Raw genomic sequence first — 230,686 nt, 5'->3', positions numbered from 1 at the left:
GACAATCGACCAACAAAATCAATCTGCTTCTCATCGGCTTCATTGGCAAGCAAAACATCCGTGATCCCTTTGCCTTCGCTACCCGGCAAAAACGCGGCGACAAAGGCTTGCGATTTTGATATCTCTTCATTCACGTATAGCGGTCGGCCACTGAAAAAGATTGAGATAATTTTCACACCCGCTTGGTGTAATTTTTGGATTATCTCCAAATCAGCTTTATAACTTCTTTTTAATGCTGCAAATTCTAATGTTTGCCATTCTTTTATATCCCCCATCATTTCGGCATAAGGGTCTTCACCAAATACGACGATAGCAACATCACCTTTGGTGTAATTTGAGGTTAATTCAGGGTCAAACATCACCCTATCCGGACCAAGTTCTCCTTCTAAAGCCATCTTAACAGTAGTCGCACCTGGGAAGTCAGCAAGCGTATTTTCGTCTCCCTGCCACGTTAAGTTCCAACCGCCCGATTGTTTTTGCAGATCATCCGCCGCACTTCCCGTTAATAAAACCTTTTGGTTCCTATTTAACGGTAGAATAGCATTGTTATTTTTTAACAAAACCAGCGATTTTCGTACCGCTTCTCGCGCAACTTCTCTGTGTTCGTCTGCCCCGAGTAAGTTTTGGTCGCCAGCATAAGCCCGTTTGGTTGGCTGTGGTTTATTCCACAACCCAGCACGCATTTTCACCCTCAAAATACGAGTGACTGCATCGTCAATTCGAGATAACGCAATGAGGCCTCTGTTGACGTCATCAACGGTTTTTTGATACACATTCAACCAGTGTTTGTGGACGGGAATCATTAGAATATCGTTACCAGCATTGATCGCATAACTGGCGTCATCATCCGTGCATTTACTCACTTCCGAATGACCATGCCAATCGGTAACGATCAAACCATCAAATCCCATCTTCTCTTTTAAAACATCGGTAAGCAGATATTTACTGCCATGAATTTTAAGATTGTATGTCCCGTCTATTTCCGGTGCTAGGTCGTAGTTGTTGGGATTGTCCCAGCTATTAAAAGAAGACATCACCACTTGCGCGCCTGCATTTAGTCCACTGAAATAACCCATAGCGTGAATATTGCGTAGAAGATCTTCACTGTAATTATTGACCCCTCGATCAACGCCGACTAACGTACCACCATCACCCACCCAATGTTTTACGTTTGAGATAACATGCTTATCGCCTTTTAGGTCTTCTGCAGTGCCTTGCAACCCCTCGACCATTTTGGCGGCGTAATTATAAACGATCTCTGGGTCCTCCGAATACCCTTCATACACTCTGCCCCAGCGCAGATCTCTCGGTGTGGCAACCGTAGGGGCAAATGTCCAATCTAAACCTGTGGCGGTAATCTCAATGGCGGTAATACGGCCAATTTTCTTGACCAATTCAGGGTCACGCGCGCAACCTAACCCAATATTATGAGGAAAGACTGTGGCACCAAATACATTATTGTGGCCATGAACCGCATCCGTTGCCCACATAAAAGGGATACGGAAAGGGCGATCTTCAAACGCAGTTTCTACTGCAAACCAATACTCATCAGATTTACTCGCCCAATCTAATGCCGTCGCATGTTTGTCATTGTTTGGCCATGCTCCGCCACCATTCAATATTGAACCAATTTTATAGGTCGTCGCTTCTTCGACGGAAATACCACGAATGTCCGGTTGAATCATCTGGCCGATTTTTTCTTCAAGTGTCATTAATGTCACTATTCGTCGGACCTCGGATTCGATCGCCTCATTTTTGGTAATGGTAGATTGTATCTGCGGCCAATCTGAAAAGTACGGGGTAATAAACTCAGATGTCATGGTATTTTCCTAACAACTAAAAATAATAAATCATGCCAATCTAGACAATTAACTGATCAGCAATATGAACGTAATGAGCGGACTTTAATGGGCGGATCTTTATCAATAAAAGCCATCGCTAAGCTCTTAAGTGGTTCTCGAATAACATTTATATTGGTCACAAACTTATTCAGCTTAGTACTAGCCACTTTTACTCTTTTTATAGTATGACCATAACAAGTATTTTTCTGCTAATATCACGACAAAAATAAGGAAATTTACGACATGAGCTTAATTTACACGCTGGATACACACTTAAAACATCCACATCTGAAATTTGCGGTAACCCACGGAAAGCATTGTCATGATTTCCCTACGCACAGCCACGATTTTTCTGAGCTCTTTATTGTCGTAAAAGGAACGGCGACGCATACGGTGGCTGATTACCATTACCCTCTATCCCAAGGAGACGTGTTCGTAATAAATGGTCAGGTGGAACATGGCTTTAGTGATGTAGATGAGTTGATATTAATTAACCTTATGTTTGAATCCCAGTCACCCCTTTTCGAGACATCTGCACTTAAATTACTTCCGGGTTACCAAGCGTTATTCAATATCGAACCGTTAGCGCGACAAAAAGCCGACTACACAGCCAAGCTTAACCTAAGCCTTCAACAGTACGCTGAGGTAGAAAAACTGGTGCTCGCCATTGATGAAGAGTACCGCCAAGCACCAAACGGATTCGAAACGATGTTGAATGCCCAGCTTCAACAACTTATCATCATTCTCGCCCGCTTCTATCAAGGTGATGACATACAAATGAATCGCTCTACCATGATATTGAGTAGAGCCTTGGTATACATTGAAGAGCATTACCGTCGCGACGACTTAAAGACACTTCAGGTCGCCGCCGCCTCATTTGTAAGCGTTCGCCAGTTAGAACGATTATTTCGCGATTATCTGCAAACATCACCAAACCAATACCTAAAAGATAAACGGTTACAATTTGCGTATGAAAGCTTAATGGGTTCCCTTGAACTCTCGATTCAACAGATAGCCGACAATGCCGGGTACGCTGACAGCAATTATTTTTCTAAGTGTTTTAAGCTCAAATTTGGTCAAAACCCTAGAGATTATAGAAAGTCAGCACTTTGTTTATCCCAACAGCTTCAATAAAAAATGCATCGTGACTTACGAGTATGAAAGCTCCTTTATATTGATTTAGTGCTATGGCTAAACGTTGTTTTGATTCTATATCTAAATGGTTATCAGGTTCATCTAATAGCAGTAGTGGTCCGTCGGCTATATGGCTTACCAACAACATAGAGAGTTTCATTTTTTCGCCGCCACTCAGGTGAGCAACGTTGCGGTAGACAGAATCTCGCCTAAACCCTATACCCGCTAAAAGAATACGAGCGGTCCCTTCGACTAAACCATCGCTGTGCTTCAATAGACTTTCTATTACCGAGTCTGTCGGCTCCAACAATCCAAAATTTTGATCCATGTAAACGGTTTTAGCGTATCGTTTAATTTCACCGTTATAGTGACCCTGTTTGCCATGGATCGCTTTCAATAACGTCGACTTACCGCTGCCATTCGGTCCGTCGAGATGGAGTCTTTCAGTTTGAGAGACGGTAAAGGTCATTTCTTTGTCTGAACCGTAATCTAGCGTGCAGTTAGTCACTCTAAGCAAGGTGCGTTTTTTTAACTCTTGGGCTTGTTGCACATATAGGGCTTGTGGTTTGACCGTCTCTTGTTGGGTTTCCAAATCAGCGAGCTTGTTTTGATTTCGAACCATCTGATTTCGTTGATTCCTTAGCCCAGCCGATTGGCACTGTTCCGCTTTGTTTTTAATCGCATCTAATAGAATTTTCGCCTGACTGCCTGACTTTCTCAACTGTTTGCCTTTCGATTCACGCTGATCTCTTTTCTCTCTGTTTGTCTGTGTTTGTTTCATCAATTTTTTCTGTTCCGATTTGAGAGCTTCTATCCGTTTGTTTAGTGCTTGCTCTGCAATTCTAGAGTGCTGCAGGTAATCGTCGTAATTCCCAGAAAAATAATCGACGCCGAGGCGAGTCAACTGATAGATAGCCTCCACCTGATTGAGTAAAGCCCTATCGTGACTTACTAATAAAATGACGCCGTCAAACTGTTGCATACACTTGATTAACCATTCTCGTCCAATACTATCGAGATGGTTAGTGGGTTCGTCAAGCAGTAATACTTCATAACCAGATTGAAAAAGGCGATGCAGTTGCAGTAAGGCCAACTGCCCACCACTCAAACAACGGCAATGTACACTAGGATCCGCAGGGATCCGAAGCGACAGCAAATCGGAGGCCATTCTGTCTTCTATCGTCCAATCTTCTGCGATGATATCAAAATCCCTCTGTTCGCTGCTCCCTTGCTGAATCGATTTCAAGGCTGAAAGCTGTTTCGAAACCCCCATAAACTCGGCGATAGTGAGTTGACTATCGATCAAATCAAATGGCCGTTGAGAATAATAGCCAACCTTCCCTTTAGTGATAACACTTCCCTTTGTGGGTATACGTTGCCCACTTAATAGAGCGATCAATACTGATTTCCCAACACCATTGCGTCCGACTAAACCAGCGATTTTTTCATTAATATTAAGGTTGAGATCGTTGAACAACCATTCCCCGGTATCAAGCTGGAAAGACAATTGGTGTGTCGTAATAGCAGATTTACTTGCAGGCATAAAAACCTCCGTTTACTGAATATGTAAAGGGGTTGACCAATCTACATCTGTAGATTGGAAAGACGCGAGCTTGGTTATCTTTCTTACGACGGCAATAGACAAATCTAAAGCTGAAGAAGAGTGTTTGCAGTAATGCAAGAATAGAGATGACGAAAAGCAACGCCCACTAACCCCGAGTGTCCAAATAAATAATGGTAAATTGGATATCAGGTATTAGTTGTTCATTATGGCGTTAGCTCCAATAGAAGTGATATGGTGATTATACCGACCAATAAATCACCATTTCAACTAGAATTTTCAACCAAAGTTAACACTCTTGCCATCACCTGTAGGAACGACGAGATTATTAGTCGCAAATTAAAGTTGTATAGTCGGCCAAACCTATTCAAACTATGCAGCCAGTAATACCGATCACATTGTGTACGTGATCAAAATGAAATTAATTCCGTAAACCGCATTAAAGGCAGAAAAATGTTAGAAGAACAGCAAAATAACCCACTACATGGCCTCAAACTAGAAGAGATGGTTAAAGAACTAGTTGATTTTTATGGATGGGACATATTAGATACGGCGATGCGGTTTAACTGTTTTCATACCAACCCGTCCGTCGCGAGCAGTGTAAAATACCTGCGAAAATCGGAATGGGCGAGAGAGAAGCTAGAGGCATTCTACCTAAATCGATTTAAAAGAATGCCACGACCAACGGAAGAAGAAAGAGAAATACCGCCTCGTATGCGCACCTACGCGGCCGATATAACACCAAGAGAACCGATGAAACTCACTGTCGAATCTATATTGGACTCTCAAGCTAAAGCGGCGTCTTCGTACAAAGCAAAAAAAGCGGCCGGGAAAAATATGCGTCGATAGGCCCCATAAAATACGGCCAGCCTGTCAACACAACTCAGTGAGTTTGCAAATTTGAGTGATCGAAGCTTCACATTGATGAGGCTTCGCTTCTTTATTGAACCAAATAGCCTTTATGCCCAATTGTTGAGCTGGAAGAACATCATTTTCTAAGGTGTCCCCCACCATCGTGACTTGTTCAGCAGGCAGATTTAATTGGTTCAGTACCGCTAAGAAGAATTCAGGTGATCGTTTTCCTACGCCTAAATTTGCTTTGCAAAAATAACCAGTAATATATTCCGCCAACCCCACCCGCTCAAAGGCGAGTCGGATATCTTTTTCAGATGACTCGGCAGCATTGGTCGCAACATATATACGATGCCGTTGTGAAAGGTACTTCAATGTTTCTGGTGCACCCTCAACCGCTTGTACATGTGGCCAATCGCACATCTTCCCAGAGGTGTGCGGATAATCAATCATAAGGGTGTCACCCCAATCAAACAGATACGTTTTCATCTTCATTTCCTATCAAAATTCTAGATTCTTACTTAAAGATCGATAGACATAAATGTGTTATTGGGGTCAGACTGATAATTAGAAAAAGGTTCGCAAGGTGTAAAGCCATACTTTATGTATAGCTTTCGTGCTGGTTTAAAAAACGCCATTGAGCCAGTCTCTAAACTCAGTGACTCATAGCCTCTCTTTTTAGCCACAACCAAAACATGCTCAAGTAACGTGGAGGCGACGCCACTGTTACGCGCATGAGAATGAGTGCGCATGGACTTGATCTCTGCATTGGTCGTTGAAAGCTCTTTAATGGCGACGCAACCGAGTAGTTGACCGCATTCTCTTGCGCTAAAAAACGTAATAGAAGGTGCCTTTAAAGCCGGTACATCTAGGGCATGTACGCTCTCTGCAGGAGATGTCGCAAGCATATCTTGCATATGCTCTTGTAAAAGTTGGATAACGTCACCGCTTTCCAAGTTATCTATTTTGATGTCCATATCAATAAAACCTTACCGTAAAATCCGTGCCACGCTTGGAACCACAATAATTACATATCTAGCGTCAAAAACCATCTCTATTTGTTTGTTACCAAAACAATTCACGTTCCAAAAATATCATCAGTGGTACACTACGAAAGTGTACATCCTGTTAAATAGCGAACGATGAAAGATTGTAATCAATGTGGTAAATGTTGTATCAAATACGGGGATGGCGACATTTGGGCGACAAAAGATGAGATTGACCTATGGGAAATATTTAACCCCAACATTTTCGAATACGTTAAGAACGACGAAATTTGGTTCGATCCTGAATCTGGTATGAGACTTAAACGATGCCCTTTTCTTGAAATTGTACCTAATAAAAACGCGCTCGCGCCAAAAAAGTATACATGCAGTATTTACTTAGACAGACCTGAAGATTGTCGTCATTACCCTAGCCTTATTTCTGAAATGATTAGGGATGAATGTGAAATGATTGAAGTTGTAGACTTGGAGAAGCCGAAACAAGCACAATTAAAGCTCGATTTATTGATGCAAGATAGTCGTCCTCCAAGCTACTGATAGAAAGATGCTAGTATGGCAATATCTTTGTTATTGATATTCAATTTCTTTTTCAATGTAGTCAGAATCACTAAACCACTGCACGTTGCCAACGTAAAGACTTTCGCTTAACTTTGCGTCTATTTGTGCAGCAATTCGGGCGGTCATCTTAAGCCAACCATCAACGTCATCTAACCCATCAAGCAACTCACCTACAATAGCTTGAGCCTCTGAGTCTAGTTGCAAGTTAATATAGTTCATTCTTACTCATCCAATCCGACACATAATCCAAACCACCAGAGATCGCCGCAACTTGGGCCCTATTGCAATCGTCGTTTGTCACCTTATCACTGTCAGGATACACCTCGGTTGTCGTGGTAAACATGCCATTTGTCATGCCGCCACACAAACCAAGTTGTTTCATTGGGTAGTTAATCACACCATTTTGAGTGATAGGTGACCCAATGATATTCCCCTCACTATCTGCGTCGGCTATATGAGTCACAAGGCTCACCGATTCAATAACGGCTTTTTGAAAACTGGTTTGCGGGTTCTCAGTATCCCCTACTGTGTAAAATCCGTCTGGAATACTGCACGGGACAAACTCAACACCGTCTCTCGCGGCTAACGCTCTACGAAATTCCGTTTCGTCACTGTCCGTCGTCTCATGAAGGTCAAAATGCACGACTATCGAGTCTCTGTATTTTTCAATAAGTTTTAGGAGATTTGCTGACTCTGGAGCCGGACTCTCAGGATAAAACGAGCGATTAGGATCGATAGCCAATGCGTTCCACCGGTTAATAACTTCATAACCCCACGGGCTAACACATGGTACCGCAAGGATGTTAAAACTGTCCTGGTAGTGGTGCGCTTCTGCTTCCAAAAATAATAACGCACCTTGTACACCGCTAGTTTCATACCCATGAACACCACCCGTAATCAATACGGTTGGTTTACTTGAATCCCAATCAAGGCTTTTTAGAACGTAAAGTGGGAACGTTTTTGCACCATATTGCAACATGCCATATTGATCGACCAGAAAACGATCGGCTAAAGCAACAATTTTGGTGACCACTTCATCGTGGTAGTTTCTCTTCGCGCTGATTTGCTTAAGCCACTCTGCTTTTTCTGACTCGCCCCATTTTTGGTCTTTTTTACCAATGGGATAAAATTCGTTCATTATTGTCATCTCTACATATTCTGGCACTAAGTACCGCAAAAGGTTTGGTAGCTAACATCACGGTCTATCGGAAGATCATTATAATCACTAGTCTCTGGAATTTCTTGATAAGGAGACAGCAAAACGTTCAAATAATTGAGAGCAGATGCGTTGTTTCCACTCGCTTTGCATTCTTCCAACACTCGTTCTACATGATGATTACGCGGAATAACAACGGGATTGCTTTGCTGCATAAGCTTCAATGAGGTCAGCCTATCCTCTTGTTTTATTTGCGACAACCATTTTTCTATCCATTCACTATCAATCCCAGAAACGGACAGATCATCCTGATTCAACACTTGAGTTAGATCGATAAATGATTGAGTGTAATCCAAATTATTATCGAGCAATAGAGTGAGAAGGTCATCAATTAATTCATTGTTAGAGGCCTCTAGTAAACCCAGTTTATTGTGCATCATCTGGTAGTAGGCGGTTTGGTATCTATCTGTGATATTGAGTATCCGACTTTCGAGTAATGTCATAATATCGTTTTTCTCACCGCCGATTAGCGGTATCAGACACTCAGCAAGTCGCGCCATATTCCACTGCATAATTGAAGGCTGATTACCGAAACAGTAACGTCCATTCGTATCAATCGAGCTAAACACCGTTTCTGGGTGATAAATACCTAACATGGCACAAGGACCATAATCGATGGTTTCCCCCGAAATAGTCACATTATCTGTATTCATTACTCCGTGAATAAAGCCCACTCGCATCCAATGCACAATGGTTTCTATCTGCTTGTCGATAACGGCATCTAAGAAAACAAGAGCCCGATGCTCGTCCGTTAGGTCGATATCTGGATAATGTCTTTCAATGGCGTAATCGAGTAGTTTTGCTAGAGAATCTGTCTCGCCTTGAGCCGCGAAGTATTGAAATGTACCAACTCTGATGTGACTTTGCGCCACACGAGTAACAACGGCACCAGGCTCCGATAGCCCTCGATAAAGATCTTCACCCGTCGTAACAACCGCAAGTGTACGGGTTGTCGGAACCCTCAATGCATACATCGCCTCGCTCATTATATATTCTCGGATGGCGGGTTTAATCGCGCATCGCCCATCCCCTCGACGAGAATACTTCGTCTGACCAGAACCTTTCAGCTGTATGTCCAGTCGACGATTATCCGCCATGAGTACTTCACCCAATAAATGGGCACGCCCATCACCAAGCTGTGGACTGAATCCACCGAACTGATGTCCGGCGTACGCTAATGCGATGGGGATTGAACCTTCTAATAACTGGTTGCCCGAAAACAATCGCGCCGCATTAGATTCCACATTGTCTGGCAGCGTAAGCTGCTTAGCTAACGGAGCATTCCATAAAAAAAGTACGGGGTGTATAACCGGAATAGGCTCAATTTGTTGATAAAACGCCGTGCCTAACTGTTGGTAGGTATTTTCTAATTTCACAATCATCGTTTCCGTAAATGAGAATCATTATATATCTATACTGAAGCATATTAGCGGCTACTTTACAATCAAAGCAATCGGCAACAACAACCATCGAATAGTTTAGCTCACTAACTCAATGTGATTGACATCTGTAGAATAGGATATTCAAAGTGCATTGCGAGCAAACAACAAGATGTAGAACTATAATCAATGCAGTTTTTGCCATTAATAAGTAATAAATGAGTTTTGACCATTTAAATCATAGATAATCGATTACCTTTTACCCGCATATGTAATAAAATGCGTTCGTTTTGTAACAATTGTTACTTCCATCAATAAAGTCTGCCAATAAGAGTTATAAATGAATAACAAAAGCCAACGCCCACTCTATATTCCCTATGCAGGTCGAGCCCTACTAGAAGCACCTTTACTCAACAAAGGTAACGCGTTTAACAAAGAAGAACGCGCTCTATTCAATCTAGATGGTCTGCTTCCTGAGGCGATCGAGTCGATTGAAGAGCAAGTAGAGCGCGCCTACTTACAATACCAAAGCTTCGAATCAGATATGGACAAACATATCTATTTGCGCAACATTCAAGATACAAACGAAACCCTTTTTTACCGCTTGGTTGAAAATCATATCACTGAGATGATGCCGATCATCTACACCCCAACAGTAGGTGCTGCGTGCGAAAATTTCTCTAATATTTATCGCCGTGCTCGCGGATTGATTATCTCTTATCCAAACCGTGAACATATTGAAGATATGCTCAACAACGCTTCTCGTAATAAAGTAAAAGTGATCGTTGTTACCGATGGCGAACGTATTCTCGGGTTAGGTGATCAGGGTATTGGCGGCATGGGTATTCCCATTGGTAAGCTAGCACTTTACACCGCGTGTGGTGGTATTAGCCCTGCTTATTGCTTACCTGTTGTGCTTGATGTAGGTACGAATAATCCACAAAGACTTTCTGACCCAATGTATATGGGTTGGCGTCATCCTCGCGTCAGCAAACAAGACTATAACGCCTTTGTAGACGAATTTATTCAAGCCGTAAAAAGTCGTTGGCCAGAAGCATTAATACAGTTTGAAGATTTTGCTCAGAAAAATGCCATGCCTTTGCTTGAGCGTTACAAAGATGAAGTATGTTGCTTTAATGATGATATTCAAGGTACCGCAGCGGTATCTGTTGGTTCACTATTGGCGGCATGTAAGGCGGCAAAATCTAAAATAAGTGAACAACGTATTGCGTTTTTAGGCGCAGGCTCTGCGGGGTGTGGTATCGCCGAAGCGATTATCGCTCAAATGGTATCCGAAGGGGTTAGCGACGAGCAAGCTCGTTCACAAGTATTTATGGTTGATCGTTGGGGTATCTTAACCGACGACATGCCTAACCTCTTAGACTTCCAGAAAAAACTGGTTCAGAAACGCGCGATTCTCAATGAATGGGATACGGAAGGCAACGATGTATCGCTCTTCGAAGTAATGAAGAATGGTAAACCAACGGTGCTTATTGGTGTCTCCGGTGCACCGGGTCTGTTTAGTGAAGACATCATTACTGAGATGCATAAACACTGTAAACGCCCTATTGTGTTCCCGCTGTCAAATCCAACAAGTCGTGTAGAAGCATTACCCGAAGATATCCTACGTTGGACAAATGGCGAGGCACTCGTAGCGACGGGTAGCCCATTTGATCCTGTTGTCATTGGTGATAAAACCTACCCAATCGCGCAGTGTAATAATAGCTATATATTCCCAGGTATCGGTTTGGGTGTATTGGCAGCAAGAGCTCGCCGAGTAACCGATGAGATGTTAATGGCGTCTAGTCGCGCGTTAGCGGAATGTTCACCGCTGGCCATCAATGGTAAAGGCGCACTCTTACCGCCATTGGAAGATATCCGCGATGTGTCGGTTAAGATCGCATTTGCGGTTGCGAAAAAAGCAATGGAGCAAGGTGTCGCGTCGCAACGTACCGACGAAAGGATCATGCAGAAGATCAAGGAGAACTTCTGGACACCAGATTATCGTCCTTATAAACGTACTTCGTTCTAATATTGGCGTGGTTTAACGCTTAAAGGCTGCTCATTGAGCAGCCTTTTTTAGGTTAAAAAGCACCCGATTTTCCGTGCTAACAAACGTTAGAGACCTATTCAAACCGGTCTCTGATCAATCTGAAAACGAACCAGACGTCGCCAATTTCTTAAACCAAACACTATGCTTTTTAGGAATTCTGTCACCTGTTTTCAAATCCAAGCGATAGAAGCCATAGCGACGTTTGAATGAGTTCGTCCACGACCAATTATCAATGAATGTCCATTGGTGAATTCCGAAGCAATTTGCGCCATCTTCAATCGCTTTATGTAATTGAACAAGATGCTCTTTCATCAGTTCAGTACGAAAACCATCGTCAATAATACCATTGTTCTGAGGCTCTCCTTCGGACTCTTCGTCCATAGCAATACCTATCTCGGCCAAAAACCAAGGAATATTTCCATAGTTGTCTTTAACGTTAGTGGCGATGTCATAGATAGCCGTCGGCAAAATCTCATTGTTATCGCGGTATGGGTTAAATCGACCATCCGGATTAACGTGATTCTCGAAGTACACTTCTGGTGTAAAGTAATCTAACTCGTACTCAGATTCCCGTGCTTTTACTCGACGTGGTACGTAATAATTAACACCTAGAAATTCTATTTTCGCTGACGTAATCGCATCTCGTTCAGTTTGAGTGCTTTCAGGTGTCACGCCCTGTTCTTCTAATACGTCACACAACGCTTTAGGGAATTCGTTCTTCACCATTGGGTCTAAGAAACTACGATTAAATAGCAGATCTGCGTACCACGCTGCTTTTTTATCTTCTTCACTGTCATTACGAGTATATGAAGGCGTCAGGTTAAGTACGACACCAATTTTCGTTTTTTTTAAACCCAGTTTATTAAAAGCATGAACCGCTTTTGCATGCGCTAAGATAATATTAAACGCGACTTGCACAGCCAATTTTCCATCTTTCTTGCATGGGTAATGGAAATCATATAAATAGCCACCTTCAACAGGAACAATAGGTTCATTGAACGTGATCCAGTATTTTACTTTATTACCAAACAGCTTGAAGGCTTTCGACGCGTAATCGACATAAAGATCAACCACTTTCTTTGACTCAAATCCGCCAAACCTCTCCTGTAGCTCAGCTGGCATATCGAAATGATACAGATTCATCATAGGTTCTATGCCATTAGCAATCATTTCGTCGAGGTAGTTATTGTAGAATTCGACTGCATCTTCACAGACTTCACCCGTTTCATAATTTTTGATCAAACGCGACCATTGAATAGAGGTACGAAACGAATTGAAACCCACCTGTTTCATTAATTTTACATCTTCTTTGTAGCGATGGTAGGTATCCGTCACAACCTGAGAGCCAATTTCACGATAAAACCGTTCTGGTGACTGTTCGTGCCAACGATCCCAAATAGACGGGTTTGCCTTGTTGGTGATACCTTCAGTTTGAATACCTGATGCCGCCGCACCCCATAAAAAATTTTCTGGAAAAACATATTGAGTCATTAGACAAACCTTACCTATTAGATCGATTTTAAATCAAAAGGCTATCGCGACAAATAGTTAACCTTCGTCACACTATAATACAGTGTATTTTTTTAAACCTATATGGTTTTAATTTCTATACATATTGTTTTATTCTGCGTGTGTTAACGCGATTATTTGATCAGATAAATAACGACTATCATAGAGATGGCGTTAAGATAATCAAATCGCAGAATCTTTGTTCAATCCTGCATAACAACCAACATGAACGGAAGCTTACATGGTTAAGTACTTAGATATTTATGAGACAATTAGATCTCGGATAGTCAAGTCGGAATACAAATACAACGAAAAACTACCAGACGGTACCTCACTCGCAAACGAGTTCAATTGTAGTGAACTAACCATTAAAAAAGCGTTGGATATATTAGTTAAAGATGGCCTTGTGGTGAGAAAAAGAGGCTCGGGTTCATTTGTAAAGCGTCCATTAAGTATGCGAGGGTCAAAACATCTCTATGGAACCAAAGTCAATGCAGAGGCGCAGGGACAAAAACTAGACACAAATGTGCTCAATTACAGTGTAGACCCTGCGAGTCGTTTTCTTGCTGATAGGTTAAACTGTCAAGAAGGGGACATGCTCTATCACATAATTCGTGTTCGCTTTATTGACAATGAACCCTATGCCATCGAAGAAACCTATATGCCAATAAACGTAATCTCTGGATTATCTAAAAAACATATAGAGAGCTCAATTTACCAATATATCACTGAAGGTCTTCACCTTAAAATCCACAGCTCTATGATGGAAATTACGGTTATTGATGCTAACGAAAAAGATGCTGAGCATCTAATTCTAACTGTGGGAGACAAGATAGTGAATGTTGAACAGGTCGCTTATCTTGACGATGGTGAGATTTTTGAATACTCGAATGTTAAACAAGTGTGTGAGAAATTTAGATTCTCTACTAATTTTGTAAAGATGTAGTGAATACCTAATTTACCCGTAAGAAAACACTATTTGAGGCTCTAATATGGTAACCCGGTTAAGACAATGAAAAATTATCTTGTTTTAGATTTTGGTGGTACTTCGGTGAAATGTGCCGTCATGAATGAATGCGCGGAGTTTGTCGAACAGTTTACATTGCCTAGCCATGCTGATTCTTATCCTAAATGGCTGCATATGTTTTCATCTCATTTTAAGCGATGCCAGAAGCAGTATGAGGTGCAAGGAATTGCAATCAGCACCTGTGGGGCGGTTGACGTCGAAAGCGGCGTCATTCATGGATCAAGTGCCCTTCCTTATATACACGGTATTGATATAAAAACCCTTTATGAAGATAAGTTTGGCGTTACAACTGAATTAGAAAACGATGCATGCTGTGCTGCACTAGCAGAGTCTTGGCTTGGTAAAGGTAAGAACTCAAACCATTTTTGTTCCGTTGTTGTTGGTAGTGGTATTGGAGGGGCAATCGTCACTCAACAAAAAATACAAAAAGGTCATCACCTTCATGGTGGAGAATTTGGTTTTGCTATTCAGGGATACGTCAATGGTAAGCCCAAGATATTGGGTCACGTGGCGTCAACACAGGCTTTGGTCGACGCCGCTGCAGACCAATTAGGTATTGATAAGAGTCAGTTAAATGGGTTAGATGTCTTTAATCTCTATGATCAACAACATGACGAAATACAGCTCATAGTACATAATTGGTTCTCTGAGTTAGCCATAGGACTATTTAATATTCAGTATCATATTGACCCAGAGTTGATCGTCATTGGCGGTGCCATTAGCCAACGTCCCAATCTGGTTAGTCAGATCAATAATAAACTTGATGGCATTATGGCGGCGTTACCTCACGCAACCGTTTATCCAAAACTTGAAGCGTCAAAATTTGGCAACAATGCAAACCTTATTGGGGCGTTAAAGCATTTCTTAAACAGGCAAGGTTAACAAAGAACAACCCGTCTAACCGATACATCTCGTCTTATCACTATTTCAACAGCCACTTTGCCTGTATCTAAGAAACGATTTCACTAACATACGTATTGGAAAACTAATCTGCTATTCGTATATAGAAAGAATCACAGATAGTAAAACTTATAAAGCGCGTCCGGTTGGATGCGCTTTTTAAGTTTAGGTATGAAATAGTCGTATTAAGACTTACTTGATTTTTGCTTATAACGGTCAAATATTACCGCCGCAAGCAGGATGATGCCCCGAACGACATATTGAGCAAAAGGAGACATATTCAACAGGTTCATCGCATTTTCTACTGTCCCTAGTATTAGAACACCAGCAATAACATAAGAAACCTTACCTATCCCGCCTTTAAGAGAAACCCCGCCAAGTACACAAGCTGAAATGACCACCAATTCAAACCCGACTGACGTCATCGGCTGTCCACTCGTCATTCGAGCGGCAAGAATTACGCCTGCAAGTGCTGAAATAAATCCTGATACAGTGAAGATGATAATTTTCGTCCTCACGACATTAACACCAGCGAGTCGAGCGGCTTCCTCGTTCCCTCCAATAGCCAATGTATTTCGCCCATAAACAGTGCGATTTAGCAAAAATGCAAAAATAGCGAACGTGATGATGGTGAGCCAAATAGGTGTTGGTATGCCAATTATTGACGAGTTTCCTATAGCAAAGAAACTTTCTTCCGTAATGCCAACGGCTTTACCATCCGAAATAATATAGCCAAGACCACGAGCGATCTGCATCGTTGCTAACGTCGTGATTAATGCATTGATTTGTAGTTTAGCGATAATGAATCCATTTAAGAAACCAAACGCCGCACCAGAGAAAAGCCCGGCACCCACACCCAATACTACGCTTCCCGTTGCGTTAATGGCGACTGCGGTTACGACACCGGAACACGCAATGATTGACGCGATGGAAAGGTCCAAATCACCGCACGCCAAACAGAACAGCATGGCACAAGCGACCATTCCACTCATTGATATCGCGAGTCCCAACCCTTTCATGTTAATGAAAGTTGCAAAATAAGGTACAAAAAAAGCACAGACTAAAAACAGAGCAGCAAATACCATAAGCATGCCGAATCTGTCCCATAGGTGGGAAAACTTAAATTCCACTTTCCGATTTTTATTATTCATAGTTTTCGTGTTGCTCGTTGCAGACATGATGATAATCCTTTGTTATGCGGCGTCAGAAGCTTCGCCAATCATGGCAAGACGTAGCGCAGTTTGTTCATGAAATTCTGTTCGACTTAGTTCGCCCGTTATTGCACCATCTTTCATTACAAGTAATCGGTCTGAGATACCGAGCACTTCAGGCAAATCACTGGACACAACAAGCACTGTGACCCCGCTTTCAGCAAGCTTAAAAATCAGTTCGTAGATCTCTGACTTAGCTCCAACATCTATTCCGCGAGTGGGTTCGTCGAGTAAAATGACGCGCATATCTGTAGACAGCCAACGTCCTAAAATAACTTTCTGTTGATTACCACCAGACAGGTTACCGATAGATTGGTCAAGCGATGGCGTTTTTACATTCAATGCCTCTACTTGCTTGGATGCATTCTCTCTTTCCCACTTAAAATCAATCAAACTACCTAGATTAAGATTCCATGGCCGAGCACTAATATTGGTATTCTCCTGAACCGAAAGTATTGGCACGATGCCGTCGGATTTTCTATCCTCTGGACACAAGGTAATTCCTGCTTTAATTGCATCTTCCGGATTTCTAATTTTTATTGGCGCACCGTCAATAAGGATGTCACCACCCACTGCTCTCTCTGCACCAAATATAAGCCGGGTTAGTTCCGTTCTGCCCGCACCCACAAGACCAAATAAACCCAATATTTCACCTTTGTTGATGTTGAGAGATACAGGAGTGGTTAATCCGGGACCGATTAGATTGGCAAGTTCGAGGCCACTGCTACCATGAGAACGTGGGCGGTAATTATATATATCGTTGATCTCACGCCCCACCATTAACTCGACCAGTCGGTCATGAGTTAGAGCCGACATATCATCAAAGGTTTGCACATGCTTACCGTCTTTAAAGACCGTAATCGCATCACATAACTTAAAAATCTCTTCCATTCGATGGGAAACATACATAATTATCTTCCCTTCATCACGAAGTTCACGAATTACCTTAAATAAGCTTTCTATTTCACGTAGAGACAGACTACTTGTCGGTTCATCAAAGGCGATAATCTGAGCGTTTCGACTCAATGCTTTTGCTATTTCTACCATCTGCCACTGACCAATAGAGAACTCTTTCAATGGACGAGATGGGTCAAAGTTTTCACCTAACCTCAGTAACTGTTGACGTGCATTTTTGTTGAGTGTTTCCGTATCCACACGGCCTTTTTTTGTCGGTAGTTGACCAAGATATATATTTTCCGCGACACTGAGTTCTGGTACCAAATTTAACTCTTGATAGATGATGGCAATACCCTGATCCAATGCATCTGTTGCACAAGAAAAGCTAAACGCTTTTCCATCTATAATCAGTTCACCCTCTGTTGCTTGATGCAAGCCACTAAGTGTCTTTAGAAGGGTCGATTTTCCGGCACCGTTTTCACCCATGAGTGCATGAATGCTGCCGCGGTTGGTTCGAAAACTGATATTCGAAAGCGCTTTAACACCCGGAAAATGTTTGGATATATTACAAAACTCTAAGTACGTGGGCGAAGCAGTCATACTTTTTCTCCTGATTACATCTAGAGCGGCAGTAATTCTGCCGCTTGCTTGGTGGCCTCTAAAGTCCTTTTTTTGCCAGTTCTTCTTTAAAGTTTTCACGTGTAATTAACACAACATCCGTCACTTCAACGAACTTTTCCGGTGCGATGCCTTTTTCTACCCAGTTGTATAATGATTCAATACTTTTGAAACCATGAACGTCTGGGCTAGGAAGCAATGACCCATAGAAACCCGTCGCTTTTGATTTCGCTAATTCGTTCACAGCATCAACACCGTTTATACCAATACCTATAATGTCACTAGCGGCAAAACCTTGACCTTCAGTTGCACGAACACCACCAAGTACCGTGTTGTCGTTCATTCCGACAATCAACCATTGTTTGACATCTGGATGTTGAACAAGTAGCGAGTTAGCAGCATCGAGTGCGCCAGGGATATCATTAGATTTGGTCGGTATGCGGTAAACTTGGTCTTTAGGAAAACCTAAATCGCCTAATGCTTTAACAGAACCGTTTACACGACGACGTGCCGTATCGAGTTCATCAGCAGTAATAGCCATTACACCCGTTGTAGACTCATCCCAACCGCGTTTTTTCATTTCTTCATAAAGCTCCGTACCCTGTCTTCCACCAATCTGGCTAGCGGCCATCATGACGAGTGGCACGTCTAACATGGGTTCACCTTTAGCATTCAAAAATTGGTCATCAACAGTGACAACTTTAAGGCCGTAGCTCTTAGCTTTTGCCATAATCGCCGGTCCCAATTTAGGATCTGGTGTACATATTACAAAGCCCTTAGCTCCGCTGGCTGCAAGAGTGTCTATTGCATTTAGCGTTTTCTCTCCGTCTGGTACCGCCATCTTAATAACTTCAAAATCATATTTTTCGCCCGCTTTTTCGGCAAAATTCCATTCTGTTTGAAACCATGGTTCCTCTGGTTGCTTGACTAAATAACCTAATTTCAGACCGTCATCGCCTCCAAAAAATGCGCTGACTGAAGTACTTAATAGTGTCGCTCCCATGAGGGCAGTTAGGGTTAATGTTTTTCTTATTTTACTCATTTTGTGATTCCATTTACTGGTGAGGATTGATGTTCTTATTCATTATTAAAGAGAAATTCATGCGATTGAAGTGACCGCAATCACATTAAAAATCTGTAGCTATTTTGTCCATGCATTTAGCGGGCTTGACCATGATTTAGATCTCACTTTCTCTTCAATAAAATACCCACACACTCGAAATGGTCGAAAAATAGGCGTTATACGCCATTTCAAGTAATTATCAAACAAAGAGTTATCAAAATTACAGTAAACCTTCATATTTTGACCGCCAACTAATTTGTCCATATTTATAGCGATTACATTCATGGTGAACAGGCCCAATTCTCGTTATAAATAAAAAGAAATACTGATGGCTAAGTGGAGTGTTCATGGACAAGATAATTGAGAAGCAACAGTTCGTTATAGGGTTAGACTTTGGTTCTGACTCCGTTCGCGCATTAATAGTTAATACAAACGATGGTTCAGAAGTCGCCACCGCCGTAACCTATTATCCAAGGTGGATGGAAGGAAAATACAGCAAGTCTGCTATCTCTATGTTTCGCCACCATCCAAGGGATTATATAGAAGCAATGACGGACGCTATCTGTACGGCCGTTTCTAAAGTGCCTAAAGCAGTAGCAAAGGCCATAGTGAGTATAGGTGTAGATACGACAGGCTCAACACCCGCACCAGTAAATTCACAAGGGGAAGTGTTAGCACTGACACCAGAACATGAGCATAATCCCAATGCCATGTTTATCCTATGGAAAGACCACACATCGATCAAAAAAGCAGAAAGAATTAATGAGTTAGCGCATTCTGGGGAGTTCCCTGATTACACCAAATTTGTAGGTGGCGTCTACTCTTCAGAATGGTTTTGGGCCAAGGCCGCATGGATATCAGAGCAAGACCATGACATGGCACAACACATTCACAGCTGGGTTGAATTATGTGACTGGATTCCTGCTTTGCTTTCTGGGAATCAACACCCTTCTCGATTGAAACGTGGCGTTTGCGCCGCGGGCCATAAAGCAATGTGGCATGAAAGTTGGGCTGGCTTACCATCTCAAGAGTTCTTAAACGCAATATCACCGTCATTAGACGGAATACGCGACCGTATGTTTAATGAAGTGTTTACCTCTGATCAAGCAGCTGGTGGATTGTGTGCGGAATGGGCAGAGACGTTAGGTTTGTCCGAGGGCATAACCGTAGCCATTGGCGCGTTCGACTGCCACATGGGGGCGGTTGGTGCCGGGGCTGGAAAATATGACCTAGTCAAAGTTATTGGTACATCAACCTGCGACATTCTCATGGTAGATGCACAAGATGTTGGAGAACGGACCATTAATGGGATTTGCGGGCAAGTTCAAGGAAGCGCAACGCCTGAACTGCTGGCGTTAGAGGCTGGGCAATCCGCATTTGGTGACATATTTGCGTGGTACAAACGTGTATTGATGTGGCCCATTGAACAGTTTGCGAAACAAAACCCTCAACTAAAACTTCCCTTAGATCATATCGAGCAAAACATAATACCCGAGCTATCAAAAGCAGCAGCAGATGGCGAATTAAACCAGAATTCACCTATAGGGATGGATTGGCACAACGGCAGACGCACCCCTTACGCAAATCAGCGACTGAAAGGCGCAATTGCTAATCTTAATCTAGGTTCAAGCGCTCCAGATTTGTTCAACGCATTAGTTGAATCTACGGCTCATGGCGCGAATGCCATTGTCGACAGTTTTATTGACCAAGATATTAGAGTAGAGCGCGTCATCGCCATTGGTGGAATCTCTCAAAAATCACCGCTAGTCATGCAAACATGTGCGGATGTAATCGGTAGAGACATTGTGGTGTCGTCTTCAGAACAATGTTGTGCTCTTGGTTCTGCAATATTAGCCGCCGTGGCAGCTGGTATTTACCCCAATACTCAAGCCGCTCAGAAGGTCATGGCTAGCCCCGTTTCCCATGTATATCAGCCGAATAAGAAGATCGCCAAATTACGAGAAAATCGTGCGCAGACTTATCGACAGTTAGGTTGCCAAATTGAAGCGCTCACTGAGTTTCAATTATTACAGGAACAAGCAAATGGATAACAATGAACCAACTAAAAATACTATCAACGAACCCCACGATACCGCCATTCGACTAAGAACTTTGCGTCATCAAGTCTGGCAAGAAAATATGGCATTACAGACGCACAATCTTGTCACTTTTACTTGGGGGAACGTTTCAGGAATCGACCGTAAGTCTGGCCTTGTTGTGATTAAACCGAGCGGTGTCGCTTATAAAGATCTTAGTGCTGAGAATATGGTGGTTATCGATCTAGAAGGAAATATCATCGAAGGAGAACTCCGTCCCTCTTCTGATACCGACACGCACATAGAGCTTTATCGAACTTATCCGACTGTCGGCGGTGTGGTACATACTCACTCGCCCAATGCTACATCTTGGGCACAAGCTGGTCAGGCGATTCCAGCATTAGGTACAACCCACGCAGACTACTTCTACGGCAGCATTTTGTGCACCCGGGCACTGACAGATAGCGAAATTGCATCGGATTATGAATTGAACACTGGCAAGGTAATTGTGGAAACAATTGGGAACAGCAATCCAATGGAGAAACCAGGGATTATTGTCAAGGAACATGGGCCATTTAGCTGGGGAGAAACCCCGCAACAGGCCGTTCATAATGCTGTTGTAATGGAGGCCGTGGCGAGCATGGCGTGGAAAACCATACAAATCAACCCGAAAGTAGAGTTCATCAATCAAGCGTTATTAGACAAACACTACCTTAGAAAGCACGGCGACAATGCGTACTACGGACAAAAATAATTTACGAACATGAAAGGTCTCTTATGAAAACATATTCAGCGAAACACGTTTGGTTTGTCACTGGTTCTCAACACCTATATGGTCCACAAGTACTGGCTAATGTTGCTCAAAATAGCCAGCAAATTGTCACTGGTCTTAACCAAACTCAACGCATTTCAGCACCTATAGTGAATAAAGGTATTGTAAAAACACCCGACGAAATATCAACAATATGTCGTGAAGCAAATAACGACCCTGATTGTATTGGCTTAATGCTATGGATGCATACATTTTCACCCGCAAAAATGTGGATTGCAGGATTAGGTATCTTAAACAAACCATTCTTGCATCTGCATACTCAGTTTAATGCCGCCCTACCGTGGGACGACATTGATATGAACTTTATGAATACGAATCAAAGTGCTCATGGGTGCCGCGAATTTGGATATATTGGAACGCGCATGGGACTAGACCGTAAAGTGGTGGTCGGCCATTGGGAGAACCCGATTGTTCATCATCAGGTTGATGATTGGTGTCGCGCCACAATAGGAATCGACGAAGGTAAAAACCTCAAGGTCGCGAGATTTGGTGACAACATGCGCCAAGTAGCCGTAACGGAAGGTGATAAAGTCTCAGCACAAATCCAATTCGGTTACGAAGTAAATGCATATGGATTAGGTGAATTAGCCGAGAGTGTTAATCAGGTGGCAAAGGGTGATGTTAGTGCTTTATTAGATGAATATGCCTCTGCTTACGATATAGAACCGGCCTTGTATCAGAACAAAGATAGCTTGCAAATACTCCAGCAAGAAGCTCGTCTCGAATTGGGAATGGCACAGTTCTTAACGTCCGTAGGAGCGAATGCATTTACCAACACCTTTGAAAACTTAACCGGGCTTACTAATTTGCCGGGGCTTGCGACTCAAAGGCTAATGGAAAAGGGATACGGGTATGGTGGAGAGGGAGACTGGAAAACAGCGGCTATGGCTCGCATTATGAAAGTCATGGGACAAGGCAAAATTGGTGGCACCTCTTTTATGGAAGATTATACCTATAACTTTGGTGAACAGAGCCAAGTATTGGGTGCTCACATGTTAGAAGTGTGCCCAACTATCGCCGCTCAAAAACCAAAGATTGAAATCCATCCTCATACTATTGGTTGCAAGTGCGATATTGCTAGGATGATTTTCAATGGTAAAGAGGGGGCAGGTCTCAATGTGTCTGTTATCGATCTGGGTACTCATTACCGCATGATTGTAAACTGCGTTGATACGATCTTACCTCCACAGAAACTACCTCACTTGCCCGTTGCTCACGCGTTATGGACACCTCAACCTAATCTTGAAACGGCAGCCGCAGCTTGGATACTTTCCGGAGGAGCTCACCATACAGTATATAGCCAGTCTGTATCTGTGGATATGCTAACGGATTATGCCGATATAGCGGGTATTGAGATGGTTCTTATTGACCACGAAACACGGTTGCGTCAATTTAAAACTGAGTTAAAAAATAACCGCGCTTACTACAAATAAAATCATCCTCGTTATTTGGAGGCTCCTTAGGGAGCCTTATTAGGTACAACCTTGAATACATTAGCTAAAAACCTTATAACTGAACAATCTAATGAACTCACATATCTTGATTGGAGTTTGCAGATATCTACATCATCTCCCAATGATTTTCAGCTTTTTTATCTGTCTCAAGCCATTTTTAAGGGGCACTTTGAGTTAGTCAACAATCTCGCTGAGTTAGATTCAGAGCAAATCTCATGGCAGTTTCGGACGAAAAAGAACAAATTAGAACAGTGGTGTAACCTTCAAATGAGCACCTCTATTTCAATTAGCATGACGTACTCCTTTCGACAAGGTGCTCTGGTGATCGATTATCTCGCAAGAAGCTCTAATCCAACACGATTAGACATTCGTCATAGCATTGAGCAAGTAGAGCACTCTTATCAACTCAAAAGCGAACAAAGCAACATGCTCTCTAAGCTAAAACCGTGGGAGCATGAAAAAGATGATAAACCGAGTGCCTATTTACTTGAGTCTAACAAAACAGAATTTCGTGAAGCATTTAGCAGCACGCAGTGGATCGTCCTTGAACAAGAAATGTGATGTGCAAACGCGTAGTCAAAGCTATAGCCACGTAAACTTATAGAAAAATAATAAGTACTTAATATGCAAAATAACCCTCTTAAACCCGGCTACAATTTCGATGCGCATTTAGTCGCGGGCCTCACACCTATTATTGAAGGCGATGAACTAGATTTTATTATCAATCGGCCAGGGGGGATGAAGGGCTTTATCATCAATATAACCAGTAAAGGAGAAGGCACTGTTTTTTCCGATGACAAAGCGTTCAATGTGAAAAGTGGAGAGCTACTGTTATTCCCACCGAGTGCAGCACATTATTATCATAGGAAGGATCAGTGCTCCTCATGGTTTCATCGATGGATATATTTTCGCCCTCGTGCATTTTGGCATGACTGGTTAAATTGGCACGATGAAATCGATGGCGTATTTATTACCCGAGGACTAGACTCGCAGACGCAAAAAGAACTAGAGAAACTGTTTGTTGATATCGAATATACATCAAAGTCTGAAGTCCCTTATCGCAACGATCTCGCCATCAACCTTCTCGAGCAGTTATTGATTCGCTGTAAAACCTTACAGCCCGACGTTATAAGTAAAAGGCTCGACCCAAGAGTGAATGACGCTATGAATTATATGACACAGCATTTAAACGAAGATTTTACAATTGAAGATGTTTCTTCGCACATTTGCTTGTCTCCTTCACGGCTAGGTCATTTATTTCGCGGTGAAATGAATATGTCCATAACGCAATGGCGAGACGACCAACGAATTAGTCGCGCCAAACACCTGTTGTTAACAACAAACTATTCCATAAATCAAATTGGCCGAATTATTGGCTATGGGGACCCACTTTATTTTTCGCGAGTATTTAAACGAAAAGCAGGTGTCAGCCCAAAGTACTTTAGACAACACATTACATAACGAAAGTCGACCGACCACTCACCCCTTCTCATGCCGGTAGTCAACGCACGCTAATCATCAAAAAGTAACCATTGAGGTTCGTGTTTTATTACTTACTAGCCACGAAATGAAAACTCGTTTATGTTATTGCTATTATTCTCTGCAAACACAGGTAGACAGGATGTCATTAGAAAGCGCAATTACCTTTTTTATCGCGATATTTATATTTGGCATTACCCCGGGACCCGGTGTGTTCGCTATCCTTGCAAGAGCACTTGTCTATGGGGCTAAAAATTGCGCTATGCTCGCTTTTGGTATGGCGATGAGCGATCTGGTTTACCTTGTTCTAGCCTGTTTTGGCCTAGCGACCATCGCAGAAAACTGGACAGAAGTATTCTTGGCCATCCGTTATGTCGGAGCAGCTTACCTAGTTTTTCTTGGCTATAGAATGTTTAAAACACTGCCACAAGTAAAAAAAGACATTGACTCGGAAGTGGCCAAACATAAAGGTTCTTTGTTCGCTAGTTTCACTCAAGGTTTTTTGATTTCAGCATCGAACCCTAAAGTAATACTTTTCTATATCGCATTCTTACCAACCTTCATCGATCTAACGGTATTGCAATCGCAAGATATTGTCCTTGTCGCCTCTCTAGCGACTGTCGCCTTAATGGCGGGTTTAATGTTGATTGCATTCGGCGCGGCTCGTATGGCAAGTGCATTAAAAACGCCGCTTGCACATAAAAGGCTTAATAGAGGTGCTGGAAGCATTATGATGCTGGCGGGTGCTTATTTGGCATTAAGTCGATAAGCACTGTATTTACATACAAGTACATATACTTGCATACGAGCACTTCTCATTATCAAGCGTAACATTTTGTTTTATAACATAGACTTCTATATAGCGTTGACTCGACCATTCTATTTCGATTAGTGTAAAAACATAACGATACATTTGCGCCGAGAAAATACATATTGATGCCTAAAATTAAAGCTCTGAAATTCATTGCACCTCATACATTGATATATAATGACGATAAATTTGGTATCAGAATTTTACAAATATTTATCCTTGCTATTATCGTCTCGCTACTTTTCTTAGTTCCTGTCTCCAATAAACTTATTGAAACAAAGACAAAAACATTGTTACGTGCGATGGAAAATGAATTTGATCAATCCATTTCGCAGTTCTCTTATTTATTAACACCCGAAAAAACGTCCATCTCATGTAATGAAATTCTTGCTGATTTAAGAAAAAGTATATTTAATTCTGAGCGAGCGAAAGAAATCGGAGTATTTGACCAAAATGGCAAAATATATTGTACCAGTAACAACGGAGATACCTCTTTTCATCTTTATCAGACTATAATCAATCGACTAAAAAATAGCCCTAATCATATAACACTCAGTTACACTAAAACCAAACTGAGCCGTACACGAAGTATTGCCCTTATATTTACAAACGAATTCGGACAGGGCCTTAGTGTTCTTATTCCTCCACGCTATCTGGTTCAAGATATCGACCGACTACTGGCCGATGATTATATCAATTATAAACTCCGTGTTATTTCAAGAGAGTTGGGCAACAAGACATTCTCAGATGGGATTAAATTCTATTCTGCTCAATCAGATAGGTACCCACTAGAACTCGAAGTCAGCACCACATCAATGTACTACTTCATGCAATTTTGGCGTTATTTGTGGGTGACCTTGGTGTTAGCAAGCTTGGTCACTATTTGCTACTTATTCAGTCGCCAGAAACGATTAAACAACAACAGCTTAGAAAACTCATTGCGTTACGCGATTAACAATGATTTTTTGGAACTTCATTACCAACCCATTGTTAATCAAAAATCAGGTAAAACCGTCGGTTGTGAATCACTGCTGCGTTGGAGAGATCCTACTCAAGGTTACATTTCTCCTGATATATTTATTCCATTGGCAGAGAAAGTAGATCTTATTGAAGACATCACCAAGTTGGTCATAGGCAAGGTCGCGCTATTTATATCTGAACACCCATCGCTCTTCTCAACGGTTTATATCAGCGTGAACATAAGTCGCAGTGTCATTCTTAAGCCGTCTTTCGTTACCTTCATAGATGCATTAGTGGAAAGCCAACCGGTGCTGGCTCAAAAAATAGTCTTTGAAATAACGGAAGACAATAATTTTTCTCAAGACGAGTTAGGCACACTCAAGCTTCATTTGAACACACTGTCTGCCTATGGTTTCAAATTTGCCATAGACGATTTCGGTACTGGGTATTCGGGGCTAGATTTCATACGTCAGTTCCCTTTTGATTACGTGAAAATTGACCGCGTGTTCGTTAAAAGTCTTTATGATGACTCGACTATCATTCCCCTATTGGATTCCATGATGTCACTGGCAACACAACTGAACATGAAAACCATCGTAGAAGGAGTCGAAGAAAAATATCAACTGGAAATACTCGATAGATTAGGTTTTGTTTACATTCAAGGTTACTACTATTCTAAACCATTACCACAGGCAGAACTGATCGAATACCTTGGTTAAGATTTTGACCGTACTTCAATTGCATTCAAAATTGCATGGCGCAGACGAAAAAAAGTAGAGAAGAAACGGTAATCCTTCTCTACTAAACGTTACGGTATATAATTCAGAGGTGTTTGTTGCCCCTTCCGTGGTTTAGAACATTAGTAGCCACTTTACTCCATGTAAGTGACTGAATTTATTGTCAGTATATCCCTCCATATTGGTAATACACATCGACTCTCTCTAGAAATAATTAGGCATGCGCCCAAGAAACTACAAAAGTAGAAACTAGTACTATTTGATAGAGATACAAGATGGTATTATTTTCACCTATCACTTTTTATGTGGTTGATTGAGTTGCAGCTCTATATCAACCAAAGAACTAACGAGATATTAAATCTCAAATGAATATTAATCAATGAAAAATATATTTTAATTGAGCTCATTGCCATTCATTTGAGATCTTTATCCAATAAAATAAGTTAAACAGTATGGGTTACAATAAAAAGATTCCAGAATATACATTTTTAAAGGGCCATGACTTCACTAATAACCTGAAAACGATACTTGGTTGTAAGAACCTACAAGAGCTTTCTAAAGTAACAGGTGTACCGACATCCACATTTAGCACGTGGAACATGAAAAACAGAACGTCATTTGAGCTTTTAATCAAAATTCATTTGACGCTAGGTATTCCAATGAAAGATCTATCATTGGGCTATCAAATCTCGAACGACGTTAAAGAGGCACTTCAAGTCGAGGAAAAATCGACGAATTACATGATAGATAGCAAATTATCCGCACTAGCACAAAGCCGGGCTTCTTCCCTACTAGAGAGTTTTGACCTGAAAAATGGGCAACTCGTCAACCGACATGCCACCTTATTTGATTCAGATTTGCTTGTTGAATTCAACGATCAAGAATTATTGGCCATCAAAGATCGCAATCAGGTATTTCTTATCAACACAGGAGCCAATCAGGCAATAAGTGGCCTTTATCTCGTGAATATTGATGGCCTACTCTCCCTTAATCAGGTCCAACGAATACCAGGAAAAAAGGTTGCTATCGCATTCAATAATTCGACATTAAACGTAGGCGAAGACGATATCTCTGTTGTAGGAAAAGTAGTGACTGAAATAAAGAGTGTTTTGGATTGATCAGAGTTGCAAACATTCAGCTATGATTAGTAAGTGATAATTACTGGTGATGGAACATGTTGAGTTGTTGAGGGGGAATGCGTGCGAACGACGATACTGTTTTTGATCTTGGTTGCGTGTCACTCATTCTCTGCTGATGTGCTACACATACCACTTTCAAACCAAGAGAAAGCAGAACTCAATCTATGGAGCGAACTCGCTCGCACTTCGGTAAAGCGACGGCTGTATCGTTGCGAAGAATGCTTTGGCCACTTAGTCACGTTTAATGTAACGTTAAATGACGTTGGTGAGGTTTTGGATATTCAATTAATCGAAAGTTCCGGGGAGCCCGAGTTAGAGCACTACGGTAAACTTGCTATTGAGCAAGCTCAGCCATTTAGGGTGGATTTTTTATCAGAGAGAACGCGAAAGAAAGTTCAGAATGTGAACATGACTATTGTTCCTGACGATTGAGTTTCCCTAAAAGCGAAATGCTCTGGTACTCACCAGATAGATATAACCATTATTTAACTGAAACATCCTGGTATTCCCCTTCGATAACGTTCTCTTGTCCTGTATCAAAGCGCGCTTTTTTTCGATCTTTTTGTAGTTTTCTACCCGTAATCAGTGCGGCAATTGTAATTGGTATCGCCACTAACAGGCTAAAAACCAACGTAAATAACCCAAGAGTCACAGCAGAAAAAACAATTAACCATCTCTTCATATTTAACTTCATTATCATTCTCTTCATTCAAGTAGACTTCATGACTATAAATGCAAATAATTTCTTCAATGCCAATTTAATGTCAATTTTGTTTATACATGAACACCCAGAAATGAGTGGCTTTCCGCTTATTCCAATGTGTAAGAGAGTAACCTTTGGTTCATATGAGCTTTTTAAGCATTATTTCATACCTCAACATACCCAACTTCATTTCTATCGTCTTTTTTCATAAATATTCGCTGTTCTTTCGGATGAATATTAACGCATGATATTGAGCACTATTCATTCGACTATTTCAGTTTCTGGATACATACATTTATAACGTTAGACCTAAGACAAGGTAACGTATCGATTTAGTCAGTATATTAACTTTAGTTGTTGTCATTGAGTATTGGAGTACGATCTAAAAAAAGTAGATCTTTAGTCTGGATTTTAGGTGTAATTTTACACTTTAAAGGCGCGAAAAGTTGCGCCATGTTCTTATTTAGGAACCTCGATAAATTTGATGTATTTTAAATAGTAACTTTAATAACGAAAAGAAGGTCGATATGAAATATATAATTGTGGGTTCCGGTAACATTAGCCAAACATGGTTTAACGTTGTTGCAGAATTAAAGGGACACGTCGTCGGCTTTGTTTCTCGCAGCGGAAAAAATACAAAGAACGAATGCCCTGTTTGGAAGCACTTAGACCATGTTGATGTTCCGTTTGATGCCGTAATTGTGACGACTCCGAACGGCTTACATCACCAAAGTATTTTAACCGCAGCAAAGTTAGGCAAGCATGTCGTTACTGAAAAACCATTGGATATCTCATTAGAAGCGATTGATCGTTGCATCGAGGTTTGTAAAACAGCGGGGGTTACGCTTGCTATCTCTTATCAACGACGTACCGCACCGGATAACGCGGCCGTAAAAAGGTTAATGGACAGCGGTGCATTTGGTCGGGTTTATTCCGCCGATATCACAGCGAAATTCTATCGAGCACAGTCTTATTATGACAGTGCGCAATACCGTGGCGGATACGAGATAGACGGTGGCGGTGTATTTATGCAGCAGGCTTGCCATAACCTAGATTTATACACGTGGTTTTTTGGTATGCCCAAGCAAGTGATCAGTATGCTAGATACGTTTGCACACAAGATGGACGCAGAGGATCACGGCGCTGCTTTATTTCGGCACGACAATGGCATGATAGGGACTGTCATTGCCTCAACCGCCACTAGACCCGGCTTCTCCGCTCAGATACAAGTGCATACAGAGAAAGGCAGCTTTACATTAACCGATGACATCATTACCGACTGGCATATCGATGGCTTACTCAACCCGACAGATCCCCTGTACGACTACCAACACGATGGTGCCACCAGCGCAACAGTGGCTGACACCCGTTGCCACAAATCCATACTCATTGATTTTGAACATGCGGTTAAAACCGGTGAACAACCGTTGGTAAATGCTGAATCTGCTCGGGTAACCACGGAACTTATTTTAGCGATATATCAATCTAAAGTGTGATGCTGAAAAACAGTCATCGAAGATATAGTTCGGGATAGACACGTTTTTATACGCGTTTCATCCCGTCTGTCCTTACAGCATTTCCTTAGCAATCAAATGAAGCAAATACGTCTCGCGCTCAATGCTCATGCCCTTCTTGGGGTTTTTGGCTATGGTTTCTTCGTTGTGTGCAATGGCCTCGTGGATGTTAATCCAGATAGGCATGCCGCCAATATAAAAGACAATAATTACAATTAGTTAGGTAGCATTACCATCTATCAGTGGCGACAAAGTGGCGACAGATTTTCTGCCGCCTTAGATTTATATATGCGCACACTTACTATTGCACCTGCCACAAAACTTGATGGCGAACTCCCATACTTCATCTAATAACGTGGATTCGAAGTAACCAAAGTCCCCTAGCCGTTCCCCCACTAAAATGACCTGGTGTTCTTCGTTAGAGAACCGGAATATGGCACTGTATTTATCCGTTTTTCCTATTGGGGCAATTTCAAAGCAAATATTACCTATGATTTCGCCATTATAGGGGAAGTAGGCGCCGTTCCAATTGGATCGAAAATGGGTTGGCCAGACGGCTTTGTATTGTGGTCTTTTTATTATGGGTACAATGGCCGCTGGTCGACTTTCTTGGTCAAGTACATCGAGTACCCATTTTCTGAACTCTTTGGCTATTGGCGTTCTGCTGAACATGGCGATTAGGTGTGCACCACGAAGGGAGAAAATACGGACTGTTTTTTGGTAGTTTCCTGAGGCGGTCAATTTGACCGTCTGAGTCATCTCGTTAGAAAACTCATCTGAATTACGTCTGTATATCCGACTAACCGCGTCATCAGTTTTATAGCCCAAAGCTGCGCTAATTTGAGTTGCGGTTAACCAAGTACGTTTCTTTTGTTCGATCACATCGAAGTGTGTATTTTGAAATGTTAGTGCTGAAGTCATAGTGACCTCCGTGAATGATTTTAACCAAAATCACCACTCAGAGGTTCGAATCAAAGGGTGGTGAACTGAACAAGGTTCGAACTACCGCATTCACGACACGGCCAGCCTAAGCTGCCTCGCCCAGCCCACCATAATTCAGTTTATTGTCGTTTGTTTAGACAAATTCACCATGTTTAGGTGTGCCGAAGCCGCACATATAAAAAGACCAGCAAAAGCTGGCATCGATGTGCCGTGAATAAAATGCAGGGTTCGAATCCTGACACTGGATTTTGCCAGTGCGTTTTTAGATTACGATCAAGGTATTAGGTTGTCAATCGGTTAGTATCGGTGCATATCGTTTTATATCGTCAGTATATAATTAAAAATAAAGGTAAATTGATGGCTATACCGAAGGTTTTTGTTAGTTCCACATGCTATGACTTGCAGGAAGAGCGAGCTCAACTAGAAAGATTTATTTCTGGGTATGGGTTTCAGCCTATATTGAGTGAATATAGTGGTGTCTATTATGACGTTGATGAGCATACACATCAAGCTTGTGTAAAAGAAGTATCACACTGTGACTTATTCATATTGATTATATCTGGAAGGTTTGGGGGAAAGCTCAAAGGAGGTTCCGGAGAGTCGATTACCCAAGCTGAGTATCTAGAAGCTAGAAAGTTGAAATTGCCAATTTTTGCATTTGTAAAGAATGAGGTTCTTTCTGCTCAATATCTATATAGAGAGAATGCCCAATTACATGGGGATGACTTTGCAAAGAAAATAAACTACCCAGCAATAGATAAACAAGATGACGCTTCTTTTATTTTTAGTTTTATTCAACAGGTTACACGTTCCCAAAGGAATAATGGACTAGAAAAGTACACTTCATTTACAGATATTGAACAACACTTAAAAAAGCAATGGGCGGGAATGTTCTACTCCTTTCTAGAACGTAGAAAAGAGCAAGATCGAGTAGAAAGCATGTCAAATGCTATCGAGAAGCTTATTGGCTCTACTTCTGTATTAGAAACTATGGTTGAGAACTTACATACTCATGAAGTAGGAGAAGAGGCAACGAACGCAATAATTGTACAAAACCATATTGAGCAGGCTTGTCGTAACTTCTTTGAGATTTTAATTGAGAATATTGGTACTGATATTCTTACTGAAGACGAGGATGGTTTAGATGTCGAAGTGGCAGTTTCATTTACTGAAATAGAGCTTATAAATAATTCAGAAATATCACCTGATAAACATAGTTTGCTCGGATATCTTCAAAAGCTTCCAATGTATGAATGCGAAGGATTAGACGTAGACAATGACCTAATGCTCAATTATTCCGCTGATAGAATTTCTGCTTACGTTCCTTCGTCTGATTATGCGAAACTAGAGAAATATTATACACAGGGGATAGTTCTTTCTTCATCGGATATCCGTCTCAGAGTATTAAAAGATATATTTGCTAGTTACATTGAATTATAGAAGTTTTAACAAAAATATTAAGAGCGATACTAAAAGACAGGCACTTTAACCTAACCGAAAAATAACAAAGCAAGAACAACGGTCCCAATCATCAGCTCTGGAATTGAATCGATAAGCCGGAACATGACGTTTTGAAATGCTTCCGGCCATGTTGGTTTAATTTCACTATTTTGCATAAGGATTCCTATGGCATTAATGACTCAACTTAGGGAGTTACTAATTCATTGTACTTTTTATGATCGATACTACTGAGAGTCCCTCATATGAGACTCCTACAAAGGTGGTACTATGCAAGTCTCGTAGTACTGACCGGATGTTACTCTCAGCTTCAATACCTCTCTATATACACCATTCTCAGTCGAAACCATCCAAGTGTAGTTGACGTAGTGGTCAGAAAGTAGCTACAATAATCAATATATATCAGTACTGATATATATTGTGTATTTATCATCTGGTGGTTACCTACCGTGATAGTACCATTACCTAGATGTACAAACCCAAAACAGAGAATGTGATAGACATGGGCAATATCAATCGTACTAAATATCACGAGCTAAATCAGCTTTTGTGGGATATGCACGTTAAATATATCGCACCTAAAACTGCTTTTGAACTTTATGAAAAGCGCTGGGCTTATGTTGATACAACTAAACTAGGTAAAAAAGAAAAACAACTTATCGAAATGCTTACCAAGGAATATGGTAATGGTGTATTCATGCCAGCAAGCCATTGATATGGCAAAATACAAAATCCCACATCATCAAATTATAGAGTCAGCGTTAGAGAATTTTAACGCTGACTTTTTTTGTGAAAATAATATTTTGTTCGGAGGCGGTACTCGCATCGCCTTAGAACTTGATGAGTATCGAGAATCGATAGATATTGATTTTCTCTGCCCAAACAAAGCATCTTATAGAGCAATAAGAGAGCATGTAACCAACATATCTCTTGGTGAACTAGTCAAAAAGGAGTTTACTTATGCTCGCGAGATTAGGGCCGATAGAGACGCCGTTCGAACATTCATCACTCTTAATGGCACTAACATCAAGTTGGAGTTTCTTAGTTGCGATGACTATGATCTAACTTACGAATATGACACGAATAGATTCCCCGTACCTTTCCTAGATCAAACATCTTGTTTTTATACAAAGTTACTAGCAAACTCCGATAGAAAATTCACGGCTCCATACAAAGACATTTTTGATATATTAGCCATGTACAAAGAGTGGGGACATATCCCTCAAGCTGCATTTAAGTTAGCTGGAAACCATTATGGTGAAACCACAATTATTAATGATTTGATAATCTCATTAGAAGATATTGTCAGTAATAAAGACAAATACTCCAATGCGGCTAAAACTGTCAAAATGAAGGATGTTTGGTCAAATGCTATCATTGAAGAATACGCATTTAAGTTACTCGATCATCTAAAATAGAATGAGACAGGCTTTTAATTCCCACGAAACTCCAACTTTCTTCGACAATTTCATCCCTTACTTTTCATCGAATTCATAACAAACCATTTTTTCAAAATTGAAATTTTGTAAAAGGATTGAAATTCCCTCTAAAGCCATACTCCACCTAGCTTCACCGCCATTCAAATAGATCTTTAATCTCACTATCAGATCATTCTATTTTCTGACGGAAAATCATTAAATAACTATTTTTCAATAAGTTACCTTTTTACACTAGATCTTTATTAGCGCTATTTTTGCAAAAAACCGCATAAAACATGTAATCGTTGATCTTTTATTTAAGCGATTTTAAGCCGTTTTAGGCTACTTTAATGGTTTGCTAGACCTTATATACCGTAAGGCTTGTAGCGTTGTTTGTGCTTCGAGATTAATGGCGAAATTTCAGTAATCCAAAACTGCAAAAAAAACACTCAAAAAACCGCGCAGGCGGGTGTAGAGGAGTGCGGATTCCGTCACTTGGTTGTGTTATTCCGTAGCTATATCTTCGCGCTGTCACTCGTGCATGGTTCTGCGTGATACTTAGATGCAAGGTAAAAGAAAACGCAGCCGATTGACTGCGTTGATTGTGTGAGTGTTTATAGGTCTATGTTTTAGTTATTGGGTCTAGTCTTGCTTTCAATGCCCCACTATCACCACCATGTCCCGCGAAATCACCTGACTGACTAGGTGGTGATGTGCTACCTGCACCTGCGGGGTCACTCCATGAATAAGGATGTGAATGACTCGCCGCAGTATCAGCCAGTTCTTTCACCACTTGCATCAATTCGCTAAGTAAAATCAACACATTTTCTTCTTTAGAGCCTATCCAAGTCTTTGGTGCTTGTAGCCACTGATGTTCTGCAGCAATACTGCGCCTAACTTTACCAATGGTTTCAATTAATTCACCTGCAGTCGCAACCTGCATATTGCCTAAGCTACCTAACGTTACATCATCACCTGCTAATAGTTCTATGGCGCCAAGGGCTTCTATCACTTTCTTGCCTACTATTTCCTCTAGGCTATGTTCATCGACAGTGATGTGATGCTTGCCAAATTCACCTTTGTATTGGCTCGCTTTATCCAGAATTTCAAAGGCGGATTGAGTGTAAGTTTGGTCTGTTTTTTCTGTGATATTTCCAGCGGCATCGATGCGGCGGCTTACTTCTTCGCGCTGCTGCTGAAGTTGTTCGCCTGGTTCAATGGTTGGCAGTGCGTAATCACGACCGTAAATGCAGCGAATAATTGGTCTATCGTTACGGCCATAAGCAAAAGCGATTTCAACTAATGTGCCTTCTAGTGGGTAGGCCAGTAAACCAGATTCATGGCCGCTCATGGTGACCGGCATCGGTATGGATTTATATACGGGCACTTTGTTGTCGGGTTCAAGGTTTTCATCGAGCATTTGAACATCGATGGCGTAGCGAGGCCGAAACGGGTCATTCACCTGGCCTGCTTTGGCGTTATCTCGCACGGCTTCCACTCGGCCAAATTTGGGCAAATGAAAACCTGCCGCGAGTTCAGGGAAGTTTTGCAGTGTTTCGCGCTTCTTTGGCGAAATGTCGGTTTCCGTGGCTTTCCAATAGGCCGTCATTTCATCTTCAATCAGATCAAGGCGAATAATACGTTTATCGTTCATTACCCTACCCGGTCTAAGCATCGGGAACGGGACGAAGGTAATATTGTCACCTTGTTGTCTGGTGCTAAATTCCGGTGGTACTGTGATGGGTTTATTGAAAAATATCGAATCTTGATAACAACCAAAATGAACCACCTGATCGGTATGTTGGTACCAGGCATAATCATTAATGGAAAATGCTTTCGCTATCTGCTCTAAACATTGATAGCCGCTACCCTGACACACAAAGTTTGGGATGGTTTTATTGATGTAATCTTGCTGAGGCAGTTTGAATTCTAATCCGGTTAACGCAGCCAGTTTATCGATCACCTCTTTCACTGTTGGGTGCTCTAGGCTAATCGGCCAACGCTTGGCAAGAATGCCCGAAAGCTCTTTTACGTTCACTTTATAGAAGCCGTTTTCTGCAGGTTGAACCTTATCAATATACCCCTCAAACCAGGGCTGCATTTTATTCTCGTAACCAATATCAAGGCGAACCGAGTCAAACCTTTCTGGCGGTAACTGTGCCTTGATTTTAAAGATACCAACACCACCAAGAGACAGTTTTAGGCTCACCATGTTGCTGACCAAACTCACTTCTTCATTACTGATGTAAAGGCGTTTCTCTAGCTTCATTGGGTTGCCTCATCGGCTTGGGCTTGGGCTAAGGCTTGTTTAAGTTGCGTATTTTCCCTTTGCTCTGGCTTGGTTTGTTCTTTGGTTCGCTGCTCTTTTTGTTCCGCTACGCTGTTATGCTCTCGCAGTTCAAAAGAGACATTCCACGCCTGCAAGCTGTCATGCTCACGGGCGCTGATTCGGCCCGTAAATTTCACCTGGCGAATTTTCAGCGCCAGCGCAATGTCGTTACCAATGCGGTAGATTTTACGTGCATTGGTGTCGTCTTTGTCAGAAGCCATTGAATAGAGTAGCGTCAGATTAGCCATGCTGATAAACGGAATTCGCCCACTAATGGTTAACTTTTTCCCCTTATCACCTTGCTCTGCCGCATCGGTACCAGAAGATTGGCCGCTCATGTCCTGGTCTTTAAGTTCCATCGACATATCGACCTTCATTGAATCCAAACCTATCACGATACCGTCTAACGCTAACATCGCATTTCTCCTAACAAAGTAAGTCTTTAAAGAACGTCAGTGGTTTATCGCTAATCAATAGACTGGCTAACGTATGTTGATGAGTATTAGGTACGCCAGCTTGCGATAGTTGTGTCGCTATACTTTCGGCATTACCCGTTAAACTCATCGACCAAACCGACCCTTTTAGATTTTTAAGTGCATTAATCTGATTTTGAATATCACTCAACTTAGTGGCTCGTTTTGTCGCAAGTGTCTGCAACTTATCGATCACGTTGGTTTTGTCATTGGCCAATGATTCAAGGGTGGCTAATTGAGCACCTTGCAGCGTTAAGTAGTCACCTAGCGGATTAACGTTGAGACTCGCCGTAGGCTTAAAGCGGGGTTGAACAATCTCCGCAGGTTGGTGAAACTTGTTTGTTTCATTTGTGGTTAGCGCTTTGGATTGTCTTGCCACCTGACACCATTCTGGCAACGGAAAAGCCGACACCAGTTCGGCCAAATTACTCGCGAACGTGGCCAATTGTGAGGACGTCACCATGACAGCAATACAATGCAACTCACCAATCGGTCTATACGTATCTGTATGGTCCCGCAATTTGGCCTTAAGTACATTGATGGCCGCTTGCGGGTTTAGATAATGTCCCGAGTCTAATGAGCTGCCGACTTGAAACTGATAAGGCGAAACACTCAACACGGTTCCTTGATTAAGCAATAATTCCAGATCAGCACGAAGCCCCAACAATGCCTCGGCTTCGGTACTTAAAGCGTGACGCCCGTAATTGGCGTCACTTTCAAGAGTAGTCAAACGGCTAACGGCATCATTCATCGTTGTGCCGATTAGATCTGTTACCTGCTCGGCACTGGTTTGAATTGCTTGCGAACGGCTAGGCCAACTTAGTGGGGATTGTTTCCAACTCATTTAAACCTCGTCTGGAGCGACAGGTCTGCCATTCACTCCAACAACGCACTTCGAAGAAATATCATTAACGATATATGTTTTTCTGCCATTCATATCGGTCGTTTTCGAGCAATAGTCTCTCAGTGCTCTAGCGTACTCGAACCAAGCATCACTAGTAGAAACAGCCCGACTATCGGAGCTTGCTATATATTTCAACTGCAAGTCTACAAAGTCCAACTGAGATGCAGCCCAATCATATTCTGCTTTATAAAATGTTTGGTTTTGAGTTAGTTCAATCGCTTTCTCATCTGGCTGATATACACCATTGCTATCAGGTTCAATCAGGTAAAAGCTATAACGCTCCCCATTGTCATCTAGGGCGTACTCCTTGAGAGTCGGGTAACCCTCAATATCAAAGGTACGCTCATATTTTTTTAAATCTACAGATTGGAAATAAACAGACACACGCTCATCTATCTGTTCTATGCACGTTCCAGCTTCATTCTGCTGCAAAAATGTTTTACCCGTCAGTGGTGTAAGCATCAAATCATAGAATCTCATTATTTCCACCTGCCTTTAGCGATATAGCCATAATTTGTAGTGTAGGTTCCTGCAGAGTCTGCACAGACTCTAATGTCACTGTAGCCATTAAACGGGATGCAATGCCCTGTATATGACACTTGGTTGTTTATGTTTGCAGATGGATTTACTTTTGGTAAGTCGATGAATGCTATTGGAAAGGTTTGTCTTACATCGGCATAAGCGGTGTTTCCAAATGGCGCAAAGGAAAATGTGCCTACTGTATATACACTGCACTCAAGATCACCGTTTGGGTATTTAATGTAGGAGCCATTTTCTGTTGACCCTATAATAGTGCCATCTGGGTATATCTTCGCTGTAGGATTCGCTCCCACTGCATCTGAATCATCATAATCAACACCTAACCAATCTTGTCCCTTCTGCTCAACAAGAGGCGTAACTAGCGTACGGCTGTATAAATCAGTTCTTTTAGCGTATTGCTGATGAGGGTCAGTTTGCTGCTCATGTTCAGCCAATCCCCCTTTAATCCGCCAATCATCTACCGAACCATCAGCATCAATACCCACTAATTTCGCCACATAATGCTGAACACCATTCACAACATGATCAGCTAGTACCACATCAGAAACACGAACCTCTAGAATATTCTCCCACTTAGAGGTACTGGTACCTGCGCGGTGAACATCCAAATAAATGTCGGTAGGTTTGGTCACAATGGTTTGAATAATTTCGTTGGTAAGCACACCACGTAAACCGCCTACATAAACCACACCAGGTGAAATTAGATATTTAGTAACATCGGCTTGTTGGGTAACATCAAAACCATCAACAAAAGCGGTATGGCCGTAAGTATCTAAGCAGGCCAAACGGTGGTCTTCTTCAATGCCTTTTAACCTGGCTTGATAATCTATTTGCCAGGTTCCTGCATCAACAATTACACCTACAATTTCGGCCGCGCCCACGTATTCTTGAAGCAGTGATTTGGTGACGCTTGAGCCGTTTTCTTTGGTTTCATCGGGTTTATGCACCACCATGCCGCACGAATTTGGTACGTTTTTGTCACGCAGATAAATAGCGTTGAATGTAAATTCAGCCACACTGCCAGCAATCACCACCGAATAGGCTAGAGCGTTGTCACACACTTTACCAACCTGGTCAATGTCTTGTTGATACACCCACTTAGCCACATCAGGTAAACCCTGCGTTCTGTCGATGGGTTGTTCTAAATCGAGGTCAGGAATATAGGCAAAAACCATTTCATTCATATCTGGTGATTTGCCAACACTGATCTGATTTTGCATATATTGTTCAAACTGTAATGGGATAGCCGCTTGGCTCATGATTAATTACTCCCCTTATTGACGGAAGAAAGACTCGCAGTAAATACCTGCTGCTGATGTTCAATGGAATTGGCCACAAACCGAACCGAAGTTTCAAGCTTGTTTGCAGCATGGTAGATAGCAAAGGAGTGAGAGAATTCCCCACACGCTAAAAAAATTGTTGCTGGGTAGGTCACCTGAAAGCGATAGCGTCTGCAGGTTCGGCCATATTGTTCAATGAGGGTTTGAACCAGCTTACTGTTTTGTGAAACATCGCTGTCGGTTAACTCAATGGTGCACACATCCCACTGCACCACATCTTCACGTTCTTTAAAGTCCACAATACCGATACCTAAACGTTCAAATATTCGTTTAAATCCCGCCACGCTTCCGGCGTCTTTGGCATTGATAGCGGCGTACTTCACCCGCTTACGAAATAAGGCTAGTGGCTCACCATTAAAACGTTGAATGTCTCGGTCCCATGCTAATAAGTTTAACAACGGTTCGCTGCACGTTAATGCGTCCATCTGCTGCAGGGGAAACAACAACCATCCCCACACCAATTGAATAAAGGTAAATACGCCACCGGATAAAAAGAAGGGTTCTTTCTTCTCTTCTGATGTGGTGTTGCCATCTTGCCACCAAGGGATCACGGTTTTTGGTAGTTTAGGGGCGTGTTGGTTTTGATTATCCATTCACCAACTCCCGAACGATTAACGAGTTAATACGAGGCTGCTCTAACTGGCTTGTAATATCTTCCTGTACCTTTTCACCCACGGTGAACTTCACCGATGCAACCCTGGTCATATTGGTATGAATTTCACTGCCAAGTAGTGACAAGCTAAAGCGGCTATTGGGCTTTGCTCTGGTCATTTCTGGATAGCCTTCGGTTTCACGAAATGCCGCTCGAATACGATTTTCAACTTCGGTCAACTCATCCGCTTTTTGTTGTTCATCTAAGTTAGTCACCAACACCACATCGGCAATCACATCCTGATCACTATCTGGCATCGCTTTACAAGTGAGCACATCACCATGGCCATGATGGCCGTTATCCATAATATGCGTATTTAATTTGTCTAACGTCGCTTGAGGGGTTGGCCCCACTTCCATCACGATTAAGGCGTCGGCCGTACCAGGCTGAATATGACCGGTGTTCTTGAAGTAAACATTGTCGCTACGCACACCCGCTTCACTGGAAATAATAGAACGATAAGCGTCATCAATATGCCACTCGCCAGAGCTGGTAAACGCGTTTTGTAGCCTTAAGGCCAACTCTTCATCGGTTTCGGCGTTGGCGCCCAATTGGGTTATCCAGTCGGGTTCATTTTCTGCGGCGACAATACCCGGTAGCGCTTCTGGCAAGATATTAAAATAGCCGGCGGGTAAGTTATAGGCCGCGCCTGCTTCCAAGGCTTCAACCAATACTTTACCCGTGGCATTGCCCACATCAATCACGCTTTGGGCCAATACTTTAACGCGGTAAATCACGCCATCAATCGGCAAGGTTTGAATAATGGCCCCTTCGGCCACGGTGACCGCGTCAGCTTGATTGGCTTTCGTTAGGGTAATTTGACCCTGTGTTTTTACGGCGCCTTTAGGTTCTACATCCAACTCCCATGCTTTAAGCTCTAACGCCCAACGCTCTGCGGTACCGACAAACATATTTGGCATAACATGCGCGGCTAACAATATTTCAATCAACCAAAGAACAGGCTTAACCACAGCCGCGCTCACCCAACGCCAGAACGGTGACATTTTCGAATCGTTAGACACTTCACTGCCAGCCCCAGAAACTTCTTGTTTTAACTTTGTTTCCAGTTCCGCTTCTGTCACCGGCACACCGGCATCAGATAAGATTTTTACAAAATCAGCTGTCGGTCTTTTACTCATACGTTGTCCTCTAAAACTGACAGTTCTAGCCCGCCAAATTCATAGGCGGTTGCGGTTAATAATATTTCACCTGGTGATAGTTCCGTTACGGTTGCACTACCCGGAACAATTCGCGTGTCCAGCTCGGCTTTTTGCTCTATCTGGACAAAGACATCGGCGCGTAATGCGGGGTTTCGTTCGGCAACCAATAAACGAGCCAACCCCGATTCCATGATCGCGTGTTTAATATCTTGAGCCACGCTATAAAGGTTATTGCACAAGGTGGCTTGTTGGCCTGAATCCAGATCCCAACCGCCATCGATCACTTTAATATCAGTGTATTTATCATCACTATCCAGCATTGAGTTCATCCCATTCAGCAAGTTGATCAGGTGTCATTCCATTTGGTGCGGTGATGTACACGTCGCCGTAGGAATTCACCTTTCCACCCTGTTGATTATTGTTTGTTGTGAGCTGCGAGATAGCAGAAGGTGACGGCTTCGCGATGTTTTGCGCATTCTTATAAGCAAACAGTTCTGTTGAATCTGATGTCGGCATCATGGCGCTGTCGGAGGCAATCGCGGCGGCGGTGATTTCTTTGGGCGCCGTTCGTTCAACGGTTTGCGCGGCCGTTGCCGCATCAAGATCTGGCATACTCGAGGCGTTAAACTCGATATCGATACCCGGTATCATGTTGAGCTTGTCGACAATCCATTCAATAACATTGCCAAGCATCTTAAAAATCGTTGAATCTCCGAACGTCGCTTTCAAGTCGTCCCACCAATAGATAGCGGCGGCTATCGCGCCAACGAGCAGCGCGACAATACCGATAACCCAACCAATAGGCGTAGCAAGTAAAGCCGCGCCAAATGTCCACACCGCCGAGGTCAGCCCTAATGTTGCCACTCTTGTGACAAGCATAATGGCCTTGAGTACACCCATGGTGACGCCCCAACCTGCAGACATCATTTGCGCAATGCCCATACTCAGCGACAACGCTGCAACAACTCCACCCAAAGACAAGCCTGCCAGTGCGACCCAACCAAGGATTTGACCTAAGATTGGGAACTCATCTACCCAACCTACAATGACCATCATGCCATCCGCCATTGAACCGATAACGGCATTAATGGAAGGCAATACAGCGCCAAAAACAGAGGCTCGAACCGCAAACCAAACCGATTCTAAACGCTGCCATTGGTCGGTCATGGCTGCGGCCATTTCTTCGGCTTTCGCCATACCCTGAACATTACCCAGTGTTTCGATACTCGCCGCCAAACCATCGGTATCGGCCATCAATAGCTTGATCATGGCGCTGGCTTCTTTGGTACCAAAGGCTTCTTTAAGCTCGGCCGATTCGGCCACATCTAACGTATCGCCGTATTTACCCTTTAATTTATCTAGGATATCGAGCATGGGGAGCATTTCCCCTTGGCTATCGGTAAAGCTTAAATTGAGTTTGTCCTGAGCTTTGGATACACCACCAATGAATGCCCGGTATTTGGTACCCGCTTCACTGCCGCTCATGGTCGATTGCAATGTGCCTAGAATCGCCATCTGTTCTTCCATGGCAATGCCTGCGCTGGTTGCGTCGGCGCCCACACTGGTAAACGCACTGCTCATGCCTGAGCCCGTGGTTTTAAACATCTCTACCGATTGCGCCGTCATACCTGCCACGGTTTTAGACCAAATACCCACACCCATTTCATCGGCATGATTTTTAAACACGCCGTACATGGTACCCATGTAATTGGTGATGGTTGCGGTATCGGCTTTAGTGGCAGCGGCGAGCACCGCAGAGCTATTGGTAATGTCGGCGAGTTGATCACCGTTAATATTGCCCATCGCCGATTTGATATCGTAAGAAGCGCCAATAAATTCCGTGGCGGATTTGCCATACTGAGCAGAGAAAGACAAAGCGGTTTTCTCTAGCTTGTCTAAATCTTGCTGAACCACACCCAGTGATTTTACTTCACCTATCTTTCTATCAATTTCGATAGCCGGCATGAGTGCATTTTGAATCGCCAATCCGGTCGCCACCAAACCCGCTGCGCCTGTCGCAACGTTACGCACCCCTCTACGGCCTAAATCCATAGAAGATTGCATATCTTTGGTGACACCTCGCAATGGTTTGGTCACTTGATCAACCAAACCAATCTGCATTAGTAGCTTTTCATTCATGAGTTCTAAGCACTACTTCCTAAGCTGGTTAAGTACATTCACCACGCCATTATTGATGGCAATTTCTTGGCGTTCTTTAAAATGCTTATCAAGCCAGAGTGCTCTGGCTAGGTTTTGTTCGTCATCTTCTTCACTTGGCAGATAATGACGACGCAGCGTTAACGCTTGTTCTATCGAGTTTTCTCCTATGCGAGCAGCACGACTGGTGAGTTTTTTAGCGTTACCGTAATGCCACCCTTTGACGCACTCGTTACTTCGGCAAAGATTTCAGAGGTTAAACCTGGCACCGTATCAAGCAGCGCAACCAATGCTTCTTTTTGTTCAGGCGCGACCGTTCGCGACAAGTACAGGTGCATCGGTGCCACTTTGTTATTGGGCATGAGCTCGTTCATGTAGTTGTTATGATCTTGAACCGTTGGCGTAAAGTTGAAATCTGTTGCGCCAATGGTAAGTACTACGGCTTTATTTTCGGTTTTCATGCTGTTAGTCCTTATTTATTTCGTGCTCTGCACGCCATTTCAAATAGTCTTCGGCTTGCTCTGCGCATTTCCCCAAAGCAGCCTTAAGTTTTGGTACATCTTCGCTTGCCGTCACTAACGGATTATCCGCTTTGATAATTGGCTTGTTACACGGGACAATTAGCCCTGCAGGCGGTAACTTTTCTATAATTACTGTCGTTTGGGATTCAATAGGGTTCGCGCAGCCTGTCAATAACATCACTAGGCCAAGGCTGCTGATAACACTCATAACCCGCCAATTCAGTCCTAAGCGTTTTAATATCAGCATTCAACTTTCCCTCTACTTTGTTGTACTTACGCGCTCTATCTACGAGCAACTGATTTATCTGGTTCTTCTCATCCGTTAATGTATTGATGCTTGCTTGACTAACTTGATTGGCGGAAAGTGCATTTTCTAACCTTCCATTCAAAGCCATTTGTTCTGCCTTGCTTGCTTTTAGCATCAACCACATCGAAACCATCGCAACAAACACTCCAACCAGTAGAGCCCATTTACCCCATTTCATGCTTGTTGCTAAATACGCAACGCTCATATTCAAGCCCTCGCCGATTAATCAGTCCGGGCAACTTCACACCTGCGCCATATACCCATTTAGGCAGTTCTTTACATGCCTTAATAAAGTCCCCGGATGTTATGTAACGATAAATTCTGGTTGAACTGCCGTCAGGGTTCTGCATAAACCGACGACATCCAGTATTGAAACTAAAGGACGTAAAGGCATCAAACTCACCTTGAGTCATTGTTTTACCTGCAACGATTTCTGCATCTGTAATACATCGTTCTGACTCTTGAATGTTTTTCACCCAATCCATCGCCACCTGCTCTAACGAAATCACCTTATTTTTAACACCATGTGTATTACCGATGCCGTTGGTCGCAAGACCCGACGGGCAGGTATAAGGCGATTGGCGACACCCTTCTGCATTACCAATGATTTCTAGCCCTACTTGGCTAATACGAAGTTCAGCGATTGATTGTCCATCAATAACAACCTCTCCAATTGGTGCGATAGAAGTGCCCACGCTCACACCACCTGTCACAAGCCCGATAACCGCAACGACTGAACATACAACTTTTTTAGTCAACTTCATTTATAGCGACTCCTTTTTCACGGGCGATTTTTTGCATCGCTCGTTTGTGCCAAAAATTCAGACCAAGCGCGATAAAACCGATAAGCAAAGACAAAAGGAAATACCACTGTTCTAAGGTCAATTTACTTACCGTCATACCAGTTAGGGATATCCCATAGGCGATATAACTGGTTAGTCTGTCGTACCAATCTTTCATTGATTACTCCCGCAATGCCTGACATTCAACGCAGTATTCACAACCTGGTACGAGCTCTCGTCTTGGTTGCGGAATTTGTACTCCGCAACCAAGACAGGACTCTTCACTTTCCTTTGTGGCATTTTGTCTCGTCCGTTGAAGCTGACGAGCAATCGCCATTTCGGTGAATTTGGTTTCAAGACCGCTAGCATGATCAAATAAGTCCGGCATAGTTAAATGAGGTTCCGTGTATCGTCGGCACTCAGATATGAGATGCCATTGATGCGTACAAAGTGCGGACTGGTTACAAAGCCCTTTAGCTTACGTTTGGTCTTATCCGCACTGGATGGATCAACACTGAGCAAGTCTTCTATCTTCAGCTTCACTCCAAACAATTCAATCTTGTCGGCATCGTCGCCATTGTTGGCGTAAAACAGACAATCATGAGGTTTAATACCGCGCCAGCTACCTGCCGAACGCGCTTCTTGCTGAAGCTTGCGAAAGTTATTCAAATCCAGTTCGTATTCCACTTCACAGCCAACGGCGCCGAAGGTGAAACCGTCGGGAATACCGCGACTTTTGGCCACATCAGATTCGTCGCTAATCGTGGCGCTCGCGCTTTCCACATGAACCATGACGCCTAAAATGGTCACATCGAAATTTTGTCCAGAAAATCGAGACATCGTTATTCTCCTAAACGTTTATTGAGCATGATGCCGATGGTGATTTTTACCGGACATTCATAAGGGGTAACCGCCAGTAGAATTTCCACTTCATCACTGCTAATCCACGTAATCGTAATGTCTTCATCCAGTGGCGCTTTTATCTCTCCGGGGAATTCGTAATCACCGATTTTTTTAACTATCGCCATTTCACGCAGGTCTTGAGTGAAATAAAGTTTGGCGGCTTCGGTACTGCCCGGCGTGGAGTTAAATTCTCGATCGGCGATTCGAGCGATACCGCGAATACGAACCTTACGAGCCGCTTTCATTGCCACACGGATATGGCGAATATCTTGAAAGTCGCCCCCTGGCACATCTAACGTGCGTCCCGTTGTCCAGTATTGACCCGGATAATCGGGGTACCACATAGGAACGGCGTAACGGTTTGTTTCTAAGGTTTTGAGTGTGGCTAAATCTAAAGCAGCGCCGCTTTTATCTGCTATTAATTCACTGTTGCCTAAGATGCTTCCCGTCTTTACTCGAGCAGGAGAATCGGCAATAGAGACTTCTTGGTTTGCTAGTCGGCCCGCGTAAATACCAACGGTAGAGTTCGCTTTATGCAGCTGCGGTACCACGGTGATGTACTCACTCGCCACGCCGCTTTGAACTGCGACGACGTTGGGTAACCATTCTGCCCATGTATCGCCCGTTTCAGCGGTGTTATCAATGGCGGCCGTGGTGCAGATAACAAAGACTTCACGGCCAAGTTTGGCTTTTAGTTCGTGACGAAGGGCTATTTTTTCTTCTAAGAATGCTTTGTCTGGTGCAGGCATATTGAAAAGAATGGCTTCAAAGCTGGATACTTCATTGGCTTTGAATGCAGCGTCTTTAAGGTTGTCACCTTCCTTTAGGATCATGACGCCTGCGGTCCAACTCTGTTTACCATTGAGCTGCGCCGCTTTGACCGTTTGCAATAGCGACGCATCAGCTTTAGCAAGGACCTTATCAAGATCACTGGTGTTATCGACCATGATGAGATTACGCGCCGCACCTTCTGGTACATTTCCATAACCCACAAATAGGAAATGGAATTCAACGCCCGGAATCGGTCCGCGCATCATGTTCAAAATGTTAATTATGACGGTAGGCCATGCCATGTTACTTACTCCTGATTCGCTTCATTTCTCGTTTGATAATCATGGCGACCCGTTTAGGGCTTGCGCCTATCAAGCGACGTTCTGGGCGGTTAATGTCCCAACTTCTAGCCGGAGATTTATTCTCTAGCTCTTGTATCTTTTTAGCGGCTTCTCCAAGAGTGAAATTCTGCATGATGAACTTAACCGTTGGTTTCTTGCCTCTTTTTTGCCTGCCTTGCTTTTCAAGTCGATAACCCAAGTCTCTAAGCTCTTTCGCTTGATCTCGTGTTGCCGGGTCATTCTTTGTTGGCTCATTTTGCTTTTTAGCCTGGCGTTTACGTTTTGATAATCCGCTTGGTTCATCAATACCCGAATGGTGCGCTTGTGCTATCGTTCCTCGAGCACTTGGCCAACCAATCACCACCTCTCGGTTACTCTTTCTCTGGTAATGCTTTAGCTTTTTAGTAAAGCCTCGAAGTACTTTCTTTCTACCGTTTTTTCGTTTCTTCCATGACCGACCTTCTGGATCACGTTGAGCTCGGATATTCTTTTTCGTCTGCTTGGCGATAACTTTGCCAATCTCTTTTAAGATCCGCTGTCTCGATTTAGTCGGTAGACCAACCAGCGCTAGTTGTTCTTTCGCCCTTAAAAAGCTCCGTTCATCGGCTTTAAACGTGATCATTGGTTCACTACATCAACAAGCTTTTTAGCCACCCATATTTCGTACTCTTCAATCGACCAGCGTTTATTGCGCCAGTAGATATCGCCCTCTGGGTTTTCGACTATTTTCACTGGCTCTTCAAAATGAACATTGATAAGGATTTCGGCACTATCTTCATCATCAATGGTCACTTCAATTTCAGGGTCGTCTAGGTTGTCGTTGTCTTCTCGTTGGCTGTCGTTATCCATTAGCCAGGCACCCACATTGGCAAACAGCACCGCTGGGTTATATTTGTTAAATGGCAGACGGTCGATATAGATCTCCGCCATATAACGTTGATTCATAATGACGAACCCATGCCCCATATTTTTAGGCGTTAAAATGAGTTCTATATTGGTCATTTCAACCTCTAAACCCTTGGCGATTTTTGGACCTAACACCACATCTAAAAAGGCTTTCAAATCCCTTAACTTGTAACCCGCTTGGTACTGCTCATTCATAACGAAGACTCACTCATATCAGTTCCACCGATGAGCGGTTAAGCCCTTTGATATTGCGCACGATGCGTTGGCTTTCGGCTAACAATTCTCGCTTGGTTTCGTCGCTGCGCTCGGCTAAATGATCACCCTTGTCTTTGGTGTGCACCGTTGCAATGTCTGGCAGTAAATCGGCTTTCGCCCTGGCAAACACGGCTGACTCATATTGATAAAGCACCTTGTTTTTCCCGTTCAACTTCGGGAACGCGGGTATATCATTCGCGGTCGCATGGCCAAGCTTTATAAACTTGGCTTTCTGCTTTTCCAATTGGTCATTAATTTCAGACGTGGCATTCACTAACGCGATAGCAATTCGCTCCGAATCTTGAGCGGCGGGAATACCGCGACGCTTTTCAAAATCACCGGCGTTAATGTTTGGCCAAAAGCCATCATTGGTGATTTCAGTGTCTTGATAGTCGGGACCCGATGAGCCAGTTAACATTGCCATTCCTGCCTGTCTAAAATTTAAATGGGTAAGCCTCTAACCACTGGGTCGACGGATCACGATGAGCTTAAAAGCTGTCGTATCCTCGCCAGAGGAGGCTCGGCGTTGGTAGGAGCCGTTGCGCACCTAAAGGTTTTTACCGTCCTTCAGGGCTCTAATACGTTGCTCTATCTTCTTAATTTGTGTGCCCACACCCACCTTGCTGCTCTTATCGTGCGCATGATTAAGGAAACCCAATGCTTTCTCTAAGGTTTCTAGGTTTCCGATAGCCGTAGCTTGCGGGCTTCCTTCTTGGTTTCGGATCAGATTTAAGCCGGCAAACTTGAACCACTTAGCGTGAACCGCTTCATGTAGCTCCCATTGCTTTTCAACCTTCTCGAATACCTGGCTAAAGTAAGGCTCTACTGAGTTACCACGCCCTGCTTCTGTTTCAGCCCAATCCAACACTTCATCGGCGCAGAACGTTGGCCAATCTCGTCGGAAGTTATCCGGTGTTGGCAAGTCCAATTCAATGGCTTTCAAGCACCACTCGATAGCATTATCCAAGTCTTTAATGTCGAATAACCAGACAACCAAATTGGTAAAGATTGGGTTTTCAAACGACTCGCCACTTGCTAAATACGCTTCAACCAACGGTTTGTATTTGGGGATAAGGACGTTCCGTTTGTGCTCAATACGGGCGCCAATAGAATTGAAGTTAGAGCGCAGGTATTTACGGTCTTCTTCAAATTCAATCAACTTAATATGCAGGCTGTCGGTGTTCACGCCAGGAACCTCTGGCGTAAACTGGTTAGCTTGCTTCTTTAGTAATTCCTGACGCTGTCTTGCTAATGGGCTAACCATGATTCACCTACACTACTGTTACAGTTTCGATTGCCGCAAACTTATTCAAATTACCTACTGCGTAACCTTCCATACGAAGATGGTTTGACTCATAGCGGTCTTGGTCTTCGTTGTTCTTTTGGCGACGTCGTTGAGTACCCGTCTGAGTAAGAACCTGTAAGTTCTTCGTATTGGTGATCCAAATGCCTTTTGCAGGGAAGAATGGCGGTGTATACGCTTTTTTACCTGCAATGGTTTTCGCCAGAGATTGAGCTGCTTTGTGCTCAGTTGGTTTGTCTGCCGCTTCCAATAGACGATGTTGCTCTGCGGCTACCAAATCAGAACCAACTAAGATCACCAAGTCAGGGTCTTGACGGTGTTCCGACGCAATAGTGGTGTTGATAAGGTCTTGAGCAAGCGAGTCCAAATTCTTATACGAATCTGCAGTTTCCCCTGTTGGGTCTAATTTAGCGGCGGCAAGAACTTGCGCGGCTTTTTTCTCTTTAACGATAGTTAACCAGCCCTTATTCACATCCTGTCCTAACGGATTAGCTTGCGGATCAGTTGGTGTTGCAGCGGAAGTACCATTGAAGCCGACGCGTAAAATATCCAATGCAAAAATACGAGTAATCGCACTCAGCATTAATTTTAACCATTCGTCTTTCTTGCCGGAGTTAGCCCATTGAGTCATGGTTTCCCACATAATATGAGCGCCTGAATCGGTTTTAATCAATTCGTAGGTATTGCCTGCTTGACCCATTTCACGACTAAATCGACCATTTTCGGTGCGACCAGTTGAAAGACCATCGTTACCAACATCGACAACTTGACCCTTAATTTGTTGAACAGGAAGTAGAGACACCATCTTCAAGAAATCATGTGATTCTAGAATCCATTGGCGTAGCTTTGTTTCCATTGGAGGCGTGATATTGAACGTACCATAAGGAGCGTCAACGCCTGCAGCTTGAGCAACCGATAAGCTGAACTCAGCTAAGTAAGCAGTAGATACGGCATTCAGCATTTAACATACCTCCATTTTAGAACTTGACCCTTCGGCACCGGGTTCTTGACCTGGTACTTCTTGTGAAAGTTCAGCGAATTTAGTTTCTAAACCAGTTACTTTCTCCATAAGTGGATTCAGCTTTTCATCCAGAGCCGCAGAGAACTGTTCTACTGTTGCACCTTCATTTTTGCCTTCTGGTTTTTCTTGTGAGTCGGGCTTATTTACCGAGAACTTAGTAGCAAATTCTGCAGATAGCTCCGTTTTCAACTCACCTTTAAGCGCACTGAATTGTTCCTTCAATGCGGCGGTCAGTTCTTCTTTGGTCACGTCGGTGTCCTCTGGGTTAATGGGTTGCTCTGAGTTGTTTTCTTCAGAGCCAAAGAAATCTTTGCACAAAGAAAAGAAGCGGTCAGACCGAGAAAAGCACTCAGAAAAATTGAGCTCTTCAAGATCACTGCATTCAATATCTGTGTCTTGGTTATTACGGGAAAAAGTAAGGCGCGTTGTACCTGTAGATGCTGGGGAGTCAGTCACAGCTAGGCCCTCAAGGTAACAACGGCCTTCGCCTTTATAATCTGGGTTTGGTTCTATTGAGGTAAAGAGTTTTTGACCGTCTTTATTGGAATCGAGCAGATATTTATTAGGCGTAATTTTGGCAAATAGGCGCAATTTATCGTCCATTTTTCCAGACTTTAGCTCTTCAACCACACCCCAGTTTTTACCTTCAAATGGTGCCCAAGAAGAACGATAATGTTCAGGCCAAACCATGGCGGTGTATTCAGAAGTAGAATAGAGCTCTGCCATATCCTTTATCCAAGACGCGGTGATTTTTCTGCCGTCAACGGTAGAACCTTCAGTTGCTACTATTTTCCAATCACTGGTTTTACTCATTGTTGGTATTTGCCTAAGTCATTACGTCAAATAAATCTTAATTGCAGCCAACAATACGCCTTTGAATAGGTGCTTTCAGCCACTTCTGTTCCTACCAATTCGGATATAGGCCGTATCCGAAATTGGCCGAATTTCACTTTGTTATTTGAGTGATTTTGACGCGTATGATTCAGCCATGGCATATTCCAATGAAGTAAAAGAGACCGCGAAAAAGCTTTATTTACGCGGTGTTCTTCCTAAAGAAATACAAATGCAGCTTTCTTTAAATAGTGAGCGCATTATCTATGAGTGGGCAAAAAAACACGGCTGGGCATTACTGGTTAATGAACTGTCAGTAGAAGATATGATCAACCGTCGATTGGCCGTGCTTATCGATAGGGATGATAAAAGCGATCAGCAACTTAAGGAGATGGATAAACTAATAGACCATCACGTTAAGTTACTAAAAGCCAACTCAGACGCAAAAGCAAAAGCCGAACGATATTTGGAACAACCATCTGGAAGCGGCAGCAATTCAAGTTCTGACCAGTCATCAGAAAACAAGCGTAAAAAGAGCCGGAAAAAGAACGATGTTAGTGAGTTTGATAAAGACGACTTTGGCAGCTGGCATGACTCACTTTTTGAATACCAACATACAATGCGCAATAACATTAAGCAGCGCATTCGAAATATTCTTAAATCTCGTCAGATTGGCGCAACGTATTACTTTAGCGGTGAAGCATTAGAAGACGCGATTCTCACAGGCGACAACCAGATATTCTTATCGGCCTCTCGCGCTCAAGCCGAAGTGTTCCGCAGCTATATTATTGCCATTGGTAAAGAGTTTTTAGATATCGAGTTAAGCGGTAACCCTATTGTTCTTTCCAATGGCGCTGAATTACGTTTCCTTTCTACAAACAGTAAAACCGCACAGAGTTACCATGGCCATGTTTATATAGATGAGTATTTCTGGATACCCAAATTCGATGAGCTAAACAAACTTGCCTCGGCCATGGCCACTCACACCAAATGGCGAAAAACCTACTTTTCGACCCCCTCTTCTAAAATGCACCAGGCTTACCCATTTTGGACGGGTGATAAATGGCGTAAGGGCAAAGATTCTCGTGAAAAGGTTGAATTCCCAAGCTTTGAAGAATTTAGAAAAGGCGGCGTTCTTTGCCCGGATAAACAGTGGCGTTATGTCGTGACTATTGAAGATGCGGTTTCCGGTGGGTGTGATCTCTTTGATATTGACGAGTTGCGCGATGAATACAGCAAAGACGATTTCGACAACCTATTCATGTGCCTGTTTGTTGATGGAAATGCCTCGGTATTCAAGTTTTCTGATCTTGAAAAAGCGATGGTTGATATCGATCATTGGCAAGATTTTAAACCGAAATACAAACAGCCATTTGACCGTCGTGAGGTTTGGTTAGGTTACGACCCAAGTCGAACTCGAGACAACGCGTGTTTGGTTGTCATTGCACCTCCTATTGTTGCACCAGAAATGTTTCGCGTATTAGAAAAACATTATTGGAAAGGGCTTAATTTTCAGTATCACGTAGCGGAAATAGACAAGGTATTTAAAAAATACAACGTTACTCATATAGGGGTTGATACCACGGGTATCGGTGGCGGTGTATGGGATCTAATTTCCAAAAAATACCCGCGAGAAGCGCACGCCATTCACTACAGCAATGAAAATAAAAACCGCCTGGTACTCAAGATGATTGATGTGGTCGAGTCTAATCGACTTCAATTCGATGCTGAACATAAAGACATAGCCATGGCATTCATGGCAATTAAACGCGTACCAACCGCAAGTGGAAACATGATGACATTTAAAGCTGAACGAAGCGACACCACTGGCCATGCCGATGCATTTTGGGCTATCTCACACGCCATCATAAACGAACCGTTAGATCTCACTCCTACCAAATCAACATGGGCCACTGCAGCATGACCAAAAAAAAACATATCATCACTGAAAAAGACACTCAACATTCTGAGTCGGTTTATTCAATCGACAATACAGCTGAAACGGTAGACAGCAATAGTTGGATGACAGCTTATAACGATTTGTTTTACAACGATGCCGACAATTACTGGGAGCCCCCTATCTCTCGCTCTGGTTTGGCCGATGTGGCCAGAGCAAACGCTTATCATTGTTCATTGCTTATCGCGCGAGCCAATTATGTTGCAGCTCGATTTAATCATGGCGGCGGCACTCGACGCAGACATATCCAAGCATTTTGCCGTGATTACTTCACTTTTGGTGACGCGGCATTTGTTAAAATACGCAATCACTTCGGCAAAGTCGTGCGACTTCACCCATTGCCAGCTATGCATTTACGACAACGTAAAAATGGTGATTTTGTTATTTTAGAAAGAGATAACAAACAAAAATCTTATAAGAAAAAAGACGTTATCTACCTTCCCCAATACGACCCAGAACAACAAATTTATGGTTTGGCCGATTATTTAGGGGGTATTCAAAGCAGCCTATTGAACAAAGACGCCACTTTATTTCGCCGTCGCTACTACAAGAACGGCGCCCACATGGGATTTATATTCTACGCCACTGACCCAAACCTTAGTGATGAAGACGAAGAAATGCTAAAGGAAAAAATTGCAGGTTCGAGAGGTGTTGGAAATTTCCGAAGTATGTTTGTGAATATTCCTAACGGCGCAGAGAAAGGCATTCAACTTATTCCTGTCGGTGACATTGCGACTAAAGATGAATTTGAGCGTATCAAGAATATTACCGCTCAAGATATTTTAGTATCTCATCGTTTCCCTATTGGTAAAGCTGGTTTGATACCAGAAGGCACCACCAATTTAGGTGACCCGATCAAGATTGGCAGCGAATATGCGAAAGACGAAATTATTCCTGTATGCCAACTCATCATGGATGAAGTGAACAATGACCCAGAGATACCAATAAGCCTACATTTAGAGTTTAATATCTCAACAGATTCAGACACATAAAACTGTACAAAAACACAGGTACTGACGTAATATTAAGCGGTCAGTCGTTTATGTTAGGTTATTTTATGCGTGTACTTTGTCCAGAATGTTCAGCAAAAGCCCGTATCCAAAAAACGAATAGAATTTCATCATCCTATTCCGATCTTTACTGCTCTTGCAGTGACCCAGAATGCGGGCATACGTTTGTAATGAATTTGAGTTTTGCTCATAGCCTAAGCCCATCAGCAAAAACGACTTCTCAAATTGCATTTGACTTGGTGAAAGCTCTGCCACCAGAAAAGAGACAAGAACTTAAACACCAATTGAATATGCTGTAATTCTTAACGCTAGAACGTCTATCTGAACAGACTATTCACCTACCGTTAGTAGCTCAACAATCATGTCATAACCTGATTTAGGTAATGGTGTTGATTCCGTCAGGTACCTATAGATTAAGGTTGGGTGCACTATTCCTCTTTCTTGTCCTAAAAATAATTTATGCATACGCGAAATTTTCTCTGGGTCTACTGCTGATATCCTTGTGTCAAAAGGAGAAAAGAGCATTCTTAAGTACGCGATATCGTCTGATGAGGCCATTTCCATGTTGTTCCCCCTAAAATCCTTATAGTTTGAAAGCTGGACTATCAGCTTCATCCGCCAATTCGATAATACTCATCATCGCTTTTATCTTGTCCGCATCTAACTGTCCTTTGGTGTCTGAAATCACCAAACTCATCAGGTAAACACCCACCGATGCACGGTTTTCCACGGGTGTACTAAGCGCGACACCATCGATGATCAGTTCTAAAGCTTGTAAAAAAATATCTTTTTGTTTTAATGGCATACCTAGCCCCTCCAAATATACCTGTACATATATACAGTATTTTAATGGGTTTTTATACAGGTGTTTTTCAAATTGGTATGACGATCAAATCAAGTTTATCCTTCCTCAGCAGAACTTAGGCGCAAGCCCTACCTTCCGTATATTCATATTGAATATTCCGCCAATATAAAACCTCATCTTCATCAGGCTCTTCCCTTAGCGGGCCCGCTTCGATCACGGCCTTCCAGTAGGCGCGTTTATCCTGGAATCGGATAAACTCATGGTGATAGTTTTCATCTGCCCATTCCTTTAGATCTGATAAATCGATATCTTTGCATTCCATCGACCAACCACGAGCCCCAGCTGCCCACATTAAAAAATCGTCGAGCTTTTTCTCGGCTTCTTCCCCATCGAACGAAACTGAAAAACGGTTTTTGGTAGACGCATGAACACCGCGAGATTTCATGGTTTCCTTGGCTTTGATAGCCGACTTTTCTAATCGAATGATTTTCTGGTATAGCTTGTTTGTGTACTCCTCCGGTTTGCCCGATTTCTTAGCGATATTGTGATCTTTTTTGAGAATGGATTTCTTATAATGCATCTTGGCTATCTGCCGTTCTATCGGCCTTTTCCATTGCTCTAACTTGTAGCCAAGTTCTTTGATAACCGCCGTTATATTTCCGACTTCGAACGACGCCAGTGTTTCCCACTCTGGGGCGCGTGAACACTGAGCAATATTGTATCGATTGCCCCTTATCAAACCCTGATCTGCATTTTCACCCTTCGTGGCATAACCCAACGCTTTGATTAAGTAAGAACTGGCCGCTTTGGGTTCTCGAATGCGTTCAATATGGGCCATACCATGACCCCAAATTCCTTCAAGCCGTTTTGCCCAGGCTTTAAACAAATGAGGTTCAACTGTCCATTTCAATAAAATATGAACATGCGGGTTAGGTTCTCCATCTTGATTCGGCGGACACTCCGCCACCCAAATACTATGGAAATCGGCTTTGTCCCGCGTTGGCCCAAACTCAGAAGGTTTGGTGTTATGGCCATCTACCTTTTCATCACCCGCTTTCCATCCACGGTGGTACATTTTTTTACAGCCATCTAAAAAACGACCGACTTCTTTGCCTATAGTTGTTTCATTGGTTTTGGTCCGTTTAAACTCAGTTTCTGGCTTTTGGGAAAGCAAACAAAAATCGCCTGCGATTGCACCCGATGCATTCATAAGTTTGGGCATTCTTTTTCGAATAGGCAGCGTGGTATAAGGACCAGCAATATCTCTCACCACTCCACCCATATTTCGTTCGTATTCTAGTGGCGTAAATGCTTTGTAATTTTTTAGTTCACACAGAAAATCATCTTTTAAAAAGAACTCTTCGTAGTAGTTTTCGAATTCACTAAACGATTCCTTGTAGCCACCAAATAATTTTTTGCGCTGCTCCTGGTCGAACGTGAGTGTGATGAATGTGGTAAAGCCTTCATGGCAGGTTGATACATAGGCGCCAGATTCAAAAATTTTAGAAACGGCTCTCGCCTTAAGGCTGTCGGTATATCGTTCACCTTCAATAGGTGGCGGCGGGCTACTTGATGGAATTTGAGTGACAACTTGAGCTCGATACTGCCCAGACCAATCTTTTTTTTGCAATTGAAGCGACACAGGTGAAATTATTGGCTCAATTTTATAGGTTCGCTCTTCAAGACTGCGATAGATGCCCGCCTTATTTCGCTCGCAGCTTGCGTAGATTGAATCAAAGTTGTCGTGCGCTTCATGGCTAGCAAGAATGGTCTGAACGTGCTGACACACGGGTTTAGAGACGAAATAGCGCCTATAGAAATCGAAGTTATCAATGTAATATCGGCCTGTCGGACTTTTGCGCCCTTGGACAAGCCTAGGCCTTCCCTCGCGTTGCTCGGCTTTTTTGGCATGGTGTGCGCGGTAGTAATCGGTCTCTTTTTCAATTTCGACAATGTGTTTGTCCTTTCGGCCAAGCACGCGATCATAAATTGGGATTTTCTTAACAACACCGGAATCCAAAAGTTGTTGTTCTTGGTCGGTGTAGATTTTGGAACCTAAAAAACCAGCATGAGAGCTGGCGATGTTTTTTCTGATTTTGTCGTGGGGCATTACGGCCCCAGCGACATAAAGTATCTGTTTTTCTTGCACTACACTTCCTCTAACTCCTGCGTAGTCACCACCATATAACCACCCTTGCCTTTCCCTCGGCTAATGACACCATTGTGTAAATGGTCACATTGCAGGTTGAGGCAAGCGTGGGCAATCGCTTCGTTCTCCGATTCAAAATTACCCACTTCTTCGGTTAATGCTTCCATCGTTTCTTCATCTCGAACGATACCGCCCATTGGGCAAAGAGAAACCGCCGCGAACATCATGCTGCGTCCTCCACTGTCTGATGGTTTTCTTTCGCGAGGCAGATAAAATTTATCAGCTTGTCTTCCGCGATAAGTAACTCATCAAGTGGGTTTTCTCCGGCTAAATCCACCTCTTGCTTGTAAAGCATTTCGCTGCTGTTTTTCTCATAGGCATAAATCAGAACTTGATGGTCCATTGGTGAATAGCGGCAATAAATAAAGATGAGTTCACGGTTGGTAATCGACATCTCGATAAGTGTGTTGAATATGGCTAGTATTTTGTCCATGGTTTTTCTCCTACACATTGCGGTTAAGACCAACGAACACTTATTCGTTCGGCCTGTTTTTTTAACTTTTTAATTTGATCAGCAATACGAACCTGTTCGCCCGTTTCAACGGCATATTTCCCCCGCACACGCAGTGCTTCACCTTCTTCTCGCAATGGCTGCAATTGCTTGTTTTTAAGTTGTTCACGAATCTTGGCTAAGTTCTCTAAACCCCGATTTTTTTGATCTTGATTTAGCGAATAACACGGCAAGTCTGGGCAAGGCATGTGCGCGGGGTTGGTTGGCTCGTGCATCACCGGCGTTCTGCCGGGAAATAAAGGAATGACGTTGGCTACTGACATAATTAACTCCTAAGCAAGTCCGGGAATGGGTGAACCATTGACCAGAAAGTCTGTGCCCATTTGCATTAATGGTTGTAGGCCCGTGGTTCGGCTTTCTAGGTCGGATATAAGCAAAACCAAATTACCCAAGGCGGCTTGCGCTTTGGAAAGGGTTTTGCGTTTTTGGCTTCGGGGAACACTGTTGGTGTGGCCCATGGCCAATGCATCGCGTGATAAGTCACCGGCATAAACTGAGTTCTTCAAAAACCGTTCTAACAGGTTAAGGCTGTCTTTACCTTCTGGGACGGGAACGGTTATCACGCCCATGTCGGCCATCAGCGTATTCAAGATAGTAAAGTCGCCCGATTCTTTGCACAGCAACGCCAAATCAATTGGGTCTAGCTTATGCGGCTGTTCTGGGTTTAGTTTATTGCGAAGCATGGTTCCGCTTTTAATCCCTACCCTGCCCGCTAGCTTTTCCATGTTGTGGTTGATGGCGAAATCACAACATGCAGCGTCGTAGCCTCGCTGTTTGACGTCACGTAATTCGCACATGGCGATATGCTGTTCCATAAACGACAATCCTAAAAAAAGACGAACGGAAAGATGGAGTAGAGAAAAAGGGACCAACCGATCATTTCAATTAGTAAGGTCCAAAGCTCTCTTTTGGGATTTGAGCGATTCATGGGCTAACCCATTTGCTCTAGAGCTTCGCGGGTTGCGAGCTCTGTCATTGCAACCACATTTACTAATGGCGTTTCTCTTGGTAACTCTTTCTTTTTAATGATGAGTTTACCTTTACTTGCCCAGTCGGCGATGGTTCGAGGAGTCATACCACTGAAACGAGCGTACTCGTCGAATGTCATAAATGGAGCAGGAATTACTAACTGAAATGAGAGCATGGTGGTATCCTAATTAACTGATTGTAAACATATGGTTGGCAGAGTAGTGGCTCAGAACAACCGTTGACGAAACAGATAATAGATCGCCAAACGGATTTTTACAATACCTAATAACGATCTAGATCTAACTTTTGGATTTTAAAGATGCCAAATAATACTATCCCTGCATTTGATTATCTGAGTGGCGTAGATTTCACTGAGAATCTCAAACAACTGACGAAGTGCAAAACTCTTTTGGAGATGTCAGAGCTTCTTGAAATGCCAAAGGCAACTTTTAGCACTTGGAACACCCACAACAGAACGTCACATGAATTGATGGTTCGCCTGCATTTGGCCTCGGGTATCCCGATTGAAGAACTGGCATTAAAGCCAGAACAATGGCACCTTGCCGCCGAAAAAAAGACGCCTACCCTGCCGAGCATTGAACCTGAATCTTCTACTGCGAATGAGCAGCTAAAAACAATCATTCTTAAAAGCTTTTGCCTGACAAATGGTGAGATGTTACCGACAGGTGAGATACCTTACCCAAGCCGCAGAATTAGAGGCTTTAAGTTGGAGAACGCGGATTTAGTTGAGATAGAGACTAATGAAGGTATTTCGCTAATTGATAGAAACCAAACCGACCCTGTAAGTGGTAATTACCTTATCCGCATCGATGGCCGATACTCCATTAACCAAATTCAGAGATTGCCTGGCAAGTTGGCCATAAGCTTTGATGGTTCGACTATCGAGGTTGTTGATGGGGATATTGAGGTTGTTGGGAAGGTTGTTGTTGGGATGAGGGTTGGGTGATATGGCAAAACACGACCCTCATTTTGAAGCTTATAAAATCGCTATAGCGACTCGTAATTTTGAAATAGATTTATATTGGAAACGCTCATTGTTTTTCTGGGGGTTTATTGCGACTGCTGGATTAGGATATGGCGCATTAATGTCGGCAGACACCCCTAGACCTAACCTTGCTATTGTTGTTGCTTGTTTTGGACTTATCTGTTCACTTTGCTGGAGTCTTGTTAACCGAGGAAGTAAATACTGGCAAGAACATTGGGAATCCATGGTTACTGAGCTTGAAGTTAAAGCTAACGTCGGTGAACTTTTTAGAGCTAAAGATACGTTGCAACATAAAACGTGTTGGTTAAATTCACGTAAGTTCTCTGTAAGTAAAACAGCTATCGCACTTAGTGATTTCACTATTTTTGTTTGGATCGGTTTGATACTAAATTATTTGCTAGCATTTATGGGCGACATCGAATATTTAGGCTCAAACGAAAAATTAATTATTGCAGTGGCTCTTACTGGAATATATGCGATTATATTATTACTCACTTGTAAATCATCTTCATGGAAGTCTTTTACAACTAAATCATAAATCGTTTTATCATGAATAACCCTAGTTACAAGTTTTTATGCGTTCATTCACATATCTGATCTTTTTCTCTGAAAATTTTGTTTTATCTATTTATATCAATACATTAATCACTATTATGTACGCTTAAAATAAAAAATACATTTATAATACTCTAGCTAGGTTCACAATGATTATTGATAAAGCTCATATTGAAAGATTTCGCGGTTTTCGTGATGTACGCTTTTCTCTTGGCGAACAAATAACGTTAATTGCAGGTCAAAACGGAACTCAAAAAAGTACGCTATTAGGAATACTCAGCCAAACTTTTACAATACCATCAAAAGAACATTTATTTTCAGATGAGGTTCCTCTTACCGGAGGGTCTTTTCGTTCTGCATTTCAAGACAAATTTCGTTTATCACCTAATTTGGATATTTCCGGTGAACATGAATGGACTCTTTACTTTAAAGACAGAGATTTACACCCGGATCTAAATGAAAATGGAGCGTTTACTATTGAAAGCATTCCAAGAAAATTAAAGGGACAAGATTCAATACGCTTTTGGCAAAAAGGTAAAAGAGATGCTGGAAGTGGTTATATACAGCTTCCTGTAATATATCTCAGTTTAAAACGACTGATCCCAATAGCTGAAGCAGGTAGAATAAAAAGTAAAAACACAGAACTATCAGTAGAAGAAAACATTTGGTTCTCTGAGTATTATAACAAAATCTTGATAAGTGCAGATGATATTGCATCTGTAGACTACTTGGAAAGTACCAATAAAAACACCTTAGGTGTAACTACTGACCATTATGATTGGCACTCAAATTCAGCAGGTCAAGATAACCTTAGTAAGATATTATTAGCTATTATCTCATTCAAACGATTAAAGAAAAAATACCCTGAGAATTATTCAGGTGGAATCTTAGCAATTGATGAAATCGACGCGACTTTATACCCAGGTTCACAAATAAAACTTTTTGAGCTTCTTAGTAAATTATGTAAAGAGGCTAGCGTCCAATTAATAGCCACTACTCATTCACTTCAATTACTTGAAAAATTATCTATATTAAAAAAGGAAAGAGGTCGAGATAAGCACTTTAACACTGTATACCTTAAAAAATTGGATGGTTTCGTTACTGTGGAAGAATCCCCAGATTACGAACGAATATTAAGCAATCTAAATGTATCGTTAGGAATTATTGTTAAACCTAAGAAAATATCTGTTTATACCGAAGACCCTGAATGTATTCATTTTACAAAAGCTCTATTAGGGAGGAAATTTCCAAACTTGGAATTCTCTGATATAAAACTAGGATGTGACAACTATGTTCAATTGGCTCAAAGAAAAGTCCCTAGCTTTATGTTCCCTAACTCCATTGTCATATTGGATGGAGATACAAGAGCAAAAGTAGATAAAAGTAAGCTAAAAAATTATATATGTTTACCTGGTAATTTAAATCCTGAGAGTATGGTGGCAAACTTTTTGGAGTCATTGCTCGATGCAGACTTATTTTGGACAAAAGTTCACGATGATTATTCCAAAAGACTTTGTTTCAAAGATTTCACTGTTCAAGAAATAAATACAGACCGGAAGAAAGCGAAGGAATGGTATAATCAACAACTACAAAGTAAAGTTTGGGGACTACAAGGATGCCATTTATATAGATATTTTCTAGAAAAAAACCCTCAAGACAAACTAAAATTTCTTGATAAATTTGAAAATATATATAATAAAACCATTGAAAAAAACAATGCCCGCTAAGGGCATTTTTGATTTACATATTAGCTTGTTTTGCGAGCAACTTTAACTCAGCAAACGTTATATCTGGCTTAAATTGAACTCGCTTAATATTAGGGTTATGAATAATAACTTCTGAACCCTTTCGCTTAACCTGTGCAGTATATGTTAGACCAAATGATTGTGGTTTGAATTCAGAATAGATTCCAATTATTTCAGGGGTGTCGTCATAGGTAACAATCCAGGGGGACTGAATTCGTTTTACACTTTCATAAAGCCTAAAATGATCATCGTGTTCAAAGAAGTTCTGATATAAACCCTTACCTTTGACATAGTAAGGAGGATCTATATTGATTAGACATTTTCCTTCAATATCTGGCAAATACTCATCTAAAAAATCAGCTGCGTCTACCTTAGTCAAAACAATATCGTCTCGCCTTTTAGCAATCGCTCTGATTTTATTGATTAAGTTACCTTTTTGATATCGACAGTCCAACAAGTAGTTCCCGTTTTGTTTTAATCCACCAATGACACCCGCTTTTATGATTCCTGAACGGTTTGTTCGATTTAAAAAGAAGGTGGAAAAACCTAGACTCAATATGTTTGGTCGCTCTTGAGATTGTACCAATTTTTGTTTATGCCACTCATCAATAGTTACAGGTGTGGATTCTATTAGCTCGCAAAGCTCATCTGTTTTATTGAGAACGGAGTACCAAAACGCATGTATGGACGGATTTAGGTCGTTAATATATACCTTGCTTACGTGTCCCTCTAAGAGTAAATACCAAGCTATAGCACACCCACCTGCAAATGGCTCTACATATGTCCCTCCTTCAAGCTCATTGAGCTTCAACGTTTCCAAAACATATGCTGTAAGTTTAGACTTGCCACCTGGATACCTTAGCGGTGAATAGAACATTACCTTTCCTTCAAATCAATCAGGACTTTTAACAGGGGCGTAAGCATATCCCAAAATCCATTAATAAATCTATGATCAATTTTATGAGTTTCATGACCATGAACAAAGCTATTTAATGTATCTAGACTATGTTCATTCTGAGGTTGTAGCAATTTAGCTATTACTTTTTTCGCCTGACCATCTTGAATATGTTCGTTCTTAAGGTAAGTTAGACGTTGCAACAAGACAGTATGATTGTAATCTTTCTTATACGTTTTAGCCAAATTCCCTTCTAGCCCTGTTTTTTTGATATAGCTATCAACTGATAAATCAAGAATAACACGAAGAGTAGCTGCAGAGACATTAGTATATAGATATACCGGTACCCTTTTCATTTCTCTAAACAAAGCATTAAGTTTGTGACTTTTTACCTTGATTGTAGATCCCAAAGGAATAACTCTTCTTCTGTTATTAGTGTTCAGCGGAACTCTGTCAGGTTGGGGCTCTTCAACTTTTTCACCTTGCCCAAGTTCGCTCTGGTTACTCTCGTTTTTTTCGCCATTTCCTTCACCAGATGAACTTGTTTCTTCTGTACTTTTTCCAGACGAGAAAGGAATTGCGACGCAATCTTCCAAAAACTCTACTTCAGGCAATGCTTGTAATATTTTTATATTATGGCTTGGTATAGAACGAGTGTTAACCACAAACTGTAAATCATTGGGGACTATGTTAAACATAAACTTCAAAAAATGCGCATAAGCATGCAAGAAACTAGACTCAATAGATTTAATTTTTACTTGAGTTTCATGAAACTCTATACCCCACGCTTGCCTGACATCCTCACTACCAAACCAGCGTTCAAGAACGGTCATTGATATACGTCTACTATAGATTAATTCTTTTTCCTCTGGAGTCATCAACTGCAATACTTCTTTTCTAGTTGCATGGTCTCTAAACTGTACATATCGCAGTGCAGTCAATACATCAGAACGAGTAAAGTTCGTAGTTTCAACAACTAAGTCCACATTTTCATTATAATCATCATATAAACTTTGAATGAATCTTTGCTGCTGTAGACGTTGCCATCTGAACTGTGATGAACCAGATGAGTGTCTCTCCAATACATACCAGATGGTGTCTTCTTTTGAAGGAGCTATCGCAACAGGAATTTTTTCGATAGTATTTCGGTCTATCATTGATGCTTGTTGAAGCATAAATTTCCTAATTTCTTTAGGAGCTTTATGTGGTGATCTCAACAACTTCAATGCTAATACGCGACGGTTTCCCTCTGCTATTATGTATCGACTGTCAGATTCATCTTTCCAAACAACAATAGGATCAAACGTCTTAAAACCATCACTTACTATCGATTTAACAAGGTCTTGAAAGTGCTTCTTTTCTGTAGACTCAGTTAAAATTTCATCCGCAAAATCTGCAACTTTAATTCTCAAGTGGCTTTCAGCCCCATCGAAGCGTGGGTTATCTTTCCATAATTTTAAATAATCAACGGATCTTGGTGAACGTTTGTTCCACCAGATATCATTAGCACTAGCCATACTGCAATCACACCCATTAATATTAATACTGAGGCATAATGTAATCGCTATCGCTATGATTGTTAAGAATAAATATCTCGTTATTCGATGAGAGAAACAAATTTCTTTGTTCATTATAAATTTACGACGCATTTATACTGTTCATACATACAGTTTTACCTGTTAACACTCTATACCCATCAGTAACCTAAGGGACAGCATCAAAACACCATGGTTGAGGAGTAAACCGAAATGCCGCAAGTTTCTTCACCTTATCCAGCTTTGATATCAATTGAATGAGGAAGTATTCACTCTGGTAAATCAACCAGGCTCAGAATGATAAATGCTTGAAAAATACAAACGATAGTTGCTTGGACTATATGTATTTAGTCTGAGTTGTATACACTGATTAATCAATAATTTACAAAATTGACTAATTATCTATATCGCAAACTCAATATCAAACATTGTTAAACATCTCAAAACATTTTACTGTTTATTAATACAGTACTTTTGAGAGGTACCATGTCCATCAGAAACCTAAAAGACAACACCAAAAAGCCTTGGATCTGCGAATGCTACCCCATAGGGCGCAACGGTAAGCGTGTGCGTAAGAAATTTGCGACGAAAGGCGAAGCGGCGGCGTTTGAATTGTTCACTATGAAAGGTATTAACGATAAACCATGGTTAGGGGATAAACCGGATAGCCGCAGGTTACTTCACCTTATCGAACTGTGGTACCAGCTGCATGGTAAGAATACTCGTTCTGGTAAACGGGCAATGCGTAGAATGGAAATTGTCTGTGAGGAACTCAATAACCCTATTGCAAGCCATATCAATGAAAGGATGTTCGCTCACTACCGCGCTAATCGAACCTACAAAGGCAGCAGTACGTTAAGAAAAGATAACCATGAAGCAATTGCGCTGTCTACGCATAACCATGATCTCATTTGGTTAAAAACCATGTTCAATGAACTCATTCGGCTTAAGGAATGGAAACAGCCTAACCCACTTGCCGATATTCGCAAATTTAAAATAAGTGAAACAGAAATTGTTTATCTCAAACTGGAAGAGATTGAGCGTCTCTTACATTACGTTTTAAAAAGTGAGAAGGGTGAAGAACTGCGACTGGTGTTTATGGTTTGCTTGGCAACGGGCGCAAGAATTCGAGAGGTTCTTAACCTTAAGGGCTCTCAGGTATCAAAGTGTCGAATTACCTTTGTAGAAACCAAGGGCAAAAAAAATAGAACCATTCCTATCTCAGACACGCTCTATAACGACATTAGAAAAGAAGATCCGGGCAAGATTTTTAGTTGCAGCTATAGCCTGACTCACAAATGGTTCTCTCTTGCCCTACCAAACTTGCCTAAAGGACAAGGTACCCACACATTACGTCATACTTTCGCCAGTCATTTTATGATGAATGGCGGCAACATCATTGTGTTAAAAAACATCCTTGGCCATACCGAAATTAGCATGACCATGCGCTATGCTCACTTCGCGCCGAATCACCTTGAAGATGCCGTTATCTACAACCCACTTAACCAAATTAGACTATAAAAAAGTGGCGACAAAGTGGCGACAGAGAATGTAAAACAGCGTAAAAAGGCGCATTTGAGCGTATTTTTACCTGTTTATCCTTACAGCATTTCCTTCGCAATCAAATGAAGCAAATACGTCTCGCGCTCAATGCTCATGCCCTTCTTGGGGTTTTTAGCTATGGTTTCTTCGTTGTGTGCAATGGCCTCGTGGATGTTAATCCAGATAGGCACCATGCCATTATTTACTTCATGTGCTTCTAAGGCCGTTTCACCTAGCTCACGATCAATTTTACAGGTGTAGCAGTACGATATCTGATGCATTATATCGGCATCGTCTTTATACCAAGGGCGAAACTCTTCATAAATGCCATACGGCTTAATTTTATGAATGTTCTGGGCGCCAGTCTCTTCCTGCAACTCACGAACCATACCAGAGATGACATCTTCACCTTCGTCTAAACCACCACCAGGTATTGTATAGTCGTGGTATCGCTCGGTATAAAGCATGAGGATATTTTCGCCATCAAGCACAATCGCTCTAGCCGCTGCACGTTTAAATATCGTTTTATTATCTAGGTGATCAATATCAGGGTGAATTTGCGTTTGAATGTGTCTCATAGAAGTGTCTGTTAAATCTGGATTTATGTGATAATGGCGCATGTTAACATACTCAATTATCCTTTTTATATGGCTCTGCACCGCCATAAACTTATTCACACCCGCATATTTTCGAATTTTTACTTTATCCAGACCGTTTTTTGTAAAATTAACCTACACTTACAGGAAAATTAATACTAAGTTAATAGTCTAAAGTCTGTTGGAGAAAGTGAATGAATAAATTAAATTGGCTGGTTGGGTTGGGTGCAATGGCAGTATTGGCTGGTTGCGCGGGTTCAAGTGAGCCAGATGAATACGATGTCGAGAGTTATGAATCTATCTCAAACCCCGCTTCAGTCTATTGTGTACAGCAAAAAGGTGAGCTTCAGGCTTTCAATGAAAACGACCAACGTGTGATGTACTGCGTCCTCTCTGAAGAAGAAAAATATGAGCAGTGGGAATACTACAAAGAAAACCACAATAAAGAAAAAGACAAGATGTAATATCAAGGCCACGCATTCGCGTGGCTTTTTCGTTCTGCATGGTCAGGAATCGAGCGAGCGTGTTATACCAATTCGGCGATAGACTCAATACAGATTGCATCATGTCGCCAATACTCTATGTCACAATCGACAAGCCGACCTAAGGTGTCATAGTTGATACGCTCAACGAACATGGCTGGCGTACCAGACGTTGCTCTGAGCATCTGAGCCACATAGCCGGTAAGAGATGTTGAGCTAATTTTGTATCGTGTCTTTTGATAAACCACACCGTACTTCTTGTTATATATCTCGGTTAGAGATGGCAAGAAATCACACGACAAAAGCTGTGGAAAAAACGCTGATTTTATCACTTTCTTTGTGTAGGCAATGGGGCGCCCTTCCAAATAGCGGACACGTTCTAAGCAATACACATCAGTAAATGGCGGCAGCTCAAGCAATAAACAGGCTTGCTTCGTTGCCAGCATGCTGGTTGCTGACAATACCTCTGTTGAGGGAGTTCGCTGCTGCAATGTCGCCATCTCATGGAAGCTTAGCTTCCGCATGGGATCATAAAGAAGCGGTTCCGGTGAGATAAACCACCCTCTCCTGTCCTCGCGATATATCTTTCCTTCGGCCTCTAGCGATGACAACGCTTCACGAAGTGTTACCCGAGTCGTATTGAACAGTTCTGCAAACTTTCTTTCTGCTGGAAGTTTCTGCCTAGGTGTTAACATCCCTGAATCAATCTGCTCAACAATGGCTTCTTTTATTTTTACGTACTGCACTTCACGTCCCTTTACATCGCGTAGACCATCATCAAGAAATACTACCTCAGAAGTCATGGTCAATGCATAAAAATAACCAATACTTACTTCTTTGGGTCTATTTTTCGGTCATTTCATGGTCAATATCGACCCCTCGCTTTGATAATCTCTGTGAAAGTTCTACACTAAACGGGTAAACGATTAAAACTGTACTATCAACGTGTTAAACCTATTAATCGAAATACAGAATATTTGTATTTCGTCTATATTCAATTTTTAAATCCGTTAGAAAGGAATTTTATAGATGAAGCCTTCTACCACTGCCGCTCTATTAGCAGCGGCATTATCGTTTCAAGCGAATGCATCAGAATGTGGAACTGTCACCATCGCTGACATGAATTGGAACTCTGCCAGTCTTATGGCACACATCGACCAATTCATCCTTAACACTGGCTTCAATTGTGAAGCAGAACTGATACCAGGAGATAGCTTACCCACAGGGACATCAATGATAGAAAAAGGTAAACCCGATGTTGCGCCCGAGTTATGGACAAACAGTATTAAAGACGCGCTTGACCAAGGCGTCAAAAACAAACGACTTCGCTATGCGGGCAAGTCATTGTCCGACGGTGGTGAGGAAGGATTTTGGGTTCCTGGTTATTTGGTAGAACAGTACCCAGAGATGAATACTATCGAGGGCGTCATAAAGCATGCTGGTTTATTTGAGCACCCAGAAAGTGACGAAAAACATGCCTTCTATAGCTGCCCTGCGGGGTGGACATGTCAGATAACCGCCGAACATCTATTCAATGCCCTAAAGCTAGAAGACCATCAGTTTGAAATTATCGATCCGGGATCAGGTGCGGCCTTGTCGGGTACTATTGCCAAAGCTTACGAGCGTAAAAAGCCGTGGTTCGGTTATTACTGGTCGCCTACACCGGTTCTAGGTAAATATGACATGGTGAAAGTCGATTTTGGAAGTGGTGTCGATGTAGAGGAGTACGTAAATTGTACGACTCAGGCTGAATGTGATTCGCCTAAGGTAACCATGTACCCACCTTCCCCTGTCCATACAATAACCACAGAAAGCTTTGCGATAAGAGCGCCAGAAGCCTATCAGTATTTTGCAAATCGTGGATTCACCAACAAAGTCATGAGCCAATTATTGGCATGGATGGAAGACAACCAAGCGGATTCAGAGGAAGCGATGCAATACTTCTTGGAAACATATCCTGAGATATGGCAAAAGTGGGTTTCAAAAGACGTGGCTGAAAAAATCACAAAAGCCATGTAATCTAAGCATAGGCAAATAAGGATAATAAGGGTTGTACATAAGCACCGTTATTATCCTTATTATTTAGTACATCGTATTGCCATTGAGATTTTCATTAGGGATCTGTTGAATAGAATCCCAGTGCTCGACAATCTTACCGTTTGTGTCAAATCGGAAGAAGTCCATCGTCACGTACTCATCATGATCGGGCCAAACTTGATGCGTATGAAGCGCGACCAGTTCACCTTCCGCGACAGCACGTACAAATGTGATCTCTTTCTCGGGATACTCATCTTGCATTTGAGTAAAATATTCAATGAACGCTTCCTTGCCATTTCCAACTAGCGGGTTGTGTTGGATATACTCAGCTCCAACATATTTTTCTACGGCTTTCCTAGGTTCACCTAAATAAGCCATCCTATAAAAATTAACCGCATTCTCTTTATTAATCTCTATACTCATATTCGCTAGCCTTTAAATTTATTATCCGTAAATTATAATTCATAAACACTACTCTTTAATATAACGTTTTATAATAAAAACATCAGGGCTTCAACAGACCAAGTATTGGACACATCAATACGTTTAAACCAACGCGGTACCGACACAACTATTGCTCTTTAAGTGAAAGCATCACTTAACTTATCATCGAGCAGTAACATTGAAATTAGAAGTAAAAAAACGACTCAAATGAGTCGCTTTTTTATTTACCATAGACTATTTTTTACAACTCAATTAAGTCAATTTGTGATCAGTTGCTTTTTGGATTGGTGTCATTAGATTGGTTCGTTAACTTGAATAACTAACTTACCAAAATTCTTACCCTCAAGCAGACCAATGAAAGCTTCTGGTGCTTTATCTAGCCCTACAACGAGTTGCTCTTTATATTTTATCTTTCCATCTTTTAGCCATGTCGCCATATCAGCCGCGAACTCATTATATCGATGGCCGTAATCGTCAAAAATAATAAAACCCTGCATCTTGATTCGCTTAATGAGCAACGTCCCCATAAGCATAGACATACGATCTGGGCCATCTGGTAGAGCCGTCGCGTTATACTGTGAAATGAGGCCACACAACGGAATACGAGCAGCCGTATTGAGTAAAGGCATAACTGCATCAAAAACCTTCCCGCCTACATTTTCAAAATAGACATCGATACCTTTGTCACACGCCTTCGCCAACTGTTGTTGGAAATCCTCAGATTTATGGTCGATACACTCGTCAAAACCGAGCACCTCTTTGGCGTATCGGCACTTCTCTTCTCCGCCAGCAATACCCACCACTTTACATCCCTTAAGTTTACCAATTTGCCCTACTGTCGCCCCAACAGGCCCAGTAGCGGCGGCAACCACTATCGTCTCACCTTCTTTAGGTTCGCCAATGTCAAGCAGGCCCATATACGCCGTAAACCCTGGCATACCCATAATGCCTAGCGCGTAAGATGGCGCTGTCGGCTCTTTGCCTAATTTAAGCAGTTCCTGTCCATTAGACAGTCCGTAGCTTTGCCAACCTGTATATGCCAATACCCATTCACCTACATCAAAGTTGTCATTTTTGCTCTCGGCTACCTGACAAACCGTTGCGCCAACCATGACATCGTTAACCGCGACGGGTTCAGCATATGACTTCGCGTCATTCATTCGGCCCCGCATATATGGGTCCAATGAAAGATAAACGGTGCGTAGTACGACTTCACCTTCCGCTGGTATTGGTTTTGCGACGGACTCTAAGCGAAAATCATTTTCCGTTGGTGCACCAACAGGGCGAGAGGCGAGAACTACTCGAGAATTATTTTGTTGAGCTGACATTATCATTCCTTAACGGTTATTAGGCTGGCTTAAAATTAGACCAGTCGTCTAGTGTTATTATCTAAAAAACCCGCCAGTCGATTGGCGGGGATTGAACAAATTTAAAGAACAATATCTCCAGAGAGAATACGTTCTGATGTATGGAGGGCTTGTTCTAGATTTGATACATCTTTGGTGAGTTTATGCATCAATGCGGCCCCTAACCAAAGATTATAAAGAAATTGCGCCGTATCTACGCTGTGGCCTACTTTTATTGACCCGTCCTGTTCACCCGTTGAAATACAGTTCGCGACCAGTGCCACTATCTGATTCGCTCCCTTCATCAATACCAATCTCATCGGTTCTGACAGATCTGAGATCTCGGCGCTAAGTTTAACGACTAAACACTTGTTCGCACCACAGTCCGCTTGACCTGTACCACCCCACATTTTCCAGTACTGGATGAGATTATCATAGGCCGAATTACTTTCCTGATTGAACAGTGCTTCTAAGCGCTCAAAATAATTTAGAAAGTAATCTTCTATTAGCGCCTCTCCAAACTGTTCTTTCGATTTAAAGTAATGGTAAAAAGAACCTTTCGGAACTTCGGCATGCTTGAGCAGTTGTGCCAACCCAACGTTAGTAAACCCCTTTTCTACAACAAGGTTGTATCCAGTGTTTAAAATGTGTTGTCTGGTATCTTTAGTTTCTGTTTTCATACGCCAACAGTACACCCAATTAGACCAGTCGTCTAGTGGCACCGGAAGAAAACCAGCATCATCGTTATCTTTATCTATTTGATCCGGCGCATCTAACATTTTTTGACGTAGATTAAATGGTAATATAGAACCAATAAACGATTTCTATAGTTTCTTTCTACGGTGAAATTCATGCTCGATAAAATGGCTTTCTTTATCTATGTTGTTCGCACAGGCTCCATTTCCGCTGCCGCTCGCAAAGTCAATATATCGGTCTCGGCGGGGAGTCGTTGGCTGCAAGAACTTGAACAAAGTTTTGGTGTCCCTCTTTACCGACGCAATAATCGCTTACTCAACCCGACACCTGCCGGACAAAAGCTTTTCCGAGAGTTCTCTTCTGTTGTTGATCACGCTGAAACCTTATGTTTACAGATGCAGGATTTCCAACAATGCGATAAAGGCCATATCGATATTGTTTGTACTCCTGTCTACGCTAACCATTACCTGATGGAAAAAATCAATCGATACTTACTTTTAAACCCTGACGTAACATTCAATATAAATATCACCCCGTGGGCACTCGATTTTGCCGCTGACAGTGACCTGTCAATCAGTGCAAACACGGTATATCAAGGTTATCGAGAGAGAGATCTCCACCTTGTGCGCCGAGAATTAATGAAAAGCCCGTTTGTCGTTGTCGCCGCGCCAAACTATCTCGCTCGTCACGCCGCCCCCTCGTTACCTGGGGAGTTAACGACACATCAATGCCTTTTTGCGACCACCTTAACGGGCAGCAATGATTGGGCATTTACTAAAGGGGATGAATGCCAAATCGTTAAGATTCCGACGACATTAGAGGTGAATGATAGCGATCTGCTACTTCAGGCTGCCATTTTGGGTTCCGGCATCGCCTATCTGCCTGATTTTATCGTACAACACGCGATAGACAGTGGCGAACTTGTCGTATTATTAGAAGAGTTTGAAACCAGTATATGGAGCCTCAATATCCACTACCATCCGCCAGCTTCAGCTTCGCCTGTTGCGATCCATTTCAAAGAGTTTTTATTGGCTAAATCTTAATCCGTATAATCACGCCCCTTTCAATCACTATCATATTAGCGTGAAGAGTAAGCGACTATTTCAGAAAGGAGGATTGTTTCCGGCGTTCTAATAAAATGATATCTCGTGTCATCTAGTTACGATTAACCTTGTTTGTGAACACTACAACTCAAATTTGTAGCCGACACTGTAGATCGACTTAATGTAATCACAATTATTATCGATCTCCTGCATTTTCTTCCTTAGGTTCTTAATATGGCTATCTATGGTTCTATCCGTAACTATGCGGCCATCGTCGTAAATATGATTCATCAACTGCTCGCGGCTATATATCCGTCCTTCATTCTTGTACAAAAAATGTAGCAATTTGAATTCTGCTGGGGTTAAGACTAATTCTTGTCCAATCAACAGCACTTTCATAGAGGGAGCATCAATACGTAATTTTTCTTGTTCAGGCGTGTGATGTCCTAACAATTTATCACTTCTTCTCAATACATTTTTAATACGAGCGATCACCTCACGCGGACTGTACGGCTTACAGATATAATCATCTGCACCCAGCTCTAATCCTACCAACCGGTCAATTTCATCAACCTTAGCCGTCGCCATAATCACAGGTATTTGCGAAAAAGTTCTTAACTCTCTAAAAATATCTAAGCCGTCGCGTACTGGCAACATCAAGTCGAGAACAATCAAGCTTGGATGATTTGCTCTTATCCAAGCTATCACGTCACCACCATTGTTGATCTGGAACGAATTCATACCTGAATGGTCAATGTACTCACACAACACGTTCGCTAACGTCGGTTCGTCTTCAACCACCAATATGGTTCTACTATTTCCTATCGTCATTTTTACGCCTTTCGCTTCGGTAATTGAATTTCCATCTTCAGCCCACCCAGTTCAGAATGACTCGCGGTAATTGTTCCGTCATGGGCCTCCACGATATTTTTACATATCGATAAGCCAATTCCAGAGCCACCGCTTGCTCTACTTCTGGATTTGTCTACTCGATAAAGCCTATCAAATAGCCTTGGTAAAGAGTCTTCTGGCACATTTGGATAGCTGTCTTGAAATATTACCTTAATACTCTCTTTCTTTTGAAGTATTGAAATAGATATCGAACCTGGTTGATCAGTATAACGGATGCTGTTCTCCATCAAATTTAAAAATAGTTGTCTAAGGGCTTTTCTATCACCTTGAATTATCGGGTCAATGTCAAGCGAGCGGTGTAACTTAATCACCATATGCTTTTGTTTGAGACGCAACTCATTTTGACTGACTACATCAGCCACAATAGCTGAAATGTCGTTTATATCAGATAACTCAAAATTCACGCCAGAATCTGACAACGACAGTTCGTAAAGGTCATTAACTAATTTACCGAGGATCATGACTTGTTGATGCAAAGAGCCAATATATTGTGGTTCCGGTTTTCTAATACCATCTTGAATGGCCTCAATTTCACTTTGCAACACGGCTATTGGCGTTCTCAACTCATGTGAGATATCAGATAACCACTGCTCTCGATCTGATTTCTGTTTTTTGAGAGCTTGAACAAGCTGATTAAATGCCATAGTTAACTGAGCTAGTTCATCGTTGCCCTTCGACTGTAATTGAAAATCCAAATCACCTTTTTCAATAGCAATAGCCCCTGCCTGCAAGGCTTTCAGAGGTTTTAAGAAATGACGAACTAGATAAAATGCGATAATAAAAGAGAACAAAATTGTAAGAGCGATCACCGAGAAAGTATTTTTACTTTGCTGTTGAAAAAAACTCTCTGCTAGGCTTTCTGAAATACTTTTGCTTTGAAGTATACTTACCCAACCCACCACTTGATCGTCGACGATCACCCCAACTTTCACCTGTTTTACCGTTTCAGAATCGTAGCTTAGGTTTTCAGGTAGGCCTAAGATTGATCGGTTATTCATGTCCAAAAGGTTCGTTCTTACACCTAGCGGGACAAGAACGGTATCCTTTGTAGTGGCTGGATCTGTGTGTCGAGGTGGTCTATCTTGGCGGCGGCCTGGTGGGCCATTACCTTGACCAGCCTGCGGTGGTGGCGCTTCTCCGAATTGATCAAGAATGTCTCCCCATAGATAGGGAGCAGAAACGAGGCGTTGCCAACCAAATGTCGGCGAATAATAGCCTTTTAGCTTGTCAGCGATCAGTTCTATTTTTTCAACTTCTTTGTTATTTAAATAACTCTGTAAGCCATCTTGAAAACTCGAATTTATAAACCAAGTCATTGTTCCAAGCATGACTACACAGACAAGTAGGATAGAAACAAACAATTTAGTAAAGATAGACAATCGCACAAATGCACCACGTATTTATAAAATCTTAGCAAGTATACGGTGGCTGACTATTTTTGCTACGACCGAGTCTGAATCTTCACAATTTCTCCATATTCCTCACCTATTTATTCCTACAAAAAGAATCGCTTCCCCGTTAATTAGGCATACTATAAGATGATGACAATTCAACTCACCGATAACTATGCAAATGAAAATAGTCGCTGTCACTGCCTGTCCAACAGGTATCGCACATACTTATATGGCTGCTGATGTCCTGCAAAAAGAAGCCAATCGACAAAGTATCCCCATCAAAGTAGAAACACAAGGCGCTATGGGTATCGAAAATCAACTGAACGCTATCGATATTGCCAACGCCGATGTCGTACTGATCGCTTCTGATATTGAAATAGAGCAAAGAGCGCGGTTCACTGGCAGTAAAATACATTGCGTCACGATTGAGGAAGTATTGATTGATGCATGCCGAGTGTTGACTCGCTGTAAAGAACTGTAGTTATTCACAATGCGCATAGAACGAAGAATTACTTTTATAATTGGTCTTGAGGGTTTTGCGGCTTGGAAGCTGAATCGATTAAAAACGCTTTCCAGTTATTTTCGCTCGGTCGTTATTTTAAAAAATATTTCTAATGGAAAGAGTGTCAACGCCGAGCATACACTGCAGGTAATCAGTATTGGTAGCCAACAAAATCACCTATGCCAGCTTTGGATAGAGGGTTCAGACGCTGAACTAGCTTGCATGGTGCTGACCGATTTTATAGCGGATCAGTTCGAAATTGTGAATACATCTCATGAAAAAACCGAGGAGTTTAGCTATTCAGTAATAGCAAAACATCCCGCTTTTTCACTACCATTTCCAATCACCTATGGCTTTAAGCAGTTCCAACCCTCTACTTCTATGGAGAAATACGCACTCATATCAAAGATATGTCACATGCTCAATGCAAGGCATGCGCAACCGATATTTGATGCCATGATAAAAAGAGAAGCCATCTCTTCTACGTGCATTGGTCATGGTATAGCCTTGCCGCATATTATGGTTGAAGGCATTGTTCAGCCTTCAATAGCGGTGATTAAGCTATCGACACCTGTCGACTGGTATTCAAAACAAGGTCATGTGAATACGGTCATCGGTATCGTCATCCCTGCTCCTGCCGAAATGCCGGTTATCAAGGCCTGTACTCAGCTTACTCGAAAACTACTTGATGAATCGTTCTGCCAACTTCTGACTTCCACGTCTGAACCCGAGGCGTTGAAAGCTATACTTCTTCACACCATGGCATGGCATGGCAATAAGCATTTATTGGCGTAACATAATAGATGACTGAAATCGAAGTGCCCTCATGAGCTAAGGGCATTTTTCGATCTAAAAGCCTTCTAATACGATTTTTCCCTTCGCTTTTTGCGACTCTAGCAATCCATGAGCCTTAATGATGTTTTTTGCATTGATGGTGCCGAAGTGGTTACCCACTGTGGTTTTAAGTAAGCCTTCATCAATCAACTCAGAAACCTCGTTGAGCAAGTCATGTTGTGCCTGCATATCGTCGGTTTTAAAAAGTGAACGAGTAAACATTAACTCCCAGTGTAATGAAATACTCTTACGTTTTAATGCCAACACATCGAGCGATGCGGGATCATCAATCAAGCCAAACTTACCTTGTGGTGCCAATGATTCGACTATTTCACCATAATGTTGATCGGTGTTATTTAAACTAACCACATAATCGACGTTATCGAATCCTATCTTCTTGAGCTCTTGGCTAAGGGGCTTGCTATGGTCGATGACATGATGCGTGCCAAGTTCCTCTAACCACTCTTTGGTTTCAGGGCGAGAAGCCGTACCAATTATGGTCAAGCCAGTAAGGCGCTTAGCAAGTTGAACCATGATAGAGCCTACACCGCCAGCAGCACCGATAATCATAATCGACTTATCGTTGGTTTTTTTACCCACTTCGACCTCAAGGCGCTCAAACAACATCTCCCATGCGGTAATGGATGTTAATGGCAAAGCTGCTGCATCAGAATATGACAGGCTTTGCGGCATACGGCCGACAATACGTTCATCAACCAACTGAAATTGAGCGTTGCTCCCTGAGCGTGAGATATCACCAGCGTACCAAACCTTGTCCCCTACCTTGAATAACGTCACATCCGGACCCACGGTTTTAACCACGCCTGTCGCATCCCAACCAAGAACTTTCCACTCATCCTTTTCCGCAGACGCGTTATTACGCACCTTCGCGTCAACTGGATTGACGGAGACTGCCTTCACCTCAACAAGAACATCGTGTCCTGTTGCCGTGGGCATTGGTAACTCAATATCTTGCAACGCGTCTGCTTGATCAATAGGTGACGCGTGTTGATAACCGATAGCTTTCATTGTGGCTCCGAACGTTGTAGTGAAAATAGACACTCACTTACGAGTAACTTAAGTAATCCTAGTTTATTTGACATCAAACGTTTGAAAAACTAGAGTCTATTAACATCTATTTCAAAAAAAATTTGAAAATGAAAGCTCTTCATGATTTTAGAATATTTATAGAAGCGGCCAGACTCAACAATCTATCTGAAGCGGCACGAAATATGGACCTGACACCTGCTGCAGTAAGCGCTTGTATCAAAAGACTAGAGGCTGACATTGGCTGCTCTCTGTTTATTCGATCAACACGCAGGCTGAGATTGACTCAACAAGGAGAGTTATTTCTTGCGAGCTGCCAACAGGCTCTCACATTGATTGACGACAGCTATTCACAAATACAGAATGGCCAATCTGAGCTTAGTGGCCTTTTGCAACTCTCTATGCCATCTGACACGGGTCGAAATATAATATTGCCCTGGTTAGATGAGTTCATGCAAAAACACCCCAAAATCACCATGCGCATTCAACTGTCAGATAGTTTCGCCGACCTTTATAGCCAACCTGTCGACGTTGCTTTGAGGTTTGGTCACCCAAAAGACTCTAGTGTGGTTGCGTTACCCATTGCACGAAAGAATTTTCGTATTCTCTGCGCTTCACCTGAGTATATCGACACGTTTGGCGAACCCATTTTACCTCACCAACTTAAGCACCACAATTGCCTCTGTTTTTCTCTGGATGATGCTCTTCATACTCGTTGGCGTCTCATCAAAGATGGGCTGGAGGAGTCAGTTACCGTGTCGGGGAATCTGATGACCAATGATGGTGACGCGGTTCATCGATGGGCGCGAGCAGGAAAAGGCATTGCCTTTAAATCCATCATCGACATTAGTGAGGACTTACAAAGCGGCCATTTAGTTCGTTTGTGTCAGGATTGGCAAGGTTCACCAACGCCACTCAACATGATTTGCGCGGATCGAAAACAACTCAACCCAACCATCCAGGCGCTTCGAGAGCATCTGATCGCCAAATGCAACGGCCTATTTCAGGCATTACATTATTAATGACTAGTGTCTATTGAACTTACCCCATACCTCGGTATTCGCTTGGGGTATGGCCAGTTTTATTTTTGAATACACGAAAAAAGTAATTCACATCTTGAAAGCCACATCGCGTCGCCACCTCTGCTAATCGAAAGTCGTATCGCCGTAGCATGAATTTAGCCCGATCGACTCTAACCCACGTTATGTAATCGGCCAATGTCATATGCCCTTGTTGGCGAAACAATCTAGAAAGGTGATTAGGGGAAATATTGAATCGTTCCGCGATACTGGAGCGAGTAATCGTACGATGAAAGTTCTCTTGAATATAGATACATATCCCCTGATACATATCCTCGCCTCGTTTCTTTTCAGTGTGCGCAGGGTCAGAGATCATGGTCTGCGCATAGCTCATTAACGCCGTAAGAAGGTGTTCATCCATTGGGCTCTTCCTAGGCTCGCGCCCTAACGCGTTTAACGCCTCTAGAATATGGTCTATCGCATGGCCTGTGCGCGTCTGAATGCTGTGTTTCTGTACATCAAAAAAGCCCGTTTCGTTCTTATTTTTGCTGACCAGACTAAACCCAAGTTGGCGACGACCAAACAACAAACTCAGTACTGAACAGTCCGTATCCCAATCGGGTTTATTCCAACAGTTCGGTGGTATGTAAAGAGCATCGCCCGCTAGCACTTTAACGTTGACGATGCCTTGAACAGGGTCTTCGATTTGATTGACATATTCTCCACTTAGCACTAACTCAAGCCTTGGAAAGTTCACCTGATAACTAAACTGTGGAGGCGTCAAATTATCGGTCGCAAACCATATTCGATTGAAGCTTTCACGCTCAGACAGCAGCGTTTCTATTAAACTGTGAAAAACCGCGCTCATAACAACCTCAATGAAATAGTGATCCAGCAAAAACGATTAAAAACGCGACAATTTCGTGAACCTACGCACGTTTCTCTTGCCTTATATCAAGTCACTTTAATCCAGAACTCAATATAAAGAAAGAAAACGTACATTTTATTAACAATAGTATTTATCATATTATTTTTATAAACAATTGATATTAATAAATATATGTCGAATATTTTTCAGTTAAATGAAGATACTTATTTCACGCTCTAGTTCACACTAATTTTAGTCGGTTACAATAATCCAGTAAATGTCTTCCTCGTACACTATCCGAATCGACGGAATTCTACGAAAATAGTGATAACAAACCGGGTAAACACTTAATAGCGACAATCATGGAGACAATATTATGATCACCGAGTTAATCAATGAAAAATTGATTCGTCTTGATCTTAAAGCTACGAATAAAGAAGATGTATTTGTAGAGTTAATTGACGTATTACACGCAGAAGGACGCATCAGCGACAAAGAACAGTTTTTAGCCGATATCAACGCACGTGAAGAGCTAGGAAATACGGGGTTTGAAGATGGTGTCGCCTTACCACACGCGAAAAGTAGCGCGGTAACTAAGCCCGCCGTTATTATTGGTGTCAGTAAATCAGGCATCGATTATGGCGCTGAAGACGGTAAGCCTTCTAAACTTTTCTTTATGATCGCCTCTCCAGACGGCGGATCTAATCACCATATTGAAGTGCTTGCTGAACTATCATCTAAATTAATTCAGAATGGATTCATCGAGCAATTTCTTAAAGCAAAAACAGAAAAAGACGCGTTAAAACTGCTATTAGAAAAAGTAGAGCCCGCGGGAAACAATCCTGTTACTGACAAAGGTTTTCTCATTGGTGTAACAGGTTGCCCTACAGGTGTTGCGCACACTTATCTAGCCGCTGAAGCACTTGAAAGAGGCGCAGCAGAGCTAGGTTATGAGATTAAGGTTGAAACCAACGGATCTATTGGTGTGAAAAACTCACCAACATCAGAAGAGATCGAAAAGGCGGATGCGATAGTTGTCGCTAGCGACAAGCAAGTTGATATGAATCGTTTTGCCGGCAAAAAATTAATCGAAACGGGTGTTAAAGCCCCTATTAGTGACGCAAAAGGATTAATTACAAAAGCACTGAATGCCCCTGCTTATAAGGCGGACGGAAAAGAGAGCAGCGACACACCTAGCTCTATTTCAAAAACACGCGGAGAGTTATATCGTTACTTGATGAACGGCGTATCTCATATGATCCCGTTTGTGGTTACTGGTGGTCTTCTGATCGCGCTTGCACTTGCAATTGGTGGTGAACCGACCGAAGCGGGTATGGCTATTCCTGCGGGCAGTCTATGGAATAAAATTTTAGATGTTGGTGTCGTTGCGTTCACATTGATGATCCCTATTCTAGCAGGTTATATTGCTTACGCTATTGCAGACCGTCCCGGCCTTGCTCCAGGCTTAATCGGCGGCTGGATTGCCAACAATGGTTCGTTCTATGGCGCAGAGGCCGGAACCGGATTCATTGGCGCCATTATTGCTGGTCTATTGGTTGGTTACTTTGTCCGCTGGTTAACAAGTATTAACTATCACAAATTTATTCGACCCCTCGTTCCAATCATGATCGCTCCGATCCTTGGTTCGTTGTTCATCTCTGCACTATTTATCTTTGTTATTGGTGCGCCAATCGCAAGTTTAATGGATGGCTTGAATGCACTTTTAACGAGCATGAGTACAGGTAACGTTGTTCTGCTTGGTATCGTCCTTGGGGGTATGGCAGGCTTTGATATGGGTGGGCCTTTCAATAAAGTCGCCTTCTTATTCTCTGTCGGCATGATCGCAAACGGACAGACTCAGTTCATGGGTGCAATGGCTTGTGCGATACCAGTCGCACCATTAGGTATGGGCTTGGCCACAGTACTTGGACGGAAACTGGACCTATTCGAAGCCTCTGAAACTGAAGCTGGTAAAGCAGCCGGTGCGATGGGCTTAGTGGGTATCTCTGAAGGGGCAATACCTTTCGCGGCGCAAGACCCGGTGTCTGTAATACCAGCGAACGTGCTTGGTTCAATGGTCGCTGCAGTCATGGCTTTCTCCTTCGGAATTACGAATAGCGTTGCACACGGCGGTCCAATCGTTGCCTTGTTAGGGGCAATGAATAAACCCCTTCTTGCTATAATGTGTATGGCAGTCGGTTCTATTGTTACCGCGCTCGTTTGTATTGCATTGAAAAAAATACGTCAAGGCAAGACTGAAACTGCGTTAGCATAATCGTTAAGCATCACCGCTAAAGTTTCAATCTGTTCATAAACCCTCCTATATTAGGAGGGTTTAGTTTTAATACAAATTTGACACCAATCAATACAACTACTATAAATGTATTTATTTCGTATTATCACTGCATTTCTAATCAAAAATAGCGTAAACTACGTTTAATTTCACCATTCAAATTAAATCCAGATATTCGGAAGGGAACATCATGACTCAGGCAAAAAATCCGTGCTTTTTCCCAATGCAAAACGTTATTCAAGACTATGCATGGGGTAGCCGAACTTCAATAAACCAACTATTTGACATTGAAAACCCGGACAACAAACCTCAAGCAGAAATCTGGATGGGCGCCCACCCTAATGGTTGTTCTAAGATAATTGAAAATGGTGAAGAACAATTGCTTTCCGATTTTATCAATTTAGATAAATCTGGTATTTTGACCCTAGGAACCGATACTCAATTTGGTGAACTTCCTTATTTATTTAAAGTCCTTGCGGCAGAAAGTGCGCTTTCAATCCAAGTCCACCCAAGCAAAGAGCAAGCAGAAATCGGGTTCCAAAAGGAAGAGCAAGCCGGTATACCCCGCACCGCTGGTAATCGAAACTATAAAGATCCTAACCATAAGCCAGAGTTAGTTTACGCACTGACATCATATCAAGCGATGAACGGTTTTAGAGAAATCGCTGACGTCGTGGCACTATTTGATAAAACGAACGTGCAAGCAATTCAAAGTATTGTTGATACTTTCAAAGCGTCTATTGATGAAGTCGGCCTTGAAGTCTTCTTTTCTGCACTGCTTTCTTTAGAAGGCGAAGTTAAAGAAGCAGCCGTTGCTGAACTGCTAGCTTTTGCTAAAGCACATAAAAACGATCCACTGTTTAGTCTAATCCTAGAGCTTTCTGAACTATATCCAGGAGACATTGGTCTATTCGCTCCATTGATGCTTAACGTTATTACACTGCAACCACGCGAAGCTATGTACTTAGATGCCTGTACTCCTCATGCTTATCTAAAAGGCACCGGCTTAGAAATCATGGCTAACTCAGATAACGTGTTACGCGCAGGTTTAACACCTAAGTTTATTGACGTTGAAGAGCTTGTAAAATGTACTATCTTCAAAGAGAAACAGGCGAGTACGCTACTGGCAAACCCAATTGACCAAGACGGTGGACTTTTTTACCCGGTTCCTGTCGATGATTTTAAATTCGCGGTATTCGAAGATATCATTGGTCTTACGCTTCGTACCGACAGTGCTGAAATCTTGCTTGCACTAGATGCAGAAGTCACACTTACTCATTTAAGTGGTGAGTCGGTAACGTTCAACAAAGGTGAGTCCGTGTTCATTCCTGCCTATACGGGAAAATACCAAATCACTTCAAAGGGCCGAGTGGCTCGCGCATTTAACTAACGTTTAACAACACGTTAATCGCTTCGTTAAATCATAAAAGCCAGAGACGTTAAAACCTCTGGTTTTTTGTTATGCATGAATTCGATCTAAAACCGTTGCCAATAAGACTCCTCTTAGTAATACATCGTCGTTTTTATCTATTAAATCAGGCCACAAAACCTGCCTATTAAGACCTTAGTACGTTATTTCACTCAAAAACGCCTCAATACCACTCACTTTATGATATCAGTAGACTATGAAATTGCTTGTTAACATAAATATCTGTAATGTTTGCTAGGCAAAAATTGGATATTTATCGGATTTAAACTGGAGTTTTGGCGATGGCGATTGAGCAAGCCTACTTTTTTAGCGTAGCCCTCATTAATTTGGTATTCGCTTTTGCCGCGACACGGGTAAAAGAATTAGAGAATCGCTCTAACTCGATCAGGTTTTTTATAATCGCGTTTTTTGCTTATTTTGTTAGCTGGTTTATCTACGTGTTTGAAGTCAGCACTGTGTTGGAAATCACATCAGCTTTCGCCTCGACCATTTTTGTCTGGGCAATGGTTATCTTCGCCTGTAAACGAACAGCTACAAAGGTTCCGTGGTCATTAATTGTTGGACTCTTTGTCCTTAATTGTGCAGCACAACTCTATTTCATATTACAAAGCGACCTCACTTACTACTTGCACATAAGCGGTGTATTTCTGCCAGTGGCTTTTGGTTCTATCAGCTATATGTTTTTGCGATTAAAAACTGTCCGGTACCCCTCCGACAGCGTCGTCGGCTACGCATTTTTATTCATGGCCTTCGTCATCTTAAGTCGCTCTGTATTGATGGAAATATCGCCAGAGTTATTTTCTCAATCCAGTATATATTCACAAATAATTTGGCCCGCTTTCTGTACTGTTATTGGTGTCTTTGCATTGCTGAGTTACACCGAAGAAATTCAAAGCAAACTTGAAAAAGAGTCCAATACTGACCAACTCACTGGTATTTACAATCGTCGTATGTTTGATAGCAAATTGAAACATGTACTCGGTAAGCTAATACAACACAACCATGTTGGTGCTTTAATCTATCTAGATTTAGACGGGTTTAAGCCGATAAACGATCAATTTGGACACTATGTAGGGGACACGGTTCTTGTTGAACTCAGCTCTCGCTTACAGCATCGATGTCAATTTAATGAAGTCGTCGCTCGGTTAGGTGGTGATGAGTTTGCAATACTCATCGTCAACGCCGGCAGTTCACTAAACGAGGCAAAAAGTCATGCACAAAAAGTGGCACACCAGATACAACAATTAATAAAGAATCCAATCAATACGCATGGTTTAGTACTACAAGTTGATTGCAGCGTCGGCATACATATGTTGTCACCAAACTCTCAGAGTGCTCATATTGCGCTAAGAGAAGCCGATAATGCGATGTATCGTTCTAAGAAATCACAACGAGGCAGTATCACCTTTTCAAGCGAAACACCCAAAGCAAACTACAGTATCGCTAAGATAGGAATAGACGAAATAGATGAAGACCACCAACGGTTAGACGACCTCATTCAATCTGTTCACAACAATCAACAAGACTTCACGGAATTTAAAAGCCTGTTTAAGAAACAGATGAAACAACATTTTCAAAATGAGGTCAAAGTGAGCAAACGACTCGGTCTAAACATGACCTCAGAACATATTCAGCAACACGTTCAAATAATCAAGTCACTCAATGAGTTGTCCTCTCTTGCAGATGAAGATAGCGTGCATGAGTATTTGGCCATCGTCCATAAAATATTAGAAACTCATGCACTTGAATTCGATAGAGAACTCGTACCTTCTCCTTGAACAACGTGGCTTGATAAAATTCACTTCTATCAAGGGATAATCTATCGCTCAATTTGTACAAGAGACGATTGAAAAAAGTGTTAATACCACCCTACACTTAAAGAAATTAATCATGAGGAAAATAGACAATGAGTTACAACCACATACTTGTTGCTGTAGATTTAAGCGACGATAGCCAACTATTGGTGGACAAAGCCGTTGACCTTGCCAAAGCAACCAAAGCCAAACTATCACTTATCTATATTGACGTAATGAAAGACGACGACTTCACTCATCAGATCGTACATTCGTTTGTGAATGACAGCGCCAATAACAACATATTGCAAGAATCAAAAGCACAGCTGAATACGCTCAAAGAGAGTACTTCCTATCCCATTGAACAAACCTTGGTGGGTTTTGGTGGTCTCTCTCAAGAGCTAGAAGATGCCGTTGCCGAATACGAAATTGATCTCATTGTCTGCGGTCATCATCAAGGATTCTGGCACAACATCAACTCCTCGGCTAAACAGGTTATGAAATCCATTCCTGTGGAGTTACTGGTGGTTCCGTTAGCCTAGTGTCTTGCAACGATTACCCGATTTCATTCTATTATTTTTAGTCAAGGAACATCCCATATAACTCGTCTTTCGATTCAGCTACATTATGCTTAAACGGGTGCATCATTTCGTTTTCAATAGGTGCACCTTCAGGTTCCAAACTTCATATTTTCCTTCTTTAAATCCGCTATTAGTTCAAGTCTAACGGTCAGTCCATATAAAATACCTTTGTTTTATCGTGTAATAATATATGGTATCTATGTATGTCTTCGTCAATTGAGATAAATAATTCAGAACTAAACACGTCGAAAACAGAAAACTAAAAAAAGGTTTTATTCGTAAATAGAAGCAATTGAAAATAAATGTGCTTCTTGGCGTTCTACACATTTACAACCAACGTCAATTTAGTTGGTTGTCTGTATCCATTGGACAATTTTTGAAGGTGAGATTTGATGGCAGATAAAGAAAGAAAATTTGGAGACAATGCAACGCTTGTTTCTGTTACTAATTTGGATGGTGTCATTCAGTACTGTAACCGCGATTTTATTGTAATAAGTGGTTATTCAGAAGACGAGTTGATCGGTTCAAATCACAACCTCGTTCGCCATAAAGATATGCCCAAAGCGGCCTTTGAAGACCTATGGTCTACCGTTAAGGCAGACAAACCTTGGAAAGGCATCGTTAAAAACCGTTGTAAAAACGGAGACTATTATTGGGTTGATGCTTACGTTACTCCAGTCCTCGAAAATGGGAAGAAAGTGGGTTACCAGTCAGTAAGAAGTTGCCCTTCAAGAAAACAGATAGACGATGCTCAGGCTCTATATAAAGACCTAAATAATAACACTCAGAAGAAAATCCCAAAACCAAGTTTATACGCCACAATGACGCTCGCCACTCAAGTTAACACAATTGTTGGTTTAGCATTCATTACATTCTTAGCCATGCAATGGAATGAGAATCAGCTGTTTAGCTTAGATATTTTTGATGTCGCCAGTAACCTATGGACAGTACTGTTATTTGGAATACTGTTGTACCTGATTAATTTTGATGTTGTACAAAGAATCAATAGATTAACCAACATTATTAAACGCATTTCCGCTGGCGATCTGACCGAAAAAATTGAGATCATCAAGCAAGATGAAATTGGTGAGACTGTGATGTCAGCGAAAATGCTTCAAGGACGGTTAAAAGCCGTTGTTGGAAGGTTTGGCGAATCTTCTCATGATTTGGTTCTCGCGACGGAAGTGCTCGCGAAAACAAGCAGCACAACCAAAGAAAGTATGAATTTGCAGCATATGGAGACAGAACTGGTCGCAACTGCTATGAATGAAATGAGTTCAACGGTAGCAGAAATTGCCCAGAACACCTCTCGTACATCTGAACTCGCATCGACAGCCGATATCGCAGCCAACAAAGGCAAAATCATGGTTTCGTCTACAAGAGACACGATTCTCGAACTGGCTGAAAGTCTTTCTAGCATCTCAGTGACCATTAACTTATTGGCCAATGAGTGTCAGCAAATACGGGATATTACCGAATCTATCAGTAGCATCTCAGACCAAACCAATCTGTTGGCACTGAATGCGGCTATAGAAGCCGCAAGAGCAGGGGAACATGGCAGAGGCTTTGCCGTTGTAGCTGATGAGGTTAGAGTCCTTTCATCTCGAACTCAGCAGTCAACGGTAGAGATAAATACCATGATCGAAAAACTGCAAAGTGGCAGCACGAATGCGGTAAGCGCCGTAGATAAAGGGATAGAAAAAGTTCAATTTTCGGTAACGCAAATTCAAGGGACCGAAGACGCCTTTTCAAAAATTGTGGAATCCGTAGCCGATGTCAATGACATGAATATGCAGATAGCGACGGCCGCAGAAGAGCAATACAGTGTCGCTGAAGAAATGAATCAGAATGTAACGTCAATAAGTACCCAGTCATATAGAACAGCCGACAGCATTCATCAACTAGAAGAAAAAGTTGAATCGTTAACCAAGTTGTCAGTGTCACTTGAACTCCAAATGGACCAGTACAATCTAGGTGATTCCGTCTCTATGCCTTAGTTTCAGTCGGCAATCCTCATGGCCAGTCGCTGTAGGCGCTGGTCATGAGAGACGCGACCCTTCTTTCTTCTTTTTGCTTTCCTCTTTCAACGTCGACATTCAAATTCAATTTACCCATTCATGTAATGAGCCCGCGACAAATTCATCAAAACATTTTGAATCATTACCCGTTACATAATTTGCTAAAACTGCAATAATGACGGCCATAATGTTTGGTGGCCTTATAAATAAAGGCATTCTCATCTATAAACAAACCATTTCAATCAGTAGGACAATCATCTATGCGCGCGTTTGTATTACGAGCTAGAGCGGCCTCCACTGACAGCCAACAACTTTTGGCGTCGGTTGGACAAGAAGCACACAGCGAAATTTTGGCTCACACTTTAATGAATACCATCTTTGTCGCGCAATCCCATCGTGATGATGTCGTTGTTTATCTCGTACTAGAAAAGACTCAAGACTATTCTCGCACCATCTGCTTCAGCCCAAATGAGATTAGTAATTTCGGCGGATTCCATGAACAGGCACTTTTAAACAAAGTGACGAATGCACTGGATAAATCGAAAGGTATGGTCAAAGAAGAAGAGCGTCCAGTGGAACCGGGCATTACCGTGCGAACTGTTAGTTTCGAAAAGTTGGTACAAGAACTCGCTGAAGACTATCAATTATTCATGATGGACAAAAAAGGTACGCCTATTCGGGAGCAAGAATTCATTGGTAACCCCTGCTTTTTGCTGACCGACCATATCCCTATGCCAAAGAAAAGTTTCAACAGTTTGAAACGACTTGGGGCAATAAAGATAAGCCTTGGCCCAAGAATGCTGTTTGCCTCTCAATGCGTCGTATTGATTCACAATGAACTAGACATCAATCATTAATTCAATGTGTCCTTGAGGTCACCTCTATTTCTCAGAGTTTATTATCGATGCAGTGAAATTCAAATGGTTGTCGTTTGGATTTCACACCACAATTTCATCACTACCACTCCCCTTACTTCACACTCTTTATCTTACTTGCGGATTTTGCATATTAAATATCCACTCGATTGATACAGTACGGCCATCACTTTCTTTTCTTCAATAAATAACGGTGATACTTCTGAAGTTAATTTCGTAACACACTGTTATGATTAATATCTTCTTCACAGTATCATCCGATAGTATACATTATTTATGAGTTACTCATTCGTTGCACGACAGCCTATTTTAGATCGCAATAAAAATACGTTTGCCTATGAACTCTTATTTAGAGACGGATCAAAAAATGCGTTTCCACATATAGACGCCGATCAAGCGACTGGTCGAGTCATGCTCGATCAATTTTTCAGCACTCAGTGTCCTGCCATAGGAGACAAAATAGGTTTTATTAATTTTCCGTATAACAGCCTCATTTCACTGGCCCCTTTGCTGCTACCAAAAGAAAAAATTGTCGTTGAAATATTGGAAGACTGCCTGCCAACGGATGAATTATACACGGCGATTGTTCGACTCAAGTCCGACGGATATTGTATTGCGTTAGACGACTTTATTCCTTCGCCTGAATGGCGCCGGTTTTTACCTCATATCGACATTATCAAGTTTGATATCCGTGTTATACCACTCAAAAAAGCCGCACGTTTTATAGAGAAACTGAAAGGTTCGAAGATACAATTTCTAGCCGAAAAAGTCGAAACTCATGAAGAATTTCAACAAGCATTAGCATGCAATTTTGATCTGTTTCAAGGGTATTTTTTTAGTCGACCAGAAATCATCAAACAGAAAAAAATATACCCGTTCCTCGAAACCGTGATTGAGTTGTGTAAAGAGATATCAAACAAAGAGATCAACTATAAAAAGTTAGAAGCTATCTTTACTTCAGACGTTACCCTCTCATTTAAACTATTACGTTACGTCAATTCATCCCAACTTTTAACACCTATTCGTTCATTTCATCAAGCACTTGCTTTTTTGGATGAAGAAAAACTACGAAAGTTTATCTCTCTCGTGACCATTTCTTCTATCGCAGAAGATAAGTCCGATATTTTATACACACTTTCGATACAAAGGGCTCGTTTCTGTGAATTAACGTCTCAAAATAATGAGAACGACATGGGTAATAATCAAGCATTCCTGGTTGGTTTATTATCTCTATTGGACGCATTATTTGACGCCCCTATTGAAGATATCGTCGATATTCTTCCGGTTGAACCGACCGTAAAAGAAGCGTTGTTATTTAACTCGGGGACGCTAGGACGATTACTTTCTCTCGTCAAAGCGTATGAAAAAGCGGATTGGGAAAGCGTTGCCCAAATAAACACCCTTTTAGATTTTAAAGAAGATTTCACCCGCCATTGTTACGATCAGTCAATGCGTTGGTCAGATGGCCTTTAAAGGCTGAAAAATAGCAGACACAACAACTTATAATGGAATTGTAATTTGAGTAATCCATTCGTAAAAGCCGAAGAGTTAAAAAGGTATTTGGACTTTGGCATGAGATTATCTGGAAACATAGCGTTTATGGCGGAAGAGTATTATACATTCCAATGTAAATTTGTCGGCCTTAAAGAAGATAATTATCTTATATTCGAGCTCAGTTCTAAGGTAATGGAAGACCTTATTACTCGTAAAACAACAGAACTCGACATCATTATTCGAGGGTTTGCAGATACAGACGTTGGCCATGTAATTGCCTTCAAGAGCCACATAATGAGCATTAAGACTATTGGGTCATGGTTGCTGTTTATCCAATATCCAAATAGCATTGAAAGCAAACCGATAAGAACGAGTAAACGATTTAAAGTCGACATTCATGCTGATATTTGCGTTAACAATAGAAGGTACACTGCACGCTTCATTGATATCTCAGTAAGCGGTTGCGCGCTTTATATCAAAGAAGATAGAATCGATATAAGCATTGGTAATGACGTGATCATCGAACCTGAAATGACACATATTCCAAAACCCTACCCTAAATCAACTGTCGTCAATATGCGCCGTCATGCGGGCGGTCTTATAATCGGGGTTGCATTAGAAAAAAAACTCGTTATGAATGACGACTTAAAGTTAGAAGTACTTAATCATGTCATTGAGACCACAACTCGATGAGCGACGAAATACTCAACTATAACATCTCAAAACGATTGAAACGCCTCCGTTTTGTGTAGTGACTAGTGCCTTCATCAGGAGTAGAATTGTCTCTCTTTTTACAATGGAATTATCATGGAACCTATTCGTCTAACTCAATACAGTCACGGCGCAGGTTGTGGCTGTAAAATATCACCTCAAGTACTTGATACTATTCTAAAAACTCAGATATTACCATTTAACGATCCGAACTTACTGGTCGGAAATGAAAGTAAGGATGATGCGGCGGTTTATGATTTGGGTAACGGTACCGCCGTCGTTAGTACGACTGACTTCTTTATGCCCATCGTTGATGACCCATATGACTTCGGTCGTATCGCCGCCACAAACGCAATAAGCGACATATACGCAATGGGCGGAAAACCCATTATGGCCATCGCCATTTTAGGTTGGCCAATTAATATCCTCGCCCCAGAAATCGCCCAAAAAGTCATTGAAGGTGGACGGGCTGTCTGTGCTGAAGCGGGTATTTCTCTTGCTGGTGGCCATTCCATCGATGCCCCTGAACCTATATTTGGTCTTGCAGTCACTGGCATTGTAGAAACCGACAGAGTTAAACGCAATAATCAAGCAGAGAGTGGCTGCGAGCTTTTCCTAACCAAACCGCTTGGAATTGGAATTCTGACGACAGCCGAGAAGCAATCAAAACTTTCCGAAAACCACAAAGGTCTTGCACGAGACTGGATGTGTAAGCTAAATAAAATTGGTGCTGAATTTGCTAATATCAGCTCAATAAAAGCCATGACAGATGTCACTGGATTTGGCTTACTCGGTCACTTAAGTGAGATCTGTGAAGGCAGCGGGCTTCAAGCGGAGATTACCTTTGCTAACATCCCTACTCTACCGGGTGTATTCGATTATATCGCTCAAGGTTGTGTGCCAGGTGGTACGCAAAGAAACTTCGATAGTTACGGAGAAAAAATTGGCGAGATCACTGATCAACAAAAAGCCATTTTGTGTGACCCTCAAACCTCTGGAGGCTTACTTCTTGCCGTTTCAGAAGAAGGCAAAGCGACCGTTAAAGCACTCGCGGATAAACATGGTATTGAACTTCTATCTATCGGTAAACTGATCAAACCGACAGACCAATTAGATAACGCCAACAACCATGCTCTTATCGAGGTTGTTTGATGCAACGGCAAAATTGCAATGATTATGAAATGCTCTTTAGCAAGGACATTCCATTATTGGATGTCCGCGCGCCTGTCGAATTCAGTCAAGGTGCGTTTCCATTATCGATAAACATGCCGTTGATGACAGACGAAGAGCGTTCATCCGTCGGTACATGTTACAAGCAACAGGGGCAAGAAAAAGCCATTAAGCTGGGACATCAATTGATCAACGGCGAAATCAAAGACCAACGAGTCGCAATGTGGAAGGCTTTTTGCGAAACGAATCCTAATGGATACCTATATTGTTTTCGCGGCGGGATGCGCTCACAAATCACTCAGCAATGGCTTAACGAAGCAGGTATAGACTACCCATTTGTTACTGGTGGATATAAAGCACTACGTCGATTCTTGATCGATACCGTAGAACAGGCCTCTACTATGCCTAAGATCGTTCTTGGTGGTAATACTGGTAGCGGTAAGACAGACCTTATCAAATCTCTCAAAAATGGTATCGATATAGAAGGGGCTGCAAATCATCGTGGCTCGTCTTTTGGCCGCTATGTAACCGAACAACGTACTCAAATAAATTTTGAGAATCAGCTTGCTACTCAGTTGGTAAAAAAACTGGAACAAGGCTGTAAGAGTTTTGTTTATGAAGATGAAGGCAAAACGGTAGGATGTGCTTCGGTGCCCAATTCTATAAGAGACGCGATAAGTGAATCTAATTTAGCGGTGATTGAAGACCCTTTCGATGTTCGACTTAAGCGCCTGCTTGATGAATATGTAATTAAGATGCAACTTGATTATATCAAACACTATGGCGAAGAGTTAGGTTGGAAGGCGTTTTCTGATTATCTCAATCAAGGACTGTTTAAAATACGAAAAAGATTAGGTTTAGAACGCTACGGTGATCTTCTTCAAGCGCAACAGGATGCCGTAAAAATAATGCAGAGTTCAGGTGATATCACTCATCATGTAGATTGGCTAGCTCCTTTGCTCAAGCAGTACTATGACCCCATGTATGAATATCAACTTGGTAAAAAATCTGAACGTATTATTTTCCGTGGATGCTACTCTGAAGTAGAAGCATGGTTAGAAAGTGTTTAGACGTTTGTTTTGCTTTTGCTTAGCCAGCTTCTCATTACCTCTTTTGTAATTACCCGTAATACGAGCCATTAATTGCTGCCCATCGCCGTCAGAAAAACTGTCGGCGTCATCCAAAAACTCATCTGCTTTTCGTCCACGCAACACCGTTGCTTTCTTACCTCGATGAAAGATATGTACTTCTTCTGCTATTTTTTTAAATGTAAAACCTAAATCTTCTTCTTGTATTTTCATTTAAATGAACTCCATTTCAAATCAACGATTTTAACACCTATCCATTAACTTCTATTCGAAGAATATACTCTCGCGCCCTTCAAGTCATCATACAGAATCCACAATCCAAACTTTTTATTATTTATTTTTATATTTTTTCAAAATATATATACACATTATTCTCGGATTAGCTGGCTTTTTTGCATTTTTTGAACTAGATCGCACTTACAGTAAATAATTGAATATTAACAATATAAATTGTTTCACGTAATGTATGTAAGGTTTTTATCTTTTTATTAGTGCCAATTTACCCACAATCCGTGGGCCTGCCACCCATTTACTACACGACTGTATAGTATAATATGAGTCTCATAGGACGACACGGGGCAAACCTGATCGTTCAATTGAACCCACTATTTCAAATTGCGTTATTAATTCAAAAAGGAATACAACATGAAAAAATTAATTGCTATTACTGCTGGTCTACTCGTTGCTTCTTCTGCATTCGCTTCAGTACACACAACGTACAACGAAACATCCGTTTCAACGGCAAATTTCCAGACGAAAGCAGAAGCGTTTGATGCAGGTTTTGACATCACCGATTCTCTTCAAGCCATGACACAAACTCAACTTCGTAATGAGTTACCTACTATTAATGAAAGTAATGTTCGCAATGTCGCACTTGAAGGAACCGAAGTAAAAGTAGAAGAAGTTGCGGTTGCTCGCGGTGACGTTCAATACCGTGCAGTTATTGCTGTGGACTACAGCTTCGACTCAAAAGAAAGAGATTAAACTCGAACATTTGTCTATTCAAAGTACAAATAAAAACAACACGCTAATAATAAGGTACATAACATGAAAAAAATTATTACTCTTACTGCCGGTTTACTCCTTGCTTCTTCAGCGTTCGCTTCTGTTCAAACGACGCACAGCGAAACATCGGTTATTTCCACATTTTATCAAACCAAAGCTGAAGCACTAGACGCTGGTTTTGATATCACAGATTCATTACAAAGCATGACCAAAAGTCAGCTGCGTAATAAACTACCAACTTATGCATCCAATGGCGTTCGCGATATCGCTATCGACGATACACAAGTTTCCGTTGAAGAGTTTGCCGTTACGCGTGGTGAGATCCAATATCGTGCTGTTGTTAACGTAGATTATCACTTCGATGCAAAAGAAAGAGACTAATCGTCCATTTCGATTTTTTGTACAAAAAGCCAACGGGCAAAGGATAGCCTAGTGGTTTTTTGATTGATAAATCAACCTCAAGAATAATGCCATAAAACGCCATTTACAAAAAAGCAACATATCAACGCAATTGTAGTGCTATCATCAAGTTACCAAACGACTTACGGCAGAACGATAGATGCAAGCCAACGACACAAGAAACGCCGAAATATCAACATCCACATCAAACGGCGAAACAAAAAAACTCACTGTTTTATTCGAACTCATTCGATTCATCCGTCCTTATAAAGGTCGCGTCGTTCTCGCTCTCATCGCCTTACTATTTACCGCAGGGATTATGCTATCGGTAGGACAAGGCGTGCGGTTTCTCATTGATGGTGGTTTTGCACAGAACTCGCTAAGTGAGCTTAAGAAAGCCATTATCTTTTTGCTTACCATTACGGTCTTTATTGCTGCAGGAACCTACTCCCGTTTTTATCTTGTCTCCTGGCTTGGCGAACGAGTCAGCGCCGACATACGCTTGGCCGTTTTCAATCACGTTATTACTCTGCACCCAAGCTATTTTGAAACCAATGGCAGTGGCGATATCATGTCACGCATCACAACGGACACGACTTTACTCCAGAGCATTATCGGCTCATCATTTTCCATGGCAATGCGCAGTGCGCTTATGTTTGTCGGCACGTTGGTCATGTTGTTTGCAACCAATATTAAGCTCACTCTTGTGGTGATGGCGATTGTCCCACTGATACTTATCCCTATCCTTGTATATGGTCGACGCGTACGAGCGTTATCTAGACTGAGCCAAGATTCTATGTCGAATGTTGGCAGCTATGCAGGCGAAGCTATCGAGCATATAAAAACAGTACAAAGCTATACCCGTGAAAACGAGGAGCGCGTAACGTTCGCCAACGAAGTGGAGAAAGCATTTGCCATTGGTAAGCAGCGAGTTCAACATCGGTCTATATTAGTCGCTGGTGTAATTATTATTGTCTTTGGCGCGATAACAGGCATGTTATGGGTCGGAGGTAGTGACGTCATTCACGGAACAATGTCTGGTGGTGATTTAGGTGCATTCGTCTTCTACTCGATTATTCTTGCCTCATCACTAGCGACAATCTCTGAAGTACTCGGTGAGCTGCAGCGAGCAGCAGGAGCAACTGAACGCTTGGTTGAGATATTACAGGTGAAAAGCCATATCTTGCCACCGGTCAAAGACACATTGAAAGCGGCCGACTTCAGCACCGAAATAGCCTTTGAAGAGGTGACATTTCATTACCCGTCACGGCCAGATCAGTCTGCTACTAACCAATTGTCCTTGGCGGCTAAAAAAGGGAAAGTATTAGCACTCGTCGGCCCATCTGGAGCGGGAAAAACCACACTGTTTGAACTACTACAACGGTTCTACGACCCGCAATCGGGTAAGGTCACACTTGGTGGAATCGATATCAAAGAGCTCGATCCTAAAGATCTACGTGAACAGATGGCGTTAGTTCCTCAACACCCCGCTCTCTTTAGCAGCGATGTGTTTCACAATATTCGTTACGGAAAACCTGACGCAACAGACCAAGAAGTGATTGAAGCGGCAAAAAAAGCACATGCTCACGAATTCATCGTCAACTTACCCGAGGGCTACCACAGCTTTCTTGGTGAGAAAGGCGTTCGATTATCTGGTGGACAGCGTCAACGTATTGCTATCGCAAGAGCAATACTAAAAAATCCAACTATTTTGTTGCTCGATGAGGCCACATCAGCCCTTGATAGTGAGAGTGAACATCATGTCCAACAAGCACTAGAAGAGTTAATGAGAAATAGAACAACCCTGATCATTGCTCACCGACTATCAACTATTCAGCACGCGGATCAGATTGCCGTATTAGAAAATGGCAGACTGGTGGAAATGGGAGATCACAATGCACTCATGGGAAGCTGTTCGCTGTATCAAAGGTTGGTTGAACTGCAGTTTAAACACCTAAATTAATAAAAGTGAAACAAAAGTGACACAAAAGGGTTGCATTGAAAATGCATTGTATATACAATGTATTTAATCGAGATTGGCAATGCAATGTAAGGGGAATATTATGACTGTAAATAACGATTTGAGAGCTGCCCTAAAAACTTGGAAGTCGACTGAGCTGACAGAAATGAACGAAGCACCGATTCTATTTAGACTTGTAGGCCTTGCTGTTGTATCTGTATCCACTGTTTTAGCGATTCTGATGTAACATCTCTCTTGTAAAAGAGCTGTCAAAAAAAGAGCCAAGAAAGTAGACCGTAACAGTCTTTTTTCTTGGCTCTTTTTTGATCTTATCATCTATCAAAAAGATCTCTATCGTTCGTCTTCACTTAAGTAATAAATCAAACTCTCCCGTTAATTTAACGCTCAAGCAAAACTCAAACGCCATGTCTACTTTACGGACTCCGTTGGTTTACTCTTTTACCTGCTCATGATGTTTGGTTAGCTGCTTATATAAGCTGTCTTTTAGCGCCATACGTTGAAGCTTTAGCTCATGCATATTGTCATCATCAATTGGACTCCCTACTATCTCTAGCTGGCGGATACTGTAGTCCAGTTCATGATATTGCTGAAGATCGGCTTTGAATATTGGATCGTCGTGGTTAAGCTGAACAATGTCTAATTTAAGATCAGGAAAATCTAAGATAAAGGCATGGTTTTCATTTAGCATCGGCATTCTCTCTTCAGTCGGATTACCTATCATTATAGAAGTATTTTGCTCAAAAAAATGTGGCTTAAAACACAAAGCATTTAAGTGTGCAGAAAACGACGTTCTCAGAACTATTTATGACTCTATATGCTCTATAATTTTCGTTTCTATCCCCAACAAAACTCGCTTACCCTCAACAGATTCAATATCGAGTTCACACCAACCATCTGTGCTCATAAAGTCGACCGATTGATAGGTGATAGATTGACTCTTATCGATACTGGCAGATATACGAAATATCCCTCCGTTGGTATGTATTCTGCTAATCAAAATTTGTTTCATACCAACGTTCTTTCCTTTGTATATACAGCATCTAATCTCCACGAAATCTGAGTCCTATCCACGAAATCTCCACCATCTCCACCATCTCCACCATCTCCACCATCTCCACCATCTCCACCATCTCCATTAAATCTACGTCATCTCCACGAAAGTGGAGATCTAAATCCACCCAGATTTTCGTTTTCACGGGAAAGGTGAGGGATTAGAGTACTAACCGATCGGCATTACTTATATAAAGAACCATCTATATGGTGAACATGCATCAATGAAACTTATTTTTCCGCTCGTGTTTCGACTCATCTAATAATGGTGTTTCTTTGTGAAAAATGTCTTGAAAGTGATCACATAATTTTCGGTGTCCATAGATAGGTGCAATCATGTCCTTTTCCATCACAGTCAGGAAAAACTCCGCGGAACCCGTTAATTTCTCAGGAAGCTTTGCGGCAAAAAACAAAGATATTGTTCTTATCCAATCAGGCAAAAAAGTAATTTTGGGCATCTTATTCTGAGCCCAAAACGCGAGCTCTGCTATCTCATTCACGGATAGAACATCAGGTCCTCCAATGTCATACTCACGTTCATCTCTTTCGACTACATCTATGCAGAATTGCGCTAAGTCTTCACCATGAATGGGATTTAGTTTCACATCACCTTGACCAAAAACATAAGCTCGACCGGATTTTGCCATAGAATAAAATTCTTCTAGATCAGAGTAATAGCCATTGGGTCTTACCACACAAGGGGTTAACTTAATGGAGGCAAGTAGCCTGTCAGAAAAACGCTCTTTCGCGTTAAGAAGCCGAACACGCCGATATTTTGGAGCATTAAAAGCAGAGACATAGATGAATTTTTTGACACCTGATTTTTCCGCTTCTTCTAATAGGTTAAGATTGGCTTGAAAGTCAACGTCCATAAAACTCAACCCATCCTTTTGACGAGTAATGCCAACGCACGAAATCACAACATCAATATCGTTGCAACACCCCTTTAAAGTACTCATCTCCGTTACTTGGGCGATCTCAATTTGCTTATCAATGAGCCCCATCTTGACCAGTTTAGAACGACGCCTCGCCAGAGCTTTAAAGTCTGCCTCTTGTTTAAGTAATTCATTAACAATGTGACTTCCTAAGTAACCCGTCGCACCAGCGACCAAGATACGAGTATTTGGTTTATTCATTCGAATCCCCCTAAATTAACTTGGTTAAGAAAAACTGAGTGCCTAATGTTATATGTTGATCGAGTTGCTTGCTATTCATTGCAATTTGTCCGGAAACCCTCGCGTTGTCATAAACCCCACTGCGCCAAATATGGAATAAAATATCGCCTAAGCGATAGCTATCGAAGAAACCCGACACTATTCCCGCCTGTTCAAGTACATTACCAATTTGACGGACTGCATTTTGTGGGCCTTTCTTAAACAAATCTTGCTTAAATTCTGAATACTCCACACCGGCAGAAAGCATCGCGTTATCAAAAGCAATCACTCTAGGCTGAGTAATGAGTTGCATCAGATTTGTGCCTAGCTTTATCAATAGCCGTTCTAGATCTACAGGGTCTTTTACGTTCTCTTTTATATCTTGTAAAAGTGGGGCAAGAGCATCACTGGTAAAGGTCTCGACGTAAGTATTTAATACCCCTTTAAGATTACGAAAGCGGCGATATAACGTTGCTTTCGATATCTCTGCGGTTTTAGCAATTCGTTCTATGGAGAGTTTTGATATGCCATCGTTTGCCAATATGTTGTCTATGGCTTCGAACACTTTTTGTGTCTTCTCATCATCGATAGGACGGCCTACGGCCTTTTTGTCCGTTTTGTTCATTTTGTTCATTTTGTTCATTTACTGAAGGCTCCGCTCTATATCTATTTGATGTGGTTAAATGTACAACACCTAATTATGACACGCAAGCGTACCATAATTGATTCTGCTTTATTGAATATTCTCTAGAGCAATACAGTAGAAATTAAGCGGCCCTATCAGCATATCGACATTCAAGTCGACCTTAGCGTTTTTGTTGTTTAACGCTAAGGCATACCCATGGAGATAATCCACCAACAAATTGAGCGCGTTTGTTCTCGATTCATCATCAAGGTTCAACGGTTTAATCACGTCATTAAATCGGTCAATAAACACCTGGGCAGGGCCTGACGCATCCATAGAAAGTAATGTTTCCAGTAATCCTGGATAATTATCAAGTAATGTGAGATAGCTCGTGGAAAGCTCTGTTAGCTCCTGCTTCCAATTGTCATTCACTTTTGGCTCATAGATATCTTCTATCAGAGAAACCGTAACGGCTTCTAGTAAGGTATTTTTATTGCTGAAATAATAATAAATGGCCATGGCATCAACACCTAAACTTGATGCCAATTTACGAATACTCGGAATTTTGCCTTCGTCTTGCATTAAACGTTTTGCCATATCCAAAATAGATCGTGCACTCAATTTGTTACTCGTACCTTTTGGGCGACCTCTTTTTTTATCCTTGACAGTCATTCTATCCACTCGCTAAACTAATGATAATTTCTACGCTGTAGAATAAATTGTAAATCATTCTGAACGTAAAGCCAAGGTTTGGATAGTGTGTGTGAAATAAAACAAGAATGAGGTGTTGAAATGAAATGTTCTGTATATATCGCAACAAGTGTTGATGGCTTTATTGCCAAAAAAGATGGCAATGTAGATTGGTTACATACCACTGGTAATCTTGATGCAGATTTGGGTGAACATGCGGACATGGGTATGACTGAATACATGGCATCTATTGATTGCATGATCATGGGTCGAAAATGCATGGAGATGATTTCAAGCATGAACCTAACACCAGAAGATTGGTTCTACGGCGATACGCGTATTATTGTACTGAGTAACACGTTGAAAAACCCACCCGTTAATATGAGGGACAAAGTAGAGATGTATTTCGGTGATCTTACCGCCTTAATATCGCGACTTGAAAAAGAAGACCATCATCATGCTTACATTGATGGCGGTGCAACCATCCAAGCCTTCATTAATCTTCAATTAATCAACGAAATGACTATTACCCGTATACCCGTGTTGTTAGGCGAAGGTATTTCACTGTTCGGTAAAACATTTAAGGATATACAGTTAGAGCAAGCGCAAGCGATCACCTTTGCGAATGACTTTGTGCAAGAGAAGTATACGGTTAATTACCAGTAATACTCTCCTGATAGACCTACGTTAAACAGCAACGAGCTTAAGGGTCTATACATATATTTAAGCGATAAAAAAAGGGTTAGCACAAAGCTAACCCTATTATTTTTATCGTTATCAGTGGCATCGAAGCACTGGCATCATATCAAGCTAGTCAGCATCTCATCTGAGTACTCAACAAGGTCTTTCCCAGTACGAACGCGCTCAACATAATCAGGGTTAGCAATAAATGGTCGCCCAATCGCAAGCAGGTCAAATCTATCCTTCGCGATAGCGTCACTGCCTGTTTCTGCTGTGAAACTGCCTACGCCTACTAACGTCTTGTTATAGATGCTGCGAACATAGTTTGAAGCGCGACCACCTAGATATTCAAACTCCATCGCATCATCAAAAACGCCGATATGTAAAAAAGCCAAATCACGTTTCTCAAGCTCAGGGACAAGATAGTCGAAGACATCACGATCACGACTGTCGCCAGCCATATTGAAATAGGCACCGGGTGATACTCGTAGTGCCGTTCTTTCATTGCCAACACGAGCAACAATAGCGTCCACTACTTCAAGTGCAAAACGCGACATATTTTCAGGTGTCTGTCCATATTCATCAATACGGCGGTTACTGTCATGATGTAAGAACTGATCAATTAAGTAGCCGTTAGCACCGTGAATTTCAACGCCATCAAAACCGGCATCAATCGCGTTAGCTGCTGCTTGGGAAAAATCGCTTACTAACTGAGTAATGTCGTCAGCGGTTATAGCCTTAGGTATTTGATACGTTAATTCACGCATTCTAGGGACACTACCTTCAACCCCGACGGCTGAGGGTGCCATCACGTCCTGACTGCCTGTTGATTGATAAAAATGAGGATGTGCCACGCGGCCCGTGTGCCAAAGTTGGGCAAAAATTTTGCCGCCATTTTGATGTACTGCATTTGTCACCGTTCTCCAGCCGTCGATTTGAGCCGGAGTAAATAAACCGGGCGTATTAGGATAACCTTGGCCATCAGGTCGTATGATGACTGCCTCTGAAATGATTAACCCTGCTTCGCCTCGACGACCATAATAATCGGCCATATCTTGAGTTGGTATTAGGTCATCATCCGCCATGCAACGAGTCAGTGGTGCCATGATAATACGATTTTTTAAAGATAAAGTTTTATTGAGAGCATAAGTTTGAAATAGGTTATCAGTCATAGCGACCTCTGTATCTTGAATGTTCATTCAAGATACTCTTTTGTGAATGAGCGTTCAAGATCTTTTTTGAATAAGCGTTCAATATTGGTTACAATAGTTTCACTAACATAGATTATTCAGATAAAAGTCCTAACGAGAGTGACGAGTTAATAATGCGAATTGCAGAGTTTGATAGAGAGAAAGTACTACGATCTGCCATGACCTCCTTTATGGATAAAGGTTACAGCAAGACCAGTATGCAAGATCTAAAAAGGGCCACCGGTTTACACCCTGGTTCTATCTATTGTGCGTTCGAGAATAAAAGGGGTCTCTTCTTAGCGGCAATAGACCAGTATCATCAGGATAGAATTACAGAATTCACTGGTTTTTTTTCAGGTCAACGTTCGGTGCTTATTGAGCTTAAGTCCTATCTAGATCATATCGTTGTAGAGTGCCAAAGCTGCGATGCCTCCCGGGCATGTTTATTGACTAAAGCATTGAACGAAGTCACTGAAAAAGACGATGAAGTACATAGCATTATCACTCTTCATCTGGCTAACTGGCAGCAAGCGATTACTCAGGTTTTGCAAAGGGCTATTGATCTGAAAGAGATGAGCAACGACCGCGAGGCCGATGCTCGCGCTCATTATCTGATGATGGGGATATATGGTTTAAGAACATTCGCTCATACTCATCCTCAAGGGGATACTATAACGCAGCTTGCCGAACAGCTTTATCAAGACGTGTGTCGATAAGTAAGTCACGAGGTTTAGTCATTCCTTAGCTTATCAGGTGAATCGCTATTAACGATAAACTAGGGTTCAATTAGAGGTTTTGTGTAAACACCCGAATCCGATGTCCATCAGGATCAATGGCAACAAATGTCAGACCAAAAACCAACTTTGTAGGCGTTTGAAGGAAATTTACCTCTTTGGTTTTCCATTGGTCGTAAAGCTCGTGCAATGTTTTTGAATCTTCGACCACCAAGGATAACTCTGTCCCTCCACCCATGATGTTAGCTAAAGGTAACACTTGCGTAAGTTGCTTTAACTCAATGGTGACACCCTCTCCTAAGGAAAAAGAAACGAACGTTGGTGATAAAACCTCTCCTTCACATTCAAAGGTTTTCGTATAGAATTTCTTACTGGTTTCAATGTCTTTGACATAGAGAACAAACGAATCGATCTTAAACATATTATCTCCTAAAGCGATACAGCGTGATTTGATTAGTAATATAACGAACGCGAATGACAGTTCTTGTCAGTAGCGCACGTTTTTCTCACCAATGCCTTCCTTTTGCTGCCACTCTTTCAATAAATCACGACGAGCACGTCGGTACTTTTGTTCAAGTGTCTGCCACTCTTCTATCCTATCAAGCCTGAAATTACGAAATGCCTCTTTTGTTTCACACCAAGCCACCAAAACATAATGCTGCTGAAACAAACCGATAAGAATAGGCCAGATTATCCGCGCGCTAGAGATGCCTTGCGCATCTACATAGATAATTTTGGTCTTAAATTGTTGCTGGATAGCATGCTTAATGTCAGACAATTCTCTCGTTAGATGTGGTACTTCAATAACAGAAGCCACACGTATGACATCTTCGTTGCGCTTCGCACTATGATCAACAGGCAATACCGCCGATATCTTTGCGATAGCATTTTTTACTGCCCCACTAAATTCGCCATGTGCTTGTTTGGCAACCCAATCGGCGCCCAATAGGAGCGCTTCTAACTCCTCCAATGAAAACATCAGCGGCGGTAACATAAACGTCGGCTTTAATACGTAACCAAGCCCTGCTTCGCCTTCAATCTCCGCGCTTTGCGTTTGTAGTGTGGCAATATCTCGGTAGATAGTACGCACACTCACATTTAGCTCATGAGCTAAATGTTCAGCCGAGACAGGGTATTTATGACAGCGCAGCAATTGGAGTAAGTCAAAGAGTCGTTGGCTTCTAGACATGAAGGTACTTTATCTGAGTAAACCGAAAGATTACTACATCGATATATCCAGCGCTATTCTTAACTCAAGCAAGATCAAGCTTCACACCAATTAAAATTAATTTTCAAAATAACGTGCCATTTTCTGAAGTGCCGATAGTGTTTGCTTCAGTTCATCCTCCGTAAGTATATTTTCCCCTTTCATTGCCCACAGTCTTTGCTTTGTATCCAACAGGCGATATATACGCATTCCTTCTTCTGTTAGATCTACATATTTTGCCCTTTTGTGGCTTGGGTTAACGACCCATTTTAATAATCCACCGTTTGCCATTATATCAACGACACGTTGTGTCGCCTGTCGACTCTGTCCCATAGAACGCCCGATTTGAGGGACAGTCAGTAATCCCTCAGAGGTGACGATAGCGCCCATAACTTTCCATCTCGCACTACTCAGTCCATATTCCTCTGAAATTTCATCACCCTCGGCATTCAGCATTCCACTTACCCTAAAAATTTCCAAAACAATTTGGGTAAAGGTTTCCCCTTCTTTTTTTATAGTCATGTTTTTTCCATCGTTAATTTGACAACATATTGTCAAACCACTACAATTGACAACATGTTGCTAAATATACCCTCATGGAGACATTAATGAAACTCTTAATTCATAGAATATCTGCCATCATTGCGACGCTTTGCGTCGTGACTTTCTTTACATCAACCATAACCGTTGAGTTATTCGGCTCTTTAGAGTCGGTAGCACAGGTAAAATCCTTTATCGTATTACCGGGTCTTTTTATTCTTATTCCTGCTATTGCATTAACAGGCGCAACAGGTTTTTTAATCTCTAAGGAACGAAAAGGACGCCTCATTGAAAGCAAAAAAAAGCGTATGCCTTTTATTGCCATAAATGGACTTTTAATCCTTTTGCCTTCAGCGATTATGCTCAATCAGTGGGCGATGGAAGGTAGTTTCGATACTGCATTTTACGTTGTCCAAGCCCTTGAACTCATTGCTGGATTCATAAACGCTAGTCTAATGATTCTTAACATTCGAGACGGACGAAAATTCACACACAAAAGGTAATGATAGGAACATAAACACAAAGCCTGCCATTAGAAAAAGACACCTTCTTATTTGTGCCTTAGTAATGACAGCAAGCTATTCACTACAAGCTGAGAACGCAGCCTTTGAAATGGTTTGCCAATCTTGTCATACAGGCGTCTTTAAAGGCTGATAGATTAGTTGTTCACATCGCCGCAGGCATTATTATTGGTTGCGCCTTTATTGCCCGTCTCATCTTGAAACTCGCATCACCTTTAATAGTTAGCAATAGTAATGAAAATCTGCATTTAGATAGAATAGCGACATGGGTTCATAGAACCATCTATATTCTTGTCTTTAGCGTCGCTCTAAGCGGGCTAGGAATAGCAATTCAAATTGATATGCAACAGATACTTGCGTTCGGAGAAACGATGCCCTTGTCACTCTCTGAGCTACCGATAAGAAAGATTCACGGAAGATTAACCACTCTGTTAACCATTATTATTGGCCTGCATGTATTGGCCGCTCTATTTCATCAATTTGTTTTAAAAGACCGTCTATTATTTCGAATGTGGATTGGTAAGAAAAAATAGTCCACGTCTCAGTTTTCTCTCTTTTCTGTAGATAGAAAATGAAATGATCTTACTTGTTCGTTGGTGGAATGGAAGGACCAAGTGATCCAACGTAAAGAAAGGATCGTATCAACGTAACTGTAATAAACAATAACGAGACAGCTATGACGCAATTGACCCTATTTTATGACGGAACTTGCCCACTCTGCGCAAAAGAAATGAAGGCGCTTACAAAACAAGATATTACAAAGCTTATTCAGACCGTCGATATTTACGGTGATACTTTTTTCAATTATCCGCAAATTGATGCCCAACAAGCGAATACTATCTTGCACGCTCTAGACGATAAAGGACAATTATTACTCGGTTTGGATGCCACGCATCGTGCGTGGCAGTTAGTAGGGAGAGGCTGGCTCTATGCTCCACTTCGCTGGCGTATAATCAAGCCAATGGCCGATTGGTGTTACCTTTATTTTGCCCAAAACAGATATCGCATATCGTTTTGGTTAACGGGTAAATCTCGATGTAATAAGGACAGTTGTTCACGTTAGATCTCTTTACCTATTTCCAACCAGGAAGCCAATTCTCCTTGTTTTTCAAATCGTTCCAGTTTATCGCCTGTGAACGTTTAGAGATGATGGCTTCTATTAAACAACGCACCACTTCATTGCCTTCTATCTCTACCTCCGTGACTAAAAAGTGCTTTTCCTTTTTGATAGGATTAACGGCTGTCCATTTACTATTAAGTAATTTCTTTGGATTAATTTTATTCACCAATACCTTCCCACTGTTTCATCATTTATCTACGGAAAATTCCGTTAATCTTGTTATGAATGATTAATAAGGTCTATTAACGAATCCCCCCCCTTTAATCAAACAACTCGATCACTAGCTTGTTATTCTTAATGACCAAATTAGGTTTCGCCGATTTAAGCAGTGCTTGCTGAACTTGGTCCCCATCCAGCTTGTAGACAGGGAGTTGAGACAACGCGTGACCAATCATTGAAACCGCTGGTTTTAGAAGCTTTGTTATTTCAGGAGTCAGTTGCTGACTATGGTCATCAAACTGCTCTAAACGAAGCGATTTTAAAAATATCTCTCCGCTTTCCTGATCATATTCAGGAATCGCACTAAACTCGATATCAAGATCCAGTTCTGTATTCTGCATACTGAACATCTGCACTTGTGCACGAGTATTTGCAAAAATGGAGACGCGCTCTGCATCTGAACGACCAATTTTTACTTTCAGGTCGTCAACGGCAACTTGTGCATACATGACATTCTCAATGCCCACTGATTGTTCAAGAACCACACTATCTTGCAGATATTCAGTCATATCTTGTTCTGAGATGCTATAGCTAGCACAACCACCAATGAACAAGGCTGCGAATATTAATGTCATTATTTTTGCTGTTTTTATTATCATCGATATCAACTCTTATTCGTCCGTTAAAAACGCGGCGTTTTTATGATTCACAAACTAAACAGTAGCACTAAAAGAAATGGTTCTGATTTTTTGTCGTTCTTATAACTTAATACTACCTTCATTAGAAGCAAAGTCTCAAATGGATCGGGTGTCAAGTCTACCCTAGCCATACCGACACAATAGGATCAAAAAAGAGCCCTACTGGGCTCTTTTTTGATCCTTAATTTGACCCAGAATTGATGGTCAGTAAACAAAACCTATTGCGATTTTTCAATCGGAATTCTGAATATTAAGGTATAAGCCACAGGTAGTACTATCAAGGTTAATACCGTCGCAAAACCTAACCCGAAGACGATAGTTACCGCCATCGACATGAAAAAGGGATCTGAAAGCAGTGGAACCATCCCTAACATAGTTGTCAATGCGGCCATACATACGGGCCTAACTCGGCTTACTGAAGAGTCATAAACCGCTTGAAAAGGCGATGTCCCTTCAATCATTTCTAGATTGATTTGATCAACCAATACGATCCCATTTTTCACTATCATGCCACTTAAGCTCAACATACCCAAAATTGCCATGAAACTAAAAGGCGCGTTTAAAGTTAACAAGCCTAGCGTGATACCGATTAATGCTAATGGCACATTTAACCAAATAACTAACGCTTGTCTTACTGAATTAAATAAAGCAACGGTGATTAAGAACATCGCCAGAAAACCCAGAGGTAAGGAACTGCCTAAGCTCTTTTGAGCATCGAGGGACGTTTCATATTCGCCTCCCCATTCCAACTGATAGCCATCTGGTCGTTCAATTGCTTCTACTTTGGCTCTTACTTTTGATAAAACCGAATCTGCTGTCTCGTCACTGCTTAGAATAGGGTCCGCTAAAATAGAAATAACACGTTTTCGATCACGACGCATGATGATTGGATTTTCCCATTCACTTTCAAACGAGGAAATGATTTGTGCTACCGGTACGAACGTATTGTTTTCAGAACTCCAGACTTGTAATTGAGCGATGCTTCCCGCATCTAAACGTTCATCCTCGGGAGCCCTCGCAACAATCGGCATAAGGTCCGATTGTTCACGGTATGTGCCGATTCCTAGCCCATTAAAATTCATAAGTAATGCCGAATCTAGGCTTTGTTTGCTTATGCCTGTTTCTCTTGCTTGAGCGAGATTAAACTCCGGACGTAAAATTAAAGTTTGATTGCGCCAGTTATGACGGATGTTCTCAGCGCTTGGTTCTTCATGAAATATGTCCATGGTTTGCGACGCTAGTTGGCGTAATATGATTGGGTCTTCACCGTAAAATCGTGCCTCAATTTTTGCGGCTGGTGAAGGTCCGTTCTCAATCAATTTCACTTTATATTCAGCTTCTGGATAGACATTCCGCAAGTGACTACTTATCTTGGGAAGGTAGGTATTCATTTTCTCTATACTGCTCATCTCAATGATCATTTGACCATACGAGCTGTACCCTTTCTCTGGCTGATAAGGCAAAATAAATCGTTGAGCACCCTGCCCAATCACTGTGGTTATATTCTCTAATCCAACATTCTCTTTTGCATCCAGAGCAACAATATCCTTTTCGATACGGCGGATGAACGCTTCGGTAAAACGTATATCACTGCCCTCCTCTAACCACACATCAACCATGAATATAGGTGTATTAGAGGGTGGAAAGAACACTTGTTTTACGAGCCCCATTCCCATAACAGACGCAACTAACAGGCTCATAACCAATAACATTGTACTTTTTCTAAATCTCATCGCTAAACTAAGTATGCTTCGATAAGCGGTGAACATGGCCCCCTTATAGGTATCCTCCTGCTTGCTTTCTGTCGTGCCATCTTTGAACAATAAATGACAGAAAAACGGCGTAATCGTCATCGCAGTAAACCAGCTAATGGATAATGAGATCAACAATACCTTGAACAATGAACCGCAAAACTCACCAGTATTATCTGGTGATAGTCCAATAGGAGCAAAGGCTAAGATCGCAATGACTGTTGCGCCTAGTAATGGCCATTGTGTTTGCTCCACAATAGATTTAGCGGCGTGAAGCCGTCCGTGTCCACGCTTGATTCCAATAATAATACCTTCTGTTACCACAATGGCATTATCGACCAGCATACCCAAAGCAATAATCAAAGCACCGAGCGAAATGTTTTGTAACTGAATACCAAGCACATTCATAACAATGAAGGTACCTGATATGGTAATCAACAACACCGCCCCCATTAAAATACCGGCTTTTACACCCATAAAGATAAGCAACACAATGATAACAATGGCAATAGACTCAGCAAGATTGACCAAAAAGCCACTGACTGTTTTTTCTACAATAGCACCTTGGTTATAGACTGTATTCACTTCCATACCCAATGGTCGATTTGCCATCAGATTGCCCATTTCTTGTGAGATTACATTAGATACATCAACAACGTTCACCCCTGAATTAAAGGAAACACCAATAGAAAGAGCTCGTTGACCTTTGTCATGGTAAATATCCGTTGGTTCCTCTGATATTGTTTTGTATATCGTCGCGATGTCACCTAGGTAGATCAATTCTTTACTATTTGGTCCACTAATGATCAAGTTTTCCATCTCGCTCACGTGATTGAATTCACCTGTTGGTGTGATTCGAACTCTGGTTTGACCAATCAGCATCTTACCGGCATTAGACACGACATTTTGAGTTTGCAGTTGTGCATAGATGTAATTCGGGTCTACCCCTAATGCCGCCAGTTTGGTTTGGCTTATTTCAACCACGACCTGCTGTTGAGGTTTGCCCATGACGGAGACTTTTTTAACTCCATCAATCAGAACTATTTCTCTTCGAATCACATCTGAGAATTTTTCTAATTCTAGATAACTAAATCCTTCTCCAGAAAGATTCATTAAATAACCGAATACATCAGAAAAATCATCAACAATGATCGGTTGTTCCACACCAGGAGGCAATTGACCGATAGTGTCACTTACTTTATTACGCAGCTCGTTCCATACTTGGGGTAGTCGGTCTTTGCCATATTCACTTTCCACTTCAACTTCAATTTGGGACAAACCAGCACTATTAATGGATTTAACCAATTTTAGTTGCTGCATTTGTTGAATCGCCTCTTCTAGAGGTAGACTGACTTCCTCTTCAACTTGCTCAGGTGATGCGCCTGGATAGGCGGTAATAACCAGCGCCTGTTTGATAGTAAATTCCGGCTGTTCCAGTTGGCCTAAACCTAAGAATGAGATAATCCCACCTAAGGTCATCAATATCACTACCATCCATGTGATGACTCTATTTTTAATACTAAATACGGCTGTATTCATAGTTAAACGCCTCGTTCCCAACGTAAAGGAACCACTTGGGTTTTTGAAGTAATGGCGTTAGCACCAACAGCGACGACTTGATCCCCTTGGGATAATCCAGCAAGAATTTCGGTACCTTCTGTACGAATCTTTCCAAGTACAACCGTCGATTTTCTCAGTGTTTTAGTTTGAGATTGATAGACCCAAACAAAATCTTGTTGCGTTTGTTCATCATGCACAATCGCAGTAAGGGGAAGTATTGTGATTGGTTGACCGGTGGTTTTATCATCTGTAGAAACCACAACCTCCGCACTCATGCCCGGTAAAATAGACAGCCCTTTAGGTGAAGTGAACGACAACGTCATTTTATAGGTTTGGCTTCCACTATTTACAACCGTATTCATTTCTTTAAATGTGGCCAGTAACGAGTCGCTTACCCCGTTAAATTTCACCCTGTATTGTCCTTGATTTGCTCTGAGGTTGGAGCTGCTCATGTTAAAAATATAGGATTCAGGAACATTAAACGTGAGGTCAAATTTCTCACTACTTTGAAGAGTCAATACGACCTGCGAGGCTTGTAACATTTGGTGATTCTCAAGATCTACCTTTGCAATTACACCTGAAAACGGTGCAATTAACGAGGTATAGCTAAGCTGGTCTTCTGCCGAACGGAGCGTAGCCAACGCCGATTGTAGCTGCGCTTTTGCAATATCAAATTCTGACTTTGATATCAGTTTTCGAACAAGAAGTTCCTTCTTACGCGTAAAGTCAACATTGGCTAACTGGTGGTTCGCTTCGGCATCCAGTAACGCATTTTTAGCATCTCTGTTATCCAACTGGGCCAATACATCCCCTCGGGTTACTTGTTGTCCTGCAAGTAGGTCTAAGTGTGTCAACAACCCATTGATTCGAAAAGCAAGATTTACCTGCTGGTTAGCGGCAACTTTAGCAGGGAAATTTTTATGTACTTCAGAAGGCTGGCGACCAACATTGATCAGTTTTATCGGTCGTATACTTTCCGTCGTCTTGTTCGGTAGTTCCAAGACTTGAGCTTGTGTTACGGGCACTACTGACAAAAAAGTGGTGATAGCTATTGCTATAGATCGGAATTTGAGAGCGGAATAATAGTGCATTATCTTTACCATCTTAAAAATATAACGCAACTATACGGAAGCTTTATGTTTCATAATACATGACAAAACAGCACTTAAGGTTCTATAATTCAGAACCTTGAAAACGACATAAATCATTGCGTTTTATTGCGAGATCAGAGCATGAAGACAGAAGATATTAAGATGTTCCACCATATTGTCGAAACTGGTAGCTTAGTCAGGGCATCAGAGTTACTTGATTTACCAAAATCTAATTTGAGTCGTCGGTTAAAGGCACTGGAGCAAGATCTCGGGATAGATCTCTTCCATCGCCAGCATAAAACCATTGTAGTGAGTGATAATGGTCGTCATTTTTATCAGACGAGTAAAACATTTCTCGAGCAATTTGAGTCTAAAATACAGGAGATGACCAGCAATAATTTTGAATTATCTGGTCATATACGCGTACAAATTTTGGCATTACCTGATATCAAAGATTTAGCGAATATCATTACCGAGTTTATGCGTATACACCCTAAAATAACCGTTGAAATCATTTGCAGTTCAACGGCATTTGAACTTATTGAAAATAATGTTGATATTGGCTTTCGAATTGGTCACCGACTAGAAGATATGGATCTAATTGCGCGAAAAGTTATTTCAGTAAACCTCAGTCTCTATGCCTCACCAGAATATCTAAATCAACACGGGACACCTCACTCACCAAAAGACTTAGAAGGTCATGAATTTATCCTATTTCGAAATTTCAACGGTAAAATTGAAAAACGAATCCGTGTTGGTGACGAACTTATTTTTACTTCTGGGCGCTTAATATTAAATGATTTGGATTTGGTCAAACAATCTTGTCTCGATCACCAAGGCATAGGCATTATTGCTGATCGTTCAGTTAAAAAAGAAATAAAAAAGGGTAAATTGGTTAAATTATTAATCGATTACCCAACAGAACAGGGCCACGGTTGGTTGCTCTATCCAAGAAGAAAGACATTATCACCACAGGCTAAAGCGTTAATTAACCATATTATCGAGCAGTACCCAGAACAGAATGAAAGAACTGTAATGGAACATTCAAACAACTCATAAAGTGGTTTACCCATAAGGCTAATTAGGTTACACGCCTAATCTCAACATGATAAGATCAAAAAAGAGCCCTACTGGGCTCTTTTTTACTTGGTTCATTTGGTTTGTGGCTAGCCTTTGACACCAAGTTTACTTAAGTATTCTTCGTAGCTACCGTGGAAGTCGCTAACGCCATCTTTCGTTATTTCGATAATGCGTGTAGCGATTGACGATACAAACTGACGGTCATGGGAAACGAAGAACAATGTGCCCTTGTAGTTCTCTAACGCAAGGTTAAGTGCTTCTATAGATTCCATATCCATATGGTTCGTTGGTTCATCCATCAGCAATATATTCGCTTTCTGCATGATTAACTTACCAAATAGCATACGGCCTTGTTCACCACCGGAGATAACTTTAACTGACTTTTTAATATCGTTTTGTGAAAACAGCATACGACCTAAAATACCACGAACAACTTGCTCGTCATCGCCTTCATTCTTCCACTGTCCCATCCAATCAAGCAGATTGAGGTCCTCAGCAAAGTCATGAGCATGGTCCTGAGCATAATAACCAATGTTGTTATTTTCAGACCATTTGATCATACCAGCCATTGGTTCCATGGCTCTAGCAAGGGTATTTAGTAGCGTTGATTTACCGATACCATTTTCACCGATAATCGCAATTCGCTCACCCACTTCAACCATCAAGTCGACACCGTTAAACAAGATATTTTCACCATAACCTTGTTTTAAACCTTCAACTTCTAACGCATTACGGAACAACTCTTTCTCTTGTTCAAAACGGATAAACGGCGATTGGCGGCTCGATGGTTTAACAGCATCAAGCTGAATTTTGTCCAACTGCTTTTGGCGAGAGGTGGCTTGCTTCGCTTTAGAAGCATTCGCAGAGAAACGGCTAACAAACGTTTGTAGTTCAGCAATTTGCGCTTTTTTCTTCGCGTTGTCTGCATGCAAACGATCGCGCGCCTGTTCTGCTGCAAACATATATTCATCGTAGTTACCGTGGAACATACGTAGCTCACCGTAATCAAGGTCCGCCATGTGAGTACATACAGAGTTTAAGAAGTGACGGTCATGGGAAATAATAATCATGGTGCAGTTACGAGCCAACAGGATATCTTCTAGCCAAGCAATCGTATGCATGTCCAAGTTGTTGGTTGGTTCGTCAAGAAGCATGATTTCAGGTTCAGCGAACAGCACCTGCGCCAAAAGTACACGAACTTTAAGACCAGGAGCAACCTCGCTCATCAAGCCATAATGTTGCGCTTCTGGAATACCTAACCCAAGCAGCAACTCCCCAGCTCTTGCATCAGAAGAATAACCGTCCATCTCGGCAAATTCAGTTTCGAGATCGCCTACACGCATGCCATCTTCGTCCGTCATTTCAGGTAACGAATAGATTCGATCGCGCTCTTCTTTGATCTTCCAAAGTTCTTTGTGTCCCATTATCACTGTATCAATAACAGTGTAATCTTCGTAAGCAAACTGATCCTGGCCTAATTTCGCCATGCGTTCATTAGGATCACAAGAAACGGTGCCACCTGATTGCTCTAGCTCGCCGCTTAGGATCTTCATGAATGTCGATTTACCACTACCATTGGCACCGATTAAACCATAGCGATTGCCGTTACCGAATTTAACGGAGATATTTTCAAATAGTGGCTTATCGCCAAATTGCATGGTGATGTTTGCAGTTGTAAGCACGGGACACCTAATAGTTTTCTTAATTACACAAAAAAGCTGGTCGATACCAGCTTTCCAAATTTGGGGCGATTCTAACAGCTTTTGTGAAGCACATCACTATCAATTATAGAAGAGTGGTTATTTAGCTGTTCTCTTCTCTCTTATGTTTATGCACATAATTAAGGATAGAAATCGGCACCTCTTTTGTTGGGACAAAACCTTCGACTGTTCGACGTTCAATCAGGTGGCCTAAACGACTTTCTATCATGCAAAGGTGTTTGAAGTTGTCTCTTGATACCAATGAAACTGCTTCACCTTGAGCATCGGCACGGCCTGTACGCCCTATTCTATGCACATATTCGTCAGCAGGATACGGCAGATCATAGTTAATCACGCAGGTAAGGTCATCGATATCAATACCACGTGCGGCAACACCTGTCGCAACCAGATACTTAACTGAACCATCTTTAAATGCCTCTAGCACGCGAGCACGCGAAGCTTGATTTCGTCCGCTGTGGAACGCCTCAGCAGCAATACCGCGCTTTTCTAACTGTGCAACCAGCTTGGCGGAGCCATGTTTGGTTTCAATAAATATCAACGCTTGAGGCCAACTGTTTTCGTTTAGCATATGGCTTAACAACGCCGATTTCTTATCTTTATCTACCGTGACTAACCACTGCTTAATATTACTTTTAGACGCCGCATTTTTAGTAATCGCGATCTCTGTTGCATCATTAATCGCTGTTCTTGCCAATTCGCGTACTGGGTTTGACATCGTCGCAGAAAATAGCAGATTTTGGATGTTCTTAGGCAGACGACCAATAATCTTATTGATATCTTCGATGAAGCCCATGTCCAGCATTCTGTCCGCTTCATCCAATACTAGAATTTCAGCTTCTTCAAAATGGACAGCATGTTGACCGTAAAGATCTATCAGTCTACCCGGTGTTGCCACCAGAATATCAATGCCATCAATCAGAGCCTGTTTTTGAGGATGGTAATCAACGCCACCATACATCGCCAGAGATTTAAGACCAAGGTGTTTACCGTATTGCACGATACTGCTTTCTACCTGAATCGCGAGTTCACGGGTTGGAACAAGAATAAGCGCACGGAAACGTTTCTTCTTTTGCGTTTCTCCCTTGCTCAGCATCTCCAGTATAGGTAAAACAAAACCTGCTGTTTTACCGGTACCCGTTTGTGCCGCTGCAATAAGGTTTTCACCTTTTAGAACCACCGGAATGGCTTGTTTTTGAATCGTTGTTGGAGAGGAGTAACCAAGGTCGGCTACTGCTTTTAGGATAGGATCGCTTAATCCAAGCTTAGAAAATGACATTGTCCGTCTCTAGTAAATTGTTAAATCGCGGGCACCATAGCTCACGATATTTAAAACATGTTAATTGTCGCACAGTGTAGCGGCTTTAATTTTAAAATCCACTGCTTACGCAGCATGCATTTTTTCTCTTAGTTTCGAGTGTAGAATAAATGCTCTTAGCAAATTATAGCCAATACATATCCAATTCAACATGATACAGACACCAATGCTGATGGTAATTTGTGGTACAAAAAAACTAATCACAATCGATAATAAGACGGCTAAGTATAGCCAGTACTGCAACTTACCTTGCTTTCGACTAATCAAGCTGTAGTGATCGGGCAACATCATCATAGAAGCGGGATTCGCCATCGCGACTTTCTGCAGGTGTAACGTGATCAGAAAAGGGACAATTTTGAGCAGCATTCCTTGTATTACACCAAAAATAAAACCAAGAGCAATAACCAACCCTAACAGAACCTCTAGTTTTCCCTTTATTTCCGCAGGGAAATAAGGCAGGGCGATAATAAACAAACAGCCAATGGCAAGGCAACCGTAACCCACTCGCCAATAGTTGACCACCACATCGGGCAGTTTTCTTCTTCGCTTACTAAGCTGAACACTGCCAACTACAGCGTAAGCAATACCAACTAAAGCGTTAAACACACTGACATAATAGAGGTCAAATCCTGCGAAGGTAGCCAACGTCATCATGACCAGCGAAAATACGGCACCAAAGACGAGTGTATTACGCCAAACTTTGGGGAAGACCGGGGTGACATGAAACATAGGAATAACTTGAAAGCTGACGGCCATCACAAGTAGCAGCACCCAGCCAAAGATACCAATACTCGCATGAAAATTGGTTAACGCTTTACCCACGGCAGGTTGAATTCCCCATAAGTAGCCAGAGATAAGCAACAAGCCAGCAACCAATAGCAAACCCAACGAGCAAACCGCCAATAAAATAGGCAGTCTTGTCTGTTCTCCTCCGGCATTTTTAATTAAAACCCATGCCAATGTAAGCACAAAATAACCGATACTCAGACCGAGGAAAACAAAGCCAAATACAAAACTAACCCACCCCATAAACGCGGCGGCGAGTGTTAAGGTTCCAGCTATCATCCCCATGTGCAGTAACACCAGCAGTGATTTTTCAATGGTGATAGGCGCTCCACATAACACAGGCATTATCTGAAACAGTGACCCGACCATTATCATTGCCATAACACCTAAGGCGAACAAATGCGTAATAGCAAGTGAAGCAGGCATCCATCGGGTCAACCATATCTGACTGCCTTGATCTATGAGTAAAATAGAGCCAAGGAGGGCAAAGATTGGGGCGGTAAGATAAAAACGTAGTGGAACATCGAGTCTAGGAATGGCATCAAAATTAAGTCCAGTCATTCTCATTGCTACGAGTCCTCACGTATTCTGTTGTATCAACATCATCTCTATGCCAGATAAATATAAAGTGTTTGCCTTCATCTACCTCCACATGTCGATATGAATACTTAGATTGGATGATTTCAAACAGAGGTACGGGTTTTCGCCTGTGTGAAACACGTAGTAGGCCACCCATCGGCAAACCAGATAACACTTTGGTTATCTCCGTTAAAGGGTGAGGAGGCTCCAAAATACTCACATCGAGCCTGAATATATCTGGCAAATTAGGTGACCGAACATTTGTCGTGCCGTCATTAACCATAGCTCGATTAACCTCGAGAAGTTGACAGTTGGCTATCCATTTGGGATACGACTTCATCATTGTTCGGCAAATGCATATCGGTCATAGGATAGAGCATCTGTTCTTCTTTCATATTATGCTGTTGAATCAACAACATGACGCTTTCAACTATGCCCATGGCTCTGTCTAGGTTCTTATCTTGAATGGCGTTGTTCATCTGTTCAAACATCCCTTTAATCTGGCTATGTTCTGAACGCATAACCATAGTCGGGCCACCCGTCATACCGGTTTTTTGTTCAAATGCTGGAAAAAGAATCTCCTCTTCCGCTGTAAAGTGCGCCACCGTCTCTTGCTCAAATATCTGCCAAGCTTGACTAAACCCAACCCAATTTTTATCAGCCAATAAACCTTCAGCGTCAACCAATAGGTTGTCACACGTCTTGTGGTGTTCCGTCATATAATTTTGGATAGAAGACATCGAGGACCTCTTAAGTCGTATTTCAAAGAATCAATATAATTATTAATGACCTAGAATTATATACCTTTTAAGGCGTATTTTACCGACGATCATCAATCTTCACTCAAATATTTAATCCAACGCAGGCTTTCTTCGCTCGATTCTATCCTGTGTAACTTAGTGGCGACCTGTAATGCTTGTTCCTTTTGTCCGATCGCGCTCAGTGCTTGTGTTTTTGCCAACAGCATTTGGCTTGTCTGGTTAGTCAGTTTATCAATGCTAATTAGTGCCCGTTCATGGTCCCGCATTTTCAGTAACAAAAGCGCATGTTGCCAATAAAACTTATTGTCAATTTGTGCCGCCTTAAGCCAAATAGAGGCAGCCTTATCCCACTCTTTCGCCGCCTGCCAATACTCCGCTTGTTTGGCCCGCAATGTGGCACTGTTGTCTAGCCCTTTTAACCTTGCATAGGTTTGTGCCGCTTTCTTTGGAACCCCATCCTGTGCATACAATTGAGCCATCAACATCAGATATTGATCACTCAACTCAAACCCCACACGATCCGCCTGTTGCAAGGTAATCAGTGCTTGCTGCTGCTGTTGCGTGTAAATATAGAGCGTAATCAGTTGACGCCACCATACGTAGTTGTCTGGTTCTAATATTCTCAAAGACAACGCTGTTGGCACTGCATTTTGCCATTTCTTCCGTGCAAGCTGGGCCCCAAGCAGCATATTGAGCGGCATCACTTTCAGCGGAAGTTTTGCTTGTTGACGATATCGTTGTTGATGACCAATCGACAACTCGACTCGCGCCCACTCCTGCTGTTGATATTGTGCTTGAGCGATTCGAAGCCATAGCCATTCCAGATCGTCTGCTTGTTCATACGCGGGTAATAACTTTTGGTAGTGGAATTCTGCCAATTTATACTGACCTTCCATCAATAAGATGTCGGCTAACATTCGTTGTGTATCTTGATGCTGAACGGCAGGCAATGCCTTCTGTTCGATAGCCAACGTTAACGTTTTGATCGCCAACAGTGGCTGCTGAGTTTGCCAATAAAGTCCACCTAGCATGCGATTGACATACGCGAAGTCATATTGTCCACTTGGGTTCAAATTTGCTAAAACAGTGATCGCTTCATCCGGTTTTTCTTTAAGCTGCAATTCATAGGCAATTTGCACCTGTCGAGCAGTGCGATACGTTAACTCTTTTGATTCCGCCCACGCAACAGGCGACGCGAATAACCAATAGACCGTCGCTAGAAAAAGTGCTGAGATTGATTTACGTTTCATCACTGGATTTTAAACTCCAGTTTTACTCGTTGACCGCTTCTAACTTGTGCCAATCCATTCACCATCATTGGTTGATATTTCCATCGTTTCAATGCTTTTAGTGCTTCCCGATTAAATACTCGCGACGGATAAGACTCTTCTATCTTAATATTTTGGGGCTTTCCAGCGCGGTCAATATCAAAAGAAAACACCACATAACCTTCTATTTTTCTCTGTAGTGCTTTTCTTGGGTAGATCGGATTCATACGATGCAAAGGCATCAGTTGTTGGGTTTGTCCCATTTTCACTGATATTGGTTGCTGAACCAATGGAGTGTTTGTGGCCTTGGGACTTGGAGTACTAGGTACGACTACGGCAAATTTCATGTCTGTCACTGATAGAGCTAAGTTTACTTCTGGAATCGGCGCTAACGTCGGCGTATTCAAGAAGACATCTTGTTGAGGCTGAGCCAATGCCTGTTCGGGAGGTAACGGCTTCATTTCCGGCGGTTTAGGGAGCTCACGGCTTTTCCGTTGGCTTAGCTGCTCAGTTTCGTTCATAAAGAAATCAAATCGTATCGACGCATTTTTTGGCTTGCTCTCTATGGTATTGAGATCCACCATCCACGCCATCAAACCCATAAGGCCATAGCTTATGAATAACGCGAGTGGCAGCGCCATTAAGAAGCGAAGCATCTATTTCCGCTCCGTCGCTAAAGCAATATTAACAATGCCGGCACCCTTGGCTGAGTCCATAACCGAAATTACCGTACCGTTAAACGCAAATTCATCGGCCTGAATCACCACCGACGTGTTAGGTTGATCGGTTAAAAGCTGCTCTAAGTTAGCCTGTACTCTCTCTTTGTCTACGATACGCTTGTCGATAAAGATCTCGTTATTGGCGGTAATAGCAATGAAGATACCCGCTTCTTTTTGACTAACGGTGTTAGAGGCTTGAGGTCGATTAACCTCGATACCTGATTCTTTAACAAAAGAGCTGGTGACAATAAAAAAAATCAGCATAATAAATACGATATCGAGCATCGACGTCATATCTATCTGTGCTTCATCTTGATTTTTTTTTCGGCTACCTAATCTCATGTTCGGCTCCTCATTAACTTCTCTAAATGCACTTCTCTTTTCTCCAATGCAGCAAACAGTTGGGAATAACAAAATACCCCAGCCAATGCAGCAACCATACCCGCCATTGTTGGTAACGTCGCCATGGATATACCCGATGCCATCAACCTTGGTTGCGACGTTCCTTCTACCGCTAACACATCAAAAACGGAAATCATTCCTGTCACCGTACCGAGCAAACCAAGCATTGGAAACAGACTGATGATCAATTTAAGTAGATTGATATTCTGAAATAGCTCTATGTGTGCTTGATTGACCCATGCGTCACGCTGTTTTTGTGCGTACCAGGAATGGTGGTCACCCCTTGCACCCCAATTTTTTAACCACTCATTTTGCCTTTTGGGAAACGTAACCAACAGATAGAGCATCCGTTCGATGGCAATAAGCCAGAACAGCAAGATAAGGGAAGCTAACCACCAAAGTATTGGGCCACCTTTGGACATAAATTGTGCCAACGCGTTCCCAAAGCCAAGGTCAGAAAATAGGCTCATCCACTCCACGTTTAGCTCTGCCCTAAATCTTGTTCAGCGCGTTGTGCCACTAGGCCAACGCCCTGTTTTTCTAACAGTGTTCGTACGTTTTCGGCTTGTGAGCTTAGTACATTGTGCATAAACAACAGTGGCATGGCAGCGACTAAGCCAAGTACGGTTGTAATGAGTGCAGTAGAGATACCGGATGCCATCATTCGTGGATCTGTATTGCCAAACTGAGTAATCACTTGGAATGTTTCTATCATCCCTGTCACCGTGCCGAGCAGACCTAACATGGGTGATAAAGCAGCAAGGAGTTTGAGCATAGAAAGGCCTCGATCTAACTTCTGTTGCTCGTCTAAAATCGTCTCATATAGGCGCAGTTCTAATGCTTCTACGTTGGGTGACTGATCATACTTGTACACTCCTAAGACTCGACCTAGTGCATTATTTCCTATGGTATCTTTGTCTTTCAGTTGAGCGTTAATGTTGTGTCGGCTTATAAATAGGAACGTCCCTTGAACCAAGCCGATGAGCAGACCAATGGACAGCAGTACCAATATCACTTTACCGATTGCGCCACCTTGCTCGACTCTTTCCTTTATGGTCGGCGTCAATGAAAGTTGCTCTAGTAACTTGCCACCAGATGGGTCGAAGACGAACAATGCCGTGTTCACCTCAGCGAGGCCAACCTGAGGTAGATATTGAGGTTGAACTTGATAAGGCTTAGCGCCTCTTTGTTCACCCGACCAATCTAAATAACCACCATTGTCTAACAACCCAAATGAACCGATACGCACAACGTCTTTACTTGTGACAACACCATCAGGTAGAACGTACGGTACCTCTAACTCGGTAATCGTTGAGCCCACTTCTAACTGGCGTTCAAACGCATGCCAAAGTGAATATAATTGAGACTTGGAAGGTAACGTTTTTGCGGCAACGATAGCGTCGACTGCGCTTAAAGAACTGGCTTCTCCAATTGCGGTTATTGAGTGTTTCTGGACGAATTGAAACTCTTTGGCTACCTGCCTAACCACACCAAAAAGTTCACCTAAGCTGCCAGACTCTAAATGAAGCTTTTTTTCTGTCTCCGCTAGAACTTGTTCATTATGGCTAAATTGGTCGCTGATTCGCTCTATATTGGTTTGTAAAGTCGCACGTTTTGCTAACAGCTCATCGCGTAGTTGAACCAACGCCTGCTCTTGGGCTTTAAAGGACTGCTCCCTGTTTAAATTAGCGACATTTTCTTCGACACGAACTTGTTTCGTCGTGTCCAATAGATCGGTTTGCGCTTGAGCGGTAGAAACCAAAAGGGTCAACAGAACGATACTGATTATGTTATTCATTTGCTCACCTCTTGTGTGGAAAGGGGCAACAATAAAAGACGGGGTGATACACGTTTGTTAGCAACCAAAAATGCATTATCTAGATCACTAATTAACGCCGAATTTAACAGATGCCATGTCTTCTCTTGAGCACTCCAAACCCAGTATTCTTTCTTATCTAGGCTACGAGCAATGAATGACACATGTCCAAGATAAAGCTGCTCAACTTCGCGAACCACACCATTAATCTCTATTGCATTGGTGTAGGTGCCAAGTTTGCTTACGTAATCGAGTTCTATTTGATAAGCCTCTAAGATACGACGAAATTTTTCAGCATCGCTAATATCGGCTTGTACCATAAGCTGACGTAGTTGCTTCACTCTATCAACGCGTGTATCTAGACGTATCGGCATATCACGTTCAATATATGTCGCTAGACCATCCAACATCTGATACATCAACGGAACAATGCTCTGCCTCGTCTCCGCTATTTCATCTAATTGCGATTCTACGCTGGTGAGTTCCTGGTCTTGGCTAAGAATTAAATTACCAAGATGGTCTTCATAAATCGCAAGTCCATCCACCTCTGCCTTCAGCGATTCAATTTCAGATTGTAGGTCAAAAGCATGTTCTGAACTGTCGTTCACAACATGTTGACTGCGCCCTGCGTCTTTAATAATAGCTTGCTCTACTTTCGCTGATTCAGCGAGAGAGCCCGCATTAACGAATCCTATCACGGCCATGAGACCTAACACCGTTATGCTTTTTAATCGCATTTTGTTTACATGTTTATTCATAAGAAATTAGCTTTTTGTTCGCCCTTTAATTAGGAGAAGTATGAAATAAACTCCCCCTATGATGGACACTATCGTACCCGCCGCGATCTGCGATGGATACACTATATTTTGTCCCAACCAATCTGAAAAGAGCATAAGTGTGCCCCCTATCAAAGCAGTCGTTATTATTTGTTGTCCTACCTTTCTCGCGCCCAACATGACGGAAATATGCGGCGCTAACAACCCAACAAATGCCACCGGCCCCATAAAACTGGTAACAACACCACATAGCAATGCAACACAACAGAGTAAAGTAATAAATACTTTGCCAACATCAACCCCTCGCGATTGGGCAAATACTCGACCCGCAGAGATTAGCGTCAACCATCGCTGTGTCAAGAAAACGAAGGTGATCAAACCCGTGACCATCACCGCCAATATGACAGCATATTGCGGTGAGACTCTATACGTTGATCCAGCCAACCAGTTTAGAATAACATAAGAGTTTTCATCACCACGTACCAATGAAAACTGGACCAAAGCCTCAATCAAAGCGGTGAGAGCAATCCCAATAAGTACCATCATAGATGGTGCATAGTTATGTCTTGTACCCAATAAAAGCAGAATCACAAGTACCAATAAACTACCAAAGAAGGCGACTAAAGGTGCCGCTTCAAATATATTGAACCCCAAAAAAAGGCTACTACCCACTAGCGCAAATGTCGCACCGGCGGAAAGACCCAAGATATCAGGACTCGCTAACGGATTATAAATCAAACGTTGTAACAACACCCCTGCCACGCCTATACCCGCACCTGCGGATAGCGCAGTCAACATTCTGGGCCAACGGAGCTCTAAACCAAATTCACTCGGCCACTTTAATGACCATACAATACTTTGATCTATCACTTGTTTAGAAACAAAAAGGGACAGAAAGAAAACCCCTATCAAAACAACAACCACACCAATTATTGTCTTTATTTTGAAAATAAAATTGGTCTTAGGTAAGGTGAAAGATAGGCTGTCCTGAGCTTTTAATTGCGTTCGAGAAAAATAGATCAGTGCCGGAGCACCAATAAAGGCCGCCGCTATGCCACTTGGGACAATATCTAAACTCAATGAGCTCAACCAAATGGCTAATGTATCCGTAAACACGAGCAAAAACGCGCCCAAAACGGTACTTAAATTAAGCTCCGCCAATGGTGTTCTTGCCTCTAATTTCCTCGCAATATTCGGCGCTAACAGTCCGATAAAACTGATGACGCCGACGGTAGAGATGACGGCAGAAACAACCCAAAGACCCAAACCAATTAACAACAGAAACATCGGTACGATATTCAATCCACGAGCGGTGGCGTTAGTCTGCCCCAATCTTAATAAGGCTAACACTCGTGGCGCGAACGCAAAAATCAGCAAAGCAGGCACTAACTTAGGCAGCAACCATTCTACTTGATCCCAACCATTTTGCGCTAAATCCCCTGCGCCCCAAATAAACAGATTCTTAGCGGATTGCTCATTGAGTAAAATAATCGCAGTGGCAATAGCACCAAGAAGAATATTCACGGCCATCCCGGCGAGCACCACCGGTAAACCAGATAGGTTTCTTAAACCGGAAACAAGGATCACCAACAACAGAGTTAGCATCGCCCCTAGCAAAGCGAAAATAACCGAGTAATCGCCAGCTAACGATGGAAACCAGATATTGCAGATGACGAGGGCCAACCATGCACCTGAAGCTGAACCAAGGGTTAATGGTGAAACCAACGGGTTTTGGGTTAACTGCTGCATCAAACTGCCCACCAAACCCAGTGTAGCCCCCACCACCAAAGCCATTACTAACCTAGGTAATCGAGATTCCAAAAATAAAATTGAGGCATAATCCGCGTGTACACTCACACCAGAAAACCATTTTTGCAGTGCATTTATTTGCACCATAATGCTCATATCACTCGCGACCTGAAGCGACATGATCAAACCTAGAAGTAGAAAAACAAAAGCGTGAAAATACCGTTTTTTAATCATAACTAATTCATTTTTACGGTATTAGGTGCGATCTCTAACAACGCGGTTGATAAGACCTGAGCATTATAGAGAATCGACATCGCTCCACCGTAGTTCCATACCGCAGACACGCTATTCACTCGGTGACTTCTTACTAAGGGCATCGCTTTCCATAACACCGAGTTTGTCACCTTCTTCTCTTGTTCAAAAGGTTTGAAGTAAAGTGCAACGCTTTCATCCGTTAACTCGAATAGCGCGTTCAATCGCTTTTGAGTGACACCCCACTGAGTGGGCGGCTGAGGCAATGCCGGAGATACGCCTAACTGCTGCAATGCAAATTGTGTTATTGAGTTATCACCATACAGATAGATCGATGAAGTGCTAGAAAATCGAAAGGCGGCGACGGTTGGCAGTTTTCCTTCATATGCCGTTTCCAACTTGTTTTTCAATTGGTCTAACTCGTAAAACATACGTTCCAGTTTTTCCTCAGCATACATCTGCTTACCCAATACCTTCGCAATGCTTCGGAAGTTTTGAATGGCCGCCTTCACGTTGTCATGATCGGCACTGAAGGTTTCAAAAGTAAGCACGGGCGCAATGCGCTCTAGCCTAGGAATGAGATCAACCTGTGGCGATGAGATAATAATGACATCCGGTTTTAGTTCTGCTAGGCGCTCTATATTAGGCTCTACTCTGGTACCAATATCTTGTACTGAGCTTGGTACTTCTGGTCTTACGACCCATTCGCTATAACCAGTAATATTGGGCATCGCCACTGGGACAACACCTAATTCCAAAACCTGTTCTGCTATATCCCAATTCAATGCTGCCACTTTAACTGGCACTTTTGAAAGTATCTGTAGACCCCTAGTGTCTTTTATTTGTATTTGAGAAGACTCCGGCTCTATTTGGGCAAAAGGATAGCCAGAATAAAGAGCGCATAGTGTTATGAATATTGATTTAATTAGCATATAACCGCCACTTTAGCGTTTTTATTTGGGTGATTGATTAATTGAACGTGGGTAGAAAATAACTCGGTGAGTCTATTTTCATCGTGTAAAATGCTCGCATCGCCTTCGAACGCAATCCGTCCTTGCTTTAACGCGATGGCTTTTGTGGCGTATCTAAGGGCTAAATTGAGGTCATGTAAAATAACCACAACACCTTTCCCTGTCTCTCGATTTAATCGTTGCAACAGATCCATTATTTGATATTGATATTGGATATCTAACGCGGACGTAGGTTCATCTAATATGAGCAAGCCAGACTGCTGTGCAAGCAACATCGCTATCCATGCACGTTGCCTCTCACCGCCAGAAAGTTCGTCAGCAAGGGCTTGTCGAAACTTACCGATCTGAGTTTGTTCTATCGCTTGGTCTATGTATACACCATCTTCTTTCGTCCAACGAGAAAGTACACCACGCCAAGGGTATCGGCCTAAACGAACGAGTTCTTCGACACTCAGCCCTGCCACTTCTGGTAATGTCTGTGGCAGGTACGCAATCTCACGGGCCAGTTTCTTGCTACTTAAATGACGTAACAATGTACCTTTCCATTTCACACTCCCTTCATCCGGGCGTATATGGTTAGCCAATAAATTCACAAGCGTCGACTTTCCTGAGCCGTTGTGCCCCATGACGACCGTGAGCGCTTTTGGGTCCACAGAGAGCTGGTCTACATCTAAGATCACTCTTTGGTCTCGGGTCACCTTAATATTCTCTAACTGGTACATATTCGTTCTCTTTTTCTAGGGCAATTTGAGCAAAGTTGACCTTGTTCTGTTTTATACACAAGGCAGCAACTGCGCCTAACAAATTGCAGCGACCCGTCCATAGACTCTGAATATGACCGTAGATTATTGAGTGGCAGTCGGCATGAAGAAAGCCATAGCTCTGCATGGTGATACAATGTGTGGTTATCTATATCTGGCCTTGCTACGCGCAGTTTCACTAAACTCTCAAGCAATGCATCAGCGAGAATCTGTCTCGTAAAACCAGGGCGACACCGTAACCATGAATCGATCAGTAATCGGTAGTGTTCAAACATATACGTTAATTGAATGCCAGCTCTACTAATCAAGTTGGGGATCTCATCCGTTATGAAATCGAGCGTCTGAAAACGATATCCCATGATATAAGCGCCTTCTCTTTGTTGAGCAAAACCGTCAAAAGTAGGTAGTGCTTGCAACCCATAGATAGATATCACACTGATGTAAATAGGCTGCCAGCAAAGCAACTCCCACGTTCTTGTTAACCAATACGCGTGACCCGCTTCTGGATGAGCCAACTCAATAGCACCATACAGATGCTTAATCACAGTGAGGTCGCTTGATTCTCCAACTAACATTGTTGAATCATAAGGTGCTAAGCTCCCTTTTAGATACGGCGTAACGGTTTGACACAGGGCGTCTAACTGACTAAATCGTTCTCTATTTTGTGTTTCAATAATATTCATATTCAAATAGCGAACGCGACCTATATTAATAGGCAGCGTTCGTAAATTAACGCCCTTTAATATTGGTAGTTGACGTTAAGTTCAACGGTTTGTTCTGCGCCATACCAACAGTTAGCCGTGTCATAACAGGTGTAATACTCTTTGTTGAACAGGTTATTCGCAGAGAGATTCACTGTTGCACCTTGCAACGATTCAGATACCCCCTGTAAGTCATACCCTAAAGACAAATCAACCAAGGTGTAGCTTGGAACTTTGCCAGTATTCGCCGCGTCTATTTGCATGTCTCCTACATACCGCACGCCAGCACCTACCCTTGTTCCCGCAAACACACCTTGGGAAATTTGATAATTTGACCAAAGGTTGGCGCTATGCTCGGGAACATAAATCGGTGTTGTCCCTTCAAGGCCTCCATCACTATCCTCCGTGATTTCCATATCAATATAGGTGTAACTCGCGCGGATATCCCAAGCCTGTGTAATCGCAACTTGACCTTGCAATTCAACCCCTTGAGAAACCACCTCACCCAGTTGAAGTTTTGCTCCCCAAATATCATTTGGGTTGGCCATCAACGCGTCACTTTTAACAATGTGGAATAAAGAGGCGGAACCGTTAATCATCCTATCTGGGGATTGATATTTCACCCCGACCTCTACTTGTTCGCCCATTTCAGGATCGTAGGCAGCGCCATTACTATTGACCCCAGTAGCGGGTTCAAAGCTGGTCGCATAGCTAGCAAAAGGGGCGACACCATTGTCGAACTCAAACAGAGCACCTAACCGATAAGAAAATTGCCCATGGTCGGCTTTCGTGTCGGATGTCGAATAGTCGTCGTTGTATTTACTTCTGCTTTCATAGTTGTCATACCGACCACCAGCTATCAAGACCATACGGTCCCAGCGTAGCTGATCTTGAAAATAGACCCCTAATTGCTCGACTGAAATGTCATCCTTCGCATCATAATTTTTTGTTAACGAATCTCGGTCCAACAGATTGTTATTAGGCGCGTAGATATTAAATCCATAGAACGAAGCGCCAGATGTCGCATACTCTTTATAAGCAGACTCCCCATCAAGGCGTTGATAATCCAATCCAAACAATAGGTTGTGTTCAATATCACCTGTATACAAATAACCTGACAATTGATTATCTATAACATAGCCCTTTGACTCTTCATCGGTACTGTAGATGTTCCGAGCTAATGTCCCCGTCGACACATCAAAGCCTGACGCTCGGTGATAGGTGTTCTTCTGCGAAAGTTCTGCATCGGTATATCGGAAGTTTTGTAAGAATGACCAGCTATCGTTAATTTCATGATTAATTTTATAACCCATCATCAAAAACTCGCGCTCAAATGAGCTCCAGTTTTCATCACCGACAAAGGTAGACGAACTAGTTGCGCCATTTGAATTGGGATAAATCATCCCAGATGCGGGTAATGAAGAGTTCATACCCATCGCAGGGTCATTCTGATAATACAGATTAAAATTGATCAAGGTTTTGTCTGTGACTTGCCAATCAACCGAAGGCGCGATAACGAAACGTTCTTCTTCTGTGTCATCCACTTGCCCATCTTGCTTACGCGCTAACGCGACAAATCGATAACTGAGGTCGCTATCACCAAACTGGCCAGTGGTATCAATGGAGGCTTCAACCAGATTTCGCGATCCCGTTGAAAGCCCAAGACTCGTTGCAGCCTGTTTTTGTGGTGGCTTAGCGATCATATTTACCATTCCACCCGGTGGCATTGAGCCATAAAGTACCGACGAAGGTCCTTTAAATATTTCTACTTGTTGGAGAGCAATTGGGTCGATTTGTGGCTGTAAATTCCAACCCGTTAAGGACTGTAAGATCAGACCATCATAGTAGCTTTGCTTTGCATTAAACCCACGAATAGTGAACGTATCATACATGGTGACCGCGCCACCTTTTGTTTCTGTTACCACGCCGGGGGCATAACGGAGTGCTTGACTAAGCGATTTCGCACTGCGCTGTTCTAATTCTTCAGCATCAATAACCGTAATGCCTTGTGGGGTTTCCTCAGGATTCAACGAGGTTTTTGTTGTCGTATTTCGATACGATTGACCCAACACCTGAATCGTTTCGGTTTCCGCATGAGAGTCTGTCGAATCTGCAAATGCGCTAGCAGAGAAAGAGAAACTAAAAGAGAGCGCTATCGCAGTTGTGATCGCACTGAGTTTGAACTCAGCATTATTGTGATTTTTATTCATAGTAACCTGCATAATAAGAACGGTATTAACATATATACTGACCCTCTTTAACATTAATGAGAATCATTATCATGCAGATAATAGATGAAATCGATACAAAAAAGTTAACAATTTGGTGCAACTAGCAACGATATTTATAATGTAGGTAGGCAAAGTTTATTGATGTATAGGCAACCAATACTCCGCGAGTATCGTTCGTTGAGCATTTTCGAAAGGCGGGTGATAAATCTCCATTTCAAATGCGTTGTCTACCGTTTTATATCCTGACTCTGGAAGCCACATTGCGACCAACCAAGTCACCGCTTTATGGAACTCGTCGACATCTCCCCTATACGGCAATACCGCATAGCTGCATTCTCCAATTTCTAGCTTCTTGCAAATTAACCCACCGTTTGAAGGCTTGCCAACGATTGTTTGCTCGACACCAGCCCAATAGATAAGTTCTCCATCTACCTGACTAGGCGACATATCAATGATGCCGATATGGGGTACGTTAACCACGTTACTGAGATCGGTTTGCTTAAAGAATGCCTCCCACGCATAAGGAACCGTGCTAGAAAAATCAGGTTCTGGCGATTGAAGCCCTCTAATTATCGACGGCACACCATTGATAGAGAAGGCATTCTTGTGTTCCAGGCGAACTTGATAGAGCGTATTTTCTGGATAAAACACAGATTCACTACTCTTAATCGCCTTGGTCAAAGGCGTTTTAATTCCCGTCTTTAATCCATTCGATTGATAGCGTTTAGGTGACACACCAAAGAACTGCTTGAAGGCACGGCTAAAGGCTATTTCGGAATTAAACCCAAATTCATACGCCACATCTAATATGCGGTGCTTTCCTTCAAGCACCATTAATGCCGCTTGACTGAGCTTAATTTCCCGAACATATTGCGCTACATTGAAACCGGTATAAGCTTGAAAAACTCTCTGCAATTGCCACCTAGACCAGCAGCTTTTCGCGGCTAACTCGTCTAGGCTTAGTGGCTCCTGAATATTGTCATGTATATAGTCGAGCAATTTTTCTATTCTGGTATAGGGTATCTTCGCGTTCACAATCCAATTTCCCATACCGTTGACATGACTGCATTAATGTTCATTTATCGCGCCTCATATACCGACACTGTTTTTTCCAATTCAATCACTTCAGGGTCTGGGATATTCTCTTCAGGAAACGCCTTCTTCACTTTTTCCGTTAGCGCCTTAGCAAACACCTGATAAAGTACACGCGTTGACACGGTAAGGGGATATTCCACCTCTGACGGCAATTCAAATACTTCGCGACGAGTTTGACCTGATTTGATACGGGTATCTTTTCCGATCTTCACGTATCGCCAGAAAAGCTGTCCTACTGGTTTACCTTCTTTATCCACCCCAACCTTAACAAATTTGCGTGCATCTTTAGGAATGTATCCGTCCTTCATCACTCCGCTTTCAAGTACCTTTTTTCCATTCGCGTCTGTCGCAATCACTTCTAACCAAACCTGTCTACGTGCGCCACCAGGCATATCGTGTCCCGAGTTAACATTGGTGATAATTGCCGCCAATTGATTGCCTGTTTTTTCCACCCGCAACGTAAGTGCCGTTTTAAGAATATCGATACTCAGTTTCTTATGTTCTGGGTTTCTCATTCCCGTAAAGTAGTAGTTACCGCCGACAAAATGATGGGAACGCATGTTCTGCTTAATAGGACCGTCGTCTGTCGATTGGCCTGCAACGCGATTATCGAAGTCCGTGACATCCTGCGTCATATGACAGTCGATGCAAGTTTTGTGTTTAGACGGATCTTCAGGCGAATTAAACGGTGATGCTAACCACTCACCAAAGTTGTCATTAATGATTGCCCCTTGTCCGGTCGTGAACTCGTTATGGCATGTCGCACAATAGAGTGAACTTTGGTACAGCTCTGGGTTCGAGTAAGACACTTTGTGTTTTTCTGGTGCGGCATTTATTTGTTTTTCCGATAACCATTTAAGTAGACTGGTATTCGCATCCTCAAAAACATACGCTTCTCTGTCTTTAAGATTGACTGTCATGTCGGTATTGCCACCGGCATTTTCGGCCTTGGAAATACGATGACAGAACACACACCCTGTTCCTCTTTCGTTCACCGATCGACCATGAGCAAACGCCTCAACCAGAGATTCGCCTCCTTTTTCGTACATATTGCCAAATTCTTTCAACGGTTTATTGTCACCATTAATCACCATCTGCGGCGTATGACAGCCTCGACATAACACTCTAAATTCTTCGCCTTCAACTTTTGCGGCCAGATCTTCGTGTTGACGATAGTAAGGGTGATCCATATTCATACCGTGATTCGAATCTGCCCATTGATCGTAGATCGTGGTATGGCAGTCCGCACATTCAGCCGAATTGATCCATTCATCCGGATGGGTATAGCGTTTTTTGTCATCCAATCGCAACCACGTAGAAAGATAAGGCAGATTCTCCTGAACACGTACGTACTCATTCAACGCGATCATCATTTTCGCCACTTCTACTGGCGGATTTTCAACGTCAACCAATGCTGACGCTCCTTCCCGTGAATCGCCCCCCATGCCGCCCTGAGTTTTTTGAATGATATCGACATACGCACCAACAGGGTCGCCTGCAATCATTTTTCTTACATCAACATGCCCCGTCAATGCGTTCTCAAATCGATTTTTTCTGCCATCTTCCATCAATTGACGGTTTGTAAAATTAAATCCGTCGATATGGCAAGAGTTACAGCTCATCCAAAAATCGCCCGCCATAGGAAATTCGGCATAATCCGCGGTGTTAGCGCTATTGAATAACGTTTTTCCTAGACGAAGCTGACTTGGCAATGGATCGAATAATACCAAAGAGGCAAAATTGCCTTCGGTGAGTTTTACTTTAGCAAAAGGGCCCGATTCGCCAGTATCAAATTTGGCAATATTCAATGACATCGCATTTTGCACATACAGCTCTCTACCGCTGATCAACAATCCTTTAGGATTATCACCCGGTACACCGCGATATATCTGGGTGGCTTTAACCCCGCCTTGAAATTTCTTACGACGGTGGCGGTTTTTGTTTTTCTTTCCTTGTCTGGATAGGTCGAAAACCAAAAGGTCTTCCGAACCTGCCAACGTAAAGATAACCTTCTTACCGTCCTCACTAAACTCACCATCGTGAGGATTGGAAACAATTCTGGTACGATTTCCACTCTCTATGATATTGATTTGCTTAAACAGTTGCTTTCGCTCTTGTTCTATCTCATGTTCATTACCAACCTCCAGATCTAGGATAGAGATAGCAGGGAATACCGTTGATTGAAACTGAAAATCATGACCAAAAGACCAGAGCACATGAGGAAGCCACGCCGTGCTACCATCTGGGGAGATGACAATATTATCTAGTTTCCGTGGTTTACCCTGTGAAACGGTTCTGCTTTTATTTTCTTCGCTATCGGCGAGTTGAATCACCTTCAACAACGCAGGTTTCTTCACAGACACGTCATAGATCGATACCTGTCCCGTTAAGGCATGAGTTACCAATAAGCGGTTATCATCAGTCAACGCCAATCCTCGTGGCGACGGTTGGGTCGTTACCGTTTCAATCAATGCACCAGAGCGATCGATGAGTAGTAATTTGTCTTTCTCAAAACTAGTGACGTAAAAGAGCTGATTTTCAGGACTGAATACCACGCCAAAAGGGCGTGCAGGAACGGGCGTTTCCGATATGACGTCAAGCGAGTTGGCGTCCAACATCACCACTTTGTCTTGTAGATAATCCGTCGCCAAGAGCAACGTTTGGTCATCACTAAAGGCAATACGACGAATATCTCGCCCTATTGTTTTCTCCTTTACTATCAGGCCATCTTCACGGGAAAGAATACTGACACTACCCGCGTCAAAGTTCGCACTGTAGATACGTGACTTGTCTTGACTAAAACGCAGAGAGCGGCTCTTATCGCCTGCTATCGCGTTATGTGAAACCAAGGCTATTAACAGAAAAGCCAACCCTTTCAAAAATTTGTATTTGCTACTTAGCATTTTTTACTTTGCTCATCGTTTAGGCCAGTTTATTCACTGACTCATTTTGTATAGATATAGACGCCGCTCGCCACTAAACCTTGCTGGAAACTGCGTGATTAATTCATTGTCTTTTAACTCTGTATTGGAAAGTCGCCATGCTCGATCGCTTTCTTTATTGAGTGCTATTGCGCTGCTTGGGTAATACATGTCGAACACCACACTATCTGTCAGCCGATCTTTTAGCAGATTGACGCCATAGTTGGAGCCTACAAACTGATTATCAGGGTGTTTATTTATCCACCGTATAGCTTGCTGTACGGGGGCGACGTCAGGTCTTAAATTGATGCTCTGCCAACCTATGATGGCAAATCCACATAACAGGAATGCAGACGCGACTAGGGCTGTATTTCTTTTTGTATTCAACAACTCATTTAGTTGAAGCGATAACACAACACAAAAAAGTAGGACGACAGGAGCCCAATGTCGTAGGTTTTCTGGGTTTTGGGCCAATAGCATCCAAACCAAATAGACCAGACCTATGCTCGCTATAATGCCTTGCCAGCATTGGTCCTTGCCATCAAGTTTGTCACTCGTAGTCATGCCAGAGAACCTGTAAAAACTTGAGAGTCCATATAGAAGAGAACAAAGTATCAGTATTAGGCTCAATGCAGAGTATTCATTAACGAGCACATCTACCCACTGAATAATGCTGGCGTCTTGCGTTGAAGCGGTATTACCCCAGATAGTGAAATGCCCCGTTGTAAAACGAATACCTTCTTCTATGTACGCGGCACCGTCTTTGATCCAAATAAATAACAGACTTAATGCTCCTATCACCGCCACACTAACGCCCGCTTTTAGGTATACCGATACTCTTAACCCTTTTGCTTCGGTTGCCATAGGAACCATCAGAAAGACCAACGCCAAAGGAAAATAAGAGGGCCTCGTAGACAACATCAAACCTATCCAAACACCCGTGAAAATATAACGTTTATCAAACGCCATCAGTAGAGCGAACAATAGGCACACCAAGGCTAAAGAATCCGAGAGTCCATTGAGTGCGAGTGCCCCCATTATCGATTGTGTCATCACCAACATCCCCGCTAGAGCCGCCGAAAAAAATGATTGGCTAAGCTGCTTCACAAGCACAAAGACGAGAAGAGGGAGCAAGATTACTGACACAAACGAGACCACTACATTTGCCGCTACGACTTCTGGGCCAAGAATCGAGGCCAACCAACTGGTACCAACAAAGGTCGGATACCCGGGAAAATGCGGACGAAACTCTAGCACTGAAAATCGCTCAATCGCCCGATAAAAATTGAGGGCATCATCACTATTCAATTGAAATGGGTAGGCGAACAACCACATCACCCAAACAACATAGATGAGGATAAACTGTATGCTCATTGCACGACCTAGACGTTCCAGCATCAGTGTTGTCTGACTCCCTGAATCGCGCTGAGTAATTTAGCCTGCTCTGCTCTAAACTGCTCTTGATTCGCAGGTGCTTGACCCACCCCAAACACGCCCGGGTTACCAATTGATTCCAAAACCCCTTGTATCGCTTGGTTGGCCTGATCCCGCTGAGCGCTTGTCAGTTTTGGCATAATAAGATCGAGAAATAATTTACTTTTTACCACGAGTACCTTGGCGACTTGATAATCTGTCAGGTTGTTTTGTGCCCCCTCTAAACGGCGGACAATCTCCTCGACGACGGCATGATCAATTACCGCTTCAATTTTTACCCCATCTTCATTCTCTATTGCTGCGTTTATTGGTGTAATAAGGTCCACATTGTGATCACTCAACAGATAATCAAACTCTTCTTTTAGTCCCAAAACCGCGTTTTCAACCGTTGAATAATCATTGGCTTGCAACGCTTGCAATATCACTTCTCTGCTATCTATCAGGGGTTCTTTACCTGCTGCTGCATAAGAATACGCAAACGAAACCGAAGGTAAGGACATCGCGACAAAAAAAACAAAAGAAAACAAAGTTTCCTTACAGCCATGGGTAAACATCATCTAACTACTTCCTTAATCCAATGGTTCAACGTGTTTCAAGCGAGATAACGACTCGTTAAGCCACACTCTGAACCTCTATTACTATATTTTCATTTCGATAATCAAAGATCTCACGACGACGATCTACACCATCGATGATGGATTGCGCGGCCATCAGACCCATCTCCATCGCCGTATCAGTAAATATGTATCTAAACGTGCCTTGTCGGCCCGTCATGATCAGATTTTCAAACTGGGAAAGGTGGGTTATCGCGGCTTCACGCTTCTCTTGATACCCCATATCCATAAGCGGATAGGCGTGTTCGCTGTATGAGGTAAAGAACTCGCCAGTCGCCAAACTAGGGTCAACCTTAAGGGTTTGAAGATCATGCAAAACCTTATCGCGAAGCTTTTCTCCTTCCATTGACCACACCTCATCATCTTTATTACATGGAATCTCAACCATGACCGAGGTTCTTCCTTCGGGAGCCATATACGCTGAACGGCGTTTCGGCTCCTGAAGTCGAGTACCAATAATTTCCGGGTCTGAAAGGTATTGCCACGTATTATCGGAGATATTGTCTGTCTCCATTGGCATATTCATAAAACGCAACGAACGAAAACTTAAACCGCTATCAAAGCCTGTCAGCTTTGTCATTATCGGGAGTGGCAAGGTGGCAATGATGTTGTCTGAGCCGATGGACTCTTCTTCATCATTGGTCACAAACTTCACCGCTTCAATCTGATTCTTCTCAGACAGCACTAAGCCCGTGACTTCAGCATTAAAGATTATCTTCACACCACGATTTTCTAGCTCCGTTCCTAACTGGCTATATAGCTGACCAAACCCCCATTTAGGGTATCGATATTGACGAGCATAAGTACGCACATTTGAACGCTTGCCCGGTAACATACGACGAGCGATATCTTTCAAATCAATAAGACTGATGCGCTGTGAGGCCCAATCTCCTGATAGATTTTTGGGATCGATTCCCCACAGTTTCGCGGTATAACCTTCAAAAAAATGTTTATAGAGTGTTTTACCAAACCGGCTCTCGATCCACTGCGCAAAACTGACCTTTGACCGTGTTTGTGGCTTGGGCTTAAAGAGTTGTTTCACGAGGTCAAAGCCACCGCCGATTAATAGCGACAACGGTGCATTTTTTATTAGGTCGCTCAGTACAAGAGGGTATTGATAAATTCTCCCTCGATACCGAATAACGCTGTTTCTTTGCGCATACAGCAACTCTTCTCCCATAAGTTGGTCTACAAATGAGAGCAACTTAGGGTTCTTAGTAATAAAACGATGACCACCAAAATCGAAACGATAGTCACCATGCTTACCGGTGAATTTTTGGGTGGCACACATACCGCCAGCAAAATTCTCTTTTTCGATAATAGTGACATCAAAACCCGCGTCCACGAGCTCCCAAGCCGCCATTAAACCAGCAGGCCCAGCCCCCAAAACTACCGCAGATTTTTTCTTACTGTCATTCATGCTTTTTTGTATCCTTGCTGCCAAAAACGAACGAAAATCAACATATACATTGACCATACGGTGAGCGGCAATAAACCAGGTGAAGAGTTGTAACCAAATAACGCTCTCAAAAAGGTACCAAACACATCTCGGTCATCCAGAATATGCGATATATCAAAAACCTGCGGATAGTATATAGGGATAAGATGACCCGCCTGCAACATATTGATTGCAGAAGAAAGCAAACCAGCCGCAATAATAATAATGAGTAAACTCGTCCATTTGAAAAAAAGAGCCAATGGTACTCGCTTGGTGCTTTTCATCATGAACCAGACCAAACCATACGCCACAAATAAGCCCAAAAGGCCACCCAAAACCGCGTCCTCTGCGCTTAGCTCTCCAAGGCTGGAATACATCAATGCAGAGAAAAACAGAATGGTTTCAAACCCTTCACGAAGAATGGCAAGCATAGCCAGAGATACCAACCCAATCAGGTTACCTGTTGTCACCATACTGCTGATGTTTTCTTGCATCTGTGCCACCTGATTTTTGGCCTGATTCTGCATCCAGATAGCCATATAAGTCAGTACGACCGTGGCAAACAGCAATATCCCCGCCATTAGGTAGTTTTGGTAACGTTCGTTGCTAAACTGGTCCACGACCACTTGAAAAACAAACGCAATCGCTAGGGACATAACGAGACCGACAAACACACCTATATAGATATATTTATTTAAGTGACGAGCATTAAGCTTCCCTAGATAGGAAAGCGCGATACCGACTAATAAAAAGGCTTCTAACCCTTCTCTTAGAGTGATAAGAAAACTTGCAAACATAAATCCTCAGTGTCTTTCAATGAAACGTACTGTTTCTGTTCTAATCCCAATCGTATGGTTAGTGGGTCAACATAAATTTACGCCCACAGCCCTTAATCGTTGGTGTTATTTATTTTTTATAATTTTTAATACGCTCCAGCGCATCGCGTGCCTAAACACCAACGGAGCAAGTAACCATGACGAATAAAAGTGAACGTCGGCCATTAAATTACCAATTGTGTTACCCGGTATACCGAAGAAAAAAAGATAAAATCCTGTTGATGTGCAGATCACTAAGAGCCATTCAATTATCGACCCTGTTTTACGAAGAAATGCTTTCTTACTGCCACTAATTAACCTGCGGTGAGCAAGCCAAAATGGCGCCATGATAACAACAAAAAGGGTGAGCCCAACCAACATATGGAGAAGTAATGTAATGCGTTCTACTTGCCAACCTACATCCAATCTATCCCATAACAAAAGGCCAGAAATAAACATAAGGTAGAGCATCCCTTCTGCCCATTTATGATGATACGCAAGATAGAACCACCAGCGGCTAAACATCCCTTTGTCTGAACCTTTTTCTGCAATCAGATGACTCGACATTTTTCTACCTATATACAGTCAGTTTTATTACATAGTCATTTGGATTAAATGCGCTCATATTTAATACCACCGAATCGATTTTTGAAACGACAAAAGCAGCGACAAAATATCGCTGCTTAAATCGAATAAACTAGGTTAGCTTTTACTTAACACTGGCCTTGTTTGCCATTGTCATTGCCGTACCAAATTTACCACCAGCAGCAATAATCTGTTGAACACCATCTTCATCAGTATCGGTTGAGTTATTGCCTTTAAGTTGGTTTTCTCCAGAATCACCCATCCATTCGGCCAATTGCATCCCGCCATTAATGACGCCTTTAAACCAACTAACATAACGATTGGTTAATGCTGATAACTCAAGCGCAGGTTCAGATTCACCTTCTTCATTTTTAAGGTGAAGAATCGCCTCACGCAGACCGGCAGAAATTGCAGCCGCAGTGTATGGCGTATGGATAGTCTCTGTGCCCGGAATCGTCGCCCACGTATTGATTTTTTCATCAAACATGTTCTTTTCAACTGCGAGATAAATTGAGCGAGCCGCTTGCTTATATTTGTCATTTTCTGTCGCAAGGAATGCGGCAACTAAGCCACGAATTGCTGCAAATTGAGAATCCAACGATTGCTTGCTATCTACGCTCATCTCTTTGTCTAACGTTAAACCGTCGTGTACCAATCCATTTTTACCAACCAAGTTCATTAGAATGAAATCGGCTTGCGCTTGAATCATTTCTAGCGCTTTTTTACCTTGTTCAGATTTAAGGTTCAGGTCACCTGACTCTGCTGTCGCATAACCGACAGGTAACGCATCCTTCGCACGCTGGTAAACCGAAAGTGCAACCATTGAGTAAGCCGCATCGTAAAGATCAACCTTGTTGCCCATTTTACCGTTGTTGAATTCGGTTACGAACGTGCCTTTATCTTCATTAAAATGAAGCGCAGCAATGTTTTTAAACAACAAATTCGAGATATTATTCGCAAGTGAGAATGCATCTGTACCGACAACATCATTACTCGTGTCGGTATCTGTATTTTCTTTTGGTGCTGCGGCGAAAGGTGCACCGTCAAATACGGCATTAAATGCTGGATTCTGTGCTGTGTTCGCTGTGCGCTGATCCGTATAAGCGAAAAACTCCGCCGTTGGCCACAACATTAACCATGTGTCACGTAACTGAGATGAGCCGTCACTTACCTTAAGCGATGTAATGGATTTGACTTGATTCTCGGTACCTTCATTCACAGCAACCTTATTAGCAAACCAAACGGGGCCATTTTTAGGGTCGTAATCTGGACCAAATTTAGCACCTAAATTCTTACCGTCGAACCCTAATTGTGCTTGCATGATTTGAAGTTTATCGATAGACATTTCAGTCAACATCATGCCATTAAAGCCATCGGCCGCTGAAACGCCCAAGCTATGAACGCCATCTTGATCCATCACGGCAGAATCAGCTTCTACTTCTTCGTCGGTTTCAGTTACATGCATACCACCAAGGAAATCTTGAGACCACATCACTTCTTTAAGGAAGATGCCGCCCGTTGCCGCTGGGTTCAATGTTTTATCAAATGAACTTGGATCCCAAGCCAAAGATTTGTAGTCACGGAAATAGGCAGGTACAACAACCTGAACCTTTTTGCTCGCTCCTTTTGCAGTGGTAATTTCGACTTCATCACCGTTGACGGTTGTTGTGTCTGGAGCCTGTGTAAATTCTGGGCTACCAGAAATATAAGGGATAGAAATTGGGTACATATTTTGCGGAACTTCATTCACTGGGAAGCCAACTGCATTGGCCATTTCAATCACGCGCTTACCCAAGTTCTCCATCTTTCCGCCACGACTGCGGTTTAGAGGACCATTAACAATATGAGGACCCATTTGAGATTGATAATTTAATGCATACATCGCTTCTTCTGAGTATTCATAACTTTCAATACCAGCGGCGAAGTCAAAAGGGGTTGGGTCATCAACAATATTCGGGTCTAAAACATCTAAATCTAAACCAAGAGATTCGGCTAAAGGCTCTCCTGACAATTCGAACTCGGTATAAGCCAAAAAGCTCCCTGCGGGTTGATGCGTGACATCTAATATAGTGACTTGAGGCGCTGCAGAAGAAACTGACGTAACTACGGCAGCAGATACAGCTAAACTTAAAATGCTCTTTTTCACTAGAAATCCTTATTTTTCTTGGTTAAGTTATTCATTAACAAATTGACGATCGAAATGATAGTGAGATTGATTCGCATTTAATATACCACTTTAGAGGTAAATGTATAGTCTCTTTGTTCTAGATCAAACAAAAATGAGTATTATTACCATTTGGAGGTATGCGGTCAGAAAAATTATGTAGTAGGGAGGTGTTAAGAACGCTTAATTATGAACCAATTCAATTATCTGGGAAGTAAGTGACGTTAACCAACTGCCTTGGCCAAATAAGATGCCATCTCTTTTTCCGGCACCATTCCTCCTCCCGTGGCCCAAACAAGATGTGTGGCATTTTCCATTAACCGATCATCTAAGCCCAAGCGTTTCTGGTATTCACTCGCGTTCGTAACAATAATGGGACCCAACATTCCGGCCAATGCGGAAGGTTCGAGTTGAATCCCTTCGCATTGGTCGAGTTGACCTAGAAAACGATACATTCTCTGGTCTGAAATAGTGTAGTAACCATCAAGCAATCGTTCCATTGCTCGACCAACAAACCCAGATGCCCTTCCCACTGCCAATCCATCTGCCGCCGTTACATTATCGATGCCAATATCTTGTACACATATTTTATCGTGAAGCCCAGTGTGAACACCAAGCAACATACAGGGAGAATGTGTCGGTTCTGCAAAAACACAATGCACGTGATCACCAAAGGCCATTTTTAGTCCAAAAGCAACGCCTCCAGGACCACCACCGACCCCACAAGGCAAATAGACAAACAGTGGATGATCTTCGTCAACGATGATACCCATTTGGTCAAACTGCGCCTTTATTCGTTCCCCAGCGACGGAATAGCCAAGAAAGAGTGTCTGCGAGTTCTCGTCATCGATGAAAAAACAGTTCGGATCTTTTTCGGATTCTTTACGACCTTGCTCAACTGCCACACCATAATCTTGTTCGTATTCCACAACATTGACACCATGGGAGCGGAGCTTACGTTTCTTCCATTCTCGTGCTTCAGCGGACATATGAACTGAGACAGAAAAGCCCATTTTTGCGCTGATAATTCCAATAGACAACCCAAGGTTACCAGTAGAACCAACGGCAATACTGTATTGACCAAAGAAGGTTTTCAGCGCTTCAGTCGACAGTTTCCTGTAGTCCTCTTCTTCAGAAAGCACCCCGGCGTTAATAGCCAGTTTTTCGGCGTGAGTTAACACCTCATAGATACCACCACGCGCTTTTATTGACCCAGATATAGGAAGGTGGCTATCTTTTTTTAACATCAACCGGCCGAGAATTGGCGTCGTATATAGCCGCTCCATTTCCGCTTTCATTTGCGCTATTTCCACCACTTCCGACTCTATTATCCCTCTAGAAGCAGCGGTTTCCGGAAAAACATCAGCAATATACGGTGCAAATCTTTTAAGTCGTTGGCTCGCATCGCGTATATCTTTTTCATCAAGACCGACAAAAGGTAACGCAACTTCTAGAGTGGTACTGTTAGGGTTGAACCAATGGATCTCTTCCAATGCAACCAATTGCTTTAACAGTGGGAATTGACTCTCCAGAGAATGCTTGTCATACGTAACCATGTCTTGTCCTTTGAATAAACAACGCTATTTTTTTAATTCTATATTGTTTAGTAACTTGCGTACCAGAAAATCAAGTTGCTCAACATCTTCTTGCTTAAACCCATCTAAATAAGTGGTGTGTAGATCTTGGAACTGCTCGACCACTTCTTCTATTAGTTGCTCGCCTTCGACGGTTAACCTCACCATTTTAATTCGCTTATCATGGTTGCTTTCTACCCGGGTAATAAAGGCCTTTTTTTCTAACCTATTCATCACTTTGGTCAATCCACCGGAGCTAAAAAGCATGTATTCACATATCTCGGTTGGCATGAGTTCGTACGGAGCAGCCTTGTTGCTTCTGCGCAGTGCGGTTAATAGATCAAAATCTGAACTATAAAGGCCGTAACACGCCATTATTGACGCTTTGTCAGCGTTGATATGCTCCTCAATACGACGAATTCTTGGGAAAAGCGGATAAAGAGATTGAAAGGCGGTTGGCCAGTTCTCTTTCATCAGGCTGATGAAGTCATCAACGTTTAAATGTTTGTTCGACATAATGGACCTCAATAATTTTCCAAATAATATCTTTCCAGAAAGATTAATTCAAGTTATTATCTTTCCAGAAAGATAATATCCCTCCCCCTTTATCGTTATAGGGCAAGTTCGGATAGTAATTAAACCCGGCTAGAAACTAAGAGTAACCGTTATGTCTCAAAAAACGTTTGTCATATTAATGGCAATGATCATCGGAGTATCCCCATTTGCGGTAGATACTTACCTTCCTGCCATGCCTTATATGGCGGAGTTTTTCAATGTTGGACCCGACGAAATTGCCACCACAATCAGCTTCTACATTTTTGGCATGGCGATCGGTCAGTTAATTGGTGGCCCGCTCGCTGATCGCTTTGGCAAAAAGCGCATGATAATTTTAGGGCTGTCCATATACTCCGTAACCACACTCATTATAGCCCAAGCAGACAGCCTATTAACGGTACAAATTATGAGAGTGGTCCAGGCGATAGGTGGCGGATTTTCCGTCGTCTGCGTACCTGCACTCATTCGTGAGAGAGCGACAGGTAATCAAGCAGCCAAAATGTTTGCGCTCGTTACACTTATTTTGGTTGGTGCGCCAGCATTAGCGCCGAGTATTGGTGCACTGATACTTTTGGTAGCGGATTGGCAGGTTATCTTTTATGTCTTGTTCGGTTACGGTATGTTGGTTATCTTGCTCACGGTATTAAAACTTCCAAATGACAAAATTGAACATCACCAGACATTGTCAGTAATAGAAAGATACCGGTTTGTTTTACGCAACAAACCCGCTCTTCGGTATATCGGTGTACAAGGTTTTTCACAGAGCGTAATGATGATATTTATCACCAACGCATCCTTTGTTTATCAGCAATATTTCGGTCTTGACGATCAGGTATTTGCCCTCGTATTCGCTGCCAATGTTGTGGCAATGGCCGTCATCAATAGAGTAAACAATTATCTACTCTCTACCTATATGGCCAACTTTCTATTGAAATGGGCATTGCGCTTCCAATTCTTATTTGTAGCTTTCTTTGTTTTATTGACTTACCTCGATGCCCCTGTAGAGATTCAAGCGATCAGTGTTATCTGCATGATTGGCTCGTTGGGTGCATCGATGCCTAACTGTAATGCCATATATATCAGCCATTTTAAAGAACATACCGGATCTGCTTCCGCCTTATTTGGTGCAAATCAGTTCTTTATTTCGTCCATCACAGGCTGGCTAACGACCGTTTTCTATGACGGTAGCCTTTGGCCTGTTGCCGGTATGTTGATGTTTGTGACGATCGCTGCAAACCTAATTATGCCTTCTATTAAACATGAAAATCCTTTGATTCGTTCCAATCAATAGGCGCAGCTTAAGCACTTCGTAGAGATATTATGCCTGTGTTTTTCTAACCTGAGCAGGGCTGCATTGATAACGCTGATTGAATGCTCGGCTCAACGCTTCTTGACTACCGTAGCAATATCGTTGAGCCACCACTTTTACTCGGTCTCCTTTCTCTAAGTCTTGCCTTGCAAGTGAAAGTCGCCAATCACGCAGGTATTGAGCGGGGGTGTGCCCTACTCGTGCTTTAAAGCGCTGCATAAATTGACTACGAGATAGTCCTGCAGTATCAGCAAGGTCTTCTACCCTCCAGTCAAACTCTGGCTTTTCATGTATCGCCACTAAGGCTTTGCTTAGACGCTCGTCTGCGAGACCCGCTATCAGCCCCGGATTATCAGCATGCTGCCTCATTACCTTTCTAAGCATAATGATAACCATAACCTCAAATAATTTTTGCAATGTCGTAGCTTGACCACAACGCTGTTCGTGGATCTCGCCAATAATGAGCTGCGCGAGGTCTTTCAAATTACTCTCTTCATCAATTGAAAGCGTTACTCTACTTGGTAACGCCCTCGCTAGCGGGTTGGATTTCCCACCTAAATCAATCGATGCCGCAACCATTAATTCACCGTCCACAGGCATATCATCGAGGTCATCTCTTGCTATTGGCCAAAACACAATTCGATTTAATTCACCATTTTTCGCATCAGACAGTAAAAATAAGTTGGCACAGTTCAAATCGCAAGCCACTTCTGCTTTAAGTTCAAAGCGAGCGATAAGCGCAGATAGACGATCAAGTTTTGCCATAAACAACCTCTGGAATCCATTTAAATGAAATATGCAAAATCGGACTAATTATCATAACAACTGGACATAATAATGACATTTTTATTGCATTCTAACAATCAGATACACTAATTATGTTTACACCACAAAAAATGACACTTTAAGGATATGGATACCATGAACAAATCGATAGATTATTACTTCACCAGCATTTCCCCGTTTACCTATTTTGGCCATTCACTATTGCTTCAGATAGCAGAAGAAACCAACGCCAGTATTCATTTTAAACCTTTTATAATTCGTCAAGTTTTTGCGACAACAGGCACTCTACCAATACATGAACGCCCTAAGTGTCGACAAGCCTATCGTTTGGTAGAGATAAAGCGATGGGCAGCGAAACGACAGTTACCTGCAAACTTACATCCAGCCCACTTCCCAACGGACCCTAGCCTTGCAGACAAGTGCATTATTGCTCTACAAGAAATGGACATTAATGCCGGTGAGTTTGCCGGTCTAGCACAAGCGGCATGCTGGTCGCAGGAACAGGATATTGCAGATGAAGCGGTGTTACACACGATACTGACGGAACTAAAACTTAACGCAGATGCAGTCATCACCCAAGCCAAGACAGAGCAGGTCCATGCAATCTATGAAGCCAACACCGCCGAGGCCATCGAACAAGGTGCACTTGGTGCCCCTGCTTACTATTATAATGGTGAGCAATTCTGGGGACAGGATAGATTAGAGCTTCTCAAAGATGCGCTCATCTAATAGGACACCATAAAACTCAGTAACCGTGATACCAAACTGGACAATCAACGGGTCAGCAACATGGTCGTTATGAGCCTACATCAATGGGCAGGGAGGCCCATTGCTATGTTTACAATGCTGTCTTAAGTGGTCAGCGGAATGACATTCATGTTGATCTCACACTTACCTAGCTTGGTATTATAGCGGTTTAGAAAACTGTGATAACTCATCGGAAAAACTAGTCAGTGCCCGTAACTTGAAGCTCTCATGGTGAATCGTCGCTTTTTGCACCCGATCAATACGGAAGGTCCGAGGTGCATCGCGAAAGTGGTCCCAAGAGATTAAATACCACACTGGCCAGTTAAGAAAAAGATAATGAATTTCTATTGAGCGAATGGAGATCACTCTATCGGCTCGTTGGTACTCAATTTCGATCTGTTTGGTTTCAAAGAAACTTTGCAGTATTACTGAGCTACTTTCTCGTTGAAATTCATTTTGATAGCCATCCAATACCTGAGCTGATGCCTGTTCTCCGACTAAAATCCGTTCACGGAGCTGACGTATCGTTGGTCTCATTGCGTCTGGAAATGAAGCAAATAGCTTATTTCGCACTGAACCTAAGTGACCGAGCAGCAACGGAGAGTCCATCTTTTCCAGCACGCTTAGTGCTAATAATAGGTCAATCACTTCGCGATAATTAAGCGCCAAGCGACCAATTCCCCAACGCGGATATAAGCGCACACCGCCGCCTCGACCTTGTTCCGTTTCTATTGGATAACCTTGCTCTTTTAAGATCTGTAGATCCCGCATCAATGTCCGCAAACTAATACCTAGCTCCTGCGCCAAGATTGTCGCCGTAAACGGATCGCCCGATTTTAACCTTCCTAGCAACTGATCTAACCGCGCCATTTTTCCTGATGTTGAACCCCGCCCCATTAATATGTCCTATTTTGTCATATTAAAACGTAATCTAGCACAGCACTGAGAAACCAGTCAAAACTCAAATGACACAACCTTGGAGAATAAAATGAAGACAGATGGAAATATTACGGTTGAGTGGGCACCATTCAAAACCTCACCTGAGGTAACAGAAAATCAACTGTTAGAAGCCGCTGAGCAATTTGAAAGCCAATTTCTCAGTCAACGAGAAGGGTATATCCGTCGTGAGCTTCTAAAGGGGAAAGAAAATAACTGGGTTGATCTCATCCATTGGCAATCGGAAGAATCCGCAGCACAAGCGTTTTCTGTAGCAAGTAAGAGTGAGGTTTGCGGACAGTATTTCTCTTTAATGCAAGCCAATGAGAATGGTGAGAGTGGCGTGGCGCATTTTACGCAATTAAGCCACTGGAATTAAACCAGACAATACGCATTTTTGTTTAGTATTATAGATTCCACTTATTGCTCAGTCGGACAACATTCGTTTGACTGAGCAACATGATCCACTCTTCTTTAGGTTACAACAATGATTGAAATTCCAGACTATTTAGACCCTCAAATTCCAACGGCTTCACGTGGTATTGTTAAAGGTGTTCCACTTAAAGAACAGCTGAATGAGAAAGCAATTGGATTTATGGCTCGAAATATTGAGTTGGTACATTCTGAATTTGATGCTAAAACGTTCGCTAAACAGGCTATTAACGGATTGGAAGCACTATCAATCATGGGGCGCGCTAAACACATTGCAATAAGTTTACGCCACACCTTACCGAGCAATTACAGCGACGCAATGGACATAATCGTCGCCAGTATGTTACCCCCTCCCAAGCCAGATGAAACCTTAGGTATCGCCGCTTTTTACTACCTCCCCTTTAGCACCTACATTGCCGACTATGGACTTGACCCAACGTATAACGACGGAGACGATCCGTTTGATGTATCGATTCAAGCACAGGTCGAGTTAACCAAACGTTTTACGGCTGAGTTTTCGATACGTCCTTTTCTTATCGAGCAGCAAGAAAGAACGCTAAACGTGCTTAACAGTTGGTTAAACGACCCAAGTGAAGATGTACGTAGGCTCTGCTCGGAAGGTTCACGCCCTAAATTGCCATGGGGAAAAAACATTCCGAATTTCATTCAGGATCCGTCGCCCATCATTCCCATTCTGGAATCGCTAAAAAACGACTCCAGCCTTTATGTCCAAAGGAGTGTGGCTAACAGCTTAGGCGATATTGCAAAGGACCATCCTGATCTGGTGTTTGAATTGTGCGATGAGTGGCTGAGATCCGCCAATAAAGAATTGAAATGGGTTATTAGGCACGCTGTACGCTATTACGCAAAGAAAGAACACCCGAAAGCGCTCGAACTAAGGGTAAAAGCGAAGGTTTAATTTGATGGTTTCATAAGACCTTGAATGAATTTTTGATATACAAGGCCAACAAAGACAATCACCACAGCCCCGAGCAAGACCGGGTTGATTAAAAAAGTCCAGCTCGGGTGTATTAGCATAATCAGAATAGGATTAGCACCAGCGGGTGGGTGAGTCGTTTTTGTGGCTAACATGGCAAATACACCCATTCCTGTCGCTAGCGCTAGTGCCCAATATTCGGCGCCAACATACCGGACAAACACCAAGCCAATCACACCCGTAATCAGGTGACCAAAAATCACATTTTTAGGTTGTGCTAAAGGACTAGCTGGCAGACCAAACACCAACACAGTCGTCGCACCGAAGGGGGCCATTAACCATAGGTCCAGCCCGTAGTATTCTCGCAAATAAGCTAATATAAGAATAGTTAACGTAGCGCCAAATCCAGCGGTTAACGCTTGTATCAAGTTTTTCATGTTCGTCTCTTTTTTGGAATGATTGATCATCTAGATATTGATCGCTATAGAGCCATTTTTTGCTCGCGATACACACGGGCACATCAAGCTCTCTCGTTCCAACACCGTTAAACAGTTGTCTCTATGTTCGACCTCACCCTGCTCTATTTTGACGACACAGCTTCGACATTCTCCCGCATTGCAGCTACTAGGGATAGCAATGCCCTCTTCTAGAATTGCCTCTAACAAACTCTGGTTATCCGACACCTCTACAGTAACGTTTGACTTAACAAGCTCCGCCATAAATGCGTGCGTATTCGTGGTAGACTGCGCCGAAAAGCGTTCATAATGAATACGCCCTATATCTACGCCTAGCTTTGTCGCCACCGCGAGCATTTCATCGACCAATCCCTGTGGACCGCAAACATAGAACACACTATTTTCAGGTGCTTGAGTAAGAACCTTTTCACAACTAAGACGCTGTTTAGCCTTCGAGTAATAGAAATGAATTTGACTGCCAAACTCCCTTGATAATCGATCCTGAAAGGCCATCTCACTTCGTTGCTTTCCAGCGTAATGAAGCGAAAATTCACTTCCTTGCTTTGTTAGCTGCTGAGCCATCGATTTGATTGGAGTAATACCAATACCTGCTGCGACCAATACCGCTGGTCTGTTATCCGTATGAAGCTCAAAAAAGTTTTCCGGCAAACCACAGTTAAGATTCAAACCTAGAGTAAACTGTTCGTGAATCGCCTTAGAACCACCTGTTCCCTCAAGATCTTGTCTTACCGCGATCTCATAGATATCTCTGCGACTGGGGTTAGAACAGACAGAGTAACGACGTGTTATTCGCTCACCGTTTTCAAGGACGACGGGGATAGACAGATGTGCGCCAGCCGACACAACAGGCAGTGGAATATCGTCTCTATGACGCAATTCGAATGCTCGTATATGTGGAGTCAATTGTCGAATGCCAGTAACAACCAAAGGCAGTTCACCCGCTCCAACACTATCTGGCTTATCTTTGTTAATCGCCATCGACTTTAACCGTTTGTTCTCTGCCAAAAGCGGCGTGATCACATCCGACATTTCCAATTCTGTAAATCGAGGCGTGATGTATTTAGGGCAGTTCCAATCAAATGCTTCCACATGAATAACAAAACCACGTTCTACCGCAGCCGGGTACCCTTCAACTTCCAGACGGACTAAAGTATCCCAGTCATCATCGGCGACCTGTTCAATCCTGCCGCTCAGTTTGAGTCTACGTTGATTGGGATAATCCATGAAAAATAACGACACTCGATTATTTCCACGAAAGTTACCCGCGCTCACATATTGTCGGTTACCACTAAAATCAGCAAAGCCAAGCTTGTTACTGTCGAGTACGCGCATAAACCCTTGGGGCCCACCGCGATGCTGAACATAAGGCCAACCCGCATTGTTAACACTCGCCATATAGAAACTATCTCGTCCTTCAATAAATGACGCTTCGACATCGGAGAACAGAAAGTTATAGTCCTCGCCATGTTCCATTGACTCGTAGCCACTGCGACTGCCCATTTCACGTTGTACCTGCTTAACATCACTGGTAAACATCAACTCTGCGTATTTATGTGGCATGTTCTGCCCCTCATTAATTTTATTACACCCGAGCTTTCATGAAACCTAATTAAAAAAGCTCGAATCTATTTCGAATACTCACTACCGTATTACGCGTTATATAAATCAATCTTTGGAAAATCGATTTCTACTCGGCTCGCCTTACCTAAAATAGTGGTCAATACATTCATACCTACGTGGGTAATAATTTCTACGATTTCCGCATCGCTATACCCTGCATTTCTGACCTGCAATAACTCCGCTGTCGATACTTCGCCATTTTTATCGGCTAATGAGCGAGCAAATTTTACCGCTATTGCCGCTTTACTGTCTTCACTGCTCCCTTTTCGGTTTTCAAGCATCTCGCTATTGGATAGACCCACTTTTCGACCGATAGCAGTATGTGCAGATATGCAATATTGACAGGCATTTTGTTCCGCCAACCCAAGCGCTATTCTTTCACGCGTTTGCGCATCTAAGCTGCCATCGCCTGCAATAGTATGTAATCCGAGAAACGCCTTTAATGCTGCAGGCGAATTGGCAAATACTTTTAGAAAATTAGGGATGGCACCCAGTTGTTCTTGGATAGCGGAGTAAAGTTCTTTTTGTTCGATATTTGCTTGATTTTCTGACACTAGATTGATGCGGCTCATGTGATTTCCTTTTAATTTGAATAGTGACACTCAACCAACATTTTTATGTGTGAGTGTTAATTAGTGAGGCCTCCTTCACTCGACGTAAACAGTTTGCCAAAAATCGTTTGAGTAAAGAATATCTATAATGCACAATTGATTATTCCACTAAATGGAATAATAGGATGGCAATATGGACCAACTGCACCTCATGCGAGTTTATGTAGCGGTAGCAGAGAATGAAGGTTTTGCGGCGGCAGCACGGTTTTTAAATATGTCTCCACCAGCAGTAACCAGAGCCATCTCTTCTTTGGAGGAACACTTGGGTATAAAACTGCTCGCCCGAACCACTCGCTATGTACGAGCAACGGATGTCGGTCTACGTTATTTAGAGGACGCTCGTCGGATTTTGCAAGACGTTGAACTTGCCAATGAAGCGGCGATTGGCATCAACTCTGAACCTAAAGGCGATTTGAGTATTACCGCACCCGTAATGTTTGGTCAAAAGCATGTAATGCCAGTGGTGGTGGAATATTTAAACCGTTTTCCTGAAGCCAATGTTAACGCGGCTTTTTTGGATAGGACCGTAAATCTACTAGAAGAAGGGTTCGATGTGGGTATTCGTATTGGAGAATTAGCAGACTCAAGTATGAGGGCGCGAAAGATAGGAGAGGTTGATTTGATACTCGTGGCCTCGCCCGACTATTTAGCGAAAACTGGTCGCCCTGTAACGCCAAAAGACTTGAAGCATCACACGATTATCAGTTCTTCTTCAAACAACTTCTCTCGTGACTGGTTGTTTACGTATAACGGTGAAAAAACCAAGCTTCATGTTCAGCCTCGGCTTACCGTGACGACTAATCAGTCCGCTATAGAAGCGGCGAAGGCTGGGCTTGGCATTACCCGAGCCGTTTCCTATCAAGTCGTCGAGGAGCACAAAGATAATCGTCTCGTCACGGTATTAGAACCATACCAACCGGCCCCGTTACCCATACACATTATTCATCGAGAAAGTCGATTTTCGTCGTCGAAAGTGAGGAGTTTTATCGACCTTATGGCTGAACGATTTAGAACAGATTAAGGTCGATATTGTTGGCTAAAGAACCGACTTAACGAGCTGCTGCTCGACAAGCGCTTTCCAATAACTCACACCCTTGATTAAAATATTGTCATTGAAATCATAATGTGGGTTATGGAGAGCAGTACCGCCGCACTCACCCTGTCCATTGCCTACCAGAATGTAACAACCTTTAACTTCTCTAAGCATGAAAGAGAAGTCTTCACTAATGGTGAACGGTTCGCAATTTCCTACCACATTATCCTCACCGACAACCTTAGTAGCAGCGTTAATCGCGTGTGCCGTTTCTTCTGGAGAATTGATGGTGGATAAAAACGTATTAATAAACTCGTAATTATAGTCAACACCCGCGGACATACATTGCCCAGCGACGACTCTTTCAATCGCTTTCTCTATTTTATGCAAAGCAGAATCGGTAAAGCTACGAGTGTCACCTTTTATTTTTACACGAGAAGGGATGACGTTTGTCGTTCCATTCGTTGTAAATTCAGTAACGGAAATCACGGCGACTTCATCGATAGAGCTTAAATTCCGAGAAACGATCGTCTGCAATGCGGTAACAATTTGAGCGCCAACAACGATTGGGTCTGTGCCCATATGTGGTAAAGCAGCGTGCCCACCGGTGGCTATCACATCTATTTCAAAACTACTTTCACTCGCCATTATAGAACTAGGTCGAGTAACGAACTTTCCTTCTGGAATGCCAGGAAGGTTATGCATTGCATAGATTTCATCAATCTTCCACTTAGTGAAAAGGCCATCAGCAATCATTGCTTTTGCCCCTACGCCATGTTCTTCACCCGGTTGAAAAATAAAATAAACGGTGCCATCAAAATCTTTTGTTTCAGAGAGTGTTTTTGCTGCACCCAACAACATTGCCGTATGACCGTCATGCCCGCAAGCATGCATCACTCCATCGTGGACTGAGGCATGAGCAAATGTATTTTTCTCTATAATATGCAGCGCATCCATGTCGGCTCTTAAACCAATTGAACGCTCACTATCGCCACATTTTAAGATGCCCAACACACCTGTTTTACCAATATTACGATGAACATCGATGCCAAACTCTTCGAGTTTTTCAGCAACAAATGCGGATGTGAGCTCTTCTTCAAAGCCAAATTCAGGGTGTTTATGAATATGGTGACGCCATTCGATAACTTGTTGTTCAATTGTCATCTGAACCTCTCATGTTTTATTTAGTAATAAACCCCTAACCTTGCTTGAAAGTTAGGGGCTTGCTGTATCATTGTGGGTTTATTAACTCACTTCTTCAGCTTTTGATAGATTTACTTTTGCAGACTCTGTTGTTGCAGACTCAGTGGTGACGACCGCATCTTCAGCGAATTCTGCACGGAACATCTTGAAGGTACTCCAGATACATAGGAAGAGTACAAACATCAATGGAAGTGCAAATATCAAGCTGATACTTTGCAACATATCGATACCGGTCTTCGTCGCCATCATCAATGTTAGTGCCATTGCACACTGTGCGATAACCCAGATGATCTTCATCTTGTTACTTGGGTTTTCAGAACCATCTTCACACATACTCGCTAAAGTAAACGTCGAGCTGTTTAGTGAAGTAATGAAACAAGTGAATAGAGCAATGACAACACCAATTGAGATAACCGTACCCATTGGATAGTCTTGTAGCACTATAAAGGTTGCTGCTTTAGATGATGCTGCAGCGGCTTCTAGTACTTCAGGTGATGATTGAATACCGATGGTTCCGAAGAATGCAACCCAGATAAAGATACCGATACATGGGATAAGCATAGAGCCAAGGACAAACTCACGTACTGTACGACCCTTAGATACACGAGCAATAAACGGACCGACAAACGGTGCCCATGCGATAGCCCAAGCGTAGTAGTAGATAGGCCAACCACGGATCCAACCTGCTTCTTCATCTGCCGCAAATGTTGGCAACATCAATGCATCTTTAAAGAAATCATTTATGTAGTTGCCTAAAGAATCAAAGTAAACGTTGATCATCATGGTCGTTGGACCAACAATCGCAACAAGAATAATCAAACCAACGAGCAGATATGCATTGTAGTCAGATAGGAGCTTGATACCTTTTTCGAGACCCGTTGTTGTGCATATAATAGTAATAAATGCTACTACACCAACCAGTAAGAAAATAACCCAAGGTGCATCAGGTGTACCGAATAGGTACGAAAAGCTGATACCTAATGATAATCCGGTTTGACCAAGAGACGTTGAGATACCAGCAATCGCACCAAATACACAAATCAAGTTAACCAGTTTACCCAAGTTACCATTTGCTTTACCACGGCCCCAAGGAATAAGAATATTACTGATAAGACCGCTTTCATTCTTACGGTACATCAGGTAACCAAGAACAAGACCAACAACAGAGAATGCTGCCCATGCTTGAATACCTTGGTGAATGAAGCTCTGCTTCATCGCAAACTCAGCGGCTTCCGCAGTTTGTGGGTCGATACCTGTTGTAGATAGTGGGTGCATATAATGGTAAACAGGTTCTGCAACACCCCAATAAAGCATTACTGTACCCATACCAGCGGAGAACAGCATACCAATCCAGGAGAAAGTGCTGAATTCAGGTTTAGCATCATCAGGACCAAATTTGATGTTACCGTACTTACTAAATGCAAAGTAAAACATCACCATTACATAAGCAAAAGAACCTGCCATGTATATCCAACCAAATGTGTCGGTTAGATAAGTCATTGTTCCGATGCCTACGTTGTACAGCTGTTCAGGGAATAAAATTCCCGTTGCTACAACAATAAAGATAAAGCAAAGCGTACTAGTAAACAGCATCTTGCCTTGTTTGAGTTCTGGTTGATTCGCTGACATAAATAGGTTCTCCTGCGAACTATTTGAGTACGATGAGTTCAGGTTCAGCGCGTTCGCTTAACCATTCCGCACCATCTTCTGTGATGACAATATTCTCTTCATGAACCATAGATTTACCTGGCGCATAAACCATTCCTGGTTCTAGTGTCATGACCATTCCTGGTTTGAGAATTGTGTTGTCTGTTGCTGTATTTGATGGACGTTCAGTGAGTTCCATACCCAAACCATGACCAAGACGACCAACGTCGTTACCTAGTGCACCGTTCGCTTCCAGTACTCCCCACATTGCGTTATAGATATCGGTTGTTGTTGCTCCAGGGCGAGCGGCTTCAAACCCTTTCGTCGTCGCTTCATAAGTGGCGCGATAGGCTGCTTTTGTTTGCTCGCTTGCCTCTCCAAATGCCCAGTTACGGTCAAAATCAGAGAAATAACCATCGCGTACTGCACCGGTATCGATGATCAAAACATCGCCGTATTCAATAACACGATCAGTCGGACCCATAATGATGCTGTCATACCCGTCCGGACCAGAACCTGCAATGATATAAGGACATTCATCTGCCCCTTCTAAAAGCATATCAATACGGAATTGCTTACAAATTTCTCGCTCTGTCATTCCTGCTTTTGCGTATTCAGGGATCTTAGCAAAACCGACATTTGTAATGCGACAAATCTCTCTGGTTTTTTCAATTTCGGCTTGAGATTTAATTTGGCGAAGTTCATGGACCGCTAAAGAAACATCAACAAACTCTTTTTTTACCATCGTAGTAAGTTGAAGATAATTGTTAACAGGCATACGTAAATGTGATTCGATTCCTAACGTTGCTCCGACTCGACCATGTTTACAAGACAATGAATTCAGAACGCTGGCAACCAAACTAATACCGTCATCTTCTGGGCGTGGCGACGGCCAAGTAATAATGTTGTCTATCCACGTTCCAGCCATACCACTCGCACCAATTTCAGGGACGATTGCCGTAGGCTTACCTTGTGCAGGAACAACAACAAACCATGGGCGAGTTGGGCTTTGCCAAAACTGTGTATGAAAACCGGTAAAGTAACGAACATTTGGTTCTGTTGTAAAAATCATCGCATCCAGTTTCTGGTCATGCATGATTTTCTGAGCTCTTTCTGTTCTATTTTCAAATTCGGCTTGTTCAAAGCCTCTGTTTAAAAAATTCATTGGAACCTCTTATCTATTTGTATGATTCGTGCTGTTTAGCAAGATATCTTTCAGTTAAATTTTGTTTACGGTACGGGGTCACATCTTAATGATAATTCACCCAATTAATGTGACGAACCGCTTAAAGTTACCAGAAGTTAACTGAAATGCCAATTAGATGACCTAAATGATGACTTTTGTCACATTCAGTTCCTTTTATGTAACTTTAGGGTTGATCGAAGTTCTAAAATATAGTCTTATAAATACAGATAGTTGATCGAACAGTTGCATTTTGAGTGCAAAATAAAGAGAATGGACAGCAGATATAGTTAACATTAGTGACCTAAAATGAACGCTAAAGCTTACAAATCATTCAATATAGTTTTTACCAATAAAGACAGAGAGTATTTAGAGTCCAATTTTCGTTTAGCAGAGACCATTGCCGAATTTATCGGTCCCCACTGTGAAGTGGTGATCCATTCATTCGAAAGCTTTGAGAATTCTGTGGTGAAGATAGTGAACGGCCACCACACGGGCCGTAAATTAGGTTCACCGATAACGGACATGGGATTAAAGATGCTTAACGCCTTCGAAAAGACGGGAAATGTAACTCCAAAGAGTTATTTCACCAATGCGAAGGAAGGAGCTTTGTTAAAATCAACTACATGTGTGTTAGCGGGCGAAGAAGGTAAACCAATTGGTTTGTTCTGTATCAACATGAATTTGTCTCACCCATTTCCGGAAATCATCAAAACGTTGATGCCAGATATGGCTAGCACTCATGTCGGTGTTCATGAAAATTTCAGTTCATCTCCTAGTGAGGTAATTGAAAACGCTTTAGAAAATGCAATTCTCGAAATCGAAAACGATGTGGCGATCAACTTGAAGGGAAAAAACAAAGCCATTACCAAGCAATTGTTTGAAAACGGTATTTTTGAACTTAAAGAGGCTACAGCATTAGTGTCTGAACGCCTTGGCATAACTCGTCATGCTATATACAAGTATAACCGCGAGTTTAGATCGTAGTATTAAACAAGAGAGAAACGCAATGAAAACAAAAATTCACACTGACGCAGCTCCAGCAGCAATTGGCCCATATTCTCAGGCTCTTGCATTTCAAGAGCTCGTTTTTACATCTGGTCAGCTTCCGTTAAACCCAGAAACAATGGCCTTTCCTGATGGTGGCATTAAGGAACAAGCCCTTCAGTCTCTAAATAACTTAAAATCAGTGCTTGAAGCCGGTGGAGCATCAATAGATACGGTGATTAAGACAACCTGTTTCTTGGCAGATATGGAAGATTTTGTTGCCTTCAACGAGATATACACTGAAGTATTCGGTACAGAAAACGCACCAGCACGTTCATGCATTCAAGCTGCACGTCTACCTAAAGATGCGTTGGTTGAAGTTGAAGCGGTTGCCTACATCAAAAAGTAACGACCAGAGAGAGTCATAAATAAGATGACTCTCTCCTCTTCAGTCCACCTTATTCATTTAAAAGAAACCATTATGTTGAATATATCTAAAAACAAATTCTATACGGGTAAAGCTTCTCCTATTTTTAATCAATCTGCCGCTCGAGATGCACGTGATTTTCATAAGCAAATTGAAGGTTATCAAGCGACACCATTGGTATCACTTCCTAACCTAGCTGAGAAACTGGGTGTTAAATCTATACTGATAAAAGACGAGTCGAAACGTTTTGGTTTGAACGCTTTTAAAGTATTGGGTGGATCGTATGCTCTTGGTAAACTGTTGGCCGAACACCTTGGTGAAGATATCTCTGATATTAACCTGAAAACGGTTGCTTCTAAGCTAGACAAACCATTAGTGTTTACCACCGCAACAGCCGGTAATCACGGTACGGGCGTCGCTTGGGCAGCAAGAGAAATGGGCCAAAAAGCCGTTGTTTACATGCCTAAAGGTTCATCTCTAGCCAGCGTGACTCGCATCAAAGGCTTAGGTGCTGAATGTATTGTTACTGACGTTAACTATGACGACACGGTTCGATTAGCCAATCAAACTGCTCAAGAGAATGATTGGATGTTGGTACAAGACACGGCGTGGGAAGGTTACGAAAAAATTCCGACTTGGATCTCCCAAGGCTATATGACCATGGCAGATGAAGCCATTGAACAAGCAGCCGAGATGCCTGACGGGTTGCCAACTCACGTCTTCCTTCAAGCTGGCGTCGGCGCAATGGCCGGTGGCATTCTCGGTTATTTGGTTGACAAATTAGGCTCAGAAAACGTTACAACCATTATTGCAGAACCTAGTGCGGCGGATTGCATCTTACGCTCCGGTTCAAGTAGTGATGGTAGCATCGTCAATGTTTCAGGTGATTTGAATTCAATTATGGCCGGGCTGGCCTGCGGTGAACCAAATCCAATTACATGGCCAATCCTTCGTGATTCAAGCGATCTGTTTGTTTCTGTTGACGATAGTGTTGCTGCAACTGGCATGCGTATTTTAGGCAACCCATTGAATGGCGACCAAGCGATCACCAGTGGTGAGTCAGGTGCTATCACTACAGGTCTATTGTATTTACTCGCGAGTCACGAAGAAGGGAAAAGTATTGCTGAAGAGATTGGCTTGGATAAAGACGCCGTCGTAATGATTTTTAGCACAGAAGGTGATACAAACGCTGACCGATACCGTCAAGTTACGTGGGAAGGAGCGCTACCGCTAAGTCGTTAACTAAAAAAGCATCGTTGAGCATTTTAAGCTGACTATCAAGCTTAATACTCGATTGCATCGCTAAGTTAAATCGACAAAATCACTATCCCCTCTCAACGATACGTTTGAGAGGGGATGTCTTATTGAAATTGACTTTCCGCAGTCATTGAAACGAATAAAAGACTAGTTACCCTCTAACCTAGTTAGAAAACTCACGGATGAAATTCCACTCAACCTGACAATACACATTTATACAGACTATTTTTATTCGCGGCGGCTGACACTATCGAGTCATAGGATCAAAGAGCAACCAAATGAATATAAAAAAGAAACTACTATTGGCATTGATTATTGCCAGCATACTACCTGTATTAATTGTTTCCGTATTTGTTGTTAACCTTTTAAGAACGCAAGCTATCGATAGCTTTATTGATAACAGCAGTAATGAAATGCGTCAGGTTGATAACACCATCTCTGTCTATTTTAAAGGCATAGAAGAAAACATCGCTTACCTCGCAAAGCACGCCAATCTATATCAAGATGATAATAGTATTACCAGTTATGTCGATCAGAGCAGTGCCACAATGACGCCGGATAAAAACGACGGTATTGAGAGCGAAATTTTTTCATTGTTCAATGATGTAGGTCGTGCTCATCCCGACTATTCTTATATTTACATGGGCACCCAATATGGCGGATTCATTCAGTGGCCTATGGGGGCAAACCCGGCAAATTACGATCCACGTTCTCGTCCTTTCTACAAAACGGCATTGGACGACCCAAAAAATACGGTTCGAGGTGAAGCTTATTATTGGGAGCCCGATGATGCTGTCATTCTCAGCACAGCGCTGAGCTACGCGACAAAAAATAGCCAAAATGGCGGAGTTATCGCAATTGACGTCTCATTGAAGACGCTAACCGACATGATTAAACGGATAAAACTTGGTGAAGAAGGCTATCTAATGCTGGTTGAAGAGACTGGCAATATATTGGTTGATGCTGGACATTCAGATAATAACTTTAAACAGCTCTCTGACCTCGGCGACGCTTATCAACTTTTAGAAAAAACCAACTCGGGACTTGTGGAAGTCGACCTCAATGGTCAAACCTACATGGCAAATATATTTCCATCCGATAAATTGGGTTGGAAATTTGTCGGCCTTATCAGCCAAGACGAAGTAATGAATTCCAGTAATAGTATTACTCAAGTCATTGCCATTATCGTTTTATTGTTAACCGTCCTTCTCATTACCGGTGCCACACTATTAGCCAACCAGATCGCTAAGCCAATGCTTGCCGTTTCAAATGGTCTGCGCGACATAGCGTCAGGTGAGGGTGACTTAACCAATACGCTTCAAGTCCGCTCAAATGATGAGACTGGCAAGCTCGCAATATATTTTAACCAATTCCTTGAAGCCATTCGAAACCTTGTTGGTCAAATAAGTAGTGCAGGTCAAGAGATGGAACAGTCTTCTCAACGAGCTATCTCAATATCACAAAATATGGCGGACACGGCCGAAAGCCAAAACCAAGCCGTTGAGATGGTGTCGACCGCTTTCAACGAAATGGTAGCGACGACGCACGAAGTTGCTAACTCTTGTAATGCAGCCGCTGGGGCTGCGGAAGAAGGACAACAGCTCGTTAACGAAGGGCAAGACCATATCGATAAAGCAGTTGCAAGTGTCAATCAATTAGCGACCTTATTAACACAATCATCAAACGCAATAGATGAACTGGAACAAGATAGTCAGGATATTACCGCTATCTTGGATACCATCAAGGCGATTGCCGAACAAACAAACTTACTTGCCCTCAATGCGGCAATTGAAGCCGCGCGCGCCGGAGATCAAGGAAGAGGATTTGCCGTCGTTGCTGATGAAGTCAGAGTTCTCGCAAAACGCACTTCTGATTCGACGGGAGAGATCAACGATTTAGTTCAGCGATTACAAATGCGCACACAGGGAGCATCAACTCAGATTAAGCATAGCCTTGCCGCCTCACAAGAGACGGTGGATATTACCGCATCTGTCCATGGTAATTTCGAGGGAATCTCCACCGCAGTCGAAGTAATCAGAGATATGAACATTCAAATCGCCACCGCGACAGAAGAGCAGCATCAGGTGGTTGAAGATATTAATAGCCACATCCACCAAATACATACCGATGCTTCTGTCGTGCATGAGATATCCAACAACGCGAGACTAAATTCAGTGCGACTTGGCGAAGTGGCCACACAACTTACCTCTTTGGTCTCAAAGTTCAAAACCTAATTTTTTAAAAAAATTAGCCACTTAAAGACTCTACTCTCTCAGTGGACAGGCCGATACAGGGTTGTCCACTGCTAACTTTCTTGCATTTAATAGTGTATACATTAAGCAATGTGTCCTTGATAATTTTTATCGAGTAAGCGCAATAAAGCACGACTTAGGCCATTCGGTAGCCATGGTGTCCGTTAAATTTGCATCAGTATTTAAGAAAAAAGACAACGCGGGGTTATTGATCCTTATCGCTTAGGTTATGCTAGTGCGAGAATTCAAGGAGGAATAGGAGCACGTATTTGAACAATACTCGAGGCAGTATCTTTATGGTACTGGCCATGGCAGCGTTTTCCATTGAGGACATGCTGATAAAATCTGCCGCAAGTACCACTAACGTTGGATTAATATTGGCGCTATTTGGATTAGGCGGAACAGTAATTTTCGCGTTGTTAACCAAAAAGAAGGGAGAAATCATTTTTCACCCTGCCATTCTTTCCCGCCCCATTATTATCCGTGCCTTTTGTGAAGTTTCTGGCCGGCTCTCTTTCGCATTAGCGATTACATTAACCACACTCTCTAGCGCTTCCGCTATATTACAAGCGACACCTTTAATCGCCATGTTAGGTGCCGCATTTTTCTTTGGCGAAAAAATTGGACAGAAACGATGGCTGGCTGTTTTAGTTGGTTTGGTTGGCGTGTTAATGATTATTAGACCTGGCCTCGAAGGGTTCGAAACTGCCTCTATTTTTGCTGTTGTAGCAACGATAGGATTTGCCGGACGGGACCTCGCTACTCGTGCTGCACCCGCCACTTTGTCCAATACGCAGTTAGGCATCTACGGTTTTTTTGTCATGATTCCAACAGGGTTAGCCATGTTTGTTTATAGTGGCGAGCCACTGCGAATAGACCTCATTACTGGGCTCAAAATAGTCGGAGCAATCTTGTTTGGTGTTGCCGCTTATAATGCATTAACTATCGCGATGCGCACTGGTGACGTCTCAGTCGTCGCGCCTTTCCGATATAGTCGTTTATTGTTTGCATTAGTCCTTGGTGTATTTGTATTCGCTGAAACGCCTGATACAACAACGCTATTAGGTAGCCTACTTATCGTCAGTTCTGGTGGTTACACCTTAATTCAGAGCCATCGAGCTAAAAGATTAATAATGCCTTAAACCCTTTTCAGGTTCTCAATCTTAATTGACAAGGTAGAACATTCATTCTACCCTGCCTGAGTAGAATGAATGTTCTACCTTGTCAATATTATACTCAGAGAACCCAATGACTAAAGATCAAATAGCCGCCAGCCTAGAAGAGGCTTTCAGTCGACATGGTTTCGCCGAGCCAAGTGTCGCACAGTTAAAAACAGCGTGTAACGTAAGCTTACGTACTCTTTACCGATATTACCCATCAAAAGAAGCCATGATTGTGGGCGCACTCGAATATCGCCACCAGCGGTATCTAACGATCTTAGCGAACAACTTACCCACAGATAGCACCGAGTCTATCCTTTGTATCTTCGATAAGCTTGAACAATGGATGACAAAAAGCGCCCCAAATGGTTGCCTATCGATGAATGCCATCGCCGCTTTCCCGAATAACTCACTAATCAATCAAGCAGTGAAAAAATACAAGCTCGATGTTCAACATATTTTTGCTCACCAGAGTGAAAATGCAGAGCTAGCCACTATCCTATATTTACTCCATGAAGGAGTTTCAAGCGCATGGCCAGTAATAGGACATGACGCTATTACTGCGGCAAAAAAGGCCGCCGCCCATATGCTTAAATAGCCGATAGAAATTGAATAAAACCGACGTAAATGTAGATAGAGGTAACCATTAATGACAACGATTCCAAAACAAATGAAAGGTATTCAACTTATTGCTTACGGAGAGTCTGAAATGCTTCAATGTCGTAACGACATTGTTGTTCCGACTCCATCTGATAATGAGGTTCTTATCCGTGTTTCTGCCGCGGGCGTGAATAATACCGACATCAATACTCGAATTGGTTGGTACGCAAAAAATGAAGCACTAGACAATAAAGCCAGTTGGTCTGGTAACGCGTTGTCCTTCCCTCGAATACAAGGCGCTGATGTCTGCGGTAAAATAGTCGCCGTTGGTGAGAAAGTCGATACGAAACGAATCGGTGAACGGGTTCTTATAGAGCCATGTCTTAGTGAAGTAAAGGGACAGACGCGCACCCCACCCTGGTATTTGGGCTCTGAATGTGATGGTGGTTTCGCTGAATATATTGCTGTCTCCGCAAAGCACGCTTACCGCATAGAGACTTCTTTAACAGACAACGAGCTTGCTTCATTCCCTTGCTCCTACTCCACCGCGGAAAACATGCTTACGCGCGCTAACGTCAATCAGGCTGATACTGTTCTAATTTCAGGTGCTTCCGGAGGCGTTGGTTCCGCAGCGATTCAATTAGCTAAAGCTCGAGGTGCTTACGTTATTGCCATGACAAGCCCGAGTAAAAATCAGCAATTGCTCGATATTGGAGCCGATAAAGTGATTGCACGTAATGCCGATTTAATCGCGATCCTCGGTGAAAACAGTGTCGATGTCATTATCGATTTAGTCGCGGGTAAACAGTGGCCGCAATACTTAGAGGTATTGCGCCCATGTGGACGTTACGCTGTTTCAGGCGCTATTGCGGGAGCACATGTCAACCTTGACGTGAGAACCTTATATTTAAAGGATTTGAGTTTCTTTGGTTGTACCGTTTTGGCCCCTCATGTGTTCAAAAATTTGATTAATCAGATTGAGCGCGGGAAAATTGTTCCTCTTGTTGCAAAAACATTCCCGCTTACCGATATAAATATCGCTCAAGTAGAGTTTTTGAAAAAGCAACACGTTGGTAAAATAGTGCTTACTATCTCGGATGAATAAAAGCCGCAAAAACTAATTCTTCAATCGACTTCTCACACCTTCATTTTAGGTGTATTATCCTTAATGAACAGTCGTTCAATCAAATGAGCGCGTGGTGGTCGACTCACTCAAGTCACCCATCCTGAAACGGGATAAAGGTAAGAAGATGAAAAAGAAAATAAAGCTAGATATTGTCTCAGATGTAGTATGTCCTTGGTGCATCGTAGGCTATCAACACCTAAAGGCCGCGATTGATGAATTAGGTATGCAAGATCAAGTAGAGATAGAGTGGCAACCTTTCGAACTCAATCCAGATATGCCGGCAGAAGGCGAAGGTCTGAAAGAACATATCGCAAGAAAATACGGCTCGTCAGCAGAAGATAGTGCACGCGCACGCGAAAACATCACTATGCAAGGTGCCGCACACGGCTTTGAGTTCAAGTATTTTGATGACATGAAGATGGTTAATACTTTTGAAGCACATATCTTGCTTGAGTACGCTAAAGAAATGGGCAAGCAAACAGAACTCAAATTACGCCTTTTCAGCGCTTTTTTTACCGAGCAGAAAGACGTATCAAATAGAAGCATCCTAGTGGAAGAACTTAACAGTATTGGGCTTAATGGGACTGAAGCCATCCGTCGTTTGGATGATAAGGAACATCGTGATGAAGTTCGGATAGCCGAAAATTACTGGACTCAACTTGGTGTTACTAGCGTACCAACGGTTGTATTCAATCGAACCAGCGCCCTCAGTGGTGCCCACCCAGTAGACACTTTTAAACAGGTATTAACGGAACTTGCTCAAGAATAAGGGAAACCTGTTTCCTGTAATTTAAAATGGTGATATTCATAAAAGGAAAATCTTGACTTAAAGTTAGCTTTAACTACTAGACTCTCAGCATAAAGTGAACGGTGGCTTTGACAAACGAAATAGCGGTTAGATTACAGTCAATCCATCTTCACTAAAGATAAAAATTAAAATTTCAAATAATTACGAGAGTCTTCACATGAAGCAGTACCAAAGAAAAGAACTACCTTTCAATGAATTCATCATAATGATGGCATTAATGATGTCCATTGTTGCCTTATCTATCGACGCGATATTACCCGCACTACAAGTTATCGCGGTTGAATTACATTCACCTAGCCCAAAAGACGCTCAACATTTTATCGTCGCCGTTTTCGTCGGTTTAGCCTTAGGCCAACTCTTGTTTGGGCCACTTTCAGATTCAATAGGTAGGCGCCTTTCTATTGTTGCTGGGTATAGCGTATTCATTGTCGGAAGTATCATGGCAATGACCGCGACGGATCATGACACGATGGTTTTTAGCCGTTTCTTACAAGGATTCGGTATTGCAGCCCCAAGGGTTATCTCTGTTGCCATTATTCGAGATCTATATCAAGGGCGTGCAATGGCCAGAGTTATGTCATTTATTATGATGATTTTTGTTCTTGTCCCTATGCTTGCCCCCCTGTTTGGTCAGTTAATTTTAACGTTGGCTAATTGGCAAAGTATCTTCTTCGCTATTCTTCTCGTGGGATTGATTTCGCTCAGTTGGTATCTGATTCGACAGGAGGAAACGCTAAAAGCAGAAAATAGAGCTAAGTTCTCCGCATCCGCAATGTTGACCGCTATCGGTTCTATTTTTAAAAATCGTCGATCTATTGGCTATACAATTTCGGCAGGCATCATTTCGGGTCCATTTGTGTTCTATTTGAGTTCGGCTTCCCAACTATTTACCGAAACATACCAACTAGGCCAATGGTTCCCACTCTATTTTGCTGGGCTAACGCTTGCCTTTGGAGTCTCATCTTACGTCAATGGCAAGAATGTCATGAAGTATGGAATGCGTTACATTGTCCGCATTGCACTTATTGCTATCAGCATGATTGCTGCTCTGTTCGTTGTTGTTACCATCAACTTTGGCGGATACCCACCGTTAGCCTTAACCACCCTTTACATGCTGGCTACTTTCTTCAGCCTCGCGATGATATTTGGTAATATCAACGCCCTCGCCATGGAGCCTTTGGGTGAGTCAGCGGGATTAGGCTCGGCAATTGTTGGTTCGGTCTCCACCATAATTTCCGCTTTGCTCGCATTTGCAATTGGCGCCTTTTTTGATGGTTCAGTATTTCCACTCGTGATCAGTTTTGGTTTAGCGGGGCTAAGTACATTGATCCTTACTTGGTGGATAGATACAGATAAAGATATAGCGATGGAGGATATACCATCGGCTTAAATAACAATGCGGGGAAACCTGCCTTGCTATTTAATTCGGACATAGCTCAAAAACATATCAATACAGCTTTTCAAATACGTAACACGTTGCGCTTCTGTCTCACCTGTATCAGCGCCTAGATAACGCCAATAAACCACTTTACCATGCAGCATTAAAAGGAGTTGTATTGCTGCATCCTCACATGAACCATGGAGCTTGATGATCCCCTCTTTTTCTTTCTCTAGAAGATAATCTTGTAGGCATTCGTTGGTTTTTTCTGGACCGAAGCTCAAATACGTCGCTGCAAACTCAGGATGAGTATCTATTTGGCTAACAGCGTTTCGGTAGGTGTAAAGCGCACCCGGGTTGAGCAATGTTTCTTGAAAACCTTGAGCAAATCGAAGCAACACCTCATCAATTGGCGCTTTATTGTCAAAAACTACCTTATTGATTTGATACTCCTGACATTTATCTCTCATACAGGTTTCAAACAGTACGTCTTTATTTTTAAAATGAGAATAAACCGTCTGTTTAGATACATCAGCAAGCTTAGCTACGCTCTCCATGCTTGCGCTATACCCTTGTTGACCAAATAGTTGGATTGCCGCTTTTAAGATTTTTTCTCTTTTCGTTTCACTAGAGCTGGACATAAATACCGAGAGGTTGAATCGTCGAATGATCAAATAATACCGAAATCAAACTGGACAGTCTAGTCCATATCGTGTTTAATGAAAAAATGGACTAGACGGTCTAGTCCATTAACTCTAAATGCGTTCACTACATTAAAGGTCTCTTTTATGTCTTTCCCCATTCTGAATACCGCGATTGTCTCCGCCGTATTTTTTTTATCTGCATGCTCTGATCCTACTGTGGCAGTACAAAAGCCCAAACAACGCCTTACCGTTGAATCTCAGCTTATCTCGGAGAGCCAAAGCTACACCGTGACACGGGAATATGTCGGTTCTATACAAGCCGGTCAGAAATCAAATCTGGGATTTGAACTTTCTGGAAAAATATCAGAAATACATGTTGATGTGGGCGAGGTTGTGGAGAAAGGACAACCTTTAGTTAGGTTAGACATTAAGCTGTTACTGACAGAACTTAAGCAACTTGACGCTCAAATGAAGGAAATCAAAGCACAACAAAAACTAACCAATGCAAATCTTAAAAGACAATACTCATTAAAAAAGAAGGGATTCAGTTCTGAGTCTGAAATCGACTTACTTATCAGCCAAAAAGAAGCTCTAGAAGCAAATGCATTAAGAATAAATGCCACTATCAGTACAAATAAACTAAAACATCAAAAATCCACAATAAATGCCCCTTATTCAGGAATAGTGAGTAAGCGTTTTGTTTCATTAGGCGATGTTGTGTCTGTAGGTGACGCAACGTTTGAACTGTTATCTGACTCAAACAAAGAAGCGCTTATTGGTATTCACGTAAGCGACATAAGAAAAATTGAAGCCCAAGATCATTATGTCATTCGAGTTGGGGATATAGAGCACGAGGCAACACTAATTTCTCAAGGTTCTAACATCGACTCCAATTCAAGAAATGTAAGCCTACGATTTTTATTGGACCAAACGGACTCCGAAATTCTAGATGGTGAGCTTGCCTACCTGTCTTATAAAAAGGAATACGTCAAGAGCGGGTATTGGTTACCTAATACCGCCTTGATTGACGGTATTAGAGGCACATGGAATATCTTCACTCTTGATGAACAGAATATCGTTGGCCGAAAAAGCGTTCAAGTACTCTTTGCTAACAACCAGTCTGTTTATGTGCAAGGCCCCATATCTGACGGAGACGAAGTCATCACTACTGGACTTCATAAAGTGGTGCCTGGCCAACGTGTACAAGTAGCAAAATAGAGAGACCATCATGAAATACGCAAACATTATCTCCAACTCTCGTCTAATGGTCTTAATCGTCGCCTTTTTAGTCGTTGGTGGCTTTTCGGCATTAAATACGTTACCAAGAGCAGAAGACCCTGCCATCGTCAGTCGCAATGCAACGATTTCAACTATCTACCCCGGTGCCAACGCAACACGAGTGGAATCCCTTGTTACCGAAGTGATTGAAAATGAACTTCGTCAACTCAGCGAGATTATCAAAATCACGTCGACTTCCCGCCTCGGTGTTTCAATAATTAGTCTTGAACTGGACGATACAATAGTGGATATCGAACCCATTTGGTCAAAGGTTCGAGATAAGTTATCAGACGTAGAACCGGAGTTGCCACAAAGCGCACACACTCCTGATCTCGATACGGACAGCGGTCAAGCATTTACCCTTATGATCTCGCTAAATTGGCAAGGTTCTGGCGAAGAAGACCTATTGATTTTAGGTCGATATGCTAAAGAGTTAGCAACACGGTTTCGAATACTATCCGGCACCGCCTTCGTAGAGGACTACGGCTTACTTGATGAGGAAATTTCCGTCAATATTGACGTGAATAAAGCGGCAGCGTTAGGCTACTCTAGCCAACAATTAGCAAGCGCTTTAGACGGGGCAGATGTTAAAAACTCGGCAGGAGAACTCGTCAATGATTCAACAAGATTTGGTTTGGAAATATCGTCTAATCTTGATTCTATAGAACGGGTTAGGCAGGTTCCAATCTCCATTAATAATGTTGGTCACACCATTCGCATCGGAGATGTTGCTGACGTACAGCGTTCTTATAAAACACCTTATGACGAACTTGCGCTCATCGACGGTAAACCTGGAGTCATTGTCGCGATACGAATGCAATCAAATCTTCGCGTTGATAAATGGACACCGTCGGCGATTAATCTATTAGATGAGTTTCGCGACGCATTACCCAGTAATATCAAAGCCGACGTAATATTTAGCCAGCAACCTTATACAGAGGTTAGACTACTCGAGTTGACTGAAAGCCTAATTATTGGTTTTAGTCTTGTGCTGATTGTGCTGCTATTTACTCTCGGGTTTCGCGCTGCACTGATTATCGCCTTGTCACTCCCTTTGACCATGTTAACAACGCTATCTCTGATGAAATACTTAGGGGTTCCTATAGACCAGATGTCCGTAACTGGTTTTATCGTTGCGCTGGGCATAATGGTCGATAACGCCGTTGTTATGGTGGATACTATCCAAAGTTATCGCCTTAAAGGCAAAGCTAAACTTGAATCCGCTATGTTAGCGATTCAGCACCTCTGGACACCATTGCTTGGTTCTACACTGACTACCGTACTTGCCTTTGCTCCTATCTTTCTTATGCCTGGGGCCACCGGTGAATTTGTCGGTTCTATCGCGTTAACCGTCTCTTTTTCACTAGTTGGTTCGTATGTTATTTCGCACACCGTTATTGCTTCAATATCGAGTATTTTTCTTCCAAGCAAAACAACGTCGTCAAATTGGTATCAGACAGGAATAAGCATTCCTATTTTAAGTAAATGGTTTGGGCGTTCAGTGGCGATCGCCATACGTCATCCTTTGATAACAATAGCGTTAACGATGATGTTACCTATTTTTGGTTATTGGAGCACTTCCCAGTTAACAGAACAGTTTTTCCCTGCCTCCGACAGAGATATGTTCGAGGTTCAGGTTTATTTACCCACTCAAGCCAGTATTTATGCCACAAAGTCCGCGACAGAACAGATCCATGCATTTATCGCTGACAATGAAGATGTAGAACAAGTTAACTGGTTGATAGGATCTGCATTTCCTTCTTTCTATTACAACATGGTGCCACCAGAACACAACGCGCCGTTTTTTTCTCATGCTATGGTTAAAACGACGAATTTCGAAGCCGCAAACCGACTCATTCCAAAGCTCCAATCAGAGTTGGATAATAACTTTCCGCAGGCACAGATATTGGTTCGAAAATTGGAACAAGGTCCCCCCTTTACTGCACCAATAGAGTTAAGAGTTTACGGCAATGACTTAACTAAATTAAAGAGTATTGGTGAAGACATTCGCTTGATTTTGTCAAATATTGACCACGTTACGCACACACGAGAAAGCTTACCCGCGGGTATTCCGCAGTTTGAATTGAATGTAGACGAAGAGGCTATCCAACTCAACGGTCTTAACCTCAACCAATTCGCCGGACTATTACAATCCACATTAGTAGGTAATGAGAGTGGAAGTATCATCGAAGGGACAGAGTCGATTCCCCTTAGAGTCAGTATTAAAGATAAAGAACGAGAAAACTACGATGACTTGAACAATTTACGATTCCCTGTCTCTTCTAACGGCAAAAACACTGGTGTATCTGTACTCAGCCTATCTGAGTTGGAATTAATACCAAGTATTGGCGGTGTCACCAGAAGAAATGGTCGTAGAGTCAACACCATCGAAGGCTATATAGAATCAAGTGTACTGCCGCAAACGGTTCTAGACGATTTCAAGAAGGAGTTAGAAAACTACCCATTTCCAACTGGCTATGCAATCGAATTCGGTGGCGAGGCCGCCGAACGAGATGAGTCCGTCAATCAACTGGTTGGAAACGTCTCTGTTGTCGCCGTTTTGATGGTGCTTGTGGTCGTACTGTCTTTTAACTCTTTTCGGTTAAGCGCCGTCATTTTTGTCGTGGCTGGCCTAGCGGCAGGTCTTGGTATATTTTCCATTTGGCTGTTCAGTTATCCGTTTGGTTTTACAGCAATAATCGCCTTACTTGGCGTGGTTGGTTTGGCCATTAATGCGGCAATTGTCATTATTGCCGAGCTAAGATCTTGTCCTGATGCCAGCCAAGGTAATTCAGACGCGATATTGACTGCCGTGATGAGTTGTACCCGACATATCACGTCAACCACCATAACGACAATAGGTGGTTTTTTACCACTGATTTTGGCTGGTGGTGGGTTCTGGCCTCCATTTGCGGTTGCCATTGCTGGTGGTACCGCACTGACGACATTGCTTTCGTTCTATTTTGTTCCGTCCGTGTTCAAGTTGCTAACAAAAATGTCCGCCAGTATTGCGGCTCACCCAGTCGAGGTCGCGCAATCGTAGCCCTACATAACCTGTGAATGGAGGTAATTATGAAATCATGCCCATTTTGTGGTGGAAACAATTTAACTTCTGAGAGCCGAATACCGGTATGGGGGAGTAGATTGAAAGAATTTCACATCGTATGCAATGACTGCGCGTCATCCGCTCCGATTTACGTGTGGAATCTTCGTGCCAAAAAGGATGCGTCGAATCTGAACAATAATAATTCTGGTGACACGGCAAGTGATTTGATGTCTGTGACGTGACCGACTCGATGAATAACCGTCATGAGCCTTATCGCTGTCTGCAATAGATTCCCGCTGACGACAACTACGTCGACGGCGGAATTCTGTTCGCAGACTACTAATTTTCAATCACTCGTGATTCTTAGTCACTCGTGTCTATTTACTTAAAGGTTGTTCACTTTGAGATGGCGTTTCTATAGCTTTGCTTGCCTTGGGAGCACAGCGTAATCCCATAGCATTACCGGAATCTAGCATATACATAAGGCACGAGTAGTTTGTATTTGAACGCGGTGTAAACTCATAGATCTCTGAGTTCGCAGCCCAAGTATCTAGTTCGTAAGCAAAATCCGCAGGTAGTAATTTGTCTAATTTTCCTTGCGGCCCTTTAGGAATACACGAAAGCCCCATATCTTTTCCTGAGTCGAGCATAAGCATAATGCAAGCTTGCTCTGGATTCGCTTTCATAGTGAATTCATATACCTCAGAGTTTTCCTGCCACGTATCCAACTCATAGGCATAATCTGGCCTCTGATCAGGCAGGTTATTCGTCTCACTGAAACAACCGGTTAGCACCAGCGGAGAGGCCACTGTCAAAATGAGCTTCAAGCAATTATTCATGGGTTGTCCTTTGTACAAAATCAGGCGGTAATTCAATATGCTCACTACTCAGTAACGACGGTAGCTTCTTCAATAATCAGGTCATATTTATAACCGTAACCAAAGTCTTTATTCAGTGTAAGTGTGCCTGTAATCGTCACGATATCACCGACACGGGCAGAATCTGCCGTCGTGATGGTGAGGTCATTCAGGCCCGTTGCTGAATCGCTAGTCCCATCTTGAATATGTAACCAGTTTTTTTTCATTATCTGAGGGCTAAACTTAACCACTTTACCTCGTAACACAACGGTTTTTCCGGACAGGGCATCTTTCTGAGCCACGATGTCTGCCACGGTATTACCACCCTCTGCTGGCGTTATTTCGTCTATAACGACGCTAGACTGCGCTGCCTGACCCGATGCAACAACCGAGACGCTATTACCATTGTGAATGGCATTAACAAAGTAGATAATGTCGAAATCACGATTGAGGCTTTTGCTGTGAAACTGAGTCATGCCAATGCCTTCTTCGTCAAACGACACAACATCACCCACATTTATCTGGGCGCTAGGGCCTGCAAACCATCTCTGCTCTGATTCCAGTTCCACTAACACATAGGCATAGCCACCTGAATTCAAAGCTTCTAACACTTTTCCTGATAAATTCACGTTCTCAGAGGCGAATGCTCTAGGTAAGAGTGTGATGAACATAATAACAACAAGATTAACAAAATTTTTCAATTTCCCAGTCCTTCAAAGATAACTTGGCCGCGACTATTCACATTGAGCATAATTTCACTCGGAACAGTGCGGCCTTTTGACATAAATACGATTAACGTACAGATTATATCAATTTCAGTACCTTCGTGTCGTTAACCACGTCGCCATGTATGATATTTCTCTAATAAACGAAGAATAGTTTGCGGTGCGTGATCGCGCTTCCACTCACCTGCCGTATATTTGTTCGCTTCTGCCCAGGTTGGATAACTATGAATTGTACCCAGTATCTTATTCAAACCAAGGCCATGTTTCATGGCCAAAACAAACTCTGCAATCAAATCACCAGCGTGCTCAGATACAATGGTCACACCTAGTATTTTGTCTTTGCCTTTTGGTGTAATCACTTTAATGAAGCCGTCGGTTGCGCTCTCTGTAATGGCCCTATCAAGCTCTTTAAACTCGAATCGAGTTACCTCGTAGTCGATTCCTTTTTCTTGTGCTTCGTACTCATTGATACCCACTCTTGCGACTTCTGGATCGATGAAGGTTGTCCAAGGAATCACTCGATAATCTACTTTAAATTTCTTAAACTGCCCAAACAACGCATTAACAGCGGCATACCAACCTTGGTGAGCAGCGACGTGTGTAAATTGATATGGACCAACGATATCGCCTGCGGCGAAGATGTTTGGATGAAGTGTTTCCAAGTATTCATTCGTTACGATCGTACGGTTGGTTTCGATACCCAGTTCTTCAAGCCCATAACCATCAAGACGAGCACTACGCCCTACGGCACAAAGAAGTTGATCATATTCAATCTCAATCTCTTGTTCTTGGTGCTTAACCACAATGAATTTCTTACCATCTTTCAATTCACACCGAAGTGCCTGATGAGAAGTAAGTATATTCACACCACTTTTTTGCAGTGCTTTGGTCGCGAACTCTGAAACCTCGAGATCTTCTCGAATCATGATTCGGTCGGCCATCTCAATCTGAGTCACGTTTGATCCTAATCTTGAAAAAGACTGCGCCAATTCAGACCCAATTGGACCACCACCCAACACGACCAGTTTTTCTGGTGCGGTGTCGAGTTTCGCAAACTCAGTCCATAGCGTATCGCTGGTTACATAACCGGTATCTTCAATACCTGGTAGCGGTGGAACAAATGGACGCGCACCTGTTGCTATAACAATGCTACGAGCGGTCAGCTTAGTCGATGTCCCATCTTCATAGGCGATCTCTACAGTCCATGGGTCTAATATCTTTCCGTAACCTTTTACAACATCAACACCAAGACTGGTATAGCGTTCCACACTGTCATGAGGCGCAACCTCTGCGATAACGTCATGAACACGTTGCATCACCTTTTTGAAGGAAAATTGAGGAACCGAATCTTCTAAACCGTAATGATGGGCGTTTTTGATATTATTCGCCATTTTGGCACTTTTAATAATAGCCTTGCTCGGTACACAACCGTAATTCAAGCAATCCCCACCCATTTCTCCGGCTTCTATCAAGGTCACTTTAGCCTTTACTGCCGCGGCAATATAGCTGGTCACCAGCCCACCAGCACCAGCACCAATAACAATTAAGTTGCGGTCAAATTTCTTTGGTTTTGTCCAATTTTTGCTTACTGCATCTTTTTTCATTTTATTAACTACCATTTTTGCAATGAATGGAATGAGGCCCAACAATGAAAATGACAGCATCAGCTTCAAGGAAAGGACGCTAGAGACACTATCTATCTGAGCGAGTTGTGTTCCTGCATTTACATAAGCGGCGGTCACAGGAATCATCCCTAACGCGCTTACCCAATAAAACGTCCACGCCCTCAGCGCTGTCACACTCATCAATATATTTACAATAAAGTAAGGAAATATAGGGATTAACCGTAACGAAAATAAATAAACGGCTCCCTCTTTTCTTACCCCTTGGTTTATCGTGGCCAACTGTTCTGGAAAACGGTTTTTGATAAATTCTCGAAGTAAATATCGAGAAATCAAGAAAGCAAAAAGCGCTCCAATACTTGACGATATTACGGCTATACCGACTCCTTCAACTAATCCAAACAATGCACCTGATGTCAGAGTCAACAGCGCGGAACCAGGTAAGGAGAGTGTAGCAACCGAAACATACAGCAGTATAAACCCACCTATAACCAAAACCGGTGACTCTGTTCTCCACTGTCTAAATTTAGTAATCGACCTTTTTAGTTCATCGAGCGTCACTAAAGATTGCATGTCAAAATAAATCGCTAAACAGAGCAATATTGCTAATGCCAATAGCATCTGGTTTTTTCTGGGCATCAACATTTTACCTTCATTGCAGAGATACTAATGTTATCTACTTTTTTCAGTTCAAAGTAAACAAGCGACTCATTAATGTCTTGCTCTGGCTTTTAAATAGAAAGGTTCGACGGATAAATAATTTCATTAAAACGAAAATTTATTCATAAGGTGCTTTAATAACAATATTGCTGATCAAACAATTTTACAGGTTGGTATGTAACCTTATTAGAAACCGTTCAGATCAAAAAACCTGACTTCGTAGACCACCAAAAGCAGCTATTCCATCAGGTTTAGGAGTAATTAAAGCCGAGTCAGGAAAAACCCGCAATGAGAATACTAAGGCTTAAGTTTCATGGCATTGGTAATGTCATCGGCACTATGACGTTCCGCGACGGCTTCCCAATCTTCACCCCAAGAACGGTTTACAATTCGGCCTCTTTGAACAGCAGGTCGATCGGCGATTTGGTGGGTCCAACGGACCAGATTGGTATAACTTTTCACGTCTAGGAATTCGGCGGCATCATAAACATTGCCAAGTACCAGATTGCCGTACCATGGCCAAATTGCAATGTCTGCGATGCTATATTCGTCACCCGCTATATAGGTATTTCGTGCTAGTTGCTTATCCAGTAAATCAAGATGTCGTTTGATTTCCATTGAGAAACGATTAATTGGGTATTCGAATTTCTCCGGTGCGTAGGCGTAAAAATGACCAAACCCGCCACCTAAATATGGCGCACTCCCGTGTAACCAGAATAACCAGTTCATCACAGACGCTCGCTGCGCACCGTTGGCGGGTAAAAAGCTATCAAACTTTTCTGCTAGGTACAAAAGTATAGAACCAGATTCAAACAGCATCGTGGATGCATCAACAGAACGATCAACTAATGCAGGGATTTTGGAGTTAGGGTTAACCTCGACAAAACCAGAGGAGAACTGGTCCCCTTCCATTATGTTAATTAGATGTGCATCATATTCCGCCTCGGTTTTACCTATCGCAAGTAACTCCTCGAGCATGATCGTCACTTTCTGACCATTTGGAGTCCCCATAGAATACAGCTGTATTGGATGTTCACCGATAGGAAGAGGCTTTTCATGCGTAGCCCCTGATACAGGTCGATTGATACTGGCCCATGTTCCACCACTTTCCGTTTCGTCAGACCAGACTTTTGGCGGTGTATATTCATTTCCCATAATGTGCCCCTATCGTATCATTGAATTTATTGTTGACGAATGAATCGCCAATGAGTGATAAAAATGTAGCTTGTTAGCGACCATTATTCAAGACTTATTTGAACGATTGTTCATTTTCACTCAAATTAGCGTCTCTTATTTATTCCTACAAGAAGATAAGCGATTAAAATCATAGAGAAGGAAGAAGAATTTATAATATCAATGGTTGATCTGATGAATGTATTTCATCAACTCCATTCGGGTTTCGTCGCTCACGTGGCTATGCCAAAAACCACCAAGATAGGCAAGTAACGGAATACCAAACATCAAGAGTAAAAGAAGAATCAAAACGCCGCGTGAGGTAATATTCTTACCTGTTGGTAGTCTCACTCCCAACGCCTTTTTCTGAGGACAAGCGCTGACACAACGCATGCAGGCCTGACACTCATCCGTACGAACGGTTACTACAGTATGGACCTTAATTCTCGCCGGACAGGCTCGTGTACACTTATCACAGTCCATCCCCTTGGTATTGTTTAAACAATGCGTTGTATCTCTTCTTACTTTGAGCGGACTAAAGAAACTCAATAAACCTAACACGGCTCCATACGGGCATAAATATCGACAAAAGGCTCTGTCTTGCCACACAACTAAAGCCAAAACCAAACCAATCAATACCCCTTCAATCAAGCTAGGGGTGATGAAAAACATAGCCATTTTGAGGTCGGCCATTTTTTGATAGTAGCCATTGAGATAATGAGGTAGAGCATTGCTTGGCATCGCGAGAACGACAATATAAAGCAACCCCATGAGCAGCAAGTATTTCACCATTCGTAGTGGCCAGTCGACCCAACTTGGTGGCAAAAACTTACCCTTAAAAAAGCGAATACGCAATTGATATAGATAGGTGCCTGCATGACCAAGTGGACAGATCCACCCGCAAAAGGCACGTTTACATAACACGCCACTAAGCAATACGGTAAATAACATAACTGCGGCTGCTGGGTGGCTTTGGTCCCACAGACCTAGCATGATTATGGCTTTTAATTCAAGGCCACCTGCAATAGGTAAAAACGCATCCACTACATCAGGGCGAGTCAAACCGACTATGACACCATTACCTAACAGCGCGTAATAAACCACATATTGAATTCCGACTAATAACATAGACAGAGACATAAGAAATTGTATCCAATCTCTTAAGGTGTTTTCACGGGTCTCGCCACGTGCTAATTCTGGTTGAAATCGATTCAATGCTATCACTGAAACAAGCCCAATAGCCGCACCCAACATTAATGGCCAATAAAGCGTCGCGGCCAGAGCACCGAGTAGCATGAGAATAGTAAGGATGATGCCCCACGTCTGTTTACTCCAGTACAGTAAATTTAGACAAAAAATCAAACCGCTCATTAAGATTACGGATTCTAAAATAGACATAATTCAACTCGTACGAGATACAACATCGTATATAGATATTTCGATAATTACGGCTAGGATACTTATAAAGTATCGTCTAGAACAGAAAGGAATGCTCGCTGAAGTCAATTCCGTGAGCACCTTCGTTATTAGTTTATTCTTCATTTGACAGCGATTGAAAATTGCCAAGAACTTTGAGACAACAAGAAAGAGTAGTATTTTTTTCAAGTTCTTGTTTCAATACCTTCATTCAACTCCGACCTTCACTACTTTTACCTTAACGTGGATATTCATTGATGTCACAACACAGTATCAAATTTATTGCCGCCGATATGGACGGTACTTTACTCAACGAAATGGGTAAACTAGATCCAAAATTTTTCGAAATTTATCAACAACTAACGGACAAAGGCATTATTTTCGCAGCCGCGTCAGGACGCCAATACTACAGTTTGATAGAGACATTCTCCCCTGCCAATCATGACATGATGTTTATTGCAGAGAATGGAACCTTAGTGATGCATCGCGGCGAAGAACTTTATAGCTGCACCATCGGCAAGCCCTCGGTTGAAGAGATTATCAATCAAGCACGCTCTATTGAAGACACGCATATCGTATTGTGTGGTAAGAAGTCCGCTTACGTAGAGACCACATCGCCACAAGCCATCAAAGAAATACAGAAATACTATCATCGCTGTGAATTTGTTGACGATTTACTCTCTGTTGAAGACGAATTCATTAAAGTCGCTATCTGCCACTTCGGCGGGTCGGAAGAGTACATCTACCCGATAATTAACAGCAAATTCGGCCATAACCATAAAGTGGTTGTCAGCGCAAAAATCTGGCTTGATGTCATGAATGCCGTTGCTTCGAAAGGAGCCGCAATTGAACATCTCCAAAATACGCTTGGTTTTAGCTTTGAAGAAACGATGAGTTTCGGCGATTACTTTAACGACGTTGAGATGCTTCAAGCAAGTTACCACTCTTACGCGATGGAAAATGCGCATGAGAAAGTAAAGCAGTATGCTCGCTACCGTGCACCAAGCAACCAAGAGTCTGGGGTTTTAACCGTGATTAACAAATACCTACAAGGGTGTAAATAACACAGGCCTAAGCGTAACCAATTAAGCCAATATCTATTGATCTTAAAGGCTGGTTTAATTGGTTAGTTTATACATCAACTGCTCTGCGTCTAGTTTTGAAAGCGGCTTAGCATAGTAATAGCCTTGAGCATAACCACAATCGAGTTTTTTCAAAAGGTCATTTTGCGCCTTTTCTTCCACACCTTCGGCCAAAATTTCCACATCAAGTACCTGACTCATCTTGATGATTTGTTTGACAAACTCTCTATCAACTTCTGTATTACAGACATTCTGAATTAATGAACGGTCCAATTTGAGTTTGTCTAATGACTGATGAAACTCTCGTATCATACTTAGAGACGAATACCCGGCACCAAAATCATCAATAGCGATACTGATTCCTAACGCTTTAACACGAACAATATTGTCATTTAAGGACACCAAATTTTTAGCAGAAGCCGTTTCCGTGATTTCAATTTCTACCAACTCGGTGGGACATTGAGTCTGATCTATAATCATTTTCAATCGGTCTGCGAATGTTGTCATTTCGAGTGTTTTAAACGAGATATTGATAGCTATTTTAGGAGGCTGTAATCCTTGCTCTCTCCAAGAAATTATCTGAGAACAAACCTTTTTGAAAACCCACAGGTCAAAATCAAAGTGCAATCCTATCTCTTCAGCAATTGTGACAAAAACATCTGGTGCAATATTTCCAAGTACATCATGCTGCCAACGCGATAGCGCTTCGAAACCGACAAGCTTCTCTGACGCGATCTCATATTGTGGTTGATAATGTATCTTTATTTTGTCGTTTTCAATTGCACTTGGCAGAGCATCAATAATGAGCTTATGAGAAAGTATATCGCTCAAGGTTTGAGACGTGGAAAACTGAATTTTTGATTCGCTATATTTTTTGGCTTCTAGCATCGCGGTTTCGGCGGCAATCTCTACGGCGTGAAAGCTATTATAACGAACACTATGCTCACTCACACCGATACTGAATGACTTACTAACCTCGATGCCTCTTAGCAGCGTCAGTGGTTTATCAGCCAACCGACAAAGCCTCTCACAAATGGAGGTAAGGTGAGCATTAAACACATCATTAGACAGCTCATCTCGATTTTCTACTAATATTCCAAACTTTGCATTATTAAAGCGGGCGACGAGATTGTCGCTTTCAACAACCTCTTGGATTCTCTTGGCAAGCACCAATAGATAGTCGTCACCGATGTCAAAACCATAGCGAAAGTTAATGGTGGAGAAGTTATCCACATTTAAGAATATGAGCGCGAAGTTGTTTTTTTTTGAAATCTTGACTGATCAGTAAATGCTCTGATCGAGAAGCGATTGCCCAGCCATTTGATAGACCAGTAACAGGGTCGACAGATCGGTTTTGAAGTATACGAAAAGAGACTCTATATGAATCACTCACGCCTTCACAAACTTTGCAATGTAATTGGACAGGTAAAGGATAACAATAGGTATTTTTTACCGTAGCGGACACAAGTAAGCCGTTTTCTTTTAGGCTTGCACTGGCTAAAAGTTGGCCTATAGAGCTATATTGTAGGGCACTTTGATCGGTTAATGTGATGATATCTTGAAGTTCAGTTCCAGCGATATCTAACTCGCTATGGCCAACTTGTTCTGTGAATACATCATTGCACGAAGCAACCAAACCTTGCTTTACCACCATAATAGGCAGCAGCATGTGTTCTATATCGTTCATTCACGCCTTCTGAGTTTTATATGGAGAGATCTTATTTGTCTACCACCATAGAATCGTTTCGTTTGGAAGTATTTGACATATTATTCTATTGCACATTATCTGCAGTTCTACTCTCTACCTATTTAAAGCTAAGACAAACTCTTCAATTGTTCAATTTAAATTTTTATCTTGGGCGATGAGCTCTCTGATTTTGTTCATTATGATATGTTGATTAAAGAATCAAAGCGTCGATGATTTTTATCTATATATTACAATGTATTAATACAACACCCTTTGTAGGTGCTACTATATGCGGGATATTATCACTGAACGCCCATTTTCAACTCCAACAACATTGACCTATGTTCAAACATTATGAATAGTAAACGTAAAGCATCAAAGACAAACTGGCGACGCTTAGGCGAAGCGCCAGACTATCGATTTTCTTTGGCAAATGAACGCACCTACTTAGCTTGGATAAGAACCGCACTCGCGCTTTTAGCTGGTGCGATAGCGATAGATCAACTCACACCTGAACTGGCAAACCCTTCCGTACGTATTTTACTGTCGATATTTCTGTGCCTATGTTCCGGTTTACTTGCGGTATTTGCTTACAAAAGGTGGTCTTCAAATGAGAAAGCCATGCGCAATAAAAGTGCATTGCCCTACACTGGCTTTTTAAAGCTTATTAGCGCAGTAATGCTATTTCTCACGATTACTATTGTGTTAACAATCGCAATATGAAAAACAACGAGAGAGATCCCGGCTTGCAACCTGAACGGACATCGATGTCATGGTTGCGTACTCATATGTTGATGTTTGGTCTCGGGGCATTATTGACCCGAGTGGGTAAACATGGCGATAACTTACTGTTAATGGTGAACGGTTTTATACTTCTCACGTTTGCTTTTATCGGTCTCTATTATAGCCGTAAACGATTTACCCAATTACTCCGATATGATGAAGCCGTTGAAGATAGAGAGATTAGAGCGAAGAAGATATTGAGTGCTGTGATTGCCGTGTCTGCATTAATTTATGCAACCTCTATCCTGCTTAGATATTTCTATTGACCATATTATCTATGGTATGTGCCTCTACCCTATTTCGACCTTTTCTCTTCGCCTCATAAAGTGCTTTGTCCGCGTCTGCAATTAGATGGTCCATTGTCATCCCTTCTTGATACTCCGCAATCCCAGCACTAATAGTGACGTTCGCTCTGTCAAGACAAGGGTAGTCCTGCTTTTCAAACACTTTTCTTATTCGCTCTGTCACCAATAATCCCGATGCCATATCGCTTGCAACGAAAAGACACAGAAACTCCTCTCCTCCCCAGCGACAGACATAATCGGTTTCTCGGCACTCACTAATAAAAATATCTGATGCATTTTTAAGTACTTTATCACCACATTCGTGCCCGTAGCTGTCATTAACACTTTTAAAATTATCGAGATCAAAGATAGCAACCGTTAACCTCTCTTTGTTTCGCTTAATCTTTTTAAGCTCGAGAGTGAACATCTCTTGCATCTTGCGACGATTCAATAAGCCTGTCATAGAGTCCGTGTCGGCAAGTTCCGTTAACTTCTTATATAACAGTGCGTTTTGCACCACTAAACCAATCTGTTCACCCAAATAATAGAAAAACTCACTATCAAGAACGTCCTGATTTTTTAGGCTATTGGTATAGACAACGGTTATTGCCCCAATGATTCCCTCAGCCGTTTTTAATGGGATGCTTACCATATTAGTGACATCATGCGCCTTATAAATGTCCGCGAGACGACGATTCGGATAGGTCTCAATATCAATGATGAGAACCCTATCTTCTTCCATCGCTTTACCTGACAGCCCTTCTCCTTTATTAAAACTGGTCACCTCATCAAGTGACAAGTTTAGGTCATTAAATACGTAACTCATCGAGTGGCTATCTTTCCCTTCATCCTTCAAAAATATTGCGGCAGTACTCACCTTAAATGATTTTCTCAACACATCTTCTATCGCAGGGTATAGATCTTCCAATTTGAGATTTTTAGCGGTATCGCTGAGAAAGTCGAATAAATGGTTGAGCTTCTCTTTCTCTCTATTGATATGAAAATTCTTCTCTCTGATCGTTGCTATAAACATACCAACTAAAAAAACCAAGTTAAACATTATAAGAAAAAGAAATGAGATAGTCGTCATGGTGTTTTTATCAAACAAAGAATTTACATCGCCAAACTCAATAATCGTAACAACCGTTCGTGCGACATAGAATAAAAGCCCTACACAAAACAGATAATAAACCTCTTGAGTCCTAGGAATGTTATTTTTATCCTTCCAAAAACGTCGCATTTTGACGATGGCATAGCCATAAAATAACGCTAATAAACTGGAAAAAAAGATGATTCTATACGTAGTATTGAAATCTATGTAAGTGAAATAGATAAAATATATCGCATAGACAACTGTAATAGAAAAGAGAAAATGCTTGGACACCGCGCTCTTTCTAAATTCAAAGCAAAAGGCAGCGTATATTTGAAAATAGAACCCAAGAATGAGCAGATAATTCGCAATAACAATCGAGATCAACTTAGGCCAGCTAGACTGAGTCAGCATAAAGCTGAATCCGATTAGTAGTAGAACCGCAGAGCGTCGCCATTCCTTTGATACAGCACTACCTGCATTTTTTGAATTGCCGAAAGTAAACAAAGTATTAACACCAGCAACAATAAACAGTGTTACGAGTAATGTGAAATTATCCATTTTTATTAAATCTGAGCCCTATAAATAATAAAGTGCAGCAGTATAGTCATATTCATTTATTCTAATTTTTAAGAGTGTAGTCAACTACAGACAGTTTTCAAACCTGCAGAGCAACAAAACAGAAATGAGCTTTTTTTAAAAGCTTGAAATTTGCCACAGAGAGCAGCAGGAATATCATCGATAAATATGAAAACAATGACATTATAGTCATAGAATGTGTGATGTATTTTATCAATTTCTTAATATTTGCGTTCAGAAAACTAGTCGTAATCCATTTTTTTAGCCATTTCCATATCGAATTCAAGCACTGTCTTTCTAGCCAATATTCTAAATGGTAGAGCTTTAATAAGCTCTTCAAAAGGTTGGATAGCAAACGCCCAGAAAATGGAACCATCAAAAAGGAAGATAATAGTGGCAAGCAATGGCAGTGAAACAACCCACTGACCAATGAAGTTTATTTTGAAGACGGACTTAGTTTTCCCTACCGCTCGAAGAATATTGCCATGGACAGTATTGTAACCACGTATAAGAGGAAGGAGAATATACAGAGGTGCTATCAACGACATTGCCAAGTAGGTCTCTGTAGTAAGATCAGGATAGATGTAGCTGAATGCATAATGAAGACATAGAAAGAACAAACAGCTAACGCTCGATATACCGACCGCAACATCAATGCTTGTGTCTACCGACTCTTTAAGATCGTCAAGTTTACCGGCCCCTATCTTCTGGCTAATTATAATAGCTGAAGCATGGGACCAAGAAGTAATGAACTGACTCCCAGTTCGAATCCATGGATACAGAAGTGTAATCGCAACATACTCGTTAATATTCAACTGAGAGAACATCAACTGATAGACAGTAACACCAATAGCAAGAATGGTGATATTCGCTGCAAATGGGAGAATTTCATGTAAATGATGCCGAGTAGTATTAACAAAAACGCGAAGATCATCAGGTATCATTAAACTTATGTGGTCATCCGAAACGACTGAGTAAATAAGGTAGCTCGTTCTCAGCATGATCGCAGATAAACTTCCAAGCGCCGCTCCCGAAACCCCCATATCAAACTGATAGATAAACATATAAGATAATGCGCAATTAATAGGCAGTTCTATCAAATAACCTTTGAATGGGACAGAGGTTTTTCCAGTACTGTTAAAAAGCGTTATGATTGTTTGAGTTACCGCCGTAAAAAGAATGATGTAAACAGAGAAATTTAGGTAACTTTTCGCTTGTGATATCAATGACTCAGAATCAACTATCATTGCGATCAATTCACTACCAAAGATAAGAATCATTGACATAAATACAGCCGCAAAGCTAATCGCAATAACCAAGCCACCAAAATAAGCATTACTCAAACTTTTAGGTCGCCCACTACCAAAAGCACGACTTAAAATCATCTGTGTACCATTTGCCAATGCCATTTGAATACCAAGCACAAATGCAACAATTGTTGTTGCCACCCCCATAGCAGCCACTGATTCCTCTCCCAATGGAGAGACCAAAAATGTATCGATCAGTAACATCGACTGCATTAGTAGTGCGTTTAGCGCCAATGGCCAAGCTAATGAAAAATTATTTTTAATATACTTTTTTGATAACGTCATTAAGGCTTGCTTACTCAAATTTCAATTACATCATATAGTAACACAAAAGAAGTTAAGCTCACTTGAATCAAATATTATTAATACAGAAAAATCGCTATTGACGGCAACAAATCCAAAGACATTAAGTAAACATATTTTTATATGTCGAGTATTTGCGAGAACCAAAAAGAGCTCGAATGTGTTATTGACACAAGGTTGCAAGGTGTCGGGCGTAGAATTCACCTATATACTTATTAATAACCTTAGTTTTAATATAGATTTCATCGACTGTCCACGGTATCATGAACGGTCGTTCATACCTTTGGAGAGAGGTTTATATTATGAGTAAGTACGCTAAGTTCAATAGAGAAGATGTTATAGATAAAGCAACCAACCTGTATTGGGAAAAAGGCTTTCACGGTACCTCAATGCGAAACCTCCAGGAGGTTGTCGACCTCCGTCCCGGCAGTATCTACGCAAGCTTTGGAAGCAAAGAGAACTTATTTAAAGAGGCTATTCAACACTATGCCGATGTTAGTGGTACTCAACTGCAGCAATGCTTAGAAGAATCCGACTCACCACTTGAAGCACTTAAGCATTTTGTTAGAAGTATCGTTATCGGATGTCAAAACACCGCGCCAAGCGGCATGTGTATGCTCGTAAAAACAATTGCAGAGCTCACCGACGAACACGAAGATTTATTAAACCAAGCCAAAGAGAAAATGGCCGCCGTTGAATCTAAATTCACTGACATCATCCAAAGCGCAATAGACAAAGGTGAGCTTGATAGATCAAATGATCCTGCGAAACTCGCTCGTTATGTACAAGTACAGATCATAGGACTAAGAACCTATGTTCGTGCCAGTAACAACGTAGCAGCCGGCGATGAAATGATAGATGACCTGTTTAACAACGGGCCATTTAGTCAATCTTGCTTGTAAACACCATTGTTAATAACTGAGACATTAACAAAGAAGAATACGATGTTATTTGGTGCTCAGATCTCCAAAGAGACATATTAATAATAAAGCGTCTGTGTGATCACAGGCGTTTTTTGCTTTAAAAAGCTTTTATACGACGTGGCGCAAAATGATTAAGATCGACAACAATACCGTACAGATGGACATTGTTTATACCAATGGCGATAAAGCGATGCTGACCGGCATCAAAGATGGGGACAATGTTAGCTACTATATAGACGGCGAATTGGTTTCACAAACTACGATCTCAGAACTAGAGAGCATGAGTAACGCTTAAAAAATAGCCCGACTTATAATTAGTAAGTTGAGCCATTTTTTAGATCGAAGACATCACCGTTATTCAGAGAATTTTGACTGCGTTAAACGGATACTAACCAAGCTCGCAACCATAATAGCCAAATAGAAGCTGCCAACGATCGATTCTAAAAACACAAAGAACTGAGCAATGGGTAAGCCTGGTGAAATGTCACCATACCCGACGGTCGTTAAGGTAATAAAACTGAAATACAGAGCGTTAAACAGGTTATTTAGCCAAGGTTTTACCTCTATGCCATTAAATGCCATGGGAAACATTTCAATAACCAGCAGGTATAACGTCGCCCAAGCCAGCCCTATCAAAAAATAAATGCAGATTGAGCCAACAATATGGTTCTTTGTCACTACCTTTGCCAACATCACTTGTTTTAATGCCGAATGGATATGCGAACATAAAAAGACCAAAACCGCCGCCAACGTAACATAAGACATGTCGTAGTCATCAAAGAAAGAGAACATACCTGATATTGTCGCCGTGACTAATAAAAATCCATACCAAATTCGATATATTGTTTTCCTACGATCGATACCAGCAATCGACACCGCCAATGTGACAATTATCAGTCCCAACACGGTTTTTTGTCCTTCAGGATGAAACTGCTGCATTACCGCACAACCAAAAAATAGCACCAACAACGCAAAAAAAAGGAAATAAAAATTGTCGTCTTTTGAGACTCCTTTCATCTATTTTACCTCTTCCGACTCTGTAGATAACCATGCAACAAACAGTTGGTACGTAAGGCTCAATACGACAGCCCCTACGAACAACCCAACAATACCGGACATTGCCATACCACCTAATGCGCCGAGTAGAATAACCAACATAGGGATATCGGAACCACGGCTCAATAACATAGGCTTTAAAATAGCATCGCTACCACTAATTAAAATACACCAGATGAGAAACAGACTTGCTGCTAATGTAGAATCGCCGCTAAACATATAGATGATGGCAGGAAGCAACGCCAAAATTGGCGGCAATTGAATAATGGCGACCAGCAATACTGCCAGTGCCCAAAAAGCAGCAGCAGGCACGCCAGCAACCACCAGACCAATGCCAGCAAATACTGACTGTATGATCGCAACACCGATAACACCCTGTACCACACTGCGTACCGTCGACTTTGAAAGTTGTACTAATGCCTCTCCTTTGTCACCAGTTAAACGTTCGGCAAGTTTAGTGATTCCAATCAAACATTTATCAGCATTTGACATAAACGCACCTGCAATCATAGTCGAGATAATAAACTGTACGAATCCTCCACCAAGAGAACCAACTATGGAGGCCGCTTGACTGGCAAAATCTTTGATCTCTTCGGCATACTTGGTAAACACACCCTCGATATTCGACGATGTGTACGACATTGCCGCGTATAATTTTTCCCCCACTAAAGGAATATCCTGAATAGAGGTTTTAGGTTTCGGTAAGACTAACGACCCGTCTTGTATTCCAGAGAAGAGCTCCGACGCACTCGTGTATAACCCTGAGGAAAGAGCAACAAGCGGTATCAAAAGCAATACAACACCAATAAGGCTTAATAACGCACTTGCCTTTCCTTTCGACAACCCCGTTTTGTTATGGATGGTTACTGCAACTGGATACAACGCCGTCGCAATAATTCCTCCCCAAACCAATAACATGATAAAGGGCCGTAGTATCGAAAAACACCAATAGATAAGTAAAGCTACGGCCGCAATCTTAATTGCGGCATCAATAGCTTGGTGGGAGAAATCCGTTTTGAGCTTCATGTAACATCCTTGTGTATAAATCGCACGTAAAGTTTATAAATCGAGTTTTGTTAATTTTGCAAAAATTTCCAGTTCCTTGTTTCTAAAAACAAAGAGGCAACAATCATGTAAAGCCCAATAAGCATTAGCTGAAATATCCGAACCCATGTATTACTCTCTATATCGCCTGAACTCATTAACGTGCTGCCAATTAATACCAATAATGTACTAAAAGCGGTTGCATATATGGGCGCTTTTTCAGGCACAATATAGATTTTTTTCCCGACATAAATGGCTATCAAACCGATGAACAATGAATAGAAAATAATGTTAGGTACAATAGCCAATATTGAAAATGCCGCAATAGCAAGTAACCCACCAAGCCCATTACTAATGACCAAGAATGCACTCAGTTTTATCGACTTCTCAGACGTGATCATCAATGAGAGCAGCGCGATAAACATCATGGTTAATAGTGCTTCCGATATTTGGAAAATAAAGAAAAAGCAAACGACAGGGAAAGAGATAATCATCGCCCTAAACGCAGCATACCAACGTTGTTGTCTGGTTATTGGCGTAGCTGCAAAGCCGCTAAATTCGGTTTTAGGTTCGGGAAAATAGATATGAGCAACAGCAAAAACAGCAACCGCAACAACACCAGATGTTGCTAATCCAGTTGCGAGCAATACTGAAATACCAGGATTAGATATGGCCATAAATGGCAACACCAATACTGAAATCAGCAATATGGTCCCAAATAGATTCCACTTAGGGTCAGTAAATAAAAAGTATCCCCACAGCATCATCAATCCAACAAGTATTAATAGCGGTACAGGATATTGAGTTATCCCGCGCGCGAGTAATAATCCCAAGCCCATGGTAACCACCAATGCCAATAACAATTCATAGACCGTTTCTTTATGAAACGTCGGTTTATCAATTAAAAATTTGGCGGTAAAAACAGGGGCGACAAAGGCCAACGGCCAGTTGATCCATGCGGCTAGAAAGACCACAACGGTCACCCCAATCGTAAATCGAATAATGCGCGTCTGAATTTGTGAATCAACCGCGAAATCATCGGACATAAGACAGTACGCTAATAAATCGAATCCAGAGTTTACCGATCGAATTAAAGAAAACATTATCACCACTATAAACAATCACGTCGGCTTGGCCACCAACTCGAAGCAATCCTTTTACATCTGCGCGGTCAAATTCAATCGAAATAGGCAACATCTGTGTCTGGCGCAACCAACCCGTCTGTTGATTCGCTTGCGCAAGCTTGCCTGCTTGGTCATTCTGCCCCCAATCAATACCCCAATCAACACTCGTCACTTTGCCTTTAATGATTTTTCCGGGCACAATATCTAAGGTGACTTCAACGTTATCACCAACGGTTATATTTCCTAAACTGTTTTCTCGAAAATACGCCTCTATCCAAATATCTTCAGTCGATACAAACGTCATGATAGGTTGGCCTACCGAGGCAAAAAAACCTTCAGATAGACTGAAGTTTGAGACCCCTCCTTGCGTTGGCGCTTTTATTACCGTTCGCTCCAGATTTAGTTGCGCTTGTTCAAGAGACAAGAGCGCGGCTTTAATTTGGCTATTGTCTTCACCATTTTTACCGAGCTGTTGCTTTGCCTTTTCCAGATCGGCCTCTGCATTCTTAACCGAAGCTCTTGATGTCGCTAAAGCGGCTCTTGCTTTGTCTGCGTCCGACTTCGACACGACGCCCTTTTCTGCCATTGCCAATACACGTTTTGCCTGCAACTCTGTATTTTGTCTTTCGACAATTGTTGACGTAAGACGCGCTTGAGCTGCCGCAATGTCTGCCGTTTGAGCCCCAACATTCTGCCCTGCTATCTCTAGATTCTGCTCAGCGAGTTGTACTGCAATCTTGTAGTCAGAAGCATCCAGAATAGCGAGAACGTCCCCTTCTTCTACCAGCTGATTAGGCTGAACTTTTATATCCAAAACCTTGCCGGAGACTTCAGGTTTTATTGGAACAATATAGCCTTTAACACGAGCATTGTCGGTAATCGGAATAATGCGATCGGTGACTATGCTAAAAAAAAGCATCACAGCAACAATCGTGAGTAGATAATTTGTTGTCGTTCTTACCCTATCCTTCTTGTTGTTCGCATTTTGTGACTCATGTGTCTCTTCCTTGACCTCAGACATACCACTCCCTTGTCTATCTTCAACGTTAATAAAATGAATACCTTAAACATATATCGGAATATGAAAAACTCAAGATAAATACAAATAATATCGACCTAAATGATTCTTTTCTCTGCTAAATTTTTTATTTTACTGATTCATATACTACGCTTGTTTAAGTAACAATCTGAATAACTCAATATTTAACAAGGATGTACCTAATGGCATCAATATCTAAACTTACCGCGAGTATGTTCGTTCTTTTTTCTCTTAGTCATTCGGCTCTTGCTGATGAAATGGATGTCGACAGTTCTGGTTGGGAGCACAGTATAGAAATCTATGCCCAAGCACTTAATATCCGAGGAGATAGCACCATTGGGAACGTGTCTACCGATGTCGACGTTGACCCTGCTTTTATCGTTGACCATTTGGACATCGGTGCAATGCTTCGCTTAGAGGGAATATATGATAATCGATGGGGCTATTACGTAGATTATAGCTTTATGAAGCTCAGTGGTAAATCAGATGCAATCCTAGGGAATGACCTGAGCCTACTAAAAGGAGACCTTGAGATTCGGCAAGGAGTATTAGAAGTAAAAGGCTTTAAACGTTACCAGTACAACTTTGGCACCGTAGATTACATGGTTGGTCTTCGCTGGTGGGATAATGATATCAATACAAAAATATATACCAGTGGCGGACAGCTTAATGCAAATAAAAACCTAGATGCAGACTGGGTAGATTACTTAATTGGGGCTCGCTGGATAACAGACCTATCAGACCATTGGAAGTTTCATTTTGGTCTTGATGCTGGTTTCGGTAGCGATACGGATTTTACCAGCGCTATTCTTACCGGGGCACGTTATAAGATTAATAGCTGGTCAGATTTAAATATCGCCTATAAATCCACTTGGGTTGATTATGATAACGGCGATGATTTTGCTTATGACACCGCGACCCAAGGGTTCTTAGTTGGTTGGGCGGCGCATTTTTAATCTTGGAATCTTAGAATCTTAGGCATTAAATGATAGATACGCTTGATTACTACGCACGGTTAACTTTGTTGAAGGTTTTCACATGAAAACATCCGTTTTATCTCTGTCTATTGGCTCGATTTTAGCTAGTCTTAATCCTTATTTTGCCCATGCGACTAGTTTTACGGATTCACTGGACGGCTATCTCGATATGGGGGAATACCTTGCTGAAAATGCCTATGGTTTCCTGCCCGTCCCTATCATCATTACCGAACCTGCTATTGGATATGGTGCAGGTTTTATCGGTGTTTTTCTTCATGAATCAGATGACCAAAAAGAAAAACGAAAAGAACTGGCCGCAGAGTCCGTGGATGGCGGAGCACAGTTATTGACACCTGCCATCTCCGCGGTTGGCGGATTTAAAACAGATAACGGCACATGGATAGCATTTGCAGGGCATAGACGGTCGTGGAATCAAGACCAAATCCGATATCAGGTTGGTGCTGGTTACGGAGATATAAAGATGACTTTCTACAACCCAAATGGATCTAGAAACCTTGAACTAGATAGGAATAAGAACGGTGTCACATTGGGTATGGAAGGGGCGATGATTACTCAACAGTTACAATTTAGGGTAAACGACACACCTCTGTTTTTGGGTGTAAGCCAATTATATGTGAGCCCGGAGTTTAGTTTAGAAGGAAACAGTAAGGTCAATGAGCTTGTTAGCCAGTGGGCAAATACAACACCAGAAGTATCAGGGTTTGGCTTGATTGCCGAATACGATAGCAAAAACAGTTTCTTATACCCCACTGATGGTTACAACTACAAAGCAGAATATACCTTATTTAGAAAATCTATTGGCAGCGATTACGATTATGATACGTTCAATATCAAAGGCCTAAACTATTGGCCAATCGTACAAGACTGGACCTTCGCTTTAAAAGCACAATACAAATCACTTTCTAATGATGATTCCTATCTCCCTCCTCCAGCCTACCCAGACATAGAGATGCGCGGTATCGCGAGAAACCGCTACCAAGGCAACTACACAGCAAGCATTGAGTCACAAGTCATGTGGCAGATAACCTCTCGTTGGGCTACCTCAGTATTCGGTGGGCTTGGTTCTGCAACACAATCGGCCGGACAACTGTTCGATACAGAGAACTATTACTCATACGGTACTGGGATAAGGTATACCATTGCACGTCGCTATGGCTTACGCTCCGGGATAGATATCGCTTTTAGTGAAGAAGACACCGCTATCTATTTTCAAGTCGGGACTGGGCTGTAGCAGCGTTATGTTTTCGCTGCGCCAAGAACAAAAAATCACCCTTGCTCAGAGGCTTCGTTGGTCAGAGTCACCTTCTTTATCCTAAAAAAAACAACTACTTTCCAGATATGACTGACAAGGATTAAATAAAGCATAAATGACAACAAAAACAGCCCAAACATAATATATTCAGGAACTTGATTTATCTCTGCCCAAACGCCAAAAGCGGCGTGCAAGATAGAAATAAGTGAGATGGATATGAATATTTTATCGATCCGTCAATGTGGACATACATCTGAGCATCCAACTCATATCCGTTCTAACCTGTAACTCGCAATTGGACATTTCCGATTTACAGCGACGGCTAATTTCTGCCCATCAAATCACTTTTCGTATCCCAAATAGCCGAACGGCACCACTTCAGGTGATGCCGTCGGTGATAGCAAATGGACAATATCGTTCACTCAAAGGCGTGTACGTAAGATGAAAAAAGTGAATGGCTATACATCTTAAGTGGATCAGCTGATGCATATAAAGACAACCTAAGTTTAGTTTGTTAATCTTTAGCTGAGATACTTAAACGTTGGGTGGAATTTCTTGAAGTTTTGGATTATTGGTGAACTGTTTTTTCAGATCTTTTTCTGCTGTCTCCTCGCAGACTTCAACTATGACATCACTCATAATTTCGTATATTCGGCTTTGATAATGGTCGTTTCTGGTGCCGTTGTTTATTCGCTTTTTTCCGTTAAGTTCAAGGCATCAAAAACAATTAAATATACAGAAGATGTCTCAAGTACCTTTAAGCAATATAGCGCTAAAAAGAAGCCTTGGTACAAGAAGTATTCGTATAAAACAATAGTTTTCTTCACTTGGATTTCTCTCATTCATTTGCTCATAATTACTGACAAATACTTTCATTATGACGAAAAAGTCATTGCTGGTTTACCTGTAATTGAGTCTGGGACGACTAGTACTGGTAAATCTAGAGTTGATTTTGTTGTAGTAGCTGATAATGACCGACTTATTACATGCAGAGGTCATTACAATCATATTCTTGAAAAAAAGCAGCAGGTTACGGTCAGTCTTTTTTACTCGAACACGTTATCAGGATTCGAAAGAACCAACTGCAAGCTTGATGTGGTCTATGAGTAATTGTGTGCTCATCCCACGCAACAATGATTCTTATACGTAATCGAGAGAAACCTTGCACCGCATCTTAGCTTCCGTTTGCGCAGATAATGCCGATAAATCAGGGACAGCATTTATCGGTAAATGACAAAGTAAACACGTTTAATGAGATGGTACGTCCCTCCCTTCAGCTAAACTTGAACTGGTTTAGTCTTTAAAGGAAAGTGCCACATGAATAACTCACACATTATCGGAATCGACCTAGGTAAGAACTCTTTTCATTTAGTTGGTCATGACCAAGCTGGACATCAATTATTTAAGAAAAAGCTTACTCGCCAGAAATTACTAGAGTTCTTATCTTTCCATGAGCCTGTAATTATAGCCATGGAGTCGTGTGGCGGGTCTCATTGGCTAGCTAGAAAGTGCGCTGAACTTGGTCATACAGCCAAGCTAATCCCTCCACAATATGTAAAGCCATACGTTAAAACCAATAAAAATGATTTCATCGATGCTGATGCTATCGCAGAGGCAGCTTCACGGCCAACAATGAGGTTTTCTTCAGCAAAAACCGAATCAGCTCAAGTGGTATCTACCATTCGGAAAATTCGCAGCGGATATATTAGAGAGCGCACCGCTTGTATGAACCGAATAGGATCTATCCTTCTTGAGTTCGGGATAAGTTTGCCAAAAGGGCACGCTAGTATGAAAGGTTTATTCCAGTGGTTGGTAGATAAGAATCAACACCTTCCTCCTCTAATCATCTTTGAATTGAGTGAGCTACATGAACACTATCAGAACCTCAATGAACGTATAGACTCACAAGCAGACAAGGTCGAGAGAATTCTCGCTGACAATGAGCAAGTAAAACAATTACAGACTGTTCCTGGTATTGGCCCAGTTATCGCTAGCGCTTGTATATCAACTGTCGGTAATCCAAATGACTTCAAAAACGGGCGAAATTTCGCTGCATGGATCGGGCTTGTTCCTGTTCAATATTCTACGGGTGGCAAGTCAACGCTACTTGGGATATCAAAACGAGGAAATAAAGAACTGAGAACGCTATTTATCCATGCCGCAAGGTCAATTTTATGGAGAGATAAGTCGGTCGAAAAATATTTTGGTTCATGGCTTATTGAGCTTAAGAAACGAAAACCTTTTAACGTGGCCGTGGTAGCACTAGCCAACAAGATAGCCCGTATAGCGTGGGCAATTTTAGTCCATAAAAAATCTTTTGAAATAAGAACATAATCAGAATTTGCAATGAGAATTAAAGATGACACAACGGTTAGACCACCAGACTGAAGACCTGTTGCCCCAAACAGCAACTTAAAATGCTTTTCGTTTTGTGAGGACAGTCTGGCGCACACCTCATCATAGAGCTGAGACTAATGACAGTCTCTAATAGACTCTGAATATATTAGCGCAAATCAGCTCGTTATTTTTAACTCTACTTGCAATAACGGGACGTACCATATATTGGGGCAATTCCGAGTTACAGTTGCAACCTATCACTAGAGATGGTGGACAAACCCTAAATAGAAAGTATGAGTTATTCGAAGTGACGGATTCCCGGTCGCCTTGGTTTACAAAATCTGTCTCCTACTAACCGATCAACAAACGATCGTATAAGGAATGGAACAATGGTTGATATTCGTGATAATTACGAGTATCGACCATTTGTAGTGCTGCAAACTCGCTCTATTAGCCGGGATTATTCTCGGAAAAAAACTTAGACATATTCCTAAACTCCGTTGGTGAGATATTCGTATGTTTTTTAAAAAACTTGGCTAAATTCGTTGGTTCATTAAACCCCAAACTAAACGCAATGTCAGAGATAGGGGTAGAGGTGTAACCAATCAATCGTTTCGCTTCAAGTATCAATCGAGCATCGATAACCTGCTTAGCCGACACGCCTTTCACCTTTTGACAGACTGAGTTGAGCCGTTTAACCGACATCCGCACGTCGTCTGTGTAGTCACTTACATTGTGTCGATGATTAAAACCTTCCTCTACCGAGTCACTGAATATTTGGAAAGATCCAAACTCTTTGCTGCAGCACATTTCCTGTTGACAGTAGTTATGCCTAAAAAATATTTTATAAAGAATACTTTGTAGCAAGTTTCTTTGTAGTCTGGCACTCACTAGATCTTGACGGGCCTGACACTCTTCGTACAACATACTGAACTCGCGTCCTACCAAATCCAGCACATCATTCATGTTATCAACACTTCTGATCGCCTTAGTAATCGCGAAGTTTGCAGATAAATTATCAACGGGAAAGACTTCCGAATCTTGAAAAGTGACAACATACCCATCCCACTGAAAAAGGGAATCAAAATAATGGACTTGATGCGGGCTTAACACCAACAACGTACCCGGTCGGCAATGGAAGAGTTTGTTATCAATATAATGGTAGCCATTGCCTTCTGTGATCAAAATTAACGCGTAAAACTCGACTCGATGAGGTTTCGTCAATTCTTCCTTACCTCTACGAAAAATAAGGTTCTTTATGCTACCAACACTAATACCCATCAAGTAGCTATCGTTATCAAAGCAAATGTTTTCTATCATACTAGATTTCTATCTATGGTTAGCTCATCTCTCTGGGTTTATAGGATAGCCAATTCGGACGTTGGCTAAAGGTCTATTTAGACCCTTGAAGGATACATTTGTGCCATTGGTAATGACCTTGATATCAATCAGGTTATTGAACTATTTTTAGAATAGAGAGAAAGGAAGAAAGGAAACCCTCCACAAGTTACATGCAGAAGGTTTAGTAAGACATTAAGCCGTCAGTTTTGCTTTTTCACTCAAGACTAAGAGAATCTTCAGCAAAATCGCGCCTCCAATGATAATTGCCGTCCCGACGAAACCAAGGAAATACCAACCAGCATTACCTTCATTCTCACCAAGCAGCGTAAATGCACCTGCGATAGTGAGGATAAGAGAAAACCACCAACCCATGACTAGTGTCCACTTCCAGCCATTCATACTTAGGCCATAATCTTGCGCCCATAGCTTAGCTGACTGATAAATAAACACCTGAACAGCGCCAAGTACCATCCAAAAAATTGGGTCTAAAATCGTTGATTGTGGAAACATTAGAATCCCTCCCAGTTACCGTCATAATCCCAGTCTTTATCAATGCCTTTGAAGAACTCTTCTGAGCGTAACCATTCTGGAGGTTGATGGTAGTTTGCTAATCGACCTCCATTATGTGGCGCGGCATAAGACTCTGCATCAGGATAATAAAAAAAGTTGTGTTGCATCGCTAATAATGCTTTTCGTGTTAATCCTGTTGGGTCTCGGGGGTCCGCTTCCTTAACCAAGGTGTGGATCCAATTATTACGCCGCGTATACGGACAGACCGCAATACAAACCCGACACCCTTGTTGACCATTAGAAGGCAATGACGACCACATGCGATAGCAGCTATCTTGGTTGAACTCGAAGATCTTGTAGCCACGTTGTATTGTATCAGGTCCGTCCGCTAAACTAATGGACCCACTTGGGCATGATGTCGCACAGATTTTGCATTCATTACAGAAGTCTCGAACACCGATATCAATAGGCTTATCATGCTCAAACTCTAGGTCCGTGACCACACATGCTAAACGAATATTGGGTCCCACTTCTGGCGTTATTAAGCAGCCATTTCGAGCCGACTCTCCAAGCCCCGCTTTTACGGCTAGCGGCGGCAACGTCATTTCATAATCTCCACCCGGAACCATGGCTCGTCCTGCCCAACCAAGGCGATTTAAAAATACCTCTAATTTACCGGCGGCAAAACGCACTTCACTATAAGCTTCATAAGACGTCCCGTAACCCGGTGCCGCGTACATACCATCCCAGCTCATTGGGACGCCAAGAATAATGACCGACTTCCAATGATCCGGAATTTTATCGCCCCAATTTTCACCATCATTTTCAACACCACGCATGATGTTTTTAAAGATGAAATCCGGGTCAATGGCAGTGATACCAACAAAGCTGCACCCCATTTGATGAGCCACCTTTTTAATCAATTTACTCGCATGAGCAGGAGTCTTAAATTCACGCTTCTTAATTATTGGACGGTTTTCATTGACCTTATCTTCTTCACTCACCAAACCCGAGCTTTTTAAGCCAACACGACCTGCAGATGGATCGCCATACTGGTCATCATAGATGCTCTTATAATCTGCAACGGAAGGGTCACCATGAGGAGGAAGAGGCCAGTTGATTTCCACCCCATTCTGGCCATACATAGAGGCATTGTTAGCATGATCATAGGCATGGGCAATGACGAAGCGATCCAAGTATTTATGTTGCATCTTTGCAGAGATAGCACCCTGTTTAAATGCTTCAACGATCTCTGGCCAACGGGCAGGAAATTTACGGTAGTAATTAACAACACGCTCATCTGGGCAACTTTGCCACCCACCAGCAGGATCCCAACCCCCTTGTATCGCACCTCCTATCATACCGAGGCGTTTGAATAAGAAATCTTCCCTTTCTGGACGTTGTTGTGTACCCACCTTAATCAATGTGGGCGCGATGTCGACCCGAAACGGTTCGCGATCAAAGAACATGTCTTTTCCTGCTGCGGTTCTTCCCCAGCCCGTATCTTGATCTGGCTCCCGTCCTAACACAAAACCTGTCGCTGCTCCTACGCCGACGGTCGCCACCGCTGCGGTGGCTCCCCCCATCTTGAGGAAATCGCGACGGCTTGGATTCTCCGCTTTATCGTCTTTTTTCATTTAATTGCTTCCTTAAAGTAAGGATAAACCGATGGATTACCCAATCACAATTGCTAAGTTTGTTCTGATTTCTGTATATTCTTTTGTGTATTGAACTCTCAGATGGGGTGCGTTTTCTAACAACTTGATATACGCGATCTCAGCTTCCTGCCAACGCTTAGCCCGATACAAGACAATAAATTTCGATTCGAGGGTTTGTGTATCAAATGGTTCTAGAGACAACAGTTCATCCATATCGACCAGAGCGTCATTCCAGTTTTCTAGTTGAATATTTGAATTTCCACGGATATAGCGCAGATCAATGGCCTTCGGATAAGCTGTCAGATAACGAGTAACCAGATCAACCGCTCTCTGATACTGTTTACGCTCATAACAGATCACGCACTCAAGTTCGTCCAACTCAAGAATGTTGTCACCGCATAACTTACGCGCTTTTTCAATGTAGCTAGCGCTGTCAACAAACCGCTTGGTTGCATTAAGACAGGCACACATCGTAAGATAACCACCCGGGTTGTTTTTATCTATTACGATGACTTGTCTGGCGTATTCAATGGCAGCTTCAAACTGTTCAAGCTGGTAATAGAGGTAGGCAAGGTTCATTAAACTGCCTATATGTTTCGGGTCTTTTTGTAAGCTTTCCTTATAAAAACCAGCGGCGCTTTTTGTATCCCCACTGACACTTGAGCAGAACGCTAGGTGAAAAAATGGTTCCGGTGATTCCGGGTTCTTTTCGCAGGCATTCATAAAGCATTGCTTAGCTTGATCAAGAATACCGATCTGCATCAGAGCCCGGCCAAAGTTGATAAGGTATTCGCTGCTTCCGTCCATTTCTATCGGTTGCAATACCGTGAGCGCGAGTTCTGGTTGTTGGTGACGCAGCAGAATTTCACTGGCTATCACTCTTATATCCATTGTCAGATTGGTTCTTGACCCATTGATATAAAATCCGGTTACACGCTTCTGCGCCTCTTGAATAAGCTGATTTTCGTTATTATTTAATGTCGACACCATAAACTGCACCTCATTTTTCAATGAGAACAAGGTCTCTTCAACCTTACGATGCCACTCCTGTTTAGTGGCATCAATATCTAGAATGAGAAACAGGTCTTCTACCCAATTTGCCTTATTATGATCCATTCATTTTCTACCCAACATAACCTTATTATGAGTAGGGTATAGAATTAGGCTAAGGGCTAAAGGTAGAAATAGTAAGGTGGGGGATACAAATCAGCCGTTAGGGCTAACATTGATAAATATCAATTTATCTCGACGAGCGTATCGATAATAACAGGCAATCCATTGGCCTCAATACCACGGCCGCTGTGCCATGAGGGGATCCCTTCTACAATATTAATAAAAGCTCGTATCCATTCACCATGAGAGACGATGACAATATCTGATTGTGAAGGATGCTTATCTAACTCTAACAGAAAGGAGCAAATACGCTGTTCAAAATCGGTTTCAGATTCGAAGCCAAATTCATTGCCTATCTTTTTTGTATAACGTTGGTGGTAGGCCTGCCACTGTTCGCGTAGTTGCCGTGTTTGGTTGACTACTTTGCCTTCAAGCACACCGAATTTACGCTCGCGCAAGCGAGAATCCTGCGTGAACTCAATACCAATCAGATTCGCTATAATACGTGCTGACTCGCGAGCCCGCCCTAAGTCACTTGTGTACATAACAGGGTAACGAAGCTTAGGGAGTTCTATTTGTTTAAGCTTGCTTATTGCGTCTTTGGTAAGATCGCTGTTGCGGCGGCCTTGAATTCTTCTTTCCAAATTCCATTCTGTTTGCCCATGGCGGATCAATACAACCCTCAACATCCATCTCCAAATAACTCACCTTTAAACATTTTGACCACCAATGGAAAGTTATAAGGAAAGTACCAGTGGATATAGGATGCGATAACCTTTTTATGTTTCCAAACAGGGTCAAGCTTGCGACCACGCTGTGAAACGGGCATGCATAACTGCGGTTCCTTCGATTTCGTTTTAGAATAATGGAATGTATGACCCCGCAACATCTGCTCTTGAGCTAGCTCCCCTTCAACCAAACCGAGGGCAGCCAACGACGATTGCATCTGCGAATCGGCATCCAACACACCACACATTGACGTGGATTGCCCATCAATACCCGCCAATGTTTGGTTTAGATAGAGCATGCCACCACACTCTGCGACAACCGGCTTATCCGCCTCCACGTGGGCTCTAATTTGAGATCTCAGTTCGGTGTTTGATGATAATTCGTCAAGATATAACTCAGGATAGCCTCCCGGAAGATAAAGCGAATGACACACGGGAAGCGACTCACCATTGATTGGAGAAAAGAACGTAAGAGCGGCTCCAGATTCCTTTAGCAGATCGAGGTTCGCCTGATAGAGGAAGCTAAACGCCGTATCATTCGCAATGGCGATAGTCGTCCCTTCTAGATACGGTTTGACTCGAATTTGGGTTGTAGATGTAAACTCTACGGCTGGTGGTAATGGTATTTCTCCAGTTTGAGCAATCAGTTCTGCCGCAAGGTCTAATCGCTCATCAAGGTCTTCCAACTCCTGCGCCTGAACCAAACCCAAATGCCGTTCTGGTAGCGTAAGTCCGCTATTCTTGGGCAAATAACCACAAAATTCTAACGAATCTGGCAGCGCTTCTTTGAGCATTTCAGCATGGCCTGCCGAACCAACTCGATTTGCAAAAACACCGAACATCTGAATATCGTCACGAAAATGTGCTAAACCGTAGGCAACGGCACCAAATGTCTGAGCCATTGCACCAGCATCAATAACTGCCATCACAGGGATACCAAGTGTCGCGGCAATATCTGCGCTAGAACACTGACCATCAAACATTCCCATAACCCCCTCTATCAGAATTAAATCGGCATCTTTAGCGGCGTCCGTCACCATCTGTTTGCAATGTTCCTCACCACACATCCAGAAATCCAACTGGTACACAGGTTGACGAGAGGCAAACGAGAGGAAGTTCGGATCAATAAAATCAGGTCCGGTTTTAAATACCCGAACCTTCTTTCCTTGATTGGTGAAATGCCGTGCAATAGCTGCAACCACCGTGGTTTTACCGCTGCCAGAGCTCGGCGCGGCAACAACTAATGCGGGGCAACTTTCTTTAATGACATTCATAATACCTACTCCTACAAATCCAGATCCGGCCAGAGTTTTTTAAGGTCAAGATGTTGCTCTATCGCATCAGCAACACGGTTGATTCCGCCTTCTCTCATCTGAGCAAAGTCACACCCTTTAGCCTCTTCTAATCCGGCCCATCGAAGAATGGCCCCACAGGCATCAGGTGACTCAAAGATACCGTGCAGATAACTGCCAAACACTTGGCCTTCGAACCCCACCGCACCATCTTTGCCATCTTCGAGTGCTAACGGTGCGTCTTCGGTCACGCCCTTGGTCTCTCCCGCGTGGATTTCGTAACCAAACACCTCGGCTGTCTCTTGCCCCGGAAGGGTCAAACTTCCTTTGGTCTGCTTGAGTTGCTTGGTTTTTTTAAGCTCTGTTTCCAACGGTAGAAAACCTAAACCTTTGCTGTCACCGCATTCACCCTCAATTCCTAACGGATCCGATATTTTTTCGCCTAACATTTGGTATCCACCACAAACTCCCATCACTTTTCCACCGAAACGGAGGTGGCGTTCAATCTGCTTGTCCCAACCCTGTTCCCGTAGATAGGCTAAATCACTGCGGACACTTTTTGAGCCCGGAATAATAATCAGGTCGGCCGCAGGCAAAGGTTGATGTTTGCCAACAAAGACAAGATCGACATTAGGATGCATTCGCAATGGATCAAAATCGGTATGGTTACTAATACGTCGCAGGACAGGCACAACCACTTTTAGCTGCGGTTCATCATTATTTAACTGGCTGACATCAATCGCGTCTTCAGCCTCTAACATCAATCCATGAAGATACGGCAGTACCCCAATAACCGGTTTCCCTGTCTTTTCTTCCAGCCACTCCAAACCATTCACCAGAAGCGCAATATCACCTCTAAAACGATTGATAACAAAACCAACCACTCGGTTTTGTTCTGACTCACTTAGCAATGCTAACGTGCCATAAAGGTGTGCAAATACACCACCACGGTCGATATCTGCGACAATAATAACGGGAATATCGGCCTCTTCAGCAAACCCCATATTGGCAATATCGTGATCACGTAGGTTGATTTCAGCAGGGCTACCTGCCCCTTCAATAACAACGGTTTGGAACGTGCTTTGCAACCTATCAAACGACTGCATAACATACGGCATCATCTTAGGCTTATAATTATGATAGCCCTTTGCATCCATATCCGTTAGTACCTTGCCATGCACAATAATCTGAGCACCAGTATCGGAATTAGGCTTCAACAATACAGGATTCATGTCGGTTGTGGGTTCTACGCGACACGCATAAGCCTGAACCGCTTGAGCACGCCCTATCTCACCGCCGTCTGCGGTAACCGCACTGTTTAACGCCATATTTTGAGGTTTAAATGGAGCCACATTGACCCCTTTTCTGGCCAACACTCGGCAAAGTCCAGCAACCAGTACGCTTTTACCCGCGTCAGAGGTGGTTCCCTGAACCATTAATGCTTTAGAGCAAGACTGCATTTTTCTATCTCCTAGGGCCATTCTTTTTCCAATAGGTTTATCTAAACCTCAGTAAACCAATGTGTAACCGCATTATCCATACTTTCTATTATTTCAATGTGTGTGAGACCGTGTTGTTCTGCAAAGACCAGACACGCTCCTAGACCACAGCCTTCAACGACATACCCTCTTTCGTACATCCGAATAGCGTCAAATTTTGACTGAAGAAAATCCACCTTTGGCGTGGTTAAACTGCATTCATCCGGTAGTGCATCGGCGGCTATTTTCGAGTCGCGAGAATCAAGCATCCAACGGGTCGTCGCAACAGAAACATTCTTTGATTTAGTCTTACCATTCATGGCAATAACAGGGGCAAAGACCATTGTACCTCCTGCAAAGTTAAGGCCGTTCAAATCGGCATTAAGCAGAGCACAACACGCTCGCTGAGTCGGGTCTGAACATTCCATATTATTGATATAGCCACTCACATCACTGCCCAAAAATGCCGATTTATTCCATAAATCATCGACCGCTTGAGATTTTTTAATTAACTTTTCTGGGTCTTTAGTACTCCCCGAAAACCAGAGCGATTCGTCGAGTAAGCGTCGTAACCAAAGTGTCGCGAATGTCGTACCACCTATCCCAGATTCCGCGATCAGATGTTCTTCTTTCTCAAGCGCTTGGCGACGGAGTTCCGGCACAAGAACCTGTTGAATTAAGGTCGACTCATCACCTGTTCTGCATGAGTGAATGACCACCTCGTCCATGTTGCTGTCACTAAAATCTGGCACATTGTCCAAACCAAGCTGATAACAATGAAGACGTATTTTGAACCCTTTCATTTGCAAAGCACTAAAAAGCCCATGGACCAATATCGCTGGAGTCACCGACCCATTACCTAGCAGAGGAGATGGCAAATATTCACCATTTAAAAAGGTATTGGCTTTACCACAGGCAATGAGCTCTGTGTCTCTGGTTGGATGAAGCTGCATTAATCCTTCACCCGCGCCAGCATCACTGATTAAATGCAGGTTAGGAACGGGGGCAACAGAATTCAAGGTAATGTAATTCAACCAAGTCATCGTTAATTTCCTTTCAGCGTTAATGGCAATCCGGCGGTCACAAGGGTAACTTTTGGGATATGTGCTGCAATGGCTTGATGAAGCCAACCCGCCTCATCAACAAATCGGCGATTCATCTCACCCATCGGAATAATACCGCAGCCAACCTCGTTGCTGACCAGAATGACTTGCCCAGGTAGGGTCTTTAGCGTATGAATAAATTCGGCTTTGATCTCTGCCCACTCTCTTGGTTGCTCACCAAACAGGCAATTACTTAGCCAAAGTGTCAGACAATCAACCAATATGCAGTTGCTCTCGTCGCTGTATTGCATTAGCGTTTCAGACAAGTCAAACGGCTCTTCAACAACCAACCATTCGGACGGTCGTTGATTTTTGTGCATTGCTACCCGTTTCGCCATCTCTTGATCTCTGACTTCAGATGTCGCGATATAAATGACTCTTTTTCCACAGGCTTTAGCCCTGTTTTCTGCATAACTACTTTTACCAGACCGTGCACCGCCAAGTACCAGTTCAACATCAGTGTTCTCTGTAGCGGTTAACTTAGTAACGGTTTCGTCAGCATCTTTAGCGTCTATGCTGGTTTCTAACTCACTCATAGATAGGATCCTTGTTCCGTGCAACCACTCTATTTCTTGCCAATAGATACAACGCTGACTCCAGTTTATTCCACTGGGTTTCATCTGCTGGCAGACCGAAGCGAAGCGCGTTTTTCTCATCACAAAGGCGTGTTAGCACGTGTTGTTGGCAAAGAAAATCATGACAAGCAGCCGCCTCATCTAGGTAAACGGTGATGAAGAGATCGGTAACCGAGGTTCTATCGCCGAGATATTGCCCCAAAAGGCCACTCAACCGAATGGATGCTGACTTGATACGATGTGCCACCTCTTTTTGCCACTGGTGATCGGATAGTGCCTTTTTCATCACCCAGCGAGCGGGGCCTGTAACCGTCCACGGACCAAGCAATGTTTCGAGTTGCCCTTTAATATTTTCCGACGCAAAAACAAACCCTACTCTGGCCCCAGCTAGCCCAAAGAACTTACCTACCGAGCGAAGAACAATCAGGCTGCTCCGTTGCTCGTCAGTACTTAGCATCGATATCTCTGGTGTACAGTCAGCGAAAGCCTCATCGACAATAAGGTAGCCCTTTTTCTCTTGCATTTTTTGACTGATTGTCGAGAGTGCGTTCTTAGAGCTAAACTTACCCGTCGGGTTATTAGGGTTGATAATCAACACCACGTCACTTTCTGCAATCTGTTGTTCTGACGGAAAACCATCATAAAACAGTACTTTCCAGTGACATGAATCTTGTTCAAATTGTGTCCATGCATATTGGTGTTCTTTGTAACCAACCCTTGGCAACGATATTGTGCCACAGCGACCCATTTCTTTAGTAAGAACAGCGGGTAGTGAGATAATGGCAGCCTGAGATCCCGCGACAATAACCGGATCAGAGTATCCGCCATAATAACGCCTAGCCGCCACTTCCAAACCATCATTATTTTGAGGGAGTTGGTTCCAAACAAAAAGAGGAACGTCTCCTACCGGATAGGTAAAAGGGCTCACTCCCGTTGACAGGTCAATCCAACATTCTGGATCGGTGCCATATTCGGCGGCTATCTTATTCAGATTGCCACCATGTTTAATCGCCATCAACTTACTCCTACGATGACACAAATTAACCAAAGATAACCGAGAGCAAAACTCCCACGTGAGACCAATCGATTGGCCGCGGGGATTGATTTCCATTGAGCAGGCTTGCCTATGCCCATCGGTTTTTTGTCGTGCAGTACCCCATGATAATAGGTTGGTCCACCAATCATCACTTGCAACGCGCCAGCACCAGCTGTCATCACGACGCCACCATTTGGGCTGCTGCACTGTTTTGCTTGTTCCCGCCAACACTGCATTGCACTGGCGAAGTCACCCTGAAACGCATAAATCACCGCAGTAAGTCGAGCCGGAATCCAACCGAGAAGGTCATCACTTTTTGCGCTAAAGAACCCGAAATTCAGGTACTGTTCGTTCTTGTAGCCCCACATGGCGTCCAGCGTATTAGCAAGACGAAATAACACCGCACCCGGCGCACCAAAGATCAAAAACCAGAACATAGGGGCAAAAACAGCATCATTTCCATTCTCTAAAACAGACTCAATTGTTGAAGAAGTGATCTCATTTTCAACCATGTTGTCAGTATTGCGACTGACAATCATCGACACCTGATAGCGCGCTTGATCTATATCACTCGCTTTTAGTGGCCGGTAGATATTCTGCGCATGTTCGACAAGACTTGTCCCACCGATGGTCAGATAGACTACTATCGCATTCAGCCCGATCCATAATGGGAAAGATATCTGCGCGACCCATGCCAAAAGAATATACGTTGTGACCACAATGGGAATAACCGCCATTATCCACGCCAGTACACCCTGCTGTTTCTCACTAATAAACCCATACGCCCGGCACGTCTTTTCAAGGCTATTTACCATACGCCCAAAACCAATCAATGGATGGAACCGTTTTGGTTCTCCAAACCATCGATCCAACCACAAAGCAACTACAAGGACAACCGCACTAACTAACATGCTTTCCCCTATGGTCAACTTGACATTAGCGAGCAGGAAATCAGGCAACATCAGCGCATTCTCGCGAACTCAATACGTCTGACATATCAACGAAATCAGGATAATCGATGTTATCTAAAAGATACCCGTGGTGGATTGCCCACTGGCGAACTTCTTCATTTAATGGAACCAATTGAGCACTCTCTAATGCATTAGAATGGTGTGAAATGATGGATTTAAGTACCGCGATATCTTCCACTAATAACCAATTAATCATCGGAATCGTATAACTAAGTGGCTCATTATTCACTCGTCCAACAAGATAATATCGGTTTTTTTCACCAAACGCTTTCTCTTCATTTACCGTCAGTGTTAGAGCATTGTCAGACACTTTTTCTGCTTGAATACCCATGTTTTTCAACGCCATTCTAACAAAGCGGTTATTACTGCCCAATGGCATCGCGAACTTTCTGATGTCCCAATGATATTCTTGTACCGCATTCCACCAAAGATTAAACGAGGGTAAGTCACTGAAAGCGAGTTCCGGCGCCGTCGCTAGATAGTCGAGGTCTTCTTTATCTATTAACGAACTGACTCTGGTATTTTCGATCGCGATAACCTCTGCACCCTTGTCACGTAAATAGGCTATTTCTTCATACTGACCACAAACAAGCATCCTAACGCCAGTTAATGGCAGGCTGTTTCTCCAGTTGAGTTCTTCAGCTTGGGCAACAACCTCACCAACAATCACTAAAGCCGGTCCTTTAAGCGTGGACTGTTCGACTTTTTCAGCGATAGTGCCCAGTGTTCCCGTAATACATTGATGATCAGCACTTGTCGCCGAACATATTAACGCGATAGGAGTATGCGAACTTCTGCCATTTTCGATAAGGTTTTGGGTATGCTGTGCCAGTTTTTTGGCTCCCATATAAAGCACTAATGTACCGCCAGCTTGACCAAGTCTACTCCATGACGCAAGCGTCTCCGTATTTTTATGTCCGCTGACAAAGGTGACACTTGACGCCACACCACCGCTTGTAAGAGGAAAACCGGAATAAGAAGCCGCACCTAATGCCGCCGTAATACCCGGTATTATTTCATATGGAATGTCGTGTTGTTTTAGATCGCGACACTCTTCGGTTATGCGACCAAAGATACACGGGTCACCCGCTTTAAGTCGAGCGACGCGTTTACCGGCTAAAGCAAATTCCGTTACATCTGGGTGCATACCGTATTCAATATGGATGCCTTGATAACCACGATAGCCGACCTGATGCAACTGAACATGTTCTGGAATAATGGAAAGGATTGCGGCGCTAACAAGCTTGTCATAACACACCACATCACAGGTACTCAGCAACTGTTTTGCTCGGCAAGTAAGTAGCCCCGGGTCCCCCGGACCGGCACCAATCAGATAAACTTTACCTTTCGTCATGTGACTCTCCCTTTACTGAGGTCTCTACCTCTAAAGCACGACAAGAAGAAGGCTCAACCACTTTTGCTTTACGGCATGCGTGTGAAAAGGTGGGATCGTACAGCTTAGAATCAACAAAATCGTCTATGGCAAATACCTTACTGACAATAATCATGGCCGTAGAACGGATGTTCGCGTCATGCATCTTGTCGGCGATGTCCGCTAAGGTGCCACGAATAATGCGCTCCTCTGGGTGCGAGGCTTTTTCCACCACACAGACTGGCCAATTTTGTGGATAAACGTCGCTAAGTTCGCGCACGACTTTTCTTATCAAGGTTGCGCTTAAGAACAAGCATAGCGTCGCTTCATGTCGAGCTAGGGACTTGAGATTCTCTTTATCTGGTACCGGAGTACGACCAGAGGCACGCGAAAGGATAATCGTTTGGCACTCTTCTGGAAGCGTCAACTCTTGGCCCAAAGCGGCGGCAGATGCTTGAAATGAAGACACTCCAGGAATGACTTTCCAATCGATACCCAGCACCTTAAGTCGACGTGTTTGCTCAGCTAGGGAAGAATAGATAGACAGATCCCCCGTCTGTACCCTTGCAACATCCTGTCCTTGTTCATGGGCGTCGGTATACACTTTAGTGATTTCATCCAGATCCATACTGGCAGAGTTGTACACTTTCGCCTCTGGATGAGCGCGTTCAATAACCGCTTTAGGAACCAAGCTTCCCGCATAAAGAATAACCGGACAGGTCTCTATTAGCTTTGCACCTTTTACTGTGATCAGATCTGGGTCACCCGGTCCTGCACCAATAAAATAAACGGTCATACGACTTCCTTACTGTTTTGTACCATGTCTTTATCAAGAGAATGTTGCGGTTCAACAAAAGATAACTCCGTTGAAGCGTATTCAAGGGAACGTCCTGGTGTTTGACCTTCTCGTGTCTCGCCATCTTCTAAAATGTATTTGTTCTTGTAACCACGAGGGGTCACTATCCAGTCCTTGAAACGATAACTGCTTTCGTTCCCTACAATGACCGCCGCGTTCATTCCAAACTCAAGATCGGTAAAGCTCTCCAGCGTCGAAAGCTGCACACTCTGTTCGTCTCGATAGGCCGCATTGACAACGGCGACAGGCGTGGTCGGAGGTCTGTGTTTAAGAATGATTCGTTGCGCTTCTACAATATGATTTTGACGTTTTTTTGACCTCGGATTATAAAAGGTAATCGCGAAATCAGCCATTGCCGCCGCTTCTATTCGACGAGTAATGACCTCCCACGGGGTCAATAGATCGGACAGCGAAATCGTGCAACTGTCATGGCCTAACGGTGCACCGACTAACGACGCACAAGCATTAGCCGCAGTAATTCCGGGAATAGTTTCCACCTCAATATTAATCTGATGCGAAGAGAGCAGTTCAAACACAAGAGGCGCCATTGCATACATGCCGGCATCACCAGAGCAAACCAATGCCACATTCCTACCTTCTTGAACCAGTTTAATGGCGGCATCGGCACGCTGCCACTCCTTGGTCATTCCTGTTCTTACCAGTGCTTGTTTGTTGATAAGCGAGGAGATAAGTTTCACATAGAGACCGTAACCCACTATCACGTCGGCTTGTTTAATCACTTCCTGAGCGCGGATCGACATCAAATCTACGCTTCCTGGTCCTAATCCCACCAAAGATAATTTAGCCACAGTTTGCCTCCTCGGCAGGTGTTATATTTTTCATAATTGGTTCGTCTCGTCCGCGCTTTCAATCTGCGCGAAATATTTATTGTCTATCACTTCGAAAAGCGGCCTGTTATTCGCCAACGCGTTAAACAACGCTTTCCATTCCTGTTCGGAAAACGCTTCGATACCTCGCAGCCAAAGCGCATTATTTTCAGAGGGCTCTTGGTTTTCAGAAGAAAGAGATTTGTCACTTCGCTGGTAGATCACCATTGTCGAACGATTACGACAAGCACCGGCACACATAGTTCTGCTTATTTTTATTCGCCGCTCTCCAGTCGACAGTCCCATCGTTTTTAAGATTGACCGCAAGTCGTGTGCAAGATTTTTACTTCCTGCCTTGGCGCATCGTTTGCCTTCACAGATCAAAATATGGTGTTTATAGAACAGCATTGGCCGATCCAAATCCACATGCTTTGGCTTGCACTGATAGCCTTCTACTACTTCATTACCGTAAGCATTTACTTTGATTTCATTGGTGTTTGACTCGCTATCGCCATGCAGAACTTCGCTGCCATGCTTTTTTTCACCAAACCAGTTCTTACGCTTATGCCTGACCAAAGATTCGGTAAACTCGCGGCGACAACACGCTATCGTCATGTTGAAACCATCTTGCTTGAATACCCATTTGGGCACGACAAGCTGTTTAGTCCCACTCAGTTTTAATGCTGCCGCTTCTGCCACAGAATTGCTGCCGGTCACTTTCTTGACGTAATCTGACGGGCTTTCTATACCTTCAAGTCCATCCAGTTGGTGCGGTGGATAGGTGTTAAATAACCACTGATTCTGTTCCGACAATTGTTGCAGTCCAACTTCGTCCGCCTTTAGGTCAATACTAGCGAAGGCTTCAACGGATTCTAAACAGAGATTAAACTGTTCGCTGAAGGCTACTAACCCAGCTTTCAATACTGACAAGGGTGTATTTCGATCGCAACCTAAACCAAGAATTAACGATTTTGGTCTCCAAAGTACGACCTTGTTTTCCCAGCCGGATAGATCAACTTGATATTCATCACTGATGAGGATTGCGCCTCGATAATGGACACTTTCGACACCATCAAGGCTAGTATGACTAATGAGGTTAGCTGGCATGCGCTTGTCGTACTTCCACCAATCTTTATTACCCGTCTGTTGCGCGATAATCACTGGCTCTTCATTGACGATAGCGGCCGAAACCTTTGTAATTGACGGTTCTGAATTGGCGTCAAGAACCCAACCAAATGGGGAACCAAGCATATCTGCCGAGACTGTCTCCGACACATCGGATGCCGTTGTTATAACGGGTGTCGCCTTCACGACATGGGCAATTCGTTCAGTTAATTGATTTGCGCCACCCCGGTGACCAGAAAGCATGGATATAGCAAACGTCGCTTGCTCATCCAGACAGACCACCGCTGGATCGCTTGTTTTGTCCTTCAGCAAAGGTCCGATGATTCGACTGACAATACCGCTAGCACAGATGAAGATATGGCCGTCATACTGATTAAACCTATCAGCAACAAAGCTTGATAACGGCAACATCAATCGTGTCGCGTCTGGTGACACGTCTATCGCAACTGGAGCAACAAATAAATCGGCAAAAGGGAGCGCCCTTTTCAGCTTAGCCCCTTGTTTTTCGCCCGCTACGGTGATGGCGTAAATCGCAAGTTTCATCTTCTCACCTACTTATGCTACCGACTGTTTGCCACGTAAGACGCCACGGCGGCTACGAATCGACAATTGAACCATAGAGAAATAACGATGCTCTTCCGGTACTTGGTCGAGATCATGGTAGATCTCTTGTTTATCGGTGCTAGCATGAGACACATACGTCGCCGTATCACTCAGACCAAGCTCTTTCAGTTTCGCCGACAATTGAGGGATCATTCGACCTGCTTTGATAAGCATGATGGTATCGAATTCTTTTACTAGACTATCAAGGCTTTCAATTCCATAGGTCGCAGGAACGACGCAAAAACGTTCCATTCCATCCGCCAACGGTATCTTTGTCGCAGCAGGGACCGCCGTAATTGAGGTGATTCCTGGGACAATAATCGGTACGATCTCGGGTGCTATTTCATCAAGCTCTTCTTGAATATAGGCCCATGTGCTGAATACAGAAGGGTCTCCTTCGGTAACAAATACCACCGATTTACCTTGCTTGAGACGTTCAAAAATAGTCATCGCTGCCACGCGCCAAGCCGGAACATTTATGTTTGCGTCACGTGTCATAGGGAAATGTAAAAAACAACGCTCTCCTGGGATCTCTTCTTCAGGCAATGCACCGTTCACTATCTCCCAAGCAAATGAGTCCGCTTTTCCTTTATTTTTTTCTGGAATCGCCACAACGTCAGCTTCCTGAATTAGTCGCGCTGCTTTTAGTGTCAACAATTCACTATCACCTGTACCTACACCAACAGCATATAGCTGACCGAATTTGCCGTTATTCATTAATTTCTCCCGAAGGGTATTTAGATTTCACAATTGAAAAGAGGTGGATAGGGTTTTCCGCCTGATAGCGAAGGTATTGCGCCAGTGGTTGGGTATTAGAAATGTTCACTAGCTGTGCATCAAAATTTAGGTTGTTAGATTTGGCCCATTGATAAATGTCTACGACGGTGTCCATCGTGACGGCTGAAACGACTAGACGACCACCGTTATTGAGTGCGCCCCACACATAGGAAAGAATGTCGTTCATCGCGCCTCGACTTCCACCAATAAAAACGGCGTCGGGATTAGGCAGGTCTATCAGCGCATTCGGGGCTGCGTCAGAGATAAGCTGAACATTATCGGTTGCATGCGCGCGTATATTCGCTTCAATGTGTTCAAAGCAAGTTTGATTGCATTCCACAGCAAACACCTTGCCTTTTGTGGCAAATTTAGCGGACTCGATCGAGATAGACCCTGAACCTGCACCGATATCCCAAACCGTGTCCTCTGACTGAATGCACATACTGGTAAGAGCAAGATTTCGAACCGCTTGCTTAGTAATCAGTCCCTTTTGTGGCATACGCATGACAAAGCTATCATCATTAGAAAACTGACCATTGCCACCCCATCTTGCGTGTTTTTTCCGTTGCGCGACAATGATATTCAATCCATCGAACAAGATTTCGCTGCTGGCCAATTCCTCGACCGAAAACGAACGAATGTGCTCTGCTGTTCCACCAAGTTGCTCACAAACGGTGAGTTTCCAGCCTGTTTCACTGAACTGTTGCATGTGCTTTGCCACAATTTGCGGTGTGTTTTTATAATCCGTCAAAATCGCAAACAGATGACCTGACTGCATCTGTGCCACCATTCCTGCACGCTCTCTACCATGGCAAGAGAGAAACTGAGCCGTCGACCACGTTAATCCCAATCGAGAAAAAGCAAGTTGGGCCGAACTTTGGGTTGGAACAAAAAGAAGTTCTTCTGCTGGTAACCTTTTCAGTAAGGTGGTTCCGATTCCAAAGAAAAGAGGATCACCGGAAGCGAGAACCACAACATCCCCTTCTTCAGACGCATCGATCACCTTATTTAACCAGACAGAAAAACCTTGGGTCATATCCAGAAAGGCACCATCGAATTGAGGAAACCATGCCATATGACGAGGATGACCTGCTACAAATCTGGCTTTCGACACAGCATTAACTGCCCTGCTGGTTAAGCTCATACAACCATCTTCAGCCACACCAATTACCGTAATACTTGCCATAGACTTATACCGTTTGATAAAGAAGTGCGTGAATAGTCGACACCACAATAGGGCTGCCGCCTTTACGGCCGACACTTGCAATATAAGGCACTTTGCTCTGGTCAATGAGGGCCTGTTTGGACTCTTTAGCTTTAACAAACCCAACAGGGATACCAACGATTAGTGCCGGTTTTATCTCCTCCGCTTCCACCATCCTTAGAACTTCAAACAAAGCAGTAGGGGCATTACCGATGCCAATTATCGCACCATCCAATAAGCCCAGATCCCGTGCTCGGCGCATAGCCCAAATAGCTCTAGTTTCACCCTTCGATTTTGCAATGGTAATTACCTCCTCGTCACTGATAAAACAGTGGGTATCATTTTTATATACCGATAGTCGCTGGGCGCTTAAACCACTGGTGATCATCGTCACATCACTAATAATTGCACAACCCGCTTTTAGCGCGTCAATTCCTGCTTCCACTGCCCCATCACCAAACCGAAACAACTGAGCAAACTCGAAATCACCCGTGGTATGAATAGCCCTTCGCACAACCGGCCACTGCTTCTCGTCAAACGGGTGACCACCGTGAATTTGGTGGACCTCGTGATCGATAATTGAGAACGAGTCATTCTCAATTACCTGCCCTTGTTGGGTCATCTGTTTCATTGTGTCCATGTCTTTTCACCTGAAAGTTGGTCAATAGGTTTGGTGGGGTTTGATATAGAATTTACATCGGGATATCGGGCTAAGGGTTTGCCATCGAAATCGATTAAAATGACGTCGATACCTAGGTCATAGGTTACATAATGATCCGCATGCATTTTTGCCTCCTGACACAAGCGCTCAAGAAACAACTCTGGTCGGTTTTCTCTAACCAGTTCTAACACATGGCGTCCGGTGTTGGCGTCAGAAATTTTATCGCATAAGAAAGAGGATACATTTGCCTCTCTGGCAAGATTGCTAAGGTGCTTGAAATCGATAGCATGACCAGATACATGAGTCATCATTCGACCGGAAATTAATTTGCCTAATTTACCGATCATGACCACCAAGGTGACCCGCTTTACGTGAAAGCGTTTCGCCGCTCTTAACCCAACGCCAATAAAATCGCCGGCCTGAATAAACGCCAATTCTGTCAGCTCTGGCCATTGCTTGATCGCCGATTTTTCTGAACGGCTACCCGTGGTTAAGATAACGTGTTCTAAACCATTGCTTTTCGCAACCTGAACCGACTGTCTCACTGACGCCGCATAAGCAGATGTAGAGAATGGCTTTACCGTTCCACGCGTACCCAAAATAGAGATTCCACCAATCAAACCTAGCCTTTCACTGATGGTCTGTTTCGCGGCTTCTACTCCTCCGGGAGCCGAAATAGTAAGTTCAAGCCCAGAATGTGGTTCGCCTAAATCATTATTGTTGTTTGGTGGAAATGTTGACGTTAAATGATCCCACTCTAGCCGCACCATTTCGAGGATATTGGCCCTAGGTATCGGGTTGATAGCAGGTTCACCGACCGGAAGTTCAAGCCCCGGAAGCGTCACAGTCGCGATCCCTTCCCCGCCTTTGAGTTGAATGCCGGGATAGCGACTCCATTTAGCCGTACACTGAATCTCTAGGCCATGGGTACAGTCGGGGTCATCTCCCCCATCTTTAATAATACCGGCAAGTACTTGTTCGGTTTGTCGTTCAACGATTCGTTCTAAACGAACCAGTTGAAATGTCACCAAGTCTCGATTGGGAAGTTGAATGTCTATTTGAGAGAACGGATTATCCGAAATAAGCATCCGAACTGCCGCGCGAGCCGCCGCCGCCGCACAAGCCCCGGTGGTATAGCCCCAGCGCAGCTCTTTATTGCTTTTCGAACGCTTTAATTTACCCACTAACAGAAACTCCGGCACAATCGGGATAGTTATATATAATCAAACATTAAATGCGGCCGAAATCGAAATACAATGACTCTGAGTGATCCCGCCCAGGCTGTTTGATTGTTGGTTATTTAGCAGGTTCTGACTTACGAAGTATATATTCAACCACACGAGATTAGATATTTCGTTCACAGTTGCGGGTACAGTTCAGGGATTTAACCTGATTCACTTTATAAAATAGTACTCAGAAGATATAAACGAGCACTACCTATCACTAAATATTTCCAAAGTCTCTCATACAGCATCGATAATAAAATTGATAAATATCAATTTAGATTAAATGATAAAACCATAACCATGAAAAATATCAGTAATTGATATGAAGAGTTTTTAATCAAAAAATATAACTTACTAATATTATTGAATTAAAATGAGGTATGTGCGCACAGGAAAAATTCTTATAGAAATAATATCTACGATAAACAGTGACGAACCTCTCATAAAGAAGGGTATTACGATTATAAAATCGACGTATGGCCTATTTCTATCCTAAATGGGATGGTATTTACCATAACTGACAATTTTCACACAACGTCATTGTTTAATTTGACACGGTTAAATAGTCGTACGATTCTTTTTCTTTATATGTCACGTAAAAAAACATATCTATATTTGTTGATATTAATCACTATTATAATTGATGTTTTTAAGGCAATATGATTGTCATTCAGGTGTAATATTTATTAAATTGACCTGAACACAGAATAATGGACATCACTCAATGCCCATTATTCTGTGTTTAGGTTAAATAACACTTAAAAGGGAATCAAGTTAGACGCTTGAGCTGTGCCCGCAACTGTAATTGGAGAGTCGGCAGACATTAGTCCACTGGATAATATCCGGGAAGGCGCGCTGCCAGATGTTGACCCAAAAGCCAGGAGACCTGCCTGAATAATGATAAAAGCTCTGAGACTAGAGTTTGTAAAGGCGAGCGGGTTACTCGTGGTTTACTGGCCTATTTATGGCCGGTCCCGATATTCAATCCTGTAAGCCAAAAATAAATGTCACACGAACCCCATCAATAGAATCACCATATGATGGAAAGGACGTTGTACTTAAACTTACGGAATATAAAAATGTTAAATTCTAAATGTTTTAATGGCATGTTTAATATACATAACATACCGCGCAAGGCACTAAAGATCATCTCTATCGGGCTATTGACCACCTTGCCTATTATCCCTGTTACTCACGCTTCGGATTCTCCCGCTAAAACAGAAAAATCTGCTATTGTACTCGCCGCATTTGGTACAAGCTATGACACGGCAATCGGGTCACTTATTGGTATACAAGAACAGGTACAAAACGCCTACCCTGATACTCCCGTCCGATTTGCATTTACCTCGAGTATTATCCGTAAAATCTGGCATAGACGCGCATCGGATGATGAGTATCAAAAAAATCATCCCGAGGTACCACAAGGTTTTTACCAAGTTAAAAACGTACTCGGTACGATGGCTGATCTGCAAAACGAAGGCTATAAGAATATCGTGGTTCAAACGACGCTGTTGTCGCACGGTGAAGAGTTTATCGATCTTAAAGCCACTGTCGACGCTCTGGCTTCCATTCAGACAATAAAAGAGAAATGGAAACCGTTTAATAAAGTCGTTCTTGGCCGCCCATTAATGGGCACATGGGGGTCACACAATCCGTACCGAGAAGACTTAGACCAACTGGCTGAAGCACTCGCTAGCGATGTGAAACGAGCAAAGGAAAACAATACTGCTTTGATCTATATGGGTCATGGCAACGACCATCTTTCTACTGGTCTCTATTATGAATTGCAAGAGGTGATGAATAAACGTTACCCCGACGTAAATATCTATGTTGGCCTAGTGGAAGGTTATCCTAACTTCGATAATATAATGGAGCAGTTAAAACGCGACGCAATACAAAGTGTTGCCGTAAAACCGCTAATGGTCGTGGCTGGAGACCATGCAAGCAACGATATGGCTGGTGATGATGATGACTCATGGAAAGTGATGTTGTCGAAGCAAAACATCAAAGTAACCCCTTTACTCGAGGGACTAGGTAGCAAAGAATCCATTCAAAAGATCTATCTTCAACACCTCGTCGACGCGGCAAAAGACGCCAACATAACGCTACGTTAACACCGTTGATCATACTCATTTAATAGAAAGAGCAGTACAGCCATGATTTCAGACCAACATCACACCGACGACGCTTTCATTGAGGTTAAATCATTGACCCGGTATTTTGGTAAAAGCAAGGCTGTCGATGAGATGAGTTTTTCCCTTCGTTGCGGAGAAGTGTGCGCCTTTCTGGGGCCGAATGGAGCAGGAAAAACCACAACAATCAAAATGATGACTGGGCTGCTCGAACCCGACTCTGGTCAGGTTCTGTATGAGAAGATAGAAAATCGCTCTAACAGACATGAACTGAGGCGATTAATCGGGGTCGTACCTCAACACAATAATGTTGACCGAGAACTAACCTCTGTTGAAAACCTTAAGGTTCACGGCCTATTGTACAAAATGCGCGGCGCTGACCTTACACAGGCTATCGATGAGTGCCTTGAGTTCGCCGGGCTAACAGAGCATAAAGACAAACCCGCCTCAAAACTATCGGGTGGAATGAAGCGAAAACTGGTTATCGCACGCGCATTGATGCACAAGCCGAAAATCTTGTTTTTGGATGAGCCTACAGTGGGTTTAGACCCCCATAGTCGAAGGAAAATGTGGTCTTTTCTCAATAAAATAAACAAAGAACGTAACTGCACTATTTTTCTCACTACTCACTATATCGAGGAAGCAGAACGATTAGCGGATCGCGTTATCTTTATAGATAGCGGGAAAATAATCACACAAGGAACCGCAGAAAACCTCAAGCACAACTTGGGACGCTATGTTCTTGAAATAGAAACCGAGGATTTTCATCAGGAGTTTTTCGATAACCGAGAGCAAGCGTTGGAAAAACTCGCTGATATCTCTCACGAACCTTTGGAAACCCGTTCGAAGAAAACGAGAGTAAGAGAAACCAGCGTCAGAGAAACCACATTGGAAGATGTTTTCCTCCATTTCACTGGAAAAAGGTTAATAAAGAATGCTTGATGGTGTCGTAGGCATTTACTATCGGGAATGCACCGTATTAAAGAAAAAGATTATCCGTGTCATATTGGCAGCAGCGGTTCCTCCGTTCCTATATCTGATGGCATTCGGCTATGGCGTAGGCAAAGGAACCACTATTGAAGGTATCGAATATCTCACATTTTTGTTACCGGGACTTTTAGCGATGTCGAGCATGAACCATAGCTATAATATCGCGAGCGAAATCAATATCAGTCGTTTCTATCTGAAGATATTTGAGGAGTACCTGTTGTCACCTAACCAGCGGTGGCAAATCGTGGCTGGCGAAGTGGCTTATGGCGTCACCAAAGGCATGATTCCCGTCGCTGTCGTGGCAATTTATAGCGTTTTTTGTGGTATCAGTTTACATTTCTCAATTCAGTTTGCCTTGGCATTACTGCTGCATCTGGTTGCCTTTGCGCTTATCGGTTTTATCATCTCACTCAAGATGAAAAATCATAGAGATCAGGCGACCATGAATTCATTTGTGATTACCCCGATGATGTTTCTTTCTGGCACATTTTTTCCTGTCGACCAGATGCCCATGATTATTCAGATACTGGCTAAGTTTTCCCCACTAACTTACAGCGCAGATCTCATTCGCTCTTCTCTGTTGGATACCCCATTTAACACCTCATCATTGGCTATATTGTTTGTTCTAACTCTCATATTGTTGTTTGTTGCCAATCGAATTGTATATAAGGTCGAAGCATGAGGTGGACATTAGTTACTATCTTTATTATTTGTATGCTGCTTTCAACGCTGATCGGTCCCAATTGGATCAATCCTTTTGATATGTCGCAGATCGAATACAAAATTCTGACCGAACTTCGAGTACCTAGAGTGTTATTTTCGGCCGTTATCGGTGCCATGCTCGGTCTTAGCGGCAGCATCTATCAACTTACGCTGAAAAACCCTTTGGCAGACAGCTTTACCACTGGCGCGGCTTCATCCTCAGCATTGGGGGCCGTGTTAGCCATTTCCCTTGGTATGCCGGTTCACTTTGTCTCTGTATTTGCTTTTATAACAGGGTTAGGTGGACTCACTATGGTTTATCGAATGTCCCTGACAGCCGGACGGATTAATCCAATTACGATGATCTTAGCCGGGGTCGTTATGAATGTGGTCGCTTCTGCGGTGATAAGCTTTTCTAAGTACTATTTTGAGGACTCATTAAACTCTATTGTCTATTGGTTAATGGGGGGCATTTTTATGGTCAACCTAGAAAGGCTAACCATCTGCACCTTATTGTTTTCGGGCGTCTTCTTTTATCTGCACCGCAATTCAATGAAACTGAACATCTTGGCTCTAGATGAACACTCGGCACAGAGCCTTGGTGTCAATGTCCATCGCCTCCGTTCAAAAGTGTTTATCGCCTCGACCTTACTGGTTTCTGTGGCGGTCAGCTTTTCAGGGATTATCGGCTTTGTTGGTCTCATCGTTCCTCATATCTCTCGCAGTCTTTTTGGCAGCGATATGAAACATAATATCTTTTATTCCAGTTTGTTTGGTGCGTTTCTGCTTATGGCATCGGATACGATTGCGAGAGTGATAATCCCAGGCGGGGCGGAGCTACCAGTCGGTATTATGACGGCGGTATTCGGTGGTGCGTTCTTCTTCTATCTGTTAAAGCACCGAAGGGAGCACTTCTGGAATGGCTAATATCAAGATTCAAAATCTAGAATATCGCAGAAGCGATTTCTCCCTTAACGTCCCTTCATTAACCATTGCATCTGGTGAGAAAGTGGCACTAATGGGCGAGAACGGTTGCGGAAAAAGTACATTGATAAATTTGCTTGCTGGGTTAATCGAAACCCCTCAACAATCCATATTTTATCAGCAACAACCATTGGAAGAGATCGCCCACTCGACGCGAGCGAGACTGTTTTCCGTTCTACCCCAGTTTTCAGATATCTCATTTCCGTTTAGCGTCCTAGAGGTTGCGCTGCTCGGAAGATATGTACACTTGAAAACCAATGAGTTCCAACAACAAGATAAAGACAAGACCATCGAGCTACTGAAGTTACTGGATATCGAACAGTATAAGAAACGCAGTTATTCAGACCTCTCTGGCGGTGAAAAACGTCGAGTGATGTTAGCGCGCGTGTTAAATCAGGAAGCCCCGATTATCTATTTAGATGAGCCCAACTCCAGCTTAGATATCCGTCATACATTAGAGATATTTGACCACCTACACCAGTTGCCACAGACGGTCATCACTTCTGTGCACGATATCAATCTTGCGTATCGCTATTTTGAACGGTTCCTTTTCTTTAAAAAAGGGGAGCTTATTTATGATGTCCTTAGGGACCAAGTTACCCCACAACTACTCTCCGAGGTCTACGATGTTACGGTGTCTTCTGATACTACTAGCTTTAGTTTCTGTTCCTGAAGCTTTAGCCTACGAAAGAATTGTCCTACTTGCACCCGCAGCTGGTGACATATTGATTAGACTTGGCGTTCAGGACAAGGTGGTCGGCGTTACTCGCAGTAACGACGACTTCCCCAATGCGCTAAAGGTAGGTTCTCACATCAAGCCAAATGTCGAGTTACTAAAAGGCCTAAAACCTGACCTTCTTATCATCAGTTCAAACCGATTTTTTTCTGAGTATATGTCGCAACAACTGGACGTAGAGGTGATGAAGTACGACCCCGTCACATTGGACCAAATCCTTACGCAGATAACAAGCTTAGGTGAACGGGTAAATAGACCGTCTGAGGCCAATAAACTTGTCCAAGAGCTTGTTCATGTTCGCGAACAAATTCAACCATTGAAGCAAAGACCAAGAGTGGTGTTTGAAGTAACAGAAAGCCCATTTATGGTGGCAGGAGATAAGAGCATAGTGAATGGTATTATCGGCGCTGCGGGCGGTGACCTTATCGCACCCACGGGGCGCAAGGTTGCCAAATTTAACATCGAAAGCATTCTGATTGAGGACCCAGATTACTATATTTATCAAATCGGGCCTATGAACAAACGTCCTACTCTGCCGTCAAATAGACCAAACTACAGTATACTCAGTAGTAAATTTATGCAGGTGGATCAATTAGAGTTTTCACGGGCAAACACTCGGTCTTTCTATCTATCATTGGAACTAAATCATCGATTTAACACACAGCAATAACAGACCTTATTTCGAGCGTAAATAAATCATTAGGGGAAAACATAACTCATCATTCCCCTTTACCATTGATGAAAATCAACCTTAACTATGTTTGGACTTTTTGTATCTGAAATGGGTTGTTATCTACCTTTATACCATTCGCTATAACGCTACCATTAGCAAAAATTACGCTTATACCCTTTTGGTAGGTAGGTCATGGCTCGAAGATCCAAACAGAAATTTAACCTTGTCGTCGAAAAAGTTGCCGCTATAGCTTCGTTATTGTTGCTTATTGCCGCTTGGTGGTTTGGCGGCGTTGAAATATCTCAACGTCAAAGCACTATGCTAAATTCATTGCTAGAAGAGAACCAGCAGCTTGTAAAGGTTGATGATAACCTTTACAAAATCACCGAAAACGACGAACAAAAAGCATGGTTGGGCGTCGGGCAAGGGGTTGGCTACGGTGGTGAACTTAGCGTCGCAATCCGTATGAATATACAAGGTACCATTGAGCAAGCCAGTATCCTATCCATCAAGGACACCGCCTCCTATGTAAACAAGGTGATTGAGAATGGTTTGGTGAATAAGTTCCTTAGCACAATGGGCAGAAGTCAGATTCACGTCGATGCCATAAGCGGCGCAACGCTATCTTCAAACGGCATTCTAAACGCCGCGAATAATGCCACAGATCCAATTCGTGAGCAGATATTTGGCTATCGCCTAAAAGAAGCGTCTAGCCCATTTGATACGGTAGGCTTCCTTGATGGACTCGCGGTGGTGTTCTTCCTATTGGCCATTTATATCAGCCGCTCTACCAGCATCCATAAAAACAAGATGCAATGGACCGTGATGATTTCCGCTCTGCTTATATTTGGTTTCTACTCGGCTGCCCTCGTTTCTTCTGCCACCATGGGAATATTAATCTCGGGGGCATGGACATCAGGCCTTGGAAACTATACGGCCATTATTCTTCTGATACTCAGTGTCGGCTATATTCTGTTGTTTAACAAAAATATTTATTGCCAGATGATCTGCCCCATGGGTACCACTCAACAATGTCTCTCCAAACTTACTAATGCGAAAACCATCAACCTTAAACACAAAGCCTTTCATTGGTTCCCACGGCTTATTTTATTGGTGACGTTGAGCGGTGGTTTGTTCTTTAGAAATCCTGCGGCGTTCACCTTTGAACCATTCGGTATTATGTTCAGCATGGTGGGCTCTATCTATCTATTTATTCCGACAATTTTGCTGCTCATCACCTCGCTGTTCATTCATCGTCCTTGGTGTAAAACCCTCTGTCCTATTAATGCAATGACCGACTATCTACTCTTTATAAAGGAGTGGTATAAACAGGTAACCAAACCGAAAAAGAACAAGAACAAGAAAAATCTTGCAGGAAAACAGGACAGACTCCCCCAAAACAAGCGTACCAATATACACCTCAAAAACAAGCAACCAAGCGCCATCTCTGTTGAGGAGTCATAAGCATGAGAAAACATTTTTTATATCTATTTTATGCCGTGACATCCGGCTTCATCCTATTGGCTTTGCATCAAGACATTACCCTGATTCTAAAAACCAGTAGTTCCAACAAACCTCAATATGTTTTTAGTCAAATCACCGATGACAATGCTGAAAAACGCAAACAAGAAGACATGGATATCATTCGACAGTGGGCCAAAGGATACGACCCAAGTGCTCCTAATCACGACTGAGGTAGAACATGAACGTAAACAAAAAGGTGGGGACCACCACCGATCAAAAAGAAACAGAAATTAGGATAATGGACGGCAATGAGGCCGCGGCTTCTGTCGCTTATCGCTGTAACGATGTCATCGGCATCTATCCGATCACACCATCTTCAGCCATGGCAGAGCATTGCGAGGAGTGGACGAATGACCAAGTCACTAACTTCAGAGGCGTCATACCTAGTATTTACGAGATGCAGTCGGAAGCCGGAGCGGCGGGTCTTGTACACGGGGCATTAACGGCAGGCTCTTTGGCCACCTCTTTTACTTCATCACAGGGATTGTTATTAATGATCCCAAATATGTATAAGATAGCGGGTGAACTCACCCCCTTTGTACTGCATGTCGCGGCGAGAACAGTGGCAACACACGCCCTTTCTATCTTCTGCGATCACTCCGATGTGATGGCAGTACGTCAAACAGGCTTTGCCATGCTTTCAAGCAATAACAGCCAACAAGCCCACGACTTAGCATTAATTGCTCAGGCTGCCACGTTACAAAGCCGCATCCCCTTTGTACACTTTTTTGATGGATTCAGGACATCTCATGAGCTAAACCACGTCCAAACTATCCATAATGACACAATAGAAAAGATGTTAGATGAAGACGCTATTACACAAAACTTTCAACGAAGACTGACACCAGACGCCCCGACACTCAGAGGTTCCTCACAGAATCCAGACACCTACTTTCAAGCAAGGGAAGCGGTAAACAGTTATTACGATATCTGCCCTAACATCGTCGTCGACATGATGGAAAGGTTTGGCAAGCTTACCGGACGTCATTACCAACCATTTCAATATGTTGGTGATGAAAAGGCCATCGCACTTATTGTCGTGATGGGATCCGCCACGAGCACCGTGAAGCAAACCGTTACTGGATTGCAAAAACAGGGCAAACGCGTCGGCGTTCTATGCGTTCATCTATTCCGCCCTTTTTCTGTAGAACATTGCTTAAGCATTATTCCACCAACGATTCAAAGCATTGCCGTACTGGATAGGACCAAAGAACCTGGCGCCATCGGCGAACCACTATACCTCGACATGGTCGCAGCAATGTCACAAGGTTGGCACGCACACCATAGCACCCCCATCCCGGAAATTTTTGGTGGACGATACGGACTCTCTTCAAAAGAATTCACCCCTCGTCATGCAGAGTCAATCTACATTGCTATAGAGTCTGGTACCATTTTTCATAGCTTTACGGTCGGTATAACCGATGACGTCACCAACCTTTCGCTACCGTTAGTCCATACAAGCACTGATTATGACGAGTCAACACTCCGGGCACTTTTCTATGGGTTAGGATCAGACGGTACCGTCGGTGCAAATAAAAATACCATCAAAATAGTGGGCTCCGACAGCTCTTGGTTTACCCAAGGTTATTTTGTTTACGACTCCAAAAAAAGTGGGGGGATGACCACATCTCATTTGCGATTCGATAACACTCTAATAGATGCACCTTATCTCATAGATGAAGCCGACTTCCTTGGTTGTCACCAGTTTAGCCTGCTTAAAAACAACGACATTCTTGCCCACGCCAAACGGGGGGCAACCGTTCTATTTAACTCTGTCTATTCCGCAGACGAGTTATGGGGTCAGCTCAATTACCGCGAACAGAACCATATCCTTAAAAAGAATTTAAAGATGTACACTATCGACGCCAACGACCTCGCGAACCGATGTGGTATTCGCGGTCGTATTAACAATATTATGCAACGTGCTTTCTTTTTATTGACCGAATTACTCACGCCTGAACAGGCATTTGAACGACAAAACGAAGCCATTAAAAAAACCTATCAACGTAAGGGTGATAAGTTAATCCATGCCAATCTGGCGACAGTAGCGAAAACCGAAGCCGTTTTATTTGAGGTCTTACCCAATGTTAACGCATTGAACAAACCTGATTACGTGCCAATTGTCTCGCATCACGCGCCAGAGCTTGTAAAAAAAATAACGGCTGAACTTTTACAAAACCGTGGCGATCAATTACCCGTCAGTGTCTTTCCCGTTGATGGTCAGTGGCCCACTGCCACCAGCAAATGGGAAAAACGGGATATCGCAAGCTTTGTCCCACAATGGGATCAAGAAAGTTGTACCCAATGCAATATCTGCAGCTTAGTCTGTCCTCATTCCGCTATTCGAGTAAAAGTGGTCAGTCGCACCTTGTCATTAAAGGATGCACCTAAATCCTTCATAACCACAGACTATAAACGACGAGACTTCCATGGTGAAAGATTCACCCTTCAAGTTTCTCCTCAAGACTGCACTGGCTGCCAGCTTTGCGTGGATATGTGCCCTACTCTGAATGAAGGTGATGGTTCAAAAAAAGCATTGATAATGGTGGCTAGGGCATCAGTATCAGAAGAACAAAACCAGAATTTTGAATACTTCACCCAATTACCCGAACTTAAACCTATCGAGGTAAAGCGCATCGACGCCCGAAGCAGCCAGCTTTTGGAGCCATTGCTTGAGTTCTCTGGAGCTTGCTCTGGCTGTGGGGAAACCCCTTATATCAAAGTGCTTACACAACTGTACGGTGACCATATGCTGATTGCCAACGCGACGGGTTGCTCTTCGATATATGGAGGGAACCTACCCACCACACCTTATAGCCAAAACAAACAAGGACAAGGGCCTGCATGGGCAAACTCCCTATTTGAGGATAATGCAGAGTTTGGTCTGGGTATGCGCATAGCGTTAGAAAGCGAGCAAAATATCGCACTGACTCAACTTAAAGCCATGCAAGATTTTCTTCCGAAACCTCTATTCGAAGATATCGTTAAACTGGTTAATGATTCCTCAGTCAAAGGAATCGCGAAGCAACGTGAGAATATCAGGCACCTGAAACAGCTGACTGATGAGAGGCATTCGATGACGCAATATGCCAATTCATTAGTCTCAAAGTCCGTATGGATTATAGGGGGTGACGGGTGGGCATTTGATATCGGCTATGGCGGTGTGGACCACGTGCTAGCAGGCAAAAAAAACGTCAACATCATAGTGCTAAACAATCAGGTTTACGCCAATACCGGTGGGCAACAATCGAAAGCAACACCGACGGGTGCCATCGCTAAGTTTGCTAGTGAAGGTAAACAGACAGCAGGAAAAGATCTTGGTATTACCACCATGATGAATGGCAACGCTTACGTCGCCACTATCGCCATCGGGGCGAATATGAATCAGACCTTGAAAGCGATTCAGGAGGCAGAATCTTACCCCGGACCATCTTTGATTATCGCTTACGCTTCCTGCATTACCCATGGTATCGACATGTCTGAAGGCATCGAGCAACAGCAACAACTTGTCGATACAGGTTTGTGGCCACTCTACCGATTTGATCCTAGACGAAAAACCAAAGGTAAAGCTGCGCTTCAGCTTGATTCACCCCCAGCGAAACTCGGGGTGGAACACTTTATTGAACGCCAAAATCGATTTAATCAGCTTTCAACAAGGGACCATAAACGTTATCTACAAGGGATTGCTTCACTGCAATCTCAAGTCGAACATAGACAGTCATTGCTTAATCAATTAGCTGAATGGAAATAACACCAAACGTATCGACATTCGATTAGTCCATACAATTATAATTGGTATAAACACTAAATAAAGAGAGAACAACAATGGCAAACATCGCCGTATTTTATGGAAGTGACTCCGGTTCGACAAAAAAAGTCGCCACGCTTATCGCTCAGCAATTTAATGTCGATAGCTACGACATCGCAGATATAGAATTGGAAGACTTAGAACAATATGACCTTATCATTCTCGGTACGCCTACGGTAAACAACGGCGAGATTCAGTCTGACTGGGACTATGTACTCGATGACATCGAAGATCTTAATCTGACAAACACCAAGGTTGCGGTCTTTGGCTTAGGAGATCAGAGCGACTACGCCGATACTTTTGTGGATGCCATGGCCGACCTTGCGCAAGCATGCGAAGAAGCAGGCGCGACACTTATTGGTCCGTGGCCTTCTAAAGGCTATACGCATTCGGAATCGAGGGCCGAGAAAAACGGTTGGTTTGTCGGCCTTGCTATCGATATGGAAAGACAAGCGGAACGTACACATGAGCGAGTTGAAAACTGGGTAAATCAACTGAAGTCATCCATGAACGAATAAAAGCGCATCGAAAGATCGATATAAGGGTGATGAATTGAAAGCCGTCGATCGATAAATAGACCACAACGTTAACGACTATACTGGGTTAACTTTCTTTTGAGCGCCAAATCGGTCAGCATCGACGCCTTTTTTCCAATAACCTACGGCAAAAATATTCAGTCTATCAAGGCCGATATCTTCTTGTAATACCGGACGCAGTGAACGAATGCTTCTAGCTTCCAATCCCAAAAACACATGGGTGTCTTTCGACATCCCTTGTGCCACCTTTAGAACTTTTTCCTCTAGGGTTATAGTGGCTTCATCTTCCACAAACCATTCTGTATTTTTTGAATCGTCATAATCCATCTCTATTATATCTGCACGAGTAGGAACCCCAATGATCGCTTTCACGTCCGTTCCGGGTCGAAACCTTGGTACATATCCGTTTATTGCATTTATCGAAGTTATGTCCCCAACCAACAAATAACTATGGTGATTGTAATTGGTCATTTTCATCGGCCCTGGACCTGCAATCATAATGCTATCTCCAATTTTTGCATGCTTTGCCCAATTGGTAGCAGGACCATTATGGCGATTGATGACAAAATCGAGCCCCAACTCTCTCGTCTGTGGGTCAAAAAAACGAATAGTATATGAACGCATCTTGCGTTCATTATCATCTTGTGACGGCAAAACCACCTTCACATACGAGCCTTCCAAATCAATAGGAAAGTCCTGCATACTCTCTCCAGTCAAAACAATGCGACGCATATGTGGAGAAAGTTCGATAATTTTTGACACGTGTGTTAAACGCGCTTTTGGTTTATTTGGTCGCATTCTGTTTTCCTCTTTAACTTGAACAATAGTAATTAAGTTGATAAAGTCTACTATAGTTCTTAATAGTTGACTATGTCAACTATATTGTGAGGTTATTTTTATGAGCAACGATTCTATCTCCGACACTATTTTCAATATGGTTCACTTATGCCGTTTAACAATGCGGTCAACACTTAAAGCGAGCGAAATTGGATTAAATTCCATGCATATCAGATGTTTAACTTTTATAGAAAAAAATGAGTCTTGCACGGCCAATGATATCGTCAACTTCTTTTCTAGAGATAAAGCGCAGATAGCTCGTCTGATTAAAGAGATGATTGATAAGGATTGGTTGTCGAAGAGTGCTAATCCTGAGGACAAAAGAAGCCAGCTTTTGGTACTAACAGAGGGTGGCAAAGCCTTGATGAAGTTAGTATCCGAGACTCAGAGCAACATGCACAATAAAATGCAAGAAAACCTCTCCGAACAAGAACTGACTGAGTTCAGAAGAGTGGCCGACATAATCTCGCGCAATCTTCGCAACGTTTAGGCAAACCAACAAAACGAGCTTAATATAAACCATACGGTAGCAATCGCTGGCGTATGGTTTATCTCACCTTACCTATTCCCTTAATCGTATATCGGCATAAAGCGGTCAAATGCAGCTTCACAAAAATCACCGGGATCGTTAAAACGGCGATTAATATTTAGGTTTGAGATCTCAGCCATCTGATTGTCTGTGAGTGAGAAATCAAAAATGGATATATTTTCCTGCAAGCGTCCGATATTGGTACTTTTGGGAATAATCGAACAACCGCGCTGTATTCCCCATCTTAATACTATCTGTGCTGGGGTCCTGTTATGAGCTTTTGCAGCATCAATAACCACCTGCTTTTTGAGTACAGAATCCAGCGTTTCTGCCATGTTCATTTCTAGATAAGAGAGCGAACCTAGAGGTGAAAATGAGGTCACTGAAATACCATAATTATTCGCCAATCTTATTAATTTTTCCTGAGTAAGATAAGGATGAGACTCAATTTGAAGTTCAGATGGTTTAATTTTTGCGTATGCCATTAGGTCATTCAGAAGTCCGGTATTGTAATTACAAACACCAATATTCTTAACCAAACCCAATTCAACAAGCGCTTCCATACCTTGCCACGTTTCATATAAAGGAACAGGTGCGAGTTCCATTGTTGGTTTGTCGGCCTCTGGATCAAGTAGCCATTCTGGCGGGTAACGCGTCTCAAATGGTACATAGGGTTGAGCGATGGGGAAATGGATAAGATAGGAGTCTAGGTAATCAACACCGAGGTCAGAGAGCGTACGTTGTAATGCCGGTTTTATATGTTCCTTTTTATGGAATGTATTCCAGAGTTTAGAGGTAATCCACAACTCTTTCCGGGTGACGATTCCTTCCGCAATGGCGCGTTTTATCCCTTCACCGACTTCCTTCTCGTTGCCATAATCGCAAGCACTGTCTAACAGTCGATAACCAAGTTTAATCGCGTTATATACCGTATCAGCACACTGTTCTTTATTGATCTTCCATAAACCCAAACCAATTTTTGGAATCTTGTATTCGCTTCTCATTTGACGTCCTTGATTTACCTATTAGTCGTTATGCGGTGGCTCATCTGCGATGACATTAACCGAATGCATTGGTCAAATTTTCTCATCGACTATTCACTAAGGATACACAGTTTAAACCGAGTAACAACCTTCCACGTACTGCGTGTTCATAAAGTTAGAAGCATGCACATTTGCGTCACTCCATACCGTAATTAACGATGGTTAATTTCAATGAATAGAATTTGGGAAAAGCGTCGTAAACCAATTATCCAAGGCGTCGACATCATGGGCTTGGCCGCTAACTTTAACTAATCCTTGATCCTTAGCCTCCGACCATGACAATGCTCTTGTGGCTAATGCATCAAGCACATCTAACTCAGTAATCACCAATACATCATTTCCTGTCGGTAATGTATCACGCCCCAAGACATCGATAGAATGACCGAATATTACTTCACTGTAATGACCTTTTACCGCCTCAAAAATACTGAAATTAATTTTATTTTTATGCGACTTATTGAGTGCACCTTTAAAGGAATATAGCAGAAAGTGTTCAGGCTTCGTTACGTTCCCCAATGCATTGGATTGCCTTACCGCTATGACGTTCTCAAATACCTCTAACGATCCGGGTTCAGTAACCAAATTGAACCCTGTGCTTTGATGTAAACCGCACGCGTAGCTATAAGATGAAACCAAGATAAGAAGGAATATTACGATTTTAAATTTCATATAAATCACCAAATCTACCCTATGTTTTCTAATGAGGATTGTGCATACCATACGGTACTTGAAAAACAAGGTAATGAAACTCGACATAAAAAACGCCATAACGACTAATGCCAATCATTTAAGACGAAGTGTTCATTAATTCCTCGTCATCCCGACGAAAGTGGGGATGACGAGATGTGGTAGCCTTAAACAACAAGTATCAACGAACAATGAGCATAATCTCTTCAGGGGTCATTGGCTTATCGAAATAGCTCATAAACTGACCAAAACTCTTTATGTCACCGTTTGAGAACGTGAAATCACCGGATTGAAGGTTCTTACCAATAACCTGTTGAGCGTTTGGACCCGCTGCTAATACATGATTTAGAACGGCACGAGTGGTGTTGATTTGGACACCTGCACCTAGCAACGCTTTCTCATGCAACTGAGCAATACCGTTACGAATTTCAATAGTGAATGATTCGTTAGTATCCGCAAAGTTGTATGTCAACGACATCTGCACATCGAGCGTGTTCTCTGCAATCAAAGTCGACGTCATCATGTCGAAGATTTGTTTACTTGGTAACGCAGTCAATACATCAACAGAAGCAAAACTAATCAGGTTAGAGAAGTCACGTGTGCCTTCTAATTCTGCCGCTGAGTTAAGCGCCCAATTACGCCAGTTAATATTCACTTGGTCTGCTGCCCACGTCTTATAAGCAACGGCTTTTAATTGACGAGCTTCTGAATCATCTTTATTTACCGTAATAGGATAAGACAAAATTTCCGCTGCAAATGTGTAGTTTTCTGCTTTGATTGCTGCTTTCGCTGTCGTGATGATATTGTCTCGACCCCCCATTATTTCAACAAAGGCTGCAGCGCGTTGGTTATAAGCCATCGGCTCTAACTGCCATGGGTCTCCTTCAAAGAAGCCATTGTAACCAACATAGATCTGACGAACAGCATGAGCCACAGTACCGTAATGTTCACCCAACCAAGGGTGTTCAGCAAGATGCTTAGGCAGTTTAACCACTTCTACTAACTCATCGGGTGTCATCCCTTTGTTCATGAAACGAATGGTCTGATCATGTGTGTATTGAATCGCATCTCGGTATGCAGTTAAGACGTTTGCAACGGCTTCTTTACCTTCAACAGGACGACCATGAGAGTTGATCATTATCTCCGTATCAAACTGACGCATAGTGTCTATGCCTTTAAACCACATTGATGGGTCGCGAAACTTAGTACCGCGGATTGTATGAAGGTTAGGAAAATTTTCGCCCTGCAGAACTTCGGCCGCATGCAGAATTTTTTGCTCTGGCAGATAAACAACGATTTCGTCTTTTGTTTCAGAAGGCACATTGGCGATCTCCAATTTTACACCAGAAATCGTGATCTCTAACTTATCCTTA

At 42.6% G+C, this 230,686-nt stretch carries 228 protein-coding genes, 3 pseudogenes and 2 riboswitches (2 of these 233 running past the window's edge); of the genes and pseudogenes, 88 read left to right on the top strand and 143 right to left on the bottom strand.

The window, feature by feature from the left end; genetic code table 11:
* Window positions 1-1,820 carry the 5' portion of a glycoside hydrolase family 3 N-terminal domain-containing protein gene (locus L3V77_RS24500; protein WP_275137425.1) on the bottom strand. It extends 754 nt beyond the left edge of the window, so 1,820 of the gene's 2,574 nt are visible here — the first part of the coding sequence; it begins with the start codon at window positions 1,818-1,820; the stop codon falls past the left edge of the window.
* 264 nt (window positions 1,821-2,084) lie between these two features.
* On the opposite strand from L3V77_RS24500, the gene L3V77_RS24495 reads away from it, so the two are divergent.
* Complete coding sequence (locus tag L3V77_RS24495; RefSeq protein WP_275137424.1) at window positions 2,085-2,975, top strand: helix-turn-helix domain-containing protein; 891 nt, start codon at window positions 2,085-2,087, stop codon at window positions 2,973-2,975.
* Here the strand turns inward: L3V77_RS24495 and L3V77_RS24490 are convergent.
* Window positions 2,926-4,518: an ATP-binding cassette domain-containing protein gene (locus L3V77_RS24490; protein WP_275137423.1), complete on the bottom strand. Its 1,593-nt coding sequence runs from the start codon at window positions 4,516-4,518 to the stop codon at window positions 2,926-2,928. The two genes, L3V77_RS24495 and L3V77_RS24490, sit on opposite strands and share 50 nt — an antisense overlap.
* Window positions 4,519-4,989: 471 nt before the next feature.
* Here L3V77_RS24490 and L3V77_RS24485 point away from each other — a divergent pair, with 471 nt between their 5' ends.
* Window positions 4,990-5,385, top strand: a complete 396-nt coding sequence (locus L3V77_RS24485) for a VF530 family DNA-binding protein (protein ID WP_275137422.1) — start codon at window positions 4,990-4,992, stop codon at window positions 5,383-5,385.
* A gap of 24 nt (window positions 5,386-5,409) precedes the next feature.
* Here L3V77_RS24485 and L3V77_RS24480 read toward each other — a convergent pair whose 3' ends face one another.
* Complete coding sequence (locus L3V77_RS24480) at window positions 5,410-5,877, bottom strand: HAD-IA family hydrolase (protein WP_275137421.1); 468 nt, start codon at window positions 5,875-5,877, stop codon at window positions 5,410-5,412.
* 32 nt (window positions 5,878-5,909) lie between these two features.
* Entirely contained in the window at window positions 5,910-6,365 is a 456-nt protein-coding gene (locus L3V77_RS24475; RefSeq protein ID WP_275137420.1) for a GNAT family N-acetyltransferase, read from the bottom strand.
* Between the two features lie 165 nt (window positions 6,366-6,530).
* On the opposite strand from L3V77_RS24475, the gene L3V77_RS24470 reads away from it, so the two are divergent.
* Complete coding sequence (locus L3V77_RS24470; protein WP_275137419.1) at window positions 6,531-6,929, top strand: YkgJ family cysteine cluster protein; 399 nt, start codon at window positions 6,531-6,533, stop codon at window positions 6,927-6,929.
* A gap of 30 nt (window positions 6,930-6,959) precedes the next feature.
* Here L3V77_RS24470 and L3V77_RS24465 read toward each other — a convergent pair whose 3' ends face one another.
* From L3V77_RS24465 to L3V77_RS24455, 3 genes are read right to left on the bottom strand one after another with little or no spacing between them, the layout of a single operon-like run.
* Window positions 6,960-7,169 (bottom strand): hypothetical protein, encoded by a 210-nt coding sequence (locus L3V77_RS24465; protein WP_275137418.1) that lies wholly within the window; start codon window positions 7,167-7,169, stop codon window positions 6,960-6,962.
* On the bottom strand, window positions 7,156-8,088 hold the full coding sequence (locus tag L3V77_RS24460) for a M14 family metallocarboxypeptidase (RefSeq protein ID WP_275137417.1): 933 nt from the start codon (window positions 8,086-8,088) through the stop codon (window positions 7,156-7,158). Before L3V77_RS24460 ends, L3V77_RS24465 begins: the two co-directional genes overlap by 14 nt.
* A gap of 26 nt (window positions 8,089-8,114) precedes the next feature.
* Window positions 8,115-9,542, bottom strand: coding sequence for a YdiU family protein (locus tag L3V77_RS24455; protein WP_275137416.1), 1,428 nt, complete (start codon window positions 9,540-9,542; stop codon window positions 8,115-8,117).
* 343 nt (window positions 9,543-9,885) lie between these two features.
* Between L3V77_RS24455 and L3V77_RS24450 the strand changes: the two genes are divergently transcribed.
* Window positions 9,886-11,577: an NAD-dependent malic enzyme gene (locus L3V77_RS24450; protein ID WP_275137415.1), complete on the top strand. Its 1,692-nt coding sequence runs from the start codon at window positions 9,886-9,888 to the stop codon at window positions 11,575-11,577.
* A 114-nt stretch (window positions 11,578-11,691) separates the two neighbouring features.
* Here the strand turns inward: L3V77_RS24450 and L3V77_RS24445 are convergent, their stop codons facing one another.
* A complete protein-coding gene (locus tag L3V77_RS24445; protein ID WP_275137414.1) occupies window positions 11,692-13,089 on the bottom strand; it encodes a glycoside hydrolase family 1 protein in 1,398 nt (465 codons plus the stop codon).
* A 259-nt stretch (window positions 13,090-13,348) separates the two neighbouring features.
* Here L3V77_RS24445 and L3V77_RS24440 point away from each other — a divergent pair, with 259 nt between their 5' ends.
* Window positions 13,349-14,053, top strand: a complete 705-nt coding sequence (locus tag L3V77_RS24440) for a GntR family transcriptional regulator (protein ID WP_275137413.1) — start codon at window positions 13,349-13,351, stop codon at window positions 14,051-14,053.
* 66 nt (window positions 14,054-14,119) lie between these two features.
* Complete coding sequence (locus L3V77_RS24435) at window positions 14,120-15,016, top strand: ROK family protein (protein WP_275137412.1); 897 nt, start codon at window positions 14,120-14,122, stop codon at window positions 15,014-15,016.
* Between the two features lie 203 nt (window positions 15,017-15,219).
* Here the strand turns inward: L3V77_RS24435 and araH are convergent, their stop codons facing one another.
* The 3 genes from araH to L3V77_RS24420 are packed head-to-tail and all read right to left on the bottom strand — an operon-like array spanning window position 15,220 to window position 18,802.
* Window positions 15,220-16,212, bottom strand: coding sequence for an L-arabinose ABC transporter permease AraH (araH, locus tag L3V77_RS24430; RefSeq protein WP_275137411.1), 993 nt, complete (start codon window positions 16,210-16,212; stop codon window positions 15,220-15,222).
* A 15-nt stretch (window positions 16,213-16,227) separates the two neighbouring features.
* Window positions 16,228-17,742, bottom strand: coding sequence for an L-arabinose ABC transporter ATP-binding protein AraG (gene araG, locus L3V77_RS24425; protein WP_275137410.1), 1,515 nt, complete (start codon window positions 17,740-17,742; stop codon window positions 16,228-16,230).
* Between the two features lie 58 nt (window positions 17,743-17,800).
* Window positions 17,801-18,802 carry an arabinose ABC transporter substrate-binding protein gene (locus L3V77_RS24420; RefSeq protein WP_275137409.1) on the bottom strand — a complete coding sequence of 334 codons (1,002 nt, stop codon included), beginning with the start codon at window positions 18,800-18,802 and terminating at the stop codon, window positions 17,801-17,803.
* 368 nt (window positions 18,803-19,170) lie between these two features.
* On the opposite strand from L3V77_RS24420, the gene L3V77_RS24415 reads away from it, so the two are divergent.
* From L3V77_RS24415 to L3V77_RS24375, 9 genes are all read left to right on the top strand, one after another.
* Window positions 19,171-20,874 (top strand): ribulokinase, encoded by a 1,704-nt coding sequence (locus L3V77_RS24415; RefSeq protein WP_275137408.1) that lies wholly within the window; start codon window positions 19,171-19,173, stop codon window positions 20,872-20,874.
* On the top strand, window positions 20,867-21,613 hold the full coding sequence (locus tag L3V77_RS24410) for an L-ribulose-5-phosphate 4-epimerase (protein WP_275137407.1): 747 nt from the start codon (window positions 20,867-20,869) through the stop codon (window positions 21,611-21,613). The genes L3V77_RS24415 and L3V77_RS24410 overlap by 8 nt, the downstream gene beginning before the upstream one ends.
* 23 nt (window positions 21,614-21,636) lie before the next feature.
* Window positions 21,637-23,124: an L-arabinose isomerase gene (gene araA, locus L3V77_RS24405; RefSeq protein WP_275137406.1), complete on the top strand. Its 1,488-nt coding sequence runs from the start codon at window positions 21,637-21,639 to the stop codon at window positions 23,122-23,124.
* A gap of 51 nt (window positions 23,125-23,175) precedes the next feature.
* Window positions 23,176-23,706: a hypothetical protein gene (locus tag L3V77_RS24400; RefSeq protein ID WP_275137405.1), complete on the top strand. Its 531-nt coding sequence runs from the start codon at window positions 23,176-23,178 to the stop codon at window positions 23,704-23,706.
* Window positions 23,707-23,769: 63 nt separating this feature from the next.
* Window positions 23,770-24,606 (top strand): arabinose operon transcriptional regulator AraC, encoded by an 837-nt coding sequence (araC, locus tag L3V77_RS24395; protein WP_275137404.1) that lies wholly within the window; start codon window positions 23,770-23,772, stop codon window positions 24,604-24,606.
* Between the two features lie 160 nt (window positions 24,607-24,766).
* Window positions 24,767-25,393, top strand: a complete 627-nt coding sequence (locus tag L3V77_RS24390) for a LysE family translocator (RefSeq protein WP_275137403.1) — start codon at window positions 24,767-24,769, stop codon at window positions 25,391-25,393.
* 167 nt (window positions 25,394-25,560) lie between these two features.
* A complete protein-coding gene (locus L3V77_RS24385) occupies window positions 25,561-27,114 on the top strand; it encodes an EAL domain-containing protein (protein ID WP_275137402.1) in 1,554 nt (517 codons plus the stop codon).
* 470 nt (window positions 27,115-27,584) lie between these two features.
* Complete coding sequence (locus L3V77_RS24380; RefSeq protein WP_275137401.1) at window positions 27,585-28,250, top strand: helix-turn-helix domain-containing protein; 666 nt, start codon at window positions 27,585-27,587, stop codon at window positions 28,248-28,250.
* Window positions 28,251-28,331: 81 nt separating this feature from the next.
* Window positions 28,332-28,703, top strand: coding sequence for a cell envelope integrity protein TolA (locus tag L3V77_RS24375; protein ID WP_275137400.1), 372 nt, complete (start codon window positions 28,332-28,334; stop codon window positions 28,701-28,703).
* 49 nt (window positions 28,704-28,752) lie between these two features.
* Here L3V77_RS24375 and L3V77_RS24370 read toward each other — a convergent pair whose 3' ends face one another.
* Window positions 28,753-28,953 (bottom strand): hypothetical protein, encoded by a 201-nt coding sequence (locus L3V77_RS24370; RefSeq protein ID WP_275137399.1) that lies wholly within the window; start codon window positions 28,951-28,953, stop codon window positions 28,753-28,755.
* Between the two features lie 548 nt (window positions 28,954-29,501).
* On the opposite strand from L3V77_RS24370, the gene L3V77_RS24365 reads away from it, so the two are divergent.
* Window positions 29,502-30,470 (top strand): Gfo/Idh/MocA family oxidoreductase, encoded by a 969-nt coding sequence (locus L3V77_RS24365; RefSeq protein ID WP_275137398.1) that lies wholly within the window; start codon window positions 29,502-29,504, stop codon window positions 30,468-30,470.
* 72 nt (window positions 30,471-30,542) lie between these two features.
* Here the strand turns inward: L3V77_RS24365 and L3V77_RS24360 are convergent.
* Window positions 30,543-30,665 (bottom strand): annotated as a pseudogene (locus L3V77_RS24360) (DNA mismatch repair protein MutT); the annotation flags it as partial.
* 105 nt (window positions 30,666-30,770) lie between these two features.
* On the bottom strand, window positions 30,771-31,409 hold the full coding sequence (locus L3V77_RS24355; protein WP_275137397.1) for a BRO family protein: 639 nt from the start codon (window positions 31,407-31,409) through the stop codon (window positions 30,771-30,773).
* A gap of 378 nt (window positions 31,410-31,787) precedes the next feature.
* Between L3V77_RS24355 and L3V77_RS24350 the strand changes: the two genes are divergently transcribed.
* Window positions 31,788-32,870: a DUF4062 domain-containing protein gene (locus L3V77_RS24350; protein WP_275137396.1), complete on the top strand. Its 1,083-nt coding sequence runs from the start codon at window positions 31,788-31,790 to the stop codon at window positions 32,868-32,870.
* A gap of 50 nt (window positions 32,871-32,920) precedes the next feature.
* On the opposite strand, the gene L3V77_RS24345 is transcribed toward L3V77_RS24350, so the two are convergent.
* Window positions 32,921-33,046, bottom strand: a complete 126-nt coding sequence (locus tag L3V77_RS24345; RefSeq protein ID WP_275137395.1) for a hypothetical protein — start codon at window positions 33,044-33,046, stop codon at window positions 32,921-32,923.
* A gap of 311 nt (window positions 33,047-33,357) precedes the next feature.
* On the opposite strand from L3V77_RS24345, the gene L3V77_RS24340 reads away from it, so the two are divergent.
* Both L3V77_RS24340 and L3V77_RS24335 read left to right on the top strand, forming a co-directional pair.
* Window positions 33,358-33,603 (top strand): hypothetical protein, encoded by a 246-nt coding sequence (locus L3V77_RS24340; protein WP_275137394.1) that lies wholly within the window; start codon window positions 33,358-33,360, stop codon window positions 33,601-33,603.
* A complete protein-coding gene (locus tag L3V77_RS24335; RefSeq protein WP_275137393.1) occupies window positions 33,575-34,306 on the top strand; it encodes a nucleotidyl transferase AbiEii/AbiGii toxin family protein in 732 nt (243 codons plus the stop codon). Before L3V77_RS24340 ends, L3V77_RS24335 begins: the two co-directional genes overlap by 29 nt.
* Window positions 34,307-34,928: 622 nt before the next feature.
* Here L3V77_RS24335 and L3V77_RS24330 read toward each other — a convergent pair.
* From L3V77_RS24330 to L3V77_RS24220, 23 genes and pseudogenes are all read right to left on the bottom strand, one after another.
* Window positions 34,929-36,575, bottom strand: a complete 1,647-nt coding sequence (locus L3V77_RS24330; RefSeq protein WP_275137392.1) for a hypothetical protein — start codon at window positions 36,573-36,575, stop codon at window positions 34,929-34,931.
* Window positions 36,572-37,051, bottom strand: coding sequence for a DNA-binding protein (locus L3V77_RS24325; protein WP_275137391.1), 480 nt, complete (start codon window positions 37,049-37,051; stop codon window positions 36,572-36,574). Before L3V77_RS24325 ends, L3V77_RS24330 begins: the two co-directional genes overlap by 4 nt.
* Window positions 37,052-37,061: 10 nt before the next feature.
* Window positions 37,062-37,952: a hypothetical protein gene (locus L3V77_RS24320; RefSeq protein ID WP_275137390.1), complete on the bottom strand. Its 891-nt coding sequence runs from the start codon at window positions 37,950-37,952 to the stop codon at window positions 37,062-37,064.
* Window positions 37,953-38,492, bottom strand: coding sequence for a hypothetical protein (locus tag L3V77_RS24315; RefSeq protein ID WP_275137389.1), 540 nt, complete (start codon window positions 38,490-38,492; stop codon window positions 37,953-37,955).
* Between the two features lie 500 nt (window positions 38,493-38,992).
* Window positions 38,993-39,811: pseudogene (locus tag L3V77_RS24310) on the bottom strand (phage tail protein); the annotation flags it as partial.
* 2 nt (window positions 39,812-39,813) lie between these two features.
* A complete protein-coding gene (locus L3V77_RS24305; RefSeq protein WP_275137388.1) occupies window positions 39,814-40,485 on the bottom strand; it encodes a phage tail protein in 672 nt (223 codons plus the stop codon).
* Complete coding sequence (locus L3V77_RS24300; RefSeq protein ID WP_275137387.1) at window positions 40,478-41,683, bottom strand: baseplate J/gp47 family protein; 1,206 nt, start codon at window positions 41,681-41,683, stop codon at window positions 40,478-40,480. The genes L3V77_RS24305 and L3V77_RS24300 overlap by 8 nt, the downstream gene beginning before the upstream one ends.
* Entirely contained in the window at window positions 41,680-42,033 is a 354-nt protein-coding gene (locus tag L3V77_RS24295; protein ID WP_275137386.1) for a DUF2590 family protein, read from the bottom strand. The genes L3V77_RS24300 and L3V77_RS24295 overlap by 4 nt, the downstream gene beginning before the upstream one ends.
* Entirely contained in the window at window positions 42,014-43,843 is a 1,830-nt protein-coding gene (locus L3V77_RS24290) for a phage tail tape measure protein (protein WP_275137385.1), read from the bottom strand. The genes L3V77_RS24295 and L3V77_RS24290 overlap by 20 nt, the downstream gene beginning before the upstream one ends.
* 185 nt (window positions 43,844-44,028) lie before the next feature.
* Window positions 44,029-44,322, bottom strand: coding sequence for a putative phage tail assembly chaperone (locus tag L3V77_RS24285; RefSeq protein ID WP_275137384.1), 294 nt, complete (start codon window positions 44,320-44,322; stop codon window positions 44,029-44,031).
* A 4-nt stretch (window positions 44,323-44,326) separates the two neighbouring features.
* On the bottom strand, window positions 44,327-44,560 hold the full coding sequence (locus tag L3V77_RS24280; RefSeq protein ID WP_275137383.1) for a hypothetical protein: 234 nt from the start codon (window positions 44,558-44,560) through the stop codon (window positions 44,327-44,329).
* On the bottom strand, window positions 44,529-44,867 hold the full coding sequence (locus L3V77_RS24275; RefSeq protein WP_275137382.1) for a hypothetical protein: 339 nt from the start codon (window positions 44,865-44,867) through the stop codon (window positions 44,529-44,531). Before L3V77_RS24275 ends, L3V77_RS24280 begins: the two co-directional genes overlap by 32 nt.
* Entirely contained in the window at window positions 44,854-45,453 is a 600-nt protein-coding gene (locus L3V77_RS24270) for a lysozyme (protein ID WP_275137381.1), read from the bottom strand. Before L3V77_RS24270 ends, L3V77_RS24275 begins: the two co-directional genes overlap by 14 nt.
* On the bottom strand, window positions 45,440-45,649 hold the full coding sequence (locus L3V77_RS24265; RefSeq protein WP_275137380.1) for a hypothetical protein: 210 nt from the start codon (window positions 45,647-45,649) through the stop codon (window positions 45,440-45,442). The genes L3V77_RS24270 and L3V77_RS24265 overlap by 14 nt, the downstream gene beginning before the upstream one ends.
* 3 nt (window positions 45,650-45,652) lie before the next feature.
* Window positions 45,653-45,859, bottom strand: coding sequence for a TraR/DksA C4-type zinc finger protein (locus L3V77_RS24260; protein ID WP_275137379.1), 207 nt, complete (start codon window positions 45,857-45,859; stop codon window positions 45,653-45,655).
* Between the two features lie 2 nt (window positions 45,860-45,861).
* Entirely contained in the window at window positions 45,862-46,317 is a 456-nt protein-coding gene (locus L3V77_RS24255) for a phage protein (protein WP_275138245.1), read from the bottom strand.
* A complete protein-coding gene (locus L3V77_RS24250) occupies window positions 46,314-47,447 on the bottom strand; it encodes a DUF2586 domain-containing protein (protein WP_275137378.1) in 1,134 nt (377 codons plus the stop codon). The genes L3V77_RS24255 and L3V77_RS24250 overlap by 4 nt, the downstream gene beginning before the upstream one ends.
* Before the next feature lies 1 nt (window position 47,448).
* Window positions 47,449-48,108, bottom strand: a complete 660-nt coding sequence (locus L3V77_RS24245; protein WP_275137377.1) for a phage virion morphogenesis protein — start codon at window positions 48,106-48,108, stop codon at window positions 47,449-47,451.
* On the bottom strand, window positions 48,105-48,587 hold the full coding sequence (locus L3V77_RS24240) for a phage tail protein (RefSeq protein ID WP_275137376.1): 483 nt from the start codon (window positions 48,585-48,587) through the stop codon (window positions 48,105-48,107). The genes L3V77_RS24245 and L3V77_RS24240 overlap by 4 nt, the downstream gene beginning before the upstream one ends.
* Before the next feature lie 13 nt (window positions 48,588-48,600).
* The gene (locus L3V77_RS24235; RefSeq protein ID WP_275137375.1) at window positions 48,601-49,065 is read right to left on the bottom strand and encodes a head completion/stabilization protein; all 465 of its coding nucleotides are present in this window, start codon (window positions 49,063-49,065) and stop codon (window positions 48,601-48,603) included.
* A gap of 129 nt (window positions 49,066-49,194) precedes the next feature.
* Window positions 49,195-49,911 (bottom strand): phage terminase small subunit, encoded by a 717-nt coding sequence (gene gpM, locus L3V77_RS24230; RefSeq protein WP_275137374.1) that lies wholly within the window; start codon window positions 49,909-49,911, stop codon window positions 49,195-49,197.
* Between the two features lie 7 nt (window positions 49,912-49,918).
* Entirely contained in the window at window positions 49,919-50,911 is a 993-nt protein-coding gene (locus tag L3V77_RS24225) for a phage major capsid protein, P2 family (protein WP_275137373.1), read from the bottom strand.
* On the bottom strand, window positions 50,912-51,784 hold the full coding sequence (locus L3V77_RS24220; protein WP_275137372.1) for a GPO family capsid scaffolding protein: 873 nt from the start codon (window positions 51,782-51,784) through the stop codon (window positions 50,912-50,914).
* Window positions 51,785-51,959: 175 nt separating this feature from the next.
* Here L3V77_RS24220 and L3V77_RS24215 point away from each other — a divergent pair, with 175 nt between their 5' ends.
* From L3V77_RS24215 to L3V77_RS24205, 3 genes are all read left to right on the top strand, one after another.
* Window positions 51,960-53,726 (top strand): terminase family protein, encoded by a 1,767-nt coding sequence (locus tag L3V77_RS24215; RefSeq protein WP_275137371.1) that lies wholly within the window; start codon window positions 51,960-51,962, stop codon window positions 53,724-53,726.
* Entirely contained in the window at window positions 53,723-54,751 is a 1,029-nt protein-coding gene (locus tag L3V77_RS24210; protein WP_275137370.1) for a phage portal protein, read from the top strand. Before L3V77_RS24215 ends, L3V77_RS24210 begins: the two co-directional genes overlap by 4 nt.
* A gap of 65 nt (window positions 54,752-54,816) precedes the next feature.
* Window positions 54,817-55,068, top strand: a complete 252-nt coding sequence (locus L3V77_RS24205; protein ID WP_275137369.1) for an ogr/Delta-like zinc finger family protein — start codon at window positions 54,817-54,819, stop codon at window positions 55,066-55,068.
* Between the two features lie 31 nt (window positions 55,069-55,099).
* Here the strand turns inward: L3V77_RS24205 and L3V77_RS24200 are convergent, their stop codons facing one another.
* The 8 genes from L3V77_RS24200 to L3V77_RS24165 all read right to left on the bottom strand — a co-directional run bounded on the left by L3V77_RS24200 (window position 55,100) and on the right by L3V77_RS24165 (window position 59,438).
* The gene (locus L3V77_RS24200) at window positions 55,100-55,333 is read right to left on the bottom strand and encodes a hypothetical protein (RefSeq protein ID WP_275137368.1); all 234 of its coding nucleotides are present in this window, start codon (window positions 55,331-55,333) and stop codon (window positions 55,100-55,102) included.
* A gap of 19 nt (window positions 55,334-55,352) precedes the next feature.
* Window positions 55,353-55,574, bottom strand: a complete 222-nt coding sequence (locus L3V77_RS24195; protein ID WP_275137367.1) for a hypothetical protein — start codon at window positions 55,572-55,574, stop codon at window positions 55,353-55,355.
* 115 nt (window positions 55,575-55,689) lie between these two features.
* Window positions 55,690-57,723 (bottom strand): hypothetical protein, encoded by a 2,034-nt coding sequence (locus L3V77_RS24190; protein WP_275137366.1) that lies wholly within the window; start codon window positions 57,721-57,723, stop codon window positions 55,690-55,692.
* Window positions 57,723-57,950, bottom strand: coding sequence for a hypothetical protein (locus L3V77_RS24185; RefSeq protein WP_275137365.1), 228 nt, complete (start codon window positions 57,948-57,950; stop codon window positions 57,723-57,725). Before L3V77_RS24185 ends, L3V77_RS24190 begins: the two co-directional genes overlap by 1 nt.
* On the bottom strand, window positions 57,947-58,216 hold the full coding sequence (locus L3V77_RS24180) for a hypothetical protein (RefSeq protein WP_275137364.1): 270 nt from the start codon (window positions 58,214-58,216) through the stop codon (window positions 57,947-57,949). The genes L3V77_RS24185 and L3V77_RS24180 overlap by 4 nt, the downstream gene beginning before the upstream one ends.
* Before the next feature lie 23 nt (window positions 58,217-58,239).
* Entirely contained in the window at window positions 58,240-58,557 is a 318-nt protein-coding gene (locus tag L3V77_RS24175) for a hypothetical protein (RefSeq protein ID WP_275137363.1), read from the bottom strand.
* A gap of 9 nt (window positions 58,558-58,566) precedes the next feature.
* On the bottom strand, window positions 58,567-59,109 hold the full coding sequence (locus L3V77_RS24170; protein WP_275137362.1) for a phage regulatory CII family protein: 543 nt from the start codon (window positions 59,107-59,109) through the stop codon (window positions 58,567-58,569).
* A gap of 116 nt (window positions 59,110-59,225) precedes the next feature.
* Window positions 59,226-59,438, bottom strand: a complete 213-nt coding sequence (locus tag L3V77_RS24165; protein ID WP_275137361.1) for a hypothetical protein — start codon at window positions 59,436-59,438, stop codon at window positions 59,226-59,228.
* A 144-nt stretch (window positions 59,439-59,582) separates the two neighbouring features.
* Between L3V77_RS24165 and L3V77_RS24160 the strand changes: the two genes are divergently transcribed.
* From L3V77_RS24160 to L3V77_RS24150, 3 genes are all read left to right on the top strand, one after another.
* On the top strand, window positions 59,583-60,230 hold the full coding sequence (locus L3V77_RS24160) for a phage repressor protein CI (RefSeq protein WP_275137360.1): 648 nt from the start codon (window positions 59,583-59,585) through the stop codon (window positions 60,228-60,230).
* A gap of 1 nt (window position 60,231) precedes the next feature.
* The gene (locus tag L3V77_RS24155) at window positions 60,232-60,807 is read left to right on the top strand and encodes a hypothetical protein (RefSeq protein WP_275137359.1); all 576 of its coding nucleotides are present in this window, start codon (window positions 60,232-60,234) and stop codon (window positions 60,805-60,807) included.
* Between the two features lie 166 nt (window positions 60,808-60,973).
* Window positions 60,974-62,551, top strand: coding sequence for an AAA family ATPase (locus L3V77_RS24150; RefSeq protein ID WP_275137358.1), 1,578 nt, complete (start codon window positions 60,974-60,976; stop codon window positions 62,549-62,551).
* A 13-nt stretch (window positions 62,552-62,564) separates the two neighbouring features.
* Here the strand turns inward: L3V77_RS24150 and L3V77_RS24145 are convergent, their stop codons facing one another.
* A complete protein-coding gene (locus L3V77_RS24145) occupies window positions 62,565-63,446 on the bottom strand; it encodes a DNA adenine methylase (RefSeq protein WP_275137357.1) in 882 nt (293 codons plus the stop codon).
* Complete coding sequence (locus L3V77_RS24140) at window positions 63,446-64,981, bottom strand: ParB/Srx family N-terminal domain-containing protein (RefSeq protein WP_275137356.1); 1,536 nt, start codon at window positions 64,979-64,981, stop codon at window positions 63,446-63,448. The genes L3V77_RS24145 and L3V77_RS24140 overlap by 1 nt, the downstream gene beginning before the upstream one ends.
* A 504-nt stretch (window positions 64,982-65,485) precedes the next feature.
* On the opposite strand from L3V77_RS24140, the gene L3V77_RS24135 reads away from it, so the two are divergent.
* On the top strand, window positions 65,486-66,520 hold the full coding sequence (locus L3V77_RS24135; RefSeq protein WP_275137355.1) for a tyrosine-type recombinase/integrase: 1,035 nt from the start codon (window positions 65,486-65,488) through the stop codon (window positions 66,518-66,520).
* A gap of 80 nt (window positions 66,521-66,600) precedes the next feature.
* Here the strand turns inward: L3V77_RS24135 and L3V77_RS24130 are convergent, their stop codons facing one another.
* Window positions 66,601-67,119: an NUDIX hydrolase gene (locus L3V77_RS24130; protein WP_195705269.1), complete on the bottom strand. Its 519-nt coding sequence runs from the start codon at window positions 67,117-67,119 to the stop codon at window positions 66,601-66,603.
* A gap of 212 nt (window positions 67,120-67,331) precedes the next feature.
* Here L3V77_RS24130 and L3V77_RS24125 point away from each other — a divergent pair, with 212 nt between their 5' ends.
* Window positions 67,332-67,601 (top strand): DUF333 domain-containing protein, encoded by a 270-nt coding sequence (locus L3V77_RS24125; RefSeq protein ID WP_275137354.1) that lies wholly within the window; start codon window positions 67,332-67,334, stop codon window positions 67,599-67,601.
* A gap of 62 nt (window positions 67,602-67,663) precedes the next feature.
* On the opposite strand, the gene phnR is transcribed toward L3V77_RS24125, so the two are convergent.
* Window positions 67,664-68,365, bottom strand: coding sequence for a phosphonate utilization transcriptional regulator PhnR (gene phnR / locus L3V77_RS24120; RefSeq protein WP_275138244.1), 702 nt, complete (start codon window positions 68,363-68,365; stop codon window positions 67,664-67,666).
* A 283-nt stretch (window positions 68,366-68,648) separates the two neighbouring features.
* Here phnR and L3V77_RS24115 point away from each other — a divergent pair, with 283 nt between their 5' ends.
* Complete coding sequence (locus L3V77_RS24115) at window positions 68,649-69,638, top strand: ABC transporter substrate-binding protein (protein ID WP_275137353.1); 990 nt, start codon at window positions 68,649-68,651, stop codon at window positions 69,636-69,638.
* A gap of 63 nt (window positions 69,639-69,701) precedes the next feature.
* Here L3V77_RS24115 and L3V77_RS24110 read toward each other — a convergent pair whose 3' ends face one another.
* From L3V77_RS24110 to L3V77_RS24100, 3 genes are all read right to left on the bottom strand, one after another.
* Window positions 69,702-70,079, bottom strand: a complete 378-nt coding sequence (locus L3V77_RS24110) for a nuclear transport factor 2 family protein (RefSeq protein WP_275137352.1) — start codon at window positions 70,077-70,079, stop codon at window positions 69,702-69,704.
* Between the two features lie 314 nt (window positions 70,080-70,393).
* Window positions 70,394-71,428 carry an NADP-dependent oxidoreductase gene (locus tag L3V77_RS24105; RefSeq protein ID WP_275137351.1) on the bottom strand — a complete coding sequence of 345 codons (1,035 nt, stop codon included), beginning with the start codon at window positions 71,426-71,428 and terminating at the stop codon, window positions 70,394-70,396.
* Window positions 71,429-71,529: 101 nt separating this feature from the next.
* Window positions 71,530-72,126 (bottom strand): TetR/AcrR family transcriptional regulator, encoded by a 597-nt coding sequence (locus tag L3V77_RS24100; protein WP_275138243.1) that lies wholly within the window; start codon window positions 72,124-72,126, stop codon window positions 71,530-71,532.
* Between the two features lie 171 nt (window positions 72,127-72,297).
* Between L3V77_RS24100 and L3V77_RS24095 the strand changes: the two genes are divergently transcribed.
* Window positions 72,298-73,185: a LysR family transcriptional regulator gene (locus L3V77_RS24095; protein WP_275137350.1), complete on the top strand. Its 888-nt coding sequence runs from the start codon at window positions 72,298-72,300 to the stop codon at window positions 73,183-73,185.
* A gap of 141 nt (window positions 73,186-73,326) precedes the next feature.
* Here the strand turns inward: L3V77_RS24095 and L3V77_RS24090 are convergent, their stop codons facing one another.
* On the bottom strand, window positions 73,327-74,016 hold the full coding sequence (locus L3V77_RS24090; protein ID WP_275137349.1) for a response regulator: 690 nt from the start codon (window positions 74,014-74,016) through the stop codon (window positions 73,327-73,329).
* A gap of 2 nt (window positions 74,017-74,018) precedes the next feature.
* Window positions 74,019-75,482: an ATP-binding protein gene (locus tag L3V77_RS24085; protein WP_275137348.1), complete on the bottom strand. Its 1,464-nt coding sequence runs from the start codon at window positions 75,480-75,482 to the stop codon at window positions 74,019-74,021.
* 187 nt (window positions 75,483-75,669) lie between these two features.
* On the opposite strand from L3V77_RS24085, the gene L3V77_RS24080 reads away from it, so the two are divergent.
* Both L3V77_RS24080 and L3V77_RS24075 read left to right on the top strand, forming a co-directional pair.
* Window positions 75,670-75,972 carry a fructose PTS transporter subunit IIB gene (locus tag L3V77_RS24080; RefSeq protein WP_275138242.1) on the top strand — a complete coding sequence of 101 codons (303 nt, stop codon included), beginning with the start codon at window positions 75,670-75,672 and terminating at the stop codon, window positions 75,970-75,972.
* A 9-nt stretch (window positions 75,973-75,981) separates the two neighbouring features.
* Complete coding sequence (locus L3V77_RS24075; RefSeq protein ID WP_275137347.1) at window positions 75,982-76,788, top strand: PTS sugar transporter subunit IIA; 807 nt, start codon at window positions 75,982-75,984, stop codon at window positions 76,786-76,788.
* 54 nt (window positions 76,789-76,842) lie between these two features.
* Here the strand turns inward: L3V77_RS24075 and L3V77_RS24070 are convergent, their stop codons facing one another.
* Window positions 76,843-77,856 (bottom strand): zinc-binding alcohol dehydrogenase family protein, encoded by a 1,014-nt coding sequence (locus L3V77_RS24070; protein WP_275137346.1) that lies wholly within the window; start codon window positions 77,854-77,856, stop codon window positions 76,843-76,845.
* Between the two features lie 128 nt (window positions 77,857-77,984).
* On the opposite strand from L3V77_RS24070, the gene L3V77_RS24065 reads away from it, so the two are divergent.
* Window positions 77,985-78,896: a LysR family transcriptional regulator gene (locus tag L3V77_RS24065; RefSeq protein ID WP_275137345.1), complete on the top strand. Its 912-nt coding sequence runs from the start codon at window positions 77,985-77,987 to the stop codon at window positions 78,894-78,896.
* A gap of 19 nt (window positions 78,897-78,915) precedes the next feature.
* Here the strand turns inward: L3V77_RS24065 and L3V77_RS24060 are convergent, their stop codons facing one another.
* Window positions 78,916-79,761 (bottom strand): AraC family transcriptional regulator, encoded by an 846-nt coding sequence (locus tag L3V77_RS24060; protein WP_275137344.1) that lies wholly within the window; start codon window positions 79,759-79,761, stop codon window positions 78,916-78,918.
* 376 nt (window positions 79,762-80,137) lie between these two features.
* Between L3V77_RS24060 and L3V77_RS24055 the strand changes: the two genes are divergently transcribed.
* From L3V77_RS24055 to mnmH, 10 genes are all read left to right on the top strand, one after another.
* Window positions 80,138-82,036, top strand: a complete 1,899-nt coding sequence (locus tag L3V77_RS24055) for a fructose-specific PTS transporter subunit EIIC (protein WP_275137343.1) — start codon at window positions 80,138-80,140, stop codon at window positions 82,034-82,036.
* Window positions 82,037-82,244: 208 nt separating this feature from the next.
* Window positions 82,245-83,444, top strand: a complete 1,200-nt coding sequence (gene manA, locus L3V77_RS24050; protein WP_275137342.1) for a mannose-6-phosphate isomerase, class I — start codon at window positions 82,245-82,247, stop codon at window positions 83,442-83,444.
* A gap of 320 nt (window positions 83,445-83,764) precedes the next feature.
* On the top strand, window positions 83,765-85,261 hold the full coding sequence (locus L3V77_RS24045) for a diguanylate cyclase (protein WP_275137341.1): 1,497 nt from the start codon (window positions 83,765-83,767) through the stop codon (window positions 85,259-85,261).
* A 128-nt stretch (window positions 85,262-85,389) separates the two neighbouring features.
* Window positions 85,390-85,818 (top strand): universal stress protein, encoded by a 429-nt coding sequence (locus L3V77_RS24040; RefSeq protein ID WP_275137340.1) that lies wholly within the window; start codon window positions 85,390-85,392, stop codon window positions 85,816-85,818.
* A 431-nt stretch (window positions 85,819-86,249) separates the two neighbouring features.
* Window positions 86,250-87,854: a PAS domain-containing methyl-accepting chemotaxis protein gene (locus tag L3V77_RS24035; RefSeq protein ID WP_275137339.1), complete on the top strand. Its 1,605-nt coding sequence runs from the start codon at window positions 86,250-86,252 to the stop codon at window positions 87,852-87,854.
* 281 nt (window positions 87,855-88,135) lie between these two features.
* Window positions 88,136-88,732 (top strand): tRNA (pseudouridine(54)-N(1))-methyltransferase TrmY, encoded by a 597-nt coding sequence (trmY, locus tag L3V77_RS24030; RefSeq protein WP_275137338.1) that lies wholly within the window; start codon window positions 88,136-88,138, stop codon window positions 88,730-88,732.
* A 294-nt stretch (window positions 88,733-89,026) separates the two neighbouring features.
* Window positions 89,027-90,223, top strand: coding sequence for an EAL domain-containing protein (locus L3V77_RS24025; protein WP_275137337.1), 1,197 nt, complete (start codon window positions 89,027-89,029; stop codon window positions 90,221-90,223).
* A gap of 45 nt (window positions 90,224-90,268) precedes the next feature.
* Complete coding sequence (locus L3V77_RS24020; RefSeq protein ID WP_275137336.1) at window positions 90,269-90,937, top strand: PilZ domain-containing protein; 669 nt, start codon at window positions 90,269-90,271, stop codon at window positions 90,935-90,937.
* A gap of 111 nt (window positions 90,938-91,048) precedes the next feature.
* On the top strand, window positions 91,049-92,107 hold the full coding sequence (gene selD / locus L3V77_RS24015; protein WP_275138241.1) for a selenide, water dikinase SelD: 1,059 nt from the start codon (window positions 91,049-91,051) through the stop codon (window positions 92,105-92,107).
* The gene (gene mnmH, locus L3V77_RS24010; protein WP_275137335.1) at window positions 92,107-93,195 is read left to right on the top strand and encodes a tRNA 2-selenouridine(34) synthase MnmH; all 1,089 of its coding nucleotides are present in this window, start codon (window positions 92,107-92,109) and stop codon (window positions 93,193-93,195) included. The genes selD and mnmH overlap by 1 nt, the downstream gene beginning before the upstream one ends.
* Here the strand turns inward: mnmH and L3V77_RS24005 are convergent.
* A complete protein-coding gene (locus L3V77_RS24005; RefSeq protein ID WP_275137334.1) occupies window positions 93,181-93,426 on the bottom strand; it encodes a hypothetical protein in 246 nt (81 codons plus the stop codon). The two genes, mnmH and L3V77_RS24005, sit on opposite strands and share 15 nt — an antisense overlap.
* Window positions 93,427-93,858: 432 nt before the next feature.
* Between L3V77_RS24005 and L3V77_RS24000 the strand changes: the two genes are divergently transcribed.
* The 4 genes from L3V77_RS24000 to L3V77_RS23985 all read left to right on the top strand — a co-directional run bounded on the left by L3V77_RS24000 (window position 93,859) and on the right by L3V77_RS23985 (window position 96,824).
* The gene (locus L3V77_RS24000; protein ID WP_275137333.1) at window positions 93,859-94,197 is read left to right on the top strand and encodes a DUF3316 domain-containing protein; all 339 of its coding nucleotides are present in this window, start codon (window positions 93,859-93,861) and stop codon (window positions 94,195-94,197) included.
* Window positions 94,198-94,260: 63 nt separating this feature from the next.
* Window positions 94,261-94,599 carry a DUF3316 domain-containing protein gene (locus L3V77_RS23995; RefSeq protein ID WP_275137332.1) on the top strand — a complete coding sequence of 113 codons (339 nt, stop codon included), beginning with the start codon at window positions 94,261-94,263 and terminating at the stop codon, window positions 94,597-94,599.
* Window positions 94,600-94,777: 178 nt separating this feature from the next.
* Window positions 94,778-96,580 carry an ABC transporter transmembrane domain-containing protein gene (locus tag L3V77_RS23990; RefSeq protein ID WP_275137331.1) on the top strand — a complete coding sequence of 601 codons (1,803 nt, stop codon included), beginning with the start codon at window positions 94,778-94,780 and terminating at the stop codon, window positions 96,578-96,580.
* Window positions 96,581-96,680: 100 nt separating this feature from the next.
* The gene (locus tag L3V77_RS23985) at window positions 96,681-96,824 is read left to right on the top strand and encodes a hypothetical protein (protein ID WP_195705293.1); all 144 of its coding nucleotides are present in this window, start codon (window positions 96,681-96,683) and stop codon (window positions 96,822-96,824) included.
* A 204-nt stretch (window positions 96,825-97,028) separates the two neighbouring features.
* Here the strand turns inward: L3V77_RS23985 and L3V77_RS23980 are convergent, their stop codons facing one another.
* From L3V77_RS23980 to L3V77_RS23960, 5 genes are all read right to left on the bottom strand, one after another.
* A complete protein-coding gene (locus tag L3V77_RS23980; RefSeq protein WP_275138240.1) occupies window positions 97,029-97,286 on the bottom strand; it encodes a YdcH family protein in 258 nt (85 codons plus the stop codon).
* Window positions 97,287-97,400: 114 nt separating this feature from the next.
* On the bottom strand, window positions 97,401-97,607 hold the full coding sequence (locus tag L3V77_RS23975) for a hypothetical protein (RefSeq protein WP_275137330.1): 207 nt from the start codon (window positions 97,605-97,607) through the stop codon (window positions 97,401-97,403).
* A gap of 262 nt (window positions 97,608-97,869) precedes the next feature.
* The gene (locus L3V77_RS23970; protein ID WP_275137329.1) at window positions 97,870-98,784 is read right to left on the bottom strand and encodes an SDR family oxidoreductase; all 915 of its coding nucleotides are present in this window, start codon (window positions 98,782-98,784) and stop codon (window positions 97,870-97,872) included.
* A 10-nt stretch (window positions 98,785-98,794) separates the two neighbouring features.
* On the bottom strand, window positions 98,795-99,445 hold the full coding sequence (locus L3V77_RS23965) for a TetR/AcrR family transcriptional regulator (RefSeq protein WP_275137328.1): 651 nt from the start codon (window positions 99,443-99,445) through the stop codon (window positions 98,795-98,797).
* 90 nt (window positions 99,446-99,535) lie between these two features.
* Window positions 99,536-100,099: a helix-turn-helix domain-containing protein gene (locus tag L3V77_RS23960; protein WP_275137327.1), complete on the bottom strand. Its 564-nt coding sequence runs from the start codon at window positions 100,097-100,099 to the stop codon at window positions 99,536-99,538.
* A gap of 120 nt (window positions 100,100-100,219) precedes the next feature.
* On the opposite strand from L3V77_RS23960, the gene L3V77_RS23955 reads away from it, so the two are divergent.
* Entirely contained in the window at window positions 100,220-100,783 is a 564-nt protein-coding gene (locus L3V77_RS23955; protein WP_275137326.1) for a dihydrofolate reductase family protein, read from the top strand.
* A gap of 134 nt (window positions 100,784-100,917) precedes the next feature.
* Here L3V77_RS23955 and L3V77_RS23950 read toward each other — a convergent pair whose 3' ends face one another.
* Complete coding sequence (locus L3V77_RS23950; protein WP_275138239.1) at window positions 100,918-101,970, bottom strand: alkene reductase; 1,053 nt, start codon at window positions 101,968-101,970, stop codon at window positions 100,918-100,920.
* 152 nt (window positions 101,971-102,122) lie between these two features.
* Here L3V77_RS23950 and L3V77_RS23945 point away from each other — a divergent pair, with 152 nt between their 5' ends.
* Entirely contained in the window at window positions 102,123-102,704 is a 582-nt protein-coding gene (locus L3V77_RS23945; protein ID WP_275137325.1) for a TetR/AcrR family transcriptional regulator, read from the top strand.
* Between the two features lie 70 nt (window positions 102,705-102,774).
* Here L3V77_RS23945 and L3V77_RS23940 read toward each other — a convergent pair whose 3' ends face one another.
* From L3V77_RS23940 to L3V77_RS23930, 3 genes are all read right to left on the bottom strand, one after another.
* A complete protein-coding gene (locus L3V77_RS23940) occupies window positions 102,775-103,143 on the bottom strand; it encodes a VOC family protein (RefSeq protein ID WP_275137324.1) in 369 nt (122 codons plus the stop codon).
* A 66-nt stretch (window positions 103,144-103,209) separates the two neighbouring features.
* Window positions 103,210-103,911 carry a YafY family protein gene (locus L3V77_RS23935; RefSeq protein WP_275137323.1) on the bottom strand — a complete coding sequence of 234 codons (702 nt, stop codon included), beginning with the start codon at window positions 103,909-103,911 and terminating at the stop codon, window positions 103,210-103,212.
* A 96-nt stretch (window positions 103,912-104,007) separates the two neighbouring features.
* Complete coding sequence (locus L3V77_RS23930) at window positions 104,008-104,451, bottom strand: MarR family transcriptional regulator (protein ID WP_275137322.1); 444 nt, start codon at window positions 104,449-104,451, stop codon at window positions 104,008-104,010.
* A gap of 86 nt (window positions 104,452-104,537) precedes the next feature.
* Here L3V77_RS23930 and L3V77_RS23925 point away from each other — a divergent pair, with 86 nt between their 5' ends.
* The 3 genes from L3V77_RS23925 (at window position 104,538) to L3V77_RS23915 (ending at window position 106,053) form a co-directional block, all read left to right on the top strand.
* On the top strand, window positions 104,538-104,972 hold the full coding sequence (locus L3V77_RS23925) for a hypothetical protein (RefSeq protein ID WP_275137321.1): 435 nt from the start codon (window positions 104,538-104,540) through the stop codon (window positions 104,970-104,972).
* A 104-nt stretch (window positions 104,973-105,076) separates the two neighbouring features.
* Window positions 105,077-105,523 carry a cytochrome b/b6 domain-containing protein gene (locus tag L3V77_RS23920; RefSeq protein WP_275137320.1) on the top strand — a complete coding sequence of 149 codons (447 nt, stop codon included), beginning with the start codon at window positions 105,077-105,079 and terminating at the stop codon, window positions 105,521-105,523.
* A 143-nt stretch (window positions 105,524-105,666) separates the two neighbouring features.
* Window positions 105,667-106,053 (top strand): DUF393 domain-containing protein, encoded by a 387-nt coding sequence (locus tag L3V77_RS23915; RefSeq protein ID WP_275137319.1) that lies wholly within the window; start codon window positions 105,667-105,669, stop codon window positions 106,051-106,053.
* Window positions 106,054-106,063: 10 nt separating this feature from the next.
* Here L3V77_RS23915 and L3V77_RS23910 read toward each other — a convergent pair whose 3' ends face one another.
* The 4 genes from L3V77_RS23910 to L3V77_RS23895 all read right to left on the bottom strand — a co-directional run bounded on the left by L3V77_RS23910 (window position 106,064) and on the right by L3V77_RS23895 (window position 111,369).
* Window positions 106,064-106,276 (bottom strand): TIGR02450 family Trp-rich protein, encoded by a 213-nt coding sequence (locus L3V77_RS23910; protein ID WP_275137318.1) that lies wholly within the window; start codon window positions 106,274-106,276, stop codon window positions 106,064-106,066.
* 94 nt (window positions 106,277-106,370) lie between these two features.
* Complete coding sequence (locus tag L3V77_RS23905; protein WP_275137317.1) at window positions 106,371-106,928, bottom strand: DUF1439 domain-containing protein; 558 nt, start codon at window positions 106,926-106,928, stop codon at window positions 106,371-106,373.
* Between the two features lie 257 nt (window positions 106,929-107,185).
* A complete protein-coding gene (locus L3V77_RS23900; protein ID WP_275137316.1) occupies window positions 107,186-110,257 on the bottom strand; it encodes an efflux RND transporter permease subunit in 3,072 nt (1,023 codons plus the stop codon).
* 2 nt (window positions 110,258-110,259) lie between these two features.
* Window positions 110,260-111,369 (bottom strand): efflux RND transporter periplasmic adaptor subunit, encoded by a 1,110-nt coding sequence (locus L3V77_RS23895; RefSeq protein WP_275137315.1) that lies wholly within the window; start codon window positions 111,367-111,369, stop codon window positions 110,260-110,262.
* Between the two features lie 141 nt (window positions 111,370-111,510).
* Between L3V77_RS23895 and L3V77_RS23890 the strand changes: the two genes are divergently transcribed.
* On the top strand, window positions 111,511-112,428 hold the full coding sequence (locus tag L3V77_RS23890) for a LysR family transcriptional regulator (RefSeq protein WP_275137314.1): 918 nt from the start codon (window positions 111,511-111,513) through the stop codon (window positions 112,426-112,428).
* 107 nt (window positions 112,429-112,535) lie between these two features.
* Here the strand turns inward: L3V77_RS23890 and L3V77_RS23885 are convergent, their stop codons facing one another.
* The 26 genes from L3V77_RS23885 to L3V77_RS23760 form a co-directional block, all read right to left on the bottom strand.
* Window positions 112,536-114,131: an ABC-F family ATPase gene (locus tag L3V77_RS23885; RefSeq protein ID WP_275137313.1), complete on the bottom strand. Its 1,596-nt coding sequence runs from the start codon at window positions 114,129-114,131 to the stop codon at window positions 112,536-112,538.
* A 121-nt stretch (window positions 114,132-114,252) separates the two neighbouring features.
* A complete protein-coding gene (locus L3V77_RS23880) occupies window positions 114,253-115,446 on the bottom strand; it encodes a DEAD/DEAH box helicase (RefSeq protein WP_195705308.1) in 1,194 nt (397 codons plus the stop codon).
* Between the two features lie 105 nt (window positions 115,447-115,551).
* Window positions 115,552-116,838 (bottom strand): hypothetical protein, encoded by a 1,287-nt coding sequence (locus L3V77_RS23875; protein WP_275137312.1) that lies wholly within the window; start codon window positions 116,836-116,838, stop codon window positions 115,552-115,554.
* Window positions 116,819-117,133, bottom strand: a complete 315-nt coding sequence (locus L3V77_RS23870; RefSeq protein ID WP_275137311.1) for a DUF2249 domain-containing protein — start codon at window positions 117,131-117,133, stop codon at window positions 116,819-116,821. The genes L3V77_RS23875 and L3V77_RS23870 overlap by 20 nt, the downstream gene beginning before the upstream one ends.
* 7 nt (window positions 117,134-117,140) lie before the next feature.
* On the bottom strand, window positions 117,141-117,590 hold the full coding sequence (locus L3V77_RS23865) for a hemerythrin domain-containing protein (protein WP_275137310.1): 450 nt from the start codon (window positions 117,588-117,590) through the stop codon (window positions 117,141-117,143).
* 92 nt (window positions 117,591-117,682) lie between these two features.
* Window positions 117,683-118,861: a hypothetical protein gene (locus tag L3V77_RS23860; RefSeq protein WP_275137309.1), complete on the bottom strand. Its 1,179-nt coding sequence runs from the start codon at window positions 118,859-118,861 to the stop codon at window positions 117,683-117,685.
* Window positions 118,861-119,535 carry an energy transducer TonB gene (locus L3V77_RS23855; protein ID WP_275137308.1) on the bottom strand — a complete coding sequence of 225 codons (675 nt, stop codon included), beginning with the start codon at window positions 119,533-119,535 and terminating at the stop codon, window positions 118,861-118,863. Before L3V77_RS23855 ends, L3V77_RS23860 begins: the two co-directional genes overlap by 1 nt.
* Window positions 119,536-119,940: a biopolymer transporter ExbD gene (locus L3V77_RS23850; protein ID WP_275137307.1), complete on the bottom strand. Its 405-nt coding sequence runs from the start codon at window positions 119,938-119,940 to the stop codon at window positions 119,536-119,538.
* A complete protein-coding gene (locus L3V77_RS23845) occupies window positions 119,937-120,470 on the bottom strand; it encodes a MotA/TolQ/ExbB proton channel family protein (RefSeq protein WP_275137306.1) in 534 nt (177 codons plus the stop codon). Before L3V77_RS23845 ends, L3V77_RS23850 begins: the two co-directional genes overlap by 4 nt.
* Window positions 120,471-120,481: 11 nt before the next feature.
* A complete protein-coding gene (locus L3V77_RS23840) occupies window positions 120,482-121,798 on the bottom strand; it encodes a MotA/TolQ/ExbB proton channel family protein (RefSeq protein WP_275137305.1) in 1,317 nt (438 codons plus the stop codon).
* On the bottom strand, window positions 121,795-122,574 hold the full coding sequence (locus tag L3V77_RS23835; RefSeq protein ID WP_275137304.1) for a DUF3450 domain-containing protein: 780 nt from the start codon (window positions 122,572-122,574) through the stop codon (window positions 121,795-121,797). Before L3V77_RS23835 ends, L3V77_RS23840 begins: the two co-directional genes overlap by 4 nt.
* Window positions 122,575-122,580: 6 nt before the next feature.
* Entirely contained in the window at window positions 122,581-124,575 is a 1,995-nt protein-coding gene (fhuB, locus tag L3V77_RS23830; RefSeq protein WP_275137303.1) for a Fe(3+)-hydroxamate ABC transporter permease FhuB, read from the bottom strand.
* Window positions 124,576-124,577: 2 nt separating this feature from the next.
* Window positions 124,578-125,525 carry an iron-siderophore ABC transporter substrate-binding protein gene (locus L3V77_RS23825; protein WP_275137302.1) on the bottom strand — a complete coding sequence of 316 codons (948 nt, stop codon included), beginning with the start codon at window positions 125,523-125,525 and terminating at the stop codon, window positions 124,578-124,580.
* Window positions 125,519-126,286 carry an ABC transporter ATP-binding protein gene (locus L3V77_RS23820; protein ID WP_275137301.1) on the bottom strand — a complete coding sequence of 256 codons (768 nt, stop codon included), beginning with the start codon at window positions 126,284-126,286 and terminating at the stop codon, window positions 125,519-125,521. The genes L3V77_RS23825 and L3V77_RS23820 overlap by 7 nt, the downstream gene beginning before the upstream one ends.
* Window positions 126,274-127,008, bottom strand: coding sequence for a siderophore ferric iron reductase (locus tag L3V77_RS23815; protein WP_275137300.1), 735 nt, complete (start codon window positions 127,006-127,008; stop codon window positions 126,274-126,276). The genes L3V77_RS23820 and L3V77_RS23815 overlap by 13 nt, the downstream gene beginning before the upstream one ends.
* Window positions 127,009-127,064: 56 nt before the next feature.
* On the bottom strand, window positions 127,065-129,236 hold the full coding sequence (locus L3V77_RS23810; protein ID WP_275137299.1) for a TonB-dependent siderophore receptor: 2,172 nt from the start codon (window positions 129,234-129,236) through the stop codon (window positions 127,065-127,067).
* A gap of 156 nt (window positions 129,237-129,392) precedes the next feature.
* On the bottom strand, window positions 129,393-130,292 hold the full coding sequence (locus L3V77_RS23805; RefSeq protein ID WP_275137298.1) for an AraC family transcriptional regulator: 900 nt from the start codon (window positions 130,290-130,292) through the stop codon (window positions 129,393-129,395).
* A 44-nt stretch (window positions 130,293-130,336) separates the two neighbouring features.
* On the bottom strand, window positions 130,337-133,255 hold the full coding sequence (locus L3V77_RS23800) for a multiheme c-type cytochrome (protein ID WP_275137297.1): 2,919 nt from the start codon (window positions 133,253-133,255) through the stop codon (window positions 130,337-130,339).
* A gap of 33 nt (window positions 133,256-133,288) precedes the next feature.
* Window positions 133,289-134,647 (bottom strand): hypothetical protein, encoded by a 1,359-nt coding sequence (locus tag L3V77_RS23795; protein ID WP_275137296.1) that lies wholly within the window; start codon window positions 134,645-134,647, stop codon window positions 133,289-133,291.
* A gap of 23 nt (window positions 134,648-134,670) precedes the next feature.
* Window positions 134,671-135,264 (bottom strand): hypothetical protein, encoded by a 594-nt coding sequence (locus tag L3V77_RS23790; protein ID WP_275137295.1) that lies wholly within the window; start codon window positions 135,262-135,264, stop codon window positions 134,671-134,673.
* 55 nt (window positions 135,265-135,319) lie between these two features.
* The gene (locus tag L3V77_RS23785) at window positions 135,320-136,741 is read right to left on the bottom strand and encodes an FAD-dependent oxidoreductase (protein ID WP_275137294.1); all 1,422 of its coding nucleotides are present in this window, start codon (window positions 136,739-136,741) and stop codon (window positions 135,320-135,322) included.
* Entirely contained in the window at window positions 136,738-137,556 is an 819-nt protein-coding gene (locus tag L3V77_RS23780) for an FTR1 family protein (RefSeq protein ID WP_275137293.1), read from the bottom strand. The genes L3V77_RS23785 and L3V77_RS23780 overlap by 4 nt, the downstream gene beginning before the upstream one ends.
* A 105-nt stretch (window positions 137,557-137,661) precedes the next feature.
* Window positions 137,662-138,141, bottom strand: coding sequence for a hypothetical protein (locus L3V77_RS23775; RefSeq protein ID WP_275137292.1), 480 nt, complete (start codon window positions 138,139-138,141; stop codon window positions 137,662-137,664).
* Between the two features lie 142 nt (window positions 138,142-138,283).
* Complete coding sequence (locus L3V77_RS23770; RefSeq protein WP_275137291.1) at window positions 138,284-140,305, bottom strand: hypothetical protein; 2,022 nt, start codon at window positions 140,303-140,305, stop codon at window positions 138,284-138,286.
* Window positions 140,306-140,547: 242 nt separating this feature from the next.
* Window positions 140,548-141,879 carry a D-serine ammonia-lyase gene (locus L3V77_RS23765; RefSeq protein WP_275137290.1) on the bottom strand — a complete coding sequence of 444 codons (1,332 nt, stop codon included), beginning with the start codon at window positions 141,877-141,879 and terminating at the stop codon, window positions 140,548-140,550.
* Between the two features lie 24 nt (window positions 141,880-141,903).
* Entirely contained in the window at window positions 141,904-142,413 is a 510-nt protein-coding gene (locus tag L3V77_RS23760) for a MarR family transcriptional regulator (RefSeq protein WP_275137289.1), read from the bottom strand.
* A 151-nt stretch (window positions 142,414-142,564) separates the two neighbouring features.
* Between L3V77_RS23760 and L3V77_RS23755 the strand changes: the two genes are divergently transcribed.
* Window positions 142,565-143,743, top strand: a complete 1,179-nt coding sequence (locus L3V77_RS23755) for a multidrug effflux MFS transporter (RefSeq protein ID WP_275137288.1) — start codon at window positions 142,565-142,567, stop codon at window positions 143,741-143,743.
* Window positions 143,744-143,770: 27 nt separating this feature from the next.
* Here the strand turns inward: L3V77_RS23755 and L3V77_RS23750 are convergent, their stop codons facing one another.
* Window positions 143,771-144,526, bottom strand: a complete 756-nt coding sequence (locus L3V77_RS23750; RefSeq protein WP_275137287.1) for an AraC family transcriptional regulator — start codon at window positions 144,524-144,526, stop codon at window positions 143,771-143,773.
* A 156-nt stretch (window positions 144,527-144,682) separates the two neighbouring features.
* On the opposite strand from L3V77_RS23750, the gene L3V77_RS23745 reads away from it, so the two are divergent.
* Window positions 144,683-145,276, top strand: coding sequence for a 2-hydroxychromene-2-carboxylate isomerase (locus tag L3V77_RS23745; protein ID WP_275137286.1), 594 nt, complete (start codon window positions 144,683-144,685; stop codon window positions 145,274-145,276).
* Window positions 145,277-145,453: 177 nt separating this feature from the next.
* Here the strand turns inward: L3V77_RS23745 and L3V77_RS23740 are convergent, their stop codons facing one another.
* Complete coding sequence (locus L3V77_RS23740; RefSeq protein WP_275137285.1) at window positions 145,454-146,191, bottom strand: WYL domain-containing protein; 738 nt, start codon at window positions 146,189-146,191, stop codon at window positions 145,454-145,456.
* Between the two features lie 91 nt (window positions 146,192-146,282).
* Between L3V77_RS23740 and L3V77_RS23735 the strand changes: the two genes are divergently transcribed.
* The gene (locus L3V77_RS23735; RefSeq protein ID WP_275137284.1) at window positions 146,283-146,609 is read left to right on the top strand and encodes a hypothetical protein; all 327 of its coding nucleotides are present in this window, start codon (window positions 146,283-146,285) and stop codon (window positions 146,607-146,609) included.
* Between the two features lie 108 nt (window positions 146,610-146,717).
* The gene (locus L3V77_RS23730) at window positions 146,718-147,581 is read left to right on the top strand and encodes a hypothetical protein (RefSeq protein ID WP_275137283.1); all 864 of its coding nucleotides are present in this window, start codon (window positions 146,718-146,720) and stop codon (window positions 147,579-147,581) included.
* Here the strand turns inward: L3V77_RS23730 and L3V77_RS23725 are convergent.
* From L3V77_RS23725 to L3V77_RS23715, 3 genes are all read right to left on the bottom strand, one after another.
* Entirely contained in the window at window positions 147,578-148,036 is a 459-nt protein-coding gene (locus tag L3V77_RS23725) for an HPP family protein (protein WP_275137282.1), read from the bottom strand. The two genes, L3V77_RS23730 and L3V77_RS23725, sit on opposite strands and share 4 nt — an antisense overlap.
* Before the next feature lie 30 nt (window positions 148,037-148,066).
* The gene (locus tag L3V77_RS23720; protein WP_275137281.1) at window positions 148,067-149,635 is read right to left on the bottom strand and encodes a 2Fe-2S iron-sulfur cluster-binding protein; all 1,569 of its coding nucleotides are present in this window, start codon (window positions 149,633-149,635) and stop codon (window positions 148,067-148,069) included.
* 89 nt (window positions 149,636-149,724) lie between these two features.
* Entirely contained in the window at window positions 149,725-150,267 is a 543-nt protein-coding gene (locus tag L3V77_RS23715; RefSeq protein WP_275137280.1) for a carboxymuconolactone decarboxylase family protein, read from the bottom strand.
* Window positions 150,268-150,439: 172 nt separating this feature from the next.
* On the opposite strand from L3V77_RS23715, the gene L3V77_RS23710 reads away from it, so the two are divergent.
* On the top strand, window positions 150,440-151,327 hold the full coding sequence (locus tag L3V77_RS23710; RefSeq protein ID WP_275137279.1) for a LysR family transcriptional regulator: 888 nt from the start codon (window positions 150,440-150,442) through the stop codon (window positions 151,325-151,327).
* Between the two features lie 15 nt (window positions 151,328-151,342).
* Here L3V77_RS23710 and L3V77_RS23705 read toward each other — a convergent pair whose 3' ends face one another.
* The 3 genes from L3V77_RS23705 to L3V77_RS23695 all read right to left on the bottom strand — a co-directional run bounded on the left by L3V77_RS23705 (window position 151,343) and on the right by L3V77_RS23695 (window position 155,354).
* The gene (locus L3V77_RS23705) at window positions 151,343-152,503 is read right to left on the bottom strand and encodes a M20 aminoacylase family protein (RefSeq protein WP_275137278.1); all 1,161 of its coding nucleotides are present in this window, start codon (window positions 152,501-152,503) and stop codon (window positions 151,343-151,345) included.
* Between the two features lie 81 nt (window positions 152,504-152,584).
* Window positions 152,585-154,171: a BCCT family transporter gene (locus L3V77_RS23700; RefSeq protein ID WP_275137277.1), complete on the bottom strand. Its 1,587-nt coding sequence runs from the start codon at window positions 154,169-154,171 to the stop codon at window positions 152,585-152,587.
* A gap of 19 nt (window positions 154,172-154,190) precedes the next feature.
* Window positions 154,191-155,354: a Xaa-Pro peptidase family protein gene (locus L3V77_RS23695; RefSeq protein WP_275137276.1), complete on the bottom strand. Its 1,164-nt coding sequence runs from the start codon at window positions 155,352-155,354 to the stop codon at window positions 154,191-154,193.
* A 327-nt stretch (window positions 155,355-155,681) separates the two neighbouring features.
* On the opposite strand from L3V77_RS23695, the gene L3V77_RS23690 reads away from it, so the two are divergent.
* The 9 genes from L3V77_RS23690 (at window position 155,682) to L3V77_RS23650 (ending at window position 165,379) form a co-directional block, all read left to right on the top strand.
* Entirely contained in the window at window positions 155,682-156,359 is a 678-nt protein-coding gene (locus L3V77_RS23690) for a PAS domain-containing protein (RefSeq protein ID WP_275137275.1), read from the top strand.
* A gap of 22 nt (window positions 156,360-156,381) precedes the next feature.
* Window positions 156,382-156,768: a RidA family protein gene (locus tag L3V77_RS23685; protein ID WP_275137274.1), complete on the top strand. Its 387-nt coding sequence runs from the start codon at window positions 156,382-156,384 to the stop codon at window positions 156,766-156,768.
* Between the two features lie 72 nt (window positions 156,769-156,840).
* Window positions 156,841-158,028: a diaminopropionate ammonia-lyase gene (dpaL, locus tag L3V77_RS23680; RefSeq protein WP_275137273.1), complete on the top strand. Its 1,188-nt coding sequence runs from the start codon at window positions 156,841-156,843 to the stop codon at window positions 158,026-158,028.
* A gap of 293 nt (window positions 158,029-158,321) precedes the next feature.
* A complete protein-coding gene (locus L3V77_RS23675) occupies window positions 158,322-160,277 on the top strand; it encodes a methyl-accepting chemotaxis protein (protein WP_275137272.1) in 1,956 nt (651 codons plus the stop codon).
* Between the two features lie 287 nt (window positions 160,278-160,564).
* On the top strand, window positions 160,565-161,437 hold the full coding sequence (locus tag L3V77_RS23670) for a DMT family transporter (protein WP_275137271.1): 873 nt from the start codon (window positions 160,565-160,567) through the stop codon (window positions 161,435-161,437).
* A 106-nt stretch (window positions 161,438-161,543) separates the two neighbouring features.
* Complete coding sequence (locus tag L3V77_RS23665) at window positions 161,544-162,053, top strand: TetR/AcrR family transcriptional regulator (protein ID WP_275137270.1); 510 nt, start codon at window positions 161,544-161,546, stop codon at window positions 162,051-162,053.
* 51 nt (window positions 162,054-162,104) lie between these two features.
* On the top strand, window positions 162,105-163,160 hold the full coding sequence (locus tag L3V77_RS23660) for an alcohol dehydrogenase family protein (RefSeq protein ID WP_275137269.1): 1,056 nt from the start codon (window positions 162,105-162,107) through the stop codon (window positions 163,158-163,160).
* 145 nt (window positions 163,161-163,305) lie between these two features.
* Window positions 163,306-163,950: a DsbA family oxidoreductase gene (locus L3V77_RS23655; protein WP_275137268.1), complete on the top strand. Its 645-nt coding sequence runs from the start codon at window positions 163,306-163,308 to the stop codon at window positions 163,948-163,950.
* A 196-nt stretch (window positions 163,951-164,146) separates the two neighbouring features.
* On the top strand, window positions 164,147-165,379 hold the full coding sequence (locus tag L3V77_RS23650) for a multidrug effflux MFS transporter (protein ID WP_275137267.1): 1,233 nt from the start codon (window positions 164,147-164,149) through the stop codon (window positions 165,377-165,379).
* 26 nt (window positions 165,380-165,405) lie between these two features.
* Here L3V77_RS23650 and L3V77_RS23645 read toward each other — a convergent pair whose 3' ends face one another.
* Window positions 165,406-166,008, bottom strand: a complete 603-nt coding sequence (locus tag L3V77_RS23645) for a TetR/AcrR family transcriptional regulator (RefSeq protein WP_275137266.1) — start codon at window positions 166,006-166,008, stop codon at window positions 165,406-165,408.
* A gap of 147 nt (window positions 166,009-166,155) precedes the next feature.
* On the opposite strand from L3V77_RS23645, the gene L3V77_RS23640 reads away from it, so the two are divergent.
* Window positions 166,156-167,229 carry an efflux RND transporter periplasmic adaptor subunit gene (locus tag L3V77_RS23640; protein ID WP_275137265.1) on the top strand — a complete coding sequence of 358 codons (1,074 nt, stop codon included), beginning with the start codon at window positions 166,156-166,158 and terminating at the stop codon, window positions 167,227-167,229.
* Between the two features lie 10 nt (window positions 167,230-167,239).
* Window positions 167,240-170,332: an efflux RND transporter permease subunit gene (locus L3V77_RS23635; RefSeq protein WP_275137264.1), complete on the top strand. Its 3,093-nt coding sequence runs from the start codon at window positions 167,240-167,242 to the stop codon at window positions 170,330-170,332.
* A 380-nt stretch (window positions 170,333-170,712) separates the two neighbouring features.
* Here L3V77_RS23635 and L3V77_RS23630 read toward each other — a convergent pair whose 3' ends face one another.
* The 6 genes and pseudogenes from L3V77_RS23630 to L3V77_RS23610 all read right to left on the bottom strand — a co-directional run bounded on the left by L3V77_RS23630 (window position 170,713) and on the right by L3V77_RS23610 (window position 176,770).
* On the bottom strand, window positions 170,713-171,174 hold the full coding sequence (locus tag L3V77_RS23630) for a hypothetical protein (protein WP_275137263.1): 462 nt from the start codon (window positions 171,172-171,174) through the stop codon (window positions 170,713-170,715).
* Window positions 171,175-171,218: 44 nt separating this feature from the next.
* Window positions 171,219-171,893, bottom strand: coding sequence for a hypothetical protein (locus tag L3V77_RS23625; protein ID WP_275137262.1), 675 nt, complete (start codon window positions 171,891-171,893; stop codon window positions 171,219-171,221).
* A gap of 131 nt (window positions 171,894-172,024) precedes the next feature.
* Window positions 172,025-173,521 (bottom strand): FAD-dependent oxidoreductase, encoded by a 1,497-nt coding sequence (locus L3V77_RS23620; protein WP_342752117.1) that lies wholly within the window; start codon window positions 173,519-173,521, stop codon window positions 172,025-172,027.
* Window positions 173,522-173,689: 168 nt separating this feature from the next.
* A pseudogene (locus L3V77_RS25090) lies at window positions 173,690-174,112 on the bottom strand (VTT domain-containing protein); the annotation flags it as partial.
* 384 nt (window positions 174,113-174,496) lie between these two features.
* Window positions 174,497-175,354, bottom strand: a complete 858-nt coding sequence (gene yghU / locus L3V77_RS23615; RefSeq protein WP_275137260.1) for a glutathione-dependent disulfide-bond oxidoreductase — start codon at window positions 175,352-175,354, stop codon at window positions 174,497-174,499.
* A 198-nt stretch (window positions 175,355-175,552) separates the two neighbouring features.
* The gene (locus L3V77_RS23610; RefSeq protein WP_275137259.1) at window positions 175,553-176,770 is read right to left on the bottom strand and encodes a 4Fe-4S binding protein; all 1,218 of its coding nucleotides are present in this window, start codon (window positions 176,768-176,770) and stop codon (window positions 175,553-175,555) included.
* A gap of 275 nt (window positions 176,771-177,045) precedes the next feature.
* Here L3V77_RS23610 and L3V77_RS23605 point away from each other — a divergent pair, with 275 nt between their 5' ends.
* Window positions 177,046-177,852 (top strand): Cof-type HAD-IIB family hydrolase, encoded by an 807-nt coding sequence (locus L3V77_RS23605; RefSeq protein WP_275137258.1) that lies wholly within the window; start codon window positions 177,046-177,048, stop codon window positions 177,850-177,852.
* A 54-nt stretch (window positions 177,853-177,906) separates the two neighbouring features.
* On the opposite strand, the gene L3V77_RS23600 is transcribed toward L3V77_RS23605, so the two are convergent.
* Both L3V77_RS23600 and L3V77_RS23595 read right to left on the bottom strand, forming a co-directional pair.
* Entirely contained in the window at window positions 177,907-179,103 is a 1,197-nt protein-coding gene (locus L3V77_RS23600; protein ID WP_275137257.1) for a GGDEF domain-containing phosphodiesterase, read from the bottom strand.
* On the bottom strand, window positions 179,096-179,557 hold the full coding sequence (locus L3V77_RS23595; RefSeq protein WP_275137256.1) for a hypothetical protein: 462 nt from the start codon (window positions 179,555-179,557) through the stop codon (window positions 179,096-179,098). The genes L3V77_RS23600 and L3V77_RS23595 overlap by 8 nt, the downstream gene beginning before the upstream one ends.
* Window positions 179,558-179,911: 354 nt before the next feature.
* On the opposite strand from L3V77_RS23595, the gene L3V77_RS23590 reads away from it, so the two are divergent.
* Together L3V77_RS23590 and L3V77_RS23585 are read left to right on the top strand one after the other, a co-directional pair.
* Window positions 179,912-180,280 (top strand): DUF202 domain-containing protein, encoded by a 369-nt coding sequence (locus tag L3V77_RS23590; protein WP_275137255.1) that lies wholly within the window; start codon window positions 179,912-179,914, stop codon window positions 180,278-180,280.
* On the top strand, window positions 180,277-180,606 hold the full coding sequence (locus L3V77_RS23585) for a DUF202 domain-containing protein (RefSeq protein ID WP_275137254.1): 330 nt from the start codon (window positions 180,277-180,279) through the stop codon (window positions 180,604-180,606). The genes L3V77_RS23590 and L3V77_RS23585 overlap by 4 nt, the downstream gene beginning before the upstream one ends.
* Here L3V77_RS23585 and L3V77_RS23580 read toward each other — a convergent pair.
* On the bottom strand, window positions 180,590-182,275 hold the full coding sequence (locus L3V77_RS23580) for a sensor domain-containing diguanylate cyclase (RefSeq protein ID WP_275137253.1): 1,686 nt from the start codon (window positions 182,273-182,275) through the stop codon (window positions 180,590-180,592). The genes L3V77_RS23585 and L3V77_RS23580 overlap by 17 nt on opposite strands.
* 260 nt (window positions 182,276-182,535) lie before the next feature.
* On the bottom strand, window positions 182,536-183,885 hold the full coding sequence (locus L3V77_RS23575; protein WP_275137252.1) for an MATE family efflux transporter: 1,350 nt from the start codon (window positions 183,883-183,885) through the stop codon (window positions 182,536-182,538).
* A 320-nt stretch (window positions 183,886-184,205) separates the two neighbouring features.
* Here L3V77_RS23575 and L3V77_RS23570 point away from each other — a divergent pair, with 320 nt between their 5' ends.
* Window positions 184,206-184,805, top strand: a complete 600-nt coding sequence (locus tag L3V77_RS23570) for a TetR/AcrR family transcriptional regulator (RefSeq protein ID WP_275137251.1) — start codon at window positions 184,206-184,208, stop codon at window positions 184,803-184,805.
* A 148-nt stretch (window positions 184,806-184,953) separates the two neighbouring features.
* The gene (locus L3V77_RS23565; protein WP_275137250.1) at window positions 184,954-185,121 is read left to right on the top strand and encodes a hypothetical protein; all 168 of its coding nucleotides are present in this window, start codon (window positions 184,954-184,956) and stop codon (window positions 185,119-185,121) included.
* A 59-nt stretch (window positions 185,122-185,180) separates the two neighbouring features.
* On the opposite strand, the gene L3V77_RS23560 is transcribed toward L3V77_RS23565, so the two are convergent.
* The 4 genes from L3V77_RS23560 to L3V77_RS23545 are packed head-to-tail and all read right to left on the bottom strand — an operon-like array spanning window position 185,181 to window position 189,071.
* The gene (locus L3V77_RS23560; protein ID WP_275137249.1) at window positions 185,181-185,843 is read right to left on the bottom strand and encodes an ion channel; all 663 of its coding nucleotides are present in this window, start codon (window positions 185,841-185,843) and stop codon (window positions 185,181-185,183) included.
* Window positions 185,844-186,908: an AI-2E family transporter gene (locus L3V77_RS23555; protein WP_275137248.1), complete on the bottom strand. Its 1,065-nt coding sequence runs from the start codon at window positions 186,906-186,908 to the stop codon at window positions 185,844-185,846.
* 50 nt (window positions 186,909-186,958) lie between these two features.
* Window positions 186,959-187,972: a DUF2955 domain-containing protein gene (locus tag L3V77_RS23550; protein ID WP_275137247.1), complete on the bottom strand. Its 1,014-nt coding sequence runs from the start codon at window positions 187,970-187,972 to the stop codon at window positions 186,959-186,961.
* Complete coding sequence (locus tag L3V77_RS23545; protein WP_275137246.1) at window positions 187,962-189,071, bottom strand: HlyD family secretion protein; 1,110 nt, start codon at window positions 189,069-189,071, stop codon at window positions 187,962-187,964. Before L3V77_RS23545 ends, L3V77_RS23550 begins: the two co-directional genes overlap by 11 nt.
* A gap of 200 nt (window positions 189,072-189,271) precedes the next feature.
* Between L3V77_RS23545 and L3V77_RS23540 the strand changes: the two genes are divergently transcribed.
* From L3V77_RS23540 to L3V77_RS23525, 4 genes are all read left to right on the top strand, one after another.
* A complete protein-coding gene (locus tag L3V77_RS23540) occupies window positions 189,272-190,045 on the top strand; it encodes a hypothetical protein (protein WP_275137245.1) in 774 nt (257 codons plus the stop codon).
* Window positions 190,046-190,127: 82 nt separating this feature from the next.
* Window positions 190,128-191,318 carry a BamA/TamA family outer membrane protein gene (locus L3V77_RS23535; RefSeq protein ID WP_275137244.1) on the top strand — a complete coding sequence of 397 codons (1,191 nt, stop codon included), beginning with the start codon at window positions 190,128-190,130 and terminating at the stop codon, window positions 191,316-191,318.
* A 576-nt stretch (window positions 191,319-191,894) separates the two neighbouring features.
* The gene (locus tag L3V77_RS23530; protein WP_275137243.1) at window positions 191,895-192,449 is read left to right on the top strand and encodes a hypothetical protein; all 555 of its coding nucleotides are present in this window, start codon (window positions 191,895-191,897) and stop codon (window positions 192,447-192,449) included.
* A gap of 207 nt (window positions 192,450-192,656) precedes the next feature.
* Window positions 192,657-193,673 (top strand): IS110 family transposase, encoded by a 1,017-nt coding sequence (locus L3V77_RS23525; protein WP_275133889.1) that lies wholly within the window; start codon window positions 192,657-192,659, stop codon window positions 193,671-193,673.
* Window positions 193,674-194,126: 453 nt separating this feature from the next.
* Here the strand turns inward: L3V77_RS23525 and L3V77_RS23520 are convergent, their stop codons facing one another.
* The 19 genes from L3V77_RS23520 to L3V77_RS23430 form a co-directional block, all read right to left on the bottom strand.
* A complete protein-coding gene (locus tag L3V77_RS23520) occupies window positions 194,127-194,996 on the bottom strand; it encodes a helix-turn-helix transcriptional regulator (protein ID WP_275137242.1) in 870 nt (289 codons plus the stop codon).
* A 213-nt stretch (window positions 194,997-195,209) separates the two neighbouring features.
* Entirely contained in the window at window positions 195,210-195,527 is a 318-nt protein-coding gene (locus tag L3V77_RS23515; protein WP_275137241.1) for a hypothetical protein, read from the bottom strand.
* Window positions 195,527-197,164, bottom strand: a complete 1,638-nt coding sequence (locus tag L3V77_RS23510) for a reductive dehalogenase domain-containing protein (RefSeq protein ID WP_275137240.1) — start codon at window positions 197,162-197,164, stop codon at window positions 195,527-195,529. Before L3V77_RS23510 ends, L3V77_RS23515 begins: the two co-directional genes overlap by 1 nt.
* Window positions 197,165-197,200: 36 nt before the next feature.
* Complete coding sequence (locus tag L3V77_RS23505; protein WP_275137239.1) at window positions 197,201-198,301, bottom strand: tetratricopeptide repeat protein; 1,101 nt, start codon at window positions 198,299-198,301, stop codon at window positions 197,201-197,203.
* A gap of 119 nt (window positions 198,302-198,420) precedes the next feature.
* On the bottom strand, window positions 198,421-198,987 hold the full coding sequence (locus tag L3V77_RS23500) for a histidine phosphatase family protein (RefSeq protein ID WP_275137238.1): 567 nt from the start codon (window positions 198,985-198,987) through the stop codon (window positions 198,421-198,423).
* A complete protein-coding gene (locus tag L3V77_RS23495) occupies window positions 198,981-200,300 on the bottom strand; it encodes a cobyrinate a,c-diamide synthase (RefSeq protein ID WP_275137237.1) in 1,320 nt (439 codons plus the stop codon). Before L3V77_RS23495 ends, L3V77_RS23500 begins: the two co-directional genes overlap by 7 nt.
* Window positions 200,301-200,311: 11 nt before the next feature.
* Window positions 200,312-201,778 carry a cobyric acid synthase gene (locus L3V77_RS23490; RefSeq protein ID WP_275138238.1) on the bottom strand — a complete coding sequence of 489 codons (1,467 nt, stop codon included), beginning with the start codon at window positions 201,776-201,778 and terminating at the stop codon, window positions 200,312-200,314.
* 41 nt (window positions 201,779-201,819) lie between these two features.
* Window positions 201,820-202,839 (bottom strand): hypothetical protein, encoded by a 1,020-nt coding sequence (locus L3V77_RS23485; RefSeq protein ID WP_275137236.1) that lies wholly within the window; start codon window positions 202,837-202,839, stop codon window positions 201,820-201,822.
* Between the two features lie 2 nt (window positions 202,840-202,841).
* Window positions 202,842-203,435, bottom strand: coding sequence for a bifunctional adenosylcobinamide kinase/adenosylcobinamide-phosphate guanylyltransferase (gene cobU, locus L3V77_RS23480; RefSeq protein WP_275137235.1), 594 nt, complete (start codon window positions 203,433-203,435; stop codon window positions 202,842-202,844).
* Window positions 203,428-204,489: a threonine-phosphate decarboxylase CobD gene (gene cobD / locus L3V77_RS23475; protein WP_275137234.1), complete on the bottom strand. Its 1,062-nt coding sequence runs from the start codon at window positions 204,487-204,489 to the stop codon at window positions 203,428-203,430. The genes cobU and cobD overlap by 8 nt, the downstream gene beginning before the upstream one ends.
* Complete coding sequence (gene cbiB, locus L3V77_RS23470; RefSeq protein WP_275137233.1) at window positions 204,489-205,421, bottom strand: adenosylcobinamide-phosphate synthase CbiB; 933 nt, start codon at window positions 205,419-205,421, stop codon at window positions 204,489-204,491. The genes cobD and cbiB overlap by 1 nt, the downstream gene beginning before the upstream one ends.
* A gap of 40 nt (window positions 205,422-205,461) precedes the next feature.
* Complete coding sequence (gene cobA, locus L3V77_RS23465; protein ID WP_275137232.1) at window positions 205,462-206,835, bottom strand: uroporphyrinogen-III C-methyltransferase; 1,374 nt, start codon at window positions 206,833-206,835, stop codon at window positions 205,462-205,464.
* Window positions 206,822-207,649: a precorrin-4 C(11)-methyltransferase gene (cobM, locus tag L3V77_RS23460; RefSeq protein WP_275137231.1), complete on the bottom strand. Its 828-nt coding sequence runs from the start codon at window positions 207,647-207,649 to the stop codon at window positions 206,822-206,824. Before cobM ends, cobA begins: the two co-directional genes overlap by 14 nt.
* The gene (gene cobJ, locus L3V77_RS23455) at window positions 207,646-208,518 is read right to left on the bottom strand and encodes a precorrin-3B C(17)-methyltransferase (protein WP_275137230.1); all 873 of its coding nucleotides are present in this window, start codon (window positions 208,516-208,518) and stop codon (window positions 207,646-207,648) included. The genes cobM and cobJ overlap by 4 nt, the downstream gene beginning before the upstream one ends.
* Window positions 208,519-208,548: 30 nt before the next feature.
* Window positions 208,549-210,204, bottom strand: coding sequence for a cobalamin biosynthesis protein (locus tag L3V77_RS23450; RefSeq protein WP_275137229.1), 1,656 nt, complete (start codon window positions 210,202-210,204; stop codon window positions 208,549-208,551).
* 12 nt (window positions 210,205-210,216) lie between these two features.
* Window positions 210,217-210,981 (bottom strand): precorrin-2 C(20)-methyltransferase, encoded by a 765-nt coding sequence (gene cobI, locus L3V77_RS23445; RefSeq protein WP_275137228.1) that lies wholly within the window; start codon window positions 210,979-210,981, stop codon window positions 210,217-210,219.
* Entirely contained in the window at window positions 210,974-212,227 is a 1,254-nt protein-coding gene (cbiE, locus tag L3V77_RS23440; RefSeq protein ID WP_275137227.1) for a precorrin-6y C5,15-methyltransferase (decarboxylating) subunit CbiE, read from the bottom strand. The genes cobI and cbiE overlap by 8 nt, the downstream gene beginning before the upstream one ends.
* A 4-nt stretch (window positions 212,228-212,231) precedes the next feature.
* Complete coding sequence (locus tag L3V77_RS23435) at window positions 212,232-212,885, bottom strand: precorrin-8X methylmutase (RefSeq protein WP_275137226.1); 654 nt, start codon at window positions 212,883-212,885, stop codon at window positions 212,232-212,234.
* Window positions 212,873-214,090: a cobalt-precorrin-5B (C(1))-methyltransferase gene (locus L3V77_RS23430; RefSeq protein WP_275137225.1), complete on the bottom strand. Its 1,218-nt coding sequence runs from the start codon at window positions 214,088-214,090 to the stop codon at window positions 212,873-212,875. The genes L3V77_RS23435 and L3V77_RS23430 overlap by 13 nt, the downstream gene beginning before the upstream one ends.
* 100 nt (window positions 214,091-214,190) lie before the next feature.
* Window positions 214,191-214,359, bottom strand: a riboswitch (cobalamin riboswitch).
* A 500-nt stretch (window positions 214,360-214,859) separates the two neighbouring features.
* A riboswitch (cobalamin riboswitch) is annotated at window positions 214,860-215,041 on the top strand.
* A gap of 170 nt (window positions 215,042-215,211) precedes the next feature.
* Here L3V77_RS23430 and L3V77_RS23425 point away from each other — a divergent pair.
* The 10 genes from L3V77_RS23425 to L3V77_RS23380 all read left to right on the top strand — a co-directional run bounded on the left by L3V77_RS23425 (window position 215,212) and on the right by L3V77_RS23380 (window position 226,199).
* On the top strand, window positions 215,212-216,246 hold the full coding sequence (locus L3V77_RS23425) for a sirohydrochlorin cobaltochelatase (RefSeq protein WP_275137224.1): 1,035 nt from the start codon (window positions 215,212-215,214) through the stop codon (window positions 216,244-216,246).
* 42 nt (window positions 216,247-216,288) lie between these two features.
* Complete coding sequence (locus L3V77_RS23420) at window positions 216,289-217,206, top strand: ABC transporter ATP-binding protein (RefSeq protein WP_275137223.1); 918 nt, start codon at window positions 216,289-216,291, stop codon at window positions 217,204-217,206.
* Complete coding sequence (locus tag L3V77_RS23415) at window positions 217,199-217,936, top strand: ABC transporter permease (protein ID WP_275137222.1); 738 nt, start codon at window positions 217,199-217,201, stop codon at window positions 217,934-217,936. The genes L3V77_RS23420 and L3V77_RS23415 overlap by 8 nt, the downstream gene beginning before the upstream one ends.
* Window positions 217,933-218,883, top strand: a complete 951-nt coding sequence (locus L3V77_RS23410; RefSeq protein WP_275137221.1) for an iron ABC transporter permease — start codon at window positions 217,933-217,935, stop codon at window positions 218,881-218,883. The genes L3V77_RS23415 and L3V77_RS23410 overlap by 4 nt, the downstream gene beginning before the upstream one ends.
* Entirely contained in the window at window positions 218,876-219,613 is a 738-nt protein-coding gene (locus tag L3V77_RS23405; RefSeq protein WP_275137220.1) for an ABC transporter ATP-binding protein, read from the top strand. The genes L3V77_RS23410 and L3V77_RS23405 overlap by 8 nt, the downstream gene beginning before the upstream one ends.
* Window positions 219,567-220,346, top strand: a complete 780-nt coding sequence (locus L3V77_RS23400) for an ABC transporter substrate-binding protein (protein ID WP_275137219.1) — start codon at window positions 219,567-219,569, stop codon at window positions 220,344-220,346. Before L3V77_RS23405 ends, L3V77_RS23400 begins: the two co-directional genes overlap by 47 nt.
* Before the next feature lie 195 nt (window positions 220,347-220,541).
* Entirely contained in the window at window positions 220,542-221,813 is a 1,272-nt protein-coding gene (locus L3V77_RS23395) for a 4Fe-4S binding protein (protein WP_275137218.1), read from the top strand.
* 2 nt (window positions 221,814-221,815) lie between these two features.
* Window positions 221,816-222,043 carry a hypothetical protein gene (locus L3V77_RS23390; protein ID WP_275137217.1) on the top strand — a complete coding sequence of 76 codons (228 nt, stop codon included), beginning with the start codon at window positions 221,816-221,818 and terminating at the stop codon, window positions 222,041-222,043.
* Between the two features lie 8 nt (window positions 222,044-222,051).
* Window positions 222,052-225,624 (top strand): pyruvate:ferredoxin (flavodoxin) oxidoreductase, encoded by a 3,573-nt coding sequence (gene nifJ, locus L3V77_RS23385; protein ID WP_275137216.1) that lies wholly within the window; start codon window positions 222,052-222,054, stop codon window positions 225,622-225,624.
* Between the two features lie 74 nt (window positions 225,625-225,698).
* On the top strand, window positions 225,699-226,199 hold the full coding sequence (locus L3V77_RS23380; RefSeq protein ID WP_275137215.1) for a flavodoxin: 501 nt from the start codon (window positions 225,699-225,701) through the stop codon (window positions 226,197-226,199).
* A gap of 75 nt (window positions 226,200-226,274) precedes the next feature.
* Here L3V77_RS23380 and L3V77_RS23375 read toward each other — a convergent pair whose 3' ends face one another.
* Window positions 226,275-227,015, bottom strand: coding sequence for a siderophore-interacting protein (locus L3V77_RS23375; protein WP_275137214.1), 741 nt, complete (start codon window positions 227,013-227,015; stop codon window positions 226,275-226,277).
* Between the two features lie 100 nt (window positions 227,016-227,115).
* On the opposite strand from L3V77_RS23375, the gene L3V77_RS23370 reads away from it, so the two are divergent.
* A complete protein-coding gene (locus L3V77_RS23370) occupies window positions 227,116-227,544 on the top strand; it encodes a MarR family transcriptional regulator (protein WP_275137213.1) in 429 nt (142 codons plus the stop codon).
* Between the two features lie 80 nt (window positions 227,545-227,624).
* On the opposite strand, the gene L3V77_RS23365 is transcribed toward L3V77_RS23370, so the two are convergent.
* The 3 genes from L3V77_RS23365 to L3V77_RS23355 form a co-directional block, all read right to left on the bottom strand.
* Window positions 227,625-228,587: an aldo/keto reductase gene (locus L3V77_RS23365; protein ID WP_275137212.1), complete on the bottom strand. Its 963-nt coding sequence runs from the start codon at window positions 228,585-228,587 to the stop codon at window positions 227,625-227,627.
* 207 nt (window positions 228,588-228,794) lie between these two features.
* A complete protein-coding gene (locus L3V77_RS23360) occupies window positions 228,795-229,295 on the bottom strand; it encodes a hypothetical protein (protein WP_275137211.1) in 501 nt (166 codons plus the stop codon).
* Between the two features lie 199 nt (window positions 229,296-229,494).
* Window positions 229,495-230,686, bottom strand: partial view of an alkyl sulfatase dimerization domain-containing protein gene (locus L3V77_RS23355; protein WP_275137210.1) — the 3' portion only. It continues 779 nt past the right edge of the window; the window shows 1,192 of its 1,971 coding nt (coding positions 780-1,971); its start codon lies off the right edge, out of view — the gene reads right to left on this strand; the stop codon is at window positions 229,495-229,497.

It is taken from the genome of Vibrio sp. DW001, assembly GCF_029016285.1.
In the GTDB taxonomy this organism is placed as follows: domain Bacteria; phylum Pseudomonadota; class Gammaproteobacteria; order Enterobacterales; family Vibrionaceae; genus Vibrio.
Note: the sequence above shows the minus strand (reverse complement) of the source record. Positions and strands in the feature narration are given on the sequence as shown.

Excerpts from the sequence above, each read along its gene's own strand:
- L3V77_RS24275 (WP_275137382.1), bottom strand. The coding sequence starts at position 44,867 with ATGAAATGGGGTAAATGGGCTCTACTGGTTGGAGTGTTTGTTGCGATG.
- L3V77_RS23545 (WP_275137246.1), bottom strand. The coding sequence starts at position 189,071 with ATGTCTGAGGTCAAGGAAGAGACACATGAGTCACAAAATGCGAACAAC.
- L3V77_RS23645 (WP_275137266.1), bottom strand. The coding sequence starts at position 166,008 with ATGTCCAGCTCTAGTGAAACGAAAAGAGAAAAAATCTTAAAAGCGGCA.
- L3V77_RS23840 (WP_275137305.1), bottom strand. The coding sequence starts at position 121,798 with ATGAATAACATAATCAGTATCGTTCTGTTGACCCTTTTGGTTTCTACC.
- L3V77_RS24045 (WP_275137341.1), top strand. The coding sequence starts at position 83,765 with ATGGCGATTGAGCAAGCCTACTTTTTTAGCGTAGCCCTCATTAATTTG.
- L3V77_RS24295 (WP_275137386.1), bottom strand. The coding sequence starts at position 42,033 with ATGAACTCAATGCTGGATAGTGATGATAAATACACTGATATTAAAGTG.
- L3V77_RS24495 (WP_275137424.1), top strand. The coding sequence starts at position 2,085 with ATGAGCTTAATTTACACGCTGGATACACACTTAAAACATCCACATCTG.
- L3V77_RS23850 (WP_275137307.1), bottom strand. The coding sequence starts at position 119,940 with ATGAGATTAGGTAGCCGAAAAAAAAATCAAGATGAAGCACAGATAGAT.
- L3V77_RS23870 (WP_275137311.1), bottom strand. The coding sequence starts at position 117,133 with ATGGTTAATGACGGCACGACAAATGTTCGGTCACCTAATTTGCCAGAT.
- L3V77_RS23950 (WP_275138239.1), bottom strand. The coding sequence starts at position 101,970 with ATGACTGATAACCTATTTCAAACTTATGCTCTCAATAAAACTTTATCT.
- L3V77_RS23930 (WP_275137322.1), bottom strand. The coding sequence starts at position 104,451 with ATGACTATAAAAAAAGAAGGGGAAACCTTTACCCAAATTGTTTTGGAA.
- L3V77_RS23505 (WP_275137239.1), bottom strand. The coding sequence starts at position 198,301 with ATGGATCATAATAAGGCAAATTGGGTAGAAGACCTGTTTCTCATTCTA.
- L3V77_RS23765 (WP_275137290.1), bottom strand. The coding sequence starts at position 141,879 with ATGGTTACGTATGACAAGCATTCTCTGGAGAGTCAATTCCCACTGTTA.
- L3V77_RS24000 (WP_275137333.1), top strand. The coding sequence starts at position 93,859 with ATGAAAAAATTAATTGCTATTACTGCTGGTCTACTCGTTGCTTCTTCT.
- L3V77_RS23485 (WP_275137236.1), bottom strand. The coding sequence starts at position 202,839 with ATGACTTGGTTGAATTACATTACCTTGAATTCTGTTGCCCCCGTTCCT.
- L3V77_RS23970 (WP_275137329.1), bottom strand. The coding sequence starts at position 98,784 with ATGAATAAACCAAATACTCGTATCTTGGTCGCTGGTGCGACGGGTTAC.
- L3V77_RS24340 (WP_275137394.1), top strand. The coding sequence starts at position 33,358 with ATGTACAAACCCAAAACAGAGAATGTGATAGACATGGGCAATATCAAT.
- L3V77_RS23890 (WP_275137314.1), top strand. The coding sequence starts at position 111,511 with ATGAAGACAGAAGATATTAAGATGTTCCACCATATTGTCGAAACTGGT.
- L3V77_RS24195 (WP_275137367.1), bottom strand. The coding sequence starts at position 55,574 with ATGCCATTAAAACAAAAAGATATTTTTTTACAAGCTTTAGAACTGATC.
- L3V77_RS24265 (WP_275137380.1), bottom strand. The coding sequence starts at position 45,649 with ATGAAAGATTGGTACGACAGACTAACCAGTTATATCGCCTATGGGATA.
- L3V77_RS23660 (WP_275137269.1), top strand. The coding sequence starts at position 162,105 with ATGACAACGATTCCAAAACAAATGAAAGGTATTCAACTTATTGCTTAC.
- L3V77_RS23905 (WP_275137317.1), bottom strand. The coding sequence starts at position 106,928 with ATGATAATAAAAACAGCAAAAATAATGACATTAATATTCGCAGCCTTG.
- L3V77_RS24095 (WP_275137350.1), top strand. The coding sequence starts at position 72,298 with ATGCTCGATAAAATGGCTTTCTTTATCTATGTTGTTCGCACAGGCTCC.
- L3V77_RS24235 (WP_275137375.1), bottom strand. The coding sequence starts at position 49,065 with ATGTTAACTGGCTCATCGGGTCCCGACTATCAAGACACTGAAATCACC.
- L3V77_RS23935 (WP_275137323.1), bottom strand. The coding sequence starts at position 103,911 with ATGTCTAGAAGCCAACGACTCTTTGACTTACTCCAATTGCTGCGCTGT.
- L3V77_RS24325 (WP_275137391.1), bottom strand. The coding sequence starts at position 37,051 with ATGTTAGCGTTAGACGGTATCGTGATAGGTTTGGATTCAATGAAGGTC.
- L3V77_RS24320 (WP_275137390.1), bottom strand. The coding sequence starts at position 37,952 with ATGAGTTGGAAACAATCCCCACTAAGTTGGCCTAGCCGTTCGCAAGCA.
- L3V77_RS24345 (WP_275137395.1), bottom strand. The coding sequence starts at position 33,046 with ATGCAAAATAGTGAAATTAAACCAACATGGCCGGAAGCATTTCAAAAC.
- L3V77_RS23570 (WP_275137251.1), top strand. The coding sequence starts at position 184,206 with ATGAGTAAGTACGCTAAGTTCAATAGAGAAGATGTTATAGATAAAGCA.
- L3V77_RS24460 (WP_275137417.1), bottom strand. The coding sequence starts at position 8,088 with ATGAACGAATTTTATCCCATTGGTAAAAAAGACCAAAAATGGGGCGAG.
- L3V77_RS23410 (WP_275137221.1), top strand. The coding sequence starts at position 217,933 with ATGAGGTGGACATTAGTTACTATCTTTATTATTTGTATGCTGCTTTCA.
- cobM (WP_275137231.1), bottom strand. The coding sequence starts at position 207,649 with ATGACCGTTTATTTTATTGGTGCAGGACCGGGTGACCCAGATCTGATC.
- cobA (WP_275137232.1), bottom strand. The coding sequence starts at position 206,835 with ATGACGAAAGGTAAAGTTTATCTGATTGGTGCCGGTCCGGGGGACCCG.
- L3V77_RS23400 (WP_275137219.1), top strand. The coding sequence starts at position 219,567 with ATGTTACGGTGTCTTCTGATACTACTAGCTTTAGTTTCTGTTCCTGAA.
- L3V77_RS24150 (WP_275137358.1), top strand. The coding sequence starts at position 60,974 with ATGATTATTGATAAAGCTCATATTGAAAGATTTCGCGGTTTTCGTGAT.
- L3V77_RS23990 (WP_275137331.1), top strand. The coding sequence starts at position 94,778 with ATGCAAGCCAACGACACAAGAAACGCCGAAATATCAACATCCACATCA.
- L3V77_RS24305 (WP_275137388.1), bottom strand. The coding sequence starts at position 40,485 with ATGGATAATCAAAACCAACACGCCCCTAAACTACCAAAAACCGTGATC.
- L3V77_RS23940 (WP_275137324.1), bottom strand. The coding sequence starts at position 103,143 with ATGTTTAAGATCGATTCGTTTGTTCTCTATGTCAAAGACATTGAAACC.
- L3V77_RS23390 (WP_275137217.1), top strand. The coding sequence starts at position 221,816 with ATGAGAAAACATTTTTTATATCTATTTTATGCCGTGACATCCGGCTTC.
- L3V77_RS24145 (WP_275137357.1), bottom strand. The coding sequence starts at position 63,446 with ATGTTCTATTCACCGCTAAGGTATCCAGGTGGCAAGTCTAAACTTACA.
- L3V77_RS24075 (WP_275137347.1), top strand. The coding sequence starts at position 75,982 with ATGCGCATAGAACGAAGAATTACTTTTATAATTGGTCTTGAGGGTTTT.
- L3V77_RS23650 (WP_275137267.1), top strand. The coding sequence starts at position 164,147 with ATGAAGCAGTACCAAAGAAAAGAACTACCTTTCAATGAATTCATCATA.
- L3V77_RS23740 (WP_275137285.1), bottom strand. The coding sequence starts at position 146,191 with ATGGGGCGGGGTTCAACATCAGGAAAAATGGCGCGGTTAGATCAGTTG.
- L3V77_RS23620 (WP_342752117.1), bottom strand. The coding sequence starts at position 173,521 with ATGAAAAAAGATGCAGTAAGCAAAAATTGGACAAAACCAAAGAAATTT.
- L3V77_RS23960 (WP_275137327.1), bottom strand. The coding sequence starts at position 100,099 with ATGACTGTCAAGGATAAAAAAAGAGGTCGCCCAAAAGGTACGAGTAAC.
- araA (WP_275137406.1), top strand. The coding sequence starts at position 21,637 with ATGAAAACATATTCAGCGAAACACGTTTGGTTTGTCACTGGTTCTCAA.
- L3V77_RS23420 (WP_275137223.1), top strand. The coding sequence starts at position 216,289 with ATGATTTCAGACCAACATCACACCGACGACGCTTTCATTGAGGTTAAA.
- L3V77_RS23760 (WP_275137289.1), bottom strand. The coding sequence starts at position 142,413 with ATGTCGAACAAACATTTAAACGTTGATGACTTCATCAGCCTGATGAAA.
- L3V77_RS23490 (WP_275138238.1), bottom strand. The coding sequence starts at position 201,778 with ATGCAGTCTTGCTCTAAAGCATTAATGGTTCAGGGAACCACCTCTGAC.
- gpM (WP_275137374.1), bottom strand. The coding sequence starts at position 49,911 with ATGGTTAGCCCATTAGCAAGACAGCGTCAGGAATTACTAAAGAAGCAA.
- L3V77_RS23955 (WP_275137326.1), top strand. The coding sequence starts at position 100,220 with ATGAAATGTTCTGTATATATCGCAACAAGTGTTGATGGCTTTATTGCC.
- L3V77_RS23750 (WP_275137287.1), bottom strand. The coding sequence starts at position 144,526 with ATGGCAAAACTTGATCGTCTATCTGCGCTTATCGCTCGCTTTGAACTT.
- L3V77_RS23810 (WP_275137299.1), bottom strand. The coding sequence starts at position 129,236 with ATGAATAAAAATCACAATAATGCTGAGTTCAAACTCAGTGCGATCACA.
- L3V77_RS23825 (WP_275137302.1), bottom strand. The coding sequence starts at position 125,525 with ATGCTAATTAAATCAATATTCATAACACTATGCGCTCTTTATTCTGGC.
- L3V77_RS23515 (WP_275137241.1), bottom strand. The coding sequence starts at position 195,527 with ATGTTTCCACAATCAACGATTTTAGACCCAATTTTTTGGATGGTACTT.
- L3V77_RS24315 (WP_275137389.1), bottom strand. The coding sequence starts at position 38,492 with ATGAGATTCTATGATTTGATGCTTACACCACTGACGGGTAAAACATTT.
- L3V77_RS23895 (WP_275137315.1), bottom strand. The coding sequence starts at position 111,369 with ATGCACTATTATTCCGCTCTCAAATTCCGATCTATAGCAATAGCTATC.
- L3V77_RS24250 (WP_275137378.1), bottom strand. The coding sequence starts at position 47,447 with ATGGCATGGCCTACCGTCATAATTAACATTTTGAACATGATGCGCGGA.
- L3V77_RS24160 (WP_275137360.1), top strand. The coding sequence starts at position 59,583 with ATGCCAAATAATACTATCCCTGCATTTGATTATCTGAGTGGCGTAGAT.
- L3V77_RS24270 (WP_275137381.1), bottom strand. The coding sequence starts at position 45,453 with ATGAAGTTGACTAAAAAAGTTGTATGTTCAGTCGTTGCGGTTATCGGG.
- cobI (WP_275137228.1), bottom strand. The coding sequence starts at position 210,981 with ATGAATAACGGCAAATTCGGTCAGCTATATGCTGTTGGTGTAGGTACA.
- L3V77_RS24435 (WP_275137412.1), top strand. The coding sequence starts at position 14,120 with ATGAAAAATTATCTTGTTTTAGATTTTGGTGGTACTTCGGTGAAATGT.
- L3V77_RS23730 (WP_275137283.1), top strand. The coding sequence starts at position 146,718 with ATGATTGAAATTCCAGACTATTTAGACCCTCAAATTCCAACGGCTTCA.
- L3V77_RS23610 (WP_275137259.1), bottom strand. The coding sequence starts at position 176,770 with ATGTCTATTTTAGAATCCGTAATCTTAATGAGCGGTTTGATTTTTTGT.
- L3V77_RS23785 (WP_275137294.1), bottom strand. The coding sequence starts at position 136,741 with ATGAATGACAGTAAGAAAAAATCTGCGGTAGTTTTGGGGGCTGGGCCT.
- L3V77_RS24350 (WP_275137396.1), top strand. The coding sequence starts at position 31,788 with ATGGCTATACCGAAGGTTTTTGTTAGTTCCACATGCTATGACTTGCAG.
- L3V77_RS24135 (WP_275137355.1), top strand. The coding sequence starts at position 65,486 with ATGTCCATCAGAAACCTAAAAGACAACACCAAAAAGCCTTGGATCTGC.
- L3V77_RS23985 (WP_195705293.1), top strand. The coding sequence starts at position 96,681 with ATGACTGTAAATAACGATTTGAGAGCTGCCCTAAAAACTTGGAAGTCG.
- L3V77_RS23365 (WP_275137212.1), bottom strand. The coding sequence starts at position 228,587 with ATGAGAAGCGAATACAAGATTCCAAAAATTGGTTTGGGTTTATGGAAG.
- L3V77_RS24175 (WP_275137363.1), bottom strand. The coding sequence starts at position 58,557 with ATGTCAGTAGCCAACGTCATTCCTTTATTTCCCGGCAGAACGCCGGTG.
- L3V77_RS23820 (WP_275137301.1), bottom strand. The coding sequence starts at position 126,286 with ATGTACCAGTTAGAGAATATTAAGGTGACCCGAGACCAAAGAGTGATC.
- L3V77_RS24410 (WP_275137407.1), top strand. The coding sequence starts at position 20,867 with ATGGATAACAATGAACCAACTAAAAATACTATCAACGAACCCCACGAT.
- L3V77_RS24125 (WP_275137354.1), top strand. The coding sequence starts at position 67,332 with ATGAATAAATTAAATTGGCTGGTTGGGTTGGGTGCAATGGCAGTATTG.
- L3V77_RS23875 (WP_275137312.1), bottom strand. The coding sequence starts at position 116,838 with ATGAGAATGACTGGACTTAATTTTGATGCCATTCCTAGACTCGATGTT.
- L3V77_RS24390 (WP_275137403.1), top strand. The coding sequence starts at position 24,767 with ATGTCATTAGAAAGCGCAATTACCTTTTTTATCGCGATATTTATATTT.
- L3V77_RS23560 (WP_275137249.1), bottom strand. The coding sequence starts at position 185,843 with ATGAAAGGAGTCTCAAAAGACGACAATTTTTATTTCCTTTTTTTTGCG.
- L3V77_RS24300 (WP_275137387.1), bottom strand. The coding sequence starts at position 41,683 with ATGAGTAAAAGACCGACAGCTGATTTTGTAAAAATCTTATCTGATGCC.
- L3V77_RS24130 (WP_195705269.1), bottom strand. The coding sequence starts at position 67,119 with ATGAGACACATTCAAACGCAAATTCACCCTGATATTGATCACCTAGAT.
- L3V77_RS23865 (WP_275137310.1), bottom strand. The coding sequence starts at position 117,590 with ATGTCTTCTATCCAAAATTATATGACGGAACACCACAAGACGTGTGAC.
- cbiB (WP_275137233.1), bottom strand. The coding sequence starts at position 205,421 with ATGTTAGTTAGTGCGGTTGTCCTTGTAGTTGCTTTGTGGTTGGATCGA.
- L3V77_RS23975 (WP_275137330.1), bottom strand. The coding sequence starts at position 97,607 with ATGAAACAAATTTTGATTAGCAGAATACATACCAACGGAGGGATATTT.
- L3V77_RS23695 (WP_275137276.1), bottom strand. The coding sequence starts at position 155,354 with ATGAATTTTTTAAACAGAGGCTTTGAACAAGCCGAATTTGAAAATAGA.
- L3V77_RS24365 (WP_275137398.1), top strand. The coding sequence starts at position 29,502 with ATGAAATATATAATTGTGGGTTCCGGTAACATTAGCCAAACATGGTTT.
- L3V77_RS23835 (WP_275137304.1), bottom strand. The coding sequence starts at position 122,574 with ATGAATAAACATGTAAACAAAATGCGATTAAAAAGCATAACGGTGTTA.
- manA (WP_275137342.1), top strand. The coding sequence starts at position 82,245 with ATGACTCAGGCAAAAAATCCGTGCTTTTTCCCAATGCAAAACGTTATT.
- L3V77_RS23945 (WP_275137325.1), top strand. The coding sequence starts at position 102,123 with ATGCGAATTGCAGAGTTTGATAGAGAGAAAGTACTACGATCTGCCATG.
- L3V77_RS24100 (WP_275138243.1), bottom strand. The coding sequence starts at position 72,126 with ATGAAAACAGAAACTAAAGATACCAGACAACACATTTTAAACACTGGA.
- L3V77_RS23375 (WP_275137214.1), bottom strand. The coding sequence starts at position 227,015 with ATGCGACCAAATAAACCAAAAGCGCGTTTAACACACGTGTCAAAAATT.
- L3V77_RS24055 (WP_275137343.1), top strand. The coding sequence starts at position 80,138 with ATGATCACCGAGTTAATCAATGAAAAATTGATTCGTCTTGATCTTAAA.
- L3V77_RS23725 (WP_275137282.1), bottom strand. The coding sequence starts at position 148,036 with ATGAAAAACTTGATACAAGCGTTAACCGCTGGATTTGGCGCTACGTTA.
- L3V77_RS23860 (WP_275137309.1), bottom strand. The coding sequence starts at position 118,861 with ATGAAACGTAAATCAATCTCAGCACTTTTTCTAGCGACGGTCTATTGG.
- L3V77_RS23700 (WP_275137277.1), bottom strand. The coding sequence starts at position 154,171 with ATGTCAGCGAATCAACCAGAACTCAAACAAGGCAAGATGCTGTTTACT.
- L3V77_RS23925 (WP_275137321.1), top strand. The coding sequence starts at position 104,538 with ATGAAACTCTTAATTCATAGAATATCTGCCATCATTGCGACGCTTTGC.
- L3V77_RS24140 (WP_275137356.1), bottom strand. The coding sequence starts at position 64,981 with ATGGCTAGTGCTAATGATATCTGGTGGAACAAACGTTCACCAAGATCC.
- L3V77_RS23900 (WP_275137316.1), bottom strand. The coding sequence starts at position 110,257 with ATGAATACAGCCGTATTTAGTATTAAAAATAGAGTCATCACATGGATG.
- L3V77_RS23605 (WP_275137258.1), top strand. The coding sequence starts at position 177,046 with ATGTCACAACACAGTATCAAATTTATTGCCGCCGATATGGACGGTACT.
- L3V77_RS23845 (WP_275137306.1), bottom strand. The coding sequence starts at position 120,470 with ATGAGCCTATTTTCTGACCTTGGCTTTGGGAACGCGTTGGCACAATTT.
- yghU (WP_275137260.1), bottom strand. The coding sequence starts at position 175,354 with ATGGGAAATGAATATACACCGCCAAAAGTCTGGTCTGACGAAACGGAA.
- L3V77_RS23710 (WP_275137279.1), top strand. The coding sequence starts at position 150,440 with ATGGACCAACTGCACCTCATGCGAGTTTATGTAGCGGTAGCAGAGAAT.
- L3V77_RS23540 (WP_275137245.1), top strand. The coding sequence starts at position 189,272 with ATGGCATCAATATCTAAACTTACCGCGAGTATGTTCGTTCTTTTTTCT.
- L3V77_RS23425 (WP_275137224.1), top strand. The coding sequence starts at position 215,212 with ATGTTAAATTCTAAATGTTTTAATGGCATGTTTAATATACATAACATA.
- L3V77_RS24445 (WP_275137414.1), bottom strand. The coding sequence starts at position 13,089 with ATGACTCAATATGTTTTTCCAGAAAATTTTTTATGGGGTGCGGCGGCA.
- L3V77_RS23720 (WP_275137281.1), bottom strand. The coding sequence starts at position 149,635 with ATGCCACATAAATACGCAGAGTTGATGTTTACCAGTGATGTTAAGCAG.
- L3V77_RS24450 (WP_275137415.1), top strand. The coding sequence starts at position 9,886 with ATGAATAACAAAAGCCAACGCCCACTCTATATTCCCTATGCAGGTCGA.
- L3V77_RS24485 (WP_275137422.1), top strand. The coding sequence starts at position 4,990 with ATGTTAGAAGAACAGCAAAATAACCCACTACATGGCCTCAAACTAGAA.
- L3V77_RS24330 (WP_275137392.1), bottom strand. The coding sequence starts at position 36,575 with ATGAAGCTAGAGAAACGCCTTTACATCAGTAATGAAGAAGTGAGTTTG.
- L3V77_RS23380 (WP_275137215.1), top strand. The coding sequence starts at position 225,699 with ATGGCAAACATCGCCGTATTTTATGGAAGTGACTCCGGTTCGACAAAA.
- L3V77_RS23360 (WP_275137211.1), bottom strand. The coding sequence starts at position 229,295 with ATGAAATTTAAAATCGTAATATTCCTTCTTATCTTGGTTTCATCTTAT.
- L3V77_RS24210 (WP_275137370.1), top strand. The coding sequence starts at position 53,723 with ATGACCAAAAAAAAACATATCATCACTGAAAAAGACACTCAACATTCT.
- L3V77_RS24480 (WP_275137421.1), bottom strand. The coding sequence starts at position 5,877 with ATGAAAACGTATCTGTTTGATTGGGGTGACACCCTTATGATTGATTAT.
- cobD (WP_275137234.1), bottom strand. The coding sequence starts at position 204,489 with ATGGCGATTAAACATGGTGGCAATCTGAATAAGATAGCCGCCGAATAT.
- L3V77_RS23655 (WP_275137268.1), top strand. The coding sequence starts at position 163,306 with ATGAAAAAGAAAATAAAGCTAGATATTGTCTCAGATGTAGTATGTCCT.
- L3V77_RS23405 (WP_275137220.1), top strand. The coding sequence starts at position 218,876 with ATGGCTAATATCAAGATTCAAAATCTAGAATATCGCAGAAGCGATTTC.
- L3V77_RS23590 (WP_275137255.1), top strand. The coding sequence starts at position 179,912 with ATGAATAGTAAACGTAAAGCATCAAAGACAAACTGGCGACGCTTAGGC.
- L3V77_RS23800 (WP_275137297.1), bottom strand. The coding sequence starts at position 133,255 with ATGCTAAGTAGCAAATACAAATTTTTGAAAGGGTTGGCTTTTCTGTTA.
- L3V77_RS23980 (WP_275138240.1), bottom strand. The coding sequence starts at position 97,286 with ATGCTAAATGAAAACCATGCCTTTATCTTAGATTTTCCTGATCTTAAA.
- L3V77_RS23580 (WP_275137253.1), bottom strand. The coding sequence starts at position 182,275 with ATGGATAATTTCACATTACTCGTAACACTGTTTATTGTTGCTGGTGTT.
- L3V77_RS24245 (WP_275137377.1), bottom strand. The coding sequence starts at position 48,108 with ATGATCACGTTTAAAGCCGATGAACGGAGCTTTTTAAGGGCGAAAGAA.
- L3V77_RS23415 (WP_275137222.1), top strand. The coding sequence starts at position 217,199 with ATGCTTGATGGTGTCGTAGGCATTTACTATCGGGAATGCACCGTATTA.
- L3V77_RS24005 (WP_275137334.1), bottom strand. The coding sequence starts at position 93,426 with ATGAAAATACAAGAAGAAGATTTAGGTTTTACATTTAAAAAAATAGCA.
- L3V77_RS23775 (WP_275137292.1), bottom strand. The coding sequence starts at position 138,141 with ATGTCGAGTCATCTGATTGCAGAAAAAGGTTCAGACAAAGGGATGTTT.
- L3V77_RS23500 (WP_275137238.1), bottom strand. The coding sequence starts at position 198,987 with ATGTTGAGGGTTGTATTGATCCGCCATGGGCAAACAGAATGGAATTTG.
- L3V77_RS23525 (WP_275133889.1), top strand. The coding sequence starts at position 192,657 with ATGAATAACTCACACATTATCGGAATCGACCTAGGTAAGAACTCTTTT.
- L3V77_RS24290 (WP_275137385.1), bottom strand. The coding sequence starts at position 43,843 with ATGAATGAAAAGCTACTAATGCAGATTGGTTTGGTTGATCAAGTGACC.
- L3V77_RS24170 (WP_275137362.1), bottom strand. The coding sequence starts at position 59,109 with ATGGAACAGCATATCGCCATGTGCGAATTACGTGACGTCAAACAGCGA.
- L3V77_RS23790 (WP_275137295.1), bottom strand. The coding sequence starts at position 135,264 with ATGATGTTTACCCATGGCTGTAAGGAAACTTTGTTTTCTTTTGTTTTT.
- L3V77_RS24110 (WP_275137352.1), bottom strand. The coding sequence starts at position 70,079 with ATGAGTATAGAGATTAATAAAGAGAATGCGGTTAATTTTTATAGGATG.
- L3V77_RS24035 (WP_275137339.1), top strand. The coding sequence starts at position 86,250 with ATGGCAGATAAAGAAAGAAAATTTGGAGACAATGCAACGCTTGTTTCT.
- L3V77_RS24080 (WP_275138242.1), top strand. The coding sequence starts at position 75,670 with ATGAAAATAGTCGCTGTCACTGCCTGTCCAACAGGTATCGCACATACT.
- L3V77_RS24465 (WP_275137418.1), bottom strand. The coding sequence starts at position 7,169 with ATGAACTATATTAACTTGCAACTAGACTCAGAGGCTCAAGCTATTGTA.
- L3V77_RS23395 (WP_275137218.1), top strand. The coding sequence starts at position 220,542 with ATGGCTCGAAGATCCAAACAGAAATTTAACCTTGTCGTCGAAAAAGTT.
- L3V77_RS23520 (WP_275137242.1), bottom strand. The coding sequence starts at position 194,996 with ATGATAGAAAACATTTGCTTTGATAACGATAGCTACTTGATGGGTATT.
- cbiE (WP_275137227.1), bottom strand. The coding sequence starts at position 212,227 with ATGGCAAGTATTACGGTAATTGGTGTGGCTGAAGATGGTTGTATGAGC.
- L3V77_RS24040 (WP_275137340.1), top strand. The coding sequence starts at position 85,390 with ATGAGTTACAACCACATACTTGTTGCTGTAGATTTAAGCGACGATAGC.
- L3V77_RS23595 (WP_275137256.1), bottom strand. The coding sequence starts at position 179,557 with ATGAACGATATAGAACACATGCTGCTGCCTATTATGGTGGTAAAGCAA.
- L3V77_RS23565 (WP_275137250.1), top strand. The coding sequence starts at position 184,954 with ATGATTAAGATCGACAACAATACCGTACAGATGGACATTGTTTATACC.
- L3V77_RS24165 (WP_275137361.1), bottom strand. The coding sequence starts at position 59,438 with ATGCTCTCATTTCAGTTAGTAATTCCTGCTCCATTTATGACATTCGAC.
- L3V77_RS23585 (WP_275137254.1), top strand. The coding sequence starts at position 180,277 with ATGAAAAACAACGAGAGAGATCCCGGCTTGCAACCTGAACGGACATCG.
- L3V77_RS24025 (WP_275137337.1), top strand. The coding sequence starts at position 89,027 with ATGAGTTACTCATTCGTTGCACGACAGCCTATTTTAGATCGCAATAAA.
- L3V77_RS24335 (WP_275137393.1), top strand. The coding sequence starts at position 33,575 with ATGGTGTATTCATGCCAGCAAGCCATTGATATGGCAAAATACAAAATC.
- L3V77_RS24225 (WP_275137373.1), bottom strand. The coding sequence starts at position 50,911 with ATGCTGAATGCCGTATCTACTGCTTACTTAGCTGAGTTCAGCTTATCG.
- L3V77_RS23755 (WP_275137288.1), top strand. The coding sequence starts at position 142,565 with ATGTCTCAAAAAACGTTTGTCATATTAATGGCAATGATCATCGGAGTA.
- L3V77_RS24105 (WP_275137351.1), bottom strand. The coding sequence starts at position 71,428 with ATGTCAGCTCAACAAAATAATTCTCGAGTAGTTCTCGCCTCTCGCCCT.
- L3V77_RS23965 (WP_275137328.1), bottom strand. The coding sequence starts at position 99,445 with ATGAACAAAATGAACAAAATGAACAAAACGGACAAAAAGGCCGTAGGC.
- L3V77_RS24385 (WP_275137402.1), top strand. The coding sequence starts at position 25,561 with ATGCCTAAAATTAAAGCTCTGAAATTCATTGCACCTCATACATTGATA.
- L3V77_RS23575 (WP_275137252.1), bottom strand. The coding sequence starts at position 183,885 with ATGACGTTATCAAAAAAGTATATTAAAAATAATTTTTCATTAGCTTGG.
- L3V77_RS23450 (WP_275137229.1), bottom strand. The coding sequence starts at position 210,204 with ATGAAACTTGCGATTTACGCCATCACCGTAGCGGGCGAAAAACAAGGG.
- L3V77_RS23510 (WP_275137240.1), bottom strand. The coding sequence starts at position 197,164 with ATGAAAAAAGACGATAAAGCGGAGAATCCAAGCCGTCGCGATTTCCTC.
- L3V77_RS24440 (WP_275137413.1), top strand. The coding sequence starts at position 13,349 with ATGGTTAAGTACTTAGATATTTATGAGACAATTAGATCTCGGATAGTC.
- L3V77_RS24220 (WP_275137372.1), bottom strand. The coding sequence starts at position 51,784 with ATGAGTAAAACCAGTGATTGGAAAATAGTAGCAACTGAAGGTTCTACC.
- L3V77_RS24355 (WP_275137397.1), bottom strand. The coding sequence starts at position 31,409 with ATGACTTCAGCACTAACATTTCAAAATACACACTTCGATGTGATCGAA.
- L3V77_RS23685 (WP_275137274.1), top strand. The coding sequence starts at position 156,382 with ATGAAAACAAAAATTCACACTGACGCAGCTCCAGCAGCAATTGGCCCA.
- L3V77_RS24370 (WP_275137399.1), bottom strand. The coding sequence starts at position 28,953 with ATGAAGAGATGGTTAATTGTTTTTTCTGCTGTGACTCTTGGGTTATTT.
- trmY (WP_275137338.1), top strand. The coding sequence starts at position 88,136 with ATGCGCGCGTTTGTATTACGAGCTAGAGCGGCCTCCACTGACAGCCAA.
- L3V77_RS23495 (WP_275137237.1), bottom strand. The coding sequence starts at position 200,300 with ATGAATGTCATTAAAGAAAGTTGCCCCGCATTAGTTGTTGCCGCGCCG.
- L3V77_RS24155 (WP_275137359.1), top strand. The coding sequence starts at position 60,232 with ATGGCAAAACACGACCCTCATTTTGAAGCTTATAAAATCGCTATAGCG.
- L3V77_RS24470 (WP_275137419.1), top strand. The coding sequence starts at position 6,531 with ATGAAAGATTGTAATCAATGTGGTAAATGTTGTATCAAATACGGGGAT.
- L3V77_RS23370 (WP_275137213.1), top strand. The coding sequence starts at position 227,116 with ATGAGCAACGATTCTATCTCCGACACTATTTTCAATATGGTTCACTTA.
- L3V77_RS23735 (WP_275137284.1), top strand. The coding sequence starts at position 146,283 with ATGAAGACAGATGGAAATATTACGGTTGAGTGGGCACCATTCAAAACC.
- L3V77_RS24490 (WP_275137423.1), bottom strand. The coding sequence starts at position 4,518 with ATGCCTGCAAGTAAATCTGCTATTACGACACACCAATTGTCTTTCCAG.
- L3V77_RS23855 (WP_275137308.1), bottom strand. The coding sequence starts at position 119,535 with ATGCTTCGCTTCTTAATGGCGCTGCCACTCGCGTTATTCATAAGCTAT.
- araC (WP_275137404.1), top strand. The coding sequence starts at position 23,770 with ATGCAAAATAACCCTCTTAAACCCGGCTACAATTTCGATGCGCATTTA.
- L3V77_RS24285 (WP_275137384.1), bottom strand. The coding sequence starts at position 44,322 with ATGAAAACCGAAAATAAAGCCGTAGTACTTACCATTGGCGCAACAGAT.
- L3V77_RS24415 (WP_275137408.1), top strand. The coding sequence starts at position 19,171 with ATGGACAAGATAATTGAGAAGCAACAGTTCGTTATAGGGTTAGACTTT.
- L3V77_RS23705 (WP_275137278.1), bottom strand. The coding sequence starts at position 152,503 with ATGACAATTGAACAACAAGTTATCGAATGGCGTCACCATATTCATAAA.
- L3V77_RS23715 (WP_275137280.1), bottom strand. The coding sequence starts at position 150,267 with ATGAGCCGCATCAATCTAGTGTCAGAAAATCAAGCAAATATCGAACAA.
- L3V77_RS24215 (WP_275137371.1), top strand. The coding sequence starts at position 51,960 with ATGGCATATTCCAATGAAGTAAAAGAGACCGCGAAAAAGCTTTATTTA.
- L3V77_RS23880 (WP_195705308.1), bottom strand. The coding sequence starts at position 115,446 with ATGTCATTTTCTAAGCTTGGATTAAGCGATCCTATCCTAAAAGCAGTA.
- L3V77_RS23640 (WP_275137265.1), top strand. The coding sequence starts at position 166,156 with ATGTCTTTCCCCATTCTGAATACCGCGATTGTCTCCGCCGTATTTTTT.
- L3V77_RS24260 (WP_275137379.1), bottom strand. The coding sequence starts at position 45,859 with ATGCCGGACTTATTTGATCATGCTAGCGGTCTTGAAACCAAATTCACC.
- L3V77_RS23435 (WP_275137226.1), bottom strand. The coding sequence starts at position 212,885 with ATGGACACAATGAAACAGATGACCCAACAAGGGCAGGTAATTGAGAAT.
- nifJ (WP_275137216.1), top strand. The coding sequence starts at position 222,052 with ATGAACGTAAACAAAAAGGTGGGGACCACCACCGATCAAAAAGAAACA.
- L3V77_RS24280 (WP_275137383.1), bottom strand. The coding sequence starts at position 44,560 with ATGTTATTGACAGGCTGCGCGAACCCTATTGAATCCCAAACGACAGTA.
- araG (WP_275137410.1), bottom strand. The coding sequence starts at position 17,742 with ATGACTGCTTCGCCCACGTACTTAGAGTTTTGTAATATATCCAAACAT.
- mnmH (WP_275137335.1), top strand. The coding sequence starts at position 92,107 with ATGCAACGGCAAAATTGCAATGATTATGAAATGCTCTTTAGCAAGGAC.
- L3V77_RS23690 (WP_275137275.1), top strand. The coding sequence starts at position 155,682 with ATGAACGCTAAAGCTTACAAATCATTCAATATAGTTTTTACCAATAAA.
- dpaL (WP_275137273.1), top strand. The coding sequence starts at position 156,841 with ATGTTGAATATATCTAAAAACAAATTCTATACGGGTAAAGCTTCTCCT.
- L3V77_RS23675 (WP_275137272.1), top strand. The coding sequence starts at position 158,322 with ATGAATATAAAAAAGAAACTACTATTGGCATTGATTATTGCCAGCATA.
- L3V77_RS23915 (WP_275137319.1), top strand. The coding sequence starts at position 105,667 with ATGACGCAATTGACCCTATTTTATGACGGAACTTGCCCACTCTGCGCA.
- L3V77_RS24205 (WP_275137369.1), top strand. The coding sequence starts at position 54,817 with ATGCGTGTACTTTGTCCAGAATGTTCAGCAAAAGCCCGTATCCAAAAA.
- L3V77_RS24180 (WP_275137364.1), bottom strand. The coding sequence starts at position 58,216 with ATGGACAAAATACTAGCCATATTCAACACACTTATCGAGATGTCGATT.
- L3V77_RS23635 (WP_275137264.1), top strand. The coding sequence starts at position 167,240 with ATGAAATACGCAAACATTATCTCCAACTCTCGTCTAATGGTCTTAATC.
- L3V77_RS24420 (WP_275137409.1), bottom strand. The coding sequence starts at position 18,802 with ATGAGTAAAATAAGAAAAACATTAACCCTAACTGCCCTCATGGGAGCG.
- L3V77_RS24200 (WP_275137368.1), bottom strand. The coding sequence starts at position 55,333 with ATGGAAATGGCCTCATCAGACGATATCGCGTACTTAAGAATGCTCTTT.
- L3V77_RS23535 (WP_275137244.1), top strand. The coding sequence starts at position 190,128 with ATGAAAACATCCGTTTTATCTCTGTCTATTGGCTCGATTTTAGCTAGT.
- L3V77_RS23550 (WP_275137247.1), bottom strand. The coding sequence starts at position 187,972 with ATGTCCGATGATTTCGCGGTTGATTCACAAATTCAGACGCGCATTATT.
- L3V77_RS24070 (WP_275137346.1), bottom strand. The coding sequence starts at position 77,856 with ATGAAAGCTATCGGTTATCAACACGCGTCACCTATTGATCAAGCAGAC.
- L3V77_RS24380 (WP_275137401.1), top strand. The coding sequence starts at position 27,585 with ATGGGTTACAATAAAAAGATTCCAGAATATACATTTTTAAAGGGCCAT.
- L3V77_RS23795 (WP_275137296.1), bottom strand. The coding sequence starts at position 134,647 with ATGAGCATACAGTTTATCCTCATCTATGTTGTTTGGGTGATGTGGTTG.
- L3V77_RS23555 (WP_275137248.1), bottom strand. The coding sequence starts at position 186,908 with ATGAAGCTCAAAACGGATTTCTCCCACCAAGCTATTGATGCCGCAATT.
- fhuB (WP_275137303.1), bottom strand. The coding sequence starts at position 124,575 with ATGATTAAAAAACGGTATTTTCACGCTTTTGTTTTTCTACTTCTAGGT.
- L3V77_RS24240 (WP_275137376.1), bottom strand. The coding sequence starts at position 48,587 with ATGAATGAGCAGTACCAAGCGGGTTACAAGTTAAGGGATTTGAAAGCC.
- L3V77_RS23815 (WP_275137300.1), bottom strand. The coding sequence starts at position 127,008 with ATGAATATTATTGAAACACAAAATAGAGAACGATTTAGTCAGTTAGAC.
- L3V77_RS23780 (WP_275137293.1), bottom strand. The coding sequence starts at position 137,556 with ATGTTTGCAAGTTTTCTTATCACTCTAAGAGAAGGGTTAGAAGCCTTT.
- L3V77_RS24090 (WP_275137349.1), bottom strand. The coding sequence starts at position 74,016 with ATGACGATAGGAAATAGTAGAACCATATTGGTGGTTGAAGACGAACCG.
- L3V77_RS24475 (WP_275137420.1), bottom strand. The coding sequence starts at position 6,365 with ATGGACATCAAAATAGATAACTTGGAAAGCGGTGACGTTATCCAACTT.
- L3V77_RS24060 (WP_275137344.1), bottom strand. The coding sequence starts at position 79,761 with ATGAGCGCGGTTTTTCACAGTTTAATAGAAACGCTGCTGTCTGAGCGT.
- L3V77_RS24065 (WP_275137345.1), top strand. The coding sequence starts at position 77,985 with ATGAAAGCTCTTCATGATTTTAGAATATTTATAGAAGCGGCCAGACTC.
- L3V77_RS23630 (WP_275137263.1), bottom strand. The coding sequence starts at position 171,174 with ATGAATAATTGCTTGAAGCTCATTTTGACAGTGGCCTCTCCGCTGGTG.
- L3V77_RS23995 (WP_275137332.1), top strand. The coding sequence starts at position 94,261 with ATGAAAAAAATTATTACTCTTACTGCCGGTTTACTCCTTGCTTCTTCA.
- L3V77_RS24185 (WP_275137365.1), bottom strand. The coding sequence starts at position 57,950 with ATGATGTTCGCGGCGGTTTCTCTTTGCCCAATGGGCGGTATCGTTCGA.
- L3V77_RS23665 (WP_275137270.1), top strand. The coding sequence starts at position 161,544 with ATGACTAAAGATCAAATAGCCGCCAGCCTAGAAGAGGCTTTCAGTCGA.
- cobU (WP_275137235.1), bottom strand. The coding sequence starts at position 203,435 with ATGAGTGAGTTAGAAACCAGCATAGACGCTAAAGATGCTGACGAAACC.
- araH (WP_275137411.1), bottom strand. The coding sequence starts at position 16,212 with ATGTCTGCAACGAGCAACACGAAAACTATGAATAATAAAAATCGGAAA.
- L3V77_RS24115 (WP_275137353.1), top strand. The coding sequence starts at position 68,649 with ATGAAGCCTTCTACCACTGCCGCTCTATTAGCAGCGGCATTATCGTTT.
- L3V77_RS23745 (WP_275137286.1), top strand. The coding sequence starts at position 144,683 with ATGAACAAATCGATAGATTATTACTTCACCAGCATTTCCCCGTTTACC.